Source organism: Pseudoalteromonas sp. ASV78 (assembly GCF_047806705.1).
GTDB lineage: Bacteria > Pseudomonadota > Gammaproteobacteria > Enterobacterales > Alteromonadaceae > Pseudoalteromonas > Pseudoalteromonas prydzensis_A.
In genome coordinates this window covers 57,672-288,357 of record NZ_JBLOPA010000001.1, presented here as the reverse complement: position 1 = coordinate 288,357, position 230,686 = coordinate 57,672, and the positions used below count along the sequence as shown (strand labels likewise).

At 41.8% G+C, this 230,686-nt stretch carries 208 protein-coding genes, 2 tRNA genes and 1 pseudogene (2 of these 211 only partly in view); 59 read left to right on the top strand and 152 right to left on the bottom strand.

The features are described from left to right. Window positions 1-1,334: the 5' portion of an ATP-binding SpoIIE family protein phosphatase gene (locus ACMVDV_RS01290; RefSeq protein WP_416156920.1), read on the bottom strand. It extends 325 nt beyond the left edge of the window; 1,334 of the gene's 1,659 nt are visible here — the first part of the coding sequence; the start codon lies at window positions 1,332-1,334; its stop codon lies beyond the left edge, outside the window. Next, on the bottom strand, window positions 1,334-1,639 hold the full coding sequence (locus ACMVDV_RS01285; protein ID WP_304185304.1) for an STAS domain-containing protein: 306 nt from the start codon (window positions 1,637-1,639) through the stop codon (window positions 1,334-1,336). The genes ACMVDV_RS01290 and ACMVDV_RS01285 overlap by 1 nt, the downstream gene beginning before the upstream one ends. A 156-nt stretch (window positions 1,640-1,795) precedes the next feature. On the opposite strand from ACMVDV_RS01285, the gene ACMVDV_RS01280 reads away from it, so the two are divergent. After that, complete coding sequence (locus tag ACMVDV_RS01280) at window positions 1,796-2,125, top strand: translation initiation factor SUI1 (protein ID WP_064667673.1); 330 nt, start codon at window positions 1,796-1,798, stop codon at window positions 2,123-2,125. A gap of 212 nt (window positions 2,126-2,337) precedes the next feature. On the opposite strand, the gene ACMVDV_RS01275 is transcribed toward ACMVDV_RS01280, so the two are convergent. Next, window positions 2,338-3,282 (bottom strand): AraC family transcriptional regulator N-terminal domain-containing protein, encoded by a 945-nt coding sequence (locus ACMVDV_RS01275; protein WP_416156919.1) that lies wholly within the window; start codon window positions 3,280-3,282, stop codon window positions 2,338-2,340. Window positions 3,283-3,575: 293 nt separating this feature from the next. On the opposite strand from ACMVDV_RS01275, the gene ACMVDV_RS01270 reads away from it, so the two are divergent. From ACMVDV_RS01270 to ACMVDV_RS01220, 11 genes are all read left to right on the top strand, one after another. Then, window positions 3,576-4,682, top strand: coding sequence for an alpha/beta hydrolase (locus tag ACMVDV_RS01270; RefSeq protein WP_416156918.1), 1,107 nt, complete (start codon window positions 3,576-3,578; stop codon window positions 4,680-4,682). A gap of 157 nt (window positions 4,683-4,839) precedes the next feature. After that, window positions 4,840-6,039: an MFS transporter gene (locus ACMVDV_RS01265; protein WP_416156917.1), complete on the top strand. Its 1,200-nt coding sequence runs from the start codon at window positions 4,840-4,842 to the stop codon at window positions 6,037-6,039. Between the two features lie 45 nt (window positions 6,040-6,084). After that, entirely contained in the window at window positions 6,085-6,621 is a 537-nt protein-coding gene (locus tag ACMVDV_RS01260; protein WP_416156916.1) for a cyclophilin-like fold protein, read from the top strand. Window positions 6,622-6,872: 251 nt separating this feature from the next. Next, window positions 6,873-7,526, top strand: coding sequence for a BON domain-containing protein (locus tag ACMVDV_RS01255; RefSeq protein ID WP_416156915.1), 654 nt, complete (start codon window positions 6,873-6,875; stop codon window positions 7,524-7,526). 112 nt (window positions 7,527-7,638) lie between these two features. After that, complete coding sequence (locus tag ACMVDV_RS01250) at window positions 7,639-7,899, top strand: DnaJ domain-containing protein (protein WP_416156914.1); 261 nt, start codon at window positions 7,639-7,641, stop codon at window positions 7,897-7,899. A 426-nt stretch (window positions 7,900-8,325) separates the two neighbouring features. Further along, entirely contained in the window at window positions 8,326-8,517 is a 192-nt protein-coding gene (locus ACMVDV_RS01245) for a DUF2934 domain-containing protein (protein ID WP_404339507.1), read from the top strand. Between the two features lie 87 nt (window positions 8,518-8,604). Beyond that, the gene (locus ACMVDV_RS01240; protein WP_404339509.1) at window positions 8,605-9,102 is read left to right on the top strand and encodes an Hsp20/alpha crystallin family protein; all 498 of its coding nucleotides are present in this window, start codon (window positions 8,605-8,607) and stop codon (window positions 9,100-9,102) included. Window positions 9,103-9,649: 547 nt separating this feature from the next. Next, on the top strand, window positions 9,650-10,039 hold the full coding sequence (locus ACMVDV_RS01235) for a hypothetical protein (RefSeq protein ID WP_416156913.1): 390 nt from the start codon (window positions 9,650-9,652) through the stop codon (window positions 10,037-10,039). Window positions 10,040-10,851: 812 nt separating this feature from the next. Beyond that, window positions 10,852-11,223: a DUF4440 domain-containing protein gene (locus ACMVDV_RS01230; protein ID WP_416156912.1), complete on the top strand. Its 372-nt coding sequence runs from the start codon at window positions 10,852-10,854 to the stop codon at window positions 11,221-11,223. A 71-nt stretch (window positions 11,224-11,294) separates the two neighbouring features. Beyond that, complete coding sequence (locus ACMVDV_RS01225; RefSeq protein WP_416156911.1) at window positions 11,295-11,759, top strand: nuclear transport factor 2 family protein; 465 nt, start codon at window positions 11,295-11,297, stop codon at window positions 11,757-11,759. A gap of 102 nt (window positions 11,760-11,861) precedes the next feature. Continuing rightward, window positions 11,862-12,230 carry a hypothetical protein gene (locus ACMVDV_RS01220; protein WP_416156910.1) on the top strand — a complete coding sequence of 123 codons (369 nt, stop codon included), beginning with the start codon at window positions 11,862-11,864 and terminating at the stop codon, window positions 12,228-12,230. Window positions 12,231-12,687: 457 nt separating this feature from the next. Here ACMVDV_RS01220 and ggt read toward each other — a convergent pair whose 3' ends face one another. After that, window positions 12,688-14,358, bottom strand: a complete 1,671-nt coding sequence (gene ggt / locus ACMVDV_RS01215; protein ID WP_416156909.1) for a gamma-glutamyltransferase — start codon at window positions 14,356-14,358, stop codon at window positions 12,688-12,690. Between the two features lie 92 nt (window positions 14,359-14,450). Next, entirely contained in the window at window positions 14,451-14,987 is a 537-nt protein-coding gene (locus ACMVDV_RS01210; RefSeq protein ID WP_416156908.1) for a GNAT family N-acetyltransferase, read from the bottom strand. Between the two features lie 95 nt (window positions 14,988-15,082). Here ACMVDV_RS01210 and ACMVDV_RS01205 point away from each other — a divergent pair, with 95 nt between their 5' ends. After that, entirely contained in the window at window positions 15,083-15,451 is a 369-nt protein-coding gene (locus tag ACMVDV_RS01205) for a hypothetical protein (protein ID WP_416156907.1), read from the top strand. An 88-nt stretch (window positions 15,452-15,539) separates the two neighbouring features. Here the strand turns inward: ACMVDV_RS01205 and ACMVDV_RS01200 are convergent, their stop codons facing one another. From ACMVDV_RS01200 to rlmE, 28 genes are all read right to left on the bottom strand, one after another. Next, window positions 15,540-16,457: a F0F1 ATP synthase subunit gamma gene (locus ACMVDV_RS01200; protein WP_416156906.1), complete on the bottom strand. Its 918-nt coding sequence runs from the start codon at window positions 16,455-16,457 to the stop codon at window positions 15,540-15,542. Beyond that, window positions 16,450-18,078, bottom strand: a complete 1,629-nt coding sequence (locus ACMVDV_RS01195; RefSeq protein WP_416156905.1) for an alternate F1F0 ATPase, F1 subunit alpha — start codon at window positions 18,076-18,078, stop codon at window positions 16,450-16,452. Before ACMVDV_RS01195 ends, ACMVDV_RS01200 begins: the two co-directional genes overlap by 8 nt. Continuing rightward, window positions 18,071-18,976: a F0F1 ATP synthase subunit B gene (locus ACMVDV_RS01190; protein WP_416156904.1), complete on the bottom strand. Its 906-nt coding sequence runs from the start codon at window positions 18,974-18,976 to the stop codon at window positions 18,071-18,073. Before ACMVDV_RS01190 ends, ACMVDV_RS01195 begins: the two co-directional genes overlap by 8 nt. Window positions 18,977-18,979: 3 nt before the next feature. After that, a complete protein-coding gene (locus tag ACMVDV_RS01185) occupies window positions 18,980-19,261 on the bottom strand; it encodes a F0F1 ATP synthase subunit C (RefSeq protein ID WP_145242870.1) in 282 nt (93 codons plus the stop codon). Window positions 19,262-19,339: 78 nt separating this feature from the next. Next, a complete protein-coding gene (locus ACMVDV_RS01180) occupies window positions 19,340-20,032 on the bottom strand; it encodes a F0F1 ATP synthase subunit A (protein WP_304178320.1) in 693 nt (230 codons plus the stop codon). Continuing rightward, on the bottom strand, window positions 20,022-20,390 hold the full coding sequence (locus ACMVDV_RS01175; protein WP_416156903.1) for an ATP synthase subunit I: 369 nt from the start codon (window positions 20,388-20,390) through the stop codon (window positions 20,022-20,024). Before ACMVDV_RS01175 ends, ACMVDV_RS01180 begins: the two co-directional genes overlap by 11 nt. Beyond that, window positions 20,380-20,736, bottom strand: a complete 357-nt coding sequence (locus ACMVDV_RS01170; RefSeq protein ID WP_416156902.1) for an AtpZ/AtpI family protein — start codon at window positions 20,734-20,736, stop codon at window positions 20,380-20,382. Before ACMVDV_RS01170 ends, ACMVDV_RS01175 begins: the two co-directional genes overlap by 11 nt. Before the next feature lie 24 nt (window positions 20,737-20,760). Then, entirely contained in the window at window positions 20,761-21,156 is a 396-nt protein-coding gene (locus ACMVDV_RS01165; protein WP_416156901.1) for a F0F1 ATP synthase subunit epsilon, read from the bottom strand. After that, window positions 21,140-22,660, bottom strand: coding sequence for a F0F1 ATP synthase subunit beta (gene atpD / locus ACMVDV_RS01160; protein WP_416156900.1), 1,521 nt, complete (start codon window positions 22,658-22,660; stop codon window positions 21,140-21,142). Before atpD ends, ACMVDV_RS01165 begins: the two co-directional genes overlap by 17 nt. Then, window positions 22,657-25,050, bottom strand: a complete 2,394-nt coding sequence (locus tag ACMVDV_RS01155) for a phosphoketolase (protein WP_416156899.1) — start codon at window positions 25,048-25,050, stop codon at window positions 22,657-22,659. Before ACMVDV_RS01155 ends, atpD begins: the two co-directional genes overlap by 4 nt. Window positions 25,051-25,124: 74 nt before the next feature. Continuing rightward, a complete protein-coding gene (locus ACMVDV_RS01150; protein WP_304178310.1) occupies window positions 25,125-25,361 on the bottom strand; it encodes an SHOCT domain-containing protein in 237 nt (78 codons plus the stop codon). A 289-nt stretch (window positions 25,362-25,650) separates the two neighbouring features. After that, window positions 25,651-26,850 (bottom strand): magnesium/cobalt transporter CorA, encoded by a 1,200-nt coding sequence (gene corA / locus ACMVDV_RS01145; protein WP_416156898.1) that lies wholly within the window; start codon window positions 26,848-26,850, stop codon window positions 25,651-25,653. 2 nt (window positions 26,851-26,852) lie between these two features. Further along, on the bottom strand, window positions 26,853-27,668 hold the full coding sequence (locus ACMVDV_RS01140; protein ID WP_304178304.1) for a PRC-barrel domain-containing protein: 816 nt from the start codon (window positions 27,666-27,668) through the stop codon (window positions 26,853-26,855). 156 nt (window positions 27,669-27,824) lie between these two features. Next, entirely contained in the window at window positions 27,825-29,024 is a 1,200-nt protein-coding gene (locus ACMVDV_RS01135; RefSeq protein ID WP_416156897.1) for an acetate/propionate family kinase, read from the bottom strand. 134 nt (window positions 29,025-29,158) lie between these two features. Next, window positions 29,159-29,281 carry a hypothetical protein gene (locus ACMVDV_RS01130; protein ID WP_304178300.1) on the bottom strand — a complete coding sequence of 41 codons (123 nt, stop codon included), beginning with the start codon at window positions 29,279-29,281 and terminating at the stop codon, window positions 29,159-29,161. Window positions 29,282-29,381: 100 nt separating this feature from the next. Continuing rightward, window positions 29,382-29,555, bottom strand: coding sequence for a hypothetical protein (locus ACMVDV_RS01125; RefSeq protein WP_416156896.1), 174 nt, complete (start codon window positions 29,553-29,555; stop codon window positions 29,382-29,384). A gap of 154 nt (window positions 29,556-29,709) precedes the next feature. Next, window positions 29,710-30,420: a Crp/Fnr family transcriptional regulator gene (locus tag ACMVDV_RS01120; RefSeq protein ID WP_416156895.1), complete on the bottom strand. Its 711-nt coding sequence runs from the start codon at window positions 30,418-30,420 to the stop codon at window positions 29,710-29,712. Between the two features lie 572 nt (window positions 30,421-30,992). Continuing rightward, window positions 30,993-37,733, bottom strand: a complete 6,741-nt coding sequence (locus tag ACMVDV_RS01115; RefSeq protein WP_416156894.1) for a GH36-type glycosyl hydrolase domain-containing protein — start codon at window positions 37,731-37,733, stop codon at window positions 30,993-30,995. Window positions 37,734-37,774: 41 nt separating this feature from the next. Further along, window positions 37,775-39,169: a hypothetical protein gene (locus tag ACMVDV_RS01110; RefSeq protein ID WP_416156893.1), complete on the bottom strand. Its 1,395-nt coding sequence runs from the start codon at window positions 39,167-39,169 to the stop codon at window positions 37,775-37,777. Between the two features lie 165 nt (window positions 39,170-39,334). Next, the gene (locus ACMVDV_RS01105) at window positions 39,335-39,571 is read right to left on the bottom strand and encodes a hypothetical protein (protein WP_416156892.1); all 237 of its coding nucleotides are present in this window, start codon (window positions 39,569-39,571) and stop codon (window positions 39,335-39,337) included. Window positions 39,572-39,774: 203 nt separating this feature from the next. Next, complete coding sequence (locus tag ACMVDV_RS01100; protein WP_416156891.1) at window positions 39,775-40,494, bottom strand: Crp/Fnr family transcriptional regulator; 720 nt, start codon at window positions 40,492-40,494, stop codon at window positions 39,775-39,777. Window positions 40,495-40,710: 216 nt separating this feature from the next. Beyond that, window positions 40,711-40,795: transfer RNA gene (locus tag ACMVDV_RS01095), tRNA-Leu, on the bottom strand. Window positions 40,796-40,878: 83 nt separating this feature from the next. After that, on the bottom strand, window positions 40,879-41,229 hold the full coding sequence (secG, locus tag ACMVDV_RS01090; protein WP_304179223.1) for a preprotein translocase subunit SecG: 351 nt from the start codon (window positions 41,227-41,229) through the stop codon (window positions 40,879-40,881). Between the two features lies 1 nt (window position 41,230). Continuing rightward, on the bottom strand, window positions 41,231-41,980 hold the full coding sequence (tpiA, locus tag ACMVDV_RS01085; RefSeq protein WP_416156890.1) for a triose-phosphate isomerase: 750 nt from the start codon (window positions 41,978-41,980) through the stop codon (window positions 41,231-41,233). A 72-nt stretch (window positions 41,981-42,052) separates the two neighbouring features. Then, window positions 42,053-43,402, bottom strand: coding sequence for a phosphoglucosamine mutase (gene glmM, locus ACMVDV_RS01080; RefSeq protein WP_304179227.1), 1,350 nt, complete (start codon window positions 43,400-43,402; stop codon window positions 42,053-42,055). 3 nt (window positions 43,403-43,405) lie between these two features. Further along, window positions 43,406-44,260, bottom strand: coding sequence for a dihydropteroate synthase (gene folP / locus ACMVDV_RS01075; RefSeq protein WP_416156889.1), 855 nt, complete (start codon window positions 44,258-44,260; stop codon window positions 43,406-43,408). Window positions 44,261-44,361: 101 nt separating this feature from the next. Next, entirely contained in the window at window positions 44,362-46,314 is a 1,953-nt protein-coding gene (gene ftsH, locus ACMVDV_RS01070) for an ATP-dependent zinc metalloprotease FtsH (RefSeq protein ID WP_416156888.1), read from the bottom strand. 57 nt (window positions 46,315-46,371) lie between these two features. Further along, the gene (rlmE, locus tag ACMVDV_RS01065) at window positions 46,372-47,001 is read right to left on the bottom strand and encodes a 23S rRNA (uridine(2552)-2'-O)-methyltransferase RlmE (RefSeq protein WP_145239201.1); all 630 of its coding nucleotides are present in this window, start codon (window positions 46,999-47,001) and stop codon (window positions 46,372-46,374) included. An 88-nt stretch (window positions 47,002-47,089) separates the two neighbouring features. Here rlmE and yhbY point away from each other — a divergent pair, with 88 nt between their 5' ends. Continuing rightward, the gene (gene yhbY, locus ACMVDV_RS01060) at window positions 47,090-47,386 is read left to right on the top strand and encodes a ribosome assembly RNA-binding protein YhbY (protein WP_016707974.1); all 297 of its coding nucleotides are present in this window, start codon (window positions 47,090-47,092) and stop codon (window positions 47,384-47,386) included. Between the two features lie 94 nt (window positions 47,387-47,480). Here the strand turns inward: yhbY and ACMVDV_RS01055 are convergent, their stop codons facing one another. Both ACMVDV_RS01055 and ACMVDV_RS01050 read right to left on the bottom strand, forming a co-directional pair. Next, complete coding sequence (locus ACMVDV_RS01055) at window positions 47,481-47,957, bottom strand: histidine phosphatase family protein (protein WP_416156887.1); 477 nt, start codon at window positions 47,955-47,957, stop codon at window positions 47,481-47,483. Beyond that, the gene (locus ACMVDV_RS01050; RefSeq protein WP_416156886.1) at window positions 47,954-49,132 is read right to left on the bottom strand and encodes a serine hydrolase domain-containing protein; all 1,179 of its coding nucleotides are present in this window, start codon (window positions 49,130-49,132) and stop codon (window positions 47,954-47,956) included. The genes ACMVDV_RS01055 and ACMVDV_RS01050 overlap by 4 nt, the downstream gene beginning before the upstream one ends. Before the next feature lie 117 nt (window positions 49,133-49,249). On the opposite strand from ACMVDV_RS01050, the gene ACMVDV_RS01045 reads away from it, so the two are divergent. The 6 genes from ACMVDV_RS01045 to ACMVDV_RS01020 all read left to right on the top strand — a co-directional run bounded on the left by ACMVDV_RS01045 (window position 49,250) and on the right by ACMVDV_RS01020 (window position 55,005). Beyond that, a complete protein-coding gene (locus ACMVDV_RS01045) occupies window positions 49,250-50,053 on the top strand; it encodes a hypothetical protein (protein ID WP_414704780.1) in 804 nt (267 codons plus the stop codon). A gap of 104 nt (window positions 50,054-50,157) precedes the next feature. Next, window positions 50,158-51,015 carry a MipA/OmpV family protein gene (locus tag ACMVDV_RS01040; RefSeq protein WP_416156885.1) on the top strand — a complete coding sequence of 286 codons (858 nt, stop codon included), beginning with the start codon at window positions 50,158-50,160 and terminating at the stop codon, window positions 51,013-51,015. Then, window positions 51,005-51,397: a DUF3019 domain-containing protein gene (locus ACMVDV_RS01035; RefSeq protein WP_416156884.1), complete on the top strand. Its 393-nt coding sequence runs from the start codon at window positions 51,005-51,007 to the stop codon at window positions 51,395-51,397. Before ACMVDV_RS01040 ends, ACMVDV_RS01035 begins: the two co-directional genes overlap by 11 nt. A gap of 12 nt (window positions 51,398-51,409) precedes the next feature. Beyond that, window positions 51,410-52,114, top strand: coding sequence for a response regulator (locus ACMVDV_RS01030; RefSeq protein ID WP_416156883.1), 705 nt, complete (start codon window positions 51,410-51,412; stop codon window positions 52,112-52,114). A gap of 31 nt (window positions 52,115-52,145) precedes the next feature. Next, entirely contained in the window at window positions 52,146-53,438 is a 1,293-nt protein-coding gene (locus tag ACMVDV_RS01025) for a sensor histidine kinase (protein ID WP_416156882.1), read from the top strand. 214 nt (window positions 53,439-53,652) lie between these two features. After that, complete coding sequence (locus ACMVDV_RS01020; RefSeq protein ID WP_304179250.1) at window positions 53,653-55,005, top strand: sodium-dependent transporter; 1,353 nt, start codon at window positions 53,653-53,655, stop codon at window positions 55,003-55,005. 28 nt (window positions 55,006-55,033) lie between these two features. Here ACMVDV_RS01020 and ACMVDV_RS01015 read toward each other — a convergent pair whose 3' ends face one another. Continuing rightward, complete coding sequence (locus ACMVDV_RS01015) at window positions 55,034-55,486, bottom strand: GNAT family N-acetyltransferase (RefSeq protein ID WP_304179252.1); 453 nt, start codon at window positions 55,484-55,486, stop codon at window positions 55,034-55,036. Between the two features lie 75 nt (window positions 55,487-55,561). Further along, the gene (locus ACMVDV_RS01010; protein ID WP_304179254.1) at window positions 55,562-56,305 is read right to left on the bottom strand and encodes a sporulation protein; all 744 of its coding nucleotides are present in this window, start codon (window positions 56,303-56,305) and stop codon (window positions 55,562-55,564) included. Window positions 56,306-56,568: 263 nt separating this feature from the next. Between ACMVDV_RS01010 and ACMVDV_RS01005 the strand changes: the two genes are divergently transcribed. The 3 genes from ACMVDV_RS01005 to ACMVDV_RS00995 all read left to right on the top strand — a co-directional run bounded on the left by ACMVDV_RS01005 (window position 56,569) and on the right by ACMVDV_RS00995 (window position 59,049). Further along, on the top strand, window positions 56,569-58,140 hold the full coding sequence (locus tag ACMVDV_RS01005) for a cation:proton antiporter family protein (protein ID WP_304179430.1): 1,572 nt from the start codon (window positions 56,569-56,571) through the stop codon (window positions 58,138-58,140). Between the two features lie 286 nt (window positions 58,141-58,426). Then, window positions 58,427-58,708 (top strand): hypothetical protein, encoded by a 282-nt coding sequence (locus ACMVDV_RS01000; protein ID WP_304179256.1) that lies wholly within the window; start codon window positions 58,427-58,429, stop codon window positions 58,706-58,708. 116 nt (window positions 58,709-58,824) lie between these two features. Then, window positions 58,825-59,049, top strand: coding sequence for a DUF3820 family protein (locus tag ACMVDV_RS00995; RefSeq protein ID WP_416156881.1), 225 nt, complete (start codon window positions 58,825-58,827; stop codon window positions 59,047-59,049). 134 nt (window positions 59,050-59,183) lie between these two features. Here the strand turns inward: ACMVDV_RS00995 and ACMVDV_RS00990 are convergent, their stop codons facing one another. The 5 genes from ACMVDV_RS00990 to ilvY all read right to left on the bottom strand — a co-directional run bounded on the left by ACMVDV_RS00990 (window position 59,184) and on the right by ilvY (window position 63,445). Further along, window positions 59,184-60,419, bottom strand: a complete 1,236-nt coding sequence (locus ACMVDV_RS00990) for an ATP-binding protein (RefSeq protein WP_304179259.1) — start codon at window positions 60,417-60,419, stop codon at window positions 59,184-59,186. 6 nt (window positions 60,420-60,425) lie between these two features. Further along, window positions 60,426-61,118 (bottom strand): response regulator, encoded by a 693-nt coding sequence (locus ACMVDV_RS00985; RefSeq protein ID WP_304179261.1) that lies wholly within the window; start codon window positions 61,116-61,118, stop codon window positions 60,426-60,428. A 14-nt stretch (window positions 61,119-61,132) separates the two neighbouring features. After that, window positions 61,133-61,519: a DUF3019 domain-containing protein gene (locus ACMVDV_RS00980; RefSeq protein WP_304179263.1), complete on the bottom strand. Its 387-nt coding sequence runs from the start codon at window positions 61,517-61,519 to the stop codon at window positions 61,133-61,135. Window position 61,520: 1 nt separating this feature from the next. Beyond that, a complete protein-coding gene (locus ACMVDV_RS00975) occupies window positions 61,521-62,378 on the bottom strand; it encodes a MipA/OmpV family protein (RefSeq protein WP_416156880.1) in 858 nt (285 codons plus the stop codon). A gap of 152 nt (window positions 62,379-62,530) precedes the next feature. After that, the gene (gene ilvY, locus ACMVDV_RS00970) at window positions 62,531-63,445 is read right to left on the bottom strand and encodes an HTH-type transcriptional activator IlvY (RefSeq protein ID WP_416156879.1); all 915 of its coding nucleotides are present in this window, start codon (window positions 63,443-63,445) and stop codon (window positions 62,531-62,533) included. Window positions 63,446-63,608: 163 nt separating this feature from the next. Here ilvY and ilvC point away from each other — a divergent pair, with 163 nt between their 5' ends. The 4 genes from ilvC (at window position 63,609) to ACMVDV_RS00950 (ending at window position 69,364) form a co-directional block, all read left to right on the top strand. Beyond that, window positions 63,609-65,081 (top strand): ketol-acid reductoisomerase, encoded by a 1,473-nt coding sequence (ilvC, locus tag ACMVDV_RS00965; protein WP_304179268.1) that lies wholly within the window; start codon window positions 63,609-63,611, stop codon window positions 65,079-65,081. A gap of 194 nt (window positions 65,082-65,275) precedes the next feature. Further along, a complete protein-coding gene (locus ACMVDV_RS00960) occupies window positions 65,276-67,189 on the top strand; it encodes a methyl-accepting chemotaxis protein (protein ID WP_416156878.1) in 1,914 nt (637 codons plus the stop codon). An 80-nt stretch (window positions 67,190-67,269) separates the two neighbouring features. Beyond that, the gene (locus tag ACMVDV_RS00955; RefSeq protein ID WP_416156877.1) at window positions 67,270-68,469 is read left to right on the top strand and encodes a tetratricopeptide repeat protein; all 1,200 of its coding nucleotides are present in this window, start codon (window positions 67,270-67,272) and stop codon (window positions 68,467-68,469) included. Window positions 68,470-68,635: 166 nt separating this feature from the next. Further along, window positions 68,636-69,364, top strand: a complete 729-nt coding sequence (locus ACMVDV_RS00950; RefSeq protein WP_416156876.1) for a M28 family peptidase — start codon at window positions 68,636-68,638, stop codon at window positions 69,362-69,364. On the opposite strand, the gene ACMVDV_RS00945 is transcribed toward ACMVDV_RS00950, so the two are convergent. Further along, window positions 69,333-69,674 (bottom strand): GIY-YIG nuclease family protein, encoded by a 342-nt coding sequence (locus ACMVDV_RS00945; protein WP_304179279.1) that lies wholly within the window; start codon window positions 69,672-69,674, stop codon window positions 69,333-69,335. The genes ACMVDV_RS00950 and ACMVDV_RS00945 overlap by 32 nt on opposite strands. A 119-nt stretch (window positions 69,675-69,793) precedes the next feature. Here ACMVDV_RS00945 and ACMVDV_RS00940 point away from each other — a divergent pair, with 119 nt between their 5' ends. Continuing rightward, window positions 69,794-70,153 (top strand): outer membrane protein assembly factor BamE, encoded by a 360-nt coding sequence (locus ACMVDV_RS00940; protein WP_416156875.1) that lies wholly within the window; start codon window positions 69,794-69,796, stop codon window positions 70,151-70,153. A gap of 65 nt (window positions 70,154-70,218) precedes the next feature. On the opposite strand, the gene ACMVDV_RS00935 is transcribed toward ACMVDV_RS00940, so the two are convergent. Together ACMVDV_RS00935 and ACMVDV_RS00930 are read right to left on the bottom strand one after the other, a co-directional pair. After that, window positions 70,219-70,548: an RnfH family protein gene (locus ACMVDV_RS00935; protein ID WP_304179432.1), complete on the bottom strand. Its 330-nt coding sequence runs from the start codon at window positions 70,546-70,548 to the stop codon at window positions 70,219-70,221. Next, complete coding sequence (locus ACMVDV_RS00930) at window positions 70,548-70,985, bottom strand: type II toxin-antitoxin system RatA family toxin (RefSeq protein ID WP_304179284.1); 438 nt, start codon at window positions 70,983-70,985, stop codon at window positions 70,548-70,550. Before ACMVDV_RS00930 ends, ACMVDV_RS00935 begins: the two co-directional genes overlap by 1 nt. A 146-nt stretch (window positions 70,986-71,131) precedes the next feature. Here ACMVDV_RS00930 and smpB point away from each other — a divergent pair, with 146 nt between their 5' ends. Both smpB and ACMVDV_RS00920 read left to right on the top strand, forming a co-directional pair. Continuing rightward, complete coding sequence (smpB, locus tag ACMVDV_RS00925) at window positions 71,132-71,611, top strand: SsrA-binding protein SmpB (RefSeq protein ID WP_064666579.1); 480 nt, start codon at window positions 71,132-71,134, stop codon at window positions 71,609-71,611. An 81-nt stretch (window positions 71,612-71,692) separates the two neighbouring features. Further along, window positions 71,693-73,200, top strand: a pseudogene (locus tag ACMVDV_RS00920) (TonB-dependent receptor domain-containing protein); the annotation flags it as partial. Window positions 73,201-73,266: 66 nt separating this feature from the next. On the opposite strand, the gene ACMVDV_RS00915 reads toward ACMVDV_RS00920, so the two are convergent. Next, entirely contained in the window at window positions 73,267-73,872 is a 606-nt protein-coding gene (locus ACMVDV_RS00915; protein WP_145239274.1) for a peroxiredoxin C, read from the bottom strand. A gap of 233 nt (window positions 73,873-74,105) precedes the next feature. Continuing rightward, window positions 74,106-74,819, bottom strand: coding sequence for a fatty acid metabolism transcriptional regulator FadR (gene fadR / locus ACMVDV_RS00910; RefSeq protein ID WP_064666576.1), 714 nt, complete (start codon window positions 74,817-74,819; stop codon window positions 74,106-74,108). 424 nt (window positions 74,820-75,243) lie between these two features. Between fadR and dsbB the strand changes: the two genes are divergently transcribed. Both dsbB and ACMVDV_RS00900 read left to right on the top strand, forming a co-directional pair. Next, window positions 75,244-75,756, top strand: coding sequence for a disulfide bond formation protein DsbB (dsbB, locus tag ACMVDV_RS00905; protein WP_416156874.1), 513 nt, complete (start codon window positions 75,244-75,246; stop codon window positions 75,754-75,756). Continuing rightward, complete coding sequence (locus tag ACMVDV_RS00900; RefSeq protein ID WP_416156873.1) at window positions 75,756-76,058, top strand: hypothetical protein; 303 nt, start codon at window positions 75,756-75,758, stop codon at window positions 76,056-76,058. The genes dsbB and ACMVDV_RS00900 overlap by 1 nt, the downstream gene beginning before the upstream one ends. A 76-nt stretch (window positions 76,059-76,134) precedes the next feature. On the opposite strand, the gene ACMVDV_RS00895 is transcribed toward ACMVDV_RS00900, so the two are convergent. Continuing rightward, entirely contained in the window at window positions 76,135-76,431 is a 297-nt protein-coding gene (locus tag ACMVDV_RS00895) for a ComEA family DNA-binding protein (RefSeq protein ID WP_304179300.1), read from the bottom strand. Between the two features lie 261 nt (window positions 76,432-76,692). On the opposite strand from ACMVDV_RS00895, the gene ACMVDV_RS00890 reads away from it, so the two are divergent. After that, the gene (locus ACMVDV_RS00890; protein ID WP_304179303.1) at window positions 76,693-77,016 is read left to right on the top strand and encodes a YebG family protein; all 324 of its coding nucleotides are present in this window, start codon (window positions 76,693-76,695) and stop codon (window positions 77,014-77,016) included. A gap of 65 nt (window positions 77,017-77,081) precedes the next feature. On the opposite strand, the gene putP is transcribed toward ACMVDV_RS00890, so the two are convergent. Then, window positions 77,082-78,596: a sodium/proline symporter PutP gene (putP, locus tag ACMVDV_RS00885; RefSeq protein ID WP_416156872.1), complete on the bottom strand. Its 1,515-nt coding sequence runs from the start codon at window positions 78,594-78,596 to the stop codon at window positions 77,082-77,084. A 389-nt stretch (window positions 78,597-78,985) separates the two neighbouring features. On the opposite strand from putP, the gene ACMVDV_RS00880 reads away from it, so the two are divergent. Beyond that, window positions 78,986-80,209, top strand: a complete 1,224-nt coding sequence (locus ACMVDV_RS00880) for an EAL and HDOD domain-containing protein (protein ID WP_416156871.1) — start codon at window positions 78,986-78,988, stop codon at window positions 80,207-80,209. A 69-nt stretch (window positions 80,210-80,278) separates the two neighbouring features. On the opposite strand, the gene ACMVDV_RS00875 is transcribed toward ACMVDV_RS00880, so the two are convergent. From ACMVDV_RS00875 to ccmA, 10 genes are read right to left on the bottom strand one after another with little or no spacing between them, the layout of a single operon-like run. Continuing rightward, entirely contained in the window at window positions 80,279-81,010 is a 732-nt protein-coding gene (locus ACMVDV_RS00875; protein ID WP_304179309.1) for a VacJ family lipoprotein, read from the bottom strand. A gap of 11 nt (window positions 81,011-81,021) precedes the next feature. Next, on the bottom strand, window positions 81,022-82,302 hold the full coding sequence (gene ccmI, locus ACMVDV_RS00870; protein WP_416156870.1) for a c-type cytochrome biogenesis protein CcmI: 1,281 nt from the start codon (window positions 82,300-82,302) through the stop codon (window positions 81,022-81,024). Further along, on the bottom strand, window positions 82,303-82,764 hold the full coding sequence (locus tag ACMVDV_RS00865; protein WP_304179313.1) for a cytochrome c-type biogenesis protein CcmH: 462 nt from the start codon (window positions 82,762-82,764) through the stop codon (window positions 82,303-82,305). After that, a complete protein-coding gene (locus ACMVDV_RS00860) occupies window positions 82,761-83,333 on the bottom strand; it encodes a DsbE family thiol:disulfide interchange protein (protein ID WP_416156869.1) in 573 nt (190 codons plus the stop codon). Before ACMVDV_RS00860 ends, ACMVDV_RS00865 begins: the two co-directional genes overlap by 4 nt. Then, window positions 83,330-85,297 carry a heme lyase CcmF/NrfE family subunit gene (locus ACMVDV_RS00855; protein WP_416156868.1) on the bottom strand — a complete coding sequence of 656 codons (1,968 nt, stop codon included), beginning with the start codon at window positions 85,295-85,297 and terminating at the stop codon, window positions 83,330-83,332. Before ACMVDV_RS00855 ends, ACMVDV_RS00860 begins: the two co-directional genes overlap by 4 nt. A gap of 1 nt (window position 85,298) precedes the next feature. Beyond that, a complete protein-coding gene (gene ccmE, locus ACMVDV_RS00850; protein WP_416156867.1) occupies window positions 85,299-85,778 on the bottom strand; it encodes a cytochrome c maturation protein CcmE in 480 nt (159 codons plus the stop codon). Next, the gene (gene ccmD, locus ACMVDV_RS00845) at window positions 85,775-85,978 is read right to left on the bottom strand and encodes a heme exporter protein CcmD (RefSeq protein ID WP_304179321.1); all 204 of its coding nucleotides are present in this window, start codon (window positions 85,976-85,978) and stop codon (window positions 85,775-85,777) included. The genes ccmE and ccmD overlap by 4 nt, the downstream gene beginning before the upstream one ends. Before the next feature lie 2 nt (window positions 85,979-85,980). Beyond that, a complete protein-coding gene (locus tag ACMVDV_RS00840; protein ID WP_304179323.1) occupies window positions 85,981-86,718 on the bottom strand; it encodes a heme ABC transporter permease in 738 nt (245 codons plus the stop codon). A 1-nt stretch (window position 86,719) separates the two neighbouring features. Beyond that, complete coding sequence (gene ccmB / locus ACMVDV_RS00835) at window positions 86,720-87,406, bottom strand: heme exporter protein CcmB (protein WP_304179325.1); 687 nt, start codon at window positions 87,404-87,406, stop codon at window positions 86,720-86,722. Further along, window positions 87,406-88,026, bottom strand: a complete 621-nt coding sequence (ccmA, locus tag ACMVDV_RS00830; protein ID WP_416156866.1) for a cytochrome c biogenesis heme-transporting ATPase CcmA — start codon at window positions 88,024-88,026, stop codon at window positions 87,406-87,408. The genes ccmB and ccmA overlap by 1 nt, the downstream gene beginning before the upstream one ends. Before the next feature lie 102 nt (window positions 88,027-88,128). Here ccmA and ACMVDV_RS00825 point away from each other — a divergent pair, with 102 nt between their 5' ends. Next, window positions 88,129-90,741, top strand: a complete 2,613-nt coding sequence (locus ACMVDV_RS00825; RefSeq protein ID WP_416156865.1) for a flagellar hook-length control protein FliK — start codon at window positions 88,129-88,131, stop codon at window positions 90,739-90,741. Window positions 90,742-90,744: 3 nt separating this feature from the next. Beyond that, complete coding sequence (locus ACMVDV_RS00820; RefSeq protein WP_416156864.1) at window positions 90,745-91,053, top strand: EscU/YscU/HrcU family type III secretion system export apparatus switch protein; 309 nt, start codon at window positions 90,745-90,747, stop codon at window positions 91,051-91,053. A gap of 14 nt (window positions 91,054-91,067) precedes the next feature. Here the strand turns inward: ACMVDV_RS00820 and ACMVDV_RS00815 are convergent, their stop codons facing one another. The 31 genes from ACMVDV_RS00815 to ACMVDV_RS00665 all read right to left on the bottom strand — a co-directional run bounded on the left by ACMVDV_RS00815 (window position 91,068) and on the right by ACMVDV_RS00665 (window position 121,547). Next, the gene (locus ACMVDV_RS00815) at window positions 91,068-91,472 is read right to left on the bottom strand and encodes a DUF2802 domain-containing protein (RefSeq protein ID WP_416156863.1); all 405 of its coding nucleotides are present in this window, start codon (window positions 91,470-91,472) and stop codon (window positions 91,068-91,070) included. A 16-nt stretch (window positions 91,473-91,488) separates the two neighbouring features. Then, on the bottom strand, window positions 91,489-91,986 hold the full coding sequence (locus tag ACMVDV_RS00810) for a chemotaxis protein CheW (protein WP_064666556.1): 498 nt from the start codon (window positions 91,984-91,986) through the stop codon (window positions 91,489-91,491). A 19-nt stretch (window positions 91,987-92,005) separates the two neighbouring features. Next, entirely contained in the window at window positions 92,006-92,803 is a 798-nt protein-coding gene (locus tag ACMVDV_RS00805) for a chemotaxis protein CheW (RefSeq protein WP_304179334.1), read from the bottom strand. A gap of 3 nt (window positions 92,804-92,806) precedes the next feature. After that, window positions 92,807-93,577, bottom strand: a complete 771-nt coding sequence (locus ACMVDV_RS00800; protein WP_416156862.1) for a ParA family protein — start codon at window positions 93,575-93,577, stop codon at window positions 92,807-92,809. Between the two features lie 8 nt (window positions 93,578-93,585). Then, on the bottom strand, window positions 93,586-94,548 hold the full coding sequence (locus ACMVDV_RS00795) for a flagellar motor protein MotB (protein WP_416156861.1): 963 nt from the start codon (window positions 94,546-94,548) through the stop codon (window positions 93,586-93,588). Beyond that, entirely contained in the window at window positions 94,548-95,312 is a 765-nt protein-coding gene (locus tag ACMVDV_RS00790) for a flagellar motor protein (RefSeq protein WP_304179341.1), read from the bottom strand. The genes ACMVDV_RS00795 and ACMVDV_RS00790 overlap by 1 nt, the downstream gene beginning before the upstream one ends. Next, a complete protein-coding gene (locus ACMVDV_RS00785; protein WP_416156860.1) occupies window positions 95,305-96,432 on the bottom strand; it encodes a protein-glutamate methylesterase/protein-glutamine glutaminase in 1,128 nt (375 codons plus the stop codon). Before ACMVDV_RS00785 ends, ACMVDV_RS00790 begins: the two co-directional genes overlap by 8 nt. A gap of 68 nt (window positions 96,433-96,500) precedes the next feature. After that, a complete protein-coding gene (locus ACMVDV_RS00780; RefSeq protein ID WP_416156859.1) occupies window positions 96,501-98,693 on the bottom strand; it encodes a chemotaxis protein CheA in 2,193 nt (730 codons plus the stop codon). Window positions 98,694-98,707: 14 nt separating this feature from the next. Further along, on the bottom strand, window positions 98,708-99,472 hold the full coding sequence (locus tag ACMVDV_RS00775; protein ID WP_304179347.1) for a protein phosphatase CheZ: 765 nt from the start codon (window positions 99,470-99,472) through the stop codon (window positions 98,708-98,710). A 17-nt stretch (window positions 99,473-99,489) separates the two neighbouring features. Continuing rightward, a complete protein-coding gene (gene cheY / locus ACMVDV_RS00770; RefSeq protein ID WP_304179349.1) occupies window positions 99,490-99,873 on the bottom strand; it encodes a chemotaxis response regulator CheY in 384 nt (127 codons plus the stop codon). 40 nt (window positions 99,874-99,913) lie between these two features. Then, a complete protein-coding gene (locus ACMVDV_RS00765; protein WP_304179434.1) occupies window positions 99,914-100,624 on the bottom strand; it encodes an RNA polymerase sigma factor FliA in 711 nt (236 codons plus the stop codon). A 26-nt stretch (window positions 100,625-100,650) separates the two neighbouring features. Further along, the gene (locus tag ACMVDV_RS00760; RefSeq protein ID WP_304179351.1) at window positions 100,651-101,511 is read right to left on the bottom strand and encodes a MinD/ParA family ATP-binding protein; all 861 of its coding nucleotides are present in this window, start codon (window positions 101,509-101,511) and stop codon (window positions 100,651-100,653) included. Next, complete coding sequence (gene flhF, locus ACMVDV_RS00755) at window positions 101,504-102,985, bottom strand: flagellar biosynthesis protein FlhF (RefSeq protein ID WP_304179352.1); 1,482 nt, start codon at window positions 102,983-102,985, stop codon at window positions 101,504-101,506. The genes ACMVDV_RS00760 and flhF overlap by 8 nt, the downstream gene beginning before the upstream one ends. Before the next feature lie 23 nt (window positions 102,986-103,008). Further along, window positions 103,009-105,117, bottom strand: a complete 2,109-nt coding sequence (gene flhA, locus ACMVDV_RS00750; RefSeq protein WP_304179353.1) for a flagellar biosynthesis protein FlhA — start codon at window positions 105,115-105,117, stop codon at window positions 103,009-103,011. Window positions 105,118-105,211: 94 nt separating this feature from the next. Beyond that, a complete protein-coding gene (flhB, locus tag ACMVDV_RS00745; protein ID WP_304179355.1) occupies window positions 105,212-106,342 on the bottom strand; it encodes a flagellar biosynthesis protein FlhB in 1,131 nt (376 codons plus the stop codon). 9 nt (window positions 106,343-106,351) lie between these two features. Further along, window positions 106,352-107,131 carry a flagellar biosynthetic protein FliR gene (fliR, locus tag ACMVDV_RS00740; protein WP_416156858.1) on the bottom strand — a complete coding sequence of 260 codons (780 nt, stop codon included), beginning with the start codon at window positions 107,129-107,131 and terminating at the stop codon, window positions 106,352-106,354. Window position 107,132: 1 nt separating this feature from the next. Then, complete coding sequence (gene fliQ, locus ACMVDV_RS00735) at window positions 107,133-107,402, bottom strand: flagellar biosynthesis protein FliQ (protein WP_304179359.1); 270 nt, start codon at window positions 107,400-107,402, stop codon at window positions 107,133-107,135. 43 nt (window positions 107,403-107,445) lie between these two features. Continuing rightward, on the bottom strand, window positions 107,446-108,186 hold the full coding sequence (fliP, locus tag ACMVDV_RS00730; protein ID WP_416156857.1) for a flagellar type III secretion system pore protein FliP: 741 nt from the start codon (window positions 108,184-108,186) through the stop codon (window positions 107,446-107,448). A gap of 4 nt (window positions 108,187-108,190) precedes the next feature. Then, complete coding sequence (fliO, locus tag ACMVDV_RS00725; RefSeq protein WP_416156856.1) at window positions 108,191-108,574, bottom strand: flagellar biosynthetic protein FliO; 384 nt, start codon at window positions 108,572-108,574, stop codon at window positions 108,191-108,193. Then, the gene (gene fliN, locus ACMVDV_RS00720) at window positions 108,571-108,969 is read right to left on the bottom strand and encodes a flagellar motor switch protein FliN (RefSeq protein WP_192540946.1); all 399 of its coding nucleotides are present in this window, start codon (window positions 108,967-108,969) and stop codon (window positions 108,571-108,573) included. The genes fliO and fliN overlap by 4 nt, the downstream gene beginning before the upstream one ends. A 22-nt stretch (window positions 108,970-108,991) precedes the next feature. Further along, window positions 108,992-110,080: a flagellar motor switch protein FliM gene (gene fliM / locus ACMVDV_RS00715; RefSeq protein ID WP_064666539.1), complete on the bottom strand. Its 1,089-nt coding sequence runs from the start codon at window positions 110,078-110,080 to the stop codon at window positions 108,992-108,994. A 9-nt stretch (window positions 110,081-110,089) separates the two neighbouring features. Beyond that, complete coding sequence (gene fliL, locus ACMVDV_RS00710; RefSeq protein ID WP_416156855.1) at window positions 110,090-110,617, bottom strand: flagellar basal body-associated protein FliL; 528 nt, start codon at window positions 110,615-110,617, stop codon at window positions 110,090-110,092. A gap of 93 nt (window positions 110,618-110,710) precedes the next feature. Further along, on the bottom strand, window positions 110,711-112,951 hold the full coding sequence (locus ACMVDV_RS00705) for a flagellar hook-length control protein FliK (RefSeq protein ID WP_416156854.1): 2,241 nt from the start codon (window positions 112,949-112,951) through the stop codon (window positions 110,711-110,713). 129 nt (window positions 112,952-113,080) lie between these two features. Further along, the gene (fliJ, locus tag ACMVDV_RS00700) at window positions 113,081-113,527 is read right to left on the bottom strand and encodes a flagellar export protein FliJ (protein WP_416156853.1); all 447 of its coding nucleotides are present in this window, start codon (window positions 113,525-113,527) and stop codon (window positions 113,081-113,083) included. Continuing rightward, entirely contained in the window at window positions 113,527-114,861 is a 1,335-nt protein-coding gene (fliI, locus tag ACMVDV_RS00695; protein ID WP_304179373.1) for a flagellar protein export ATPase FliI, read from the bottom strand. The genes fliJ and fliI overlap by 1 nt, the downstream gene beginning before the upstream one ends. An 18-nt stretch (window positions 114,862-114,879) precedes the next feature. Then, window positions 114,880-115,698, bottom strand: coding sequence for a flagellar assembly protein FliH (gene fliH, locus ACMVDV_RS00690; protein WP_416156852.1), 819 nt, complete (start codon window positions 115,696-115,698; stop codon window positions 114,880-114,882). Between the two features lie 3 nt (window positions 115,699-115,701). Beyond that, complete coding sequence (gene fliG, locus ACMVDV_RS00685) at window positions 115,702-116,742, bottom strand: flagellar motor switch protein FliG (protein ID WP_301562422.1); 1,041 nt, start codon at window positions 116,740-116,742, stop codon at window positions 115,702-115,704. Beyond that, entirely contained in the window at window positions 116,735-118,450 is a 1,716-nt protein-coding gene (gene fliF / locus ACMVDV_RS00680; RefSeq protein ID WP_416156851.1) for a flagellar basal-body MS-ring/collar protein FliF, read from the bottom strand. Before fliF ends, fliG begins: the two co-directional genes overlap by 8 nt. Window positions 118,451-118,470: 20 nt before the next feature. Beyond that, entirely contained in the window at window positions 118,471-118,803 is a 333-nt protein-coding gene (fliE, locus tag ACMVDV_RS00675) for a flagellar hook-basal body complex protein FliE (protein WP_416156850.1), read from the bottom strand. Window positions 118,804-118,980: 177 nt separating this feature from the next. After that, window positions 118,981-120,438 carry a sigma-54-dependent transcriptional regulator gene (locus tag ACMVDV_RS00670; protein WP_304179381.1) on the bottom strand — a complete coding sequence of 486 codons (1,458 nt, stop codon included), beginning with the start codon at window positions 120,436-120,438 and terminating at the stop codon, window positions 118,981-118,983. Beyond that, window positions 120,435-121,547, bottom strand: a complete 1,113-nt coding sequence (locus tag ACMVDV_RS00665) for a sensor histidine kinase (RefSeq protein WP_416156849.1) — start codon at window positions 121,545-121,547, stop codon at window positions 120,435-120,437. The genes ACMVDV_RS00670 and ACMVDV_RS00665 overlap by 4 nt, the downstream gene beginning before the upstream one ends. A 140-nt stretch (window positions 121,548-121,687) precedes the next feature. On the opposite strand from ACMVDV_RS00665, the gene ACMVDV_RS00660 reads away from it, so the two are divergent. Continuing rightward, window positions 121,688-122,275 carry a DNA-3-methyladenine glycosylase I gene (locus ACMVDV_RS00660; protein ID WP_416156848.1) on the top strand — a complete coding sequence of 196 codons (588 nt, stop codon included), beginning with the start codon at window positions 121,688-121,690 and terminating at the stop codon, window positions 122,273-122,275. 367 nt (window positions 122,276-122,642) lie between these two features. On the opposite strand, the gene ACMVDV_RS00655 is transcribed toward ACMVDV_RS00660, so the two are convergent. Both ACMVDV_RS00655 and ACMVDV_RS00650 read right to left on the bottom strand, forming a co-directional pair. Then, the gene (locus ACMVDV_RS00655) at window positions 122,643-124,079 is read right to left on the bottom strand and encodes a sigma-54 dependent transcriptional regulator (RefSeq protein ID WP_416156847.1); all 1,437 of its coding nucleotides are present in this window, start codon (window positions 124,077-124,079) and stop codon (window positions 122,643-122,645) included. Window positions 124,080-124,242: 163 nt separating this feature from the next. Further along, entirely contained in the window at window positions 124,243-125,028 is a 786-nt protein-coding gene (locus ACMVDV_RS00650; protein ID WP_416156846.1) for a flagellin, read from the bottom strand. 194 nt (window positions 125,029-125,222) lie between these two features. On the opposite strand from ACMVDV_RS00650, the gene pseB reads away from it, so the two are divergent. The 5 genes from pseB to ACMVDV_RS00625 all read left to right on the top strand — a co-directional run bounded on the left by pseB (window position 125,223) and on the right by ACMVDV_RS00625 (window position 130,565). Further along, window positions 125,223-126,224 carry a UDP-N-acetylglucosamine 4,6-dehydratase (inverting) gene (pseB, locus tag ACMVDV_RS00645; protein WP_416156845.1) on the top strand — a complete coding sequence of 334 codons (1,002 nt, stop codon included), beginning with the start codon at window positions 125,223-125,225 and terminating at the stop codon, window positions 126,222-126,224. Then, complete coding sequence (gene pseC / locus ACMVDV_RS00640; protein WP_416156844.1) at window positions 126,221-127,384, top strand: UDP-4-amino-4,6-dideoxy-N-acetyl-beta-L-altrosamine transaminase; 1,164 nt, start codon at window positions 126,221-126,223, stop codon at window positions 127,382-127,384. Before pseB ends, pseC begins: the two co-directional genes overlap by 4 nt. Next, window positions 127,381-128,265 (top strand): aldo/keto reductase, encoded by an 885-nt coding sequence (locus ACMVDV_RS00635; protein ID WP_416156843.1) that lies wholly within the window; start codon window positions 127,381-127,383, stop codon window positions 128,263-128,265. The genes pseC and ACMVDV_RS00635 overlap by 4 nt, the downstream gene beginning before the upstream one ends. Before the next feature lie 61 nt (window positions 128,266-128,326). After that, window positions 128,327-129,472: a Gfo/Idh/MocA family protein gene (locus ACMVDV_RS00630; protein ID WP_416156842.1), complete on the top strand. Its 1,146-nt coding sequence runs from the start codon at window positions 128,327-128,329 to the stop codon at window positions 129,470-129,472. A gap of 7 nt (window positions 129,473-129,479) precedes the next feature. Continuing rightward, entirely contained in the window at window positions 129,480-130,565 is a 1,086-nt protein-coding gene (locus tag ACMVDV_RS00625) for an FkbM family methyltransferase (protein WP_416156841.1), read from the top strand. A 4-nt stretch (window positions 130,566-130,569) separates the two neighbouring features. Here the strand turns inward: ACMVDV_RS00625 and ACMVDV_RS00620 are convergent, their stop codons facing one another. The 29 genes from ACMVDV_RS00620 to ACMVDV_RS00480 all read right to left on the bottom strand — a co-directional run bounded on the left by ACMVDV_RS00620 (window position 130,570) and on the right by ACMVDV_RS00480 (window position 160,654). Then, entirely contained in the window at window positions 130,570-131,634 is a 1,065-nt protein-coding gene (locus ACMVDV_RS00620; protein WP_416156840.1) for an FkbM family methyltransferase, read from the bottom strand. 75 nt (window positions 131,635-131,709) lie between these two features. Further along, window positions 131,710-133,215 carry a class I adenylate-forming enzyme family protein gene (locus tag ACMVDV_RS00615; protein WP_416156839.1) on the bottom strand — a complete coding sequence of 502 codons (1,506 nt, stop codon included), beginning with the start codon at window positions 133,213-133,215 and terminating at the stop codon, window positions 131,710-131,712. After that, window positions 133,216-134,781, bottom strand: a complete 1,566-nt coding sequence (gene pseG, locus ACMVDV_RS00610; RefSeq protein WP_416156838.1) for a UDP-2,4-diacetamido-2,4,6-trideoxy-beta-L-altropyranose hydrolase — start codon at window positions 134,779-134,781, stop codon at window positions 133,216-133,218. Further along, window positions 134,768-135,028, bottom strand: coding sequence for an acyl carrier protein (locus ACMVDV_RS00605; protein ID WP_416156837.1), 261 nt, complete (start codon window positions 135,026-135,028; stop codon window positions 134,768-134,770). The genes pseG and ACMVDV_RS00605 overlap by 14 nt, the downstream gene beginning before the upstream one ends. Next, entirely contained in the window at window positions 135,025-136,062 is a 1,038-nt protein-coding gene (pseI, locus tag ACMVDV_RS00600; RefSeq protein ID WP_416156836.1) for a pseudaminic acid synthase, read from the bottom strand. The genes ACMVDV_RS00605 and pseI overlap by 4 nt, the downstream gene beginning before the upstream one ends. Before the next feature lies 1 nt (window position 136,063). Continuing rightward, complete coding sequence (locus tag ACMVDV_RS00595) at window positions 136,064-136,834, bottom strand: cytidylyltransferase domain-containing protein (RefSeq protein WP_416156835.1); 771 nt, start codon at window positions 136,832-136,834, stop codon at window positions 136,064-136,066. 2 nt (window positions 136,835-136,836) lie between these two features. Continuing rightward, on the bottom strand, window positions 136,837-137,325 hold the full coding sequence (locus ACMVDV_RS00590) for a GNAT family N-acetyltransferase (RefSeq protein WP_416156834.1): 489 nt from the start codon (window positions 137,323-137,325) through the stop codon (window positions 136,837-136,839). Window position 137,326: 1 nt separating this feature from the next. Next, window positions 137,327-138,550 (bottom strand): aminotransferase class III-fold pyridoxal phosphate-dependent enzyme, encoded by a 1,224-nt coding sequence (locus tag ACMVDV_RS00585; RefSeq protein WP_416156833.1) that lies wholly within the window; start codon window positions 138,548-138,550, stop codon window positions 137,327-137,329. Window positions 138,551-138,787: 237 nt separating this feature from the next. Then, a complete protein-coding gene (locus ACMVDV_RS00580; protein ID WP_416156832.1) occupies window positions 138,788-140,866 on the bottom strand; it encodes a 6-hydroxymethylpterin diphosphokinase MptE-like protein in 2,079 nt (692 codons plus the stop codon). A gap of 11 nt (window positions 140,867-140,877) precedes the next feature. After that, entirely contained in the window at window positions 140,878-141,177 is a 300-nt protein-coding gene (locus tag ACMVDV_RS00575; RefSeq protein ID WP_416156831.1) for a hypothetical protein, read from the bottom strand. Then, window positions 141,167-141,595: a flagellar export chaperone FliS gene (fliS, locus tag ACMVDV_RS00570; protein WP_149981556.1), complete on the bottom strand. Its 429-nt coding sequence runs from the start codon at window positions 141,593-141,595 to the stop codon at window positions 141,167-141,169. Before fliS ends, ACMVDV_RS00575 begins: the two co-directional genes overlap by 11 nt. A gap of 28 nt (window positions 141,596-141,623) precedes the next feature. Next, on the bottom strand, window positions 141,624-143,042 hold the full coding sequence (fliD, locus tag ACMVDV_RS00565; protein WP_416156830.1) for a flagellar filament capping protein FliD: 1,419 nt from the start codon (window positions 143,040-143,042) through the stop codon (window positions 141,624-141,626). A gap of 31 nt (window positions 143,043-143,073) precedes the next feature. After that, on the bottom strand, window positions 143,074-143,508 hold the full coding sequence (locus ACMVDV_RS00560; protein WP_416156829.1) for a flagellar protein FlaG: 435 nt from the start codon (window positions 143,506-143,508) through the stop codon (window positions 143,074-143,076). 76 nt (window positions 143,509-143,584) lie between these two features. Further along, complete coding sequence (locus ACMVDV_RS00555; RefSeq protein WP_416156828.1) at window positions 143,585-144,556, bottom strand: flagellin; 972 nt, start codon at window positions 144,554-144,556, stop codon at window positions 143,585-143,587. A gap of 162 nt (window positions 144,557-144,718) precedes the next feature. Then, window positions 144,719-145,693, bottom strand: coding sequence for a flagellin (locus tag ACMVDV_RS00550; RefSeq protein WP_064666507.1), 975 nt, complete (start codon window positions 145,691-145,693; stop codon window positions 144,719-144,721). 414 nt (window positions 145,694-146,107) lie between these two features. After that, on the bottom strand, window positions 146,108-147,079 hold the full coding sequence (locus tag ACMVDV_RS00545) for a flagellin (protein ID WP_416156827.1): 972 nt from the start codon (window positions 147,077-147,079) through the stop codon (window positions 146,108-146,110). 348 nt (window positions 147,080-147,427) lie between these two features. Beyond that, window positions 147,428-148,660 (bottom strand): flagellar hook-associated protein FlgL, encoded by a 1,233-nt coding sequence (gene flgL / locus ACMVDV_RS00540; RefSeq protein WP_416156826.1) that lies wholly within the window; start codon window positions 148,658-148,660, stop codon window positions 147,428-147,430. A gap of 2 nt (window positions 148,661-148,662) precedes the next feature. After that, entirely contained in the window at window positions 148,663-150,669 is a 2,007-nt protein-coding gene (gene flgK / locus ACMVDV_RS00535; RefSeq protein ID WP_304182272.1) for a flagellar hook-associated protein FlgK, read from the bottom strand. A gap of 1 nt (window position 150,670) precedes the next feature. After that, the gene (gene flgJ / locus ACMVDV_RS00530) at window positions 150,671-151,639 is read right to left on the bottom strand and encodes a flagellar assembly peptidoglycan hydrolase FlgJ (RefSeq protein WP_304182273.1); all 969 of its coding nucleotides are present in this window, start codon (window positions 151,637-151,639) and stop codon (window positions 150,671-150,673) included. Window positions 151,640-151,846: 207 nt separating this feature from the next. Next, window positions 151,847-152,941 (bottom strand): flagellar basal body P-ring protein FlgI, encoded by a 1,095-nt coding sequence (locus ACMVDV_RS00525; RefSeq protein WP_416156825.1) that lies wholly within the window; start codon window positions 152,939-152,941, stop codon window positions 151,847-151,849. Window positions 152,942-152,952: 11 nt separating this feature from the next. Further along, window positions 152,953-153,636 (bottom strand): flagellar basal body L-ring protein FlgH, encoded by a 684-nt coding sequence (flgH, locus tag ACMVDV_RS00520; protein ID WP_192540968.1) that lies wholly within the window; start codon window positions 153,634-153,636, stop codon window positions 152,953-152,955. A gap of 18 nt (window positions 153,637-153,654) precedes the next feature. Then, window positions 153,655-154,443: a flagellar basal-body rod protein FlgG gene (gene flgG, locus ACMVDV_RS00515; RefSeq protein WP_145239534.1), complete on the bottom strand. Its 789-nt coding sequence runs from the start codon at window positions 154,441-154,443 to the stop codon at window positions 153,655-153,657. Between the two features lie 21 nt (window positions 154,444-154,464). Next, entirely contained in the window at window positions 154,465-155,229 is a 765-nt protein-coding gene (locus ACMVDV_RS00510; RefSeq protein ID WP_304182275.1) for a flagellar basal body rod protein FlgF, read from the bottom strand. Between the two features lie 153 nt (window positions 155,230-155,382). Then, complete coding sequence (gene flgE, locus ACMVDV_RS00505; protein WP_416156824.1) at window positions 155,383-156,738, bottom strand: flagellar hook protein FlgE; 1,356 nt, start codon at window positions 156,736-156,738, stop codon at window positions 155,383-155,385. 56 nt (window positions 156,739-156,794) lie between these two features. Continuing rightward, window positions 156,795-157,475, bottom strand: a complete 681-nt coding sequence (locus tag ACMVDV_RS00500; protein ID WP_304182277.1) for a flagellar hook assembly protein FlgD — start codon at window positions 157,473-157,475, stop codon at window positions 156,795-156,797. 14 nt (window positions 157,476-157,489) lie between these two features. After that, window positions 157,490-157,921, bottom strand: coding sequence for a flagellar basal body rod protein FlgC (gene flgC, locus ACMVDV_RS00495; RefSeq protein WP_304182278.1), 432 nt, complete (start codon window positions 157,919-157,921; stop codon window positions 157,490-157,492). Window positions 157,922-157,923: 2 nt separating this feature from the next. After that, entirely contained in the window at window positions 157,924-158,334 is a 411-nt protein-coding gene (gene flgB / locus ACMVDV_RS00490; protein ID WP_304182279.1) for a flagellar basal body rod protein FlgB, read from the bottom strand. Between the two features lie 536 nt (window positions 158,335-158,870). After that, entirely contained in the window at window positions 158,871-159,701 is an 831-nt protein-coding gene (locus ACMVDV_RS00485; RefSeq protein WP_416156823.1) for a CheR family methyltransferase, read from the bottom strand. 20 nt (window positions 159,702-159,721) lie between these two features. Beyond that, the gene (locus ACMVDV_RS00480) at window positions 159,722-160,654 is read right to left on the bottom strand and encodes a chemotaxis protein (RefSeq protein WP_304182280.1); all 933 of its coding nucleotides are present in this window, start codon (window positions 160,652-160,654) and stop codon (window positions 159,722-159,724) included. Window positions 160,655-160,795: 141 nt separating this feature from the next. On the opposite strand from ACMVDV_RS00480, the gene flgA reads away from it, so the two are divergent. The 3 genes from flgA to flgN all read left to right on the top strand — a co-directional run bounded on the left by flgA (window position 160,796) and on the right by flgN (window position 162,320). Further along, window positions 160,796-161,503, top strand: a complete 708-nt coding sequence (flgA, locus tag ACMVDV_RS00475; RefSeq protein WP_416156822.1) for a flagellar basal body P-ring formation chaperone FlgA — start codon at window positions 160,796-160,798, stop codon at window positions 161,501-161,503. 78 nt (window positions 161,504-161,581) lie between these two features. After that, window positions 161,582-161,896, top strand: a complete 315-nt coding sequence (flgM, locus tag ACMVDV_RS00470; RefSeq protein WP_016710622.1) for a flagellar biosynthesis anti-sigma factor FlgM — start codon at window positions 161,582-161,584, stop codon at window positions 161,894-161,896. Beyond that, window positions 161,889-162,320 carry a flagellar export chaperone FlgN gene (gene flgN / locus ACMVDV_RS00465; RefSeq protein ID WP_192540974.1) on the top strand — a complete coding sequence of 144 codons (432 nt, stop codon included), beginning with the start codon at window positions 161,889-161,891 and terminating at the stop codon, window positions 162,318-162,320. The genes flgM and flgN overlap by 8 nt, the downstream gene beginning before the upstream one ends. 163 nt (window positions 162,321-162,483) lie before the next feature. Here the strand turns inward: flgN and ACMVDV_RS00460 are convergent, their stop codons facing one another. Next, window positions 162,484-179,574, bottom strand: coding sequence for an Ig-like domain-containing protein (locus ACMVDV_RS00460; RefSeq protein ID WP_416156821.1), 17,091 nt, complete (start codon window positions 179,572-179,574; stop codon window positions 162,484-162,486). A 231-nt stretch (window positions 179,575-179,805) separates the two neighbouring features. Between ACMVDV_RS00460 and ACMVDV_RS00455 the strand changes: the two genes are divergently transcribed. Genes ACMVDV_RS00455 through ACMVDV_RS00440 form a run of 4 tightly spaced genes read left to right on the top strand, consistent with a single transcriptional unit; the run spans window position 179,806 to window position 186,021 of the window. Beyond that, window positions 179,806-181,800: a TolC family outer membrane protein gene (locus ACMVDV_RS00455; RefSeq protein WP_416156820.1), complete on the top strand. Its 1,995-nt coding sequence runs from the start codon at window positions 179,806-179,808 to the stop codon at window positions 181,798-181,800. A 40-nt stretch (window positions 181,801-181,840) separates the two neighbouring features. Continuing rightward, window positions 181,841-183,982: a type I secretion system permease/ATPase gene (locus ACMVDV_RS00450; RefSeq protein ID WP_304182127.1), complete on the top strand. Its 2,142-nt coding sequence runs from the start codon at window positions 181,841-181,843 to the stop codon at window positions 183,980-183,982. Then, window positions 183,979-185,400, top strand: coding sequence for an HlyD family type I secretion periplasmic adaptor subunit (locus ACMVDV_RS00445; RefSeq protein ID WP_416156819.1), 1,422 nt, complete (start codon window positions 183,979-183,981; stop codon window positions 185,398-185,400). Before ACMVDV_RS00450 ends, ACMVDV_RS00445 begins: the two co-directional genes overlap by 4 nt. 33 nt (window positions 185,401-185,433) lie before the next feature. Continuing rightward, entirely contained in the window at window positions 185,434-186,021 is a 588-nt protein-coding gene (locus ACMVDV_RS00440) for a LuxR C-terminal-related transcriptional regulator (protein WP_416156818.1), read from the top strand. Window positions 186,022-186,108: 87 nt separating this feature from the next. Here ACMVDV_RS00440 and ACMVDV_RS00435 read toward each other — a convergent pair whose 3' ends face one another. The 4 genes from ACMVDV_RS00435 to ACMVDV_RS00420 form a co-directional block, all read right to left on the bottom strand. Then, entirely contained in the window at window positions 186,109-186,873 is a 765-nt protein-coding gene (locus ACMVDV_RS00435; protein ID WP_416156817.1) for an IS110 family transposase, read from the bottom strand. A gap of 164 nt (window positions 186,874-187,037) precedes the next feature. Further along, entirely contained in the window at window positions 187,038-189,023 is a 1,986-nt protein-coding gene (locus ACMVDV_RS00430; RefSeq protein ID WP_416159036.1) for a LapD/MoxY N-terminal periplasmic domain-containing protein, read from the bottom strand. After that, entirely contained in the window at window positions 189,023-189,736 is a 714-nt protein-coding gene (locus ACMVDV_RS00425; RefSeq protein WP_416156816.1) for a transglutaminase-like cysteine peptidase, read from the bottom strand. The genes ACMVDV_RS00430 and ACMVDV_RS00425 overlap by 1 nt, the downstream gene beginning before the upstream one ends. A 177-nt stretch (window positions 189,737-189,913) precedes the next feature. Then, a complete protein-coding gene (locus tag ACMVDV_RS00420) occupies window positions 189,914-190,372 on the bottom strand; it encodes an LPP20 family lipoprotein (protein WP_304182132.1) in 459 nt (152 codons plus the stop codon). A gap of 161 nt (window positions 190,373-190,533) precedes the next feature. On the opposite strand from ACMVDV_RS00420, the gene ACMVDV_RS00415 reads away from it, so the two are divergent. Then, window positions 190,534-191,727 carry a flagellar assembly protein FlgT gene (locus ACMVDV_RS00415; RefSeq protein WP_416156815.1) on the top strand — a complete coding sequence of 398 codons (1,194 nt, stop codon included), beginning with the start codon at window positions 190,534-190,536 and terminating at the stop codon, window positions 191,725-191,727. Here the strand turns inward: ACMVDV_RS00415 and ACMVDV_RS00410 are convergent. Further along, a complete protein-coding gene (locus tag ACMVDV_RS00410) occupies window positions 191,711-192,613 on the bottom strand; it encodes a LysR substrate-binding domain-containing protein (RefSeq protein WP_416156814.1) in 903 nt (300 codons plus the stop codon). The genes ACMVDV_RS00415 and ACMVDV_RS00410 overlap by 17 nt on opposite strands. Before the next feature lie 114 nt (window positions 192,614-192,727). Here ACMVDV_RS00410 and ACMVDV_RS00405 point away from each other — a divergent pair, with 114 nt between their 5' ends. Together ACMVDV_RS00405 and ACMVDV_RS00400 are read left to right on the top strand one after the other, a co-directional pair. Beyond that, window positions 192,728-193,456, top strand: a complete 729-nt coding sequence (locus tag ACMVDV_RS00405) for a glutathione peroxidase (RefSeq protein WP_304182135.1) — start codon at window positions 192,728-192,730, stop codon at window positions 193,454-193,456. Window positions 193,457-193,824: 368 nt separating this feature from the next. Continuing rightward, on the top strand, window positions 193,825-195,273 hold the full coding sequence (locus tag ACMVDV_RS00400) for a dihydrolipoyl dehydrogenase (protein WP_416156813.1): 1,449 nt from the start codon (window positions 193,825-193,827) through the stop codon (window positions 195,271-195,273). Window positions 195,274-195,421: 148 nt separating this feature from the next. Here the strand turns inward: ACMVDV_RS00400 and ACMVDV_RS00395 are convergent, their stop codons facing one another. From ACMVDV_RS00395 to ACMVDV_RS00385, 3 genes are all read right to left on the bottom strand, one after another. Continuing rightward, a complete protein-coding gene (locus ACMVDV_RS00395) occupies window positions 195,422-195,703 on the bottom strand; it encodes a hypothetical protein (protein WP_416156812.1) in 282 nt (93 codons plus the stop codon). 275 nt (window positions 195,704-195,978) lie between these two features. Next, window positions 195,979-196,902: a nucleotidyl transferase AbiEii/AbiGii toxin family protein gene (locus ACMVDV_RS00390; protein ID WP_416156811.1), complete on the bottom strand. Its 924-nt coding sequence runs from the start codon at window positions 196,900-196,902 to the stop codon at window positions 195,979-195,981. Beyond that, window positions 196,895-197,686, bottom strand: a complete 792-nt coding sequence (locus tag ACMVDV_RS00385; protein ID WP_416156810.1) for a type IV toxin-antitoxin system AbiEi family antitoxin — start codon at window positions 197,684-197,686, stop codon at window positions 196,895-196,897. The genes ACMVDV_RS00390 and ACMVDV_RS00385 overlap by 8 nt, the downstream gene beginning before the upstream one ends. A 516-nt stretch (window positions 197,687-198,202) precedes the next feature. On the opposite strand from ACMVDV_RS00385, the gene ACMVDV_RS00380 reads away from it, so the two are divergent. The 5 genes from ACMVDV_RS00380 (at window position 198,203) to ACMVDV_RS00360 (ending at window position 203,134) form a co-directional block, all read left to right on the top strand. Then, the gene (locus tag ACMVDV_RS00380) at window positions 198,203-199,354 is read left to right on the top strand and encodes an ATP-dependent nuclease (protein WP_416156809.1); all 1,152 of its coding nucleotides are present in this window, start codon (window positions 198,203-198,205) and stop codon (window positions 199,352-199,354) included. Window positions 199,355-199,387: 33 nt separating this feature from the next. Continuing rightward, window positions 199,388-200,502 (top strand): IS3 family transposase gene (locus tag ACMVDV_RS00375; protein ID WP_416156808.1). Its coding sequence is split into 2 segments (ribosomal slippage): window positions 199,388-199,640 and window positions 199,640-200,502, totalling 1,116 coding nucleotides; the frame shifts between segments, so codons are not numbered across the junction. Window positions 200,503-200,508: 6 nt separating this feature from the next. Continuing rightward, on the top strand, window positions 200,509-201,234 hold the full coding sequence (locus ACMVDV_RS00370; protein ID WP_416156807.1) for a TOPRIM nucleotidyl transferase/hydrolase domain-containing protein: 726 nt from the start codon (window positions 200,509-200,511) through the stop codon (window positions 201,232-201,234). Window positions 201,235-201,236: 2 nt separating this feature from the next. Beyond that, window positions 201,237-202,592 (top strand): ATP-dependent helicase, encoded by a 1,356-nt coding sequence (locus ACMVDV_RS00365; RefSeq protein ID WP_416156806.1) that lies wholly within the window; start codon window positions 201,237-201,239, stop codon window positions 202,590-202,592. Between the two features lie 65 nt (window positions 202,593-202,657). Continuing rightward, window positions 202,658-203,134, top strand: a complete 477-nt coding sequence (locus tag ACMVDV_RS00360) for a 3'-5' exonuclease (protein WP_416156805.1) — start codon at window positions 202,658-202,660, stop codon at window positions 203,132-203,134. Window positions 203,135-203,318: 184 nt separating this feature from the next. On the opposite strand, the gene ACMVDV_RS00355 is transcribed toward ACMVDV_RS00360, so the two are convergent. From ACMVDV_RS00355 to rppH, 16 genes are all read right to left on the bottom strand, one after another. Further along, a tRNA-Arg gene (locus tag ACMVDV_RS00355) sits at window positions 203,319-203,393 on the bottom strand. A gap of 133 nt (window positions 203,394-203,526) precedes the next feature. Then, a complete protein-coding gene (locus ACMVDV_RS00350; protein ID WP_416156804.1) occupies window positions 203,527-204,189 on the bottom strand; it encodes a FlgO family outer membrane protein in 663 nt (220 codons plus the stop codon). Window positions 204,190-204,194: 5 nt separating this feature from the next. Further along, complete coding sequence (locus ACMVDV_RS00345; protein WP_304182195.1) at window positions 204,195-204,878, bottom strand: FlgO family outer membrane protein; 684 nt, start codon at window positions 204,876-204,878, stop codon at window positions 204,195-204,197. A 12-nt stretch (window positions 204,879-204,890) separates the two neighbouring features. Then, window positions 204,891-205,484, bottom strand: a complete 594-nt coding sequence (locus ACMVDV_RS00340) for a FlgO family outer membrane protein (protein ID WP_304182194.1) — start codon at window positions 205,482-205,484, stop codon at window positions 204,891-204,893. A 51-nt stretch (window positions 205,485-205,535) separates the two neighbouring features. Beyond that, window positions 205,536-206,180: an SPOR domain-containing protein gene (locus tag ACMVDV_RS00335; protein WP_416156803.1), complete on the bottom strand. Its 645-nt coding sequence runs from the start codon at window positions 206,178-206,180 to the stop codon at window positions 205,536-205,538. A gap of 10 nt (window positions 206,181-206,190) precedes the next feature. After that, the gene (locus ACMVDV_RS00330; RefSeq protein ID WP_416156802.1) at window positions 206,191-209,148 is read right to left on the bottom strand and encodes a hypothetical protein; all 2,958 of its coding nucleotides are present in this window, start codon (window positions 209,146-209,148) and stop codon (window positions 206,191-206,193) included. Between the two features lie 19 nt (window positions 209,149-209,167). After that, entirely contained in the window at window positions 209,168-209,962 is a 795-nt protein-coding gene (locus ACMVDV_RS00325; RefSeq protein WP_416156801.1) for a molecular chaperone, read from the bottom strand. 8 nt (window positions 209,963-209,970) lie between these two features. Continuing rightward, a complete protein-coding gene (locus ACMVDV_RS00320) occupies window positions 209,971-210,441 on the bottom strand; it encodes a DUF4402 domain-containing protein (RefSeq protein ID WP_416156800.1) in 471 nt (156 codons plus the stop codon). 10 nt (window positions 210,442-210,451) lie between these two features. Beyond that, window positions 210,452-211,045, bottom strand: coding sequence for a DUF4402 domain-containing protein (locus ACMVDV_RS00315; RefSeq protein ID WP_416156799.1), 594 nt, complete (start codon window positions 211,043-211,045; stop codon window positions 210,452-210,454). A gap of 119 nt (window positions 211,046-211,164) precedes the next feature. After that, window positions 211,165-211,800, bottom strand: coding sequence for an SPOR domain-containing protein (locus tag ACMVDV_RS00310; protein ID WP_416156798.1), 636 nt, complete (start codon window positions 211,798-211,800; stop codon window positions 211,165-211,167). A gap of 177 nt (window positions 211,801-211,977) precedes the next feature. Continuing rightward, window positions 211,978-212,856, bottom strand: coding sequence for a UTP--glucose-1-phosphate uridylyltransferase GalU (gene galU, locus ACMVDV_RS00305; RefSeq protein ID WP_304182187.1), 879 nt, complete (start codon window positions 212,854-212,856; stop codon window positions 211,978-211,980). Window positions 212,857-212,891: 35 nt separating this feature from the next. Then, window positions 212,892-213,743, bottom strand: a complete 852-nt coding sequence (locus ACMVDV_RS00300; RefSeq protein ID WP_416156797.1) for a thymidylate synthase — start codon at window positions 213,741-213,743, stop codon at window positions 212,892-212,894. Window positions 213,744-213,757: 14 nt separating this feature from the next. Beyond that, window positions 213,758-214,561, bottom strand: a complete 804-nt coding sequence (gene lgt / locus ACMVDV_RS00295; RefSeq protein ID WP_304182185.1) for a prolipoprotein diacylglyceryl transferase — start codon at window positions 214,559-214,561, stop codon at window positions 213,758-213,760. A gap of 12 nt (window positions 214,562-214,573) precedes the next feature. Continuing rightward, on the bottom strand, window positions 214,574-215,383 hold the full coding sequence (locus tag ACMVDV_RS00290) for a sulfite exporter TauE/SafE family protein (RefSeq protein WP_416156796.1): 810 nt from the start codon (window positions 215,381-215,383) through the stop codon (window positions 214,574-214,576). A gap of 68 nt (window positions 215,384-215,451) precedes the next feature. Further along, window positions 215,452-217,725, bottom strand: coding sequence for a phosphoenolpyruvate--protein phosphotransferase (gene ptsP, locus ACMVDV_RS00285; RefSeq protein WP_304182183.1), 2,274 nt, complete (start codon window positions 217,723-217,725; stop codon window positions 215,452-215,454). A 17-nt stretch (window positions 217,726-217,742) separates the two neighbouring features. Continuing rightward, window positions 217,743-218,264, bottom strand: coding sequence for an RNA pyrophosphohydrolase (rppH, locus tag ACMVDV_RS00280; RefSeq protein WP_016709776.1), 522 nt, complete (start codon window positions 218,262-218,264; stop codon window positions 217,743-217,745). Between the two features lie 427 nt (window positions 218,265-218,691). On the opposite strand from rppH, the gene mutH reads away from it, so the two are divergent. Next, window positions 218,692-219,363, top strand: a complete 672-nt coding sequence (gene mutH / locus ACMVDV_RS00275; protein ID WP_416156795.1) for a DNA mismatch repair endonuclease MutH — start codon at window positions 218,692-218,694, stop codon at window positions 219,361-219,363. 288 nt (window positions 219,364-219,651) lie between these two features. Here mutH and eno read toward each other — a convergent pair whose 3' ends face one another. From eno to rlmD, 5 genes are all read right to left on the bottom strand, one after another. Continuing rightward, the gene (eno, locus tag ACMVDV_RS00270; protein WP_335677272.1) at window positions 219,652-220,950 is read right to left on the bottom strand and encodes a phosphopyruvate hydratase; all 1,299 of its coding nucleotides are present in this window, start codon (window positions 220,948-220,950) and stop codon (window positions 219,652-219,654) included. Window positions 220,951-221,061: 111 nt separating this feature from the next. After that, a complete protein-coding gene (locus ACMVDV_RS00265) occupies window positions 221,062-222,696 on the bottom strand; it encodes a CTP synthase (RefSeq protein ID WP_304182790.1) in 1,635 nt (544 codons plus the stop codon). A 138-nt stretch (window positions 222,697-222,834) separates the two neighbouring features. After that, window positions 222,835-223,632, bottom strand: coding sequence for a nucleoside triphosphate pyrophosphohydrolase (gene mazG / locus ACMVDV_RS00260; RefSeq protein WP_416156794.1), 798 nt, complete (start codon window positions 223,630-223,632; stop codon window positions 222,835-222,837). An 8-nt stretch (window positions 223,633-223,640) separates the two neighbouring features. Further along, window positions 223,641-225,797, bottom strand: a complete 2,157-nt coding sequence (relA, locus tag ACMVDV_RS00255) for a GTP diphosphokinase (protein WP_304182793.1) — start codon at window positions 225,795-225,797, stop codon at window positions 223,641-223,643. An 8-nt stretch (window positions 225,798-225,805) separates the two neighbouring features. Next, complete coding sequence (rlmD, locus tag ACMVDV_RS00250; RefSeq protein ID WP_416156793.1) at window positions 225,806-227,131, bottom strand: 23S rRNA (uracil(1939)-C(5))-methyltransferase RlmD; 1,326 nt, start codon at window positions 227,129-227,131, stop codon at window positions 225,806-225,808. A gap of 98 nt (window positions 227,132-227,229) precedes the next feature. Between rlmD and barA the strand changes: the two genes are divergently transcribed. Next, entirely contained in the window at window positions 227,230-230,001 is a 2,772-nt protein-coding gene (barA, locus tag ACMVDV_RS00245; protein ID WP_416156792.1) for a two-component sensor histidine kinase BarA, read from the top strand. Here barA and ACMVDV_RS00240 read toward each other — a convergent pair. Then, a protein-coding gene (locus ACMVDV_RS00240; RefSeq protein ID WP_416156791.1) for a hypothetical protein crosses the window boundary here: on the bottom strand, window positions 229,998-230,686 show its 3' portion. Its footprint extends 241 nt past the window's final position; only the last 689 of its 930 coding nucleotides appear in the window; the start codon falls outside the window, past its right edge — the gene reads right to left on this strand; the stop codon is at window positions 229,998-230,000. The genes barA and ACMVDV_RS00240 overlap by 4 nt on opposite strands.

The window sequence follows — 230,686 nt, the reverse complement described above, 5'->3', positions numbered from 1 at the left end:
TGATCGAGTGCATTATTATAGGCCTCAGAAAGTAGTAGGAAAATATCCGAGCGATGAGCTTTTAAGCCACCGACTTGAGTGAGCACTTCGACGATTTCAAGCACTGGATCGGTTTGTTTTATTTGCCGTGAATTAAGCGTTAAAGAAAAATTAAAGGGTAACCGAGAATAAGCGGTTTGCTCTTCAGCCGCGGGAGGAACCGCCACACAATTAAACAGCACTAGACTAAGATCATCTTGTTGTTTGCTACCATGAGCAAACTGAGTCACTTGAGTGATTATATCTTGGCTAGTCACTTTAGGCTTGCTTGCAAGTGCCTTTATAAAGCGTTGCTCTGCAAAAAATTCACCATCCGCATTAGTCGTTTCTATAATACCATCGGTAGCCAGTGCCAAACGCATACTAGTATCTACTTCAAAATGAACTAATTCACGTTCAAATTCATCACCTTCTAAAATCCCTAAAGCCATATGCTGTGACTCTAAGGTCTTTAATACTTTGCCTTGTTGATCGATTAAATAAGCATCTGGTAGACCGCCAAGCCAAACAGAGACACTCTTCCCTGAACTGCTCAACTCGATAATTGTCGCGGCACAAAACATATGCCCAGGCAGTAATTGCACCAATACAGCATTAACTTCAGCAGCAATATCACTCACCGCCATACCTTTGTTAACCATAGTATAAAAAACTTTAGATGCCGGCAGTGCCCCCACAGCAGCCGCTAGCCCATGGCCGGTAAAATCCCCAAGCATACAATACAGGCTACCAATCGGACTTTGTCCAACTAAGCACATATCACCATTGAACATAGACGCGGGTGATAGGTGAAAATCAATGTTGTCAGTAAACTTATATTGGTTCTCTAACGCATTGTTAAAGATATGCTCAACTATTTCGTGTTCACGTTCGGTTTGATTGTAATGATATTCTAATAACTTATTTTGCTCATGAGTTTTTAGGCTAAGTTTGCGGGTACGACTGTGGGCTTTTATTTTTGCGGTTAAAATTACTTTATCAAACGGTTTATGAATAAAATCATCGCCGCCAACTTCTAGGCAGCGCTCAAAGCTGCTTTGGTCTTCTAATGACGTTATAAAAATAATCGGTAGGTGAACATCGTTGTATAACTGCTTAATTTTTTTCGCTGTTTCATAGCCATCCATAATTGGCATGATCACATCCAGTAGCACAATATCAATGCTTTGCTGTGCTAATATCGCTAATGCCTCAACGCCATTGGCAGCAGTCGATACCTCGTAATTTTGTTGCTCCAACATCACCTTTAACAGCGTTAAATTTAGTAGTTGATCATCAACAACGAGAATATGCATCAATCAATATCAAACTTTTTATCAAAACGAGAGATTTGCAGAATTTTCTTCAGTTGCGGCTGACAATTACTGATTTGAATTGCATCGACCGAACTGCCTAAGGTTTTTTTCATATTCAATAACATCCCAAGGGCGGAGCTGTCCATATAATCGGTTTCACGTAAGTCAATGACGACCTTAGCGGTTTTTTCACTGATATCGGAATACGCCTGTCGAAATGACTGCACTAAATTAAAGTCAAACTTCCCTTTAATTTGAATAGTCAGCGTCGCACCATCAGCTGATGCACTCGTACTTAGACTCATTTACTTCACTCCTGCTCAGATTATCCATTCTTATTGCTTTAAATATAACTGCTTAAAATTAATTAGCCAAAAATAAAAACACCTAAGCGCAAATTTGTGCTTAGATTTGATATTATAGCTGCCATTGTTATTTAACTTTTTCAATGCAGGTTAAGCATGAGTGATAGTAATCTCGTTTATTCAACCGAAACAGGCCGTATCAGCCAACCAAAGCCCAGCAAAGAAGTGGCAGGTAAGGTATTTAAAGACGGCGCCCTGCGCATCGAACGCCAAACCAAAGGCCGTAAAGGCAAAGGCGTTATGTTGGTAACTGGTATCGACAGCGAACAACACGATTTAAAAAAACTCGCCAAAACCATTAAAAGTAAAATGGGCCAAGGCGGCGCGGTAAAAGACGGCATCATCGAAGTACAAGGCGACGACCGCGAAAAACTCAAAGCCATCCTAGAAGCACTTAAATTCAAAGTAAAAATTGCCGGAGGGTGAGCTCCGGTTTTATGGTGTTTAGTGGTATTAAATGAGTTGTTGTGACAATCTGAACGGCGAATTTGAGTAAATACCGGACGGACAATCTAACACTCTTTTGGACAATTTCGTGTTAAGCACAAAACCAACTAAGGCCCTATTCAGATCAGAAAATATATTGAGAAAATGTACTTTTCAAATAAATTAGATTGAATAATGACATGATGGCCAAATTATTGATTTGTTCCTTTTCGTAATATCTCAATATGTCGCTTAGGCGATATTCCAAAAAGCCGAGTATATTCACGACTAAAATGTGAAGGACTTTCATAGCCTACTTGAAATGCTGCACTTGATGCACCGGAATTATCGTTAAGCATCAGACGTTGGGCTTCGTTTAATCGTAACCATTTTTGATACTGCAAAGGACTCATCGATGTATGTTTACGAAAATGGTGATACAAGGTCGTCGTACTCATTTGTAAATGTGACGACAACTCTTCAATATTTAATGGTTCGGAATAATGCATTCGAAGCCAACCTATGGCTTTAGATATTCGATTAGCTTGATTTCCCGATGATGCAATCTGCCAAATCCGACCAGCAAGATCGCTAGTCAAAAGGCGGTAATGAATTTCTCTCACAATGAGTGGCGAAAGTGTTGTAATAGCTTCAGGCTCATCTAGTAGATCTAATAACCGAATAAACGGTGCCAATAAATCAGACGTAACGGTTCCTATGGCAGAGCTTCCATTGATAGAACTATCATGAGAAGGATTCATACCATTTTGAGCAATAATATCGGCCATGAGCTGCATATCAATTTTTAACATCAACCCTAAACAAGGATTATCCAAACTGGCTTCGATTACTTGCGAGCTAGCAGGCATATCCAATGAATTGAGTAAAAAATGTTGTGTATCATAGGTGAAGTTTTGCTCTCCAACTAACAACTGCTTAGTTCCTTGCACGACAAAAAGAACACTTGGTTCAATTGTACAAGCGCAAGGTTTCGCGACCACTTCCCGACGAAACAGAGACAAGTTTTCAATTAACGTAGAACTATCTTCATTGCCTACCGTTTTTTGCTCGATAATCCTAGCTAACTTAGCCTGCATATCACTGATATTTATATCTAACTGTTTATTTTCAGCTCTCGATTCGTGTTGAGCAATCATTCGATATTCCTCAAATTTGATTTACTTAATAATAGGTCGTTCCATACCTAGAGTCACCTGAAATTCTATCCATTCAGTGTATTAGGCAAGCATTGAGTAGGATCTTGCTAACATAAATCGGACAAAACTGTAAAACTAAATACTAGTAAAACAAACCATCGTCTTTATTTCATTATTTATGGCAAATATGAATGCCTATCACACGGGTAGTAAAGACTCATGGCGTTCAAATATTTGAACGTTTTATGCAAAGTGCGCTCAGCAATACTCGCTCAATTTATCAGGAGAAAACCATGGATAAATCCATTAAAAATACCAGCATTACTTCTAAAAAAAATGAAGCCAATGAAGGACGTAGAAATATGATGAAAATGACTGGAGCAAGCGTTATTGCTTTAGGTCTGAGCACGATAGTATCAACTCAAGCTTTTGCTCAATCATCATTAAAGTTAAGCGATGAATGGGACAAAAAATTTGCCAAAAGTAACAAGGTCGATCATAAAAAAGTCACATTCAAAAATCGCTATGGTATTACTCTCGTTGCCGACCTTTACCAACCCAAGGATGCCCCAGGTCAATTACCAGCGATAGTTGTTGGTGGACCTTTTGGTGCAGTGAAAGAACAATCGTCAGGTATTTACGCTCAAACAATGGCTGAGCGTGGTTTTGTTACGCTTGCTTTTGATCCGTCTTACACAGGTGAAAGTGGTGGTGAGCCGCGTAACATTGCATCACCTGATATCAATACGGAAGACTTTAGCGCTGCGGTAGATTGTATTGGTATACAAGCAAATGTGGATCGTGAGCGTATCGGGATGATAGGTGTATGTGGTTGGGGTGGTATGGCACTAAATGCGGTCGCCGTCGATAAACGTGTCAAAGCCGTTGTCACCAGCACTATGTATGATATGACCCGCGTTATATCTAAGGGTTATAACGACAGTGTCACTCTAGAGCAACGCACACAAACACTCGAACAGCTAAGCCAACAACGCTGGCAAGATGCAAACAATAGCACGCCAGCCTATCAAGCACCTTACAACGTATTGAAAGGTGGCGAACCGCAATTTATGGTTGATTACCATGAGTACTACATGACACCACGCGGCTATCACCCACGTGCCGTTAACTCGGGTAACGCTTGGTCGCAAACTACACCACTATCCTTTATGAACATGCCGATATTAACTTACATTAAAGAAATTTCACCACGTCCTATTCTGTTCATTCATGGTGAAAAAGCACATTCACGTTATTTTAGTGAAACGGCCTATGAGAATGCTGCTGAGCCAAAAGAGTTAATGATTATTCCCGGTGCTAGCCATATTGATTTATATGATCAAATGGATGTCATTCCGTTTGACAAGCTCACCAGCTTCTTCAAACAACATCTCGCTTAATCGATATAGTTAGCTATTTGTCGTTACATGGTTGGTATGGGCATAAGAGCGATTTTTTGCCCTATTAACTAATTAATTGAATCCGGCTTTTGAAACCACGTGTGTTGTTTAATCACATGAGGCACTTCTATAAAATAAAGGCAAAATAAACGAACTTATGAAATCAACGACGACCTATGATGGCTCATCTTCTGAGCTGACTGAGAGTACAGCTCATTGGAGTGGCGTATTTGCCATGTCTTTATGTGTGTTCACACTTATCGCGTCCGAATTTATGCCTGTTAGTTTACTAACACTAATTGCAAACGACTTACAGATAACGGAAGGAATGGCAGGCCAAGGCATTGCAATCTCTGGCATCTTTGCTGTACTGACCAGCCTATTACTGCCTGCTTTTATCGGCACCATTGACCGTAAGAAATTACTATTAACACTCACTTTCTTGATGGGAATCTCTGGGGCCATGGTAGCTTTAGCACCAAATTACATAGCTTATATGTTGGGACGTGGGCTCATCGGCGTGGTCATTGGTGGATTCTGGTCAATGTCTGCGGCAATGGCCATTCGATTAGTGCCACCTGAAAAAGTACCTAAAGCTCTCGCCATTTTTAATGGTGGTAATGCGATGGCAACAGTCATTGCTGCACCATTAGGCAGTTATTTAGGGTCTATTATTGGGTGGCGTGGTGCTTTTCTAGCGATAATTCCTATTGCGCTAATCACCTTAATATGGCAATGGTTGACCTTACCTACTATGGAAACGGAGACAAACACATCGAGTTCTCGAAATATTCTCAAGATACTAAAAAACCGTACCGTAGCCCTTGGTATGGCAGGCTGTGGCGCTTTTTTTATGGGACAGTTTGCTCTATTTACTTACTTGAGACCTTTTCTTGAAACAGTGACACATACCAGCGTCTCTACATTGTCTCTGCTATTACTTGCTATTGGGTTTTCAGGGCTTATTGGCACATTCATCATCAGCTCATTTCTCAAAAAAACGTTATACGGTTTGCTGATCGGTATTCCCATTCTTATGGCTATGATTGCCATCGCCTTAATCCCATTAGGAAGTAATGTGTTCATCGTAGCAATACTACTTTCTTTATGGGGATTGTTCGCCACTGCCGCCCCCGTAGCATGGTGGACTTGGGTCGCAAAAGCGATACCAGATAATGCTGAAGCCGGAGGTGGCCTGATGGTTGCAGTTGTCCAAATGTCCATCGCGTTAGGCTCTACCGTTGGAGGGCTACTATTTGATGCTGATGGCTACCAAAGCACTTTTATTGCCAGCGCGACTGTATTGTTAATTGGTGCTTTTCTCGCATTGCAAGCATCACGCCTACAAGCACAATAAAATCTACTCGTTTATCGAAATAATAAAATTAATGGGGCCACTATTATGAATAATTTTGCTGTTAGCACCGACAAAGTAAGTACCTTAGGCATAATAGATCCTCGGCTGCGCTTAACGTTGATCAAACTGGCTAGCCTATTATTGCTGTTATGCTTAGCACTAAGTAGCAGCTATGCTGCCCAGCTAGTAACAGATCCAATCGCAGCTAAACACACCGTAACTCAATCGGAGCGTTCGTATATGTGGATTACCATTGGAAATCATCGTTTCAAAGCCAACTTAATCAACACACCGGCAGCGCGTGAATTTTCAGCCATGTTACCATTTACTCTCAACATGGATGACCTTAATAATAATGAAAAGCACGCCCGACTGCCGAAATCAATATCAACTGATGAACATCGCCCAAAACGTATTCATAATGGCGATATCATGTTGTGGGGTAATCGAACTATAGTTGTCTTCTATAAGGATTTTGATACCTCATATTCATACACTCGTATTGGCCATATCGAGGATCCCAACCAGTTACAACAGATACTTGGACAAAATAATGTAAGCGTAATGTTTTCTAAAAACTAAAGAGCGTATGGCGAATTAAGCCATGAATAAGCCCATTCAATGCGACGACTCCAAATCGAATATCAATTAAATCAGCTTTTTTTACTTAAAGTAGATTGGAAGTGTGTTGGCGCACAGTTCTCTAACTTACATTAGTTCAATCTTACTATTATTAAATTATCGAATATAAATAACTCACCACTTTTCATAATTTAGCAGTAGGCATCTGGTGAAATGTTATTTTCTACTCAATCCAATGTATGGAGAAATACATGAAAACTGATTCACAACTAAGAGATGATGTATTAAGTGAACTTCGCTGGCGTCCCAATATCGACGCTGCACATATTGGCGTAACTGCAAAGGATGGTGTCATAACCCTTACAGGTCAGGTGGCACACTTTACACAACGTTCGGCAGCGGTCAGTGCAGCTGAAAGTGTTTTGGGTGTATCGGCTATCGCCAATGAAATAGAAGTAGAAATACTTGGTCTTCACAAGCGCAACGATAGTGATATTGCTGCGGCAGCAGCAAATGCCTTGTTGTGGAGCTTTGAAGTGCCCCATGACAAAATAACGGTAATCGTAAAACAAGGTAAGGTCACGCTTGATGGCTCAGTAGATTGGCAATACCAAAAAAATGCCGCTGAACGTAGTGTGGAAAATTTGATGGGTGTCACTGGAGTAACTAATGCTATTACAATCAAACCGTCTGTTAAGTGGGTTGATGTTAAGTCTAAAATTGAAGATGCATTTAAACGTAATGCTGACATAGAACCACGTCGAATTACTGTTCGCACCAATCACGACGCCGTTACACTCTCTGGCAGTGTTGCGTCCGTAGGTGAACGTACTCAAGCCCTAAGAGCTACATGGGCAGCCCCTGGAGTGCGCAGTGTTATTAACAATCTTACTATTGTTCCCTAACAAGCCCTACATTGCTGTAGTAAAGCAACTCGTTTGATTTAACATCAGGCGAATTATTAGGAATGAGTGTCAACTGACTTATACCATTAATTAATTTTAATGAGGGGCTAGTATGCAACTTTATGATTATTATCAAACACTGGGCGTTAAATTAAGCACATCGGCAAATGAAATCAAACGTTCATATCGCAGATTGGCACGTATGTATCACCCTGATATATCTAAGTTGGCAAATTGTGAAAACGTGTATAAAGAAATTACAGAAGCCTATGCTGGTTTGAAAAATAATTACAGAAACTCAACTTTTAGGCATTGGCAAGTATCTGCTAAGCGCCTTAAGTATGAGCAACAAAACACCTTTCAAAAGCAATAATTGATTTATAAGTTCATATTCACATCATTTGAATATGAACTGTCTAAACGAAGTAACCCCCACAAAAATGCCGTTTGACCACAAGAAAGTTAAGTCACCATAAAAATTCAATCGCGCATTAGAAGCTGTGCAAAAAGTTATTTCAAGCAACAAATTGTTTAAATTGTGTGCGCTGGCGAACGGTACTTAAGCCTTATAATGATTATTCTTAATATGTCATACATTGACGCTATTAATGGATAGTGAAGGAGCGTTTTTTGATATGGCAATACGAGCCAAAATGACTCTTTTAATAGCTAAAAATTAGCATTAAAAGTTTATATAGCTCATCAATTTAATTGAAAGAAGGTCTGATTTTTCTTACGGCAATGATTTATTCGTTGTTGGGTTCTAAGTTTCATCAGGTCGATATTTAGGAGCATTAAAATGAGTGATACAAATTCAAAAAACGCAACATCAACGACTAAATCCAATAAACCAAATGTTGATTCTCATCGTCACAGTAAGATTAAAGCAGAGGCATATGAACTTGCTAGCGCACGAGGTTTTAAAAATGGTAACCAAATGGAAGATTGGTTAGAAGCAGAAAAAACCGTCGATATACAATTATCAAGATAGTTAATGTTCGCAAAACACATTGAGTCAGTTCTGTCATCAAATCGGGACTGATACTTAACTCACATACTAAACTTTTTTGAGAAAAAAATGACAAATATTTCTATAACAAAACAACCACATAATGGGCAAAACAAAAGTATTGGCTCTTTAAGTACACACTTTCCGAGCATAGATGACTTCTTTGATAAATTTAGTGGTAACTGGCCTTTTTTGCATCCAGCCTTTAGCAATTCTGGCTCAACCAGCATGAGTCTCAACCCTAAAGTTGATATTGTCGAAGATGACAAGTCGTATAGTCTTTCTGCTGAACTTCCTGGACTAGTGTTGGATAACATTAATCTAGAAATATCAGATGGTATTTTGACTTTAAGTGGTGAGAAGAAAACGGAAAAAGAAGAAGGCAAAGATAGTAACTACCACATGATGGAGCGCAGTTATGGCTTTTTTAAAAGAAGTTTTTCACTTCCACCCAGTGTTGAAGAAGATAAAATTAAAGCTGATTTCAAGAAAGGTGTATTGCATGTGAGTATGCCTAAATCAGCTAAGGCACAACAGCAGCAGCGAAAAATTACAATAAAAGAATGAGTGCAGTCTTCTGTAGCTCTCAAGATAAAAACTAATTAAACAGTGCATTCTGAGAACGATTTTCGAAAGAATGTACTGAATTTAAACCGTGGTTAAATTTATATAATATTATCCCTTAGACAAATTTCACTTCGAAAAAACTGCAAAATTTCAATGTCTGCTATAGAGAAAATATATAATTAATAGGCTTACCCCTCGCGGCCTGCTTCCTGCTATTTGGGATCGTTCACTGAACAGCTCGGCTATGACTGCTTTTGGCACATTTGCGAAGTTCGGCTGTGAGCGAAGCGGTCATTGAGATTGGCAAAATATCATAGTTAATTGATTGCTAAACTGTGTCGTTCGCGCATATATTCAAGCAAACGAGTGGCGCGCGTATATTGTTCCATTTAACTTTACTCAAAAGTTCAAGAAAACTTAAAGATAGTAATACCTTAGGTTATTTGTTAAAACTATATAAAGTAGATAAATGAGCGTTAAGTTGGTAAAAATATGCGCGATGAGCGGACTATAAAATGTTAGGGTTCTTTATAGGTACAGTGTAATTATGACTGATTATGGTACAAGAAATGAATCGACAGTTGATGATCGTGACGCCGCTGAATCTGTGAAACAAAGAGTCTTCTTAGCCGTTCAAGAACTATGTATTGGAAAGGGTGATGTCAGATCCAGATTAATAGTAGCAATCGATACTCTTAGTGCACTAAATTCTAATGATTTTCCTAAAGCTTTAGTTAAAGACTTTGAATGGGTGATAAAAGAATCAAAAAAATATGAATCTGATAATCCTGGGCACAAAAGCGACTTAGAGTTCACCATGGGGAAAATTTACAATTCAACAGGTAAAAAAATAGCTGAGAAAATTTTCAAAATGTATTCGGACATTCAAAACATTCGAGGCTTCCCATTACTAGGTGGTAGAAAGTCTTCCGAATAAAAGCCTAATCGGGTAGCCGGAGGTCTCCTCCAGCCCCCACACCACCCATCATGCGCTTTTTATTAACAAGAAGTGAAATGGGCGGTTCATCTCCCGTAATGAATATTGATCCAAATATCTCTCAATGACGCTAAACCTTGTGAAGTTAAATAGTCATTGCTCAGCGCAATATTAGTTCCTTTTGTTTTTAAGCTTCGACAAGGGCCTTCGCTTCCAAGCGCCTACTTTTGGTACTGGTGATACCACATGCTATGGCGAGTCGTTCGCTGACCCCCAATTTCATTAAACTGCGTACTTTAGTGCGGGCTATACCTTTATAAAGAGCGCCATTGCCGCCAGTAGCACATCTTATCCTACGGCGGATCCAGTGAGCTAAATCCACCGTTAGCTGATAAGCGTTGGCTATTAGGTAGTAGTGCCCCCAGCTGCGTAAATACTTTTGGGTCTAGAATCTGTATTACTCTAGAGCGCAGCGTCTCTGAACCTCTTTGTGAATAATTCAATTAAAGATCTTTTGCATAAAAAGCAGAGAAAGAGAAGTAAATGAGGATTAGCTTAAAGGTTAATATTAGCATGCGTAAACACGTTGCATTAATAAGGGCAAACCCTTATCACCTTAAATAAGCCAATCAAGTACCTGTAATACCTTGCAAAACGCCAATTAAGGCAACAGCAAATCCTCTTTTTATATTTTACGTGAAAGTCAGTTGTGGATTGAATCAAAATAGGAACTCGGCTATGGTTAATGCATCAATAAAAATATATTAAAAACGAGTTATTCTACAGCCTCGTTAGGGTTACTTGGAGATTTGGTGGAAAAGTTAAAGGCGAAGCTCATCGAATTAGAAGAGCATTTATTTAAGGCTGAGACCAGAGCTTCATACGGCGAATTGGATGAATTAATTGCGGATGAGTTCACTGAAATTGGTGGTTCTGGAGTTCGATTTGGAAAAAAAGAAGCTCTGGAGCGTCTGCCATCAGAATTGCCACCTAAGATCAGTGCATCTGAATATGAATTGAGACATTTAGCGCCAAATTGTGTCCAGTTACTTTATAAAGCTGTAATGGTAAAAGGTGGTGAGTCAACCGCTATTTACTCATTACGATGTTCAATATGGTCTCTGATAAATGGGAGGTGGCAAATGATCTTCCATCAGGGCAGCTTATGCAAAGCATTTGAGTAGTAACCCTAAAAATTAATATACGGTTCTTTGGGTTCGCATCATCTAACTGTTAAGCAAACAAGGATAGTCCAATGAAATTTTTAATATCGTTAATTACCTTAATTATTTTCTCACTATCTGCTCTTGCAGATGAGACACTGCCTGAAAGTGTATTAAAACAAAAGGCTGAAGCATTCATACAAGCAAAAAATGCGAGGCAACAGCCAAACACTACCGTCGAAGACATAGATCATTTCATTTCATTTTTGGCTGATGAATTCATTGATGAACATCTGAAATTTAATGTCACTATGACAAGTAAGGAAGAGCTTCGACAAGGGGTGATTGCGAAGATGAAAGACAAAGTAATATTCAGTGAAATTAAAATTGACCAGATGATGATTGGAAGTAATGTGGTATTCGTCAAATATACGGAACACGCTAAAGTCAAACCAAGCCACATGGATAAGGTCATTGAGTATACAAGTACTAATATAATGTCTTTAGAGTTTGATGATAATGGTCTTATCAAACATATTCGTAGACATCATGCGTAAGTGTTTGCCTAATAAGTTAAATCATCGGAAAACCACTCGATGGCTGCGCCAAAACGCTCGCGTTTTCCGCTGTTTAAAGCGTTAGCTGTACAAGGAGTTACATTGAGCATTTTTAAACAATCAAGCCTATTTACATCGTTTCTAATAGTTTTCGGTTTTGCCTTTCGTTACTACGCGGTCTATAAATCGGATGTTGATATTAATATTTTAGGTGTAGCATTAAGCGTAATAGTTGCTGGTTTAATTGGCGGTGTAGGCTTTTATTTTGGTCAGCTTAAAATACAAGAAACATTACCTGTAAAATACTTAGCATTTTCTGCGTTATTTGTTTTCTTTATGTCACATAATTTAAGTAATTTACTCGGTTTATACCAATTATCATGGTTTGCATATTTAGCAGTTGTTTGTTCTTTAGCTTTTGTAACGGCACTACGTGTACCTAAAATAATTAACAAAGAAAAGCACTGCTAATCGGGTAGCCGGAGGTCTCTAACCTCCAGCCCCCACACTACCCATCATGCGCTTTTCATTAACAGGAAGTGCAATGGGCGGTTCATCTCCCGTAATGAATATTAATCCAAAAATCTCTCAATGACGCTAAACCTTGTGACGCTAGATAGTCATTGCCTAGCGCAATGTTAATTCCTTTTGTTTTTGAGCTTCGACAAGGGCCTTCGCTGCCAAGCGGCTACTTTTTTGGTACTGGTGATACCACATGCTATGGCGAGTCGTTCGCTAACACCCAATTTCATTAAACTGCGTACTGCGCTAGGTAAACTCGCGCCTACGAGTCACTCCCCTAACACCTAGTTAACCTAGCTCCTAAAACCTTTTTGTAATTGGGCTTCGTTACCCTCAACCCAACTACAATCGCTTAATTTAACACCGTGCAAACTTACGGCTTACGCCTAACCACTTACAGCTGCAATCAAAACACCATCGCTTTACCGCGTCCTGACGCTTCTGAGCCGGCATCTAGTTTGCCATCACGTTCGATGATCACATGCATATCACCAAAACGGCGCTCGTCGAGTGTATAACCCATTTTCTCTAGTGCTTTAACAACGTCGGCATCTAAACCTGCATGATGACGGATCACATTTTTAGGCCAAAGTTGATGATGAAAACGCGGGCTATTTACCACTTCATCGGCGCTCATGTTAAATTCAACCGCGTTTAAAATAGATTCATACACCGAGCTTATTATAGTGGTGCCGCCTGGTGAGCCGGTGACCATTTTCACTTTATTGCCTTTGAGTAAGATAGTTGGCGTCATTGAGCTGAGCATACGTTTATGCGGCTGAATTTCATTGGCTTTGCCGCCGAGCGCGCCAAATACATTCATCACCCCTGGTTTGGCACTAAAGTCATCCATTTCATCGTTGAGCAAAAAGCCTGCGCCTGCGACCACTACACCGCTGCCATAACCTAAATTAATGGTGGTGGTATTCGATACTGCATTGCCCCATTTATCAACTATAGAAAAATGCGTGGTTTGTTCGCTTTCATGTAACCCAGGTTTGATGTTTTCAGTCGTCGATATTTTATCGAGTGTGATGCTGCTACTGCGCTGTTTAAGATAATCCATGGCGATTAGTTCGCTCTTTGGCACATCATAAAAGTCTGGATCGCCTAAGTACTCTGCTCTATCAGCAAATACGCGTTTGCCAATTTCTGCTAATAAATGAATATATGCTGTGGAGTTATGCTCAAGCCCTGCTTTGGGTTTTGTCAGCTCGTACATTTTTAACCATTGAATTATTGCAATACCGCCGGAGCTTGGTGGTGGTGATGTAAGTACTTGGTAACCGTTCCAAGCCGCTTTCATGGGAGTACGTGATTTTGCTTGATAGGCTTTTAAATCCGCTTGCGTGATGATGCCGCCATGTTCAGCCATAAAGTCGGCAATGATCTTGGCAGTTTCGCCTTCATAAAAGCCCGCCTTACCTTGCTCGCGAATTCGTTTTAACGTGGCTGCAAGCTCAGGTTGCTTAAAGTTTTGCTTCGCTTTAGCGCTGGCAAAATAATCAGCAAAGTTAATTGTTACGTCTTTTTTAGCCATGCGGGTAATATAACGTTCAATACTGCTGGCTAATTTAGGATGAACAATAAAACCCTGCTCGGCTAACTTTACTGCAGGTTCAACAAGGGTTTTCCAATCAAGTGTGCCGTGTTTTTGATGAGCAAGCCACATGCCAGCCACACTACCGGGTACACCACTGGCGTGAATGCCGTATACCGATTTATTGGCAACCACATTGCCTTTGTCATCCAAGTACATATCGCGATGCGCGGCAGCTGGGGCTGTTTCGCGGTAATCAATAAAATCACCTTGCCCGTCTTTTTGGATCAGCATAAAGCCACCACCGCCAATGTTCCCCGCTTCAGGCAAGGTAACTGCTAATACAAATTGTGCCGCAATGGCTGCATCAACCGCGTTACCACCCTGCTCCAAAATGGCTCTTGCTACGTCACTACTGTAACTATCGGGCATAGCCACAGCGGCTTGGGCTGTTTTGCCACTGGCTGCCAGTACCGGTATGTGTAATTGCATAACAATGACACTAAAAATCAGTAAATGTTTAACACCTGCAAACATATTTAATTCCTTGTTTATTTTATTTCTTAATTATTTTATTACACTCATTAATACACGCTCTGTGAACATGGGTCAAACGACTCTGCGCTTGTTTAGACAAATTTACGATATAACACAGCTGGTAACTCGCCAAACTCGTCGCTATGGGTATAGTGTTCAACAAATTGCATACCCAGCCTTTTCATCACTTTAATCGAACCGTTATTGTCTTTTAGTGCAGTGGCGCTCAGCGCCTTGATATCAGCATTAGCAGTGATCACATCGGCTACGGCTTGCGCGGCTTCACTGGCGTAACCTTTACCCCAACTTGTGCGTTTAAAGCGCCAGCCTATTTCGATATCGCTATAATCAGCGTGCTCTGTAAAAAAGCCCATAGGTCGAATGAGGATCCAGCCGATAAAAGTATCGCTTTCGTTAAGGTTAACTTGCCAAAGCCCCCAGCCCTGTTGTGGATTGCGGTAAGCTTGCATGCGTGGAATAAATACATCTTTAATGGTGTTCATGGTTGTCGTCTTGCCACGAGTAAGGTGCTCCATCACCTGTGGATCGCTATCGAGTTCAAACAGTAGCGCACTGTCATTTTCATCCATTAATTTAAAATTAAGTCGTGCTGTTCGAGTTATATTCATTTTCCAGCCTGTATATTGCTTGTTTTGAGATTGTCATCAATACTGTACCAGAGGAAATATTCCTTGGGGCATAATTATTATACAAGGGAACAAATATGAACAAATTAGCAAGTTTAGTTTTATTAGGCTGTGTAGCGCTAACAGGTTGTGAAGATGCCAAAGAAGTAAAAGAAGATGCAGCAGAAGCCAAAGCTGAAGCTCAACAAGCATTAGGTGATGCATGGGATGAAGTGAAAGAAACCACCAATGAGTTTAAAGGTGAGTCACTTGATGAACTGCTGCAAGAAAGTAAAAAATTGGGTCTTGATATGTACGACGATGGCAAAGAAGTTGCCCTTGATGCCTGGATTGAAAGTAAAGAAGCCGCTGGTGAATTAACAGAGAAAACCAAGCAAAAAGCGCAACAGCTCGTTGACGAATTACAAGCTGCACGTGAAGAGCGTGAAAAAGAAAGTAATAACTAAGCCCTGCACTTCAAACAGCAATTTTATCTAATTAGGCTGCCCTTAAGGCAGCCTACATTCGCAGTATAATTAAAGCAGTTCGACTGATTTAATCAGCATTCAAGTTAAGTAATTCATAACCTGCCAATACATCGCTTAACTCTGCATCAATAGCGCTTTGTCTTAGCTCATGAAATTCTTTGCCAAGGTTGTCTAATAGCTCTGCTATGTTTTTTTCTGCACGCTGCATCGCCGCAAGCCGGCTGGCATTTTCACTGGCCAACGACTCGGCACAGGCGCGATAAAGCGAAATAAATATATATTCGCGGATCAATGCCCGTAATGTCATATCATTACAGCCTAAAATTTCGGGTAATCGTTTTGTCGGCCAAGGGATTTGCGCTAGCTCTCGTTGCCATTTTTGATCAAGTGGCAATAATCGTTGTGATATTGGCTGATACTGGCCGCCCGATTGCATCTGATTATAAAATACATAAACACGGGCAGCGCTTGCATTAGCAAGGTGTGTTTCACTATCAATTTGAATTTGCCCAACCAAGGCGGTGATCTCATTTATGCTAGTGGGCACCGTAAAACTTTTTAGCATAGATAAACCGGCATCAGCGAGTCGTGAGTAGACTCGCTCACCCACCGCCCACACTTGCAGTTGTGTGCTCTGAGATTGCGCGCCTAAATCGGTCAGTGTTTTAATTGCAAAGTCAGCAATATCCTCATTAAACTGCCCAACTAAACCTTGATCGGAGCCAAATACAATAACACTGACTATATTATCGCCCTGTTTATCTGTATTCGATATTGCACCCACGGCAGCTAAATTAAGCTCAACAGCCTGTATCGTAGCGCTTAATCCTAATTCTACCGTTCGATAGTAATCACTTAATGAGCTGACCGATTTTTCGTATTGACTAATACTCGATGCGGCAAGCGCCTTCATCGTCCCCACCACGCCTTTTAAATCGCTGGCACTGTCGATTTTATGACGCAAATTAGCAGCGGTATTACTCATGGTTGTTCAGAGCCTGCAGTGGCGAGTTACTATCATCAATACTCGCCAGCGCTTGTTTTGATAGGGCAATGATATGTTTGTGATCCTCGTCATTTAATGATCCTGAGGTTGCTAATCGCGTTGATAATTCAGCAGGCAAACGATTGATAATACCTAGTAACGCATTTTTTGCTGCGGTCATTTTTGCTAATGCAATGGTATCAAATAGGCCCGAAGTCAAAGCAAGTAATAATATGATTTGTTCAGCAACTGCAAGCGGAGATGATTCTGGCTGGCGTAAACTGGCGCGAATACGGCGACCATGCTCAATTGATTTTGCGGTATCTTGATCTAAACGCGCACCAAAGCGAGCAAATGTTTCTAGCTCTTCAAATTGTGCATAAGTCAATTTTAGGTCGCCCGCTACAGCGCGAAACGCTGCCAGTTGAGCTTTGCCGCCAACACGTGAAACAGATTTACCAACATCAACAGCAGGTAAAACGCCCAATTCAAATAACGATGGGGATAAATATATTTGCCCATCGGTGATCGAAATTAAGTTGGTGGGTATGTAAGCTGAGATATTTTGTGCTTCTGTTTCAATGATAGGCAGTGCAGTAAGTGAGCCACCGCCAAGTGCTTTATTTAATTGGGTGGCGCGCTCAAGTAAACGTGAGTGAATATAAAAAATGTCGCCAGGAAATGCTTCACGCCCAGGTGGACGACGAAGCAGCAACGACAGTTCACGGTATGCGCGCGCATGTTTGGTTAAATCATCAAAAACAATCAGTACATCTTGACCCTGTTGCATATAATATTCCGCGATACTCATCGCTGCATACGGGGCAATGTACTGTAAGCCCGCTGGTTCATTGCCTTCGGTAACCACCACCACAGTATAAGCCATTGCGCCTTGTTCACGTAATGTCGCCACGGCCTTTGCCACACTCGAAGCCCGCTGCCCTATTGCGCAATAAACACAGAGCACATTTTTATCGTGTTGATTGAGAATAGTGTCGATGGCAATCGCGGTTTTTCCGGTCTGTCGATCACCCAGAATAAGCTCCCGTTGCCCTCGTCCTATTGGGATCAAGGCATCAATAACAATCAATCCCGTTTGTAACGGCACAGTTACCGCAGCGCGATCCATTATCGCCGTTGCCGTGCGTTCGATTGGTAAATGCTGCGTGGCTTGTATCGGCAATCCATCATCTAACACCTGGCCAAGAGGATTAATAACGCGCCCCAATAACTCATTACCCACAGCGATATCCATAACGTGACCGCTGCGTCGAACCTCATCACCAGCTTGTAAATGTGCGTAATCGCCCAGTAATACCACGCCTAACTCATCGATATCGACATTGAACACGATACCGCGCACATTACCAGCAAAGATCAGCATCTCTTCAAAACCGGCACTGGGTAGTCCTGATACTTTGGCGATACCGGTTGCAATATTGGTGATTATACCCACCTCATACGATTTCATTTCGGGCGAAAATGCCTTACGAGCTTTTGCTATTAGGGCGAATGAATTGTCGAAAATAGTATCGAGTGCTTCGCTATGAGAGGCTGTTGTTGCTTGACGAATTAAAGCCGAAGATTGGCTGCTATTAGTTGTATTAGTTGCATCACTCATGGTGGTTTTCAATGTTAGTGATGGGTTGGCTCGTACGTACTTTGCCTTTATCTTGCCCTTGGTCAGGCAGCTCATCGTTTGGTTTATTATCACTACTGTGCTTAGTTTTGTTATCGGCTGAACCCTGAACCACCGCTTTGCCATTTTGTTTTAGCAGCACCACAACGTCTTGTTCAAGCGACTGTAGATAGTCAGCAATATTCCAGCCCAATTTTTGGCCATTGGTACTCAATTCGATACCACTGATAAGCTCTGCTGAGGTGGCAAACTCTAAATCAATGTCGGCGCCAAATGTTGCTTTAATCGCTTTATCAATAGCAGCGCGCTCGGTATCTGGCAACTCAAATGCACTCGTTAATAATGGCGGTTTTTTGCTGGTTTTGAGTGCGTTTACTAGCATCGTTTTTGCCGCTGGCTGCAGCTCACTTAATTGCGCTATAAATACCTGAGTGACTTGCTGCTCTAAACTTGCGCTTGCAAGGTCATGTAAAGTTTTGCGGGTGATAGCAAATACTTCATCGCTGGTTTTGCGCCTCAGTATATTGGTCAGATTTTCCGCCTCCGCGGCCATTATTTGTTGATGTTTATCATGTAATGCAGCAACGTCTTGTTGTGCCTGAGCCAGTAACTGCTGTCGTGTTGCATCCGCAGCAGCTTTTGCTTGCTGTAATAACGTGTCACGCTGTTGAGCAAATTGGTTATTTTTATCTTCAAATATAGTTCGCTCAACGCTGGCCTGTTGCTGTTTAGCCGCAGCAGCATCGAGCTCATCGGCAATGCGTTGCTCACGGGCGTCAATAGCATGCAAAATAGGTTGATAAAGATAACGTTTTAACAACCATACCAAGATCAAAAAGTTAACAGCCTGTGCTGCTACAGTGAACCAGTCAATTAACATGGCTTACAACCCTGTGGCTTGCGCGATGGCATAATTCCAAAACGGGTTTGCAAAAAGTAAGATCATCGATACCACAAAACAATAAATCGCTGTGGATTCAACCATCGCCAAACCAACAAATAAGGTGCGCGTGATGGTCGTTGAAGCATCAGGCTGTTGAGCCAAGGCACTCAGTGCAGCAGCAACTGCACGTCCTTCGCCAAGAGCCGGACCGATACACCCAATACTGGTAGTGATGCCCGAAATAATTATTGAGGCGATTGCAATCATTGTCATACTGTCCATGGGTTCTCCAAACTCTTTCATTGTTAAAGTAAGCAAAAATGTAATGTTAAGATTAATTGATGTTCATTATTGTCGCATTCACTTGCTGTCTGATCTGTTATCCGGTTGGCGAGTTTGTGTTGCGGCCGCAATATAGACAGCTGCAAGAATAGTAAAAATATAGGCTTGCACTATGCCAGTTAGTAGCCCTAGTGCCGTCATCACGATAGGGAAAATAAACGGGGTGATGGTCAACAAAATAGCAATAATCATCGCACCACTCATCATGTTGCCAAACAAGCGCACAGCCAATGCCAATGTGCGTGACAATTCACTAATGATATTAAATGGCAACATAATCATGGTCGGCGCCATATAAGATTTGAGATAGTTAACAACGCCCTGCTGTGCAATGCCAAACATTGGCACCGCGATAAATACACTAAGTGCCAGTGCCGCTGTCGTTGATAGTGACGCTGTGGGTGGCTGATAGCCCGGAACAATAGTGAAGATACTGGCACTCACCAAAAATAAAAATAAGCTACCAAGAAAATAGAGGTATTTTTTCGCCTGTTGCAAACCAACTTCTTCTATTTGCGTTGCAATCCCGGTGACTATAATTTCTAAAAAATTTTGCCAGCGCGAACGTTGCAAGTTAGTTGATATATTGCGAGTGATCAGCATAGCGCCAAGGGTCAACAGCAGCATCAGTGCCCATGTAAAAGCAATGGTTGCATTAATTTTCACAAAGCCAAGCTGCCAATAAATCACTACATCGGGACTAAGGTGCATGTTGCGATCCTTCATGTGGATTAAGCTGCTCAATAGCGGCTACTTGCTGTACGGGTGTATCCAATTTAGCTGTCATTTTCGCAACCACGCGGGCTGTGATAAATCGTGCGCAAATAAATCCAAACAAACAGATCAGTAAACGTAGCAATGATGTATTCGCCATTTCATGGCTTATAACTAAGTAAAAGCCTGCGATAGTGACTGTCATACGCACCAGCAAACTGCTTAATAACCACCACGCCGGATGCGCCGAACGGATACTTTTTTGTACCGTCCACCAAAGACCGACGAAAAAAAACCCACCCAGTGCTAAACCTAAGCACCAGATCAGCATTAAGCTCACTGTATCACTCATCATTATGCTCCTTCTCTGCGGTGACTTTGTGCTCTTCACCTATCGCCAGATCTTCTTTTTCTATCCAATGCCATGCATTAAAACAACCAAGTGCCAAACCTGCGACTAACAAGGCGAGTGTCCAAGATCTTTCACTCGGATAATGACCATCAACATAGACTCCGATACTTGCTCCCACTAAGGTAGGTATCGCGACTGACCAGCCAATTAACCCCATCATTCCTAAGCCAAACCACACTCTTTGCTGCGAATGACTGCGCGCTTTTAACTTGCGCATGGCTTTAATGCCGACTTTTGTCGCTAATGTCGGTTTTGCCTTAGTAGCTGTTTTCAACTTACGCTCATTCATATTATTTGCCTTGCTGAGGGCGCTTTACTGTTGTTTAAAACTAACAAACTTATGCAGAAAACCGCTTTCTAACTTTGCCATTACCGCACGCACTTGCAGGGCTTGCTCATTGATAGCGAGAAAGTCTTGCTCTACAGCGGCGCGTAACTTAGTTAAATCGCTATCAACTAGGGCATTACGCACAGACACCAAAACATCGAGTCCTGTTTTCACCAACACACCTTCATCTACGGCCACGAAGATTTCGCCGTCGGCGATAGTTGAGAAAGTCAGAATGCCCGGCGTAAGCACCGCTACACAGTCAAGCCGATGCGGTAATAAGCCGTAGGATCCTTTGCTCGTTTCGACAATAATGTTGCTGATATCGGTTTTATCAATAAAAACCTGCGAGGGTAAAAGCAGTTTAAGATGCATGTTCATTGTCTGCTCCACCCGCTTCGGCGGTATTTTTCACTGTCCTTGCGGTGTCAGTGGTAGTTGATGCCTGTTTATTTGCTGTGCTCTTTCGTTTTGCTTCATCGATATTGCCTATCATATAAAGCGCGCTTTCAGGATAATCTTTAAACTCATCGTTAAGAATACGCTCGCAGCCATCTAACGACTCATCAAGACTAACAAGTTTGCCTTTATGATTGGTAAACTGTTCGGTGGTAAAAAATGGCTGAGTAAGAAAACGCTCCAGCCGACGCGCGCGCCCAACGACGGAACGATCTTCCGGCGACAGTTGCTCTAAGCCAAGCATCGCAATAATATCTTTAAGCTCAGCATACTGAGCCAAAGTACTGCGCACTTTTTGCGCCAGTTGATAATGGCGTTCACCAACAATACCTGGACTGGCCATTTTGGAGTTTGACTGTAAGGGATCAATAGCGGGAAATAGTCCTTCACTGGCACGTTGTCGCGACAATACAATGGACGCAGATAAGTGCGAAAACGTATGTACCGCAGCCGGATCGGTAAAATCATCAGCAGGCACATACACAGCTTGAATAGAGGTAATAGCCCCATTCTTGGTATTCGCAATACGCTCTTCTAGACTGGCCAACTCGGTGCCCATAGTCGGTTGATAACCGAGTCGTGACGGCATTTGTGCCATCAAACCAGAGACTTCAGAGCCCGCCTGAATAAACCGAAAAATATTATCAATTAATAGCAATACATCACGGTGTTCATCATCGCGAAAATACTCAGCCATGGTTAATGCCGCTTGACCAACCCGAAACCGGCTCCCTGGTGGTTCATTCATTTGACCAAACACCATCACCATATTCGGCAGTACACCTGCCGCTTTCATTTCCCGATAAAGCTCTTCACCTTCTCGACAACGCTCACCTATACCGCAAAAAATGCTCACCCCTTTATGCTTGCCTACCATGTTATGGATCATTTCAGTGAGCAGAACGGTTTTACCGACCCCAGCACCGCCAAACAGCCCTGCTTTGCCGCCTTTTTCGAGCGGCACGAGTACATCGATTACTTTAATACCGGTTGTGAAAATTTGCGACTGTGTAGAGCGCTCGCTAAGTGTTGGTGGTGCCCGATGTACCGAGCGCCATTTAATATCTGTTAAACTGCCTTGACGGTCTATCGGTTTACCAAACACATCAAACATCCGCGATAAAATACCGCTGCCAACCGGTGCTAACAACGGGTTACCACTGTCTTTAACTGGCATTCCGCGGGCAAGCCCTTGCGTTGGTGTTAAAGCAATACACCGTACCTGCTTGGCATTGCGTTGCTCTAACACTTCAATAACGACTTGCTCTGTATCACCTAACGCGATATCACTCAGATCTACGGTCAGTATTGAGTGAATACGCGGCAACTTTGTCGCAAAACAGACGTCAATTACACTGCCACGTATTGCTATTATGCTGCCAATATTTAACTTATTATCAGCTGGTTGCAGGACAGATGTGGTCATACTGATGAAGTCCAGCGCCAATCACGAATTTCTGGCATATCGAGGCCATTTTTGTTGATATATTTTTTATGCGCAATTAACTTTTCATGTAATAACTGCTTAAGCTCGATGCCTTTAGCGCCGCTTTGCGGTAATCGTTCGAGTGCATCAATAACTAAGTGAAAACGGTCAATTTCATTTAATACCGTCATATCAAAGGCGGTGGTAATTGTGCCTTCTTCCTTATAGCCGCGAACATGGATATTGTGATGATTAGTGCGACGATAAGTAAGTTGATGGATAAGTGATGGGTAAGCATGAAAAGCAAATATTACTGGCTTGTCGGTGGTAAACAACGCATCAAAATCTTGGCAATTTAATCCATGCGGATGTTCGGTTTCTGGCTGTAAACGCATTAAATCAACCACATTAACCACCCTCACTTTAAGCGTTGGCAAATATTCACGCAAAATTGATACTGCCGCCAATGTTTCGAGTGTAGGCACGTCACCACAACAAGCCATAACCACATCAGGCGTTTGCTCAATGGCATCGTCACTAAGATTGCCAGCCCAATGCCAAATACCAATTCCTTGTGCGCAATGTTTTTCAGCTTCTTCCATTGTTAACCATTGCGGAGCTGGGTGTTTGCCGGCAATCACTACATTGACGTAATGACGGCTGCGTAAACAATGATCCATCACCGACAATAAACAATTCGCATCGGGGGGTAAGTAAACGCGAACAATCTCCGCTTTTTTATTGACGACAACATCGATAAAACCCGGATCTTGATGGGTAAAACCATTATGATCCTGACGCCAAACATGAGATGCCAATAAATAATTAAGCGAGGCAATTTTAGGCCGCCACGACAATGCCGATGATACTTTTAACCATTTTGCATGTTGGTTAAACATAGAATCAATAATATGAATAAACGCTTCGTAACAGTTAAACAAGCCGTGACGGCCAGTCAGCAAGTAACCCTCAAGCCAGCCTTCACATTGGTGTTCACTGAGCATTTCGACCACTCGGCCGCTCGCTGCTAAATATTCATCATTCGCATACGTGGTCACATCCCATTGTCGACGGGTGGTTTCAAACAAGGCAGCCAAACCGTTGGAAATAGTTTCATCGGGACCAAACACCCGAAAGTTTTGCTCTTTATCATTTAACTTAGTGACGTCACGCAGAAATGGCGCAAGCACTCGGGTATCACCCACACCGCGTACACCAGGCGTTGTCACCTCGCAGGCGTAATCTCGGTAATCGGGCATTTTTAAATCTTGTAGTAATAAACCGCCATTAGCATGAGGATTTGCCCCCATACGGCGTTCACCTGTTGGCGCCAACGCGGCTATCTCTGGTAACAAACAACCACATTCATCAAATAGTTCTTGGGGTCGGTAACTACTTAACCAGTCACTTAATAACGCCAAGTGTCCGGGATGATTCACCGGTGCTGAAATTGGCACTTGATGGGCGCGGAAGGTTCCTTCAATTTTATATCCATCGACTTCTTTAGGGCCGGTCCAGCCCTTTGGCGAATTAAGTATGATCATCGGCCACGCCGGACGATTTAAGTCACCCTTTTCACGCGCATTTTGTTGGAATTTTTTAATAAGCTGCACGGCTTCATCAAGGGCTGCTGCCATCGCTTGGTGCATCAGAGTTGGCTCATCACCCTCCACAAAAATAGGTGTCCAACCATAACCACGCATTAACTGCGTTAATTCGTCTTTGGGAATACGGGCAAGGATCGTTGGATTAGCAATTTTATAACCATTGAGATGCAGTATTGGTAATACAGCGCCGTCAGTGGCTGGGCTGAGAAACTTATTACTATGCCAAGCAGTTGCAAGCGGCCCCGTTTCAGCTTCACCATCACCAACCACACAAGCAACAATTAAATCGGGGTTATCAAACGCAGCCCCAAAAGCATGACTTAGAGAATAACCCAACTCGCCACCTTCGTGGATCGAGCCTGGGCATTCTGGTGACGCATGACTAGGGATCCCCCCTGGAAAAGAGAACTGTAAAAACAGCTTTTGTAATCCTGCTTCATCTTGACTGATGTCTGGGTAGATTTCACTGTAGCTTCCTTCAAGGTAGGTATTCGCCAGCACCGCAGGTCCGCCGTGACCAGGACCTGAAACATAAATCATATTTAAATCGTGTTGTTTGATCACCCGATTCAAATGCACATAAATAAAGTTCTGACCTGGCGTTGTTCCCCAATGTCCAAGTAACATAACTTTTATATCACTGAGTTCTAAAGGACGTTTTAACAAAGGGTTGTTGGACAAATAAATTTGACCAACCGACAAATAATTAGTCGCTCGCCAATAAGCATCAATCAGATATAATTGTTCAGATGTCAGTGTTCTACTCTTATCCTTGGCTTGCATCTTTGCTGCTCCAAAGAGCGTTTGTGCGACGCTCATAAAGACATAAGGAGTCTTAAAATTATGCAATTAAAAGACTAACTTTTATTGATTTCTTCCTTCATTTTGACAAATTCTTGTTGCTCTATATCACCACGCGCATACCGTTCATTAAGAATGTCGATCGCCGTTTTATCAGTGTTCGCAACATAACGACGATGTGTGCGATAACTGTAACCCCAATGACTAAAACTCGAAATTAACAAAAACCATATACCGATCCATAAGAACCAACCCCAACCAATATACCAATCGTTCCAATAGCCATGATCCATTTGTATTCTCCTGTTGAATAATCACAATAAGACAACAGTTGCTGCCGCCTTCAATACCATTGTAAAACGAGATAACTTCAAGCTCTGTGCGATAGCGTACTCATCACCATTAATCTTTGCTGCAATAATTTAAGGCTTAAAAGCGTTCCAAGAATAGACCAGATTTTTTGCTCTCTTCGTAGCCTTAGCACTTTCCCTAAATAGATGTATTTAAACTGCATTTACAACAATTTAAAGATAACTAATAGGCATTTAGACTCTATTAAAACAAGCTTGAATACGGCTAAGATTAGCTATTGCCGAGCCAGCCTTTGCGCCTAAAAAATATGAGTAATCCGATAGTGATCATAATAAAAACAGCCCAAATAAGCGGGTAACCCCAACGCCACGTCAACTCCGGCATAAATTGAAAATTCATACCGTAAACTCCGGAAATAAATGTTAATGGGATAAATACCGACGCCATAATAGTCAACATTTTCATGATTTCATTCATCCGATTAGAGATAGCTGACATATACAGATCGGTTAAACCACTTGCGATCTCTCGATACGATTCAACAATTTCAACAATTTGAATGGTGTGTTCATAAACATCGCGTAAATATGGCCGTGTGGTCTCATCAATTCTGCCGCCCTCTTCACGGTATAAGTGGTCAACAACTTCCCGCAGTGGCCAAATAATACGCCGCAGCAATATCAGCTCTCGTTTGATGCAATAAATACGATGCAGCACCGGTGGCGATGGACTTTCTAAGGTCAAAAGCTCAAGATCTTCGAGGATATCGCCGTACTTTTCTAGTACGGGAAAACAATAATCAACGACAGCATCGAGCAAGGTATAGAGCAAATATCCGCTACCATTTTTTCGAATGCGACGATTTTCGTTCTGCAGGTGAGCACGGATCGGTTGCCAAACATCGTCTGGGGCTTCCTGAAAAGAAATGAGTACTTTGTCATACACAAATATACTTACTTGCTCGATATCTGGCACCGAGTTTATTAACGTATCGTCAGAGTTATGTTTGGAAGGCTTGAGCATGCGCAAAACCACAAATAAATGATCATCAAAAAACTCTATGCGGGGCCGTTGCGGAATGTGCAAAACATCTTCTGCAATCAATGTATGAAAGGCAAAATGTTGTTGAAACAAACTAATAATATACGGATGGATTGTGCTGACATTAAACCACCTAACTTTAACCCACTTGGGCATCGGCTTTTTCAGAAACTCATCAAGGTTAGTAATTTCATTGGTTTCGATCCGCGTTGGCGAGTAATCCGTACAAGTAATTGGTACAGCACCGGGGATGGGCGGCTCCAGCGCATCGGCAATATGCTCAATGCCGGGTAATTCTCCTGGCTCAATTTGATGGTTCTGTTTATTGACTGAATTAGTTCGCGATAAATCAAATGTAGAATCAAGTAATGAAGCGACTAGCTGCTCTTTTGCAGCTTGCCCTTTGATGGTTTTTTTAATCCGCTTCATGGTTATGGTGAGCTTGTGCTTTGTTTTACTGCTAAGTCGGATCCCTTGCTCCAATAGCCTTCCCTTGCATAATGCGCGTGCATAGCAATTTCCCAATCACGATCCATTTCAACCAATGGATCATAAGCGGGAGCGCCTTGAATTTCTGCACGAGTGTGATTCACTTTGACGGATGACTCAGCCCATTTCAGATCATTAAACCAATGCGGAGCCACTAAAATATCATGACCTATCCACCAATCGTTGGCTCGCACAATGACATAACGTATGGCAAAGGTGTGCTCATCAATTAATAAACCTCGTATATGCCCTATTTCACCGTCAGAGCCATTAACGACGGATCCTTTGACCTTCTGCCAACTGCGTAAATGCGGATCATTGTGTTGAGAGTTTGTATCTTGTGTGGCTTCAATGGTATTGGGTTGTTGATTAGTCGTGTCGTTTTCTAGCATCCCCGCGACAGGATAAAGACCATTGCCCCATATACCGGTGCCGCCCCAATAAACAGGGTAACTGTAGTAGCTAAAATATTTTATTTCTTGTTGTCTTGAAACCGGCTTATGGGCGCTAATGTCAGGACTATGATCGAGTTGTTTTTGGCTCAAATTCACCGGCATCTTTTTATTGAGCCAATCAGGCGTATTTACCGCGATGGGCGAAACTAGCACTTCGCGTTTGAAAAACCAATTATGGGTGGTAACCACAAGATAACGAATCGCCCAATCTTCATCATCAAAATATAAATCATTGATTTTGCCTAAATCGCCATCGCTTGATTGGATCTTACATGCTTTCAAATCATCTGCACTGTGCAACATAAATTTATTCCTAATAGCATAAAGTTCGACATTCTTTAGGTGATTTTACGGTAAATAATCAGATGTTCTGTTCGATAGCAAACTTAGCGAAAAGTTAGCTTTACTTGAGGTTATAGATACTTGAGCTTACAGCGCGGTAAAATTTGCAGCTCACAATTACTGAGCTTCATCCAGCATAAGTAACTCACACACCATCTTGGCAATCATTTGTTCTTCATCGGTATGAATAACATGGACAGTTACCGCCCCACCAGCAATGGAAATTATATCTTCGTGGTTATTATTACGGGTTTGCTCGAGTTCAATACCAAGGTACTGCATGCCAGCACAAATTTTTGCTCGTACACTTGCCGCATTTTCACCAATCCCCCCACTAAATACCAAGGTATCTAGTCCATGCAAAGAGGCGCTATAAGCCCCGAGCCATTTTTTAGCCTGATAACAAAATAGTTCGATTGCCTGTGCGGCACGTTGATCGGTATTTTCAAGTGGTAATAAATCTCGCATATCTGCACTAATTTCAGATACCCCTAACAGACCTGATTGATGATTAAGGAGATGATTGCATTGTTGACTATTGATATTTTCATGCTGCTTAATGTAGTGAATAACCCCAGGATCTAAATCGCCACAACGTGATCCCATGACTAACCCACCACAAGGTGTAAATCCCATACTGGTGTCAATGCAACGACCATCAAGTACTGCTGCCATACTCGCACCATTGCCTAAATGGGCGAGAATAATTCGCTGCGGCAATGGGGTGTTTTGGTAGCGATCAGCCAATGCGGTCATTAAATATGTATAGGAGATACCATGAAAGCCATAACGCTGAATACCTAATGCATCAAACCGACGCGGAATTGGCAGCAACTTTGCTACTCGTGGTAATGAATGGTGAAAGGCGGTATCAAAGCAAGCGACCTGCGGTAGTTTAGGAAATTGTTGCTGCAGAGTGTCAATCAGCAAGATTTCGTTCGGTAAATGCTCTGGTGCATAAGGAATAATATGCCGAAGATCAGCCAACAGTGCAGGCGTGATAAGCTCCGGCTTTGTATGTTGCCAGCCATGAACCAATCGATGGCCAACGGCCGTTATTTTTTCAAAACCAATGTGTTGTTGCAACCAATTGATTAAAAACTCGGCGGCACCTTGATGATCACCACAATCAGGTTGAAAGCGGCCATCCAGATTATGCTGCTTATCAACAAAGGTTAATAAAGTCCCTGCCATACCAATGCGCTCAATTTTGCCACTTAACAATGGCGTTGCTAAACCCGCGGGAGTAAATACAGCAAATTTGATACTCGATGAACCCGCATTAATAGTAAGGATCTGCATATTCGCAGCTAGCATTGTGACTCCTTGAACATAACGGTAGTAAAGTGAACGTCATGCTCGCTTTATTACCGCGTAAATTAGTGGTTGGCGAATATGGTTAAAAATGGCAGCTAGAATTCAAACCGTCGCTATTTATTAAGCGATGGTTTTTAGCTTTTTAGTATTTGCTGACCTAGGTAAATGATATCTGGTAAATTTTTTTTAGCGGCTCTAGCTTTAGCTTTAGCTGACTTTTTATCACTCGGCTTGAGAGTATGCGCTAATTTTTTCATAGTTACCTCTGCATTATAGTTGTCTTAATCTCTTAATAACTCGGTGTAAAAACGTAAGCGTTAGAGTCGACGGTTAGTGTACTTGCTGCGGTAATGCCGTTTATAGATCGCTGGCGTCTGGGTGTTTACGGTGCTCTGCTAATGTCTTTTTGGGCTGATTAGCGGATTGTTGAAATTGTGGTTTTTGCCCGCTGTAAATGGTCTCTACAGCAGCGGCTTTTTGTTCACTTGGCATTTGTGTTACAGACTGTTTCTGAGTATTTGCAATTTTCATAATGACCTCTACCATCTGGCCTATTACGTGATTGTAAAAGGCTAACAAGATGAGTTTAAGGTGAGCTCACTTAACTATCTGTACGCTAGAGCACTTTACATACTGAAATTTGTATCAAGTGCGGTTAATAGGTACTAAACATGTATATTAAAAATTATACCATGCTTGGAATTCCTCCTAATCGGTCCGTTTCCTTTTTAACCACTGCGTAACATTCACAACACAGCGTCTCAAGTTTGCGCCTATCTGTCACCGTTATATGACCACGTTTATAAGTGATCACGCCTAACTTTTGTAGTTTACCCGCAGCTTCAGTGACGCCTTCTCTTCTCACGCCTAACATATTTGCAATCAACTCTTGAGTCATCGTTAAGTTATTGGTTCTCAGCCGATCGAGAGAGAGTAATAACCACCGGCACAGTTGTTGATCAATAGAGTGGTGGCGATTGCAAACCGCAGTTTGTGCCATTTGCGCAATTAATGCTTGGATGTACCGTAATAGCAACATGCGAATTGTGACATCATTATTAAACTCGCTACGTAATATGGGCGCAGATAAGCAATACGCGTACCCTGCACTTTGCACAACCGCCCTTTTAGGCGTACTTTCCCCGCCCATAAAAACAGCAATTCCCACTAACCCTTCATTTCCGACAACCGATATTTCAGCTGATGAGCCATTTTCAGTGACATAAAGCAGTGAAACAATACAGTCTATCGGAAAATACACGCAAGTAAGATTTTGTCCAGACTCATATATCACCTTCCCCAAAGGCAACATGACGAGTTTAAGTTGAGGAAATATTTTATTTTTAGCTGCTAAAGGGAAGAAGTTTAATAACTTGTTAGCGTTTGGACTATTCATATTATTCCTTGAGCACTTTATTATAGACGCTCTTTAAGCAGTAAACACTCAATGCAGTAGGCATTGCATGATTGCTACCACGTTATTATGTTCTATCATCTCTTTATCTTTATTGATCTAGATTAACGATTATAATTTGCGGGTAATTTTATGTGTCGTGAACTCGCCCGAAAGCCTGATTAATATAGATTATAAAGTATATTAATTAGTCTATCGGCCATTATGTTAACGGCTTAGTTGCCTACATAACTGATATGTGTGGAAAATGATTTGCACGTCATTTTTAGCGCCTAACTTCAATAAATATAACGAAATCGTTATGCCGTTATGTTAGCGAAAAGTGAATATACATCTTGCGCGCTATTCAGTGCTTTGCCAAGACAAATTATTGAATTTTGCTCATTGTCTGGTTATTTATGGTTTTCTAATTTTTACATTAGAGTTTGTACTATTATTTCAATGGATTAAGCTTGTTTAAAAATTTGGTAGCCATCATGCCCTCGTGATTTTTTCTGATGCATTACTTTATTATTTACGCTGCGCAGCAACATAATATCAATAAAAATGTTTTTTTACTTGACGCTCGCCGATATCGTCAAACGATGATAGCCGTCTTTGAGCTCCACACTCACCAATGAGCCTTGGTTAGCTAATAAAGTGCCATTAAGCTCTGCATGCAATAGATTATTCGCAAGCGGTACTTGATTATTTACTGTTATATCAAAGTGGCTATTCGCGATTTTTATTGCAACGTTAAATTCAGGCCAATGCTCAGGTATACAGGGTTGAATAATTAAATTTTTACCCTCACGACGAATACCTAAAATACCTTCTAACCCCGCCTGATACATCCAACCAGCAGCACCGGTATACCAAGTCCAGCCACCTCTGCCAACATAAGGTGAAATTGAATAGATATCAGCGGCTACGGCATAAGGTTCAACTTTATAGCGTTGTACTTTTTCACCATCACTGGCGTGATTAATCGGATTGACCATGGCAAATAAATCCACGGCTTTTTTACCTTCGCCCTGTTTAGCTAATGCTAAAATAAACCACATAGCAGCATGACTGTATTGACCACCATTCTCTCTTAAACCGGGCGGGTAACCTTTAATATATCCAGGATTATGAGTGGTTTGATCAAAAGGCGGGGTAAATAACAAGGCCAACCGTTCTTGCTGCTTGATAAGATGAGTTTCAACGGCAGACATGGCTGTAATGACTTTGTGTTGATCTGTCCCCTTTGCTAATACCGCCCAAGATTGAGCAATAGAGTCGATTTGACATTCATCATTACTTTTTGAACCAAGCCAAGTACCATCATCAAATGTTGCTCGACGATACCATTGTCCATCCCATGCTTGTTCATCAATACAAATACGCACTTTTTCAGCATGTTCTTGCCAATGCTTGCCTCGTAGTCGATCCGCTTCAGTTTCTTGTTCGAGCGCATAAACGGCAAATAAGTCTATAGCACGGATCAACAGCCAGCCAAGCCATACACTCTCGCCCTTGCCAGCCGCTCCGACTAAGTTCATGCCATCGTTCCAGTCGCCAGTTCCCATCAATGGCAGGCCATGCTCACCCGTTAACTGAATACTTTGATCCAGTGCGCGAGCACAATGTTCAAATAGACTGGCAGACTCTTCGCTAACGTTCGGTTTAAAGTAGGCATCATGCTGCTCTTTGCCAAGCGGCTTGCCCTCTAAAAATGGGATAGGTTGCGTTAATATCGCTTTATCACCCGTTACTTTTATATAGTTTGCGGTTGCCAGTGCTAACCAAACACGATCATCTGAGATATGAGTTCGTACCCCTTGTCCGGAATGCGGCAACCACCAATGTTGTACATCACCTTCAACAAACTGCCTACCCGCGGCACGTAAAATATGCGCTCTGGTTATTGCAGGCTGGCTTAAGGTGATGGCCATACCATCTTGCAGTTGGTCACGAAATCCATAAGCGCCACTGGCTTGATAAAAAGAAGATCTCGCCCATATTCGACACGCTATAGTTTGATACATCAGCCAGCCGTTGAGCATAATATCCATAGCGCGATCCGGGGTTTTTACCTGCACCTTATTTAATAGGGTGTGCCAATGGTTTTGTACACCGGCAAACACCTCATCCAGATCTCTTTGTCGGTAATTGCTAACCAATTCTAAGGCATGTTGCTCACAGTCGCCTTGGCCAATAAACATGATAACTTCACGGCTTTCACCATCAGCAAGCTCAATATCAGTTTGTAAAGCGCTGCAATGATCATAACCTCCCCCAACAGTGCCAGATAAAGATACCTGCTGACTTAAAGCCCTTGGCGCAGCCTTGCTGCCATTGCGACCAAGAAATTCGCTTCTATCGGTTGTCCACGCAGTTTGTGCACCTGCCATATCAACAAAAGCAACTCGTTCTGGAAATGCCATTCCCCACCGATTATGCAATAAAATTGTATTGCTGTTTGTATCCAACGAGCTGGTAATAAAACAGTCAGCGGTACTTCGCGATGTGCCAAGGACCCATTCCACATAAGCTGTTACTGACAGCCGACGTTTTCGACCTGACTCATTGTGTATGGTTAATCGAGAGATTTTAATTGCATCGTCCAGTGGCACATAATGCAATAAATCTAATGATAGTCCGCTAACCTGATGCTTAAACCGGCTGAAGCCAAAACCGTGATGTATTATATAACTGCCCTTGTCCTGTAAGGGCTGAGCCGTTGCAGTATAAATTTCGCCGCTGTCTTTATCGCATACATAAGCAATCTCACCAATGGGATCTGACACGGCATCATTTGACCAGGTGGTCAGTTGGTTTTCTCGGCTGTTTTCTGACCACGTATAGCCACTGCCTTCAGCCGAAACATGAAAACCAAAACGCGGGTTAGCAATAACATTGAGCCAAGGTGCCGGGGTACATTCACCATTGTGCAAACGAATGACATATTCACGCCCATTATCAGCAAAGCCGCCTAAACCGTTAAAAAATTCCAGCTCTGGTAAGTGCGCTTTTGGCAATGGTGTATTCGCGTTTAACGTCCGTGGTTGCTGATTTAGCATGCTAGTTAACGCATGCTTGCGCGTTTTTGCCGTACGCAAAAAAAACTGCTTATTAATAAAGCCATGGCGGGCGACTAAAACCACTCGGGCAATAGCATGCAGCATATCGCGAGTCCCGCTGTTTATCATGTCAGCACGAAATACATGCACGGCTCCAATGCTCTGCTCTGCCAAATAATCATGATTAAAAGATGGCCGAGATTGGCTACTTCGCACAGCCGTCTCAATTGCATTATGTAAGTCTTGCATGTAACCCGATGGGTGTTCATTAATGATCACCAGATCGACCGCTAAGCACTTCATTCGCCAGTATTCATGGGCCCGTAAAAGCTGCTTAACCTTTGCGATATCTTCAATATCATCAATTAATAACAACACGATGGGGAGATCACCAGAAATTGACTGTGCCCACAGTTCAGACTGACACTTAATGCCTTTGATGATATCCGCTGATGACGCTTTAAAGCGCGGATCTGCATATAAAATTGGCGCGGCTAAACGTTGAAAATCTGCCACCTCGGTATATTCGCTACCTAAGTGACGAAGCTGTACTTGCGCTTGAGTCCAGGCCAGCGTTTTTGCTCTATCATAAGCATTCGCATCGTGGTGCCTGTCTATCATCGCTATTAGTTTTTCTTTGGACGGTGCCACCACGGTCCAAAATGCGATGTTCACGGCTCCTTGCGCAGGCACTTTAATACGATATCGTAAGGACAATATGGGATCCAGTACACACCCCACCGTATTTGATAGCTTCTTACTCGAGGAGCATGAGGTTAGAGTCATGGCTTGTGCATTGACTAAGTTATTACCCCGCCCGATAAATTCAGCACGGCTGGTTTCATATTGTGGCTCTGCCGTTATCTCCCCCTCTATAATTGCAAAATGGCCAAGCCAAATATCAGCGTCATCGGCAGAGCGTTTGCGCCGCGTCGCGATAATCGCTTTATATTCTTGATTAAACTCGGTCTGCACAAACATCTTCGCAAAGGCGGGATGGGCATTATCATTCGCTGCTGTTGCAAGTACTAATTCTGCAAATGAGGTGAGCTCTATTTCATGACTGAAATGACCTTGATTGCTTATTGCTATTTTTCTCACTTCACCATCATCTTCCCCCGACACTAACACATCCATTGTGGTGGTTAAGTTTCCGTCTATTTTCATAAACCTTGCGTGATCTTCGCTAAAAACACATGGCGTAAACTCACCACCAGAGCTCGTAAAGGGTTGCGCAGTACTTGACCAAGACTTAGCGGTTTCAACATCACGCAGCAGAATAAATGAACCACTGTTGTCACAGCTCGGATCGCTATGCCATCGCGTAATCGCAAAATTCCCCCAGCGGCTATAACCTGTGCCAGTTGCCGTTAACATGACGGTATAGCGTCCGTTTGATAATAGATGCGTGGTCGGCTCAACATCCATTGCAACCTTTATGTGCCTAACTGTATTCGCTTCACTGGCATTCACACTGGCAGATTCCCTGACTTCTTCAGCGCGAGGATGCCCTATTGCAACATCTCTGGGCATTCTTTCTTGCAATAGTAACTCACAGGCTTGGATACATGGCTCTCGATGAAAACGCGAACGCATTAAACCATCGCGTAAACAATTTAAAATAGCGACAATGGTCATGCCCTGATGATGCGCCATAAAACTGCGAACAATGGCAACGTTGCTGCCCGACTGCACACGTGAAGGAGTAAAATCTAACGCTTCAAAGAAACCATAACGCCCGCATGCTCCAATACTACGTAACCGTTGATAGTTTTCTACAGCAGCAGCGGGATCAATCATACTTGCCAGGCCTGTCGCATAGGGGGCAATTACCCGGTTTTCTGACAGCCCTCGCTTTAAGCCCAAACCTGGCACGCCAAAGTTAGAATATTGATAGGTAAATTCAATGTCTCGGGCATTAAAACCTGACTCAGAGATCCCCCAAGGGATCCCCAGTTGCTTAGCGTAACTTTGTTGGCGTGCAACCACTAAACGGTTGGTTTGTTCAAGTAAACTCCCTACTGGCGCGCGCATGATCAAAGACGGCATGAGGTATTCAAACATCGAGCCTGACCAAGAGATCAGTGCTGAACCTTTACCTAACGGCGTTGCGGTGCGCCCTAAATGAAACCAATGTTTAGTCGCCACATCGCCTTTGGCAATAGCAAACAAGCTGGCCAACCTCGCTTCGGATGCCAGTAAATCATAACAGTTAGCATCAAGACTATTGTCAGACTGCGAATAACCAATCGATAGCAACTTTCTTTCTTGATTAATTAAAAAAGCAAAGTTCATCCCGTTAGCCATCTCTCGCGCTGTTTTTGCTAACTTTTTCAATTGGTGTATTAAGTTAACATCTGCTTGAGGCGAATAAATGTTCAATTGATGATCTTGTAATTGCTCGCCAGCCAAGGTCGCTATAGCTTTAAGCCAAAACCTAATTTCATCACAGGTCGCATCCGTAGTTAACCCAAATACTGGTAGCTCCATGGCGCGGTTAACTAATTTAATTATGCTAGGGGTGATATGCTCTATCGTAGCCGCAGTATCAATCAGCATGGTTATTTCAGCCACAGTAGCATTCAGTAGTTGGGTATCTTGTGAGTCAATTAAAGTATTCGTTGTAATGGCCTCACTCAGCAAACTGAGGTTATCTTGCATCCCCGTGTTGCAATGATGATCAGTGGGCATCTGTTGCCATTCATCTAAAGCGTTCGCCAAAGTGATCAAGTGGCCGGCAAAGTTACCACTGTCTACTGAGGAAACGTACGCTGGATTTAACGTTGCTAAGTTTTGGGTGGCGTACCAATTATAAAAATGCCCTTTGCACTTAGCTAACTTATCAAGGGTGGCAAAGGTTGCTTCTAAACGATTAACAACAGCGTACAACCCTATCCAACCAAAATCTCGCGCAGCAACGGCTGACAATAAATACAGTCCAATATTAGTGGGTGAGGTACGATGCGCGATCACTGGTTCTGGCTGTTGTTGAAAATTGTCTGGCGGCAACATATTGTCTTCATCAGTCACAAAGGTTTCAAAATAACGCCATGTTCGACGAGCGGTCAATCGAAGCACATCAGCATATGGTGCTACGTTGTCAAGGTTGCCTGTCGTGATAGGACGACTACTGTAATAAGCTAATAGAGGAGCTGTTAGCCACAGCAATAAAAATGGCAACACGAGCGGCCAAGTCGCTGGCATATTGATCAATATCGCAAAGCATACTAGCTGGCTAACGAGTGTGCCTTGGTACATTGTTTTATAAAAGCCGAGGATATTCAGCCGCGGATCACCATTGGATTGTGCCGAGCTGGTCCATTCTAAGAGATGACTACGAGTGACAAATAAGCGAATCAATGTTCGCCCGATGGCATCCATGGCTCGCCAACTTTGATCAGGTAAAAATACCACTTTAAAAAACACTTGCGCCGATGCCAGACGCAAATCCCCAAACCACATGCGAATATGATGACGAAATTCGACACTAGGCCTTGGTGGAATAAGTGAAAATAAACAGGGAGTAAATACTGGAATGGCGATGGTCGCTAATAATAAAACCGTACTTATTGCTGCTAATGGTAATGGCAATAGCCAACATAACAGCAATGCCAAAAAGGTGATGGGTGCAATTAAAGAGCGTCTTAGGTTGTCCAATAATTTCCATCGACCAACCCAGGACACGGCATCTGCGCCAGAAAATTTACCGAATATCCAAGGTAATAGCTGCCAGTCTCCTCGAGTCCAGCGGTGTTGCCGTTTTTCTAATACATCGTAACGAGCTGGAAACTCTTCAACAACCTCAACATCCGACACCAGCGCCGCACGCGCAAATATACCTTCAAATAAATCATGGCTTAGCATGACATTTTCTGTTACTCGCCCTGCAAGGGCTGCTTCAAATGCATCAATGTCGTAAATGCCTTTTCCGGTATAAGAGCCTTCGCCAAACAAGTCTTGATAAACATCTGAATTTGCCGCAGCGTAAGGATCCATCCCGCCCGGACTGGAAATAACGCGCTGATAAAAAGACCCCTCTGCACCAATAGGCAATGAAGGCGTGACACGAGGTTGAATAATGCCATAACCGGCTTCAATCCGCTGTGTCTTAACATTAAAGCGAGGACGGTTAAGTGGGTGCCCCATCCGGCTAATAAGCCGTAAGGTAGTATCACGCGGTAACCGCGTATCTGCATCAAGGGTGATCACATAGCGAACATTCTCTGGGACCTCTAATGTTCTGCCAGTCAAGGGGATAAAACTAGTATCAGTGGCTCCTCGCAGCAAACGGTTCAATTCATGTAATTTGCCACGTTACGCTCCCACCCCATCCATTTATTTTCACTGGGGTTAAATTGCCTCCCCCGATACAATAGTAAAAACCGCTTACCCGCAGGACCAGATGGGTAAAGATGATTTAGATGGTCTATTTGTGCTGCCACTATTGTCAGCATTTGATTATCACTTGCTAGCACTTGTTGATCGGCATCTAAACCATCAACTAATAATGCAAATATTAAATCGCCATCGACCCCACCTAAATAGTGCACTTGTAAACGCTCTACTTGTTGACAAAGATCGCTTGAATTAGTCAATAATGTTGGCACCGCGACCAAAGTACGTAATGACGTTGGCACACCGGTTTTAAATTCAAGCCCAGGTAACGTGCCGTTTCTCAGCCGCCAAGTGACCGAACGATTAATAATAGCGGTTGAAATTTCGGTGGCGGGTAAAAACCCGATAATTATTAATACTAAAAATAAATCGAGCGGCAATTGGCGAAAACCAAATAAAGAAATAGACCCAATCACTAACCCAAGTGCCAAGAGTACAATTGATGCGGCATAACCTACTAAGCCGATTTTGATATGCAATCGGCTCAGCCAAAGCCTTAAATTAGGCCGAAATTTTAGTGATTGTTCAAACTGTGCTCTGCCTTTGTCTATTAAGTAATAACCAGGATCGCCAAGGCGCTCGGCTTCTTGCTGGTTGTCGGTATTTTTCTTTGCATCTCTGCCCGCCTGCAGTGCCAGCTTAGCCACCTTAACTTCAGAAAGTTTTGAGCCTCGCGCTAGTTGTTCAATGGCATTGCGATATAGATTACGAGTAACCGCATCCATGTCACCAAACGCACTTGCACAACGCAATTTTTCATCAACGAGACTGACCTTTTCAAAAAGATCAGTCCAGTCCATATCGGTGATCAACCGCATACTGGTTATGATATTACGAACAGTCACATTGGACGCACCTTCGCGTTGCTGCGAATGTTGAACTACATCATCAACGCAAAGACCTTGTTCATTTAGTTTTTGTTCTAACCATTTCAGCGCAGGAGTGATATGTGGATCTTGATCCCGTAATCGTTTCGCAAGTTGTGCTGCAAACACTTCCGATAAAGGGGCTGATGAACGCGCTTGCATCTCAGCTAATAAAACGGTATCAGCGCTGCCTGACATCATCAGACGGTCAGTGAGCTGATCCGCATCATCACGGTCGCTGCGACCAACAGAAATTTGGTCAACAAGTCGGCGTAAATTTTCAATTAACACTATGCGTAAGGTAATCGCGACGGCCCATAGTTCGCCGATAGTGAGAATATTGATGGTTTGATAGGCTTTAATAAACTTACAAAGGCTCTGCTCGTCAAAATGACTATCCGTGTGAGCAACGTACGCCCACGCCAAACCAAAAACTCGTGGATATCCCGCAAAAGGGCCACTGGCTAACTTTGGTAATTGGCGATAAAAGCCATCCGGCAGATCATCTCTGACTTCACGAATTTGTTGCTCAATTAAATGATAATTATCCAGTAGCCATTCAGCCGCCGGTACAACACTATGCCCTGCAGCCTATGCTTTGGCGTTAGCATGATAGGCTGCCAACAATACTGATGCATTTTGTTTGAGACGAACCTGTAATGACACAACTCTGGCAGTTGATTTTGACACTGCTTGTGCTTTAGCCAAACTGATTGCATGCTGCACTAATCGCTCAACTCCAAACAGTTCTTCGCGAACAGGCTGAACACTATTCCACGGTGGTTTTGCAAATTGAGAGCAAAAAAATGCAGAAATGATATTTGACATAGTTGTCCCTAATTCTCTGCTGATTGGCGATCGCTAATTGAGAGTACTATTTTTAAAATGAGCTCATGCTTGTGAACAGCTTAATTTCCAGAGCCATACTTTTTGCGTTTGATTCAGGATAATGTAACTGGAAAGTTTTTATGATTCGGTACGACAGCGCACATAGTCACTATCTGTTGCGATATAGCGCAGAGCATTGTCTGCTATTTATAAATGGCTAATGTTTGTTGGTAACTATTCACCGCTGCAAAATAGCATTGACAGGATGATTGCTCGAGGCCAGCTCTGGACAAGATCTTAATCTGTCCGCGGTTATAACTTATAATTCCCTGCTGTTGTAAATAACCTGCCGCAATCGTTACTGCGCTGCGCCGCACACCCAGCATGTTCGCTAACAACTGATGTGTTAACTGCAGATGCTCTGAATGAGTACGATCTTGTGTCATTAATAGCCATCGAGCGAGGCGTTGCTTCACTTCATGAGCGTTATTGCATGCGCCCGCTTGCGCGAGTTGTTGCATCACCACGTAGAGATAATTGAGTATTAATTTTCTAACCAGCGGATTGCTTTCTAACCGGTGATTAAATATTGCGGCGTCCATGCGCAGCGCACGCCCTGAACTTTGGACAATCGACTTCATAGCAGCGTTTGAGTTTTCAAGCGCAAGCGTGGCACCTAGCATGCCCTCATTACCAATTAACCCCATCGCAACAGGCTGTTTTTCGACAACCTCGATAAGTAATGAAATAAAGCCCGTTACTGGAAAATAAACATATTTTATCGTTTCGTCAGCAATATTCAGTGTTTCGCCGAACAACAGTGCGACTGGCGTGCAATGTTCAACAAACCATTGGTATTCGAGTCTAGGTAAATAGTTTAATAAATGGTTGCTTACAACCGGTGAGGTGCACGTTGCAGTCACTCAGACCTCCAATGGATAAATCCATATATCAAAGAACGTAATAGTTATTGATAACTTGGACTAACCCTAGTTTTTCGTCTGTGCGCTACAGCGCTATACTTGAAGAGATACTAATTTTAATAAACAGGAGGAGCTAACCGAGGTGAAAATCTCTGCTCACGACATACAACAAAAAGCAAAAAGCCAGTAACAGTGATGTTACTGGCTTTTCTAAGATGGTGCGGTTGGGGGGACTTGAACCCCCACGCCCGAAAGCACTACCCCCTCAAGGTAGCGTGTCTACCAATTCCACCACAACCGCATTGTTAAAGCTTTCGCTTTAGCTGTTAAACATAGTGATTTATTTGAGGAGAATAAATCGTTTAACGATACTTGTTACAAGTATTAATTTGGTACGTCAGATTTCTCTTTCGTTGATGTTACTGGAACATCGTCAGCTGCAGGAGCCGTTGTTTCAACTGCTGGTGCTGCTTCTAGGTTTTCCCACTCGTCAGTCTTTTTGATCTGACCTGCGGTTAAGTTACCTAGTACAATACTTAGCACAAAGAAAACACTGGCTAAGATTGTGGTTGTTTTAGTCATAAAGTTACCTGCGCCTGATGAACCAAAAACAGTTCCAGAAGCGCCAGCACCAAATGATGAACCCATATCTGCGCCTTTGCCTTGTTGAATTAAAACCATACCAACAAGCGCTAAAGCGACAACTAAATAAACTACTAATAAAATTTCGTACATCTTATACGGTCCCTTTTGCACTTTCACAGATTGCAGTAAATAAATCTGCTTTTAGACTAGCGCCACCAATCAGGCCGCCGTCTATATCTGGTTGTGCAAATAATAATTCGCTATTTTTTTCATTTACGCTGCCACCATACAGAATGGTCAGCCCTTGTGCTAAATCACTACTAATAGCAGCAATTTTATCACGGATAAATTTGTGCACATGTTGTGCTTGTTCAGGCGATGCAGTCTTACCTGTGCCAATGGCCCAAACGGGCTCGTATGCTATCACAGAATCTTTCAGTGCTGCTAGACCTAATTTATCAATTACTGCATCAATTTGTGCAGCAACCACTAATTCAGTTTGACCTTGTTCGCGTTGTTGTTCGCTTTCACCAACACATAAGATAGGTGTTAAACCCACTTGTTGGGCACGAGCAAACTTAGCTGCAACGGTGTCATTGCTTTCGCCATAAATACTACGGCGTTCAGAATGGCCAACTAAGGTATATTCGCCACCTAAATCTTTAATTAATTGCGCATCAACTTCACCAGTAAATGCACCAGCTTCGTGTTCAGAAACCGTTTGTGCCCCGGTTGTTACACCGGTTGCACTTAGCATAGATAACAATGGGTAAGGTGGAAACACCACAACGTCTATCTCTGCTGATTTTACGTTGTTGATTGCGTCAGATAATTGCTGAACTAACTGTTTTGAGCCGTTCATTTTCCAATTGCCTGCGACCATTGGCTTGCGTATTACCATTTTTCCACTCCACATTAGAAAGCGGGCGAGATAGTAACTCGACTCGCCCAAAGTTACAAGAGGTTATTGTTCTTAATCAGTTTGTTTGCTCATAGATTCAACAACTGCGGCAATTTTTTGCGCACTATCAAGCACCACTTTCTCTTCTTCGGCTTCGACCATGACACGCACAACCGGTTCAGTACCCGATTTACGTAATAACACACGGCCTTTTCCTGCTAGTTGTTTTTCAACATCAGCAACTGCAGCAATAACTTCTGGCGCTTGCGTTGGATCAGTGCCCGCTTTGTAGCGCACATTAATCATCTTCATTGGGTATTTAACAAAGCCTGCACCTAAATCTTTAAGCGTACGATTTTGCGCCACCATAGCAGCCAGTACTTGCAGACTTGAAATGATGCCATCACCGGTGCTGATCAAATCCAGATTCAAGACATGGCCTGAACTTTCGCCGCCGATTTTCCAGCCTTTTTCTTGTAGTAATTCCATCACATAACGATCGCCCACTTTACTGCGAGCAAACTCGATACCTTTGGCTTTAAGCGCGTTTTCAAGACCCATATTAGACATCACAGTGCCCACAACCCCACCACCTAACATATCATCATTGGCAGCTTGGCAGGCAATAATGTAAACAATATCATCACCATCAAATACACGGCCATTGTGATCAACCATCATCACCCGGTCGCCATCGCCATCATAGGCAATGCCGACATCAGCATTATGTTCTAATACTTTGCGTTTTAATGCATCAACATGGGTAGCACCACATTCTAGGTTGATATTTACACCATTTGGCTCGCAAGCATGGCAAATTATCTCAGCGCCAAGCTCACGCATTACTGATGGCGCAATATGATAGGTTGCGCCGTTGGCACAATCTAAAACAATTTTTAAGCCTTCTAACGACAAACCTTGTGGGAATTGGCTTTTACAAAACTCGATATAACGACCATCCGCGCTTTCTAAACGACGGGCTTTACCTAGCTTATCAGATGCTACACAGGTCATTGGTTCATCAAGCATCGCTTCAATTTGTAGCTCTACTTCATCAGCTAACTTTAAACCTCGGCCACAAAAAAACTTAATGCCATTGTCGTGATATGGGTTATGAGATGCACTGATCACAATCCCAGCTTCGGCACGAAACGTCTGCGTTAAATACGCAACGGCTGGTGTTGGCATCGGGCCAAGTAATACCACATCAATACCTGCGGCAATCAAACCCGCTTCAAGGGATGTTTCTAACATATAACCAGAAATGCGAGTATCTTTACCAATAATGACTTTCTTAGTGCCATTTTTTGATAGTACCTTGCCTGCAGCCCAACCTAATTTAAGTGCAAATTCAGGGGTAATTGGGTATTCACCCACCATGCCACGTACACCATCGGTGCCAAAATACTTTCTTTCTTTCATTTTTTAAATTCCTTGTTCGCAAGCTTGCCATACGCCAAGCACATCTGCGGTTTCTTTTACATCATGTACACGAATAATTTTTGCGCCATTTTGCGCTGCAATTAATGCCCCTGCTAAACTGCCAGCAAGGCGCTCGTTTGTTTGTCTGTTTAATAAGGTGCCAAGCATTGACTTGCGCGAGAGTCCTGCTAAAACAGGTAAACCAAAGTGGTTAAATTCATTAAACCGCGCCAGTAATTGGTAGTTGTGACTGAGTGTTTTACCAAAGCCAAATCCGGGGTCTAGAATAAGTCGCTGACGCTGAATCCCCGCTGTTTCACAGGCATTGATCCGCTGTGCAAAAAAATCATTTATATCACTGAATAAATCATCATAATGAGGTGAGGTTTGCATACTACGGGGCTGACCCTGCATGTGCATTAAGCACACTGCAACGTCTGGATACTGTGCGACCGTGGCCAATGCGTTAGGCTCCTGTAAAGCTCGCACATCATTAACAATATCGACACCAGCTAAAATAGCTTGGCGCATCACTTCACTTTTACTGGTATCAATCGAAATGATGCAATCATTTACGGCACTATCGCTGTGGGCACGAATTGCCTCGATGGCGGGGATTACTCTGGCTAATTCATCTTCAAGGCTAACATCAGGTGCGCCTGGACGTGTCGATTCACCACCAATATCGAGTATGGTAGCGCCGTCTGCTAATAAGGCTTGGGCTTTTATGACAGCGTTGTCTGTTTGATAATAACGCCCACCATCTGAGAAAGAATCAGGCGTGACATTCAGGATCCCCATTATCACTGGGGTGTTGAGGTGTAAAATGCGACCTCTAGGTAAATCAACTGTGGCCATCTATCACCTTCAATACATCCGTTGCATTGATATTAATAGTTTAATTCAAAACTACAAAAAAGCCCCGACAATCGGGGCTTTTAGTATTGCTATTTTAACTGTTATTCAGCTTTGTCATCAAGATTTGTTTCATCTTTTTCAGCTGATTTGTCGTCTTTTTCAACCATTGGCTCTGCTTTTGTCTCAGCAGCTGCTGGTTTTTTGTCTGTTTTATCATGACGGTCATGTGCATCACGCGGTTCACGTACTGGCTGACGCGCCATTAAGTCATCAATTTGCTTTGCATCAATCGTTTCATATTTCATTAATGCATCTTTCATTGAATGCAAAATATCAATATGATCTTTTAAGATTTGCTCAGCACGTTGGTAGTTACGATCTGATAACAAACGAACTTCCGCATCAATTACTTTAGCCGTTTCATCTGACATGCTCATAGCACGGCCACCGCCGCCACCCATGTACATCTCATTTTGGTCTTCAGTGTACATTAACGGCCCTAGTTTCTCACTTAGACCCCACTGAGTTACCATTTTACGGGCAATATCTGTTGCTCGCTCGATATCGTTACTGGCACCTGTAGTGACTTTATCTTCACCGTAAATAAGTGCTTCCGCGATACGACCACCGTATAAACTTGAAATCATTGATTCCAGTAGCTCTTTAGAGTGGCTAACACGGTCTTGTTCAGGTAAGTACATAGTTACACCAAGGGCACGACCGCGTGGAATAATTGATACTTTATAAACAGGATCATGCTCAGGTACGATGCGACCAACAATCGCGTGACCGGCTTCGTGATAAGCCGTCATCTCTTTTTCTTTCTCGCTCATCACCATGGTCTTGCGCTCTGCGCCCATCATGATTTTATCTTTAGCGGCATCAAATTCAGCCATGCTCACAACACGTTTATTACCACGAGCTGCGTATAAAGCGGCTTCATTTACTAAGTTCGCTAAATCAGCTCCAGAGAAACCAGGTGTACCACGCGCAATAACTGATGCTTCAACGTTGTCACCTAATGGTACTTTACGCATGTGCACTTTAAGGATTTGCTCACGACCACGAATATCGGGTAAACCAACCACAACTTGACGGTCAAAACGACCCGGACGAAGTAGCGCAGGGTCAAGTACGTCTGGACGGTTAGTCGCGGCAATAACGATAATCCCTTCGTTACCTTCAAAGCCATCCATCTCTACTAGCATTTGGTTAAGTGTTTGCTCACGCTCATCGTGACCACCCCCCATGCCTGCGCCACGTTTACGACCTACGGCATCAATTTCATCGATAAAGATAATACACGGCGCTGCTTTTTTCGCTTGTTCGAACATATCCCGAACACGCGATGCACCTACACCGACAAACATCTCAACAAAGTCTGAACCTGAAATCGTAAAGAACGGTACTTTCGCTTCACCTGCAACAGCTTTAGCCAGCAAAGTTTTACCAGTACCTGGAGGACCTACCATCAGTACGCCCTTAGGAATACTACCACCGAGTTTTTGGAACTTAGATGGGTCACGTAAGAAATCCACCAACTCTGTAACATCTTCTTTGGCTTCATCACAACCGGCAACATCGGCAAACGTGGTTTTAATCTGATCTTCACCCATTAAGCGTGCTTTACTTTTACCAAACGACATAGCACCTTTGCCACCGCCGCCTTGCATTTGACGCATGAAGAAAATCCATACCCCAATCAGTAATAACATTGGGAACCATGATATTAAGATGCTTGCTAAGAACGATTGCTCTTCAGGCTTCACACCTTTGACATTCACATCACTTTTTAATAAGTCATTAAGAATGTCTTTATCATAAATAGGCATGATCGTTTGAAAACGTTCGCCATTGGTTTTAGTACCAGTAATTGTGCCACTGGTGCTTTCTATTGCCACTTCTTGTAAAGCGCCACTGCGGGCATCTTTTACAAATTGACTGTAACTTGTTTGACGGTCTGTTTGATCGCCACCATTAAAGCTCTGAAATACTGACATTAGCACAACTGCAATGACCAGCCAGAGTATTAGATTTTTCGCCATATCGCTCAAGGGGTTAACCTCTTGTATCCAATTAATTTAAATTCAACTAAACGCCTGACAACTGTACTACAGTTTGTAGCCTGTCGCTACTATATATACTTCACGTGATCGTGCACGCGAGGCGTCGGGTTTACGGATTTTTACAGTTTTAAAGCTATCACGCACTGTTTTTAAGAATTCATCAAAGCCTTCACCTTGGAATACTTTAACCACAAATGCACCATTTTTCTTTAAAACCTGGCTACACATATCTAATGCTAATTCCACTAAATACATACTGCCAGCTTGATCAACTGAGCTATTACCGCTCATATTGGGTGCCATATCTGAGAGCACCACATCAACATTTTTACCATTAATGCGATTTAATAACGCATCTAAAACAGCTTCTTCTCGGAAATCTCCTTGTAAAAAATCAACGCCGGCCAGTGAATCCATCGGTAATATATCACAAGCAATAACTTGTCCTTTATCGCCGACTTTTTCTGCTAAATACTGTGACCAGCTTCCCGGTGCAGCTCCCAAATCAACCACAGTCATGGCTGGGCGTAGTAATTTATCTTTATTTTGGATCTCGTCGAGTTTAAAAATCGCACGAGAACGCCAACCTTTCTTTTGTGCCTCGTGAACATAAGGATCATCAAAATGTTCCTTCAACCATCGCTGTGAACTGGCCGAAAGTTTTTTATTCGTCATAAATTAACACGCAACTAATTAGTAATATTCTCTAGATGGCGTTAGAATACCCTTAATTCAAGCCATATTCAGCAAAATTTGTAACAACATGAAATTATCGAACAAACAAAAGCAGTTTTTAAAAGGTCAAGCACACTCTCTAAAGCCAGTAGTACTACTAGGTTCTAACGGTTTAACGGAAGGTGTATTAGTTGAAATTCAAAGCGCTTTAGAAATTCACGAACTTATCAAAGTAAAGGTACCTACTGATGATCGTGAAACTAAAGCTCTAATTTTTGAAGCGATTATTCGTGAAACCGGTGCTGAGAAATTACAGTCAATCGGCCACACGCTGGTGCTTTATCGTCAAAGTGAAGAAAAGAAAATTCAATTACCACGTAATTAATTATTTCTACTGTTTGCAAAAAAACCAGCTGTTGCTGGTTTTTTTATGCCTACTACTGGACGCCAATAAATTGTAAAGAAATATATCGTGGTGCTCAAAAATTCATCTTTAAACGACTCAATTGATAGCCTTGCCCTACTTTTTGTAAGATAAAATAACGGTCAAACTCAGTTTCTGGCATTTTTTCAACGGTCACTTGCGCTATTAATTCAGCTAATTTTGCTGTGGTATTACTGTGACCCACGACAACAACGACGCCACTTTGTGCGAGCACTGTTTGTTTCAACTTGGCTAAATCACCTGGTTCATAAGTTTCAATGGGCATGGCAAAATACTCAGCCAAAGGCGTTGCAGTCTCGATAGTGCGATTATAGTCAGTACTAAAGATTGCATTTGGCCGGACTTTACTAAGCAAGCTCACTAACTGCTGCGCCCGTTGCTTACCAGCATCAGAAAGGTGGGGATCTTTCCCAGTTAGCTTTTCACTATGACGAAATAAAAAAACAGTGTCTGGTGCCGCGCTCAAATTAACAGCAAATAGCAATATTAAACTCGCTAAAACATATTTCATTTGTTTTCCTCGCTATGCGCTGCGACTTGCTGTGTACGTTTATACGCCAATGCACGGTCAATAAACTCTGTGGTTAATTCATTGATAAGACCCGTTTCGGCATTAAGGATCAGGCTAAAACCAATATTTAAATGCGGTATTACCACAAGATCGCTACGGTAACCCTGCACCCAACCGCTGTGATAATAGAGCGTTTCATTGTCATAATCATAGACCCGCCAACCTAAACCATAATAGGCTTCTGTTAGGTGTTTTTTCCATACTCTACGACGTAGCTCTTTTTTAGTATCTGTATAAGGCCTGGTTTGGCTGGCTAACTGATCGCTTGATAAGACGGTTGGGTAATAACCTAACTGTGCTTTTAACCAAATAGCCATATCACTGGCACTGGCATTAACGCCAGCGGCAGGCAGGACCTTATAATAATTTTTTTTCAATCTTGCCGTATGCCAACGTTTTCGTCCTCGTACATGGGGATAGGCATAATTATCATCAATTACCATGGCTGCATAGCCAAGACTGGCATCATTCATACCCAGAGGTGAGAATATAAATTCATTAAGCCACCGCGCGTAATCCATTTGTGTACTGGCTTTTATCACTTCATCAATCAAGCTAAACATCACATTTTGATAACCATAACATTGCCCAGGTTGACAGATAGGCTTAACACTGAGCAACTTTTCGACTATATCTGGGTAACTCATTCTTGATTCAACCAAGTTGTCATACGCATTAGGGACTAAACCACTGGAATGACTTAGTAAGTGGAAAACTTTTAAATGATTTTTATATCCAGTCTGTGCAAAAGCAGGTATAAATTTACTTACAGGGTCATCTAAAGAAAACTTACCTTCAACAGCTAATTTTGCACTAAGAGAACCTGCAAACGTTTTTGATACTGATGCTAAGCGAAATCGAGTATGGGCATTGACTGGTAACCCTTTATGCATTTTTGTGACCCCAAAGCCTTGTACATAGCTATCATCTGGGCCATTCACTATCGACAATGCAGCCCCTGGAATACCTTTGCTTTTTAATTTATGTTCAAGGTGTTGGTTATAATCACTGATAAGTTCTTGCCATTGCTGGTCACGAGCATAAACGTGCGTTTGAAATAACACTAAAGAGGTGAGTAAAAAAAAAGCATATATAAACGGTACTAGGGTCTTCATTATTTTATTATTTTAATCTAAATTAAGACGTTTGTGGCTTCATAATACCATGAAGTTTTACTAAGACTAACGTACAATATCGTGATTATTGAGTTTTTAAAGGATTTTACAGTGTTTATTCGTTATTTATCAGTTGTGCTTTTCAGTTTTATTACAACAGCCTGTGTCACTGCACCGCCACCTGCTGCACCTTTAGAAATGCCACTTAAGCCACAATTAAGAAGTCAAAGCTATCAAGTTTCCTATGAAACTGAGCACGCCTCGCCTAAAGTAAAATCAGTGCAGTTACCAGCGCATAAAATTACTCGAAACCAAACGGTGCAAGTTGTTGCAGACAAAGCAAGTGTCACTGACACCTTGTTTAAACAAATTACCGATGCATTAACAACCATGAATTTACGTGTAATTGAGCAAGGCGACAGTGATTACACACTTGCTATTCATCAACTAGAACTTAACTTTATTGAAGATACTAAATATCAAATTCAGCCGCCGGTTAAACCGTATGCCTTATTTGATGATATTGCCCAGCTATATCCAATTCAACAGTGCGCGACAATTAATGCCCAAGTGAGCATGCGGCTGATCCATCGTGCATCAGGTGATGTGGTATGGTTTGGTAAATCATCAATTGATAGCGCAAGTTTCCATCGTGAGCCACTTACCTATAGCTTTAGTGAAGAACAAGTTATTAGTAATGAGTTAGAGGTAGCTACCTTTATCCATCAACAAAATACCGACCAAGCACGTCTTGCTAGGGCGACTCAAGAGGTCAGCATTCCTAGCTATAAAACCATTTCAAAAATGACCAGCTTAACAAAACTGCAAGGTCCCTGTAATCGTACTGAAGTAAGCGCCCTAACGCCGATGATGCACTATTATTTAAGCAGTATTTTGATCGATAAAATTAAAGTACATTGAGCCAATGTTCAGATAATGAAGACTGGCTACAATTTTTTACAGTTCAAGGGCACTCTTTGACAATATAATACATTTAATAACGGCTTAATTTATTTGGATCATGGATGCAACGTAACCAACACACCCTACAGAAACTACTGTTATTATTGATCTGTGTCGGTTTATGGAGCAACCCTAGCAATGCCAGTAATCGCTATTATGCCGATAATACCTTAGAGCCGACCGCTGGCTTTGCATGGGATTGGAGTGCTGGTGCGGGTTATTATATAGAAGATTCTTATTTAGTTGGCATGGACTCTTACAGTGACGGTCTAGAGCTTGATATTAACCTTGCTGTTTCGTACCAACGTTTTTATTTAGATATTGACCACAGCCAGCTTAGTGGTGGGGTTATTATCGGTTATAGCATCATCAATAAGTATGATTGGGATCTGGATATTCTTGGTACTAATATCCAAGCTGGATTTGATGAAACCGGACTCGACTTTTATAACAGTGGTACTGTTGCTGAACTCGAAGGAATACGTAGTCGCAAGTATGACTTTGATACCGGGCTGCGACTTACCCGCCGTTTTGAAAACTCACAAATTTCTTTCGAATATTTACATGATATTTCCAGTGCCCACAACGGTTGGGTCATCAATAGCTTTTTTAGTCATATCTTACCTTGGCAAAACTGGGAGTTTCGTACCGGTGTTGGCATAAGTGCGTACTCTGCTGACTTTACCAACTATTATTTTGGCATTAGCGCAGATGAAGCAACCGCAACTCGGCCAGTTTACCAAGCAGATAGCGCAGTCAGTGTTATTTTTGAATTCCATGCCGAGTACCCATTAAATCAACATTGGGTCTTTCTTGGTGGCTTGCTATCAACTTGGTTTTCAGATGAAATCACTAACAGCCCTATCGTATCACAAGGCTATCAGCACAAAGCCATGATAGGCGTGCGCTATGTATTTTAAAGCTTCAGCCATCGTCTGTTTGCTATTAAGCGCTAAGCCCTTATTAGCCAGTGACGAACGATCCCAAGATTCTGCTTTAATTGCTTTGCCCGACACCTGTGTGGCACTGCGTGAAGGGCGTAACTGCTATGCTGATATAGAACTAAACTGGCAACAAAACAGCATAGGGAATTACTGCCTACGCGACGCCACCTCTAAACATATAATGCAATGTTGGCTCAGACAAAAAAGTGGCCAGCTCAATTATGCTTTCGATTCTGTTGAAAGTATTTCATTTGAATTGATTAACAGCGACACCGGTAAAACCATTGCTGCAACACAAGTACAGTTGCAATGGGTTTATCAAAATCGCCAAAAGAAACGCCGCTGGCGCCTTTTTTAAAACGAGAATAGTATGAATAATTACGGCACAATATTACTTGTTGAAGATGACGGCTCATTAGCCCAATGGGTGGCAGAGTATTTGACCGATCAAGGCTACACTACGCATATTTGTGAACGTGGTGATCAGGTCGTAAGTCATGTTAAAGAGCTTAAGCCGGATTTAATTTTACTCGATATTATGTTACCCGGCCAAGACGGTATTAGTGTTTGCCGTGAACTGCGCCAGTTTTACCAAAACCCTATTATTATGCTGACCGCCAGAGACGAAGAAATGGATGAAGTCATAGGCCTTGAGGTCGGTGCCAGTGACTACATCATGAAACCCGTACGACCGCGTGCCTTGCTAGCTCGCATAAAAGCAGCGCTGCGCGCAACAAGCGACAACGCTGAGCCAAAAGCGGATGAGACGATTGTGCAAGTTGGCTGTTTAAAAATCGACACCCAATCTCGCAATGTCTTTATTAATGACATTGAGCAAGGTGTTTCTAGCGCCGAATATTTATTACTGCATTACTTGGCCTGTAATGCAGGTCAAGTGGTCTCCCGTGATGCCGTATTTAAAGCCACCAAAGGCCGAGAATACGATGGACTTGATCGTAGTGTTGATGTGCTTATTTCTGCACTGCGCAAAAAATTTAATGATGATCCGCAACACCCTGAAAAAATTAAAACAATTTGGGGACGAGGCTACTTACTGGTCGCAAGCGCATGGTAACAACCATTAACAAAGCTTGGTTCATCATGCTATGAAAAAGTTTTATTTATCTTTATTAACCAGCGCCCTACTGTCGATCGTGGTTTTAGGCTGGTTAATTGATGCATTCAGCCAACAAACCCATACCAGCCAAGATGAATTTGCATTGCAAAGCAAGTTGTTAATGGGCTTTAGTCAACAAATTGCTGCGCAAGCCGTACAACAAAGAGCAGACTACACGGCCTTGCTGGCAGAGCAATTTTCATTAGGACTTAGTTATCGCGCCACACAGTCGTTAGCACTACCGCCTTCGTTGCTGGAGCAGATCAACGCCAAAGGCGGGTTGATTTTAGAAGATCAACAAGGGTTTTATCTCCTATACAGTAATGATGCACTCGCCCCTTTTCATCTGAAACTGCGCTTAGAGAAACCCCATGAGCAAGACCAACAAAATGATATGCTGCTTACCTTATTATTTTATGCAGGCTTATGTGTGTTTATGGGGTTTATTATCGCGCCATTAGCGAAACGATTAGGTGTAGTCAACGAAGCCGCTAAAAAGTTTGCCAACGGCGATCTGCACGCCCGCATTCGGGTATCACATTTCACCTATATAAAAGATGTTGAGCTGACGTTTAACCGCATGGCGAGTCAGATTGAAAAATTACTCGATGAAAATAAGCTCATGGCGACAAGTTTATCCCATGATATACGCACGCCTATTGCCTGCTTGCGGTTTGGCCTTGATGCTGCGCTGGACAGTGCAAACGAAGAAAAGCTAAAACATTACCTTAATCGTATGGAAGCTGACTTAGACCAAATGGAATCAATGCTGAAAAGCTATTTAGCATTCGCCACTTTAGAACAAAAAGCCAACCAGCTGACCTATTCACATACCGAGTCCAATAGTTACTTAAGCACCATAGTACAGCAGCTTGAACCCAAACTGCTGCAGCAACAACTTGATTTGCAGGTTATCTGCGATAACAGCCGGATCCATGCAGATTTACATTGGCTCGCCCGCGCAATTACAAATTTATTGTCCAATGCCTGTGACTTCGCAAAACAAAAAATCATCTTAACTGCATACAGTACCGAGCAAACGCTCATTATAACCGTTGAAGATGATGGCCCTGGTATTGCAGAAAAAAATTGGCACAAGGTGTTTAGCCCGTTCTTTCAAGAGCAAACCCATCGTAATCGGGCTGGTAAAAGTTATGGTTTGGGGCTGGCTATTGTTGCTAAGGTGGTAGATTGGCATCATGGCGAAGTAACGGTGGATCGCAGTAAAAAACTCGCAGGAGCCTGTTTTACGCTGAAAATACATAACGCACAGCAATTGTAACTTTAATGTTACAGTTTACAGTGGCTAATTTTGAATATATAGCTATAAAACAAATGGATAGCATATTTTTATGAATACCACTGAATAGCTACCACTGTTTACATATCGTAATTGCTTGCTTTACCCTGAAAATCTACTCAATAAGAGCTTTTTATTTTTTAACAATTACAGTAGATTGTCAGCGCCGTCACAAAATAGAGAAGAATTAATAATTATGAGCGCAGTCAGAGGGGAGTTTAGCTCCCGTTTTGGATTCATTATGGCCGCAGCAGGTTCTGCTGTAGGACTTGGTAATATTTGGGGCTTCCCAACACAAACCGCTAGTAATGGGGGCGCCGCTTTTTTAATTGCGTACCTTGTTTTAGCATTTTGTTTAGCGTATCCGGCATTGATGGCAGAACTTACAATTGGTCGCCACGGTCAAGCGAATGCGGTTAGTTCATTACGCAAAATTTCGAATACTCCACTTCAAAAGCGCTTTGCATTTGTGGTCGGTTTTGGCGGCATTATTTGTGCGGGTCTTATTCTCAGTTTTTATGCCATAGTGGCCGGTTGGATGATCAGTGCTACCGTTGAGCCTATCGCCACTTTAGCTGGCAGCGATACGGCCTCAACATGGTTAAGTGAACAGTCACTATCAAGAAATATGATATTTACAGCGGGCTTCATTATTCTTACTGTAGCAATTATTAGTCGCGGCGTTGAACACGGCATCGAAAAATGGTCGAAACGTTTAATGCCGGCACTGCTGTCTATTTTATTTGCACTGATTGTCTATGTAATGATGCAAGAAGGTGCGATGACCGGCCTAAAAGCTTACCTAGTACCTGATTTCAAATCGATTTTAGATCCTGAATTACTGGTCAGTGCCCTTGGCCAAGCCTTTTTCTCATTATCGCTAGGCACCAGTGTAATGATTATCTACGGCTCCTATATTAGTAAAAAAGAAAACCTAGTGTCCCTTGGTGCCTATGTCACCCTTATTGATGTGTTTATCGCCTTTGTTGCAGGGTTACTTATTATCCCTGCAATGTATGTTGCGCAGGCGCAAGGGGTGGAAATATTCTCCGCCACGGGAGAATTACTTTCTGAAGACACCTTAGTGTTTCAAGTATTACCGGCGCTTTTTGATGGTATGGGCACCATAGGTTTATTTGTTGGCTTTGCCTTTTTTGCATTGATGAGTATCGCCGCATTGACATCGTCTATTTCAATGCTGGAAGCGCCAGTATCTTATGCGGTAGAGCGTTTTACTATGAGTCGTGTTGCAGCGACTTGGTTGATTGGTGTGGTCATTGCGTTAGTCAGCTTTACTATACTATTGAATTTTGGGAGCTTGTTTGGTTTGGTTATTGCGCTAACCACTAAATTTGGTCAGCCAATTCTGGGCTTAATGTGCTGCTTATTTGTTGGCTGGATCTGGTATCGCAATTCGCTACTTAACGAAATTAAGCAAGGCTGCCCAGAGGTTGCCACCAGCCTATTTTGGAAAATATGGCCATGGTACATTAAGTTTATTTGCCCAATAGCCATTGGTTTAGTGTTTGTAAGCTCGATAGTAGGCTAAGTTAGCTCACCCAATAAAAAACCGCTCTTTATACTGAGCGGTTTTTTAAAATCATATCTTGGTGTGCAATGCCATCCTCTAAATATGGCTCGCCGGTACATTGAAAGCCCAGTGACTGATAAAAGCCGAGTAAATAAGTTTGTGCCCCGATATATATATCCTTGTTCGGCCAGTGCGTAAAGCAACACTGGATCGCCTCTTTCACTAACTGCGCAGCTAACCCCTTACCTCTTTGTGATTGTTCAACCAGCACGCGGCCAATCGCACTGTACTGCTCATTTTTCTCATAACAACGTGCGTATGCAGCTAATTGTTCAGCCTCGAGCCAATAGAGATGCTGAGTTGTTGCACTGCAATCGATATCGTCTAATTCAGGGTATGGGCATTGCTGCTCAACCACAAACACATCTACCCGAGTGCGCATAATAGCAAACAGCTCACGTGTACTAAGCTCTGAAAATACCTTACTTACTAATTGCATAAAGACTCCTAACATAAAAAAGCCCAGTCGATGCTGGGCTATTTCTCACGCTTCGCTAACGAACCTTATTAATCGCTAGGCAAATAAACGTTCTAACTGATCACATAAATGCGATAAGTTTACGTGATCATGTTCAATGGTTAAATCGACATAACCATCGCCACGCAAACCACGGTCAAGCTCAATTAAAACATGGGTTTTATGAGCTTCTGGCACAAATGACAGTTCAATTTCTTGGATGCCAAATAAGCTACGACTAGTTGGCTTATATTCAAGCTCTTGATAACAACCAGAGAGCGAATTAAATGTACTGGCGCGTAAAAAGCCTTTTTCAACATCCGCTTTCACTAAACTAAAACCGAGTCTATCCATTGCTTGCATAAAGGTAGTTACGGCATCATTTGGATAAATATGTAGTTGGTCTTTATCTTTAGGGTCGAGCGCCAAATCGATATCAAGCCCAGTTTCAAGCCAGACATGTGACTGGTTATAACCGGCATTGATTTCGGTGATCGGGGTTTCAGAATGTAAGCGTGCTTCAAATGGAATGTGCTTTTGCTGACCCGGCTCAATAGTGCCTATATCAGTTATGCGCCACTTATCGATAATATGATTAGTAAAATAAGCGCCGTTTTCACCTTCAACTTTCACTCGCGTCATTAATGCTAAATCAAGGCCTACAATTTCTTGGCTTACATCGCCTGCGGTGATCACAATTTGGGCATTAAATAGTTGCCCTGGTTGCAAGTGCTCAGTTTCAAGCACGGTATCCACTGTTGCTGCACCAATACCGACTGATGCAAGTATTTTTTTAAACATCTATTTCTCCTTAAGCCTAACTCACTTAAATCTGAATCACGCTTAAATTCCTTTGTTACTGCATCTTAACCATATTTAAAAGCTGCTGTCAGTGAAAAAATAGCTATTTATTGACTTTTTACAGTAATAACCCGTTAAACGGACGTTTTTCATACATACGCTTCTCTAGATGCACAATTTATAGCTACAATATGTACGAATGATTTTCAAAAATGCTGATATTTCGCTACACTGACTACCCAAATGAAGTGATATTAAGAATTATGGAACTATTATATTTTGCTGTCGCATTTGTGTGTGGCTTTGCCGTTTATCAACTTAAGCTTCCCCCACTTATCGGTTTTTTGATCGCAGGCTTTGTGCTCAATTTAGCTGGCTTTAAAACCACCGAATTACTTAATACGATAGCTAATTTAGGGATCACATTACTGCTCTTTAGTATTGGTTTAAAGCTAAAAGTAAGCCACCTAATTAAGCCACAGGTCTGGGCTCCAGCCTCTTTACATATTATTATCAGTAGCGCTATTTTTTGCAGTTTAATGCTGTTACTCGGTGCACTTGCGTTACCGCTATTTGCTGATCTTAGTTGGCAAAGTGCATTACTTGTTGGTTTTGCTTTTAGCTTTTCCAGTACTGTTTTTGCCGTTAAAGTACTTGAAGAGCGCGGAGAAATGGCCAGCCTTCACGGTAAAATTGCCATTGGTATTTTGGTTATGCAAGATATCTTCGCGGTCATTTTTCTCGCTATCAGCACAGGTAAAGCTCCCAATGGTTGGGCTTTTGCACTCCTCGTTGCCTTACCTTTATTACGACCTTTGATGTTTTGGGTGTTGAACCGCTCTAAACACGGTGAGTTACTGCCGCTGTTTGGCTTTTTCTTTGCGTTGGTAGTTGGTTACCACGCGTTTGAATTTGCAGGCTTAAAAGGCGATTTAGGCGCATTGATCATAGGGATGATTTTTGCACCTCACAAAAAAGCCAGTGAACTTGCCAAATCACTACTAAACCTAAAGGAGATCCTCTTAGTCGGATTTTTCTTAACAATTGGTTTAGGCGCTGAGCTTACTGTTAATTCACTGATGATCGCGACCATTATTGTGTTGGTACTGCCAGTTAAAGTAGCCTTATATTATGTATTAACGAATGCCTTTAAATTACGCGCGCGTACATCTTTATTAGCTTCGTTTACCCTTGCTAATTACAGTGAGTTTGGTCTGATCGTATGTATGGTAGCAGCCAGCAGCGGATTAATTACTGCTGAGTGGCTTGCAGTAATGGCGATTGCGGTTTCTATTACCTTTATTGTCGCTTCCCCACTGAATAAACGTTCAAACGAAATTTATGTAAAGATCGAAGCTTGGTTGCTACGCTTTGAAAGCCCAACCCGTTTAGCAGAAGAACTGCCCGTGAATTTAAATGATACCAAAATAGTTATTTTTGGTATGGGCCGCATTGGCACAGGTGCGTACGAAACAATCAATATTACTCACCCAGGCGTTGTTGCAGGTGTAGACATCAAACCCGAAGTCGTCGAAAAGCATGTTACTCGAGGCCGCAAGGCACTCTTAGCCGATGCTACCGATCCAGACTTTTGGCAACGGGTAAACCATTCTCATGTAGAAATGATCATGCTGGCAATGCCAAAACATATGCAAAACATTTTTGCTTTAGAGCAATTAAGAGCATCGGGTTATCAGGGTCAAGTAACAGCGATTGCGAACTACCCGGATCAGCAAAAAGAATTAGAAGATATGGGCGTAGATTCTACCTATAACTTCTATTTAGAGGCCGGTAGTGGCTTTGCTGAACATGTAAAACAAAAATTATTTCCTTAATATAAATATCGTTCTCAGTACTGTGTAAGGTACTGAGAACTATTTTCATTTAATTTTCATAACCTTACATCTAGACGTCTAAAACACCCCTACAACAGTCCCGAAATAAGAGTCAAGCGCATTTACAAAGCTTTACATCCGAATTGGCATTTAGCCATGAAAAAAGAGTACACTGCGTTTGTTGGTTAATCCGTAAGTATCTCTTTTTAGCACAGAAATAGTTTTTCCTGCTTTTACATACGTATTCATCAGCATTTTACACTTTGCTATTAAATAAGGTTTTTAGATGAAAAATAAGTTTGCTACACAGTTCCAAGCCGTGGCGGATGATTTAACCAACTCAAAACTGGTTGAACTGCAAAATCGCCTTGATGAAATACAAAGAAGTGGAATGACAGCGTTAACAATGCGCGCTGTATTATTTCAAAAAATGCTTGATGTATACCAAGTGCCAGAAGATCATTTTTTGCGTGATAGCGAGATCCCACAGCGTATTGATGATCCGTCAATTATAAACAGACTCGAACAACTCGGGTTTTCTAAAAAACAACAGTATCAGATCCACTAGTAAATAATGAGGGCCTACTCCCTCATTAAATAGGCTGTTTCATGCCCGTCACAGCCTATTTTCTTCCGCTCTTTTGTAATACACTGCTCACCTAATTCAGCGACTAAAGTCCTCTCATGGATCCAGAACTATTAAAAATAGCAATCAATACTAAAATGCCATTCGGGAAATATGCAGGCCGCCCTTTATTGTTACTCCCTGAGCCTTATTTAGTCTGGTTTAAGCAACAAGGCTTTCCACAAGGCAGATTAGGTGCTCAATTAGCGATGATGTATGAAGTAAAACTCAATGGCTTAGAAGAAATGCTGATGCCGTTGTTACAAAAAAATAAAAGAAATTAAAAATTATGGAACTTAGTCACGTTTAGTCGGTCTATTAATTTGCTACTTGTTGATTTTGGTTTTAACCGTGAAAAAGCGCCTATATGGCGCTTTTTTTTTGTAACTTATCGCAGTACAAGCAGAAGTAAAACTCTTTACTTCGGTAAGCTAATCGTAAATTTAGCACCGCCTAGTTGCGAATGCGATAACTCACAACGGCCTTGATGCCAAGACACTATTTTTGCCACAATGGCTAACCCGAGTCCAAACCCGCCGGTTTTTTTATCGCGGCTTTTATCAAGCCGTGCAAAGGGTTTAAATACCGTGTCCCACTGGGCTTGGTCAATGCCTGGTCCATCATCTTCTACACTTATAATCACTTGCTGCGCATTTTCGCTGAGGCTAATCCTTACTTCATGACGGGCATGCTTGAGTGCATTGCCCACTAAGTTTTGCACACTACGGGCAATAAAATGACTATCACAAATGTAAGTGCATTTTAGCGGTAATTGCGTATTCAGCTGGATCTGCGTTGCAAAATCAAGCTTAGTAATAACACTTTCTAACAATTGCACTAAATTACATGTTTGCACTGTAAGATTCGGCTGTTGACTATCAAGGCGTGCGTAATCGAGCATTTCTTTTACCAAAGATTCCAGCTCAACAATATCCAATTGCATATTATCAATGTAATCAAAAGCTTTCTCATCTGTCACTTTATCTTCTAACATGGCTAACGCAAATTTTAGGCGTGCCAATGGGGTTCTAAACTCATGAGAGACCGATGAAGTAAGCTCTTGTTGCGCGGTTAGTAAGTGCTGTATACGTTGCTGCATCGCGCTTAAAGTATCTGTGATTGGTAAGAAAAACGATTTAGAGGTCGCACTCAATTCAAAATCTTGTGAGCCATCGACGGCTTCACACGCCAAGCGTAATTTGGCAAAGTCACGCCATAGTAAAAAGCTCCATAAACCGACCGGAACTCCCACCACACATAACAGTAACAGATAGGGCCAAACCGATGGAAATACTGGTGATAACACAGTAATTGGACCCACTTGCAATAGTTTTTCAGCATCGAGTGAAATATACCAAATAGCACGTTGTTGCTGATCAAAGACATAAATATAGTGATGCTGGGTAAGCTCTTCACGTTGCTCTTTTGGCAGCATCAGATCTTGCTTTTGGATAACCTTACTTTGAAATCGCAAGGCAATATTGGCGATACCTTCTGGGCTTTGCGTTAATAACCAAAGAGATTGGCCAAATTCGTCATCGAGGGAAAGTTGTTGCTGGGTATCTTCGTAAGGCCAAAGTTGTTCAATCACGCCACTGACTAAAAACAGAGAAACTATCATATACAAATATAAACTTGCGAATAGTTTCCCCATTAACAGTTACATACCCCATGCGTCGGAGACAAATAGGTAACCTTGTCCCCAAACAGTTTTAATCCGGTAGGGTTTATCGCTGTTATCACCTAGCTTTTTACGAATGCGTGATACACGCACGTCAACCGTACGGTCTAAGCCATCATACTGGCGACCTATCATGTGTTGGTGTACATGTTCGCGGCTCAGTACTTCTCCAGCGTTTGAAGCTAATAGCCAAAGTAATTCAAATTCATGCGAAGTCAGGGTAATTTCGTTATTTCTTAATCGCACAATACGGCTGGTTTTATCAATCGCTAAATCACCAAATTGTAATTCTTCTGGTACTTTTACTGATGCTTGCCCACGACGTAATAGCGCACTAATACGGGCAAGTAATACTCTTGGCTCTGCAGGTTTTATAACATAATCATCGGCGCCTAACTCTAAACCTATTACTTGGTCAAAGTCTTCACCTTTAGCTGTCAACATTAAAATAGGTAAGCTGAATTTATCGCGCACTTGTCGACAAACGCTAAAGCCATCTTTCCCCGGCAGCATGACGTCAAGGATCATTAAATCAACGGGATTGTTTTCAAGGTAAGTAAATACTTCATCGCCACGGTCTAATACCGCCACTTCAAGGCCATTATTTTCAAGATAGTCACGAGTTAATTGCTGTAACCCTAAATCATCTTCTACAAGTAAGATCTTTGCCATTTGCAGCTCCAAGATTAAAAAAAGCTCCACGGTGAACGTAATCGGCGCCGAGTGGTTTTAGCGCGAGTACTCTGTACTTCAATACGTGTTGTCGCCAGCAGTTCATCCGTGTGCGGATTGACTAAGGAGTATATGGTTTCAACCTGAACACGCGCTTTATGATTGAATCGCTCTGTGGTAACTTGTTGCCAACACTGCAGTTGTTGCTCCTCATGATACAAACATACATCCATTTTATAGGGCATATTTAAAGCAAATTCCAAATCAAGATCACAAAATTCTTGTTGTTCGGAAACCACACAGACTTTTGGGGATACTGTTAATATATCTTTTTTTGCAACTGCCAACTTTGGCCATACCAACAAAAAAACGACGCATACACCAAGTTGTAAATACTTCATATTAAAAAATATGATCGAATCCTATAAAGGCAGTCATTGAATACGTTTGCTCAAACAGCGGACTGTCATCTAAGGCCGAATAATCATAATAAGCCAAATGAAAACGCAAAGAATTGGCGTCATTTAAGGGCCAACGGGCATCTATTTTAGCATAAGGCTGCCAGCTACTACCAACCTCAATTGCACCATTTCGGGACTCTTTTGCCGATACGCCATAAAAATATGTATTCAGCGCTGCCGATTTGTACCAGATGCCTATCGTTGGTTTGATCTGTAACTCACCAATGTTATTGTGCATTTGCCACTGCAATGCACTTCGCCACCCTTTATACACGCCGGATACATCAGCTAATGCCTGCACAGAAAATACATGCTGCTGGTAGCTATAATGGTAACTTAAGCCGGCATCAAGTGCCCATTTACGTTTATCAAGCTCTGTGATATCCAGACTAGGTTGTTGGATTTGTAATTCATTTTCACTGCTCGTAAATGAACTCTCTGATCTTAATGCAAAAATGTTACTAGGATGCCAATCAACAAAAAAACGTGTTTCCGAATTAAACTCAGTGACTAGATTAAAGGTATGTGGGGAGTCTTGTATCAAGCTATAGCCTAACCGACCATTGTCAAAAAAGAACTGTTCACCGTAATAAGCTATATCTGGGATCAACACTAATGGTAAATCACCTCCACCAGCTAATGGATTGGTTATGACCCCTAACCCCGTGTTAAGGCTCAAGTGCCACTGCCCTATTGTTATATCCTGCACAGGCTCAACTTCTGATGGCTGTGCAAAACAAGGTACTGTAAGCCATACAGAGATGCAAAGCGCAGTAAGAATATTAACTATCGACTTCATTGTTGTTATTTATGCCAAAAGAGACAATCCAATATCGTCATCATAGCAAGGTATTAATAACTAATCCCTAGCTGATTACAATCATTCACACTTTTGATACATGTGGAACGATTCAAGGTAAATAAACTTTACATCTACGTATTTAAGCTCGGCTAAGGAGCTAAACTATTAACGTTTTTGAGTGATTGCGCAATTTCCCACAACGCTTTTAGTGCCGCATCAGGCAATGCTTTATGTAACACAACCAAGCCAATTTCAAAGCCTGGCGGTGCTTCTTTTTGATCACTTAACACCTGAACACGATCTTTTAACGGGCTATTGTCTAATACAATCTTTGGCACCATAGCAATGCCAAGCCCTAAGCTAACCATAGAAACCATGGCTTCATGCCCTGCCACTTGCGCGTATATTTTGGCATTAATACCATGCTTTCGCCACCACTGCTCTAACCTCTGGCGGGTAAAACCTTGCTCCGGAACTATAAACTCAAGCTCAGACCAATCAATCTTATCACCATACGTGGCAAGCTTTTGTGTGAGCAATGACGCATTACGTGGCGCAATAAACACCAATGACGAATAGCCAATACTGGCAAATGCAATTTGCGCGGGTAACTTATCGGGTTTTGCTGCAATTGCCATCGCTTCATGGCCATCCAGTACACGGTTAATGGCGACAGCTGGATCGCCCGTATTAAGCTTTATTTCTATATGCTGATGTTGCAGTCGCAGTTGCTCTAACATTTGATGTAAAAAACTATAGGACGCCGTAACCGAGCAATAAATACTGACCTTGCCATAAATCGTCTGCTCAGGATCTTGTACATTTGCCCGAAAACGCTGCCAGTTGGTAAGCGTTGCATTAGCATAATCAATAAAGGATTCCCCTTCGCGGGTTAGTTTTACGCTGCGATTATCACGACTAAATAGTGTTACCCCCACTTCATCTTCTAGCTGTTTGATATTACGACTTAAGGTTGGCGCACTGATGTGGCAAAGCTCACTTGCGCGGGCAAAGTGTAAGGTTTTAGCTAATGCTAAAAAATAATGTAAGCGCTTATGATCCATGCCACCCTCTAGATTATGATTTTAAAATCGCCACATTTCATTTTATGAAATACTTTAATGCAAATATATCATTTTACGCAAGGTTAAATTTTCCTTATGGTAGTTTTAAGCAAGGCAAAATGCTTTGCATCTAACAAACTATGAAATAGATAGGATACTAACAATGGCGAATTATTTTAATACTCTTCCTTTGCGTGAACAGCTAGCACAATTAGCACAATGTGAATTTATGGATCCGGCTGAATTTGCTGATGGTGTTGATGCACTTAAAGGCAAAAAACTTGTTATTGTTGGGTGTGGTGCACAAGGTTTAAACCAAGGCCTTAACTTACGCGATTCAGGCTTAGATGTGTCTTATACATTACGTGATTCAGCAATCAGTGAACGTCGTCAATCATTTTTAAATGCATCAGAAAATGGCTTTACTGTAGGTACTTATGAAGAATTAATTCCAACAGCTGATGTCGTTTTAAACTTAACACCCGATAAGCAACACACCGCCGTGGTTAACGCAATCATGCCAATGATGAAGCAAGGTTCAACGCTTGCTTACTCACATGGTTTCAACATTGTTGAAGAAGGTATGCAAGTACGTGACGATATTACCGTAATCATGGTGGCACCTAAGTGCCCAGGCTCTGAAGTACGTGAAGAATATAAGCGTGGTTTTGGTGTACCAACGCTAATTGCAGTGCACCCTGAAAACGACCCTCAAGGCCATGGTTTAGCGCAAGCAAAAGCCTATGCAGCAGGCACAGGTGGTCACCGTGCCGGTGTGTTGAAGTCATCGTTTATCGCTGAAGTTAAGTCTGACTTAATGGGTGAACAAACCATCCTTTGCGGTATGTTACAAACGGGTTCAATCTTATGTTTTGATAAGATGATCGAAAAAGGCATAGACGCCGGTTACGCATCAAAGCTAATTCAATACGGTTGGGAAGTTGTTACTGAAGCACTTAAGTACGGCGGTGTGACAAACATGCTTGACCGTTTATCAAACCCTGCAAAAGTAAAAGCGTTTGAATTAAGTGAACAATTAAAAGTGATCATGCGCCCGCTTTACAATAAACACCAAGACGACATCATTGATGGTACTTTCTCTCGGGTAATGATGGAAGATTGGGCCAATGATGATGCAAACCTTTTAAAATGGCGTGCAGAAACCGCAGAAACTAATTTTGAAAAAACCCCTGCAGGTGATGTTGAAATCACCGAACAAGAGTTTTTTGATAACGGTATCTTGATGGTTGCAATGGTTAAAGCCGGTGTTGAACTTGCGTTCGAAACCATGACGGCAGCAGGTATTATTGCTGAGTCAGCATATTATGAGTCGCTGCATGAAACACCATTAATTGCCAACACCATTGCACGTAAAAAATTATTCGAAATGAACCGCACCATTTCTGATACAGCCGAGTATGGTTGTTACTTATACAATCACGCATGTTTGCCACTGTTACAAGACTTTATGCAAAACATCGATACTGATGTTATTGGTAGAGGCTTAGGCGAGCGCTGTAATCATGTTGATAACCAAACACTAATTGCAATCAACAAGTCGTTGCGTGAGCACCCTGTTGAAATCATTGGTACCAAATTGCGTGGCTACATGTCAGCAATGAAGAAAATTGTTTAACCCTGGAAAGTAACAATTTCGCTTGTTAGAAACCAAGCCCACCTGCTCAACGCTGTGGGCTTTTTCATTTTATTTACTGTGTCAAAATACGTCTTAGCGTAAATTACAAACTGAGTACTTACTCTATTAGATAATGAACTACATGAAAAAAACATGCTAAAATACCCTCATAATTTGTAAAGTCAGTACCCACAATGTCGTATAAAAGTCTTAGTATCACCCGTAAGATCACTATTTTAGGGATCGCTATTGCCTTGTCAGTCGCCAGCTTAATTGGCATTACGGCGCTGCTATCCGCCAAAACCATTATCGAACAACGGATGATCCAATCTGAGTTGCCCAGTAAACTACACGCCATTAATAACTATATCAGCTTAGAGATCAATGAATTACTCAGTGCGGCAGAGCAAGTATCAAGTAACCATTTTATCCTCGCGTGGGCAAATAGCCGTGATAACAATGATGAAGTTTTAATAAAAGAATTAAATCGTCTGGTAAAACAATACGGCCTAGCAACCGCATCATGGGCAAACCGTGATACCGCGCAGTACTGGAATCAAGACGGCTTTTTAAGAGTATTAGATCAACAACAAGATGGCTGGTTTTTTGATTTTAAAAATGCCAACCAAGCTTACTCGATTAGCTTATATCAAGAGCCTAATGGCGACACAAAAATGTTTGTTAATCATCAACAGCTCAATGGCATCGGCTTAACTGGGCTGGCAAAAAGTATTGATGATATGCAAGCACTATTGAATAAATTTACTATTGAGCAGACCGGTTTTGTATTTATTACTGATGATCAAGGCGTCATTAAACTCCATCAAGACGTCAACAAAGTAGAGAACACAAACCTGGATAGCTTGTATGGTCATCAAGTAAGTGGTCAATTATTAACAAGCAATGAATTTAACTTGCAAGAAGTCGAACTCAATGGCGACACTTTTTTTCTAGCGGCGAGTCCGATTAAAAACACCCAGCTTTATGTGGTTGCACAGGTACCAAAAGCGGAAGTGTTTGCAGGGATCACTACATTACAGTGGCAAATTTTAAGTTTTGCTCTTGTTATTGCACTGCTTGCGTGTGTTATCAGCTTTTTATTAGCTCGTTCATTGTCATCACCGCTATCAAAAATGGCCGAGTTATTTACTCGCTTAGGCTCAGGGGATGCTAATTTGGCATATCGCCTGCCACACAGTGAGCAGCCTGAACTAGCAGCATTGAGTAATGGATTTAATCAATTCATTGATAAAATTGAAACCGCTATTGCACAAGTCTCCCATGAAAGTTTAGAAATTCGTCAAAGCTCAGATCAGGTATTTGCTCAAGCCAAACGCAACTCACAGGCAATGGACAACCAAAAAGAGCAGACTATATCTGTTGCAGCAGCAATCAACGAAATGGGTGCAACAGTGCAAGAAATTGCCCACAGCGCCGCAACTGCCGCAAAACTTACCGAAGACAGTAAAGCCAATACATTACAAAGCCACCAGCAAGTAGTGCAAAGTCAACAAAGTATTACAGCATTAGCCGGTGATATTGACACAATTGCGGGACAAGTGACTGAGCTTGCCAATAAAACCCAAACAATCGCCAGTATTGTTGACTCTATTCGTGGTATTTCAGAGCAAACCAATTTATTAGCACTAAATGCCGCAATTGAGTCTGCACGTGCTGGTGAGCACGGTCGCGGCTTTGCAGTAGTCGCAGATGAAGTAAGGGCACTGGCCAATCGTACATCGCAATCAACAACTGAAATTCAGGCAATGATTGAAGAACTGGCAAAAACAGCGACCAATGTGGTTGAGCAAATTGCGTTATCAAAAAGCAAAGCTCAGCACAGTGTAGCAACCATGCAAAGTTCTGTGCAGTTACTTGATGCTATTACCAATACCGCTAATGAAATAAATGATATGGCGACCTTGATTGCAACCGCTACTGAAGAGCAAAGTAGCGTGGTTGCTGATGTTGGCCGTAATATTGAACAAATTAGTGAGATCAGTGATATGGCGATGCGAGAGCAAATTGATACGGAGCAAGCAATCAAAGGACTTGCCAGCAGTGCACAAACATTAGCACGTTTAGTGGCCACCTTTGAAAAGCACTGACACAGTTTGTAACAGTTAATATCCACTTTAACTAAAAATAGACTAAACTTAACAAGTCAGTATTTAGTTGGAGTGTGATTATGACAACATTAACGTGGCTTGCTAAATTAGTCGTTATTTTGTCGCTGTGCAGTTTATCGGCTTGCACTAATACACATAAAAAATCGACGCTGATTGCGCCAATTGTTACAAATAACCCATCCTTCAGCGTTTATCCTGTGGAGCATAGTGATGAAATATTCGCCTTAAACGATAACATAACACAACAACTCGATGCCGCCTTCCCAAGCAATAAACGCAATTTAAATAACACCAAAAAATTATTAAACTTTTTATTAGAAAATGGCGATGCATCTTTATCATATCAAGCAGGAGCGACCCTCACTGCTAATCAAGCTTACACCGATTTAAATGCCAATTGTTTATCTTTGTCGATTTTAGCTTATAGCATGGCGGAATATTTAGGCCTGCAGGGGCAGTTTCAAACCGTACATATTCCTGAATATTGGGCGGTAAGTAACGGCTATAGTTTATTAACTGGACATATAAATTTAGTCGTTACACAGCAGCGTGATACCGGTGCCAGTAGCAGTGTGACTTACCTTTATAATACCGAAAACTCACTTGTCATTGATTTTGATCCTAATTCGCGTGGTGAAAAATTTAAAACGACGCCGATCAGCAAACAACGAATTACCGCGATGTTTTATAACAACAAAGGTGCAACAGCGATGCTGAATGGGCAGCACGACTTAGCCTACAGCTACTTTTTAGCTGCCACAAAAGCCGATGAAAATTATTCTGGGGCATGGGGTAACTTGGCGGTATTGCTGCGCCTACATTCACAATACGCAAACGCCGAGCTAGCCTATAACTACGCAATAGCACTAAACCCTGACAATAACACCGCACTGGGCAATTTAGCTCTGCTGTACCAACTCACTGAACGGGCTGAGCTAGCAGATGAAATATTAACTAAACTTGACTTAAAACGGCAAAGTAATCCATATTACCATGTTGCTTTAGGTAACGATGCTTACCTTATCAAAAACTATCAAGACGCTATTAAACACTTTAATAAAGCCAAGCTTATTGATAGACATATTCATGATAGCTACTTTGGCTTGGCTCGTACCTATTATCAATTAGGTGATTTTAAACAAGCATATACACAACTACGTTTTGCTAATAAGTACGCTGATTTTGCTCACGACAAACAACGTTATCAAAATAAATTACAGGCTCTTAGTGCGATGACTGCCAAGGTAGATAGCCATTAAGTTAATTATTCTAATCCTGAGTATCTTATTTTCTGGTACCGCTCATGCGCACAATGCAAACCAGCAACTAATTAGCGATTTAAATTACCTCAGCTCAGCGGCCTTAAATGGCCGTAAAACCAATACGGATGACGCCGTTGCAAGCGCTGAGTTTATTAACCAACGCTTGCAGCAGCTTGGCTATCAAAGTCAATTACAAACGTTTAATTATACGGCTGGTTTTTTTACTGAAATGTCAGGGCAAAATGTAGTGGCGACTTTAATGCCTGCACACCCCGTCAAGGCCCATGTGATACTCACAGCCCATTACGATCATTTAGGTAAGCAAGGCCATAACTTGTATGCTGGTGCCAATGACAATGCCAGTGGCGTCAGTGCACTACTATTTATAGCCGCACAATTTGCCGATACAACACTGCCCTTTCAACTGAGTTTTGTTGCGACCGATGCTGAAGAAAATGGCTTACATGGGGCAAAGTTTTTTGTTAGCCAATTACAGCGTGACGACTCCATAACCGTGCTCAATATTAATTTAGATATGTTAGCCGTTAGTCGCCCAAAAAAAACCTTATATGCATTTACATCGCATGCACAACGACAGGCTTTACAGCATCAACTCGCTGGAATATTCAGCGATACTATAAAAGTTAAAGTAACCAGCTCGTCTCATAGGATGAACCGACTAAGCAGAGGAGGAAAGATAGATTGGCGCCGCGCCAGTGACCATTACGCATTTGCTAAAGCGGGGTTTGCGTATATCTATTTTGGCATGGGGTATGATCCACATCACCACAAAAGTTCCGACCAACTGAGTAATATCGATCAACAGTTATATATTGAAGCCGTCAATTATATTGCCCAATTTATTGATCAGCTGGATATGACAAAACTTTAGGCTGCTGTCCTGTAGCAACAAACACGCGCTTTTGCGCTTTACTTAACTGTTTAATTTTTATTTCAAGTTTTGTTGCCTCACTTCGTGAGCCCACTTCACATTGGTAAATAAGTATTAATGGCCCTTTACCTTTTAAATTTTTAGCGCCTTTGCCCGCTTGATGAGCGGCAAAACGCTTCGCCACATCAGGGCTTATCCCTGTATACCAGTGACCTAAGCGTGTTTGAACAATATAAAGCGACCAAATAGCGGGATTGATTAGTGTGCTATTTTCAGGGTTAGTTAAACTTTTAGCAGACTGCGAGGTCAAAATTACGCTCCAAACATCAATAGTTAAAATTAAGTCACAAACAATTACCTAAAAGGGTTTTACCTTAGGTGACTAATCGGTATCATGCAGTTTATAAAAAATAAGGATCCAAACAAACAATGCAGTCGTTAAAAACTTTTTCTCTTTACTTGATCGTTGCTCTCACATTAAGTGCAACCGCAGGTTGTTCTAGTTGGGTTTATCGTATCAATATCCCACAAGGTAACTTTTTAGAACAAAGCGATGTTGATAAACTTCGTGTCAGCATGACCCGAGAGCAAGTGCTTTATGTATTAGGTAAACCGGTAGCCGAAGACGCTTTCGATAAAAATACTTGGCATTACTTATATTCTTTTAATCTTGGCCGTGATAACGAACAACGCAAATCACTCACCATAGTGTTTGAAAATGAAAAACTTCAGTCAATCAGCGGTGACTACGAACAACCCGCCGAGTTCAACACGCCGCTTGAACAGTAATCGCGAAAACAATTAAGATTATGACGAAAAGGTTAGCTACGGCTAACCTTTTTTGTTTAGTTTAATTATTTCGCTTTATCCAATGGTCGCCCACCGGTAACTTTATTTGCACGGCCTTCGTCTTTGGCTTTTTCCGCACGTTTGCGTCTGGCATCTTTAGGGTCGGCAATTAAAGGCCGGTAAATTTCAATTCTATCGCCATCCTCAAGCACTTGTGTCAGCTTACAGGTGCGATTCCAAACACCTAATGTGAGCGCTAAACCATCAATCTCAGGGCATTTTGCAAGAATACCAGATTGGATCACCGCCTCTTCAGCCGTTGTCCCTGTAGGCACCTCAACCAGTAAACAGGTTGCTGTTGTTGGTAACGCATACACTACTTCTACTTTTATCATCATCGCGGTCCGTATACTTGTTTCGCTCGCTGAGTAAATGCATTCACCATGTTTTTTGCAACATCATTAAATACCCTACCAAACGCCAGCTCAATGAGCTTGCTGGCAAATTCAAACTCAAGCTGTAATTGAACTTTACATGCATTGTCATCCAACACTTGAAAATGCCAACGCCCTTGCAACGCTTTAAATGGTCCATCCACTAAACGTAATGTCACAGTATTTCCGTCTGCAAGTGTGTTTTCAGTGGTAAACCATTTTTTTATACCCGCTTTAGAAATTTCTAAACTGGCGGTCATGGTATTATCTTGCTGAGCAATAATTTTCGCATCTGAGCAATGCGGTAAAAATTCAGGATAAGCATCCACATCATTGACTAAATCAAACATTTCTTTGCTGCTATACATTACTAGCGCACTTTTTTCTATTTGTGGCATACTCACTCCCAACTGTGTGGGCGAATTTTAGCAAGCTTTGCGTTTTTCCCCAAACTTTCCTGGCGCTTTATTTACTGACACTTTTTTATTGGCAAAAATAAAAAATCGATGTAAAAAGCAGAGCTTTACGTATAATATGGGCCACTATGGCTAAGAAAAATTCATCTAAATCGACAAGTAATACTATCGCGCTAAATAAAAAGGCGCGTCATGAGTATTTTTTACACGACAAGTTTGAGGCTGGTGTTGAACTACAAGGCTGGGAAGTAAAAAGTATCCGAGCTGGTAAAGTAAACATCTCTGAAACGTACATTCACCTTAAAAATGGCGAAGCGTTTTTGCTTGGCAGTCAAATACAGCCACTCAATAGCGCTTCAACCCATGTTATTTGCGATCCATTACGTTATCGCAAGTTATTATTAAGCAGACGCGAGCTAGACCGTTTAGTTGGTGCAACTGAGCGCGACGGCTATTCATTGATCGCCACTGCCATGTATTGGAAAAAATGCTGGGTGAAACTAGAGTTTCACTTAGGCAAAGGTAAGAAAATGCATGACAAACGTGAAGATGGCAAAAACAAAGACTGGTCTCGCGAAAAAGAACGGTTAATGAAGCATAAAGTTTAATCTATCCAAACAACCTCAAAAGCGCCTAACTCAGTTAGGCGTTTTTATTTTCCTCCCTAAATTCTCGCAGGACATCAATTAAAAAGTAGCACCTTTGTCATCATCGATTGCTTTAAAAATACCTCTTTATCATCTGATGAAATGGGCCGCTTAGGTACTGCTGATGAAACAGCAAATGGTGGCCAAGATTTCCATTCATCACGCGGATTCCCGTGTTATTTCTACGTTGACGGCGTAAAAACTATCGATCCTAATTGTCTAGCTGAAAGCACCACATCTAGCGGCAGCTGTTTATTTGATTGTAGGCCATTTGGTTATATTGCTCCCGCCTCTGAACAAGTTGATGCAATTTCCCAGTTTGAATATACTTTGATAATGGTATTATCGGTGAGGCATTTAGTTTTGGCGACAGTGTCGTGATGATGGCTGCGGGTATTGAGTATCGTGAAGAAGATGTTAGTGACATCCCTGATGATCAATTTCAGCGCGGTCTAATTTTTGGTACTGAGTCTGTTTCTGCTGCCGCTGAGCGCGACCAATATGCAGCATACGTTGAATTCTCGATTCCCCTTGCAGATAGCTTAGAACTACAACTTGCAGGTCGTTATGATGATTACAGTGACTTTGGCACCACAACCAATCCTAAAGTAGCGCTACGCTGGGCACCTACCGATGAAATTACCGTTCGCGGCTCATGGGCACAAGGTTTTAGAGCCCCCTCACTAGCACAAATAGGCCTAGGTCCATCAGAGAAAAGTCAATTCTTTATTGATAATTACCGCTGTAGTGCTACAGGTCTTGATTGCAATGCTCTTGATTACAACATTCAATTTGCTGGTAACCCTGATTTACAAGCTGAAGAATCGGAATCATGGAACGTTGGTTTTATTTGGGCTCCGATGGCCGATCTTGGTTTCAGTATTGATGTATGGAGCATCACTCAAGACAACAAGATTGATGAACAAGCCTTTGGTCCTATCTATGATGCTGAATGTAATAATCAAAATAGCACTGTGTGTGTTCGGCTAGCGCCCCAAGGTGGACAAAGCTTAGGGGTGATCCAAAAAATTCACAGTACTTTTGAAAATGTCTCTTCGCAAGAAGTATCAGGTATTGATTTTTCAGCAAATTATAATCACTCGCTGGATGATTTAGGACTATTAAAATTCAATTTAGAATGGGCCTATCAAGACAAGTTTGAAAAAGATGGCCGCGATTATACCGGTGAATATGGCTACCCTGAGCACCGCTGGATGTTTTCAACCAATTGGGAGCTTGGCGAATTCAACACTAATGTGAATATTAGTTATGTGGGTGAATTTGAAGATACGCCTGATATTGATTTTGACGGTACGCTTGATTTTGATAGCAATACATCAAGAATGGTTGACTCGCAAATCTTAGTCGATTTGCAAACCGCTTATCGTATTACCGAATCGACCAAAATCTCGCTTGGCGTAAATAACTTATTTGATGAAGAGCCACCATTTGCAATTGGTGATGGTGATAGCGACTTGTACGGTTATGCATCCGCGGTTCACAACCCTCGTGGACGTTATATTTATACTAAAGTGTCATTCGCTTTCTAACGATTACCCTAAACAAAAACACCCGCCAATTGGCGGGTGTTTTATATTCTAACGCAAAGGCCTAAATTATAGGTCGCTTTCGTTTTCAGAAAGGAATTTAGCAACGCCTGCTGGGCTTGCGTCCATACCTTTTTTACCTTCAGTCCAACCAGCTGGACACACTTCACCGTGCTCAGTATGGAACGCTAGAGCGTCAACCATACGCAGCATTTCATCGATGTTACGACCCAGTGGTAAATCATTTACTACTTGGTGACGTACATTACCTTCTTCATCAATTAAGAATGAACCACGAAATGCAACGCCCGCTTCTGGATGCTCAACATCGTACGCTTTACAGATTTCGTGTTTAACGTCTGCAACTAGTGCATATTTAACTGCGCCAATACCACCGTCAGCAACAGCAGTGTTACGCCATGCGTTGTGCGAGAATTGTGAATCGATTGAAACGCCAATTACTTCAACGCCACGTTTTTGGAATTCTTCATAACGCTTGTCAAAAGCAATTAGTTCAGAAGGACATACGAAAGTGAAATCTAGTGGGTAAAAGAAGATGACGGCTTTTTTACCTTTGATTGTTTCGTGAAGATTGTAGCTATCTACGATCTCGCCGTTACCTAATACTGCTGCAGCGGTAAAGTCTGGTGCCTGGCGGCCTACTAATACACCCATTTTATTCTCCAAATATTTGAGTTTGCTTTTAATTGCTTACGCAATGCTTGCCTTTAATATGGCATCTAAAAACTAAATACCAAGGGCTGGCATGCATAATTGTCAAAATATTTTAGAGACTAAAGACTTAAAAGAACAATCGTATTTTCCGATGTCCATCATCGGAAATATCGAACGTTGAGTGAAAGGATTAAAAAAGCCTGCAGAAGCAGGCTTTTAAATCGTGGAAATTATTAATCCATAATATTTTCAGGCATATCACCGCGGATTTTTTGCCAAATTTCACCGGTTTGATGACCGTATTTACGCATCATTGAAATAGCGCCGTCATGCTCGCGTTTCTCAGCAAGTATGGTTAAATCTTTATAGAATTGACGCGCTAATTGACGAGTACCCGGATCGGAGAAGTAATGGCAACCAATTTTCGAATAAAAGCCTTTAAAACCATTGAGGATAAGTACATAAATACGGTTATTACCTGCAACGGCTAACTCATGGTGTACTTTGTAATCGTAATCAGCAAAAGCCTGCGCACTATCTTCAAGTTCATCGCTTTGTGAAAGAATTTCTATAACACGATCAGGTGCTAGCTTAATCGCAGCACGGGTGTAGATAGCGCTAATATTAGTACGCGCAGAAAGTAACTGGTCAGTTAACTCGGGCATTTTATCTTCATCAAGACGCGCTAAGGTCTCTAAAATGTTAAGCCCTGAAGTTTCCCAAAAGTTATTAACTCGCGTTGGTTTTCCATGTTGGATGGTTAACCATCCATCACGCGCTAAACGTTGTAATACTTCACGTAATGTTGTGCGTGTAACACCTATTAATTCTGATAACTCGCGCTCAGCAGGAAGTATAGAGCCCGGCGGAAAATCACCATTCCAAATTGATTCAACAATATACTCTTCCGCAAATCCGGCTGGACTTTTTGCTTTAAAAATTCTCATTCAATTCCCACTCGAGTTATCAATATTACTTCACTTAAAAACGATTAACCGACTGATTGTACCAGACGAAGCAAAACTAACAAGTAAAGTCACTTGATTAAATCATTTACAGCGGCTGTCAAATATCTGCCCGTCGGTATTTTCCAATGAATATTACCAGACAAAAATAATCACCGAGTCTAGCTTGAAAAAAACCATACAATGCAACTGAACCTTATATTACATAACCTGAAATTAACTTAACGAATGAATATAATCTACATAGCTTGAACAATCATAGTCTTAATGTACGGAATAACGGCAGCAGCAAACATAAAGTGCGTACTGGGACGACAGCTTTTCTTGCCACAAAGCATATTTACCCTTGCGCCTAGTTTAATGACTAAGTCATAATCTCATTGAGATATTAATATTTGGAAATACTATGAATTGGTTAGCAAATTTAGCACAGCAACGCACTCCTTGGGTTTTATTAGCATTAACTGCATTTACATTTGAAGTGGTTGCTTTATTTTTCCAATACCAAATGGGGTTAGAACCATGCATTATGTGTATCTATCAGCGAACCGCGATGTTAGGGCTACTGATTGCAGGCATTATTGGAGCAATAAATCCAACTAACATGTTAATGCGTGTTAGCGCTTTATCTAGCTGGGCCGTTGCCAGTATTTGGGGCTATCTGCTTGCTCGTCAACATCTCGAGATGCAAACCACGACTGACCCTTTTGCATTTAGCTGCGAGTTTGAGCCGAACTTCCCCGTCCCGTTACATCAGTGGATACCACAATTCTTCGCCGCTACTGGTGACTGTGGCAATATTGATTGGCAGTTTGCTGGATTGAGTATGCCCGCTTGGATGGAAGTTATTTTTGGCGCATTTACTCTGATCCTGATAAGTGTTGTTGCAAGTCGTTTAATAATTAAAAAGTCGCTGTGATGATGACATTTTTTTCAAGCCAAGTAACGCTATTAAAACCATTTAAAATACGCCAACGTCAGCAAATTATTGCCTTAGCTTTAAGTATGTTAACGCCAATGCAAAAAATCGCTTTACGTATTTTAAAATTGCTTTTATTAACTCCTGTATTTTTATCATTAGCGTATATTGAAGGTTGGTTTTTGCTGCCTGTATTACTGATCACCGGTGTGGCTTACCCCTTGCTTACTACTCCAGTGGAGATCAAGTTTGCTAAAGGGCATTTACAACAAGCGATTGCAGAGTTTACACAGGGCGAATAATTCGCCCTGTTATTTATTAAGATTTAATTTATTAAGATTTAATTTATTAAGATTTAATTTATTAATATTTAACTTATTAAAATTTGACTTTCCCTTCTAGTTTAGCGATGAGTTTGTCGCCAATTCCTTTCACCTGAGCCAAATCAGCAATAGACTTAAATTTACCTTGCTTGGTACGATAATCAACGATCGCCTGCGCTTTTGATTTACCAATACCTGGCAGTTGGATAAGTTGTTCGACTGTTGCTTGATTAACATTGACTAACTGGCTTTTTTCCGCACTTTCAGTTGCTTCGGTTTTAGTTACAGCTGCATTACTAGGCAATGAAATAGCGAGGCCAAGCACTACCACTATTAAAGTTAAAAACTTCATGTTTCTTCTCCATGATCCATACGTGGACTCAGTTAATAGTTGATTTTAATGCCCTCACTTTTGGACTACATCCAAATAAAGTCATACTGAAAAAGTGCGACCATTTAAATAAAGTAAAGTTGTACCTCTTTGTCAATATACCGATAGTAAAAAAATAAAAATGTTCACTTGCAAAAAGGCCAACAAACTATTACTGTACATAAAAACAGTAATCAATCAAGGTGAACATGTTATTCACCAAGCAAATTGGCAGGAGAAATCATGGCTGTTGTTGTTAAATATGTTGTAGAAAGAAACGGAGTCGAGCGTATGACGTTTACTACGAAAAAAGAAGCGGACGCGTATGATAAAATGCTTGATATAGCAGAGTCGCTTGAGATGATGTTAGAAAAAGTGGATGTCCCTTTAAGTGAACAACAAATTGAATCGCTTGCACTTGAGATTGCGAAAAGTAAAGACGACTTTATCAATGTACTCAAAGGCGCTAAAGATGTTGCCCCTGCTAAAGCAGCACCGGCTAAAACGAAGAAAACAGCAGAAAACGTGGCAGACTTAAAAGCCAGCACTGACAAAGCCGCGAGCTAATACCAACAAGTTAACAAATAAAAAGGAGCTTATAAAAAGCTCCTTTTTTGTTGGTCTGGTTATTATTAGGCCAGCGAGCCCTCTACTTCATCAAATAACTGCGTGATCTCTTTGCTTGGAGGCGGTGTTGATAAGCTCACCACTACAATCGCAATACTTGATAAAATAAAGCCCGGTATAATTTCATAGATGATACTGCTAAGGCTCTCACCATTAATGGTTATTGGCGCATAGATCCACACCAACACTGTGCCAGCACCGACAACCATGCCACTTATCGCACCTTGTAGGTTCATTCGCTTCCAATATAAGCTTAGCAATACTAATGGGCCGAATGCAGCACCAAAACCAGCCCAAGCATTACTGACTAAATCTAAAATCGAACTATCGCGATCATAAGCCAAGTAAATAGCAAATAATGCCACTAGTAACACACTAATTCGACCCACTAAAACCAATTCAGTTTGTGAAGCACTGCGGTTTAGATAAATCTTATAAAAATCTTCAGTTAGTGAGCTTGAGCATACTAATAGCTGCGACGAAATAGTACTCATGATCGCCGCTAAAATTGCAGCAAGTAAAAAACCAGCAATTAACGGGTGGAATATCAGTTCAGATAACACTAAAAAGATTGTTTCTTTATCGTCAATTAGCATTTGGTTTTCAATCATATAAGCGGCACCAAATAATCCAGTTAACACCGCACCAATTGCCGAAAGCGTCATCCACGACATACCAATACGGCGCATGGTTGGCATATCTTTAACAGATCGAACTGACATAAAACGAACGATAATATGCGGTTGACCGAAATAACCTAAGCCCCATGCCATTGCAGAAATAATCGCGATGGTAGAACCACCAGCAAACCAATCGAGCATATTAAGTGCGTGGATCTCAGTCTCTTTGGGTGAACTCAATAATAAATCATAACGTGCGTTGGCTAATGTATCCATCACCGGCTGATCTAACATCATGTAAGTTGCTACAGGAACCGCTAGCAAGGAAATAAACATAATGCAACCTTGCACAAAGTCAGTCAAACTAACGGCTAAAAAGCCACCAAACAAGGTATAAAGTACCACCACACCCGTGGTAACGTATAACCCTGTTTCATAACTCATTTGAAATGAATTTTCGAATAATTTACCACCGGCAACAACCCCCGATGAGGTATAAAGTGTAAAGAAAACAATAATTACAATTGCCGAGATAACACGTAATATATTTTTATTATCAGCAAAACGGTTAGCAAAGTAATCAGGGATAGTAATCGAATCATTTGCTTTTTCAGTATACACACGCAAGCGTGGTGCGACTAAAAAGTAGTTTGCCCAAGCCCCCAGTACCAAACCAATTGCAATCCATACTTTACTTAAACCAAATAGATACATTGCACCGGGTAAACCCATCAGTAGCCAACCACTCATGTCCGATGCGCCGGCAGATAAAGCCGCTACTGCTGGAGATAAACTTCTTCCACCCAACATATAACCAGATACGTCGGCGGTAGACTGCTTATATGCATATAAGCCAATACCTAGCATTACGATAAAATACGCAGCTAAAGAAATAATCATTCCAGTTTCCAAATTCGCCTCCAACTCTGAAGTTAAAACCTGGCTTTTAATCCTAATAATGACTCACAAATCAGTATTAAATCAATATGATACAAAGTCATTATTGGTGTAAAAACCATCCTAGAAGTTGACTATAGCATGCTAAGGGTGAATAACTCCAATTACTGCGATAACCATGCAACCGTATGAGGTAAAGTTGTTTTTACGAGTTAAATAACAATTTACCAATGGAATATGGTAATTAATGCTTAATTACCCTAGGATTAGATCAATGATTTCTTAAATAATCAATACTTTAGTATTTATATTGTAAATATAATTAATGCTATTTATGCTGTTTTACCTTATATTGCCCAAGTACTCGTTTAACTGATGTGGATCCATTTTTTATGTATTTTTATGCTGCACGCCAACCAATTTTAGATCGAAACAAAGAACTTGTAGGTTATGAGTTACTCTTTCGTGACGGCGTTGATAATGTGTTCCCAGATATTGATGGCGATGAGGCAACAACTCGGTTGATTGAAGGCAGCCAATTTAATTTTGGTTTAGAAGATCTCACCGATAATAAACCAGCGTATATCAACTTTACGCTGGAAACGTTACAAAAAGGCTACCCAACACTACTGGGTAAAGATCAGATTGTTGTAGAAATACTCGAAACCATTCAACCGGGGAAACGCTTACTAGCAATAGTCAAAGAGTTAAAAGAAAAAGGCTACACATTGGCGTTGGATGATTACATCCATCAACCTGTGTGGCGTCATTTTTATCCCTTTATTGATATTATAAAAATAGATTTTCTCAATTGCGAACTGGACACTATTCATACCATAATCGAAGAAGTTAAGCCTTATCCGCATATAAAGTTATTAGCTGAAAAAGTAGAAACCTATGAAAAGTACCAATTAGCATTAGAGCTTGGCTTTGCTTACTTTCAAGGGTTTTTCTTTTCCAAACCAGAAATGGTGCAAAGTAAAACCTTGCCGCCATCGGAAATCGCATTGGCTGAACTGCTTTATGAAACCTCTGCTGTCGAGGTTAATTTAAAGAAAATTACCGACGTATTTGAGCGAGATGTAAATCTTTCCTATAAATTATTACGTTATAGTAATTCAGCGGCATTTAAGCGCAGAGCAGAGATCAGCACCATCAAACAAGCACTCATTGTGTTAGGTGCGCAAGAGATCAAAAAGTTTTTGTCGTTATTGTTTGCAGCTCAAGTAGCTGGTGATAAGCCTGCAGAATTAATACGGCTTTCGTTAACCAGAGCGCGCTTTACTGAGCTACTGGCTATAAACCACAGTAAACTCAAAGATACTGGGATGGCTTTTTTAACCGGTATGATGTCATTAATGGATGCCATATTAGATGAAGATATGGCCAGTGTAATGAAAAAACTGCCATTATCGAATGACATCAAATTAGCTTTATTAAATGATGAGGGCTTGCTGGCACAGTATCTGCGATTGGTAAAACAGTATGAGCAAGCTAACTGGCAAGGCGCGAATGCGATTCAAGGTGAGTTAGGCTTAGCGGCTGAAAAAGTGCCAGATGCCTACCATGACGCTGTACATTGGGCGAATGAGCAAATGAAAGTACTCGGTGGATAATCTCGCTTTGCGTTGAAAATAAAAATGCCAGCTTAGATGCTGGCATTTTTATGTATTTTAAACTGCACACTAAAGGCTTTCTAAAAAGTCTTCATCGAAGTCTTCAGGTTCTTCTTCGATCGGTGGATTACCGTCATGTAGTTCATAGAGTTGACGTTGAAAGTAAATATCTTTCATAAAAATATACGGATCAAGCGATTCATTTAATAAGCTTTCTTGTGGAATTAATGAAGCACGTGCCTCAACGGCTTTCAGCACAAACACCAGCACAGTTTGTGGCGTTGTTAAGGCTATCTCCGGTAGCACAAAATTATCAACCACATCACCGGTTAGATTACGTGCTGTTGAAGGGCCCATGCCGGGTAGCATTAAATAAGCACCATCGCCAATTCCCCACACACCGAGCGTTTGCCCAAAATCTTCATCGACAATATTTAAACCAAGTGATGTAGCCACATCAAACAAGCCAAAAATACCGACCGTTGAATTAACTAAAAACCGCGCAACACTAATTCCTGCATTACCAGCCTTACCTTGTAAGCTGGCATTGATGACATCGGTTGGCGCACTAATGTTATCGGTAAAGTTAACAACACTGCGACGCACCGGAGTTGGCGTGACGGCTACATAACCAACGGCAACAGGACGCAGCACATAAGCATCCAGCACATCCATATTAAAATCGTACATTGGCCGGTTAAATGATTGTAGTGGGTCCCGCTCATCTACTTTTTCATCAGGAACTTGCGCGCATCCTGCAAGTACAAGTAATGCCAATAAAACTAAACTCTGTCTTAACATCTTTGATCCTTTTAAGGTATTAATTCATTGATAAGTAAATCATAAGCCTGAGTTTGGCTGCGCTCTAAGACTTCAGAATGCCCTTCTAACTCACCCGTTGCAGGCATCACCGAGGCATCTTTTGAAATACGCGCGGTTAAAATTATTTGCTCAACACTTGAAAGCGTTAATCCGGCAACCATGGCATTACTATCACTTAACTGCACTTCAATTGGAAAACGATAATCTGTCAACTTAACCACAGCTAATGGCATTGGCGGGCCATTGGCAGCCTTAGCAAATACAAATAAGGTGCCTTGCGTTGGCAGCTTGTCTACAAGCTGTTGCGCAAGATCAACTGTGACTTTAATAGTACTCGTTTGGGCTACGTTATTATCTTCGTCACTGCCCTGCTGAACTTGTTGCTGTGTATTTCCAGCAGTAATATTTTCTTCAATTTCAGTAATCCGCTGAGCAATCATGCTATAACGTGAGTCTTGCTTATCCATACTATTTAACAGTACTTCAAAAGCGGCTTTTGCTTGTAACCAATCATGACGTTCATAAGCAATTAACGCCAACAATGAAATAGCATCAAGGTTAGTTGGATCGTCTTTAAGCACTTTAGAGAGCATACCCGCAGCGCGGGTCATATTAGCATCGCTGCCCTCAAGCAATAACACTTGGCTATAACTGATCAGCACAGGCATATTATCAGGATCCAGACGCAGCACTTTATCAAATGACTGTTGCGCCATATCGTATTCGTTCAGTGACATAGCAACCCGGCCAAGTAACATCCAGGCCACTTGATCATCGCCACTTTGGGCAAGTTTAGTACGTAACCCTAACGCAAATGCCTGCAATTCATTTTGGCTTAGAGGCTCACCTTGTTGCATTACAGCTCGCTCACCGTAGGCAGGTAAATTATCCATCGCACTGTGCCAATTCTGCAATTGTTGCTGAGAGCCCGTCGCAGTATAAAATATAATTGTAAACGCCACCAAAAAGGCACTACCTGTTAATGCAAAGATACGGTTGTTACCTTTACTCATTAGCGACTTTTCAGGTGATAACTCATTAAGTAAACGGCGTTTAAGTTCAACCACTGATTCATCATGGTTTACTTGATCGATACGTTGCTCTGACAAATCGTTCGCCAACTCACCAAGACGCTGATGAAAAATAGCAATAAGCTCTGAGTTAGCATTGTAAGTAAGGCTTTGTACGCGCTCTTTACTCAAAAAAGGCAGAGCAACAAACGCCACAGCTAATAAGGTTAATAATACAAAAGCAACCCACATTAGTATCATTTAAATCTGCTCCTGACGTTCATTTTGCGCAATGAGCTTGGCTAATTGCGCTTCGTCTTGCTCACTCCATGTTTGTTTAACCGCGGCCTTTCGCTGCCGAAAAATAATAAACCCAAAACCAAATACCACAATCAATATCGGTAAGACCCACAACACCAATGTTGCTGGTGTAACAGGAGGGTCGTAATGAACAAAATAACCATAACGGTCAATCATATATGCAATCACATCGTCTTTCGATTTGCCCTCTTTCACTAAAGCTAATACTTTTTCGCGAAGATCTTTAGCAACCACGGCATCTGAATCGGCAATATTTTGATTCTGACATTTAGGACAACGTAATTCTTTGGTCAACTCTGAAAAGCGTTGTGCTTGTTCATTGTTATCAAACTGATAACGGTCTTGCTCAGCCATAGCAATGCCACTGATAAGCATGATCAATACAACTAAAAAATATTTCATGGCTGTAACTCCTGCATTAAGGGCGCAAATTTAGCACGCCAGACTCGCGGGTTTATATCGCCAGTATGATGTAATAAGATAGTGCCTTTACTGTCCACTAAAAAAGTCTCCGGCGCACCCGACACACCTAGATCAAGGGATAAAGTGCGGTGTAAATCAAGAATATTAAACTGATACGGATCACCGGCCCGACTTAGCATTGACTTAACTTCTTCACGCAGCGCTGGCAAATCAAATTCACCATCAAAATCGGCATCATAACTTTGTACATAGTAAAGCCCGATAATTTTAACGCCTTGCTCACGCAGTTGGGTTAAATAATCTAATTCAGCTAAACAAGTAGGACACCAAGTGCCCCACACATTAAGTAAATAGACATCGCCTTTTAATTGGCTATCCTGCCAACGCTTTGAGTCCTGCATTAAATCAGGTAAATCAAAAGCCGGCATTGGCTGACCTAAACGGCCAGTTTGCAGTTCTCGAGGATTAGAAAACAAACCTTGGAATAAAAACACACATACTAAAGCAAATGCTAGCAGCGGTATCAGCGCTAATAATTTGCGATTCATACTAACTGCTCCTCTGATTTATCAGACTTCTTTTTGCTCGTGCGATAGCGTCGAACACCCAAAATCATAAAGCCAGCGAGTGAAATCAACACACCACCAATCCACATCCAACGTACATAGGGTTTATGATAAATTCGCAGTGACCAACCACCGTTACTTAACTGCTCACCCAACGCCAAATATAAATCGCGGCTAAAACCAGCATCAATTGCCGCTTCAGTCATAAATTGCATACCAATATCATAGCGGCGCTTTTCAGCATGCAATACGGTAACTAGCTTATCATTTTTCAGGACACTCACTTCTCCCGCATGGCCACTGTAGTTTGCCCCACGAATAGTATTCACCCCTTCAAAACGATACTGGTATTGATTTAACTCTACGATCTCGCCCGGTTTCATTGAGACATCACGCTCAACAGAATACGCCGAGGTTAACGTAACACCCGCAATAACAAAAGCGATACCAACATGACCTAACACCATTGCCCAATAACTAAGCGCTAGTCTTTTAAGGCCTTGGCTAAAATGAGTTTGTACGGTTGCTTTAACATACAAGTCAACACCGGTAGTCACCACAATCCATACCGCAAGTGTGGTTGCCAATAACGTTAAAGGTGCAACAACGGCATAGCTTGAATACAACCAAGCAGCTGTTATAACAATGCTTATTAGCGCAGCAGTAAGTAATTTATTTTGCAAAAAAGACCACTTATTTTGCTTCCAACGTAGCAAAGGCCCTATGCCCATTAGAATGGCAAACGGTACCAAAAGAATGGCAAACATTTTATTAAAAAACGGTTCGCCAATTGAAATGCTGCCTAAGCCCATTTCTTTATGCACCATAGGTAATAAAGTACCCAGTAACACAATAAAAGTAGCCACCACTAAAAATATATTATTGAGCCATAATGCCACTTCACGTGATACCAGCTTATAACGCCCTTCACTGCGCACTTGCGATACTCTAAAGGCGTATAACGTTAATGCGCCACCGACGACGATCGCTAAAAACGCTAAGATAAATAGCCCGCGATCAGGGTCGGTTGCAAAGGCATGTACAGACACGATAATGCCAGAGCGAACAATAAATGTGCCCAGTAAACTCAATGAAAACGCTGCGATAGCAAGTAGTACTGTCCATGATTTAAACACTCCGCGTTTTTCAGTTACCGACAATGAGTGCAATAATGCCGTTGCCACTAGCCAAGGCATTAACGAGGCGTTTTCAACTGGATCCCAAAACCACCAACCGCCCCAGCCAAGCTCAGAATAAGCCCACCAGCTACCAATTGTAATGCCTAAGGTTAAAAAGCCCCATGCCGTCATGGTCCACGGGCGCGACCATTTAGCCCAGGTATTATCGAGCTTACCGGTTAATAACGCTGCAATAGCAAACGAGAACGACACTGATAGTCCCACATAGCCCATATACAGCAAAGGTGGATGAATGATCATGCCAGGGTCTTGCAATAACGGGTTAAGGTCGCGACCTTCAACAGGAAAATACGGCAACAATAATTCAAACGGGTTCGACATCCACAGGGTATAAAGCATAAAGCCAACCCCTAAAAAGCCTAACACGCCCAGTACACGCGCTCGCAATATCCAAGGTAATGAATTAGAACGCACCGCAACGACTGCAGTCCAACCTGCTTGCATCACTAACCATAACAAAATAGCGCCTTCATGGCCGCCCCAAGTTGAAGTGATTTTATAATACCAAGGCAAGGTACTGCTGGAATGATACGCCACGTATGCGACTGTAAAGTCATCAGTTAAACTTGCGTAAATAAGGGCTGCGAATGCCAACAGCACAAATACAAATTGGCCAACGGCTAATGAAGGCGCTGCACGCATTAGTCGTAAATTACCAGTATATGCGCCCCATAAAGGAAAAATACACAATAAAACACTCAGCACCATGGCCAGTGTTAGGGAAAAATAACCGATTTCTGGGATCATCTTAATTGCCACTTTCTAAGTTATATTTAGGTTTCTCATGTTTGATCCCCTTTACCGCTTCAGCAACTTCAGCTGGCATGTATTCTTCATCATGCTTTGCCAATACTTCAAACGCTTCAATTACATTCGGTTCAACCAACACCCCTTGCGCCACAATCCCTTGTCCCTCACGAAATAAATCCGGCAAAATACCTTGGTATTTAATCGTGACTAAAGGGCCTGTATCAATTAATTTAAAGCTGACTTGTAAGCTGGTTTCATCTCTGATCACAGAGCCTGGAACCACCATGCCACCAATACGTAATTTTTGACCAATATGTGGTTTTTCTTTAGCTGGGCCTTTACCTTCGATTAATTCACTCGGGGTATAAAATAAATTAATGTTCTCTTGCAGCGCATACAGCACTAAACCAATTGCAGCCCCAACACCAAATACAATGGCTGCTACAGCTAACAGACGTTTTTTGCGTCTTGGATTCATAGTTGTTGCTCCTGCTTAGCCTGCTGAATACGCGCTTCTCGTTCAGCTTGTTGCTGCACAGAAGCCATAATGCGCTTGGTATCATTTAAAGAACTAACTAAAATACCTAACAAAATCAATGCACATGTACCAAAAGAGAGCCATACATAAAAACCGTAGCCGCCCATGGCAATAAAATCAGAAAAAGAATCAAACTGCATAACTAGCCCCTATTTAACAACTGACGCACCCAAGGGCGGTGCTTCTCACGTTGTAAAATTTCATTTTTAAGACGCATCAACGTCACCGTGCCAACAAAACCAGCAAAGGCGACTATATTTACCATTAATGGCCAAAACATACTTGAATCAATGGCTTTCGTGTCAAACTTAGTAATAGTGGCACCTTGATGCAGGGTGTTCCACCACTCAACCGAAAAATGGATAATTGGCAGATTAATAACCCCGACAATCGCCAAAATAGCTGCTGCACGACCCGCTGCTTTTTTATCTTCAAAGGCATGGTATAAAGACAACACACCTAAATATAAAAATAATAGAATGAGCTCAGAGGTAAGCCGTGCATCCCACACCCACCATGCCCCCCACATAGGTTTGCCCCATGCAGCGCCGGTAATTAATGCGATGGCTGTCACGCAAGCACCAACAGGTGCAATAGCAATCACTGCCAATTCAGCATTACGAAGTTGCCATACTAAAGCGATCACTGCCGCAATCGCCATCGATGAATAAGCCCCCATCGATAGGATCGCTGAAGGGACATGAATAAAAATGATACGATAACTGTCTTTTTGCTGATAGTCGGCAGGCGCATAGGCTAACCCCCAGACCCAACCAACGAGCATACAGACAACCGTTATCACGGCAAAATAGGGCAGTAACGTATTACATAATTGATATGCACGATCTGCTTTAGCGTAGGGATGTAACCACTTCCACATATTAACTTACACTCACTTTCAATGCTGACGATATGGCGATTGGTGCGCTGATAATAGCAATGACGAGCATCGCACCAAGAATAGCAAGCTGACCACTATAATCCAGCGACATAGTGCTGGTATCAATAGCGGACGTTGCAAAAATTAACACTGGGATATACAGAGGTAATACGAGTAAACTCATCAAAATGCCCCCTTTTTGTAACCCCACGGTAAGCCCAGCGCCAATGGCGCCGATAAAACTAAGTAATGGTGTACCTAACAATAAAGTAAGCACAGTCGCTATTAACGCTTGATTGTCTAGGTTTAGCAACAGTGCAAACAGCGGTGTCATTAACACCAGAGGTAAGCCAGTAATCAACCAATGGGCGACAACTTTGCCAAGTACTGTTAGCGGTAACGGATATGATGAAGCAATTAATTGCTCTAAACTACCATCATTAAAATCATCACGAAATAACTTATCTAACCCTAACATGGTTGATAGTAATGCAGCGACCCAAATAATGCCCGGCGCCATACGTGCAAGAAGACCCGGTTCAGGGCCAATAGCTAGCGGGAATAAAGTAATAACAATCAAAAAGAACAAAATGGGATTAACAATTTCAGCACGCTGGCGAAAGGCCAACTGTAAGTCTTTTTTACAAACGGCACTAAACAGCTGCCAATATGAATGTTGGCGTAACATCAGTGTCGGTACTCCAGCGTCACGGTTTGTAACTGTGCAAAGTGGGTAGTTAAGTCTTGATGGGTGGTTAATAAAATCGCCCCACCTTGCTCAAGGTGAGTTAAAAATCGTTGTTGTAAAAACGCAACACCGGCTTTATCTAGCGCTGTAAAAGGTTCATCAAGTACCCATAACTTCGCATCATTAAGCCACAGTCGAATCAATGCAACACGGCGCTGTTGCCCTGCTGATAAAGTACGCACTGGCACATCTTCAAGGCCGACTAAACCAATTTTAGCCAGTAACGGATACAAGTCTTGAGCGGTGTTATAACCTTGTATTTGCAACCAAAAGCGTAGATTTTCAATCGCACTCAGTTGGTTATTTACGCCGGTTTTATGACCGATAAACAATAACTCACGGGCAAACTCATCATAATTTTTTACAATCGATTCACCATGCCACATCACTTGCCCTTCATCAGGCGCAGAAAAACCCGCAATTATACGCAATAATGATGTTTTACCAGCCCCGTTTGGGCCTGCTAATTGCATGATTTGACCTGATTTCAAGCGGAAATTAAGATCCGCAAACAAACAACGGTCTTGCTTGATGCAGGTGACGGACTTAATGTGTAACAAGATGATGATTCTCTATACCCAAAATTAGGCGTTAGTCTAGCATAATGATAGGGTAATACGAATAATGCTTTACACCGATTAATGAAAACTTGATGTAAAATAATGAATAAACCTACACAGATAACATTAGCCAATTCGCTTTCTGTCAGTCATTCGTCGCACAATGGCGCAGGACAGCAAATACCAGTCCTGAGCGAACAAACGCTCAGTGCCAAAAATATTGTATTTGCTAAAGGCTCAGTGCAGCTGGAAGTGTACGTTGACAAACATTGGCAAACATTACGCTTAGCTACCACTGAGTCGCAAAGTACCCCAGCAAGAATTGCCAGTGCCGATATTCAACTTAGTCATGATGGTAAGCAACTGACTATTTTGCCAACACAAACAGCAATAAGTCTGCATCAAACAAAGCAATTACAAAGCATTTTAAATTTTATCAACAGCGGTGATCAACTCAACAATAAGCCATTGTCATTACAAATTATTTTACAGCCTGCTGCAAAATTACTATTAAACCAATTAGATGCCAGTATTCCTGTTAATAAAGAACTCGCACAACTATTACATAATGAAACAGGGCTGAAAGCCATTATCACCCCAAACAGTCGCAATTTTACCTTGAGTATAGTTAACCGTTTTGCTGATACTTTGCACCAACAACCAATCAGCCAAGCAAAACTTGCGGTTTGGTTAACTAAGCTGGTACCGCAAGGGCAACTTCAGTTAGATAAAAACACGATAACCCTGAGTTTTAATAATTATAACGGTAATCTCAAACTGACTGTGCCGCCCAGCGATAACCAACTTCACAGCCAACACCAAGCCAATACAGTGACGCAAAAAGTACAACTCATCGCTGTTAATGAACAACTTATAATCAAAACACAACAACCTAAAATAGCTTTGTTGCTAAAAAATTCATTAACCCACACTTTTCAGGCACTGGTACAGAAAAGCCAACTATCAACACCGACAAATTTTCCTACAACGCCAGCCAGCCCATCACTAGTCAGTAGCAGTCCGATCAGCTCGTGGCTACAGCACAGTTTTGCCGATTTAAAAACCCGTATCAACGATGCAGTACGCTATTTTGAAAGTAAACCATTTAGTCAGCTTAGCCCAAGCAGCGCTAAACCTAGTATGGCGACCTCAACCCAGCAGCTAACACAGGCGCCACAAACAGAGCAAACCTTGTTGCCAAAATCGTTAACGCGAATAAACCTTGCGGCACTGGCAGTTAACCATCCCCAGCCATTGCAAGCAGATATAAGTCAAGCGACATCATTACCTAAAAACTTTCATCAAGCCCCCCCATTGGTGCAGATATTCCAGCAATTAAAAGCGGGCTTAGCCAGCATTACACAAGCAATACAATTACCCATGGCAGTAGCCGCCCCACTACAGCCAAATAAAACGGCACTGACTGAACCAGTACATAAAAATATACCAGCAACGACTGAGCAAACTAAGGCTACATCGGCAGTTAATTCACAAAATATTGCTGTTACATCACCACAAAAACAGCAACAAGCTGGCCCTTTACTATCCAGCTTAAACCCAAGCAGTGACAGTAAACCTATTGGCACGGCAACTAACCACGGCGAAGCTCTCGCAAAAACAGTAAAAAACGCTGTTGCAGGTCAAAGCATCCAAAAAAATGACGTGCAACCACCACTGCTTGCAACCACAGCTAAAGTGAGTACTAACAAAACAGAGCAACTCGCAACACTTTCACTACCCACGCAGTTAAAAGGGCCGCTTACAACAGGTTTACCAATCAGTCAGTTAAGCTTGCCACTAGAAGCCAAATTGCTGGCGTCGCTATTAAAAACTCCTCTCGAAAAACCATTACCTAATTTTAACACCACCACGGCCCGTGATAGGCAGCAAGTCGCGGCGCAAATCGATAAATTTATCAATACTAAAGTCAGTGATAATGTTGATTTGAATCGATTAGTTAATCATGCTTTTAGCCGGATGATTGATAGTCAATCGCTGCAACCGTTAACCATTCAACGAGAAATACTCAGCGTTTTGCGCCCTGAAAGCTTAACCCCAAGTGCGCTGCAAAATAGTTTTAGCCAATCCCTTGAACACTTAGCGGTGGGTATTTTAGCCACCCCAAGCTTAGCGAATATCAGTGCCTTAAATTTTAACAGTCAAAGTTCACTCGATGCTCTACTGCAAGTATTAGTACCAAACTTTAAAGCGACTAATCCGCAAAAACTCCAAGAGCAATTACTGCAACCACAATCACAAGCATTGGCCGCGGAGCTGAGCCAAATAAAAACGGCAATCAGCCAAGTTAATAGTACCCCTCTCAATCAGCAGTCGGATACAAATCCGTTGGTACAGTTTTTATTACCGATGCGACTGCCACCGGACACTGCACAAACCGAAATATCATTAGGACAATATAAAAAACCCAGTAAAGATCAACTCGAAGGAAAAAATGTTTGGTTTGTCCGGCTTAATTTTGATTATGCCGAGCTGGGTCAGTTGCAGATCACCGCAGAGTTAATGGATAAGGCACTCGATTGCCAATTACTTGCATCAAGCCAAGAGGTTACAGCAATGGCGCATCCTCACCTTGAAAGCCTGCGCCATAAACTCACTGCTCACGGTTTGCAGGTCGGCGAACTGGCACTTAGTCAAGGCGCGCCACAACACCAAGCATTTTACCAATCCCATGCCATTATTAATATAAAGGTTTAGACTATGAGTGAAAGTTCTCAACATAAATCTGCAATTGGCTTACTCTATGCAGCAGGCCGCGCACCAACAGTAGCCAGTAAAGGATTTGGCGAGCTGGCGGAAGAAATTATTAAAGCCGCGGAAGAAAAAGGCATTTTGATCCACAAAGATGAAGCCTTGGCAAAAACATTATCGCATTTAGAACTCGGTGAGGAGATCCCCAAAGAATTGTATTATGTGATTGCCGAGTTGATTGCTTTTTCGTATGTACTACGGGGAAAGTTTCCACCAGGCTGGCAAGACTTTCAAGGTAAGTTAAATATTAAGGCTTAAGCAGCAAAAAGGCGCTAACTAGCGCCCTTTTGCTGATGTAACGACATTAATAATTCAGCTTCGGCGCGAGGCAGCTCGCATTCACGAATGATCTCTTCGAGATCCGCGCCTAACTCAACCATTTTGACTGCACGAGAGTAAATTTTCGCATCAGGATCATCATACTTTTGCGCATCTTGTAATTGCGCTAATTCCTGATTACGCTGCTCCACAGCAACTAACCGCTTGCCAATACTTAGCATACCGGTACGCATTTCAGCCACTTCACTGCGTAAAATACTCAGCTGTTGTTGTGCTTCTTGCAGTTGCAGCGTTCGACTTTTTAACGCTGCAACGTGTTTATTATTATTGATAAAAATTAGCCCCAAACATACTATAACAAGTAACAATGAGACGCCAAGCAACGAGTATACCAACATAGTTCTTCCGTAAGCGTTATAAACCGCTCAGCTCGTCCCACTCTTCATCATTTAGCAATTTGTTTAAATCAACTAAAATCAATAATTCGCCATCGCGATTACTTACACCTTGGATAAACTTAGCACTTTCTTCTGTGCCAATGTTTGGTGCGCTGTCGATTTCTGAGCTGCGTAAATAAACCACTTCAGCGACACTGTCAGCGAGAATACCAATAACTTGCTCTTCTGCTTCGATGATCAAAACCCGTGAATTATCCGTTGCCTCAGCCGACATTAAACCAAATCGTGCGCGGGTATCAATAACGGTTACAACGTTACCACGTAGGTTAATGATCCCTAATACATAGCTTGGCGCGCCAGGTACTGGCGCAATTTCTGTGTAACGCAAAATCTCTTGGACTTGCATTACATTTACGCCATAGGTTTCTGATTCCAGCTTAAAAGTGACCCATTGCAATACTTCATCATTGCCGTCGGTATTTTTACTGGTTGATAATAATCTTTGTTCACTCATGTTAGTACTCCGAATATCGTTACTGCTCGCGGCTATCTAAGCCTTGCTCTAATAATTGATTTAAGCTTTGTACATCAATTAAGGCACACATTTTTTCTTTAATTACACCTGCAAGCCAAGGCCGTTTACCACTTTTAGCTCGCCATTTCACATCCTCACTGCGTAGTGTGATGTTATTTACTAGCTTTTCTGCCAACAATCCCCATTGGCTATCACCTAAGGTGATCAAATATTGGTAGTTTAATTTGTCTTCTAACTCTTGGGTATACTTTTCTGGCATCACCCAACGAGCGGTATCAACCACATTCAGGTTTTCTTCACGATTGAGCATAACCCCTTTAAACCATTTAGGTTTACCAAACAGTTGGTTTACTTCACCTAATTGATGAATGCCCCCAAGCGCCTTGAGGGGTACTGCAAGGGTCAGCCCCGCTACTTCAAAAAATAATGCTTGAAATTCGCCATCAAAGTAATCCTCTTGACGTTGTACTGGCGTTTTCGCTTCAACGACATCAAGTTGTCTATTAACTTTAGCTATATCATTGATATTAGCTTGGATCTGCGGTTTCTCAAGGGATGGTGTAATTTGTGGCGGTATTTCTTCTTCAGCACTTGGTTTTGGCTCATCCAGTGCACCTGGTTGCACAATCGTTTGCTGCGACGCTTTCGCTGGCATTTTATTGCTAGTGTCTGTCGATGAAACTTGTTCGAGTAATTTTGCAACCGGTTCTAAGTCCGTCGACTTTTCTTCTTCGCACAGTAAAGCCCCCAAGTACTGGGTCATTACTTTTTCATTAGCAAATAATTGCTTACTCATTCATTAACCTTGTTCAATTAAATAATCGAGTAATGCACGATAAGCATAAACACCTCTTGAGCGTGGACAATACTGAACCGGTACTTGCTGGGCTAAACTTGCATCACGAAACTTCGTATCTACAGGTATTACCCCTGGCCAAACCTTTTCTTGGTAGCTCTGCTGTAATGTTTTATATGCCTCGAGGGATGCATTGGTGCGCTTATCATACATTGTCGGGATAATGGTATATTGATACTGCTTTGATTGCGAGCTTTGCATTAATTCCATGGTTCGCATCATGCGGTCCAGCCCTTTTAGCGCTAGAAACTCCGTTTGCACCGGCACTAAAATCCGTTCACTGGCAGCCAACGCATTCACCATTAAAACACCCAGCACTGGCGGACAATCTAATATCGCATAATCATAATGTTCACTGATTTTTGTTAGCGCTTTTTTTAAAATCAGCCCCATCCCCGTTTTATTACCCATACTGCGATCAAGGGTGGCTATCGCCATGGTAGCAGGCAAAATGTCTAAATTATCAATATTTGATGGGCAAAGCGCTTGTAAAATCTCTTCACTGGCCATCGCGCTACCACGGGCAAATACATCATATACACTGACTTCTAAATCTTCAGAGTCAATGCCAAAGTAATAGGTTAAAGATGCATGGGGATCAGTATCAATCAGTAATACCCGCTTTCCTTGCAGCGCTAATATGCCAGCTAAACTCACAGCCGTGGTGGTTTTCCCTACTCCGCCTTTTTGATTCGCTACCGTCCAGATTTTCACATCACACCTTATTTTTTTTCATTGCGCGTTGTAATTCGTATGCCACCATGTGGGAGTTGGATCACTTTAATGCTGTTATCATCACTTGGCAACTCAATTGCTTGCGGCTCTGCTGCTAGTTGCTGCGTTTCTTGCTCCTCAGCGACTGCTGGTTTCGCTGGTAAACCATATTTAGATAATGCCACCACTACTTTACGATTTTCTGCACGACCTTGCTCGGTGTCATTCTCGGCAAAGGGCGAATACTGACCATAGCCTTCTATAGCCATTCTCGCAGGATTAATGCCCAGCGTATCTAGTTCGACTAAAATAGAAGTAGCCCGTGCCACAGACAGCTCCCAGTTTGAACGAAACATTTCATTATGAATAGTTTCATTATCGGTATAACCACGAACACGAATGTAATTATCAACGGGCGCAATTATATCTTTTACTAATTTGATCACTTGTTTTGCACGTAAGTGTGCCACGGCACTACCACTTGAAAACAACATCCCAGAGCTTAATTCAATAATCAACCAATCTTGGTGTAGCTCTAAACTAGCTTCGCCGTCGCGTATTTCATCAATTAAAGCTGATTGCAGTTTAGTCAGTAAACTATCCAGAGGTTTACCTAAATGCTTTTGTTTTATATTACTCGTATCACTTTGACCATCAAGCAGTTCAGGGCCAACTTCTTGCTTTTGAATACTTTCACCAAACAGTAGTTCTTTCTCAGGGCTGACTCTATCGGTTAATAAACCAGTGCCGGTTACGCCCTGGCCTGCTTGGGAATGCTGACGGGCTGATTTATCAAAAACTTGCTCCAGCGAATCAGATAAAATTTGAAAGCTTTCTTCTTTATTGATAGCAATCGCATACATCACCACAAAAAAAGCAAACATAATAGTCATGTAATCGGCATACGAAACCAGCCAACGCTCAGTATGTTGATTTTTATTCGACGAATGACGAAGACGGCGGCGTATCATTATTGTTGTAACTGAGTTGGTCGCTCAACGCGATACGCTTCAAGTTTAAGCTCAATATTGACCGGACTATCGCCTTGGCTCATAGCAATAATGCCTTCAGCGAGTAGCTCATGGTAAAGCATTTTTTGTTCAACTTGCTGCTGCAGTTTGTTAGCCATTGGCAAAAACAATAAATTGGCTAAGCCAACACCGTAAATAGTCGCGATAAATGCCGTTGCGACACCGGCTCCTAATTTTTCGGGATCAGTGATAAACGACATCGCCTGAATAAGCCCAAGCACCGCACCTAAAATACCAATGGTAGGGCTGTAACCGCCCAACGCTTCATAGACACGACTGGCCTCAAGTAAACGCTCACGCTCCAGTAATAAATCAATTTCGAGTGTGTCTCTGAGCTTTTGCTCACTATTACCATCAATGAGTAAACTCAACCCTTTGGCAACGTAAGGGTCTGAGTGCGTCAACGCAATCTCTTCTAGTGCCAAATACCCTTCTTGACGCGCTTTCTGTGACCAACTTTTAACTTGCTCAATTGCCCCATCAATATCATGACTCGGCGGAAAAAACACCCAATGACTAATCTTTAATACTTTGCTAAAAGTACTGGCGGGTGTTTGCAGCATCACCGCCCCGAGTGTGCCACCGAGTACAATTATCAATGCTGGGCCATTAAATAATGCGCTAACGACCCCACCTTCCAATGAATAACCAAAGCCAATTGCAAAAAGTGCAACTAACAGGCCTAAAAATGACAGCTTATCCACAACCAATCTCACGAACTAACCGAGTAGCAACGTCGCTAAGCGCAATACTTGCCGATGATAATCCTGCACTTGTAACCGCTTGCGGCATGCCATATACCACACTGGTTTTTTCATCTTGTGCCCAAATAGTGGCGCCAGCTTGTTTCAGCATTCTTGCACCATCGCGTCCATCGGCCCCCATGCCAGTAAGCACAACAGCGAGTACATCCCCCTGAAAGGCTTTCGCAGTACTGGCAAAAGTGACATCGACACTCGGTTTATAAGTGATCCGCACACTATCGTCTTCAAAAACCCGCAGTGTACGATTAGCACCGCGCCCTTCAATCAACATTTGTTGACCACCGGGTGCCAAATAAGCCACGCCAGGCATTAATTTATCCCCCTGTTGAGCTTCTTTTACTTGTATTTTACACAAACCATTTAAGCGGGCAGCAAACGCAGGTGTAAACGCTGCAGGCATATGCTGTATTAACAAAATCGGGTGTGGAAAATTAGCCGGTAACTGAGTCAAAATCGTTTGTAGTGCAACTGGCCCACCCGTAGAGGTACCAATGGCGACAATTTGATATTTTTTTCCTGATGCACGAATATTCGCGGTTGTGCTAGGCGCAGTACTGCGGTTAAAACTTCGATCAGGCTGAGTAATTGCAGGTCGTGTTGTAGTCGCTGTAGAGGTGGGCGTCACTGGCGTTGTTGCTGTAGGCCGACTAAAACGTGATAATCGTCTGCGGCCAATTTCTTTTACTTTATTTTGTAGTAGTTTAATCGCATCTTCATTATTACGGGCAATATCTTCAAATTTTTTCGGTAAAAAATCCAAAGCACCTGCATCAAGCGCATCTAAGGTAGCTGTTGCGCCATCACGAGTCAGTGAAGAAAACATCAGGATTGGCGTTGGGTTGGCTGCCATGATCTCTTTGACAGCACTAATCCCATCAAGCACCGGCATTTCAACATCCATAGTGATTACGTCTGGTCGTAATTGATTTGCTTTGTCTACGGCTTCTCGGCCGTTTACCGCAAAACCAATGACTTCAATATCCTTATCTTGCTCAAGTATTTCGCTCACTCTACGGCGAAAGAAACTTGAATCATCAACAACTAAAACTTTAACTGCCATTGGCATACTCTTGTTAAATTTTATCTGTGAGAGCCATGTTTAGCTCTCACAATAAGATAAGAATTGGACTAACCTGCGTAGTGTTTTAACAGGTTTGGCACATCTAAGATCAGCGCTATTCCGCCGTCAGAGGTGATCGTTGCACCTGCCATACCCGGTGTTCCTTGTAGTAAAGCATCAAGCGGTTTAATAACCACTTCTTCTTGACCAATCAATGAATCCACTACAAAACCAACTTGTTGCGTACCTATTTGTACAATTACAACATGGCCTTGCGCTTTGCGTAATGATCTGTCTGCACCTTTAACTAACCAATGCTCTAAATAAAACAACGGTCGTGCTTTCTTACGCACAATAATGGTTAATTGACCATCAACAACATTCGTTTTAGTTAGATCTAGGTGAAATATTTCATTAACACCAGCCAGTGGTAATGCAAATGTTTGCTCACCGACAACCACCATCAATGTTGGCAAAATAGCCAACGTTAACGGAACTTTAATTTCTAGGATGGTGCCTACACCTAACTCAGATTGAATACTCACAGAGCCATTAAGCTGGGTAATTTTGGTTTTCACCACATCCATACCTACGCCACGGCCTGAAATATCCGAGATCTGCTCTTTGGTTGAAAAGCCAGGTGCAAAAATGAGGTTATACGCTTCCGTATCAGACAAGCGCGCTGCTTGTTCGTGGTCAAGCACCCCTTTACTAATGGCAATTTTTTTCAGCTTTTCAGGATCCATACCCGCCCCATCATCACGAATGGTAAGCAAAATATGGTCACCCTCTTGAGATGCTGACAATGTCACGGTACCTGTGCGCGATTTACCTGCAGCTTCACGCACATCTGGCATTTCAATACCATGGTCAACTGAATTACGTACTAAGTGGACAAGTGGATCAGCCAGTGCTTCAACTAAGTTTTTATCTAGATCGGTTTCTTCACCAACCAATAACAGGTTAATGTCTTTTTTCAAGCTACGCGCTAAATCTCGTACCACACGAGGGAAACGACCAAACACTTTCTTGATTGGTTGCATCCGCGTTTTCATCACCGCACCTTGTAAATCTGCTGTCACTACATCAAGGTTAGAGATGGCTTTACCCATCGCTTCGCTTTCAGTATTGGTGGCAAGGCTCACTAAACGATTACGAACTAATACTAATTCACCGACCATATTCATTATTTGATCGAGGCGCTTAGTATCAACGCGCACTGTGGTATCGGCTTGTGGTGGTGGCGCTTTTTTAGCCGCAGCAGGGGCTGGCGCAGGCGTTGCTGTAGGGGTTGGCTTTTCAACCGCCTTACTTGCTTCACTTGGAGCTGGTTTTTTAATTTCAGGCTTAGCGGCAACAGCAGCGGATGGCGTTGGCGCAGGTGCTGACTCTGTCGCTTGGGGAGCACTTCCTTTACCATGCAGTTCATCAAGTAAAGCTTCAAATTCATCATCACTGATTTCATCTGGGTTGGTGCTTTTCGGCGCTTCAATCGGCGCGGGGTTAGGAGCAGCAGCTTGGCTACTTGCAGTGTTGTTGCTCACCATACCAAAGCTGCCAACACCATGTAATTCATCTAGTAAGTTGTCAAATTCGTCATCAGTAATATCACTGCTCGATGAATCATTATGCACTGAACCGGTTGTGGTTATTGGGCTTTGGCCTTTACCATGCAGCTCATCGAGTAAACTTTCAAATTCATCTTCAGTAATTTCATCAATTTGAGTATCATTTTGGTCACTATCTACCTGACCATCAAATAATAAGTCAAATGCAAATGGATCGTCATCATCTAAAATAGCATCAGCATCTACGACTGGTGTAGGTGTCTCATCCACTGATGCTGCTGCACCACTGATTTCATCAGCAGTTGGCGGCAAACCTAATTTATGTAAAACGGCGAGTAGTTCAGGATTGGCAGGCTCTGGCTTTTCTCTGCTTTGGATAGTCGCGAACATTTCGTTAATTGTGTCAAGCGCTTGTAAGATAACATCCATCAGCTCAGAATTAACTTTTCGCACGCCTTGGCGTAATAAATCAAACACGTTCTCAGCGCCGTGACAAGCATCGACTAACTCAGTCATACTTAAAAAGCCAGCGCCACCTTTGACCGTATGAAAACCACGAAAAATTGCATTGAGTAATTCGGTATCATCTGGGTTATTTTCAAGCTCCACCAGCTGTTCTGACAAAAGCTCAAGAATTTCTCCAGCCTCTACTAGAAAATCTTGTAAAATATCTTCATCGACTTCAAAGCTCATGCAGTTTTCTCCTCTTAGAAGCCCAAGCTTGATAATAAATCATCTACATCATCTTGCCCTGAGACAACATCATCACGAGATTCTTTATCAATAATTGGCCCTTCAGGGCCTGCAAGTGTATTTTCAGCAGGCGGTTTTTCAATGGCTGGTGCTATTGTTTTTGTTTCGCTATCATCTTGGCTGCCAAATGCGGTTAACAAGTGGATCAAGCTGTCTTCTACTTCTCTAACTAATTCGATCACCCGACGGATAACTTGACCAGTCAAATCTTGGAAATCTTGCGCCATTAACACATTGGTCATCAGCCCTTGCAATTCATCCGTTTTAGCTTGTGAGTTATTCATGAAGTTATCTAAGCTATGACAGAGTGTTTTAAACTCTCCCAGCTCAATTTCACGATTCATGAGACGGTCCCACGTAGGTTTGATATGTGAAATTTCATCTGCAAGTTGTTGAGCAATTGGTAAGCTTGCTTCTACCGCATCCATGGTCTTGTTGGCAGCGTTTTCTGTCATTTCCATAACATAATTAAGGCGCTGCTTAGCATCAGGGATAGCTTCAGTCGTCAAGTCAGCTAAACGTGTATCAAGCTCAAAATTTTTCAACGCGTCATGAAGCTGACGCGTCAGTTTGCCTACTTCGGCGAATAATTCTGATTGCTCTTTTGACGCCGCATCAATAATTAATTGATCAGCTTTTTCTTGTTCACCGTTTTCAAGGTAAACCACAAGCTGACGGGCTTGTTCTAAACTGATCTGAGGCGCAGCTGGTGCTGACATAAGCCTCTCCTATTTATTTAACCTAAACGCTCAAACACTTTTTCCAATTTGGTCTTAAGTGTTGCAGCTGTAAATGGTTTAACGATATAGCCGTTAACACCAGCTTGGGCAGCAGCAACTATTTGTTCTTTTTTAGCTTCTGCTGTTACCATCAAAACTGGAAGATGTTTCAGGCTGTCATCGGCCCTAATAGCGCGCAACAAATCAATCCCTTGCATGCCCGGCATGTTCCAATCTGTTACCACAAAATCAAATTCTTGATTCTGTAACATCGGTAAAGCTGTTGAGCCATCATCAGCTTCTTGTACATTTGTAAAACCCAAATCTCTTAACAGATTTTTGATAATACGTCTCATCGTCGAAAAATCATCAACAACAAGAATTTTCATGTTTTTATCCAAAACATCCTCCGGTGAGGTCTGAACCTATATTTACTTACTACTAATTTATCCAGTCATTGATTTTTGCTTTGAGCTTAATCATCGCCTGACCATGTATCTGACTCACACGCGATTCGCTTACATCGAGTATATGTCCAATCTCTTTTAAATTCATTTCATCGTTATAATACAGCGACAATACTAACCCATCTCGTTCAGGTAAAGATTGTATAGCCGTTAACAATGATTGATTAAAACGTTCATTTTTAACGTTATTAAAGGGCTTGTCTAGCGCTAAATCATGTCCCACAGGGGTAATTACATCTTCATCAACCCCTAAGTCCTCTATTCCTAGCACTTTACTTGAATTGACATCATTAAGAATATGATGGTACTCATCCAGTGTAATATCAAGTTTTTCAGCAACTTCAATGTCTTTCGGCGCGCGATTAAGTTCGCTTTCTAGTTCGCTGATAGCCTCTGCTACTTTGCGGCTATTACGATGTACAGAGCGAGGAGCCCAATCGCCACGACGCATTTCATCAAGCATCGCACCGCGAATACGAATACCTGCAAAGGTTTCAAAGCTTGCGCCTTTACTTGCATCAAAGTTTTTTGATGCTTCAATTAACCCTATCATCCCCGATTGAATTAAATCATCGAGTTGCACACTCGCAGGTAAACGAGCGATTAAATGACACGCTACTTTTTTGACTAGAGAAGCATGTCGTTCAACAATCACATTTAAATTTTGTGTAGATTGATATCCCATCGCTTTATTCACCGATGCCGTCATAATTAGCCGTTTACTAGTTTTTCTATGAAAAATTCTAAATGGCCAGAAGGTTGATTAGGTATAGGCCATTTAACTGCTTTTGTCGCTAATGTTTTAAATGCTATTGCCGCAGGAGAACTTGGAAATAAATCAACAATCACTTTTTGCCGGCGCGTTGCTTTACGCATATTTTCATCATAAGGGACGGTTGCCACCAACTCCATCGATACATCCAAAAAGCGATCTGTTACTTTTGAGAGTTTAGCAAATAGTTCATGGCCTTCACGCATACTGCGCACCATATTAGCCACGATTTTAAATTTATATACGCCATGCTCACGGCTTAATACCTTGATTAATGCATAAGCATCGGTGATTGAGGTTGGTTCATCACATACTACCACCATGACATCTTGCGCTGCGCGCGAAAAACTTAATACCATGTCAGAAATACCAGCAGCAGTATCAACGATTAATATATCAAATTCGGTATTTAATTCGCTAAAAGCACGGATCAAACCGGCATGCTCAGAGGGAGAAAGTTCGACCATGCTTTGTGAGCCAGAAGTTGCAGGCACTATTTTTATTCCTGCAGGACCTTCGACTAAAATTTCATCAAGTTCACATTCACCTGATAATACATGAGATAGGTTGCGCTCTACTCGCAGTCCTAACATCACATCACAATTTGCCAAACCTAAATCGGCATCCAGTACTAATACTCGGTTTCCGAGTTGACCTAACGCAATCGCAGTGTTTAGTGAGACGTTAGTTTTACCAACCCCTCCTTTACCACCTGTGACAGCGATAACTTTAACGCCGTTATTATTGTTTTGACTCATTTTACGCAGGCCACTTGCTTGATCTAATACTGTGTTAATCATACATCCCTACTGTGCTTGACGCTACTGCTTGACGTCTTGAATGTTGTGCTTTTGTTCTTTTTAAATACAATTGTTCAGCTTTTTTTACTAATTTCTCTGCATTAGCGACCCGAATGTCCTCAGGAACGCGCTGACCGTTAGTAAGATACCCTATTGGGAGGCGATTTTGAATCGCTATACTGATAATCTCACCTAAACTTAGCGATTCGTCTAATTTAGTGAAAATACAGCCACTTAATTGTACTTTTTTAAAGTGCCTTACGGTTTCTTGTAACACGTTAATTTGTGCTGTGGCGCTAAGTACCAAATAGTTACGAATATCGACACGTTGATTACGCATTAGCGTATTTAATTGCTCGGTTAAGCGTAAATCACGTTGGCTCATGCCAGCGGTATCTATTAATACTAGACGCTTATTGCGTAAATGATATAAAACTTCTGCTAATTCATTGGCATCTTTTACTTGTTTTACACCACAGCCGATAATACGACCATAAGTAGCTAATTGCTCATAAGCACCAATACGGTAAGTATCAGTAGTAATAAGTGCGACTTTATCAGCGCCGTACTTCTGTGCACCGAGGGCGGCAAGTTTAGCCACCGTGGTTGTTTTACCGACCCCCGTTGGGCCAACAAGTGCATAAACTCCGCCTTGGCGTAAAATTTCATTGTTCGTAGTATGCATTTGGTTTTCAACCATTTGCAACAGTGCTTGCCATGCTTGCTGACGTGATACATCATCAGGAATGAAACAGGCCATTTGCTCTGCGACTTCACTGTCGATGCCCATACCCACTAAGCGGTCAATCATGCAAGCACGAGTTGGATCGCGACGAGCCATATCTTGTTGCATTAAACCCGACACTTGATATTCAAGTAATTGACGCATCGCGGCCATTTCATCACGCATTGCGCTGATCTCATCAGTTTTTGCTGCGCTTTTGGTTGCCACTGGCGTATCTAAATCATCAAAACCACTTTCAAGTTCATCATCAAAGCCTAAGCTGTGTGCTTGCGTTTGTGGACGAGGCGCGCTATCGCGACGAGCAAAATCATTATGTGCTTGAGGTTCATGGCGAGTTTGCGGTGCTTGATGTTGTTGCTGTGGCTGATACTGAGTTGCAGTATCAATCCCTGACTGGCTGAACATTGAGGCAAGCTCAGGTGAGCGCGGACGTGGTGATTGACGCTCTAATAATGCTTGTAGGCTGTCAGCTACCGCGGCTTGCGGTTCAGGCTGTGTACGTTGCGGCGCAGGTTTCACAAAGTTAGCATTGGTTTGTGCTTGTGCCATTGTAACTTGTGGCTGTGCTGGTGCTTTAGGGGCAGCTTTTTCATAATCAACGGCGGCGACAATCTCGACTCCATTGGCTAACTTTTTATTTGACATGATAACAGCATCTACACCGAGTTCATCTTTCACTTCTTTCAGTGCGGTACGCATATCTTTAGCAAAAAAACGTTTTATTTTCATGGTTCAACCCCTTTAAAATCCGATTATTGGCCTACTGAGCTGACAATCTTGATCTGTCTTTCGTCTGGTACCTCTTGGTAAGACATCACTCGCAATCCTGGAATGGTGTACTTAACAAAACGAGATAACACAGTGCGTAACATTCCTGACGTTAGCAATATCGAAGGTTCACCGGCCATTTCTTGGTTTTGATGCGCTTCATTTAATGATTGTTGAAGTCGCTCTGCAAGTCCTGGTTCTATTCCGGCGCCTTCGTCGCCTGCATTTTGCAGTGACTGATGCAACATCTGTTCCAACTCAGGCGCCAAGGTTATGACAGGGATTTCTGCTGACATACCAACCGCGTCTTGGACAATTAATCTGCGCAGGGAAATACGCACTGCGGCCGTTAGTACGTCCGGATCTTGGCTACGTGGGCCGTACTCAACTAAGGTTTGCACAATTGAGCGCATATCACGAATAGCAACGCCTTCATTCAATAAATTTTGTAAGACTTTAACAATGACCGTCAGTGGCAAGGTATCTGGTACTAGCCCTTCAACTAACCGAGGGTGGCTCTTGGCAAGCATATCAAGGAGGTTTTGTACTTCTTCATGGCCAAGTAATAGCGCGGCACTGTTAGTCAATAATTGACTTATATGCGTTGCTACCACAGTCGCGGCATCAACCACCGTATAACCAAGCGATTGCGCTTCATCTTTTTGATCAGGTTTGATCCAAATGGCATCTAAACCAAAGGCAGGATCTTTTGTTTCAATCCCTTTGATTGGGCCAAATACTTGCCCAGGGTTTATCGCCAGCTCATCACCATGCTTAAGCTCACCTTCACCCGTTGATACACCCATCATGGTGATTCTGTATGCATTAGGGTCAAGTTCTAAGTTATCGCGAATATGCACCGGTGGTACTAAAAACCCTAATTCTTGAGATAATTTTTTACGTACCCCTTTGATCCGATTTAACAGCTCGCCACCTTGTGATTGATCAACCAATGGAATTAAACGATAGCCAACTTCAAGACCAATTACATCCACTTGCTGAACATCATCCCAACCAAGTTCTTTTTGCTCTTGTTTATTTGCAACACCGGTGCCAGCAGGCCCACCATTTGCAGCTTCAGCTTCTTTCGCTGCCGCTTCTTTAAGTTTATTTTGCTGTACATAATAAGCGAGGTAACCCAGTAACGCCCCTAAGCTTAAAAATGCAAAATGTGGCATACCCGGCACTAAGCCCATCACGATTAAAATACCTGAAGCGATAAATAGTGACTTTTCATTACCGAGTTGTTTCTTGAATTGGTCGCCCATATTGAGCGATTCATTTTGACGGGTTACAACGATTGCAGTGCCAATTGATAATAGTAATGAAGGTAATTGCGCAACTAAGCCATCACCAATGGTAAGCAAGGTATACACTTCCATAGCGTTGCCAAAGCTTAAATCATGCTGGATCATGCCAACAAATAAACCACCGACAATATTGATGATCAAAATGACGATACCGGCAATCGCATCGCCTTTTACAAACTTACTTGCCCCATCCATTGAGCCGTAGAAGTCGGCCTCGCGAGTGACTTCTTCACGACGATCTCGCGCTTGCTCGGCACTGATAAAACCTGCATTTAAATCAGCATCAATGGCCATTTGTTTACCTGGCATCGCATCTAAGGTAAAGCGTGCTGATACTTCAGAGATCCGGCCTGCGCCTTTCGTGATTACCACAAAGTTAATGATGATCAAGATTAAAAATACCACGAGACCAACAGCATAATTGCCTCCGATCACCACCGAGCCGAAAGCTTCAATTACTTTACCGGCGGAATCCCCGCCGTTGTGCCCTTCTAGCAATACTACCCGAGTACTGGCCACGTTAAGTGCTAAACGCATAATGGTGGCAATCAATAGCACGGCGGGGAACATCCCAAAGTCTACCGGTTTCATGGTGTATACGGTTACCAACAAAACCACTAGCGCTAAAGCTATATTAAACGAAAAAAGAATGTCGAGTAAAAATGGCGGTAACGGTAAAATCACCATGCCCAGCGCAGCAAGCACCAGCAAAGGCGTCCCTACACCTTTTAAATACTCTTTTTTATCTTTATTAAGTTGTTGTAATACAGCTTTAAATTCCATAATTCTACAATTTCAAAAAATTGACACTACACGGAATTTGCAATAACTATTCCAAGTTATTAATTAATAGCTTAAAAAATACTGATTATTCAAATCAATACTTGTAGGCATCTGGAATTGGCAGCGTTTTATTTAATTTTGTTGGCCGTTTGCCGCGACCTTTTTGAAAACGTTTTAGCTGAAATACATAAGCTAAAACTTGTGCGACCGCGGTAAATAGTTGGTCAGGAATTTGCTCACCCACTTCGGCGGTATGATACAGTGCCCGTGTCAACATAGGGGATTCCACAATTGCGACCTCGTTACCAATGGCTATTTTTCTAATTTGCATCGCCATTTCATCGACCCCTTTGGCAACCACAATCGGTGCGCCGGCACGCTCAGTATCGTACTTTAATGCCACAGAGTAATGAGTAGGGTTAGTAACAACGACATCGGCATCAGGCACATCCTGCATCATGCGGCGCTGCGACATTTGTCTTTGCGTTTGCCTGATACGGGCTTTTATTTGTGGGTCACCTTCAGAATTTTTATATTCATCTTTAACTTCTTGCAAAGTCATTTTTAATTCTTTGTGATGTTTATGGCTTTGGTATGGCGCATCAATGGCAGCAATAATGGTTAAGGTGCAGGTTAATCCTAAAAACATCCAAGCCAGTATTTCTAAAGCATGAATAATATTACCCGGGGCACTTTCAACACTCAAATGGAGAATTTCATCAAAAAAAGTATTAATCAAAAATATGGCAAAGCCTGCAACTACGACAAATTTTAAAATCGATTTAACCAGCTCAACCCCCGCTTGAGGGCCTAGCATCCGTTTAATGCCTTTGGCTGGCGACATTTTGCTGGCTTTTGGTGCTGCTGCTTGCCAACTAAAGTTAAAGCCGCCGAGCAAAGTGTTGCCAATAAAAGCCGCCAGTACAATAATAAACACAAACATCGCCATCGGAAATAGCAACGCATCGGCAACAGTTCCCCATACCGAAAACATCTTGGTGGTGTCGTACGTTTCATTGCGATTTAAGCTGAGCATGCGGCCCATAATATTATACAAACCCTTGCCAATTTCAGGTCCGTACATCAACAATGAGATAGCAGAAAAAATAAGTACAAACATGGTGCCTAGCTCTTTAGAGCGAGCTATTTGACCTTTCTTTTTCGACTCTTCAATTTTTTTTCCAGTGGGTTCTTCGGTTTTTTCTTGACCTGAATCTTCAGCCATCACTCTCTCCTAAGGGGAACAACCAACTAAAGTACACATTAACTCAACCATTTTTAGCCATTGAAATTCAAATTGAGTCACAAAGTTACCTAAGGTTGCCCATATAATCACCAGCCCTGCCACTAGAGTAAACGGAAAACCAATAGAAAAAATATTTAACTGCGGCGCTGCGCGGGTCATCACGCCAAACGACATATTGATCACTAACATAGCTGTTAAAGGTGCCAGTGATAACACCAGTGCCGTAGTAAACATCCAGCCGCCCCACGTCACTATGTCCCAATAGTGATCCACCGCCCACCAATTACCATCAATCGGCAGTACTGCAAAGCTATGCACCACCATTTGGATCATCATTAAATGGCCATTAAATACAAAGAATAACAGCGTTGCTAAAATCAAATAAAACTGCCCCACAGCAGGTACACTCATACCATTAGAGGGATCAACAATGGAGGCAAAACCTAAACCAGTTTGCATCGCCAAAATTTGTCCAGCCAATACAAAAGTATTTAACATTAACAATGAAGCAAAACCAATAGCGACACCAATAAGCAGTTGTTGAATGACCACTAAAATCATTTCAAAGGAGAATAAGTTATTAAACGTGACAGGTGGTAACACGGGCACCACTAAAAAAGTAGTGACCACGGCAAGCCCCATTTTTATCCGCGTCGGCACAGTTTTAGCACCAATGCCTGCCATTACCATAATCATCGAGCTGATACGCACTAACGGCAGTAAAAAGTCACTCAGCCACTGGATGATGAGCGAAAAAGGGAACTCCATACTAGCCTGCAATCTCTGGGATAAGTATGATCAACCGTGTAAAAAAGTCCATCAACTCTTGGGTTAACCAATGCCCTCCGACAATCAGCGCACTGATGGTAATTAATAAGCGTGGTAAAAAACTGAGGGTTTGTTCATTAATTGAGGTTGCGGCCTGAAACACCGCCACCACTAAACCGACCAACAGGCCTGGTACTACAATCGCGGAGACTAACTTAATAACTAAGAATAAGGCATCGCTGAGTATATCAACAAAAATTTCCGGTTCCATGGTGCGCTCCTAGCCGTGCTTTACACAGTGTTGTATTGCCATATTAGGTACCCAAACCAAAGCTTTTCGCTAAAGTGCCCATCACTAAGCTCCAACCATCAACCAGTACAAACAACATAATTTTAAATGGTAACGACACTATCATCGGCGATAGCATCATCATACCCATTGCCATTAATACCGACGCAACCACTAGATCAACGATCAAAAATGGAATAAAAAACATAAAGCCGATAATAAACGCGGTTTGCAGTTCACTGGTTACAAAAGCAGGAATAAGCACGATTAATGGTGTCGCTTCAGGTGAGTCTAACTGATCATAACCTGCAATTTTAGCGAACGTTTCTAAGTCTTTAATACGCACTTGTGAAAGCATAAATGCCTTCATTGGCTCTTTGGCAAGCTCTAAGGCTTGAATCGATGTGACCTGCTCATTCAAGTACGGTTCAATCGCCTGCTCATTCACTTTTTGGTACACCGGCGCCATAATAAAAATACTTAAAAATAATGACATACCTAATAGTATTTGATTGGAAGGCGTTTGTTGCAAACCAATGGCTTGGCGTAAAATTGCCAACACCACGATGATCCGTGTAAATGAAGTCATCATGATCACCGCTGCGGGAATAAAGCTCATCGCAGTCATAATGGCGAGCACTTGCAGCGTTACCGAGTAATCTTGTGAACCATCTGGATTGGTAGTAATACTCAACGCTTCGATACCTTCGGCGTTAACTGAAGGTATGAAAATCAGTGCAAAAAATAGCAGCAGCCACTTAATCATATTATTAGTTCTTTTTAGTGTGGTTAGTTTGTGGGTTTAAAAGCTTACCAAAGCGCTCTGCAAGAGCCGGCAACTCTTTTTCGCTCAACGGAGTTTCTAATTTATGCAGGTAGTTAATACTGTGTGGTGTAACACCAAGTAAGTGCTGACAATTATCAATTTCGATAACCATCAATCGCTCTCGTGTACTTAACGGTAAACTACGTACCACTTTAAATTCATCTGTATTCGATAAATTAGGATTTAGTTTTTTAACCAAAAATGCCAGTACTACAATCAGTACTAGCACCATGATTAAAGACATCGCCATTGACAGTAAATCGCCCATCGGTGTCGCTGTGGGCAGCGCTGCGCTGGCTGCGGTAGATAAAAATAGCCAACTGTTCATCGCAATTTTTTGATCCGTTCAACTTGGCTGATCACGTCAGTCAGGCGGATACCAAATTTATCATTAACTACGACCACTTCACCGTGCGCTATCAATGTACCATTAACTAATACATCCAATGGTTCTCCTGCTACGCGATCAAGTTCAACCACCGATCCTTGGTTAAGCTGAAGTAAGTTACGAATATTGATTTTTGAACGTCCGACTTCCATGGAAATCGTAACGGGGATATCTAAAATTGTATCGAGTTTGCGTTTTTCTTCGCCACTCATTTCATGTCTAGTGTCACTTAACTCGTCAAGCTCAGTTACTTTGGCACCATCAGCACTATCTGTTCCTTCGGCTTCTGCCAATGCTGCGGCCCATTCGTCCATTGTATCTTGGTCATCACTCATACTATTAAACCTTTTTATTCTCTTACCAGTCTAAATCTACGCCTTCCGAAAGGTGTAGATCATCTTCTAGTTCTGCTAATTCCGCATCTGAATCAAGTTTTTTGCCGCCTTTAGTAAAGACATGCAGTTCCGATTTAACCGATTCAGGACGTTTAATTTTTTCACTAATTTGTAGCGCAACATTATCGCGAGAGCGACCCATTTTGGCTCTAAATGTTGGTAATTCTTCAACGAATACCGTGATATGCTCTGGCATTTCAACAGGGATAATATCCCCTGCTTTTAATTCCATTATTTGCGCTAAGCTTAAATCAACTTCGAGTAGTTGTGTTGATATTTCAACTTCCACATCCATAATTTCATCACGGAGCGCTTTACTCCAACGTAAATCGGTGTCTTCTGTATCCGATTGCACACCCGCATCGAGCAATTCACGAATAGGTTCAAGCATTGAATATGGCAAGGCAATATGAAAATCACCACCGCCGCCGTCAAGTTCAATGTGGAATGAACTGATCACCACCACTTCGGTTGGACTAACAATATTTGCCATCGCTGGGTTTACTTCTGAATCAAGGTATTCAAAAGACACGTCCATAACTGGCGCCCATGCTTCTTTGTAATCTTCAAAGATTATTTTTAGTAGCATTTGCACGATACGTCGTTCGGTAGGCGTAAATTCGCGCCCTTCTATTTTCGCATGATAGCGACCATCACCACCGAAAAAGTTATCAACCAAAATAAACACTAACCGTGCTTCCATGGTGATTAAGCCGGTGCCTTTAAGCGGACGAAAACGCACCATATTAAGGCTGGTAGGAACAAATAAAGTGTGGATATACTCACCAAACTTTATCATTTGTACGCCATTGATAGAGACTTCAGCAGTACGGCGCATCATATTGAACAAGCTGATGCGCATGTGCCTTGCAAAGCGTTCGTTAACAATTTCCAAAGTCGGCATACGGCCACGAACAATACGATCTTGTGAAGAAAAATCGTATTGCAGCGTACTACCGCCATCATCACCGTCTTGTAAATCCTCCTCTTCGACTTCATCAACACCATGTAAGAGGGCATCGATTTCATCTTGGGATAATAAATCGCTCACGCTGACCCCTTATTGCATTACAAAGCCGGTAAACAACACCCGCTCGATTACTTTACTACCTTCTACGTCAGTTAACGCAGCTTGTACTTTATCAAGCGCTGCCACTCGTAGTGTTTCTTTTCCTTCACTGGTGCCGAGTTCATCGGCTGTCGTGGTTGAAAATACGCCAAGTAAGGTGCCTTCAATCAGTGGAATATGCTTTTTGGCAATTTCTTCATTGACATCACCACGTACCAACAATTGCACTTTAATTTGCACGATACGATCACGACTGGCGCCAGGGACATTAAAAATAAATGGTCGCGGCATAGCGACATACAAAGCACTGCCGACTTTTGCACCATCACCACTGGCAGCAGCGGGCTCTGATGCCGTAACTGATTCATCGGCAAGTGTTTCTGGTGCAGTATCAGAGCCTGACATCAAGAAAAACCAGGCTGCACCACCTATTACTAAAACGGCCGCTGCAATAATGATGATCCACTTCTTTTTATTTTTGCTACCGTCTTCAATTTCTAAATTTGTTTCTTCAGCCATGCCGATTTCCTTTATTCCTTGATAATAGTGATATTACGAGTGTCACTACACACCATCAAGTTATTTATTTTTATAGTCTTATAATAGCAGGTGTTAGGCATAGTAATCTATTGATGATGAAGATTGTTGCCCAGTTGCCCCTGATGGTTGCTGAGTTACGCTATCCTGCTGTTCATTTTGTTGCTGATTTGCCGATTGACCTTGGCCATTTTGCTGTCCATCGGCACCGTGTTCTGCTTGGCTATTACCTTGCTGAATACTACTTTCGCCTAATTCAATACCTTGTTGTGCTAGTAATTCACGTAATCGGGGTAATGATTGCTCAAGCGCTTCTTTGGCTTGTTGATTTTGCACAACAAAATTAATGTGTGCTTGCTCGGCATCACTACGAATACGAATTTGCATACTGCCCATTTCTGGTGGGTCTAGACGTATTTCAGCTTCTTTATTGTTGATACTTAATAAAGCGCTCACTCGTTCTTGTAATAACTTAGCCGCGTCACTTTTCACAATATTCAACGCTTGCAATACCGTAGGGTCAAGGTTTACTTGTTTGGTTGCTGATGTAGGACTCGCTTGTTGAGCGTGCATTACTTGCATATCAGCCAGTGCTTGTTGATAACTTTGCTCACTACCTTCAGAAACCGCCGTTGCTGTAAGTGCCGTTGCCAGCCCTGTAATTTGTCCAAACAACTGATTAACACGAGTCAAAGAGTTATCTCGAACTTGGCTTTGCTCTGTTTTAATATTTTCAGCAAATTGATCGCTTTTTAGAACATTATCTTGCACTGCCAGCTTCACTTCTTGCTCTTTGCTCGCGACCTTTATAAATGCATCTTGTGCCACAGATACTTTATTATTTGTATCTGAAGTAGTGTTACGACTCGAGGTAGTCGCGGTGCTTGCTAAATTATCTGTCATTGACTGAACGGTCAATTGAGCTTTTGATTCAATCAGTTTTTCAGTACTCTGTGGCTGGGCTAATGCAGCAATAGCTGTATTGATCTGAGTTAATAAAGCCCCTTTGGGCTGCTCAGTGCTGACAAAATTTTGTAATTGCTGGCTTAATGCCTGTTTTTGCACAGGACTTAACAGCGAAATGTCTTTACTTAGTTGAGTTAGCTCTGCCGTGTTCATAGTCGCAACTGCCGTGCTAGGTTTTGCAACTTCTTTACTATTAAGCTCTACAAATTCAGCCAGTATTTGTTTTAAATCAGTTACGTTAGCCGTTGTGGCACCTTGCTCACGGATAGCATTTACTTGTGTTTGCAACTGTTGCCGTTGCTCTGGTGTTAAGTTAACTAATAATGGATCTGCATTTTTTTGTCCTGCCGATTGTTCACTCAGCAATAACTTGGTGCTCTGATCTAACGCTGCATCATTAGGTTTTGTGGGATTTTCAATGTATTGTGCAGCAGCATGTGCTGATGGCGCAGTATTAACTGGTTTTGTATTGCTTGCCTCACCCGCCATTAAAGCGGTTTTTATAGCCGCAGCAGCCTCTGTTAGCGATGCGCTTGCATCCCCCTTAATCGAACTGCTCTGCTCTGCTGCTTGTGATGCATAAGCACTTGGCTTTATTTTTTCACCACCGCTGTCTGCAACAACCTCTTTAACTAATGCAGAGCCTGATAATACAGGAGATTGCTGAGCCAGTACTTTATTCAGCGGCATATCTTTTGCCAATTGTTCGTCTTTAGCTGGCTGTTTGTCTTTGACTGATTGCACGTCATCGATGATAGGTGTGACAGCGTCTCCACCAGCAGTATTCCCCTTGAGTTGCAACTGTTTATCAATGGCTTCTGCAACAACGGTTTTTTCTGTTAGCAGCGTCGCTTTTAGTTGCTTATCAACAGGCTCATCAGCCTCTAGTGGGGTGTCAATAATAGGGGTTACTTTGTCAATAGGGCGCGGTGTTTTGATCTCAATAAGTGTATCTGGGTCGATTGCTTCTTCTTGATAGCTACCAAATCGTGTTGTGAGTGCAGAATTTGTAGCTGACGTACTATTTACGCTGGTATCCATATTATTAGCTGCGGTGATCTGTGCGAGCATGGCATCACCGGAAATAGTCGCATCGCTTTCAGTGTCGGTTACTGTTTTTTCAGTTTTGCCCGCGACTACAACTACCTCGCTAGATGCGGCTGCAATGCTGCTGTTAGGCTCTTTCACTAGGGATTCAACAGTATTACGCGCAGTTTGTAATTGACTAAAAAAATCAACACCTTGAGTGCTTTCATTATCTGTTGCTGCACTGCCTTTGGCACTGTCTTTTTTGTTTAACTGAACATCCTTATCAGTTGAGATAAACACTGAAAGATCACTAATAGCCATAATTCACCTAGATTAAAAGTGGCAATTTGCCGCCGCAAATTGCCAGAATAAATACTTCATATATTAAATAAGCAAGTAATATGCCTAAGCTGATTAGAATAAATAAATAATCCAACTTAGCGCAATGAATTATAAACTGCGGTGTCTTTGGTAAAATTGATTTGCTGAAAATTCATCTAACATTTTCTGTTCATTCTTTTGTGCGATCACATTCGCTTTAAGCTGTTGTTTCTCTATTAATTTAGCAACCGCTTTGGCTTTTATTTGCTGTTTCAGCCATAAGCTTTGCCGTTGTGAAACAACCTGTTTAGCAGTACTCACGGTATTAGCTTGTTGACGAATGGCTTCTTCTATTTTGGCAATAAAAGCATGGTATTGACTAAACCCAGTACTACTTAAACCAGATTGTCCCTTCAAGTGTAATTGCTGAGTATACTCCAGCCTAAAGTTATTCAATCCCTGCAGCTTTTGTTGATTAACTTGCAAGTTTTGCTGCGCTTGCAAAAAATTCATCCGTAACGACTCTTCTTTATCGTTTTCTATTTTTAGCAATAAATCGAGCTTATTATTCGCCATTATGCTTGCCCTAATAATTGCGCGAGCCCTTGTAGGCCATCATCATAACTGATCACCTCTTTCATACCTTGTTGTAAAAAGGCATTCACTCTTGGCATCATATTGATTGCTTGATCAAGCATTTGGTCGGTGCCTTTTTGATAAGCCCCTAGCGTGATCATATCTTTATTTTGTTGGAACATTGAATACACTTGTTTTAGCACGCGGGCTTGCTGCATATGAGGCTCTGAAACAACTTGTGGCATCACCCGCGAAATCGATTTTTCGATATCAATAGCAGGATAATGACCACTGTCCGCAAGCTCTCGTGATAACACGATATGACCGTCTAAAATGGCCCGCGCCGCATCAGCAATCGGATCTTGCATATCATCCCCTTCGCTAAGAACCGTAAAAAATGCCGTGATAGAGCCTTGCCCTTCGCCGCCATTACCAGCACGCTCTACCAGCGCAGGTAGTTTGGCAAATACTGAAGGCGGGTAGCCTTTGGTTGCTGGCGGCTCACCCACTGCTAGGGCTATTTCACGTTGTGCCATGGCATAACGCGTCACCGAATCAAGCAACAATAGAACATTTAAACCTTGATCGCGAAAATATTCTGCAATAGTCACGGCACTTTCACAGCCCTTTAAACGCATTAGTGGAGAAGCATCGGCAGGTGCAGCAACAACCACTGAACGTTTACGTCCTTCCACCCCTAATATTTCTTCGATAAATTCTTTTACTTCACGCCCACGTTCACCTACAAGGCCAACCACGATAACATCGGCTTCGGAGCCGCGAGTCATCATGCCCAGTAATACTGATTTACCCACACCGGAGCCTGCAAATAAACCCATGCGCTGGCCTTGACCAACAGTGATCACTGAATTAATCGCGCGCACACCAACATCCATTGGTTGAGTGATTGGTCGTCGTGATAACGGGTTAATGGTGTTTTGCGCAAATTTTAAATAATGCTCAGCCTTGATTGCCCCAAGACCATCAAGTGGACGACCTAGCCCATCAACTACGCGGCCAAGTAAACACATGCCTACAGGCAATCCCGTGTCGTTCACTTGTGGGATCACCCGTGCGCCAGGCAGTACACCTGAAATATGATCGTTGGGCATTAAATACAATGTTTGATCGTTAAAGCCAACAATTTCGGCATCAACAAAACCATGCATAGTCTCAATTTTACATTGACTACCCACCGGCGCGCGTAATCCTTTCGCCTCTAAGGTTAACCCCACAACGCGGGTTAAAATTCCTGCCACTGCGGGTGTCGGCCGATGAATATGCTGTTGATACTGTTGTAAGCGTTCACTTAATGGACGAGGTTGAGAGCTCATTGCAAACCAAAAATAGCGTTAGATACCACTACTATGCAAAAAGCTATCCAATGTTTCTTTGACGCGGGTTTTGATGGTCATATCAATGGATGATTGTGGGGTTTTCACTTGGCAGCCACCACGCTCTAACGTAGGCTCTGGTACTAATTGCCAGTGATTATCTGTCAACGCAGCGTCACCATAACTGTTTTTTACCAGCTCAATATCTTCAGGGTGCAAATGAATACGCACACTTTGCTGCTCGCTGGCTAATACATCAATACATTGCTTTAAGCTTTGCAAAACAATCTCTGGTGAGGTTTTGATTTCTTGGTAAACAAGCGCTTCAGTCAGCATAACGGTTAACTGAACTAGCTGCTTTTCGGCGTCATCATCCACTTTTGCAAGCGGTGCTGACAAGCTATCTAACAATGCTTTTAGACTAGTTAGCTGTTCTTCAATCAGTGGTTTTACATCTTCTTGGCCTTGTGTTTTGCCAAGCTCAAGACCTTCTTTATAGCCGGCTTCTTTGCCTTCCCCGACGCCTTTTTCAAAGCCATCAATATAACCTTGTTCGTGGCCTTGTTTTAAGCCTTCTTCATAAGCATCTTGGCGAATGCGTTCCAGCTCTGCCATCGTTAACGAAGGCAGCTCTGGCTCTTCGGGCTCCAAATCTTCTGCGCTTTGTTCAAGCTCTTTACGATATAAATCCGCCAGTGGTGTACCAAACGCCGTTGAGCGACCAGCAAATTTTCGGGTGTCTTGTGTGACATCTGGAATTGGCCAGTTTTCTAATAATTCATCAACCGCTTCACTGGCACGTAAAGGACGGCCTTGATATTTGATAGGTTTGGTCATGGTTTACAAGAACTCCTCACCACCACCACCACCGAGCATAATTTCACCGGAATCAGCGAGACGGCGTGCCGTAGATAAGATTTCTTTTTGCGCCGCTTCTACTTCACTAATACGCACCGGTGCCATCGCTTCAAGATCGTCAGCCAGTAATTCGGCGGCACGTTTTGACATATTGCTGAGAATTTTTTCTTTCAATGCATCATCAGTGCCTTTGATTGCTTTCATCAACACATCTTGCTGGACTTCGCGCAAGATAGCTTGAATACCACGATCGTCTACATCCATTAAGTTTTCAAATACAAACATCAGATCTTGGATCTGTTGCGACATTTCTTCGTCATGCTCACGGATTGAATCCATCAACTGACCTTCAATATTGGTATCGAGGTAATTCATAATATCTGCCGCTGCTTTTAAGCCGCCCATTTTTGCAGCTTGCGCGCCAGCTTGTCCGGCAAATTGTTTTTCCATGATCTCGTTCAACTCTTGCAAGGCTGCTGGTTGCACTTCTTCAAGGTTGGCAATTCGCATGGTTAAATCTAAGCGTACTTTTTCAGGAAATTGCGCCAAAATTTCGGCAGATTGCTCTGGCTCTAGGTACGATAAAACAATGGTTTGAATTTGTGGATGCTCGTTGCGAATAATATTAGCAACTTGTTTTGAATCCATCCATTTTAGTGAATCAAGGCCTTTAGCCCCAGATCCCATCACAATTTGGTCAATTAAGCTTGCCGCTTTGTCTTCACCAAGCGCTGCGGTTAAGGCTTTTTTGATAAAGTCTTCCGATTGGAAACCTATCGTACTAAAGCTTTGTATTTGCTCTATAAACAAGTTATGTACAGCACTTATTTTGGCTTGCGATAGATCATCTATCGCCGCCATTGCCATACCCACTTTTTGCACCTGTTTAGGTTCAAGGTGCTTGAGTATTTGCGCTGCATCTTCTTCTGATAAGCTAAGCAGTAAGATTGCGGCTTTATCTACACCGTCTAATTTATCAACATCAAACGCTGCTGGCAGTTGTTTTTGTTCTTGATCAGTCATCTTCAGTTAACCACGCTTTCACAACTTGTGAGGAGAGTTCCGGTTCATTCGCTACCAAGGCACGAACGGCTTTCAATAAGTCTTCATCGCCATGTAGGTCTGGTAACTGTAGTGTACCATCACTTGAGAAGCCAACCGAAGCAGAATCAAAATCTTTATTTAGCATATCTAGGGTGTTATCACCAATATCAACACCAGAGCTCAGGGCATCATCATCATATTCTTCAAGGGTGTCATCTGGGTAAATTAGGCGTTTCAGCATCGGTTTAACCACCGCCATAATTAGCACTATGATAACCAGCGCACCAAGTACTAAACGCACTACTTTCATAAACCAGTTTTGTTCCCATAACGGCACTTCAATTGCTAAGTCCATGGCTTCACGTACAAACGGCACTGTCACAACTTCTAAGGCATCACCACGTTGTAAGTCAAAGCCCACACCGCCTTGTAGTAAACGCCGAATATTTGACAAGGCTTCCACAGAACGCGGTGCCATGGTGGTTTCACCATTTTCACCTACTGTTGCCAGATAATCTACCGCCACCGACACACTAATACGGCGGATCACACCACTTTGCTGACGCTTATGCGAAATAGTGGTATCAAGTTCATAATTACGCGTTGCTTCTTTGTGGCTTCGACTCGGTGATGACGCTGTGCCAGCACCACCTTGCCCTGCCACTTCAGGTATATCAGAATTAACTGGGGGTTGATTAGTTAACGCACCAGGAATACCGATAGCTAAACCGCCGATATTGTTTTCTTCAAAGGTGGTTTCGCTGCGTACCGCGGGTAAATCAGGGTTGTAGCGTTTTTGGGTTTCTTCAATTGCACTAAAGTCCATACTTAAATCAACTTGTGCCGTGTAATTACCTAAGCCCAGTACAGGAATGAGGATACTGTCTATTTTTTCTAAATATTCTTGTTCACGTTTACGTTCAACTTCGTATTCTTTACGTGAGCGTGAGGCTAATAGACTTTGTGAACCTGAGTTTAGTAGACGGCCGTTTTGATCTGTTACAGTCACTCGTGACGGCTCTAAGCCTTGCACTGCTGAGCCTATGATATCAACAATAGCGTCGACTTCTTCACTGCCGAGCATACGGCCATTTCTTAAGGTTAATACCACGGTGGCTGATGGTTTTTTCTCACGACGAGCAAATACATTTTCTTTTGGAATAGCTAGCAAGACTTTGGCACGCGTGACATTTTGTAATTCTTCGATAGTACGAGCAAGTTGTTGCTCACGACCATGTTTTAGCCGCTCACGCTCTAAGCGTTGGCTAACACCAAAACCCATATCTTGCATAATAATATCAGTGCCAGAGCTGGGTGCTTGCTCAATACCCTCACGGGTCATCAGCAATTTAATATTTTGATATTCGCCCTCAGCAACAGACACCACATTACCATCAAGCTGATATTCTATTTTTTGTGCATCTAAAAAGTCGAGCGTTTGAATAAGCTCTTCCGTTGGCATTTTTCCAAGTGGCCGCATATCAGGCTGACGCGCCCAAATAATCACGAAGATTGCAATCGCTAAACAAATAGCTAACGCAATGACCAAAGTGACTTGACGCAATACATCAACGCCGTTTAATGCACTTAAATAGCCTGACTTTTGTTCTTGTTGATCGTCGTTATCACTTTGGTCGATACCGCCGCCGGCCAAAGCAAGATCGGTTGATTGATTAGATTGCGCCACAATAATTCTCCACTACCCAGTTAAACAGGCATGTTCATGATTTCTTTATAGGCTTCTACAAGTTTGTTACGAACTTGCACAGTTGCTTCAAAGGCCACAGACGATTTTTGTGATGCGATCATCGCATCCGCTAATGACACATTGCGGTCGCCCATTTCTACCGCTGTTACTTTTTGTTTCGCATCAGCTTGAAGGCCATTAACGGTATTGAGTGCATCACTTAACAAATCACCAAATTGGGCGCTTGAAGTTGGCTGCGCCTGCGTTGGTAAATGATTGACTTGATTACTACGACCAGCTTCGAGAGCCATAGATTGCATTTCTTGAAATAATGCGCTGTTTTGAATTTTCATAATTGTCTCTGACGATGCAGTTTACTAATAACTTAATAAAGCACAAACCGTGCCAATTAATAAATCATTAAATATCAATAAGTTGAATTGAATTTTGGTTGTCAGAGTTTTGACAAGTTTACGCCCAGCAAGGCTGAGCGTAAATTAAATAACAAAGGAAAACAGAGTTATTGAGGTTTAAGCAGGTAACGCAATTCCCAAGTCGCGCATTTGTGCCAACTTATAGCGTAAAGTGCGCGGACTAATACCAAGTGTTTCAGCAACATCCTTACGCTTACCTTGGCAGCGGTTAAGGGTTTCTAAAATAATACGGTGCTCTTTGTCTTTGAGCTCATCTTTATAGGTGCCAGAGTCTAAACTTGGCAGTTCACCCAGTAACGGGTTGTGCTCTGTGGTCGCTTTAATCGCTGGCGCTTGCACGTCATAGTAAGCATCGTTAGTCGGCGAACTGCTTGTAGTTGAATTCATCGCGGCTAAATTTTCTGCTAAAGCGGTGGTTAATGGCGCCTGAGTTAAATTTTCAATAAAAATGGCGTGCTCATCAATCACATCACCATGGCGTAATATCAAGGCACGTTGGATCACATTATCAAGTTCACGTACATTTCCAGGCCAAGCATGCGCTAACAGCTTTTGCTCGGCTGCAGTACTCAATTGAGCGATTGGCTCTTTACTTTTATTTAGATGACGTTCAATTAAATGTTTTGCCAGTACAACAATATCACCAGGGCGCTGGCAAAGAGGTCGCCACATCAATGGAAATACATTTAAACGATAGTACAAGTCTTCTCTAAATTGATGATTAGCAACCGCGTCTTTTAAGTCACGGTTACTGGTTGCTAAAATTCGCACATCGAGTTTAATGGTTTTACGCCCGCCTAAGCGCTCAACTTCGCGCTCTTGTAAGACACGCAATAGTTTAGCTTGCAGCCCTAACTCCATCTCAGTGATTTCATCAAGTAAAATTGTGCCACCTTGCGCTTGCTCAAATTTACCCGGGCAAGCTTGAATAGCACCGGTAAACGCGCCTTTTTCGTAGCCAAATAAGGTGGCTTCAAGCATATTTTCAGGAATAGCCGCACAATTAATAGCGACAAATGGCTGCTCAGCGCGCTCCGATTTATCATGAATAAAGCGCGCGAGTACTTCCTTACCAGAACCGCTGGGGCCAAGCACCATCACACTGGCGTCGGATTTAGCAACGCGACTAGCAAGCTCTAATAACTGAATACTGCTTGGATCGGCGACAATCGGGCCATCGGTTTCTTTCTCAGGCTCTGGTAGATAGCGGCTGACCATATTAAGTAACACTTCGGGCGCAAACGGTTTCGCCATATAGTCAATTGCGCCTAACCGCATAGCCTCCACCGCATCATCAATAGTCGCATACGCTGTCATCATTAAAACGGGCAGATCAGGGTAGTTAAGATTAATGCTGCGTAGTAAATCAAGGCCACTCATCGCGCCCATTTGGACATCACTGACGACCAATGAAAACGACTCTTTTTTTAACAGCACCATTGCTTGCTCAGCGCTATCTGCTGCAACACAATCAATACCTGACATTTCTAACGTATCAATAAGGGCTTCACGAAGCCCTGCATCATCTTCGACAACTAAAATCGTGTTGTTCATAGTGCCTCCACTGATTTAGACTCTGCACAAATAGGCAACAATAAACTGAAACTTGCTCCCCCTTGGGCATTGTTCGTTACTTCAACACGTCCTTGATGCGCATTAGCCACAGAGCTGACCACAGCTAACCCCAAACCTGTGCCTTGGCTTCGTGTAGTAAAAAACGGTTCGAATAATTTGTCTGCTTGGCTTAAGTCAACACCAGGGCCATTATCGCTGACAGTAATACAAACTAGATCAGCGTCACTCACATTCCGCTGCGCACTTAATTGCACGAATGCATTACTGCCAATGACTTGAATACTATTATGAATAAGATTTTGAATGGCACTGGCAAGCGCAGTTTTATTGCCCATGATCTCGATGTCTGGTTCCGGTAAACTCACTTCAAGTTCACTATTATTCAGTGCCACCATGGCATCCGCACCAGCTTTCACTTCACTCAACAGCTGCTGCATCGACACGCGTTCAACCACTTGCTGATCGCCACTTTTAGCAAACAACAGCATATCGTTTACTTGAGTTTCGAGATCTCTTAATCGCGACATCAGTTTGGTATGAAAATCGCCTCGCGAACTCTCAGGTAACCGCTTAGATCCCAAATTTGCTGCGTATAGCATAGCGGCAGACAGCGGGGTACGTACTTGATGTGCAAGCGAAGCCACCATTTTCCCAAGCGCGCTTAAACGCTGCATATGCGCGACTCGCGTTTGCAAACGGCGGGTTTCTGTCAAGTCTGTCATTAAGATTAATTGCCCAGGCTCAGGAGTTAATGCATTTATTTCTAACTTAATTAAGCGGCCATCCTTAAGTGATACTTCATGGCCATCATCTTGTTGGGGGCGAAACGAGCGTTGGATCACACTAAACCACTTCTCACCTTCAAGTGGTTCACCCAACATATCAATAGCGATTTGATTAGCTTTTGCGATCATCCCTCGACCATCAAGCACAACAACCCCTGCTGGCATGGTATCCACTAAATGACTTAACCAACTCGCTTGTTGACGCAATTCACTTAATTCACCAATATACTCTTCTTGCAGCAGACATGGGTTATACTGAGGAGCTGTGATAAATTGTGGTTTTAAGACATGTGCTAAGGCCATAATGCATTCTCGTTTACGGGATCTAACTAGCTAAATGCACAAATTGTACCAACAATTATTACCAATAATTTCATTTGCTTAGCGTATAAATAACGCGACAAAAAAATGACAAACTAAAATAAGCAAAGCAAGGAGACACTATGAATTCAACAAATTTATGTCGCTGCCCTTGGCTCGATACCAGCAAAGATGACTACGTTGCCTATCATGACGATGAGTGGGGAATACCGGTTTATGATGATCAAACACTTTTTGAGTTTATTACCCTTGAATCAGCGCAAGCGGGGTTAAGTTGGTATACGATTTTAAAGAAACGTGATGGCTATCGTCGTGCATTTTTGAATTTTGATGTAGTAAAAGTCGCACAAATGAACGAACACGATGTTGAACGCTTAATGCTTGATGAAGGCATCATTCGCAACCGCTTAAAAATAGCTGCCACCATTAATAACGCAAAGCGTTTTATTGAGATCCAACAAGAGTTTGGCAGCTTTAGTAACTATCAATGGCAGTTTGTTGGCAATAAGCCATTAGTGAATAATTTCGAGCAACTCAGCGATTACCCCGCAATTACTGAAGCATCCACAGCTTTTGCCAAAGACTTGAAAAAACGTGGCTTTAAATTTTTAGGCCCAACCACAGTGTACGCCCATATGCAGGCCTGTGGTATGGTCAATGATCACAGCAATGACTGTTTTAGAAAAGCAGAAATTATTGAGAAATACTAGGTGCTAGGTGCTAGAAAATCTTCTCTTTGCGCAATTAATCTTGTAGGCGCGGGTTTATCCCGCGCAATTAAAATGTATTCACAAAGAGGTTAAGAGTGCGCTTATGAGGTAAAAATAAAGGTATTAGATTTTAGGGTATTCGAAGCTCATTGCTCGAAGTCCGTGGCATTTTTTTCTTCTCATTTACCCTCATTGTTTTCTCTTTGTGCAAAAAGTTTTTAGTGATTTATTCACTACAGCACACCCCGAATTAAAGATGGTGAGCGCGTCAGCAAGCTTAACGCCTATGGGTAATGACGAAGCCCATTCTAAAGGTGTAATCACCATCGTGCTTGGTTAATTTTTGCCTAAAACCTGTTCTTAGCTATTAATCTCGTGATAAGTTATATTTTTTCATTTTTTCAACTAAAGTAGTGCGACGTACACCTAAAATTTCCGCGGCACGCGCGACTACGTAATCATAACGCTCAAGCGCTTGGCTGATCAGACTGATCTCAAGTTCAGCCAAATAATCTTTTAGCTCGATACCTTCGTCGGGTAAAAGATCTGCCGATGGCTGAATTGCTTCAACTTCTGGCTCATCGTCATAATCACTAAAGCCGGTACTGAAAATATCGTTAAACGCATCACGTTCCAGCAGCTCTTCTGGGTATTCTGGTTCGTAAGCATCAACTTCAATATAACGGTATTTAGCAGGCAGATCGGGAATATCAACCACTTTATCTGGCAGCATGATCACCATACGCTCAACTAAGTTAGCTAACTCGCGAATATTACCCGGCCACGTATGCTCTTTAAGACTATCAATTGCGCGCTCGGTGAATTTAGCAGTAGTACCACTTTGCTCACTAATACGGCGCATTAACTCTTTTAATAATAGTGGGATATCATCGGCGCGCTCTGCAAGCGATGGGTTTTCAATCGGGAAAACGTTGAGCCGATAATATAAATCTTCGCGGAAACTGCCCTGCTCTATCATCTGTTCAAGATCACGGTGCGTGGCCGCAATTACCCTAACATCAGCTTGAATAGCCTTAGTACCGCCCACTCGCTCATAGCTGCGCTCTTGTAACACGCGTAATAACTTTACTTGCATTTGCAGCGGCATATCGCCAATTTCATCTAAAAACAGCGTGCCCCCTTGGGCAAGTTCAAAGCGGCCTTTGCGCGCTGAAATAGCACCGGTAAACGCGCCTTTTTCATGGCCAAACAACTCACTTTCTAATAGCTCCGCAGGGATTGCCCCACAGTTAACGGGCACAAATGGCCCAGTATTACGTTTTGAAAGTAAATGGACATTACGGGCCACCACCTCCTTACCAGTACCTGATTCGCCTAAAATTAATACATTGGCGTCCGTTTTCGCCACTTGTTCAATTAAAAAACGTACATCTTTAACCGCTTCAGTTTCACCCACTAAGCCATCAAAGGTTTTATGCGGTTTTGCGTGTTTATGCTCGTTAGGCAGCATACGTTGATATTGCTGGCAATCATGCAATAATTGAGTCGTTACATCATGGTTAAAAGGTTCACAGATAAGGCCAACTACATTGGCAATGCTCAACAGTGGTTTAAGGGTTTCACCAATTAATAGAAATGGTATTGTTGGATGGCGCTTGATCACGCTTTCATGATCTAAACTTTGCAATGCACCGAGGATCACCATACATGACTGCTTTTGATATTTTTCACATTCTTGTTCAAGGCTTGCATCATCAAGCAGTTGCGCGGCCTCACCAATAAAGGTAAGCGCAGCATGTAAACCAATCGCACGATTATTATTATTGTCTAAGATCAAGATCATTATTTAGCGAACCACAGTTACTACAAGCTATTAATAATTTAAATTGTAAGCGAGTTTGGGAGGGATGCAAGCACTAAGCGGCAGTTTTTTGACAACCATGCCAAAAAATAGACGCTTAGCTAATTGCAAGTAATACTTAAGAATTACTGCTGTATCATTAATGTTAAAGCAAGCCTAAAATAGATTCAGCAGATTGGTTGGCTTGTCCACGCAGTGCAATTGACGCTTGTGCTAAAATGTCATTTGATACCTGCTGTGAAACCGCCTGCGCATAGTCTGTATCTTGAATACGACTTTGACTCGCTGCGATATTTACTTGCTGAGTCCCCAAGCCTTTAATGGTACTTGCCAAAGTATTTTGAAAAGCTCCTAATTCAGCTCGTTGTGCATTAATTTCCTCGCTAGCCTGGCTACTAATATCAATTGCTGTTTGAGCACCTGCTTGAGTAGAAATATCAATTGTTGATATTACTGATGCAAAACTACCGTCCGAAGGAGTAATCGTTTGATTTGCATTCGCATCAGGGCCAACTTGAAACGACACCGACTGACCATCAAACATAGGCTTACCTGCAAAATTGGCATTTTCGAACGTCTCGGTAATTTGGCCTTGTAACTGCACCACTTCTTCTTGCAAAGCAGCACGGTCAGTATCATTTAATGCCCCATTCCCGGCTTGAATGGACAATTCTCGAATACGCGAAACAGCATCGTTGACACCCGATAAGTTTGATTCGGTCGCTTGCGAGTAAGAAATACCATCATAGGCATTATTCACCGCTTGACTATAACCGTTTTGCTGCGAAGTTAATCTATCGATTATTTGTAATGCTGCGGCATCATCCGCTGCAGAGTTTACTTTTTTACCCGTAGCAAGTTGCTCTGCAAGCTTGTTACTAGTTTGCTGTGTTTGGTTCAAAAAATTAGTTGCTGGTGATTGAATTTTCATAACAGGCTCCGACACGCTGATTGGTTAAATTGTAGCTTAGTTTGCCAAATTTTGCACTTTGTACCATGGTTAAACTAAATTAACTTGGCACCGAGCTTGCTAGTCACCTTGTTAATAGTTAAATTACTGAGAAATGTGTCAAAATTCTCACAATGCGTATTTAAGCGCCAATGATAAACAACTTGGGTAACACTATGTTCGATAACAAAACAATTTTAATTACCGGTGGTACCGGATCATTCGGTAAGAAATACGTAAAAACCTTGCTTGAACGATACAATCCTAAAAAGATTATTATTTTTTCACGTGATGAGCTAAAACAGTTTGAGATGCAGCAAGAGTTTGATCAACCCTGTATGCGTTACTTCATCGGTGATGTACGTGATAAGGACAGATTACGTAGAGCAATGCGTGGAGTAAATTACGTTATTCATGCAGCAGCTCTTAAGCAAGTTCCCGCAGCTGAATATAACCCGATGGAATGCATCAAAACTAATATCAATGGTGCTGAAAATGTTATTGATGCTGCCTTAGATAATAATGTTGAAAAAGTCATTGCGCTTTCTACTGATAAAGCAGCCAACCCAATTAATTTATATGGCGCTACTAAATTAGCATCCGATAAATTGTTCGTTGCCGCTAATAATATTGCCGGTGGTAATCGCACCACTTTCTCAGTTGTACGTTACGGCAATGTAGTTTGCTCGCGCGGTTCAGTAGTACCCATTTTTCAAAGATTCATTGATCAAGGCCGCGACCATATCCCTATCACCCATGAAGAAATGACCCGCTTTTGGATAAGCCTACAACAAGGTGTTGATTTCGTTTTAACTAACTTTGAGAGGATGTTAGGGGGAGAAATTTTTGTTCCCAAAATACCCTCAATTCGTATTACTGATTTAGCAACAGCAATGGCACCAAACCTGCCACAAAAAAATATCGGTATTCGCCCAGGCGAAAAATTACATGAGGTAATGTGCCCTGCAGACTTATGCTTTGAAACTTATGAATATCAAGATCACTTTTTAATCGCCCCTGGAATTAAGTTTAGTAGCCGCAGTAATGATTTCACTGTTAATGCGTTGGGTGAAAAAGGGAAAAAAGTAAAACAAGGTTTTGAATATAACTCTTTAAGCAACCCACACTATATGACTCTTGAAGAAATAAAAGACTTTAATGTGCAAGCACTACTATGACAAATAAAGTAATTCCTTACGGCAAGCAAAGTATTTCACAAGACGATATAGATGCCGTTATTGATGTATTAAAGTCTGACTGGCTTACACAAGGCCCTAAAGTACCCGCTTTTGAGCAAGCGATTGCTGATTACTGTGGTGTAAATTTTGCTTGTGCGACTAATAGCGCCACATCTGCTCTACATATCGCTTGCTTAGCGTTAGGCGTTGGGGAAAGTGATATTGTTTGGACTTCTCCAATCTCTTTTGTAGCCTCGGCAAACTGCGCCTTATATTGTGGTGCCAAAGTCGACTTTGTTGATATAGATCTAGATACAGGGAATATGTCACCTAGCGCATTAGAACAAAAATTAATTAGTGCAAAAAAAATAGACTCCCTCCCCAAGGTAGTTATCCCAGTTCATTTGGCAGGCCAATCATGCGATATGCAAGCCATTTATCAGCTCGCTACTAAGTATGATTTTAAAATTATCGAAGATGCCTCTCACGCCATTGGTGCTAAATATTTAGATAAACCAGTTGGAAATTGTGAATTTTCTGATATTTGCGTATTCAGCTTTCATCCTGTAAAAATCATTACGTCAGCTGAAGGTGGCATGGCTGTTACAAACAGCAAAAAGCTCGATAAAAAAATGAAACGCTTGCGTAGTCATGGCATAACTAATAACCCTAACGAAATGACTGAGTCAAGTCATGGGCCTTGGTATTATCAACAATTAGAGCTTGGTTTTAATTATAGAATGACTGAATTGCAAGCTGCACTGGGGCTGAGTCAGTTAAAGCAATTAGATAGCTTTGTAAGAACACGTAACGACATGGCGAAAAAATATAATCGTGCATTTGCAAACTCGAATATAGTGCACCTAACGCAGTCCAATTATTGCTACTCAAGTTATCATTTATATATTGTGCGTTTAACGCATAGTGGTATAGCAGAGCACAAATCAGTCATTACAAGTATGCGTGAACAGGAAATAATCGCTCACCTGCATTACATACCCATTCACTTACAACCCTACTATCAAGAATTGGGCTTTTCTGAAGGTGATTTTCCGAACGCTGAAACTTACTACAAACAGGCTGTAACAATTCCTCTGCATCCAACTATGACAGCGGACGAACAGCAATTTGTTATAAATACATTGATTGGTTTAGTATGAAGCTTGCTCTAGGTACCGTACAATTTGGATTAAGCTATGGTGTTAGCAACAAGTTAGGCCAGCCGAGTATTGAACACGCACATGCAATTTTAGATATTGCAAAAGACGCTGGCATTACTACCTTGGATACAGCCCTTGGTTACGGTGAGAGTCATCAGGTTTTGGCATCATACAGCTCAATTAATGAGAAGTTTAACTTAGTCACTAAGTTACCCCCTTTACAAAGTGAACAATTCTCTAAACAGGATGTAGAGAATTACATTGCATTGATTGACCAATGTTTTTTAGATTTTAATACCGACAAACTACATTCAATCTTATTTCACCAAGCTAATGATATTGAAAAGCAAGGTGTAATGCCTGTTCTAGAGTATTTACAAGAACTACAATTAGAAAATAAATTAAGTAATAAAGGTGTTTCTTTATATTCAGGAGCAGAGATAGAAAGCTTCACACATTTGAGTGAAATTAACCTTGTGCAAATACCATATAATGCATTTGATACCTACTTTAAAAACACTGGCACTCTTTCATTACTAAGTAAAAAGAAGACACAAGTGCACGCTAGATCTTGTTTTTTACAAGGCTTGTTATTAATGCCCATCAATGAGTTAGCCAGTTACTTTGAACCTTGGAAGCAGCATTTAATTTCGTTTCACCTATTAGCACAGCATCTTGGAGTTTCTGCACTAACACTAAGCCTTGCATATGCTCTAAAAGAAGATGGAATTGATAAAGTTGTTGTCGGTGTGAATACAGAGTCAGAGTTAGAGCAAATTTTAGAGGCCTATCAAAGCAGCATAGAAGTCCCTCACGAAATGCTCAAAGAAATGACAGTAAACGATCCAGGACTCACCAATCCAGCGAATTGGAAACTATAAATTAGTTTAGAAATACGATTGATTGCCGATAAATGGCTATGATCAAAAAAGGCAGATATATATGAATGACAACAATAAACAATTAAAACTTGCCTTTATTGGCGGAGGCAATAACTCAGCTGTAGGCTACGTTCACTTTGCCGCAAGCCAACTCGATAATAAATTTGCAGTCGTTGCAGGCGCTTTTTCTAGGGATCCTCAAGAGAATTCTGCAACAGCGCAAAGATGGGGGATCACCGCAAAGCATTTATACAATAATTGGGAAGAACTTGTCGAACAAGAGAAAGGACATGTTGATGCATTTGTTGTACTGACCCCAACTCCTCATCATATTGAAGTAATTACTAAACTTCTGAAAGAAAATTTACCCATTATTTGCGAAAAAGCGCTTGTTACTGGTCCAACTGAAGTAGCTGAAATAGAAGCCAGCTACGATAAGACAAAGCACTTTCTAGCCGTTACATACAACTATAGTGGCTATGCTATGGTAAGGGAGCTCAAACACCTAATAAAACAAGGAGCTTTAGGCACAATCCAAAAAATTCACCTTGAAATGCCTCAAGAAGGGTTCAGAAGACCACCTGATATTGCAGGCAAACCATCTATGCCACAAGCATGGCGATTAAAGGATTTTGAAGTACCCACTATTTGCTTGGATTTAGGTGTGCATTTACATCACCTTTCAACTTATCTGCTCGAGTTAGAGCCAACAGAAACAATCGCTCAATTCACCAATCATTCTCAATATCCAAATTTAATTGATGATGTAAATATGTTGCTTAATTACCCAAATAATATAAAGGGTAGTATGTGGATGTCAAAAACGGCTATCGGACACAGAAATGGACTGCAAATCCGCATATATGGCGATAAAGGTAGCGCTCGTTGGTTCCAGTTAAACCCTGATGAATTAGAGTTAAATTACAACGACGGTCGCAGAGAAATTCTAGATAGAGCTGGACAGTGTGAATATGCTAATCAGTTTAGATATAACCGCATGAAACCTGGACATCCGACTGGGTTCGTTGAAGCCTTTTCTAATTTATATACAGATATATATGAAGAGCTTTGCTGTTACTTAGCTGATACAGAAAAACAAAATGACTATGTATTTGGTCTAGAGCAAGCAAAAAACGGCTTAAACTTATTTAAAGCAGCGCAAGAGTCTGTCGAGTCAGCGCAATGGATAAAGCTTCAAAAAAGGTAATGAGATTATGAAAAATAACCTCCCTATAGCAATCTATGGTGCTGGCGGTAATGGGCAAAAGATTTACCATGCTCTATCAGAACATGGGATCAAAATTGAATTTTTTGTCGATTTATACACTGAACAAACTGAGTATCAAGGCTGCCCAATATACAAGCCTGACAATATTGCCAATAAAAATGTCATCATGCTTGTATCAGTATCTTGTACTAGTGAAGCTATAAAGCAGAGTTTAATCGAAATAGGTGTTCAAGAATGCCTAAATATGAATGAAATAATTAATAGCTACCCAAATGTACTAGAGCACTTTATTTCCAAAAACTATAGAAAAAAATTAATTGCTAGTACTGAGAATGACAAGGAGCAGCTAGCTTGGTTAAAAGAAAAACTAAGCGATGATGAAAGCAAAAAATGTCTAGATGATATTATTGCTTTTCGAAGCTCACCTTCAAGTGATAGTTATGTTGAAAATGACTGGCAAGTTCAATACTTCCCACCTTGGTTACTAAGCCTCCCGCTTTGGAAAAATGGCATTAATTTTATTGATTGCGGTTCATATATTGGAGATACGCTTGCCTGCGCAGCCCAGGTATTGAAAGATGCAAACATCCAGTTAAACACAATGCAATGCTTTGAACCTGATCCTAAAAACTTTCATTTATTAAACAAAACAGCAAAAGAGTTGGTATCTCAAGGTATTAAAACATACCTTTTCCCTTGCGGAGTATGGGAAGAAAATACCATACTTAGCTTCTCTGCAGACCTTTCGCAAGGCAAGTTTACTGACTTAGGGCAAGTATCAGATAACAATGAACTTTTACCTGTTATAGCATTGGATGATACCAGTATCGCCTCACAGGTGAATTTCATAAAGATGGATATCGAGGGCGCGGAGCCCCAAGCATTAAAAGGCGCAAAAGAGATCATAAAACATCAATCTCCCCTACTTGCGATTTCAGTCTATCATGAGCCCGCACACCTGTGGCAAATAGCTCAGCAAATTGAAAGTTATAACCCTAATTATGAGTATAAACTTCATTGTCATGGAGACTTTGGGTTGGAAATAATTTTATATGCCATTCCAGCAAACTAATCGCTTAAACAGCAAATAAAACTGTTTCACTATAGCCTTGAGTATAATGTCTCAAATAAAATTTATATTCAGGGCATAATTTCTTCAAATATTGCGGCACAGCAATAATATGTTCCGCACGGTGATATACACTTATCGCTAGTTTAGGCCTGCACTTAGCAATTGTTTCCGCCATACCGTGAAGCACATCTAGCTCAACGCCTTCCACATCCATTTTTACATATGTTGGTAAGACATTATTTTCACTGCAAAAAACATCTATGCTAACTTGTTGAACCGAAACAACTTCATCACTAACCTTATCACTAACGACTTTAGAAGATGTCCCTGATAAAGAAAAACACACTAATTTAGAGATCTCCCCAACAGCAACTGGAATTACATTTACTGATTCATTATTTTGATATTTTGCAGTTAGCATATCAGCTTGAGCTGGAATAGGCTCAAATAAATAAGTACTTGCAGTGGGGCAATTTCTTAATAAGCGCTCTGAATCACTACCATCAAATGCACCTAAATCAAAAAATACACTATTCTCCCCTAATGGAAGAATAAAAGGCTCAATATACATATTTGTTATATCAAACTTAAAGCCAGACATGTAGTTAAGATCATAGCTATTTCGAAAGCTTACTATAGCATCAAAAATCTTTATTGATTCGCTATCTTCAAACCAACTCTTGACCTCGATATACTTACCTGTATTGTTTTCCCAATGGCTGAGTGCTCCATCCCAAAAATCTATATTAGGGCACTTAAATCCAGAGTTTCTATAAAAATAAAAATAATCACAATAATTGAAATTATGTTTCTCTAGAAGTTTATTTACATCAATTGGTCTACTGTTAGTTACAGCACTAACAACGAGAGAATCTCGAGGAACATCATCTAGTTTAATGCAAGGTAAACCGGAAAAAAAATCTTCTGAGTAGAAATTATCAATAACAGCAATTAACTTAAGATTGTTCTCATTATGTATTTTAATCAACGCTGCAGCTTCTTCAGTTGCACCGAAAATATATCGAGAAACACCTTCTTTAAAATACACTTCAATGAACTCATCTTTCATTTTCACCACCACTAAATTTCTTTTTGTTAATAGTACTTAACGTGTTTGCTTACAAAGCCTATATCTTACTATTTATTAACTAAATTGTTCTTTGACTGATTGACGTAAAATTTTACCCAAACTACTTCTAGCTAAGATATCTATCCTCTGGAAAACCCTAGGCTGCTGATAATCTGTTAGTTGCTGCAAACAAAGTTTCTTTAATTCTGTTTCATCAAAACTATCTGTGTCTGTGGTATAAACCACTTTTATGATTTCACCAAACTGCTTATCAGGAATTGAAAAAGCGACACAATCTTCGATGTCAGGATGCATTTTTATAACAGCCTCGATATCTTGAGGGTAAACATTAATTCCCCCACTCGAGATAAGCTCTTTTTTACGTCCGACATAATATAAATAGCCTTGCTCATCGAGGTAGCCTAAATCACCCGTTTTGAAAAAGTCACCGAGATAATATGCTTCTCGGGTTTTTTCAGGTAATTTATGATAGCCGCTAAAGCCTGTTGTTGTTTTACAACAGATTTCACCAACTTCCTGAGCCGCTAACTGTTGCCCATGTTCACCTGTAACTTTCACATCCACAAATGGTAAAGATCTACCTACGCTACCGCTTAATCTGGGGTATTTTGATACTGCGAAATCAGTAACGACACCTACCTCAGAAGCGCCGTAGCATTCATGTAAACGGCAACTGAGTAAAGAGAGTAAGCTTTGTTTACTCTCTTTATCCAATACAGCTGAAGAGGATACTAAACAGCGCAATGAGCTCAAGTCATGCCCTTCAATACCATTTTGAATGAGGCTCACTAATTGAGATGAAACTGCAAACAAAAAACTCACTTTATGCTGTTCAATCGCTTGTAACCATAACCTTAGATTAAACTTTGGTAATACAACGGTTGTTGCACCTAGCATTAATGGCATTAATACGCCTCGCTGAGCTAGCGAGTGATACATAGGTGTAGCAACTAAAATAACGTCTTCGGGCGTTAAACCGTAGTAGTTTATTGTGGCATCGAACGCTCTATTTATTTTACAGATTTGACTCAAAACAATTGGCTTTGGTTGGCCTGTAGAGCCTGAAGTCATAGTTAAAATATAAGGTGCTTGCGTATCAATAGAGCCAGTAAAGAAGTATTCTGCCTCAGTTTGTTGAACTGAAAACCAATTTGCTTCACTAGCAACACTTTGGCCTAATGTTATTAAGTTTTCAGGCTCAATTAAATTATCAGTAAGAAGTAATTTACTAATAGTAGGCCAAGCAATGACCTTCGCAACAGGGGTTTTCTTGAGTGCTACCGTAAGGGCCAGACCTTTTAAACTAACAGGCAAAGGTACTGCAGCTAAACCTAATTTTGCTATTGCCAACAAAGACACAATAAACTCAATACCATTAGGCGCAAATAGCGCGATACGCTGGCCTTGAGTGACACCTTGTTTTAAGAAGTGACTAGTAAGTTTAAGAACTTGCTGATTTAAATCATCATAAGTTACTCTTTGCTGTTGATAAATAACAGCCACCTTAGTGGGGTTTTTAGCAACATTCGTAGCAAATAATTCGTAAATTCCTTTATTCACCTACTCACCCTTTCCTACAAAATTAAAAGCATCAATCGTGGCATTTGGAAATAAGTGTTGAGTGACTGCCATCTTTTTTGCATCCCCCTCAATTGATCTAAATCCAGCTCGCTGATTAAGTAAATTTACAAACTTATTATCTTTATTTATCACAGCCACCCAAATTGCATTTGGGTATGTCTGCCCTGTTTCTTTTAGTTGCCAATCTAATACTAGTTGAGCGTGAGCAAAATTGACATCGTCACTTGCTGCAAACCAACCACCTATTAAATAGCTTTGCTGTTCTATTTCATACAATTGATGCCAAACATATAGTAACGATTTCCCCTTTACTTCCATCACAAAAGAATCTCGACGATTAGCAAACCACCAGCAATAATGGTCAAGTTGGTCAATATTCTTTGTAATAGTCATACGCCAAGCATTGTTAGGTAAGTTTCTAGCTGCCAAATAGCGATTTATGTCCTTATCTACAACTCTTCTTAGCGTTATAGTGTCAGTAAAAAACTGACACTCATTATCAACTAAGTTGCTGTTAGGTTTTGTGACTTGGCTTGAATAGCTCTTAGAAGTAATTAATTTGGCTACCCGACTCGCTCCTTCACCATCAATACTTACAGCTACATTCTCACGCATTAGATTTATACGGTTTATATTCTGAAGTAACGTGAAAATTAGCTTTATAATTTGTTCTGGTGAATAGTCTAATAAATTAGCTATGTGGACATAGTGCCCCAAATCATCCAACGCTGCCTGTTGATTCTCTTGATTCTTAGCAATTGAAAAAGTTAATGCGGGGGTTTTAGTCGCTGCGAGCTCGTACAAGGATGTACCTAAAGCTCCAATAAACAAAGTACAGCTTTTATAGTACTTGGCTAAACAACGTGGAGATTCTATTAAACTTATTTGTGTATTAACTGAAGCTAACTGACGAAGTTGAGCAACTGATGATGCATTAGGTCCTATAATCACATTGACTTTAAACTCAGGTGCTGTTTCAAGAGCCAATTGGATGACTTTAGTTAGTTTCTCCCAGTCGCCACCGCCACCAAGTGAAAACATAATCTCTTTGTCTAAACGCGGAGTTTGCTCACAGTTTCGATAAGCCGGTGACAACATTGCAAAATCAGGACCGAGTAAAAATCGTTGTGACTCAGATGCATTACTTTTATACCGTGAGGAAGTCTTTTCACCGCTCCATTTACTGTCGATGACAAGCTCAGCAAAATGATCCCTCTCAAGATCGTCAATAGCAATAATTGATGGCACATGCTTTGCCATCTCTGACTCCCATTCACTATCAAAGCGATAGCTATCAATGAGTAGTTTATTGATCTTTAGTTGTTGAGTATTAAATAACTGAACACAATTATATGCATCTTCTACCTGTGTTTTTGCATCGGGTAATAAATGGATATTTCCAAGCTCTTCGGTTAGCTGTTCAGATAATTTTGTATCTATCAAAAAAACAACTTTTTCACCTAAACGTTGCAGTTCTATGGCGAGCCATTTACAACGCATAAAGTGGCCCAAGCCACATAATGTATCGACTCTAATTGCTATCATTTAATTTCATTAATGCTGTAGCCAAATTCCCTACTTTTGCATTATCACTATCGATCAGTAATTCAGGAGAAACAGATATACCATACTCAGTTTCTAAATTCATAATAAGGCTAAGTATCTCAAATGAATCTAAAGATCCAGCTGCAACGAAGTCATAATCAGCGATGTCTGCATCTTCAACAACCACCCCTCTTTCAAGTAAAAATTGCTGAATAAATTGAATTAAAGCTTGTTTCATATCATTCATTTAAGATCACTCCAAGACAATTGAGAGCCACAGCGTAGCTCTTTATTTACTGTTCTACCAATAAGGTTAGGAAGCTCTTTTGGCATGATTTCTCCACCACCAGGGCGCATTTGCCTTAAGTGTTCCGAAGTAAGTTGTTCTCCATCCTTAATATCTTTAATGATATAAACACAACGGCGAGCCTTTGAAGCAATCGATGGATAATCAACTTTGCCCAATGCTTTTTCAATTTGCCTCACACCATGGACTAGCGCTTGTAACTCGGTTGGAGTCATAGAAAAAAAGCTATCCGCAGTATTATCAGACTTATCTAATACAAAGTGCTTTTCAATCATACATGCCCCCATAGCGACAGAAGCAAGCGGTACATCATTCCCCAAAGTATGATCAGATAAGCCCACAGGGCACTCAAAGGCCTGTTGCATATGAGGTATTGTTCGTAAGTTAATTGTTTCTGCTGGTGCTGGGTAAGTACTTGTACACTTCATTAATGCAAGCTCTGTAACACCAGCATCTTCTGCAACTTTTACCGCTTCAGCGATTTCAACTAAAGTCGCCCCACCCGTCGACATAATGACTGGTTTACCAGTAGCTGCAACATCTCGAATTAATTGGTGATCAATCAATTCAGGTGAAGCAATCTTATAGGCAGGTGCATTTAATTGTTCTAATAAATCAACCGCCGACTTATCAAATGGTGATGAAAAGCAAGTAAGTCCAAGTTTTGCTGATAACTCAAATAATTCCGCATGAAAATCCCAAGGCATGAAAGCCGTCTTGTATAAATCATGTAAGTACTGACCTTGCCAAGGACCCGTGGCTTCAAAGTGTGGCAGTTTACAATCCATAGTTAACGTATCTGCGGTATAAGTTTGTAACTTAATCGCATCCGCTCCAGCCTCATGAGCAGCATGAACTAACTCTTTAGCTTTATTTAAGCATTGACCATGATTAGCTGACATTTCAGCGATGATATAGCATGGATGATCATGACCAACACATGTATCAGCTATTTTAAATTCTTTCTTAAACATATTATCCAACTTGAATTTGTTCTACCTGCTCATTGAGCTTAAGTATATCAGGATGAGCGCTTAGCATTTGTTTTAATTCACAAAACGTGAAGTCTGTACGATAATCAAACAAGCTATAAATGGCGTTAATCAACTCATAATCAGCAGGTTCGTCTAATGTTAAGCGCCAGTGACTTAAGTCATCTGAGTTTTTGTAATCAGCCACTCTCATATTTCTACAAATATATTGTGTCATATGCTCTTTTTCAAAATCTTCCGTAGCTAAACGATAGGCCGTTTCTAGCGCTTCAAAAGTGAACACTTCAGTATCAAAACCATTAGGGAACCCACAGTGAGGTCCAGCCGAGATATAGTCATACTCAGAACGCAAGCTGTAAAAATGGTCAATAACGCGTGCAGATTCAGTTAAATCAATTAATGGACAATCACTGGTACAACGAACGATGACTGTTTCAGGGAGGGCATTTACAGACTTTGCCGCAAGATAATAGCGACTTAAAACATTGTTAGTGTTACCTTCGACAAACTTAACACCAAGCCTTTTACACAATTCAGTGATGGGTCGTTGAGTTCCATCATCAGTTGTGGCAATAATGATTTTCTCTTTTAAGGGAGCTAACCTTTCAATCATTACCTCTAATACAGGCTTTGTTCCAAGTGGCAGCATAACCTTTTTAGGTAGGCGAGATGAAGTCATTCTAGCTTGAATTACAATATAGAAATCTTTGTTTAGAAGCTTCTCAACAAGCTGTTCCGTTAAAGTATTCGACAACTTTAAAACTCCCATAACATTGTAAGGCCACCGTCATCTCGGCCATCATTAACAACTTTAAAACCTATTTTATAATAAGCTGAAACTGCAGCAGTATTGGCAGAATCAACACCAAGCTGCATTTTACTGATACCTAACTGTTGTTTTGCATGACTTGCAAAGCACTCTATCACTTCTTTGGCAACGCCTTTCCCATGCCAAGATTTTTCGCCAATTAAAATACCCATTTCGACACAGTCTCGATTTTCTCCTTTGATAATAAACTTAATATTTCCAATATGTTTATCGTTATCAAGAGTAAATATGCCATAAAAATATACATTAGAATCTGAATGTTGCTCTTCTATGTACTTTTCTAAGCTATTTATCGATTTAGGCTTATTTAAAATGTATTGGCTTACCTCTGAATTTAACCAGTTTATATAATCCGAAGTTGCATCAGCAGCTTCGAGGTATCTTAACTGAAACCTATCTGAAGTCAGAAAGTTCATCTTAATTCAGCCTTTTAAAGCCCGATGTTGAAGGGATAACATGTACCAATAACTCAGGGTTTTCAATCGCATCGGCTATTGCTGAAAACGCATTATCAACAGCTTTTAGGTAAGCATCTACGTGCTGTTCTTTGTGCGCATACATACAGTAAAACATATTTGTCGCTAGCACACCTTGCTCTAACATCTTCTCGATAAAGTAAGACTTGAGAGTCAAAAAGTTTTCGTTTTTTAAACTAAAATGACAAAGAGCATCAATACCAGAGACATGAATTTCGAGACCATGCTTCTGTGCTAAGCTCTGCCAACCTGCCTTAATTTTTGCACCTATTGATGTCAGGTGCTCATGTACTTGATGTTTTTCGTAATAGTTAATAGTTGCTAATGCCGCTGTTGGTCCCACTCGCTCAGTCCACATAGTGCTCGATATAAAACTCGTTTGAGCTGCATCCATCCATTTAGACTTACCGATAACAGCAGCCATAGCATAACCATTAGCCATAGCCTTAGAGAAAACAGCAATGTCAGGGTTAATACCAAGCTTTAAATGCGAACCGCCACAGTTGATCCTAAAGCCCATAGATATTTCATCAATAATTAATGGAATATTTAATCGCGAAGCAATTGCTTCAACTTGTTGCCAGTACTCTTCAGATGGAGCAAAATTTCTCATTGGCTCCATCACGATCGCGGCCAGTTCATTACCATTTTCAGCTACTAACTTTTCTAAGGCTTCTATATCGTTAAAAGGAAATGGTAATGCTGTTCCAGCTAACGCTTTTGGAACACCTTTTGGTGAAAGGCCTGGAATTAAATGATCATTAAGATTACTGTTACTCGTCACATTGGCAGATAAGTACCAATCATGCCATCCATGATAACCACTAAAAGCGATTTTATCTTTACCGGTTGCCGCACGGGCAATACGAACAGCTACCGCCATCGCTTCGCCACCACATCTAGCATACCTTACTTGCTCAGCCCAAGAGTGAAGCTCCAGTAACTTATCAGCAAGCTCAACATCTTCAGGGCAATTTAAGCTAGAACTCACCCCATTACGAATAGATTTAATAACCTCATCATCAACTGCATCAACAGCGTAGCCTAGAATATTTGCCCCTATACCTGAAATAGACATATCAAGATATTCATTTCCGTCTAGGTCCCAGACTTTAGCACCTTTGGCTTTTGAAAAATAACCAGGCCATATGTTGGTACTAAACATGTCTGGCCTTTTAGAAAGCAATTGGGTTAAACCAGGTATAATAGATTTTGCATTTTGCTGTAAAGCCATGCTTTTTATATTCTTGCGTGCAGTCATAGTGGTTATTCTTCTAATGAAATGAGATATACAGTTTAATTAATAATTTTACTGCGTTCAAAGCAGCAATAAACATACCAAGTTAAAAGCTTTGCTCGCCAGTCTGCTCAACTAACGTTCTAATTATGGACTACTTATATATCATTTACATAACCGTACATTTTCTCGGTAATACTCAGGGGCATTTTCAATAAAAGTAATCCAGTGAGTAAGTGCTTTATTGTAATACTCTAAGATCTCATTTTCGTTTCCGTAATTGTATAATAAGGAAACAAGCAATGATGTTGTATAAAGAGTTTCACCTTCAAGCAACAAGAAAACATTTAAGTACTTAACCGAATTTTTGAATGAGTATAAATAACGAATACTTTTAAGTAATCGATCAAGGGCATCTGAACGCGTTGTCGCTTCTTCATTTAAAATTTCCACCATTGTTTCACAAAACTCAGAAAAACCATCAAAATTTAATAACGGTTCAACATCTGCAAACTTACAATTAGCGGAAAAGCGGTTCACTTTTATATAATCAACAACTTGTGACTTCATTAACGAAGTCGGCTCTAAATAGACATAATCGGATTTAAGCGGAGTTGCCCCCTTTATTTTTGCACCGTTGCTGCAATTGTAAAAACTAATGCCTCGATCTTTAAACGAGTTAATTAATTTTTCCATTTGTATATTACCAATACTCATAAATTCATCTGTAAGTATTGTTTGCGTAAAGTTCCCTGGGATAGCGATCTGCTTACCAATTTTCAATGGCTTATGCTCTGTCACTCCAGATTCAGCATAATAAAAACTTGATTTTGAATGGTGGTATTCTTCATCAATATAACCATTATCCACACCAAAGAGATAGATATTTTTAAAGCCCAGATGACAGGTATAACTCAGTGCTGTATTACCCACCAATGGATTACAATAAGAAAGTATTTCAGTTATTGGCTTACCGTCTAAGAATTGTGATAAATGAACCAATTGCGTGGCAGATTCATTTCCTTTTAATCCATAACCTGTCCATGGAAACAAACTAGCAACCTTTGGATGCATAACATTTGTGACCAATAAATTCATTTTTTGACGTGCTTCTTCAGGTAAAAAATCTCTTAAAAAATCATGTGTCATTTCTGTTCTTTCTAAAGCGACATGAAAATCAGGTATGATCCCTTTTTTAACTAAAGCTGTAGATGCTGAGTTACAAGAAAAAATAACAACCTTATCTTGTATATGCTGTAAAAATTCAATTTCTTGATCAAGCGAAGGCCCATTAGCAATGATGACGACTGGGTATGTCGCCATTTCATGTTTCATTGGTTTTTGAACACTCATTAATGGAAGATTATTCTCTAAATTACCTAATGTGTGTGCAATTCCCATAAGTGCATCATCAAAGAAACCGAAGCCAGTAAAGAATTGATGGAAATTCACCTTAAACTCATCTATCCATTTATTCATTTTTTTAGATGGGTAATGTTGATAGAACCAAGTATAACTAACCGAAGCGATACCTACATTACGACTTCGATCATAAATATTTTTGAATACCTCATCTTCGGACTTGCCAATTCCCAAATAAAGGAAGCTTCCATTATTATCTATACTTTCTAAAATATTTTTCCAATCAGCTACAAATAAACTTGCAAAAAAATAATCTTCATTTGGCTCAATAATATTAATAAAACTGATTTCTCGCTTTTCGATTAGCTCTGGTAAATGATAACCTAGACCAATTCCAAACAGCATCAGACTTGGTAGCTTCTCTTCTAAACAATTATTGTCTTGTAAATTTGCCTTAGCTTCGCCAAACACTTGTCCCATTTTATTCATTAAATCAATGTGAATAAAATCTAAGGGATTTTGGATTGAAGAAATTGCAGAGTGATCTGTTTTGCCCAGAATTGGCGTCTTAATATTATTATTAACTTGTTCAATAGCTTGTTTTATAGGGTCTTCAGAGTACATAGGTACCTGAGTTTCATAGTCAATAATATTAGCAGTACCATTATCATTTAAAATAAATTTAAACTGTTCGCTTGGTTGATACTTTTGAAACTTTTCAAAAATATCAGGGAAATATTTTTTAAAAACGAGCAGGTTTTCTTCAAATTTTAAATTTGCTACATTCGCAAACTCTTGTTCTCTTTTTTGCTGCGTCAATGTGTCATCAATTTTATTTGAAAGTAATTCTAACTGTTCTTCTACTGACTGATTATTTACCATCTTTAACTGGCCTATTTGATACTTTTATAAACATTGAGCTTTTTCTTCGTGCTTAAATGATTACCTAATGCCTCTGCGAACTCTCTTTTTTTTACTTCTACCTTTAGTGTTAACAGAGAGAATGTATCATATATTTTTTGATAGGCAGGTAGTTCTGAATTATCTAAAAGATGTGTGTCTTCAAAAAACGTTCGAATGGCGAGCTCTAAATTTGCAGCAGCTTCTTCCAGTGCATCTAAATCACTCGAAGCCAATAACTGTTCAGTAGTTTTAATTTGCATTTCTATGTCTACTAAGCGCTCATCCGACATTAGCATCTATACCATTTTCACTAAGTGTTTTTTCTCGAACGTCGTGAGGAATAGCATCCCAAGCAGACTTTATTTCTTTTAATAAATTAGATACTTCTTCAACAATTGCAGGATCATTTTTTATTGTTGCATCAACTAAGCGATCTATCATATAAGAATAAAGTGCATATAAATTATCAGTCACTTCACCACCAACTTTAAAATCCAAACAGCCCCTTAAGGCTTCAATAATAGCAGTCGCTTTAGATAAATGTTCGGCCTTCGCTTCCATATGTTTTCTTTCAATAGCAACTTTAGACATCACCATTTTTTCAATCGCACCCGCCATTAACATTTGAATTATTTCATAGCGATCAGCACCGGCAACACGGGTCTTGAGTGCTTCTTTCTGATAATTTTTTACTTTGGCGTTATACATATTAAAACCCTTTTAAATCAAAATTCATTTATGATTTGTTTCTTGTAAATCCAGGTAAGCTCGCAAGCTGCGCTCCTAAGTACTGTTGTGTTGACTGCATTTGCGCCAGTAACACATCTAAGCCAGCATATTGCTTTCTAAGCCTACTTTCTAATTCGGTCATTCTAAATTCATGCTTTAGCACATCATCTTCTAAATCAGTGACCTGTGTGTTTAGATTATCTTCTCGTTGTTTCAAGATCCCTTTTGAACTTACGTAATTATCTAAAAAAGATTCAAACTGTTTAGCAACACCATTTTCACCAGCAAAGGCCTTGCCAATATTATCAAAATTCTCATCCATTGCTGTATTTAAACTACGGACTAAAGTTGATTTTTCTAGGTAACCTTTCTTATCAACACCCAAACCAATATCGAAAATACTTGTGAAAGGCCCTGCATCAGTTAAATTTGTAGAAAGCATATTGACCATCTGCGAGCTCAAAGTACGAATAGTTGCATCGCTATTTAAAGGTTTACCGACTCTCGATTGCAGGCCTAACTGTCCTATTGCATTGTTATAATTAGCAATAAATTCATCAATTAATGTTGTAACACTCTCACGGTCATAGCTAACAGCTAACTTTGCCGTTTCTCCATCAACACTTTCACGCTTAGCTGTAATAGTCATATCTTGCACAGCATCTTTAAAGGTATTTGTGTCATTAGTAATCTCAATACCATCAACTTTAATTACTGCGCTTTTTGCTTCATTTCCAGCTGTTATACCAATACCACCACTACCAGGAGCTCCTCCATTAGCATCAGTAGATACATTATCAAGCTCAGCATTATCATTGGTGATTACCAAGTCATTACCAGCACCACTCACACTCGAAGTAAGTACCAACTTTGACTCTGTACCAGTATTTATTATATTTGCTGTTACACCAAAATTATCATCCGAGTCATTAATTGCGTCACGTAAATCAGCTAATGTCGCACCCGCATCGAGAGTTAGATCAAAGCTTTTGTCTCCAGCAGCAAATGATAAGGTGCCTCCAGAAGCAGTAACTACATCGTCAGTAGAAGAAAATAAAGGAGGTACAGCATCGTTTGAGGTTGCACGACTACCCTGAGCCAGTGCTAAAACTTCAATTTTAAAATTACCAGGCGTAATATCTTTTGTTGGAGTAACTGAGACAAGATCACCGTCATCACTTGTTGGTTGAGTGATATTAGCAATGCGTTTATTGAAGTTATCAGGATCTGCTAGCTTTTTTATTGTGTCTTGTAGCTTGGATAACGCAGACTTGATCTCTCCGATTGATGAAATTTCAACCTCTAGTGACTTATCTTTTTTTGCAAAAGCATTCATTTTTGGAACATTTTCGGCATCAACAGTTGCCTGAATGATACTTTCAAGGTCCAACCCAGATCCAATACCTGCGGATGTTATAAGTGGCATACCTCTCTCCTACTATCTGTTCCAAAAAATATTATACTGTTTGATTAAATAACAAACCTTTATTAGTAAGTTTATCGGCAAATTCATCTAAAGCTTTAGCAACTTCTCTAAACTCTTCAGTGGGAATTTCGCGAATAACTTCTTCGCTTGTTTTATCAAACACTTTGATAATTGGCGGATCGCCCTGCTCATCAAATTCAAACTTCAAATTTGTTGAAGTAACGGGAATATACTTATTTAATTTCTCTAAGTTTTCTTTCACTTCATCAATCAGTGCTTTTCTTTCACTTTCAGAATCAAGCTGCTGGCTATCATCAACAAGTGCGGGCTCTCTACCAGCAATTTTTTTACTAGCTTGTTCAACAGTTGCTTTTTTACTTGCTTCGTTTAACTCATTTTTATTTATAAACGTTGAATTAGTGGTGAAATTTTCACTCGATTTAATTAATGCACCTAAGTCAGCCATGATAGCTCTCCTTCAAAATACAAACAAAGTATAAGTCATTATCGAGATAATATCCCAATAATGACCTAATAGCTGCCTACCCTAGTAACGATAATGCTACTTGTGGACGCTGGTTTGCTTGACTGAGAATTGAGCTACTTGCTTGTTGTAGTATCTGCATCTTAGTTAAATTTGCTGTCTCTGATGCAAAGTCAGTATCCTGAATACGCGAGCGAGCAGCGGACAAGTTTTCAGAAATGTTAGATTGATTTCGAATTGTAGATTGGAATCGATTCTGCACCGCACCTAATTCAGCACGTTTTTTGTCAACTACAGCAATCATTGCATCCATACCAGCTAAAACATACTGTGCATTTGTTTGTGATGAAACACTGATACCCGTTTCAGTAAACTTAGTTGCAAAGTCGCTTGTAGCACCAATCGCAGAGCCTGCGATGTCAGATACACCAGCAGCAAGCGTGGTTAAACCTTTACCACCTACAGCACTAGCAACACCGGCAATACCTGATATAGTAAATCCACCATTAGTTGAAATGCTATTTGTAGCTGCAGTACCACCTACGTTTTGCATACTAAAACCTATGGTTTGGACCGCATCAGCACCAACCTGAAATTTAGCATCATATTTGCCATCTAAAAGGTTTTGCCCACCAAAGGTAGTATCTTCTGCAACACGATTAACTTCAGCAGCTAATGATCTTATTTCTTCTTGAATCGCTAAACGATCTTCATCAGTATTTGAACCATTCGTTGCTTGTTGAGCAAGAGTACGAACTCGTTGGAACATTGTTGTTACTTCGTCCAGAGCGCCCTCAGCCGTTTGAGCAAGTGAAATGCCATCATTAGCATTACGATTACCTTGATTCAAACCATTAACTTGACCAGTTAAGCGATTCGAAATCTGCATACCAGCACTGTCATCTTTTGCACTATTAATGCGTAAGCCTGACGATAGACGTTGAAAGGATGTATCAAGCTGATTACCAGATTTCATTAACTGGCGCTGTGCGTTCAGTGAACTCACATTAGTATTTACATAGATAGCCATATTAGCCTCCGCTTTATCATTTTATAACTCAATAACGAGATACCCCTACCCAGTTATTAAGTCGACATAGAGTCCTAGATCTGTAGTTCTCTAAATCAGTTATCGTCTGATAAAGCGAAAGCTTTAGCTTTATTTGTAAAATAATTTAACTTTTATTTAATTTTAACCTTGTAATAAGCTTAAAGCAGCTTGAGGTCTTTGATTTGCTTGACCTAAAATAGTTTGACTAGCTTGTTGTAAAATTTGGTTTTTAGTTAAGTTTGCAGTTTCCATTGCAAAGTCAGCATCTTTGATTCGAGATTTTGCAGAAGCTAAATTTTCAGAAATATTAGCTTGGTTACGAATAGTCGATTGAAATCTGTTTTGTACAGCACCTAATTCAGCACGTTTTTTATCAACAACAGCTATCATTGCATCCATAGCAGCAAAAACTAGTTGCGCATTTCCTTGGCTAGAAACACTAATCCCACCGGCTGTAATACTACTAAAACCAACTGTAGCTTCTGTTAATGAAGAAGAAACATTACTGATACCCGCTGCTAATGTAGACATCCCCTTACCTGCAACGGCTGAAGCAATACTCGCAATACCAGACATAGTGAACCCACCATTAGCCGAAACACTATTCGCCCCTCCGGCAGAAGTGCCCACATCCTGCATACTAAAACCAATAGTCTGTACTGCATCTGCGCCAACTTGAAAACTCGCAGCATAACTACCATCTAGAAGGTTTTGTCCACCAAATGTGGTGTCAGCAGCAATTCGATTTACCTCTGCAGATAATTGACGGATCTCTTCTTGAATTGCCAAACGATCTTCGTCGGTATTTGACCCATTCGCAGATTGTTGTGCCAGTGTTCGAATACGTTGAAAAGTCGACGTAATTTCATCCATTGCACCTTCAGCTGTTTGTGCTAATGAAATTCCATCATTGGCATTTCGGTTACCTTGGTTTAAACCCAGGATTTGCGATTGTAAGCGATCAGAGATTTGCAAACCTGCCGCATCATCTGCAGCACTATTAATACGTAAACCTGAAGATAGACGTTTGAATGAGGTATCAAGGTCACCTCCAGTTCTTTCAAGTTGTCTTTGCGCATTTAATGCACTCACATTTGTATTTACATATAAAGCCATAATAAACTCTCTTCTTATCTGTCAAAGTTAAGCCATCACCTTGAGGTGGTGGTATTTGACAAAGTGACTCATTACAACGGCAAACTTTAATTGCCTGGGGCAAAAAACTGCCACTTTGCAGGTTAGTTAAAACTTAATAAGACTAGAGCAAGCTTTAGGCCAACTTTATAGATAGAGTTGCATTGAATTAGAAAAACGAGAAAAGGGCCTGTAAGGCCCTTTGAAGATAAGTTTGAGAGTGGGTTTTTATTGTTGGCATATTTTATGCTTAACAATATATGTTCTTACAAATATTAGAACAATACAGGATTTTTAAGCGCCTCCGCTTTATCAATCCGTTTCAGCGCCTTTGTTAATACCCCATTAGACAAAGGCGCTACATTCTTAGTCAATTAATTGACTTATCCCAACCAATTATCCTAGAAGACTCAATGCAGCCTGTGGACGTTGATTAGCCTGGCTAAGAATTGTTTGGCTTGCTTGTTGTAAGATCTGCATCTTAGTTAAGTTCGCTGTTTCTTGTGCAAAGTCAGTATCTTTAATACGTGATTTTGCAGCACTTAGATTTTCAGCAATATTTGATTGATTACGAATCGTTGATTGGAAACGGTTTTGCACCGCACCTAATTCAGCACGTTTTTTATCAACAACCGCAATCATTGCGTCCATACCAGCTAAAACATACTGTGCATTTGTTTGTGATGAAACACTGATACCTGTTTCAGTAAACTTAGTAGCAAAATCGCTAGTAGCACCAATCGCAGAGCCTGCAATGTCAGATACACCAGCTGCAAGGGTACTTAAACCTTTACCACCGACAGCACTGGCAACCCCAGCAATACCTGACATAGTAAATCCACCATTTGTAGATATACTGTTAGTTGTAGCTGTGCCACCTACATTTTGCATGCTAAAGCCAATTGTTTGTACCGCATCAGCACCAACTTGGAACTTGGCATCATAAGTTCCATCTAGTAGATTTTGACCACCAAAGGTAGTATCTTCTGCAACTCGGTTTACTTCAGCGGACAAAGATCTAATTTCTTCTTGAATCGCTAAGCGATCCTCATCAGTATTTGAGCCATTAGTTGCTTGCTGTGCAAGAGTACGTACTCGTTGAAACATTGCTGTAACTTCATCAAGTGCACCCTCAGCAGTTTGTGCTAAAGATATACCGTCATTTGCGTTACGGTTACCTTGGTTTAGACCATTAATTTGTGATGTTAAACGGTCAGAAATTTGTAGACCTGCCGCATCATCTTTTGCGCTATTGATACGCAAACCAGATGATAAACGTTGGAATGATGTATCTAGTGCATTACCAGAATTATTTAATTGTCTTTGTGCGTTTAACGCGCTAACATTTGTATTTACGTATAAAGCCATGATATCTCTCCAGAAGTAAACTTATCATTTACTCTCAAACTTACTAGATTAAGCAATGGTTGTTATTTACAACACTTTGCTTGGTTAATTAAGTTATCGGTCTAGCAAAAAAATCCTTTAGCTTTTTTTTTATTTTTTTTATATTATTTTTTAAGCTCATGTAATTTAATAAATTTTATCGTTATTAAATTAATAAAGTTTATTAAACAACTAAAGAGATTATTATGCTGATCTTTTTCTTCAGGAAATTATTAAGCTGTTAAATAGTAAGGAGATGATCTTAAAAGGCTGGGAAAATACTAGAGTAAGGCAATATTTTGCCTTACTCTTGATGTTCTTATAACTTACTTATAAGTAATCGAACAGTGATAATTTAGCTAAGCGGCCAAAAGTTGCCTGCGAAGCTTGCAGTGCAGTTTCTTGTTTAGTGAGCTCTGTAATGGCCTCAGCCATATCGAGTTCAACCAAATCAGCACGCGATGATTTATTATTTACATCCAAATCAGTATTCGATTGGGTGATTTTTTTAGCTGTATTTAAACGCCCACCTAAACCGGCTTCAGTTAAAGAGACCTGATTTTTACTGTTATCAATTTGGATCATCGCCGCAGCCAATACTTGGTCATAATCTTCTTGACTAATTGTTGGGTCAGTTAACCCTGTTATTAAGTCGCTTAGCGTGTTTAAAATATTTTCTTTTTTTGGCGCTTCTAAAGTAAAGTCTACCTGCCCGTTTGCAACTGGGCTAATATCAATTTCCATCCCCGCAAGTTTAATTTTTGCTCCCTCAAAACTACCCGTGCTGACGATATTCCCACCTTGTTCGAGCTGATATGTATTAGGTGTACCGGCGGTCGTTATAATATTAAACGTATTTGCACCGGCCCCAGCTGCAGGATCAGCGTTATAATTCGCTTTATGAAATGCATCAAACGGAGCTTGCTCACGTACATACACTTTTGCACTGGTGATACCACCCGATACAACGCCGTCATTAGAGGCGACATTTAAGCGCGCATTGACCTTTTCAAAGGTATCAACCCCGTTATCGCTGGATTTGATCTCAACCCCTTCTGCAACTTTAATCTTGTGCTGACCTTGGTCACCGCCATACACATATTTACCTGTTGATGAATCTAAGGAATAAGTTTGGGTGTTATCCTGATAGCCTGAAAATATATATTTGCCATCTTCAGTTTTGGCATTCATTAAATCAAGCACACTACTTTGTATCGATTTAAGTTCCTCAGCAATACCTTCACGGTCTATATCTGTATAAACCCCATTACCAGCTTGAATCGCGAGTGTATAAGCTTTCTCAAGTGAGCCTTTGATATTCTCAAGCACACTTTCTTGGGTATTTAACCGGCTCGTCAGCATAGTAATATTTTTACTATACTGTTCATTCGTTTGAATACGGTCGGTATACAGTAAAGCCCGCGCAGTTGCCGATGGATCATCTGCAGCGGTCAGTACGCGTTTTTGGGTATTAACTTGTTCTTGCGCTTTATTAACATTTTGTTGGTTATTCAAAATAGAATTTAAGCTATTTTGATACATTTGGTTATTTGATAAACGCATAATTACCTCGCAGCACTAAGTAAAGTGTCGAAAATTGTACGAGCTGCTGAAAGCACTTGTGCAGAAGCTGCGTAAGACTGCTGAAAACGCAATAAGTTTGCAGCTTCTTCATCTAAATTCACCCCTGACAATGACTCATACCACGCCTCTGACTGTTGGGCTAATGCGTCAAAAGCAGCCCCGTTGGTCATAGCTTGATTGGTTACAACACCAATATCAGTGACTAACCCTGCATAGGCTTGATTGAATGTTTTATGGTTATCAGCTGATGCGGTCGTGGTAACATTTTGCCGCACTAACTCGCCGCTTTGTAGCCCAGCCAACATTAAGCCATTGCGGTTATCATCAAAGCCGCCTTCATTAAATTCTAATGTAAAGCTATCACCTATAGCTGGTGTTCCTTCAATGTTAAAATCAAAACCATAGCTGTCATACGGAGCGCCAGCTTGAGCAAGCATATTCTCAGCAGGAGGAGTTATAGTAAATGTTGTTGTTCCGTTGCCATCTGTAAGTGTGTATTCATTTGCGTTTGCGGTTTTGACAATACTAATATCACCATTCGCTAAAGCTGGTGGACTTGTCGTTGTAAAGCCACCGCTAGTTACACTGCTCACTGTTCCAGCAGATATATTGGCATTACCAGTATTATTTATGTTATCGGCTGTACGGATAGGTGATGCCAATGCGAGCGCTTCAGGCCTATCGGTGGCGAGTGTTAAACTTGATGCGGCTTGTGCATTAAGCTTTACTGAAAATTGATCGCCAACATTACCACTACCCGACACATTTAATTGTAAACCATACGACTCTCCGCCAGTAATCGTTGATGAATCAATTACGCCAGCGACGATATCCGCGGTTGCAGGAGTTCCTAATGGCTGACCTTTATTATCGACAGGTTGTATTTCAACAGTTGTGCCACTGGTATAAGTAACAATAAAGTCACTGGCAGGAATTTCACTGCCTTTGCCGGGCTCTAAAGTCGCCGTTATACTTGAATTGCCAGTATTGGCTTGATAAGCGTGACCGCCAATAGTTGGGATTGTAAAAATATCCCCACCGAGTTCGCCATTACCGTCCATTCCTAAACGGTTTTGTTGATTAAACGCATCTGCAATCGCCAAGCCCATTTGGCCAAGTTGATTTTGCGCGGGTACTAAAATGTCATCACGAAATGCCAGTAGGCCACCTATTTTACCTTTTAATTTACTCGCATCCACTTCAAGCGGCACCGCTTTGCCGCCATCTATATCTAAATGTAATTCTTTAAAATTAGGATCCGGATCGCCAGCCATCGAAAATAAATTAAATGCACCATCTTGCATTACTAATGACTCACCAGTGCCCATAAAAACAAGCTTCTCACCATTGGGGCCATCTAGTGTTTCTACATCGATTAGCTCTGATAATTTACGAATAGCTAAATCTCGTTCGTTATACATAGTGCTTGAGTTTGCTTCGTTGCGTGTACCATTTACGGTCGCAATTTGCTTATTCAAGCTGCTAATATTTTGAATTAATGTATTGGCTTCATCAGAAAAAATTTCTAACTGCTCATTCACGATATTTTTTTGATCAAATACAATGCCTGACAAACGCTCCATTTGATCAAGCAAGTTTTCTGCATCTGTCATCACTAATGAGCGTGCAACAGATGAAGACGGTTGATTTAAACTTTCCTGCACATTATTGAATAACGAATTCATACTGGTCGATAAACTATTGGATTCTTGAGAAAACAAGCTATCAACACGACCCGCTTCAGTGACAAATTGATCAAAAAAGGTTTTATTTGAAGTATCGCGATTGAGCTGTTTTTGAGCAAACTCATTTAATAAGCGATAGGTATCTCCACGACCAACTTGATTGTCGATCATGGTCATATGCTCTGTACGCTCGCGTACATAACCCACTGTGTTCACATTGGCAATGTTCTTACTGGTGGTTTGTAGCAATTCTGAATTAGCGCGAACGCCTGAGCTTGCAATGTCAAATAAGTTAAACGACATTCTAATTTACTCCTTGGCGAACCAATGTTGCCGCCAATGTTTTTAGTTCGGTTCGGTTAAGCACTTGCTTAATTTTGTCAGCGTAATTGGGGTCTGTGGCATAACCTGCTTTTTGTAATGAGTCTAAGAAAGCAGCCGGTTTTGCGGTATTTTGTAACGCTTCTTGGTAACGTGGATTTTCTGTCAAAAACTCAACAAAATCATTCACACTGTCTTTAATAGAATCGTATGCTCGAAAGCTTGCTTGTTTTTTAACTGGCGTGCCTTGTTCAAATTCGAGTGTCATTTTATTGGCTTTCTCACCCTGCCAGCTTTTATCTGATTTGATATTAAATAAGTTAAAGCTACTGTTGCCATCACTTTTATTAATAATATGTTTCCCCCAGCCAGTCTCAAGTGCCGCTTGTGCAACCATCACCGCTGGGTTCAAACCAATTTTTTCAGCCGCTGTTTTCGCATGTTCCCAAACACTGCTAATAAAATCTTCAGCATTTTCAAATTGCGGTTTTTGCGCTGTTGATGAACTGCTATTAACAGCCTTGGTGTCAGTCGTATTATCGGCATTTTTACCGGTTGCACGTTGATCACTAGTAAAATCATCGACAGTGCGCAGCACTGAACTAGGGGTAAAGTTTTTTCCATCAGGAGAGAGTTGTTGCACTATGAGATCGGCTAAACCCAATGAGCCTTTTGAAGATAAATCAACCGATAACTGTTGATCATGCATTTCTTCAAAAAACTTTACACCACTGGAATTAAAAGGACTGTCTTCGTCTTCAAACGCTTCATTTGCTTTGCGCATGCTTTTAAGCAACATTTGCGTAAAAATAGATTCAAATTGTGCCGCTGCTTTTTTTAGCGCTTCTTTTGATGCTTCAGGCGAGGCATCACTTTTTAAGGCATCTTGACGTAAGGTATTAAGATTGCCTAAATCAAAGAAGTTTTGTTTATCGAGATGATTAGTATCCATCAGCAAGTTGACACAGTGATTAATAATGAAATTAATAATGCAATAATTGAGCCAAGGCGAGTTTGCAGATTACTTATAAAGAGTGCGAGTTTGCGAGTTTGCGAGTTTGCGAGTTTGCGAGTTTGCGAAAGTATAAAAGCGTTGATTAATTATGCAAGTCAAGCCCCCCTAAATGCGAGTTAACGCAAACTTAGGGGGTCAATATGGTTAAATAACCACGAGTTGACCGTTGATGGCACCCGCTTCTTTTAATGCTTCAAGGATTGCCATTAAATCCCCCGGTGCAGCACCTACTTCATTAATTGCGCGTACTAAATCGTCAAGGCTCACACCTGGGTTGAATACAAAGGCTCGTGAATCATCTTCGTTAACATCAATAATACTTTGATTAGTAACGGCCGTTTCCCCTTCACTTAATGCGTTAGGCTGAGATACATTTTGCTGTTCTGCAATTGTAACCGTTAGGCCACCATGGGTAATTGCCGCTGCTTGTAACTTTACATTTTTACCTATTACTATAGTGCCTGTGCGTGAATTAACGATAATTTTTGCCGAGGTATCGGCTGGTTTAAACTCTAAATTTTCAAGCGTTGATAAATAAGCAACACGCTGTGATGCATCACGCGGAGCAAGCACACGAATTGAGGCTGCATCAAGTGCGTGTGCGCTATCAGGGCCAACCAACTCATTAATCGTTTGCTCTAAACGTTTTGCCGTCGTAAAGTCAGGACGATTTAAGTTAAAAGTAATATAATCGCCTTGCATAAATGGGCTTTTAATTGCACGTTCAACCGTTGCGCCATTGGGAATACGCCCTACTGTTGGGGTATTCATAACAACCCTACTACCATCGGCGCCTTCAAGGCCTAAACCACCGACAATTAAACTACCTTGCGCTACTGCATAGGTATTACCATCAACCCCTTTTAAGAAAGTTTGCAATAATGTGCCACCGCGTAAACTACCGGCACTGCCGATTGACGATACAGTAATATCAATAGTTTGACCGGGTTTTCTAAATGCAGGTAACTCGGCATGAACAGCAACCGCAGCCACATTTTTAATCTTAGGCTTTAAATTCGATGCCATGGTAATACCAAAGCTATTGAGCATGGCTTTAAAGCTTTGTTCAGTAAAACGACTTTGCTCACCGGTGCCAGGTAAACCGACTACCAGGCCATAACCAACTAACTGGTTTGAGCGAACACCTTCAACCATTGAGACATCTTTGATACGTTCAGCGCTGGCACTACAGTGCCAAACTAATAAACATATACACAGCAACGCTTTCAAGCTATTCATATCAACATCCTTTAAAAAGGGAACAGAGAACTACTGAAGAATCGTGTTAACCACCCTCCCGTTTGAGTCTCTTGCATTTGCCCTTTCCCAGAATACTGAATGCGCGCATTCGCGATTCTGTTAGAGGTCACAGTATTATCTGCGGTAACATCTTGCGGACGAACAAGCCCTTCAAGACGAATAAATTCTTCACCGGTGTTTAAGGTTAACCACTTTTCACCACGGATCACTAAATTACCATTCGGTAATACCCGCATCACATTCACCGAAATATCACCAAATAAACTATTAGATTGATTTGACTTAGTATCCCCTTTAAATTTTGCACCACTGCCAACACCAAATTGAATACTATCGCCGCCAATATTAACGGGTAGTCCGCCTAAACCAATGACAGGGTCGAGGCTAGCATCACTTTGTTTATCCGTTTCAGTTTTAGCTGCTTTTGATGATTGCGTTGATTCTTGCAGTTTAACTGTAATTATATCCCCGGTGCGTAAGGCTTTTTTGTCTGAATATAAATCGTTTGATAAGTAACTATCAAACAATGAGCCTGTTGGTACGACTTGCTCTGCGGCAGGCTCTGGGTACATAGGAGCATAGTATGGATCATCTTGAACCACGCTGTGGTTTTGAGTCGTCATACAGCCACTCAAGATAAATGCACCAGTTAAGACTATAGATAAATTACGCATAACTTTGCTCCGAATTAGTTAAAGTTGCTGACTGATGTAACTCATCATTTCATCAACCGCTGAAATCACTTTTGAATTCATCTCATAAATACGTTGAGTTTCAATCAGGTTAACTAATTCTTCGGTTACATTTACGTTAGACGTTTCAAGTGCCCCTTGTACAACCGTGCCTAATCCTTCAAGCCCTGGGTTACCTTGTACGGGTGCACCACTGACTGCCGTTTCGGTATATAAGTTTTGCCCTACAGGCTCAAGGCCCGATGGATTAATAAAGTCACTGATCGTTAACTGACCAATCACCACATTTTCAGGCTGCCCTGATATACGCACCGATACCTCGCCATCTTGCGATACGGTAATTGACTGCGCATCATCAGGTACATTCATTTCCGGTTGCACAGGAAAACCAGCACCTGCTGTTACAATGCGACCATCTTCATCGGTAGTAAATTGACCATTTCGCGAATAAGCAATATTGCCATCAGGCTGCAACACTTCAAAAAAACCAGGGCCAGAGATCATCCAATCCAATGAATTTTCAGTGGTTAACATATTACCTTGGGAAAAGTTTTTCTGATTGGCAACAACTTTAGTACCCGCCCCCAACATTAAACCAGAAGGCATTTCGGTATCTTGTGATGAACGTCCCCCCGGCTGATTAATATTTTGGTACAGTAAATCTTCAAACACAGCACGGCTTTTTTTATAACCAACGGTACTGGCATTGGCTAAATTATTTGAGATCACCGAAATATCGGTTTGTTGAGCATCAAGCCCCGTTTTACTTATCCACAATGCAGGATTCATACTAATGTCCTCTCAATAAAGTTAAACAATACGCAGTAATTGAGTATGTCGTTCGTCAATTTCTTCTGCCGTTTTCATTAACTTAACTTGTAATTCAAATTGACGTTGATGGCTTATCATATCCACCATTTCATGTACCGGATTCACATTTGACATCTCTAAGGTGCCACTTAGCACCTTCACATCATTAGAGATGTCGCAAAATCCACAGATATCATTTTCCAGTAATTCGGGTTTTGGCCGAAATAGACCATCATTGCCTTTTTCAAGCTCAGAGTTATTTGCCTTTATCACCTTTAAGCGGTCGACAACTTCTAAAAAGTTAGCGGGTGCACCTTGCGGACGTACTTGAATCGAACCATCTTCACTAAATTCAATCTTTTCGATTGGTAGCGGTAAGATGATAGGCCCACCTTCGCCAATAACTTGACGGCCATGACTGGTCATTAAAGCGCCATCAGGGGTGATATTCAGTGTACCGACTTTAGTATATGCCTCATTACCGGAAGCATCTTGTACCGTTAGCCAGCCTTTATCGCTCATCGCAATGTCAAGATCACGGCCAGTTTCAACTATACCGCCAGAGGTCATATTCGAGCCTGGGCGCTCTTGCATAGTAAAAACACGTGTTGGTAAACCTTCCCCAAACGCTTGCATCGAACGTGCTTGTGCGAAGTCAGACTTGAAACCTGTGGTATTCGCGTTTGCTAAATTATTTGCTTTAAGCTCTAGGCCCCGCAAACTTTGCTTAGCACCAGAGGCTGCAATGTAGACCATCTTGTCCATAACATCGACTCACGTTAAAAATCTATAACGTGATAAATGCAAGATAAGTGCCACAATAAATTGACGTGACAAATGTAAGCAAGATAGTGCAAATAAAAAAGGCCGCTAAAAAATAGCGGCCTCGGTGTCGGATTATAAAAAGTAGAACCGAAATTATCGGATCTGCAAGATATTTTGTTGTAGTGTTGAGTTCACTTCTAGTGCACGCGAGTTGGCTTGGAAGTTACGTTGTGCGCTGATCAAATCAACTAACTCATTGGTTAAGTTTACATTCGATTGCTCTAACGCCGATGAGCTAATTTTACCAAATGCGCCCGAATTAGCTTCTCCAGCTATCGGCTCACCAGAGGTTAAACTTTTCTTCCACGAAGTGTTGCCGACTTGTTGTAAGCCCTGAGAGTTTGAAAAGCGGGTTAACGCAACTTGTCCTAAATAATTAGAATCTCCGTTACTATAAGAAGCAACAATTTTTCCATCAACACCAATATCAATATTTGCCAACCGCCCCACAGCTGCACCATCTTGGTCTAGTACTTTATTTTCAAAAGATCCCGCATGTTGTGTCGGTATTTTTGAAGAAGTGCCCGCTTCATCACGCCAATTGACAGTTACATTGTTAGGAAAGCTAGCGCCATTGCTTAAAATACCTGTCAGGTTAGCGCCATCGAAGACCACTGAATCAAATGTATTTGTCGTATTTGCGGTACCGTTGGTATTGAGTGGTAACCCGTTAGCGTCAAACTGAAATGTTGAAATTGGAGTATATGGTCCAGTAGCGCCTTGCGGGCTTCCATCTGGGTTTACTACTTGACCGTCTAAGGTCGAATAGACTTCCCATTCGTTAGCATTTCCTGTAACCGCTGCATCTGTTTTCACAAAGTACAATTGCATGGTATGCGATTCACCTAACGAATCATAAATATTGGTTGAGGTAGAGTGAGTAATTGAGCCAGATTGGGTTGGATCAAATGGTGTAACAGATGGCGCTGCTTTGGTCGAATCCAACCGAAAAGACGAATATATATTTGTCGTAGCACGCGGCGAACCAGATGAATCAGGAATTTGAATCGCGGTAGATGTGCTCAAACTCACTGATGTCGCATCCCCGCTTGATGGATCCACAGGGAAACCTTGTAAAAAGCTACCTCTTGAGTCAACGATAAAATTATCTTTGTTTAATTTAAACGCCCCTGCACGAGTAAAGGTATGATCTTGTGAACCCAGCTCAGAACTAAGAGCAAAATACCCTTCTCCGCCGATTGCAAGATCCAGTGAGTTTTGCGTACCTAATGTTGAACCTTGGTGAAACTGTTGAGATACGGATGTTGTTTGCACACCATCACCATTTTTAGTTTTACCCGAGGTAAAAACTGATGATGCATAAACATCAGCAAATTCAGCTCTCGACTCTTTAAAACCCGTGGTATTTACATTGGCGATGTTATTAGCAGTAACATCTAAATCTTTTTGTGCGGCAGCGATGCCTGTTAACGCAATATTGAAGCTCATAAGTGACCTCTAAACTGTTAATATTAGCCTTCGGCTAGAAATATACTTTAAATGTTTTATGCAATTTCTGCGACATCAGTCAGCTTAATCGCACCAGCTTTAGTGTTGATAATAATGCCATTAGCACCATTAATGCTTACACTTTCAATGTTTTTATATGTGGCCATAGGTAAGCTAGTAAACTCCTCTCCCATGCTGCCCTCAGCTTTTATACTGTATTCTCCTTCAGGAAGGCTCTCACCTGCTTCATTTTTGCCATCCCAGCTAAAGCGTAAACCGCCTGCTGGTTGAGTATCTAAATTAATAGTTCTCACAAGTTGTCCAGAGGCATCCGTAATACTGAGCTTTAAATCTTTAACAGGACTTTCGATTGCGATTATGCCCGAGGCTTCACCGCTGCTGTTAAGATCTAATGTATCTGCTTCTACTAAAGCCTTCTTACCAACCAGAGTTGATGCCTGCAACGCAGAATTGGAGGTCATTGAAGCCGCCAAAGACTCAAATTTTGAATTTAAATTTGCGATACCTTCCGCCATAGTGAAATTGGTCATTTGCGCAATCATTTGATCGTTGTCTGCAGGTTTGCTGGGATCTTGAAACGACAGCTGCTGCGTTAACAACGAGAAAAAATCCTCTTGCGTTAGTGCATCACTTTTCTTTTCGTCAGTAACTTGGTTATTCTGCCCGCGAAGTGAATCAATATAACTTGACGATACAGTACTGATATCGTTACTCATAATCTAACCCTCAATTACCGCTGCCCAAGCAACAGTGTTTTACTTAACATTTGCTTCGCTGCATCTGCAACTTGCACATTGGTTTGATAAGAGCGTGAGGCGGAAATCATATTAGCCATTTCTTCAACGACATTAACGTTAGGTTTGTAGATATAACCGTTTTCATCCGCACTTGGATGGTTTGGGTTATATTCAATTTGCAAAGGTTTATCACTCTCGACAATTCCTAGCACTTTAACGCCAACAGACGAGCCCTGATTATTACCCGTTGATTCTGATGCTTTCATCAGCTCAGCGGCAAAAACAGGGTGACGCGCTCGATACGTTTGGTCTTGGCTTGAGCTGATGGTATTCGCATTCGAAATATTACTCGCGGTTGTATTCAAGCGCACATTTTGTGCACTCATGCCACTACCTGAAATATCAAAAACGTTATATAAACTCATGCTTATGCTCCTTGACCACCGAGGGCTTTTTTAAGGCCTGAAATTTTACCACTCATAAACTGCAGGCTTGCCTGATACTCTAATGAGTTCTTTGTATACAAGTTTCGTTCCACTTGTATATCAACCGAGTTACCATCACCTGTATCTGCTTGATTTGGCGAGCGAAACATTTCACTGTTGCCGACATAACGACTACCACCGGCAATGTGATTTGGGTTAGTTGTTACCATGTTATTGCCGCCTTGCTGGTGGCTTTTTGCCGCTTTCAATGCCGTGGCAAAGTCGATGTCTTTCGCTTTATAGCCCGGCGTATCAGCATTAGCGATATTGGTTGCTAATAACTCAGCACGTTGCGAACGGATCAACATTGCATGAGGATGAACCCCAAATGCTTTATCAAAACTGATAGCCATAACCATCTCCAAAAAATTGACTTAGGATGACTAATGCAAAAGATGAGCCAGTTTAACTAGCTACTAGGGAGATAAAGGTCTAGGGAAGTGACTCGGTGTTTACATTACTTGTAGGGAGTGGTTTGCCACCGCGTTTACGTTAAATATAGGAACTAGGTTCTAGGGAAGTGACTGGCCGTTAGGCTCCTAAAACCGAGCACTTGGAAATGCATGGCTAAAGCCATTTCCTACGGTGTGTCGGCTCATTTACCCACATGCACTTCTCTTTGTGCAAAATATATCTTTAAGTGATTGATTCACCATAGAACAGCGAGTTAAGAAGTTAAGAGCTCGCTACGCTTATGCGCAATGATTGTAAGAATAGGCACTAGGTTTTAGGGAAGTGACTGGCCGTTAGGATCCTAAAACCGAGCGCTTGGGAATTCATGGCTAAAGCCATTTCCTACGGGTGTATCCTGTGCAAAAGAGCTTTATTTGCACAGGATAAACGCGAGCCTACTAATTATAAGGGGCCGTCAGGTCTTAATTTTAAAATACTATTTCTTTTGGTAAATAATGCCTGGATTACAACGCACCATATCAAATTCGTCACTTAATCCCGACATAGATTCAGAGGCACCTAAGAACAAATACCCTTTAGGGTTAAGTGCTTGCGCAAATTGCGCAATAATTTTCGCTTTAACTTCTGGGGCAAAATAAATGAGTACATTACGGCAAAAAATAATATCGAATTTACCCATTAACGCGTATGAATCCAATAAGTTGAGGTGCCGAAAACTGACCAATTTCTTGATTGACTCGTTCACTTGCGCCATGCCATTGCCGCTATCTTTGAAGAACTTCTTTCTACGCTCTATCGACAGCCCTCGGGCTAAAGCAAGCGAGTCGTACTCTGCATGCTTGCACATATCCAACATGGTATTAGAAATATCGGTGCCGATGATCTGTGCCCCCATTTTTAACACGCCCGGTTGTTTTGCCTGAAACTCAGCAACAGACATAGCAATAGAGTACGGCTCTTGGCCTGACGAACTTGCTGCAGACCAAATTTTTAGCGGTCGACGTAACTCTTTATGCTCTGGAAATAATTTACTTTGTAATAGTTCAAACGGGTATTGGTCCCGAAACCATAACGTTTCATTGGTGGTCATAGCATCTACCACTGCGGCACGTAACTGCCGCTCATGCGGACTCAGCGTTTTACTAACCAATTGCGACAATGATGCGACATTAAAACGCACCATTAGCGGAGCAAGTCTGCTTTTAACTAAATAAAGCTTATTATCACCTAGCACAATGCCACATTGTTGCTCTAAAAAAGAACGAAACTGATCGTACTCGCGTTGCTCTAAATGCTTATTTTCCAAAGTTACACCGCCTTTTCAAATTAGTCACAATGAACCCATTTTTTCACTGCTGTAGCTAATTCATCCGGATTGAACTTAGCAATAAAGTCATCAGCGCCAACTTTTTCAATCATCGCCTGATTAAACACCCCACTGAGCGATGTATGTAAAATAACATGCAATGGAGCTAATTTTGGATCTGCTTTAATTTCTGCTGTTAAGGTATAGCCGTCCATTTCTGGCATTTCAACATCAGAGATCAATAGCCCTACTCGCTCGGTAATATCGTTGATACAATCTAGCTCGGCAATCTCTCGTAATCTTATTAGCGCTTCTTTACCATTTTTGGCAAGTTCTGTTTGTACGCCTAATGGTTCAAGGGCACGTTTAACTTGATTACGAGCAACCGCAGAATCATCGGCAATAAACACAATGCGCTCACCTAAGTCTTTTTGAATTTCACCGTCATTCGCTATTGCAGCACTGACTTCGGTATTCACCGGACAAATTTCATTTAATATTTTTTCAACATCGAGAATTTCAACCAATTCGTTTTCAATTTCTGTCACTGCAGTTAAATATGAATATCGACCCGCTCCTGATGGTGGCGGCATTATTTTTTCCCAATTCATATTAACTATTCGCTCAACACCGCCAACTAAAAAGCCTTGCACAGAGCGGTTATATTCAGCAATGATGATGAAGCTATCTTTAATATTCTCGATCGCAGGGCCACCTACGGCCATCGATAAATCGATAACAGAAATAGTTTGGCCACGAATATGCGCGACGCCTCTTATATACGGGTTTGATTTTGGCATGTTTGTTAAAGGAGGGCATTGCAGTACTTCTCTCACTTTAAACACATTAATACCAAAGCGCTGCCGCCCTCTAAGCTTGAATAATAATAATTCAAGGCGGTTTTGCCCAACCAACTGAGTACGTTGATTAACTGAGTCTAAAATGCCTGCCATTTCAATCTCCTAAAGAAAGCGAATAATAACGGAACAATAATTGCTTTCTTTCTGTAAAGCTACATAACTACACGGGAGCGTCTGTTTATTGACGCTAAATATTTATACCCTGTTTTCAACCATAAGCATAGTCGAAACATTATGAGTTTGTTAAAAAAAAGCCGAAGATACAGTGTTTTTTATTTTCTTGCTAGCCTATGCCTAGTTGCGCCACTGGCTGCGCAAACTTACAGTAAAGAGCAACTACAAGAACTCGCTGTATCTTATGTATACGATCAGCTCGATCCCGCTACCGCAGATGACAAACAACTTAATGCCTTAAGTTTAGACAGTCGCATTCCTGATCGCAGTTGCGAAAGCGAACCTTCGTATACTATTCCTACTGAGCCGCCTTTTAATCGGCAGATCACCGTACAAATTAAATGTGATGATTTAAATGGCTGGAGTCAATACGTGCACGTGCGTATGATTGAGCTCTCCCCTGTGATCGTCGCGAGCGAAAATATAAGTCGTGGTGAAGTCATTGAAACTCACCACTTGAGCTTGATTATGAAGCCAAAACATTTTGTTCGCGCGCAATACTTGCAAGACGAACAGCTGTTAATTGGCAGTCGCAGTAAACGTAATATCCGCAGCGGTTATCCCGTCGCTTTAAATCAAATTTGTATGGTCTGTAAAGGAGATAATGTTACTATCTTTGCAACCATTCGCGGGTTAAAAATAAAAACTTCCGGTTTAGCACTAGAAGATGGTACTTTAGGTGAGCAAGTTAAAGTAAAAAATGCGAAATCAGGAAAAGTTTTAAATGCCCGTGTTGACGGTGTTGAGTCTGTGCAGGTAATTATCTAAATTTTCGCATTTATGCTAAAGTTTCTAATGTGTATGCCGATAACTAGGCATAAGTTGGGTAACGTATAGGTTAAAATCATGGTAAGCCAAGTAAATAAAGGTCAGCAACAGGCTAATGTGTTGACCAATGCTAAACAGCAAAAGGTTGATTTGCAAAACAATAATGCAAATACTGCGCAAGCAAATGCCCCTAAAGCAGCTGCTGATTCAGTGAGTTTGACACCTCAAGCTCAGCAATTAAAATCATTACAAGATAAGGCTCAACAGTCTTCTGGTTTTGATAGTAATAAAGTTGCTGAACTTAAAAAGGCCATTAGTGAAGGTAAATATCAAATTGATGCTGAAAAATTAGCCAAAAATATCGCTGCATTTGAGTTTGACGTGTATGGCTGATCACAACAGTTTGATCTGCTCTAAACTTGTTATGCAGCTCAATAGTTTAACATCGCTGGCTGATATCTTAGATGATGAATTAACAGCTATCGCCTCCCGTCGTGGTGAGGGCTTAAAAGACATCGCGAAACAAAAGCTTGGTTTTTTGAGCCAAATACAAACCTTAGATAAAGAACTTAAAACTTTACTCGCAAGTAATGAACTCGAATCTACCGAAGTCACAGACTTGATTGCTGACGTACGTAAATTATTAGAGTCATGTAAAAAGAAAAATGATGTTAATGCTCATGCAGCCCATCATGCCCAATTAACTGTAAAACAGTTAAAAGACATTTTAATTGGCGTGCCAACCTCTACAACCTATGACCAAGGTGGTAGTGTTGTCCACGGTAACAGTAAAATCGTTCATAATTTAAAAGCGTAGTGCTCGCTCGTAGAAAATATCCTTTGTAATTTCCTTTCCTGTTTTTAGCAATACTTTTATTAAGCTAGCAACTTATTTATTAGACTGCCCCCAACTCCTAGCTAAGATTCAAAATAATAAAGCGCGAGAACAACCCGCGCTTTACATTGATACTATGAATTCATTAGCTATCGATTTGATTATTGCCACTTTCGATTAATTTCTTAATCATTTCCTCCGACTGGTTTTGTACATCAATAGCAGGCTCAGCGGAGGTCGATGTATCACCATTGAAAGCGATACTACTTTCTTCGCTCCCAGAGTCTAAGGCTAGCAGATCGGTTTGACCAACATCGCTCAACACATCATTGATTGTTAAATCCAGTGGCTCTGACTCACGACTAACGGTATTGTCAGCAACTAGGATGCGACTTAAATCAATACTTTCATCTTGTGATAGTTCATTGCTAAAGGTAACACTTGATTCTGATACCTCTACCTGCGCTATGCTCTGCTCTGCCTCCACACTGGCTGGTGCTGGATCATCATTAATATTGCCAGAAGCAACGTCCTGATTGTCTGTATCCTTAGCAAGGTAATTTCCTGCTTGATCAAGTGTTAAGAAATAATAATCTTCACCACTTAACAGGTCCAAATCTAATAAAGATAACGTATAACTCCAATCACCGTTGGCGTTAGTTGTGGTACTTGGGTAACCTTCTAATACATCAAGATCAATACCCAATAAGCCTACGCCAATTAAGCTTGCGCCGATAATATAAATTTCAGTTCCCGGTGGTGCATCGCCTTCTGCTGAAGGAAGTATCAGACCCAATATGCCAGGATTATAATCCGTCACATTAAACTCAATAGGAGTGGTATCAACGATTAAGCCATTGCCTGATGCAGTACCCATGTTACCCGCAGCATCTTCGATACTAACACTTACCGTATACGTGCCATCCAATAACCCTGCAGGAAAATCACTGATATCATCTCCTAATGAAGCTGACCAGTTACCATCATTATCGGTTGTAACTGTTTGCTGATAGCCGCTGCCAAAGCTTATTACCACCTCTGAATTCGCTTCACTTGACGTTCCTGTGATCAGTGGGCTCGTATCATAAGTTAAAACTAAGCCACTGGTAATTGCGACTTCTGGCGCTACCGTATCTATGATGCCTGTACTTTGCGCTGATGATTCATTTCCTAACTCATCGGCAGCACTGACATTAACAGTGTAAGTGCCATCTGCTAAGCCATTAATTACTTCAACCCCCCAGCTACCATCGGCATTAGATGTTGTGCTCAGCGTTTGTGCATTGCCAGCACTATCAGTGACCAACACTGTCACTAAAGTGCCTGTCGGTGCACCACTGATAGAACCATTTATGGCCGGTGTCCAATCATTCGTAATTGCAGGCGCGGTCACTAAAATACTAGGTCCCGTATAGTCCATATTTATGGTAATAGTTTCACTAGTGCTGTTACCGGCAAGATCTGTTACCACGGCACTGATCTGAGCATCTCCTTCAGTCAGCGCATCTGTTGCTGCAACGCTCCAAGTTCCGTTTGCAAGTACCTGAGTTGATAGGTTCTGTATTGCACCGTTACTCGCTACTATGGTTACCTCAACAGTTGAACCTTGTTGTGCATTACTGGTACCAGCAATCAGTGGTGTTGTATCTGCAGAACTCAGTGTAGAGGTAATCGCAAGCGTTGGTGGTGTGAGATCAATCACTAATTGTGCAGAACTTGAAGAGCTTAACCCTGCTTGCGTAACACTAGCGGTTACGGTGTAACTTCCCTCCAGTAGGGCATCAGGCACATCCACACTCCACACTCCACCGTTTAAGGTGGCAGTAAAGCTTTGTAGGTCACCACCTGCATTGCTAATAACAACATTAATGGTACTGGCATCTGGTGCATCACTAGTACCGCTTATTTGTGGCGTTGTATCATTGGTAGTCATTAATGCGTTAATACCGATACTTGGCGCACTGGTATTAAGCACCCCTGTTACCTCATTAGACATGCTAGTATTACCAGCTGAATCGCTGACTGATGCGACCACGCTAATATTACCATCCACTAAACTATCCGTTACCGCAACTGACCAACTTCCATCAGCAAGCACCTGAGTTGTATAACTGTATGGTTGCGCACTATCGGTTACCGTTACGCTAATTGTCGTTCCAGCAGGTTCATCACTGCTACCAGTGATTGTTGGTGTTGCAAGGTTAATCGTACCAATCGCATCCACAGTGATTACTGGCGCAAGCGTGTCTATTTCGCCAGTCGTCGTTGTGCTTGTTGTTAATCCTGCGGCATCAGTAATTGTCGCGGTTACGCTGTATTCCCCCTCAGGAAGTGGATCACTTTGTACTTGCCAATTGCCGCTGCTATCAACCTCAGCTGTTAGGTTGTGGGTATTATCATTGCCATCGACTATCACCACAGATACAGTGCTTCCCTCTGGTTCATCACTGGTTCCTGAGATAGTCGGTGTAGCGTCATTTCCTAAACCAAGGCCTACAACATTAATACTTGGTGCCACAGTATCTATCGTTATACTGCCGGTGCGTGAGGTACTATTACCGGCTTCATCGGTAATGCTTGCCGTTACTGTGTATGTGCCATCTGCTAATGCCTCAGTAGAGACTTGCCAAGTACCGTTTTCTGCTACTGTGGCCGTTAAGGTTTGCCCATCGACCGTGACCGTAACTTCGCCCCCTGTTAGGTTGCTATTACCACTAATTTGTGGCGTCTCGTCGCTGCTGATAGGGGTTGAGTTAAGTACTAAGCTTGGTGCTGTGGTATCAATAACACCTGAAGCGGTTTGCTCGGTTAAATTACCTACGCCATCACGTACACTGGCTGTCACTGAATATTGCCCATCGGCTAAACTTTGTGGCACATCCGCAGACCAACTACCATTGGCTTGTACTGTTGCCGTGAAGGTTTGCTCAGCAACGCCTTGGCCAGTAACCACGAGTGTGACTTGTGCACCTTCACCTAAGTCAGTGGTACCACTGATGGTTGGTGTGCTATCCATAGTCAGCGCTGGAGCGTCTAAGGTAAGCTCAGGTGCTGTGTTATCAAAGTCTAAGGTGCTGATGGTGGTGGTATTGCCCGCCGCATCGGTTGCAGAGGCTTCAACGTAAGCCAGTGTTAGCAATGATACCGATAAATTCAATACGCTCCAGTCACCGTTTGCATCAACAGTGGCAGTGTAAGGTAAACCTACCGCGCCTCCCACCAAGTGATTTGTAATAGTGACTACGCTACCCTCAGGCAAATCAGATGTTCCCGATAAAGAAATTAAACTTCCCAATAAGAATGACGGGACGATTGTCAATTCTGGTGGCGTTATATCAACTTCACCACCGGTTTTACTGTCTTCACCTTGATTGCCTGCCACATCGGTGATCGTTGCTTTAACAGAGTAAACACCTTCTGCTAATGCGATGTTTGCCGCTGCTTGCCAATCACCTTGAGCATTCGTAGTGACGATTACAACCTGCTCAGTACCACTGGCATCCGTAAAGGTAACCTCAACAGTAGCATTCGCTTCATCAGATGTACCACTAATAAGTGGTGTTGTATCTTGTGTTAATACCAAGCTGCTTTGGTCAATGGTAATTTCAGGGTTAATACTATCAATAACAGCATTGGCAGTTTGTTGCCCAGCATTACCTGCAGTATCAGTGACTACAGCAGTGACGGTGTAAGCGCCTTCAGCAAGTGTTTGAGATGCTTCGACTTGCCATGTCAAGTCCGCTGCAAGTGTCGTATTAACGGTATGACTAGCACCTTGTGCATCTGTAAAGGTAACCGCAACGGTGTTCCCAGCAACAGCATCTAACGCTGCTCCTGAAACAACCGGTGTTTTATCTGCTGTGCTGCTTAATAAATCAATCAACACTGTAGGTGGAGTTAGATCTATGTCACCTGTTGTTTGAGCCGAATTGCTATTTCCGGCAATGTCCGCAATGGTTGCAGCAACGCTATAATTTCCTTCTGCAAGCTCACTTGCAAGCGCAACAGACCATGTACCATTTGCTTTGACCGTTGCCTGCGCCGATTGCTCGGTGCCAGCACTATCGGTGACCAACAATGTAACGATAGTGCCTTGTGCAGCATCTGATGTGCCACTAATTAATGGTGTTGTATCATTTGTAATACTCGGTGTATTAACAGCCAATGTTGGTGCGGTTAAGTCTATTGCAAGGCTAGTGCTGGATGAACCAGTTAAACCGTCCTCGCTAACAACTGCATTCACAGTATAACTGCCCTCAACAAGTGCATCACTGACATCAATAGTCCATTGCCCAGCCAAAGCTTGAGTGGTCAATGTTTGTACCACAATGCCCGAGGCAATAATTTCAATCGTTACATCAGTACCATCTCTGGCATCTGTGGTACCAGAAATGGTTGGTGTGGTATCCATCGTGGGTTGTAAACTCGCAATCGAGATAGTCGGCGCATTGGTATCCAATGTTGCGTTACTTGAAACCGATGCTTGATTGCCAGCAGCATCACTCACATTAGCCGTAATAGTAACTGCGCCATCGTTCAATGCATCAATAACTTGCACTGACCAACTTCCATCGGCTTGTACAACAGCAGTTAGTTGATAACTGTTTAAATTATCACTGACATTCACCGTCACCGTTGCACCAATTTCATCACTACTGCCTGAAATAACCGGTGTAGCGTCGTTAAATGTGCCTAATCCGTCTAAAGTTAAAGTTGGATCTAATGTATCAACGGTACCAGTGCCCTGCGCTGTGCCAATATTATTAGCAGCATCTGTAATTGTGGCCGTGACAGTGTAAGCACCATCGGCAATCTCTACGCTTGGACTTGCCGAGTAACTTCCATCGGCTTGCACTTGGGCTGTAAATTGCTGACTGTCACCATTAGCATCAACCAAAACAATAACCACTTCAGTACCTTGCGGCTCAGTTGAAGTTCCTGAAATAGTCGGCGTTGGATCATTCGTTACACCTGGATCCGCCATCGTCAATACAGGCGTAATGCTATCAATTGACAGCGTGGCAGATGCAGTTTGTAGATTCCCGGCGTCATCAGTGATACTCACTTCAACAGGGTAACTGCCATCATTCAATGCCGTTGGGATTGTTACCTGCCAAGTACCATCATTTGCAACCGTCGCTTGCAGAGTTTGTCCGTCAACCACAACCGAGACTTCAGCACCAATCTCATTACTACTGCCTGTAATCGTTGGTGTTGCATTAGCCGTTGGTTGTAGATTGTCTATCACTAAACTTGGCGCAACACTATCAACCACGCCAGTGGTTTGCTCCGTGGTTAAATTACCAACGCCATCACGCACAGATGCGGTGACTGTATAGGTTCCCTCTGCGAGTGCTTGTGGTACAGACACGGACCAAGTTTGATCCGCTTGAACAACCGCGGTAAATGTTTGGCTGACATTATCGCTATCAACCACAGTCAAGTTAATCACAGTGCCTTGACCCATATCCGTATCACCTGAAATGACCGGTGTTGTGTCATTGCTCAATGCGTTAACACTGACCGTTAACTCAGGTGCAATGTTATCAAAGTCGAGTGTACTGACCGTACTTGTATTCCCTGCAGCATCAGTTGCGCTGGCAGTAACATAGGCTAGGTTAAGTAATGGCACCGTTAAGTTTAGTAATTGCCAATTACCATTAGCATCTGTGGTTGCCGTATACGTTGCACCAATCAAACCTCCGACTAAATTCTCGGTAATAGTGATGGTACTTCCGGCAGGTAAATCTGAATCACCTGACAGTGATACCAAATTACCTAACAAGAAAGAAGGTATAATTCTCAGCTCTGGCGGAATTGTATCCACCACGCCATTATCACTGGCGCTGCCGGTATTGCCTGCGGCATCGGTGAGACTGGCGGTAACCGTGTACGCACCATCAATAAGCGGCTGCGTGGCTTCTGCACTCCAATTACCACTGGCATCTGTTTGTACTGTAACGGTATGACTACCATTAGTATCGGTAAAGGTGACAGCTATATCACTATTGGCTAGATCCGATGTCCCTGTCACCACCGGCGTACTGTCGTTGGTCAATGCCGGTGCATCGATAGTGACGCTTGGCGCTGTTGTGTCTATCACCCCGGTTTCGCTATCGGTGCCGGTATTGCCTGCGGAGTCTGTCACACTGACATTCACTGTGTACTCGCCTTCGACGAGCGCGTTACTGGCCTCCACCGACCAATTTCCTGTGCCATCGGTTGTCGCAGTGACACTTTGTACTGCGCCATTTGCAGCGATGATTTCAATCGTTACTTGTGTGCCTGCTGGCACACCACTGCTTTGGCCACTGATGAGCGGTGTCACATCACTGCTGTCTGCCAGTGCATCCACACTGATCATTGGAGCCGTTACATCAATCACCCCGGTGACACTGGCGCTGGCTGGATTGCCCGCTTGATCTGAGACACTCGCGGTGACTGTGTATTCGCCTTCAGCCAATACCTCCAGCGCAGGCACTGACCAGGTGCCTGATGGTGTCATTTGCGTGGTGACTGTGTGTGAGTTGCCTGCCGCATCATTAAATACTAAGGTGACAATGCTGCCTTGTGGCGCACTGGCCGTGCCACTGATAGTAGGCGTGGTGTCATTCGTGTCGGCTGGCGGATTAATGCTGATATCCGGCATGGTGGTGTCGATAATCCCAGTAACTGTGGCCGTGCCTTGATTACCCACGGCATCTTCAACGGTGGCGGTCACCGTAAAGTCACCTTCGGCTAAATCACTACTGGCCGTGACACTCCACGTGCCGCCGGTTACGGTGGTTTGGATAGTCTCTGCGGGATTAATTCCATCATTTATCACCACAGTGACAACACTGCCATCCGCGGCATCACTGCTGCCGTTAATGGTCGGGGTGGTGTCGTTGGTTTCACCAATCGCATTGATGGTAATACTTGGCGCTAAGGTATTGAGTGTGAAAGTATCGGTGACACTGTTGCTATTGCCTGCGGCATCACTGACGCTCGCAACCACCGTATAATCATCATCGGCTAAAACTGGGGCAGTAACGGCCCACTCACCATTGACATCAACCGTGGCACTGAGTGTGGTAACCGTACCACCGCTGTCGGTGACAGTGAGGTTTATCACCGTTCCTTGTGGCTCTGATGAGGTACCACTGAGCGTCGGCGTGTCATCATTAATTGCACCGAGGCTGTTGATACTGATCAGCGGATCTAAGGTATCCACACTGCCGGTGCCGGTGTTACTGCCGGTGTTGCCTGCAGCATCGGTAATGCTGGCAGTCATTGTATAACTGCCATCTGGCAAGCTCGGTGCAGTTACTTGCCATGAGCCATCTGCTTGCACTTGCGCACTTAACCCATAGCTATCGCCATTGACATCCACAATACTGATGCTGACAACCGTGCCTGCAGGCTCGGTAGATGAACCACTGATTGTTGGTGTCGCGTCATTGCCTAGGCCATTATCGTTCACCAGAACAACAGGCACTGAGGTATCAATATTGCCTGTTAAGGCTAATTGGGTGTCATTCCCCGCCGCATCAAGGATGGTCGCATCAACACTGTAATCGCCCTCACTCAGGCCGTTAGGTACTTCCACAGACCATTGACCATTACTTTGTACTGTTGCGCTCAGTGTTTGTGTAACCCCGTTAGCATCGGTAACAATTAAGGTTACTGTGCCACCGATTTCATTACTGGTGCCACTAAATACTGGGGTAACATCATTACCATCGCCCACCCCTTGCACGGTAAGCGTCGGCGCGGTGGTGTCTATCACGCCGCTAATTGATTCTGTGGTTTCATTGCCCACACTGTCACTGACACTGACATCGACACTAAATGCGCCATCAGGTAATGGGGTTGTCGGGCTAATTGCCCAGTCACCATTGGCATCCACAATGGCAGTGAGTGTTTCGGTGTTGCCATCTTTGTCTGTGACGACGACACTCGCATTCGCCCCTTGGCCTAAGTCTGTAGTGCCACTAATTTCGGGGGTATTGTCATTGCTCAGCGTATCGACACTGACTGTTAAGGTCGGTGGTGTACCATCAAAATCAAGTGAGTTAATCGTACGTGTATTCCCCGCTTCATCACTGGCACTGGCAGTCACTGAGGCCACACTTAATAGTGGAATGGTTAAACCGATTAAACTCCAGTCGCCATTGGCGTCAGTGGTTGTGGTATACGTTGCACCAATACCGCCGCCCAGTAAATTTTCCGTGACGGTAATCGTGCTGCCCGCCGGTAAATCTGAGGTACCACTAAGCGATACTAACTGCCCTAATAGGAAGATTGGTACAAACGCAAGCTCTGGTGGGATTGTATCCACCACGCCATTATCACTGGCGTTGCCGGTATTACCTGCGGCATCAGTGAGACTGGCAGTCACTGTGTATGCACCATCGATAAGCGGCTGCGTGGCCTCTGCACTCCAATTACCGCTAGCATTGGTTTGTACTGTCACCGTATGGCTGCCATTGGCATCCGTAAAGGTAATCGCAATGTCACTATTGGCTAGATCCGATGTCCCTGTGACCAGCGGCGTATTGTCGTTGGTCAATGCCGGTGCATCGATAGTGACGCTTGGCGCTGTTGTGTCTATCACCCCAGTTTCGCTATCGGTGCCGGTATTGCCTGCGGAGTCGGTCACACTGACATTCACTGTGTACTCGCCTTCGACGAGCGCGTTACTGGCCTCCACGGACCAATTTCCTGCGGCATCGGTTAGGGCTGTCGCGCTTTGTACTGCGCCATTTGCAGCGATGATTTCAATCGTTACTTGTGTGCCTGCTGGCACACCACTGCTTTGGCCACTAATAAGCGGTGTCACATCACTGCTGTCTGCCAGTGCATCCACACTGATCATTGGAGCCGTTACATCAATCACCCCGGTGACACTGGCGCTGGCTGGATTGCCCGCTTGATCAGAAACACTCGCAGTGACTGTGTATTCGCCTTCGGCCAATACCTCCAGCGCGGGCACTGACCAGGTACCACTGGGCGACATTTGCGTGGTGACTGTGTGTGAGTTGCCTGCCGCATCATTAAATACTAAGGTGACAATGCTGCCTTGTGGCGCACTGGCCGTGCCACTGATAGTAGGCGTGGTGTCATTCGTGTCGGCTGGCGGATTAATGCTGATATCCGGCATGGTGGTGTCGATAATCCCAGTAACTGTGGCCGTGCCTTGATTACCCACGGCATCTTCAACGGTGGCGGTCACCGTAAAGTCACCTTCGGCTAAATCACTACTGGCCGTGACACTCCACGTGCCGCCGGTTACGGTGGTTTGAATAGTCTCTGCGGGGTTAATTCCATCATTTATCACTACAGTGACAACACTGCCATCCGCGGCATCACTGCTGCCGTTAATGGTCGGGGTGGTGTCATTGGTTTCACCAATCGCATTGATGGTAATACTTGGCGCTAAGGTATTGAGTGTGAAGGTATCGGTGGCACTGTTGCTATTGCCTGCGGCATCACTGACGCTCGCAACCACCGTATAATCATCATCGGCTAAAACTGGGGCGGTGACTGCCCAGTCACCATTGACATCAACCGTGGCACTGAGTGTGGTAACCGTACCACCGCTGTCGGTGACAGTGAGGTTTATCACCGTTCCTTGTGGCTCTGATGAGGTGCCGCTGAGCGTTGGCGTGTCATCATTAATTGCACCGAGGCTGTTGATACTGATCAGCGGATCTAAGGTATCCACACTGCCGGTGCCGGTGTTACTGCCGGTGTTGCCTGCAGCATCGGTAATGCTGGCAGTCATTGTATAACTGCCATCTGGCAAGCTCGGTGCAGTTACTTGCCATGAGCCATCTGCTTGCACTTGCGCACTTAACCCATAGCTATCGCCATTGACATCCACAATACTGATGCTGACAACCGTGCCTGCAGGCTCGGTAGATGAACCACTGATTGTTGGTGTCGCGTCATTGCCTAGGCCATTATCGTTCACCAGAACAACAGGCACTGAGGTATCAATATTGCCTGTTAAAGCTAATTGGGTGTCATTCCCCGCCGCATCAGTGATGGTCGCATCAACACTGTAATCGCCCTCACTCAGGCCGTTTGGTACTTCGACTGACCATTGACCATTACTTTGTACTGTTGCGCTCAGTGTTTGTGTAACCCCGTTAGCATCGATAACAATTAAGGTCACTGTGCCACCGATTTCATTACTGGTGCCACTAAATACTGGGGTAACATCATTACCATCGCCCACCCCTTGCACGGTAAGCGTCGGCGCGATGGTATCAATCACGCCGCTAATTGATTCTGTGGTTTCATTACCCACACTGTCGCGAACACTGACATCAACACTAAATGCGCCATCAGGTAACGGGGTTGTCGGGCTAATTGCCCAATTGCCTGCAGCATCCACAATGGCAGTAAGCGTTTCGGTGTTGCCGTCTTTATCGGTAACAACAACCGTCACCGCAGCCCCTTGCCCCGCATCGGAGGTACCACTAATTTCGGGGGTATTATCATTACTCAGCGTATCGACGCTCACAGTGAGTGCCGGTGGCGTGCTATCAAAGTCGGTCGAGTTGATAGTGCGTATATTGCCTGCTTCATCGCTGGCACTGGCGGTGATTGAACTAAGTGTTAATAGTGGGATACTCAATCCAAGTAATGACCAATTACCTGCAGCATCTGTGGTCGCTGTGTAGTTTATCACCCCACCACCGAGTAGATTTTGAGTAACAGTAACAGTACTTCCTGCTGGTAAATCTGAGGTACCACTAAGCGATACTAACTGCCCTAATAGGAAGGTGGGCGTAAATGCAAGCTCTGGTGGGATTGTATCCACCACGCCATTATCACTGGCGTTGCCGGTATTGCCTGCGGCATCGGTGAGACTGGCAGTCACTGTGTACGCACCATCAATAAGCGGCTGCGTGGCTTCTGCACTCCAATTACCGCTAGCATTGGTTTGTACTGTCACCGTATGGCTGCCATTGGCATCCGTAAAGGTAATCGCAATGTCACTATTGGCTAGATCCGATGTCCCTGTGACCAGCGGCGTATTGTCGTTGGTCAATGCCGGTGCATCGATAGTGACAATCGGCGCAAGAGTATCGATCACCCCACCATTTTCTGTGTCACTAGCGGTATTGCCGGCGGCATCGGTGACACTAGCATCAACAACAAAAGCGCCTTCTGCAAGCGGGGTCGGTACATCAACCGACCAAGTACCATCAGCCAGCACGGTGGCGGTTAAGGTTTGTATATCGCCATTGGCATCGGTTACCGTAATGCTCACCAGCCCGCCAATTTCATCACTGCTACCCGTAATAGTTGGCGTTGTGTCGCTCGTTGCAGCCAACGGATCAATATCAAACATTGGCGCTTGGGTGTCAATCACTCCGCCGTTTTCTGTATCAGACGCGGTATTACCGGCGGCATCGGTGACACTAGCATCAACAACAAAAGCACCTTCTGCAAGCGGGGTCGGTACATCAACCGACCAAGTACCATCAGCCAGCACAGTGGAGGTTAAGGTTTGTATATCGCCATTGGCATCGGTTACCGTAATGCTCACCAGCCCGCCAATTTCATCACTGCTACCGGTGATGGTTGGCGTGCTGTCGTTCGTCGCAGCCAACGGATCAATATCAAAGGTTGGTGCAAGAGTATCGATCACTCCGCCGTTTTCTGTATCAGACGCAGTATTACCGGCGGCATCGGTGACACTAGCATCAACAACAAAAGCGCCTTCTGCAAGCGAGGTCGGTACATCCACCGACCAACTGCCATCTGCAAGTACTGTCGCTGTTAAACTTTGTACATCGCCATTGGCATCAGTGACTGTAATGCTCACCAACCCACCAATTTCATCACTGCTACCGGTGATGGTAGGCGTGCTGTCGTTGCTATCAGCCAACGGGTTGATATCAACTGTCGGAGCAAGGGTGTCGATCACTCCGCCGTTTTCTGTATCAGACGCAGTATTGCCGGCGGCATCGGTGACACTAGCATCAACAACAAAAGCGCCTTCTGCAAGCGGGGTCGATACATCCACCGACCAACTGCCATCTGCAAGTACTGTCGCCGTTAAACTTTGTACATCGCCATTGGCATCGGTGACTGTAATGCTCACCAACCCACCAATTTCATCACTGCTACCGGTGATAGTTGGTGTGCTGTCGTTGCTATCTGCTAACGGATCAATATCAAAGATTGGGGCAAGAGTATCGATCACCCCGCCATTTTCTGTGTCGCTAGCGGTATTACCGGCGGCATCGGTGACGCTGGCATCAACAACAAAAGCGCCTTCTGCAAGCGAGGTAGGTACATCAACCGACCAAGTACCATCAGCCAACACAGTGGCGGTTAAAGTTTGTACATCGCCATTGGCATCGGTGACTGTAATACTCACCAGCCCGCCAATTTCATCACTGCTACCGGTAATAGTTGGCGTTGTGTCGTTGCTATCAGCCAACGGATCAATATCAACCGTTGGTGCTTGGGTGTCAATCACCCCGCCATTTTCTGTATCAGACGCAGTATTGCCGGCGGCATCGGTGACGCTAGCATCCACTTGGAATGCACCTTCTGCAAGTGGGGTCGGTACATCCACCGACCAGCTGCCATCTGCAAGCACGGTGGCGGTTAAGGTTTGTACATCGCCATTGGCATCGGTGACCGTAATGCTCACCAGTCCGCCAATTTCATCACTGCTACCGGTAATAGTTGGCGTTATGTCGTTGCTATCAGCCAACGGGTTGATATCAACCATTGGGGCAAGGGTGTCGATCACACCGCCATTTTCTGTATCAGACGCAGTATTGCCTGCAGCATCGGTGACGCTGGCATCAACAACAAAAGCGCCTTCTGCAAGCGGAGTCGGTACATCAACTAACCAAGTACCATCAGCCAGCACAGTGGCGGTTAAGGTTTGTACATCGCCATTGGCATCGGTGACCGTAATACTCACCAACCCGCCAATTTCATCACTGCTACCGGCGATGGTAGGCGTGCTGTCGTTCGTCGCAGCTAACGGATCAATATCAAACATTGGGGCAAGGGTGTCGATCACTCCACCGTTTTCTGTGTCAGACGCAGTATTGCCGGCGGCATCGGTGACGCTGGCAGCAACAACAAAAGCACCTTCTGCAAGCGGGGTCGGTACATCCACCGACCAAGTGCCATCTGCAAGTACTGTCGCCGTTAAACTTTGTATATCGCCATTGGCATCGGTGACTGTAATACTCACCAGCCCGCCAATTTCATCACTGCTGCCGCTGATGGTAGGCGTGCTGTCGTTGCTATCTGCTAACGGATCAATATCAAACATTGGGGCAAGGGTGTCGATCACCCCGCCATTTTCTGTATCAGACGCAGTATTGCCGGCGGCATCGGTGACACTGGCATCAACAACAAAAGCACCTTCTGCAAGTGGGGTCGGTACATCCACTGACCAACTGCCATCTGCAAGTACTGTCGCCGTTAAACTTTGTATATCACCATTGGCATCGGTGACTGTAATACTCACCAGCCCGCCAATTTCATCACTGCTACCGGTGATGGTTGGGGTGGTGTCGTTCGTCGCAGCTAACGGATCAATATCAACCGTCGGTACAAGAGTGTCGATCACCCCGCCGTTTTCGGTGTCGCTAGCGGTATTGCCTGCAGCATCAGTGACGCTGGCATCCACTTGGAATGCGCCTTCTGCAAGCGGTGTGGGTACATCAACCGACCAACTGCCATCTGCAAGTACTGTCGCCGTTAAACTTTGTATATCACCATTGGCATCGGTGACTGTAATACTCACAATACCACCAATTTCATCACTGCTACCGGTGATAGTTGGGGTGGTGTCGTTGCTATCTGCTAATGGGTTAATATCAACCGTCGGCGCTTGAGTATCAATGATGCCTGTTGCTTGTGCCTCACTTGTTAGACCATCCACTGTGACGCTTGCATCAACAGTATATTCACCTTCGGCAACTGTATTTTGCGCTTCAACACTCCATATGCCTGCGGTGACAGTTGTAGTAAGCGTTTGGCTATTATTATTGCTATCGGTAATTATAACGGTAATGATTGCGCCGTCGGGAGCATCGGATGTGCCACTGATCATAGGTGTAACATCGTTGCTATCATCAATCGTATCAATACTAATACTGGGCGCATTATCATTTAGAATAAAGCTACTAGAAGCAGTTGCTTGATTGCCGGCAGCATCAGTGATGTTCGCAACAACATCAATAGTGCCGTTTTGCAATGCATTAGGCACTTCGACTGACCAACTGCCATCCCCATTTACTATCGCGGTCAAGTTTTGTGCAGTGACACCATCATTAACAACTAAGTTCACTACGCTGCCCGCAGGCTCATTTGTTTGGCCGCTGATGATCGGTGTAGTGTCATTCACCGTGCCTAAGTTATCGATAGTTAAAATCGGTGCTGTTACGTCAATAACACCGCTATCTGACACTGTACTTTGATTGCCAAACGTATCAGTAACGCTGGCTGTAACGGTAAAATCACCTTCCGATAATGCGTTATCTGGACTGATAGACCAACTACCATCAGCGCCTACAACGGCTAATAAGGTTTGCGTATTTCCGCTACTATCAGTTACTAAAACAGTAACTACACTGCCTGCATCGGTGTCACTGGTACCACTAATTAATGGTGTGTTATCACTGGTTAATTGATCAAAATCTAGGGTTAAGACAGGGCTTGTATTATTAAAAGTACCTATCTCAGTATCTGTTCCTGTGTTACCTGCTGCATCAGTTACTGATGCTGTAACAGTAAACTCACCTGCCGCAACGGGAGTAGTCACATCAAAGGACCAATTGCCATTGGCATCAGTTGAAGCTGTGTAAGTTTGACTATTGTTTTGCGAATCTGTGACAACAATTGAAACAATACTGCCTAACGACGCACCTTGAGTGCTCCCAGCAATAACTGGTGTACTGTCATTAATATCACCCACAGTATCTATTATTATTGTCGGTGCAGTAATATCAACAATACCTGTAATAGCTGCATTTGCTGTATTACCAAAACTATCCGTAACCACCGCCGTAACACTAAATTCGCCTTCGGCTAAATCCTGTGATGGCGTAACAGTCCAATTACCATTTGCATCGACCGTTGTTACTAATGTTTCGGTTTGCCCATTGATATCCGTAATAACAACTTGTACTTGATCGCCAGCAGCTGCATTTAACGTACTCCCTGTAAGCTCTGGAGTCGTGTCATTTGTTTCACCAACAATATTAATAGTTATTGATAATAAACTAAGATCAATCAACCCTGTTGTGCTGTCTGATGCTTGATTACCAGCCGTATCAACAACCGTTGCAACAACTGAATATTGGCCTTGGGCTAAACTGCTTGGCACTTCAACCGCAAAACTGCCATCAATCAAAGTTTGTGTTGTGAATATTTGTTGCGCACCATTGGCATCAACCACAACAATAGACACCAAGGTGCCACTGGCAACACCTTGAACCTGACCTGAAATAGTTGGCGTATCATCAGCCGAATTCGCTAATGTATCTAAACTGATCAGCGGAGCGGTTACATCAATTAAGCCAACGCTTGTATCGCTCGCCTGATTACCTGCCTCATCGCTAACACTTGCCGTAACAGTGTAATCGCCTTCTGCTAACGCAATACTAGGGTCAACTTGCCAATTACCAGCCGCGTCAGTGACAGCTATTATTGTTTGCTGATCGCCATTACTATCGGTGATCACTAAGGTCACTGTCGTGCCCGCATTCACACCCAGCGTAGTTCCACTAATGGTCGGTGTTGTATCGTTGCTTTCGCCAAGTGTATTAATAGTAATTGTCGGCGCTGTTATATCTACTACACCAACTTCACTATCACTGGCAGTATTACCAGCACTATCAGCCACGGTTGCGGTTACTGTAAACTCGCCTTCTACAAGCGGCTCTGTAACCTCTGCAGACCAACTACCATCAGCCGTCACTGTCGCTGTTAATGTTTGTGTTGCACCATTACTTGCTACAACGGTTATTGATACGAGTGTGCCCGTCGCCACACCATTGACCGTTCCGGTCAATGTCGGAGTCGTATCATTGGTATCAGCAATTGCATCAATCGCAATTACAGGGGCTGTTAAATCTATAACCGCCGTCGCTTCTGCATTGCCTTCATTACCAGCAGCATCAACAGCGTTGGCTTGTACATTATATGGGCCCTCGGCTAATGCTGCCGTTGTAATACTCCAATTACCTTGTTGATCAACCTGCGTTACAAATGTTTGCACTTGACCGGCGCTATCAGTCACAGTAAGCGTCACATCATCACCTGCATCTAAACCGACAACAGAGCCGGTGATTGTGACCACTGGCGAAGCTGAATCAGTTAACGTAGCAATACTTATAACAGGCGCAGTGGTATCTATATCTGCTGTAATAGTATCTGAAACTGGCTCACCATCTGGACCAATTACTGTTACATCAACAACGATTGGGCCATCCGGTAATGGCTCAATTGCTGGCGAGGTAAACGTGCCATCGGGTTGCACAATCACAGCTATGGTTTGTACATTATCCAATGCATCAGTGATGGTAATTAATACTGTTTCTCCGACTAAGTTAGTCGATGTGCCGGAAATAACTGGTTGTGGATTATTAATTAGGCCAATGTCATTTAACGTTAAAGTACCAATTAACGCGGTTTCGGGCACCACCCCATCGGTCGTATCACGAAGAGAAAAAATGTCATCATTGTTAGCTGTAAAGCTATCATCAAAAGATAAACTACTTGGATCAATACCCTCAGCGATACGTGCAAGTTCCACAAAAGAAGTACCGCCACCGGAACCGGTTGCAGCATTACCACCAGCGGCAGTGGCTTCTAATGTATCCAATAAATCACCGCCACTTTCAAGGGCACTCAAAAAATCACTGACATCTTCATTTAAAGGAGAAGATGATGCCTCATCTGCACTATTGGGTTGATTTAAACTGGCAATGGCATCATCGATACTATCATCAAAAATTGTGGTTTCAGAACTATCCCGTGTAGTCTCGGCAACAAGATCGGGGGTAATTTGCACTCGCTGATTAGCAGGAATAGCAAGTGATATACCTTTAACATCAATTAATAATGACGAATTAGCAGCGGTGATTACAATATCGCCAACGGTAATTGTATCTCCCAATGACAATGCCTTAATTGAACCATCTTCTAAAACGATCCCAGCTGAGCCTTGAATGTCTATGATCAGTAATTGATTTGCGTCCATTTTGCTACCTTTAATCAAGAGTTATACCTTTGTATTACTCAAATTTAGGACACCACAGCCAAAAGGATACTGGACTAAAGTACAGGTAGTAAAACCACAGATTAATACTAAAAACTTAGAAGACTGGTGAAAATTAATTTTTATACTAGGAGTAACTTATATTTGCACTAATCAATTTCCTTGTCTAAAACTAAATTTAATTACCCATAAATTTGGATCTAAGAGGACGAAATGGCTAAGAAAACTAACTTTACCGGTACTAGATTAACAACTCTAATTGGTTTGGTTTTAGCTGCAAATGGATTTACCCCCAATCTTTATGCAGAACAAACTTCGATCATGCCTTTAACTTATGTAGCCGACAAAGCAATTGCTAGCAACCCTGAAGTTCAGCAAGCTTGGCATGCTTTTAAAGCATCTGTTTATGGCATTGACGCAGCACAATCTGGGTATTTACCGACCCTCGATGCATCGATCAGTGCAGGCTATGAAAAACGCAACTATGGTATAGAAGATGAATATAACCGCAATACCGCAGAGTTAACATTACGACAAATGCTCTATGACGGTTTCCAAACATCTAATGCTGTTAAACGCTTTGAGCGAATTCAACTTATTCGTTATTTTGAAATGCTCTCCCAAGCAGAGCAAATAGCCTTGCAAGCAAGCGTTGCCTACCTTGATGTACAAAAGTTCACCACCTTAGTTGAACTGGCACAAAAAAACCTTCAAGAGCATGAATCGGTTTATCAACAAATTGAACAAAGCGTGGGTGCTGGAGTTGCTAGAGCTGCCGACCTTGAACAGATCAGCGGCCGTCTATCACTTGCACAATCAAATGTAATGACTGAATACGCAAACCTCCATGATGTCAGCGCCCGCTACTTACGCATAGTCGGCGAACTTCCTCAGCAAGGTAGCGTGGCAGCAAAATTAAATGAAGACAGTATTCCGATTTCAATTAACCAAGCGCTTGATATTGCATATAAAAACAGTCCTAATTTTTATGCCTCTTTATATAACATTGAAGCGCAGCAAGCTAATGCGCAATCACAGAAATCCGCCTTTCATCCAAAGGTTGATTTATCGGCTCGATATGGCTCCCAAGATCGCGATGAACTTGGCTTTAATGAAACCAGAACTGAAGCCAGAGTTGGCATTGATGTACGATACAACTTATACAATGGTGGTTTAGATAGTGCCAATCTTGATCAAGCATACCAAGAAGTTAATATTGCAAAATTCCAACGCGATCAATCTTGTATTGAAATCCGCCAGAACCTGCAAGTTGCTTATAACAATGTAAAAGTACTTGAAAGTAAACTACCTTCGTTAGATCAACACCGCCGTTCATCTGACAAAGTGAAAATAGCCTACAAAGATCAATTTGATATTGGCCAACGTACGTTATTAGACGTACTCGATGCCGAAAACGAATCGTTTCAATCTAACCGCTCATACACTGCAGCACTTTACGATCGTCAAGGTGCAATACTCACTATGCTAGCGGAAATGGGCAAACTACTGCCGACCTTAAATGTTAGCTCTGACAAATTTCCGGAAATTACAGAACTAACTGATGATCCAATCGCCCACAATGCCGAGTTTATTTGTCCTAAATACGACGTGGCAGCCACGATCAATCGCCAGGAGTTCTTGCAAAAAAAGGCCCAACGAGATAGCGCCTACATGACAGTCACAGCAATGCCAAGCTATCTCAATGCACCCGCGCTCAGTACATTTAGCGATGATGATAATGACGGTGTTGCTAACGAACAGGATGACTGCCCATCAACGCCTACTTTCACCGAAGTAGATGATAAAGGCTGTACAAAATACAACAGCAATACCAGTAACGTAGAAATCGGTATTCCGTTTGCGGCTGACTCCAGTGTAGTGCGCCCTGAGTATTTGCAAGAAATCGCTCGTCTTGCTGACTTTTTGCAATCTCACCCATCTAAAAATGTGGAAATACAGGGGCATGCGTCACTAGAAGGACCCGCTCTTTACAATAAAAAACTCTCTGAAAAACGCGCATTTTCAGTCGCCGAAATTTTAATTCAACAATACGGTGTGTTACCTAAACGGGTTAAATCGCTTGGCTACGGAGTTGATAAGCCAAGGATCAATGAAATATCTGTGCGCGCGAATGCCGCCAATAGACGTATTGAGGCTGTAATAACAGACACAAATACGGGCAATAGTATTGTTGCATCAGGTTACTAACGTTTAGCAGTAAAACTTAATATGTAACATTGGAAGTTATATGGAAATAGATGATGTAATCAGTCATGGTGGAGTATTAGTAGATTGCCTAGCAATATTATGCCACTACCATGACCGAGAATTTTCCCGTGAAACCTTGCTTAACGGGCTGCCCCTTGAGCAAGGTAACCTTACCCCTTCTGGTTTTTCAAGGGCAGCAAAGCGTATTGGCTTTAAAACTAAAGTTGTCAATAAGCAATTATTGAAAATCAATACCGCCTTATTACCCGCAATTTTATTGCTTGAGAATAATCAAGCCTGTGTAATAACTGCACTGGACCCACTCACGCAAACAGTTGAGGTTATTTACCCTGAACTTAGTGACTCGGCAGTGACCTTGAATGTTGTAGATCTAAGTCAAAACCCGACTGACATTATTATTTATACACGCCCAGAGTTCACCTTTGATGCACGCTCGCCAGTACTGCAAAAGTTATCTAAAGATGGTTGGTTTTGGGGAGTTATTAAAGAGTGTCGCCCATTATATAAAGACGTAATAATTTCAGCCATTGCACTGGGTGTACTGTCAATTGCGATGCCCTTGTTTGTAATGAACGTGTATGACCGAGTAGTTCCAAATCAAGCCGTAGAAACCTTATGGGTATTAGCCATTGGCGTATTAATAGCGCTGACTGCTGACTTTGCTCTGAGGTTAGTGCGCAGCTATTTTGTCGAGCTGGCTGCCAGTCGCATCGATGTAAAAGTTTCTGCGGTGATAATGGAGCGAGTACTCGGTATGCAATTAAAAAACCGCCCAGCAGCAGCAGGATCATTCGCCAGTAATATTCAATCATTTGAAGCGGTACGCAGTTTTTTCAGCTCTATAACGCTTATCGCCTTGGTCGATTTACCTTTTGTACTTTTATACCTCACAGTGATTGCAATCATAGGTGTACAGCTTACTATCCCTATTATTGTCGGAGCACTGCTGCTGCTCTGCTATGCCTTAGCCGCCCACCGTAAATTAGAAGCACTATCAGAACAAACAATGAAAGCCAGCTCGATGCGCAATGCCATTTTGGTCGAAAGCCTGACCAATATCGAAGATGTAAAAAGCTTTCACAGTGAATGTAAAACTCAAGCAACATGGGAAAAATCAACAATTTATATTGCCCGCGTTAATGCACAAAGCCGGCTCATTTCTGGCTCCATTGCCAATTCAGCGACGTGGCTGCAGCAGTGTGTTGGCGTGATTATAATGATGATTGGCGTACACTTAGTGATCGCTGGTGATTTAACCCAAGGTGGCTTGATCGCCGCCTATTTATTGTCTTCACGTACCATGGGGCCAATCGGCCAATCCGCTGCGGTACTGGCACAATTTCACCATGCCGCCATTGCAATGCACTCGCTTAATGAAATCATGGCAAAAGAAGTTGAGCGTCCAGCTGGTAAACATTGGTTAAGTCACCCCGTATTACGTGGCGATATAGAATTTCATAACGTGCATTTTAAATACTCCGACGAAAGTAACGAAGCATTATCTGGGGTCTCTTTCAAAATTCAAGCCGGTGAAAAAGTCGCTATTTTAGGGCGTAATGGCTCAGGAAAAAGTACCTTAGAGAAACTAATTTTAGGATTACATGAGCCAAGTTCAGGATCAATTTTAATTGATAACACAGATATTCATCAAATAGACCCAGCAGAATTACGCCATAATATTGGTTATGTCCCGCAAACTATCTCGCTCTTTTTTGGCACCCTTAAAGACAACATCACCTTAAGTGCATGGCACGCCAAAGATGAGCAAATTATTAGTGCTTGTGAACGCAGCCAATTATTCGAGCTTATAAATTCTCACCCCGATGGCTTTGATCTGCAAGTTGGCGAGCAAGGCCGATTACTCTCTGGTGGCCAACGTCAAGCGGTTGGCATAGCGCGCGCCTTGATCAATGACCCGCCGATACTGGTTCTTGATGAACCAACCTCGGCACTGGATCATAATAGCGAAGCTAAAATTATCGCCAATTTAAAACAACACAGCCAAGATAAAACCTTACTTGTTATAACTCACCGAACATCCTTGCTGGAGTTAGTTGACCGCATTATTGTGCTTGATAATGGTAAAATCATTGCCGATGGCCCAAAAGCGCGCGTCATCGCATCTTTGCATAACCAAACGGTGGCGGAGCGTGCCTCATGAGTAAAAATAAACTCACTTTAGAGCAACGCTCATTTGAATCAGTAGGTCGCGCCATAGAGGTGAGCAAAGAGCAACAACCATCACTGTTTAATAACTTATTTAAAGGCTGGCTCAGCCCACCTAATAGCCAAGATTGGGTGGTCGATGCACAATGGGAAAAAATGCAACAGCAGCCAGCCAGTGCACGGTTCCTACTGTATTTAATTTGTTTAAGTATGGGTTTGCTGTTCGTTTGGTCTGCGTTTGCCAACTTGGATGAAGTCGCTCGTGGTGAAGGACGCGTGATCCCGTCAAATAAACTGCAGCTTATTCAATCTTACGACGGCGGCATGGTCGAACAAATTAATGTTCGTGAAGGACAAGTGGTTAACACGGGTGATGTACTGATAAAAATTGATCCTACTCGGTATATTTCTAGCTTTCGAGAAAACCAATCGAAAGTGCTGTCACTCAGTGCCAAAGTAGCGCGTCTTGAAGCGCTAACTAAAAAACAACCACTAATTTTTGAAACTAAACTCACCACTGATGCGCCGGGAGTCGTCATGCACGAACAAGCGCTTTACAGCAGTAATAACCAAGAGCTTGAGCAACAAGTTGCCATTCATAAGCGCCAATTAGAGCAGCGCCGCCAAGATCATATTGAAGCACAAGCTGCCCTACAACAACATACCGATGCATTACGGCTAATAAATCGCGAGCTACACGTTACTCGCCCGCTACTGCGCTCTGGCGCGGTATCTGATATCGACATCATTCGTTTAGAGCGCCAAGCTGTTGACTTAAATGGTGAAATAAACCGTTCTAGGGCTGTGATTAACCGTAGTCTCGCTGCCATCAATGAAGCAAAAAACAAAGTGACCGAAGTTGAATTATCGATGATCAATCGCTGGAATAATGAGCTATCAGAAGCACGACTGCGCTTAGATGCTATCAAAGAAACCGAATCCGGTTTAGCCGATAAAGTCACCCAAACTGAGATCCGTTCTCCTGTTAATGGCACAGTACAACGCCTTATGGTCAATACTGTGGGGGGAATTTTACAGCCAGGTAGTGATGTATTAGAGATTATACCGCTGGATGACCAACTAATAGTCGAGGCCAAAATACCACCCAAAGATATTGCCTTTTTACGGCCAGGGCAAGCCGCGATGATCAAATTTAGTGCCTACGATTTTGCTATTTACGGCGGTTTAAGCGCTGAGGTTATCCAAATTAGCGCCGATACCATTACAGATGAGCGCGATAACACTTTTTATTTAGTGCAGCTTAAAACCAACAAAAATCAATTTGCCGATAACCTGACAATTATTCCAGGTATGACTACCCAAGTTGATATTATCACCGGCAAAAAAACCGTGTTGGAGTACTTACTTAAACCTGTATTACGAGCAACATCATTAGCAATGACAGAGCGTTAATTAACATTATTCGCACGTTTATATGGAACAATCATGCGCCAAAGTGTATTTATCACCGAAGCTGAACTTATTTCACCGCATTGGCAAGCAGCCTACCCTGAATGTGAAATTAGTAATAAACAGCCTAACAACATTACCGCCGACACCATTTTATGGATCTTAGCGGGCAGTCCTGATTGGCTGAATATAGTGCAAAAACACAGTAAAAGCCGCATTCCAGTGATTGTTATGACCAAAGAGCTGAATATGGCCGAGCTTTGCGCTGCACTGCAAATGGGTGCTCGCGGTTATGTGGAAGCATTTGCAAGTCAGGTGATTATAGAGCAAGTTGCAGAAACAGTAATACGTGGCGGCATCTGGCTGCCGGGTCAGTTATTATCGAACTTAGTGGGTGTATTATCAAAACAACCTATTACCTACCAACACCCTTGTGATCTAACGCTATTAACCAAGCGCGAGCGCCAAGTGGTTGATATTGTGGTCACCGGTGCTAGTAATAAGGTTGTGGCAAAACAATTAAGTATTACCGAACGCACAGTTAAAGAACATATGAGCTCAATATTTAATAAGCTCAAGGTCCGTGATCGCATGCAGCTCATGCTCGCGGTCAAAGGCCGTTAAACATTAAGTCACCTGACGCGATGTAAAATCGCTACCAGATAAATTATAGCTCCACGCCCGTAGGCTCGGGTTTACCCCGCGCAAAAATTATAAACCCCTGTCGCGGTGTAAAATCGCCGCAGCACTTCTTCCATCGTTAAACTGTGTCGTGTTACCTAAAAAAGACAGGAGCTCGATAGCCGTGATTGGGCCGACTCCTTCGAGAGCCATTAAGCGTTGACAGCCGTCATTTTGTTTTGCAATACGCTCTATTTGTTTTTGCAGCCCTACCTTATTGTCACACTGCTGTTTATAAAGTGAATAGCTGAGCGCGAGAGCATGCTTTAGTTCTAGCGGCAGAGTGTTTTCTGCATCTTCTAATATATCGGGTATGGCTGCTTTAAATGCGGCTTCACTTTGGTTAATCACAATACCAAACTCAAGAAGCAAACCACGTATTTGGTTTGATAATTGAATTTTTTGTTTATCTGCTAGCGCCCGAACCTTACTAAGGGACTGCAATGCTTGCTCTTCAATAGAGAGAATTTTACAGGTACTAACATTAGGAACTTTGCTAGCAATGGCTATCGCAATAGCATCGTTTGCATCTGTTTTTTGGCCTTGTCTAAATGCTTTAACAAATAAAGGGTCAAGCAACATGACTTCATGACCAAAGGATTGCGCAGTACGTGCAAAATATTGAGCGCTTGCGCATGCTTCCATAGCAACAACAGACGGTTTTGCTTTAACTAATAACTCAAGCAATGCTTTGCGGTTAACTTGCTTATTAAATTTCAGTTTACTGCCTTGAAACTGCGCTACTTGGAAAGTATTTTTTGCTAAATCAATAGCAATTAAATTAGACTGTGCCATGTATGGACTCCTTAATTGGTAAAAGATTTTCTGCAATTTCTTTATACCGTACTCTCACTTTAATGGGGAGGAGTCCATACATCTGCTACAAAAATTGCTCCATGCCTGTAGCCTCGGGTTTATCCCACACAGTTTCCCCCCCGTAAAAAACACCATACTGTATGTTATTCAATTACTTGTTCCTGTTTTTCGTCATCAACTGGTTGCGATACAAAACCATCAAACCCTAACGCTTGTAGAGTAGTCTGATCTTCAGGGTTTTTTACTCCCTCGGCAATCACTGTGATCCCTATTGAATGAGCAAGCGAGCAGATCCCCCTTAAAAATGTCTGATTGTCTTGGCTATAACTAATATTGTGCCCATAGACGCTATCTACTTTAATCATTTCAAGGCCTAGCTCATGAATTTTATCTATTTTGGTAAAAGCAGGGCCAACCCTTTTCAACGCTACTTTCGCGCCCATACTCTTTACTTGAATACAAAAACCTTTAAATAGCGCAAACTCTGATACCGCGATACTTTCACGCACATCAAAACAAATATGCTTAGCTAATTTTGGAAAGGCCAATAAATAGGTAAGGATCGCAGCCACGGCGCTATCATCAAGTAATGTTTCCCGTGATAACTCTACCGAGATAAGATTTAAATCGTCACGCTGCTCAAACACTTGGACTAAATACTTGATCAGCCCCCAATCTAAGCGAGCAAGTAATTTCAGCCGCTGCGCCCATTGATAATAGTAGCCACTGCGATATAGCTCTCCATTGAGTAATAAGCTTAAACTAAGTTGATTTTGCAACAGCTTACCGGAAAAGGAGGTAACAGGATAAAGCAGAACATCAAGCGCATTGGTATCTAAAGCATGCTCTATTGCTTCGCGCCAACTTTCAGCATCGCTAAATAACTCGTTGCGCTGTTTATTGTTGTTCACTTGAGCTTGCATTTGCGGTTGTGCGAGCGCCACTTTTAATAAGTTATCAACCCGCTTTAATAGTGTAAAGCGACTATCTTCACGCTCTATATAACTACAGGCATGCGGAATAGCTAAGTTAATTTGACTATAATCAGCTAATAACGTTTGATGTAGCTTGAATACTTGCGCACTTAAACTTTCAAGGTCATCAGTGTCGCTCACTAACACAGCAAAATCGGCATGTGATAAACGAGCAATATGATCCTCTGAGAAACGGTCTTCGTTAGTTTCTAAAAAAGCCACTAACGTTTGCGTAAATCGGCGTAAAAAATCCACCATCTCAACGCGGTTAACTTGTTCACTTATTTGATCAAGATTGACAATTCGAAATAAAAACAATCCGCCGTGTGCTTGCTCTCGTGATTGCTGTAAATGAGATTCTAAGGTGGCGATAAAGTATTCTCGATTCGCCAATCCAGTCAACGCATCATGCTGACTTTTAAAACGAAACTCCTCTAAGCGCCGTTTATCTTCTTTAATTATGCGACTAAAGCGCGTTGATAATAAATTCATCGACGTTACTAAACGGGCAAACTCGTAAGTCTTGGGCACGTTAGATTTAATAAAACGTTTATCGCCAAGCGCATTAGCTTGCTGTACAACATCATCGAGAGGACGCAATATTTTTCTTAAAATATAAGCGCTTGCGATACATGCAAATATAGCTACCACAAAGAAACTAAAAAACAAGCGAACGGTGCTTGCCCATAATGCTTGCTCTGTATATTGAGTGTGACTTTCTACATATAAAGTACCAAATTGTTGCCAACCATCGCTCACTTGCGCAACCCCAGGCATCACTTGCAACTGATAAAAATGCTGAAACCACACTGGTGCCGTGGTATCAAATTCGCCACTAAAAACTCTTTTTATGATCGCCTCACCCTGCGGATTTTGTAATTCAATACGTTGATAATGGCCTGTATCAAAAGTAGCTGAAATCAGTATTTCGAGTTCAACAGGATCTTTATGTAGCTGACTAAGCATTAAAGCTAAGCCATTGGCATTGTCGATATTTTTTAAATACAACTGAGAATTAAAATAGTGTTTGGCTGAATACGTACTAATAAGCACACTACTGACAAAACCAATAATGATCACCGCTAAAATTGCCAACCATAGCTCTTGCCGCAAAGTGATACTTTTGTTACGTTTAAACAAGGAAATAAAGCTCATCACCACATAACTCCTTCTAACTTCGTCTGCTCAATGATATTACGCCAGCGAGATAACCGTGCTGTAGGGTTTGCCACACTCTGCGTTGAATTATTCGCCCAAATACCTTGGCTATTAAAACTGAAAACAGGACTGAGATCAGTGCGCTTAGCTGCGGGCAGTACTTTGGTAATTAAACTATCTAAAATTAGCGGCTGTGCATTGGGGGTAACAAAATACCCCAATACCATATGCGCTTGTGTTTGTGTTGAATTTGGACCGCCAATTTGCGCTTTAACATAGATCAGTCGTAATTTACTGTCAGCTATCCCTAATGCGCGCAAGCTAATATATTTAGCAATGGCGTAATCTTCGCAGTCACCTAAGCCTTTACCTAAGGTTTCGAGAGGCGTTGCCCAGTAGTCATTTTGTTGCCAAAGTTGTATATCAGTGCGATAGCGTAGATTGCGAGCAAAAAAGTCGTTTACGATTAAAATTTTTTGTTGTTCGGTTTTATTTTGTGACTGGACTAACATTGTTTGCCAATTGCGAGCAACCACCACACGTGTAGGCCCAAACTGTTGGTTCATTTTTTCTAAAAAGGTATTAAATTGGATGGGTAAGCGATCAGCGCACACGAGCGTGGTAGCGAATATTAGAAACAGCAAAAAATGCAGTAACGGGCGATTACGCCATTTACTCAAAGATACACAACCAGAGCGAAAAGCGCTCACAGAGGCAGCCTTGAGTAGATCACTAAAAAACGCGTTAAACTTTTTCTTGTCACAAGCTTTATTCAATAAAAAACAGTAAATAAAGCATAGCACTGAAGCGTTAACAGTGAGATATTTTAGTCATTATTTTGTTACTGATTGGAGCTCAATAACAACCAATGTATTCGTTACTAGGCTCTAATAATAGGTCACTTTTTTAACTTCGCGTGGTTTTATTTCGCCTATGTATAAATCATGCACACGTTTCATATCAAGCTGTAACTCTGTGGCGTAGGTATCACCTACCGCGTAGCTTTTAATCACTTGCGCGCCTTTGATAATCCCTTGTACTTGGCTTTGTAATCGATCGTTTTGCGCAATACTGCCTTGCACTGTAGTTCCTGCGGTAATCTTTTGCCCATAGACTTGCTCTGCAAGTTCTCGGTACGCTTCAAGTTTTGATGCTTTTATTGCCATTAACGAGCGTTGTGATTGATTATCACCCGGCTGTGCGCTAATTGGCGCATAACCTACGGCTTTTAAAATTGGGTAGTTATCCGGCTCTATATACTTATATTCAACATGTTTATCAAAAATACTGCTACAGCCAGCTAAACCTAAACTTACTAGTATACAAATTGAAATCACAATACGCATGGCTTCTCTCACGCTTTAAACGGGTCATTAATTTTTAAGTTAATGCACAATCAATGCCATAATTAACTCGTTTGCTAGTTTTAAACGCCGCACTAAAACAATTGGTACAGTCCTTGCTCTATCACTGCTAATAGCAAATGTATGGCCATGGGGTTTGGGTAATGAAGCACACTTTATCAACAGTAGTAATCGCCACTAGTTGGCTGGGCATGAGTCTTTTTTCTCCCAATACAATTGCGCAATGGTATGAATCGACTGGCCACGCCAGTATTAAAAATGATGACATTAGTGGCGCTAAATCTGCGGCCATCAAAGATGCCATCACCCAAGCGTTAGTGTTTTCGGGCGCACGGGTAAGCTCCATGCAAACCTTAGTCGATGGGGTGTTAACCCAAGATCAATTAAAAATAAACAGCCATGGTGAAATTCAAAAAATAGAGATGATCAGTGAAGATCGAACAGCCAACCAATTTGCTATCACTTTACGCTTAGATATCTTCCCACAACAAGAGCACTGCCCTGCAAATCAATTTACTAAATTTGTTGCAATCACCCAAACACAATTAAAGAATCGCGAGCAAGCTCGCATGGGTCAAATTTTTGACATTGATAAAGCCACTAGCGAAGCGCTGTATAAAACATTAAGTCAATCGGCGATGAACGCTAAACCAACCGCCTATTTTAATTTTCCGATCCGGGTGAGCGAATTTTTTAATCAGCAGTACGACTATAGCAATGCCCTATTGGAAGAGATATCGAATCGTAGTAATTCTCAATATGTGCTACTAAGCCAAATTGTTGATATTTCTAACAGTGATAAACTCAATAACAGCTATGCATTTTGGCAAGACGAAACCTATCAACGTTCGTACAAGGTCGATTTCGCTTTATTTGATGGCACCACGTATGAACGACTATGGCAAAAAAGTTATCGCAGCCAAGCGATTTGGCCATTTGAAAAAACAGCCATTATCGATGTATACAGTGAAAAATTTTGGAGTTCAGATTACGGCCAAAATATAGCCGACATCAACCAAACCGTTAGTTACGACTTACAAGCCGCAATGGCTTGCCTTGAAAGCCAAGGGAAAATTTTACATATTGAAAACAATAAGCTAATTATTAATTTAGGCAAAGCGCATGGTATAGAAAAAGGCCAACGTTTAAATATTGCACATCATAACTATTTAACGGATGCGGCGGGAAATAAACTGCCACACCTGATCACCACGCTCAACCAAATACAAGTCGAGCAGGTATATCAACAAAGTGCGGTTGCCGTCAGTATTGACCAACAACCTCTGCCTAATATTCAAATCAATGATGTAGTAGAGCTGACTAATTTAGAGCCTTAGTTAATTGCTGGCGTAAACTTGGATGCTCAGCAAGCCAATGAGCTAGCACCTCAATACCCGCTAAATGCGGGTAATGTTTACGACACGCAAGCACCACATTGCGCTGCTGAGTAGGAAAAATTGGTAAATAGCTAATTCCTGCTCGTGCAATACAGGCAAGCTTAGGCACAAAGGTTACTCCATCGTCCATCGCCACCAATGCTAATAAGGTTTCGAGGCTGTTACCTTGATACTGATTTGATACATCCACCCCTGCGGCAAAACAAAATTGCTGGGCTTGGTCTTTAAAACAATGACCATCGCTGAGCATCAACAGATTACAGGCTTGCAACTCATCCAAGGCAATTTTGCTGCGTTTTGCAAGGTTGTTTTGGGTTGACATCGCCACCAAAAAGTCTTCTTTGTATAAATTAACTGTATGATAAAGCTTAAGTTCAGGCACATCTGCTAAGATAGCAACATCTAACTCACCATTATCCAACGCAGTTAATATGGTGGCAGTTTGCAGCTCAACAAAAGCAAATTGACTCTCTGCAAACGCTTCTTTCATAGAGGTCAGCAAGGTTGGTAATAAATAAGGGGCAATTGTTGGAATAATGCCTATTGTTACTTTACCTTGAAGTGGCGCACTCGATGTGGCCGCTAGCTCTTTTAATATTTGGGTTTGCTCTAAGATCACTTTTATTTGTGTCAACAAACGTTCACCCTGCACCGTTAAAGTAACTTGCTTAGTGGAACGGTCAAATAAAGTTACCCCTAACTCCTGCTCTAATTTTTTTACTTGGCCACTGAGCGTCGGTTGGCTTACATAGCACGCATCGGCAGCTTTACGAAAATGCTTAAAGTGCGCAATCGCTTTTACGTATTCAAGATCTTTTAAATTCATTGCAAACTCACAGTTAATCGGTAATACCTATCATACTAATATAAACAAACGATTGGAGCTATTGTAACTTTCACGACATAATGGCTATTAACAAATCAAGAGGAACTAAAAAACATGTTAAACAATATTGAAGGTCAAACAATTCCACAGGTTACATTTGCAACGCGTCAAAACGACGAATGGAAATCAATCACTACCGATGACATTTTTAAAGGTAAAACTGTGGTGGTGTTTTCACTACCTGGTGCATTTACACCAACCTGTTCATCAACACACTTACCACGCTACAACGAGTTAGCGGGCGTACTGAAACAAAATGGCGTTGATGACATTGTTTGTGTATCAGTAAACGATACCTTTGTTATGAATGCGTGGGCTGAACATCAAGAAGCACAAAACATTACCTTGTTACCAGATGGTAACGGCGAATTCACTGACGGCATGGGCATGTTAGTGGATAAAAACGATTTAGGTTTTGGTAAACGCAGCTGGAGATACTCTATGCTGGTTAAAGATGGTGTAGTAGAAAAAATGTTCATCGAACCGGATTTACCAGGCGACCCGTTTGAAGTATCAGATGCAGACACTATGCTTGATTACATCAACCCTAAACAAGTTAAACCAGAAGCGGTCAGCTTATTTACCAAACCAGGCTGCCCTTTCTGTAAAAAAGCCAAAGCGTTATTAGAAGAAAAAGGCCTAGTGTACGAAGAGATCACTATGGGTGCTGGCGCATCACTGACTAGCCTAAAAGCAATTTCGGGCCGTGAGACCGTACCACAAGTATTTATTGGCGGTAAGCACATTGGTGGCTCTGACGATTTAGAAAAATACTTTGCTTAATTAAGTAAATACCTTAAGCAAATAATAAGGGGCAGCAATGCCCCTATTCATACCCAAACTATTTCAAGATGCGAACATCAGGTGGAATTAAAAGCGATTTAGGCAAGGCATTGATTACAAGTAATAGTGGTTCTATTGTTAAAATCAATAACGCAGTATAAATCGCTTTTAAACCAACCCAACGGGCGTGTCACAGGAACTTACTCTCATAGTTGTTACTTACTCATTTTTGCAAATTAACGCTTTAATACAAGCCCCTGTGACACGCTGAATTCTGTATCTTGAGGTAGTTTGGGTATGCATATACCCATTTTATTAACTAATTTAAAAACCAGTTTTTAATAAAATTGGTATTATGGAGCAACACTATGAAAGAACTGCAAACAGACGTTGTTGTAATAGGTGCTGGCACCGCAGGTTTAAGCGCTTATCGCAATGCAAAACAACACACTAGTAATGTACTAATGATTGAAGCAGGCCCATATGGTACAACCTGTGCGCGTGTCGGTTGTATGCCAAGTAAATTACTCATAGCCGCCGCAGAAGCCGCCCATGCAATTGCAGCCGCCCCAGCATTTGGTGTGCACAGCTCCAAACCACGCATTGATGGTAAACAAGTGATGGCACGCGTGCGCAGCGAGCGCGACCGCTTTACAGGTTTTGTAGTAGAGGCCATAGATGAATTACCCGCTGATGATAAAATCAATGGTTACGCAAAATTTCTAGATGCCAACCGCATACAAATTGACGACCATACCATTATTACCGCTAAGCGATTTGTAATCGCAACCGGCTCTCGCCCTGCCTACCCTGGCGTATTTAATAACTTTGGCGACAGACTGATCATTAACGATGACGTTTTCAATTGGCAAGACTTGCCTGAGTCAGTCGCTGTATTCGGCTCTGGTGTAATTGGCTTGGAAATTGGCCAAGCACTGCATCGCTTAGGCGTTAAGGTAAAATTATTTGGTGTAGGTGGCGCCATTGGCCCTATTACCGACCCTGTGATCAAAGACTACGCAAACACCGTATTTGCTGAAGAATTTTATGTCGATACCGATGCAAACGTCTCTGATATGCAACAAGTAGGCGATAAAGCCCAGCTTAGCTATGTAGACAAAAACGGCAACAAACAAACCGAACAATTTGATTACGTACTTGCCGCCACCGGACGGGTGCCAAACACCGACAAGCTCGGCCTTGAAAACACTGGCATTGAGCTTGATGAACGCGGCGTGCCAATCGCTGATAAACACACTATGCAATGTGGCGATTCAAACATATTCATAGCAGGTGATGCCAGTAATATGATGCCACTGCTGCATGAAGCGAGCGACCAAGGCACCATCGCAGGGCAAAACGCAGGGCGTTTTCCGGATGTGCGTAATGGCCTGCGCCGCGCTGCGATTGCAGCGGTGTTTAGCGATCCGCAAATTGCCATGGTGGGTGAAACATACAAGCAAATAACCGCCCGCTTTGGTGAGTGTGGTTGTTTTGAAATTGGTGAAGTCAGCTTTGAAAACCAAGGCCGCAGCCGCGTCATGTTGAAAAACAAAGGTCATATGCGTTTATACGCAGAGCAAGGCACAGGGTTATTTTTAGGTGCCGAGTTTATTGGCCCACAAGCGGAGCATATAGCTCACTTACTGGCATGGGCTGTACAAAACAAAATGACCGTACCACAAATGCTCGACATGCCATTTTATCATCCAGTGATTGAAGAAGGCCTACGCACCGCACTGCGCGATTTAAACGCCAAGCTTAAATTTGGCCCAGATATTATTAACCAATGTATGGAATGTGGCCCGGGAAATTAAGTTACTAGATTACTAGGTTGCTAGGTTGCTAGGTTGCTAGGTTGCTAGGATTAAAATATAACCAAGAATCAAGGAGGCCTAGGTCTCCTTGATTATTATTGGTTAACCCTATCACCATGACTTGGCGGCGTTGAGATAGCAATCGTCCTCAGCATAGTTGCATAACTGATGCACTAACCCCGCTGGCACATGAAGGCCCTGCTGCGGATTTAAAATATGGCTTATTGAATCCACAATCAATGTAGCCTGCCCACTTAAGCACAAAGAAGAACTGCTCCGCAAACTCATGTTTATGCGCTTGCTCACAACAACCCGGCGGCACTCGTTCTTGGATCACACTCAATGCCGCACTTTTTACCAAGTGCCAACCATCGCAGTCATCACTCCAGTTATAATGCTCAGCGTTTTCTATTGAAATAGGCCTTGCCATATCTTCGTTATCCCTTAAAAACGACTGCACAACAAGGTAAAACATCACAGTTTAAAATGGTAGTAAATTTAATTCATACAACACAACCACACTTATTCGCGCATAAAAGTGTGAAAACCCGCATTTATTCGCGCGTAAAAGTGTCAACCAGCGTCTTAACAGCTAAAGCTAAGTCTAAAATACAATCAGTTAGATTGATATCAGGTCAATCTAAAGTTCTGATGTCTGAAGCCAAGATTTAACTCCTTTTCTCTTGACCCCTTTACTTCATTGTCTTATTTAAGCCACTCATCAAGCACAGCCTCTAATTTAGCTAGTTGCTCTGTATGTTTTTCTTGATTCTTAACTAACTTAGCTATGTTTTGTAGCTTCCAGCGTATAGCTGGCAGTTCTGCTGCATCAGGATAGTCAAACAGTGTCCAATCAGGATCCCCTTGTTTGAATGACAACAAAAATGAGCGATCTCTTTCTGTGAAATGAGCTTGTAATGCGGCTACCATTGCAGGCCTTATAGAAGTTAAGTCTTTTAGCTCAACGGGTTCAAAGGTCATGCCATCAAACTCAGCTTGAAACTTCACATCAAGAGGTTGCCAGTTAGGAGCCATAACCTCATTGATAGGTCTTGGGTGGCTTAGTACGTAAGTAATGAATCCAACAAATATATCTCGAGAAATACCTTTCTCTGCAAGCAGCATACGAACATCAAACAGGTCGCGAGGGTGCTGGCGATCCATGGCTGCACATAATTTCCCCCCATAGAGATCGGGCAGACTAACTACAGGAACCTCTGCATAACCAAACTCTTCTTCGACTGATTCTTGCACAGCTAAGCTATCCGGTTTATGTAACGTACCTCTTGCTACCGGAGAGACTTCGATTTTAATTGTTGCGTTAGGACTAGTAACAACTATACGCAGCTCATCTACTTTTTGATCCTGTAACACAGCACCCGTATCTGGTTGAGCATTAATTAAATCGGTAATGCGTTGCAGCGCAGCTTTTACATTTGCTAGCGCTTCATCTCTAGGCTCAAGAGGAAGATAGGCAAGGTCAATGTCCACGGACAGCCGTGGAAAGTCTCTCACAAATAAATTGATGGCCGTACCGCCTTTGAGTGCAAATGAAGGCTCTGTTGCAACTACTGGTAACATTCTAACCAGCAGTGAAACCTGCTTGTAGTAGGGGCTCTCTCTATCCATTGTTTGGTTCTTCTTGTTTTACACTTAATATTTCTGGCACAGTGATTTGGTAACGCTCATCAAATCGCCCTTGCTCTACCACCTGACGCTTTCCTGAACCTAATGCGATCTTTGTTTCATCAATACGCTGAGTCCATTGATGGCCATGATAATGACTCAAAAACAAAAACACTCTATTGGTTTGAACCGAGCTACTACGTTCAAGAAGAGATTGCACCTTTCTAGGACTCAGGTTTACAAGCCCTTGAAAAAGCTCTGCTGCATGCTCAAACGAAATGTGCTTCCCGATTGCATCAACCACTTCGTAAGCTGCAAGCTCAGGACAACTAGCTTTTAACTCTTTTCCTTTAACCGTAATCATTTTTAGGTCTTTTTCAGAGACGACTTCAAGCTTATGGTTACCACAATAAAACCAATTTTGATTGGGAAATTCACGAAACCACTTAGGCAATGATTGTTTGTTCTTCACCCCAATCCAAACTTGTTCTTTACTTAGCTGTAAATAGTGGCTCAGCCCTTGGTGAGTCAAGCTGCTTAACCCTGCCAGATGAACAGGGTGGTCTAACTGCATGTCCATTGCTTGTAGAGCTCCCCCCCAATCAGGCTTAACATCATCACTGGCGCTTGGGCGAAAATAAACACCTGAAGATAACTTCCTCAGCCAACCACTCTGCGCATATTTTTGAGCCAAGGAGTAACTAATTCCGTTCTCAGTCAACCATTGCTGTAGGACAAGGGCTCCAGGATACGTATGGGTAACCAACCAGTTTATCTTAGATGACATTTTGATACCTAAAGTATGAACATTACGAATTTAGCAAACTCGAGGTTTACACTGGTTAGGATTGTAACACTTTTAGTATTAAAAAAAACAATTTAGTAAACCTGGATAAGGAAGGACGTTACTCTTCTTAAGGCAGGACTGAATGTTCACAAAGTTACTACGATGGTGAGCTAATCCAAAAAGCAAAAGGTCAATGATTCGCGGTTAAAGCCGTTCATATAAGGTATTCGCACAAGGCACTATTCATGGAAGGTAAAAAGGCATAGCCTAAAGCTATCACTTTGAAATAAAACTGCTGTTAAATATAACATTTCAAATAGTTAAAGCTCTTAACTAAGGTTTAGCTCATATCAAATACCAGCACAAAGCCAAAAATAACCTTTAGTTCGCTATTTGCCAGAATGGTAAAAAAGGTCTTACTTGGAGTTCTGTAAATAACTGTACTGATTAATAAAATGACTTACTCTTTTATGTATGATTTAATTTAAAAATTAAGTCTAATTATAAAGGAATGTTATGACTATTTTAGTGGATAAAATCAGAATTTCAGGTTTTAGAGGTATTCGAAATATTGAAATAGACTTACCAAGGATTGCTGTTTTAATCGGCCTTAACAATGCAGGTAAAACTTCTGTAGTTAAGGCATTTCAACTTGCATTGGGGGATTACTCAAGATACCTATCTGAAGAAGACTTTTATCTAGATGAGAATGATAAACCATTTAGCGAAATTACAGTAGATATAAGAATAGTCCCTGTTAATAAAGGGGATGAAAGAGTTCCTTTATTTGAAGAAGAGTGGATAGATTTTTTAGGAGATAAAGTTCAAGCAGATAACAATGAAAAACAGTTTTCTGTTATTAGAACGGTCTGCTCTCATGATTTAATTAGAGGTGGTTTCTCTGTTTTAAGATATTCCTTGGATACGTGGCCTCCCTTTACAAACTGGAATAACGCAAAGGTCAATCAAAAGAAAAAAATTCGAACTAATTTACAATCATTACCCTACTTTTCAATAGATGCCCAAAGAGACCTTCATTCGGAACTAAAAGAGAAAAACTCATTCGTAGGAAAGATACTCTCAAATATCAAATATAATGATGAAGATAAAAGTGCATTAGAAGAAATAATATCTGATCTAAATAATGAAGCACTTAAAAAAAGCCAACCACTAGCCAAATTAAAGACACATTTAGAGAAATTAAATCAATCATTTGTAAATTCTGGCAAAGCAGAGATAACCCCTTTCCCAAAGAAAATTAGAGACTTATCAAAACAGTTTACTGTTCACTTTGGAGAGAATGATAATAATTTATTTTCAATGGAATATCATGGTATGGGAACTAGAAGCTGGGCTTCTCTCCTCACTGTTAAAGCTTTTACTGAACTTACGTCAGAAAAATTTGCTGAGGAAGAGGAAGCATATTACCCAATTGTGGCAGCTGAAGAACCCGAAGCACACTTGCACCCAAATGCACAACGCACGCTATATAAACAACTGGTCGAATCTCAGGGACAAGTAATCATAACAACTCACTCGCCTTATATTGTAGCTCTTGCAGATCAGAGTGAACTTAGACTTCTAACCAGCAATGACTCTGATATAGAAGTTAGACAACTGAGTAATAATATGGTAATCCCCCCGAAAAATAATGGGTGTCAAACGTAGAATTTTCTCTTATTGTAAACACAGGAGAAAATTATGAAAAAAGCACATTTTACAGACAGTCAGATCCTCGCTATTTTGAAGCAAGCCGAAAGTGGTGTCCCGATCCCTGAGCTATGCCGTGAACATGGTATGGGTAACTCAACCTTTTATAAATGGCGCGCAAAATACGGCGGTATGGATGCCTCTTTAATGACGAGAATGAAAGAACTTGAAGATGAAAACCGTCGTTTGAAGAAAATGTATGCTGAAGAGCGACTTAAATCCGAGGTCATTCAAGAGGCTATGGCAAAAAAGTGGTGAAGGCTTCTGAGCGCAAGATATTGGCACATGAAGTCGTTAGTACAAATAAAATGAGTATTGCCTTAGCCTGTCGCACTTTCATGATCAGTGAAACGTGTTATCGCTATACGTCGACATTAAAAAATGAAAACTTAAAAATAGCAGAGCTGTTACTCGATTTGACTGAATCAAAGCGCAATTGGGGCTTTGGGCTATGCTTTTTATATTTTCGCAATGTAAAACGATATAAATGGAATCACAAACGAGTTTACCGCATTTACCGTGAGCTTGAGTTAAACTTGCGAATAAAGCCTAGGAAACGCTTAAAGAGAGACAAACCTGAGCCATTGGCTGTACCAGAAACCATTAATGAATGCTGGTCAATGGATTTTATGCATGACCAACTAGCGGATGGCAGAGCGTGTCGTTTATTTAATGTAATAGATGACTTTAATCGCGAAGGACTGACTATTGATGCTGATTTATCACTGCCTGCTGAGCGTGTGCTCCGCTCGTTAAATCAAATTATAGAGTGGCGCGGTAAACCTAAAGCCATCAGGTGTGATAATGGCCCAGAATATATTAGCCATAAACTCGCTCAATGGGCATTGAATAATGAGATCGAATTACGATTTATTCAACCTGGTAATCCACAGCAAAATGCGTATATAGAGCGCTTTAATCGAACAGTTCGTTATGACTGGCTAAGTCATTATATTTACAGTGACATTAGTGAGTTACAAGACAGAGCTACCGATTGGTTATGGACTTACAATAATGAACGCCCTAACATGGGCATAGGTGGCATAACACCAATACAAAAACTGGAAAAGTTAAACAACGAAAATTCTACAGCTAGCCTCCATTAAAAATGGGTGGATTACCATATTAGTGCTGAAGATAAACGGAAATTACAACGAGAGGTAATACATTCTAGAGGAGAACTATTATTCTCTAGAGCCATCGTTCTCTCAGAAGGCGAGACTGAAGAACAAGTTCTACCAATGTTATTTCAAAAGTATTTTGGTGAAGAGCCTTTTTCATTAGGTATAAACTTTATTGGTGTTGGAGGTTCTGGAGCTAAATACAAACCTTTTTTAAGGTTAGCAAGAGACTTTAATATTCCAGTATTTATTTTCAGCGATGGTGAACCGAATATTGTACAAAAATTAAAATATGCATATGAAGAGTTTTTCGGTGAAACTGATTTGCATAATAGCCCTAACATTACCATTTTAGATGGTACAAACTTTGAGGGATATTTGCTTAATAACGGGTTTGAAAAATTAATTAAAGACGCCATATCGAAAACAGAAGGTGATGAAAAAATTAAAACTTGGATCTCTGAGAAACAAGGAACTCCAACTAGAGCAGTACGAAAAAACGTACCAAATTGTGTTACATGCAATCAAGCTATTCTTGAATCCCCTACAAGAGACTACAATACAGCTGATGGTGAAAAAAGAGCTATATTAGAAATCTTAAGCTCTAAAAAGCCAACTTATGCAAAAGCAGTAGCTGAAGAGCTATGTATGTTAACAATAGAAGACTTACCTCCAAAAATTATCAAAATTTTCGAACAAATTAAGACGGAAATCTAAATATGATACCTTTATCAGCTAATCAAACAGCTATTGTAGAAACTTCTCTAGAAAGTAATATTCAAGTGTTAGCTTCTGCTGGCTCAGGAAAGACAAGAGTTTTAACTGAAAGGGTTCGTTTTATATTAGCTCACACCAAAAAAGATAGAGTAATTTCTCTGACTTTTACAAATAAAGCTGCTGAGGAAATGGCTGAACGTCTTTCTGACTCCGAAGAAGCAGAAAAGCGTACATGGATTACCACTATTCATTCATTATCCCAGAATATCATAGAGCAATATGGACATACTATTGGATTACCTGAAGAATTAAATATATATGATCGAGATAAAGATAGAATGGAAATATTTTTACAATCTCTTCGTGAAGATGGTGTAAATATCGATGAATACTTGGACGTATCAGATTTTAAAGAAAATAGAAATAGACAAGCTGTGATGCAAAGGTATATGGATGCATTTTCAAGCATTAAAAGAGAGTTCCTAACTGAAGATGAAGCTATTTCAAAGTTCCCTAGTCAGGCAAGGATTTGGAAAATATACCAAGATTACCAATCAGCTCTCCTAAATAGCGGCGGTATAGATTACGACGATATTTTATATTATGGGCATCAATTACTTCTAAACTTTGATTGGATTGCAAATATATACAGAACTAAATATAAGTTTGTTTGTGTAGATGAAGCCCAAGATTTAAACAAAGCTCAATATGAATTTATTAAGGTGTTTTGCGGGAACTCTGTAAAAAGCTTATTGATGGTTGGAGATCCCCATCAAATGATTTACGGATTTAATAGTTCATCTTCTGACTATCTCTGTTCTAGCTTTGTGTCAGATTTTGCCCCAGTAAAATTTGAATTAAAAGAAAACTATAGAAGTACAAAAGCTATAATTAGTGTTGCTAACAAATTAAAGCCAAATTCACAAGAAGTGCATAATGCAGCACTTGAAGGAGGCGTCAATTTTAATAGCTTTGAGGATGAATATACTGAGGCTCTTTGGATAATTAACCAAATTAAATATTTAATAGAAATGAAGAAACATGATGAAATAGAAGGAGACATTTCTTTAGAGCATATGGTTGTCATAGCTCGGAATCGCTTTGTGTTTTCAGCATTAGAAGAAATTTTATCTCGTGAAAATATAGAATATTCTTTAAAAAAAGGAGAGAGGTTAGCTGAGCCTAACTCCATGTTTGGAAAAGTATTAGACTATGCTTTAAGAGTAAAGTTAACCCCTAAAGACTGGGTAGACGGAAAAAAGCTATGCAAACTCCTTAATATAGCTCCTCCCAAAGTTTGGGGAAGTGAAAATCAGTTGCTAGAGTGGTCGAGTTTATTGACAAAAGCCTTGATATAAAATTCCCTGATGTTCAATCTCTCCTATTGAAAGAGCTAAACGAGCTGTCTTTAGAAGAGCCCAATATGATGAAGTTCATTTCGAAATTCGATAAAGCCCTCAAAGAAATTGCATCTAAAGCTACAGATGATAATGATAAATCAGAACTAGAAATGAGCATTTCAGAATTAAACGATTTTAAATATTTGTGGTTAAAATTTAAAACGAAGGGAATTGGCGATTCATTGAAAGCATTTAGGAATGCCCTCGCTCTCGGTCAAATAAATAATAAAATTGACAACAAAGGACTAACTTTAAGCACCGTGCACACTATGAAAGGTTTAGAAAAAGATATCGTCTTTTTGATGGGAATGTGTGAAGGGGTGTTCCCCGATTATAGAGCTCGCTCAGAAAGCGATATATCTGAGGAAAGAAATAATGCATTCGTTGCTGTCACAAGAGCAAAACGATGGTTATATGTTTCTTATCCAAACAAAAGAACTATGCCTTGGGGTGATATAAAAGCTCAATCCGCTTCTAGGTTCGTTAAAGAAATGCAATAGATATAATAGAACCTCTAGCATTCTTACAGTAAGTACAAAAAGACAACTCAAGATCTATTTAATAATTGTATATTGATTGCAGAAATTGAGCATAACTTAATAATAATTAAAGATTACAGTGCTACACATGTGCTACACAGAAAATAAAAAGAATGGAAATAAAACCGTAACTTATTGATTTTATTGGTAGCCCCTACAGGAATCGAACCTGTAACTGCCCCTTAGGAGGGGGCCGTTATATCCATTTAACTAAGAGGCCACATTCGAGCTTCGAGCTTCGAGCTGCTGATAGCTGATAGCTGATAGCTGATAGCTGATAGCTGATAGCTGATAAGAAATTATAACGGTTTATCCTATTTACAATCAAGCAGTTAAATGGACTTAATACGGCCTTAGTTAATACTTGCGCTCTGTAGGTGGATATCGGCGTTGTTGAGCACGTAATATGGCAGGGTTTTATTGCTGCTGGCGATAACGCGTTTGCTGGTGATGTCGATAATACGGGCGTTTACTTCAACACCGTTGCTGCGATAAATCAAGGTGCCTGATAACACATGGCTGGCGATGCGTTGATTTGCGAGTTGCTCTATATCACGAGAAAACACAAAGTCACCACGGGCATTCATGGCGATGTGGTCGGTGGTTTTAAAGTCAACAATGCCATAACCAAATTTTTGTAGTTGATGAATAAAACTCTCTGATAACTGGTTGCCTAATTGGTTGCTGTTATTAAGGGTGGCATCTAAATCTACAAATGAAGTAACGGCAATCGAGGTATCAAGCTCTGTTTGCATTGTGTCGACTAAGTCTAACGCCATTTGCTCTACATAATTAACCAGTGTTTTATGATGCTTGTTAGGACTAAATTGCGCTGAGTTCTCAAGCGGCTCGGCGCTGTTCATTTGTACTTGTTTTAGCATTTGAGTAAGGTCATATCGGCTAGTCGTGCTTTGAACTGGCTCAGTCGTATCATTGGTCATACTGCATGCACTGAGGATGCTGATCACCCCCCCTACGGTTAGTAACTTAGCGCTATGGGTTAACTTACTCATCATCGGCCTCACTTACTCGCTTGTTTTAGCATTACGCCATCAGTGCGATAGCTGCTGTCGAGTGCATCAATCACTGATTGCGGAATAAACCCTTGTGCAGAGCCAACCACAGCTTTGCTTGCTAAGCCAATAATACGGGCATTAACGAGTACACCACCTTGGTGATTTACCATAGTACCGGCAAGCACGTAGTTAAAATTTTGGTCTTGGTTAAGCTCTAAATAATCGCGGCTAAATACAAAGTCACCGGTTGGCGTGACTCGCATAAAGTCGGTGGTTTTAAAATCAATCACCGGCACACCAAAATTGTGCAGCTCGTGCATAAAGCTTTCGGCAATTTGATTACCAAGTAAAGTACCATCGTTGTAGTTGTCGTCCAAAAAGATAAAGCTCGATACGGCAAGTGGCGTTTTACTGTTCACGTACTGTAGGTTTTCTGCCATATCTTGCATTATGCCACGTACGTAATGATTAATATTTTTACGCGTTGGTACACTGACCTGACTACTATCATTGATCACCGCGGTATTACTTTGATACAACGAATTCGTTTGCCCAGGGGCTGCAACCATTCTTTGATCATCAACCAATTGCGGAGAATTATCTGTTCGTTGTGTTGTTTTTCCTGGTTCCATCATTTGTGCGCAACCAAAACCCAGTGGCAAACATAAAGTTAATATTAAGCGTTTCATGAGAGCTCCTAATTAGTATTCGCTGCGGTAAATATAACCGTCGCGCTGCTGTATTTTTTCATCGCCCCACATCACATTGATAGGGATTTCTGTACTGGCGGCAGATACAACGCGGCTATCTTGCGTATTTACCATGCGGGCATTCACTATATAGGCATGTTGTTGCCGTGTTAGCGTACCCGTGATGACAAAGTCAATATTCTGACGTTGACGTAATTTACTAATATCACGACTTAACATGCCGTCGGCATTGCTGGCAAGATTAAGATGATTTTCAAGTCGGTATTCGATAATGTGATAACCAAGCTGAGTAAACTGGGTCAGTAAGCTTTCTTGAATTTGCTGACTAAGCCCGGCGCCTTGCCCTTGTGCTAGTTCGCTGTCTAGCGCGTTGGCTAAGTAAAAGCTAGTAACGGCAATCCGTGCAGAGCTTTTAAATGGCCCTTGTACATGGCTCAATTGACTACTCAAATCACCCACATATTGCTGCACAGTATAAGGTGCCATTGTCGCTTTTGGCGCGTTGGTACTTGGTGCTGGCGGTTTTTCTTGCGTTAAACTACACGCAGTTAGACTCAGCAATAATAAACATAACAAAAGGCGCATAATTGCCATCCTCACTAAACATGGCAATAACAAAGCAAGTATTATGCCTATTTATAATTTTACTGGGTGATCTGTGTAGTGAGTCACCATGCAGTTGAGCTGTTGTAGCTTTAATTTATCACAATCAGCTTGGGCGTTTTTTTGATATTGATAAGCCCCGATTTTTAAGCGGTAGTAAGTCATGCCTTTTACCTGAGCAGTTTCGACATTAGTGATAAATTTATCTGACAATAAACTCGGTGCTTTTTGTTGAATTGCTTGCCAGCTTGGGGCTAATTGCGATTGTTGCGTGACCGCAATGATTTGCAGAGCAAACAACGCATTCTTAGTATCGCTAGGCAGCACTGAAGTAGTATCCGCGGGTTTTGCTGATGATACTTGTTGTGGCTGTGGGCTGCTTTGGCTTGCTTCTTCATTTGCTATTGCGGTTAACTGTGTGATCAATAGCTTCAAATCACTTTCTATCAGTAATAACCGCTCAAGATCCGGTTTAATCGCTTGCCACTGTGCAGAGCTGGTTTGCAGTTGCTGCAACTCTTGTTGCGTGATCTGCACATAGGGTTGATGATTAGTTTCAGCCGTGTTGCGGGTACTTTTTTGCGCGCTATTCATCGTGCTGCTACAGCCAGATAGTATACTTAAACTCACTATTAATACGGCTGATTGAATTACACTAAACGATTGTTTGATATTCATTACTATTCCTTTAATGAAGTATGGTTCGTTGTTCGATATCACACTGCAACCCCTGTTGTATTAATGACTGACAAAGATCCGCAAACTCAGGCTGAGCCTGCTCAGCGTATCCTAAGGCGAGTATGTACTTACTTTGCTGTTGATCATGAATATAAAACACGTCTTGCTGTTGTAATTTTAAGCGTGGGCTGATCAAACGTAAGTATGCTTTTAACATCATTAACGATGAAAAATTTCCCGCATTAACAATAGTCCCCGATACCTCTTCGAGTGATTTTAAAGTAAAATCAACCCCAACCAACACATCCCCTGTTGCTGATAAATCAACAGTTACTTGCTGGGTGTTTTTTAATGCTTTACGTTTTTTGAAGCTATCGTCAACCACAGCACGGTACTGCCCTGGCCGTAAATCGGTAAACAAATAGTAGCCATCATAAGCCGCTTGGGTGTTGGCAACTTCTTTATCGTTTTGATCTAATAAGGTTATTTTTGCATAAGGCTGAATTTGTGTATGTTCACCTTGTTGTTTATATACCACGCCTTCAATTTCACTGGCATTATTGAGCGGATAATCCATGTATTCAATAAACCCTGCTCTTGGCGTGATTGAAAAACCATCGTGGGCAGGCACGAAAAAAGGATCGGGGAAGCTGTCTCTATCGAGCACAATATCTGTGGTGCGATTAGCTGGCATTGAGGTTAACAATGCAATGCCATTTTCATCGGTTATTGCTTGGCGATAATTTTGCAGCCCTTTTACTTTTATTCCTGCGACGCCTTGTTCGTCAGGATCCATAATGCCGTTGTTATTTTGATCTAAAAATACTTTAACCAGTAAACTACCGGTACTCGTTAAGCTACGATTTGACATAAAAGTACGGTTATTTTCAGCGTCATAACCAAAACTAAAGCGGCTATATAAACTAACAAGCCAATTATCATTACTGTCGTAGTTAATGGTGCTGCTTAAATTAAAATCATCATTTTGCCAATTAAGGCCCAAGTCCGCTGATTGGATATTCTCATTAAGGGTATTTTTAAGTGTGAGCTCGGCTTGTAACTTTGCAGTAATACTGCGATTAAATTCAGCTTGGTAACTTAAAATATCACTGTCTGGCGAGAGTAAATAATCAAAACCAAAACGACTATATAAACGCCCTATTCGTCCTTGCACACGGGTTGCGCCATATACTTTACTTTGCTCATTTACATTTTGCCATTGCAATAAATTGTTCACAGAGAAGCCTGAATAACTATAATTAAAACGATTATAGGCTTGTTTTAGGTCGCGGCCTGAGCTTGAATGCTGTAATAAAAAGTTGTTTTGATAATTAAGCCGACCATAACGATTTTGCATCAGCTCACCCGACATATCGAATTGATAACTTTGCAAGTCTTGTTGTTGATCCGAGCGATCAGTGACGCTAAAAAGCAGTGATTGCTCCGCTAATTGGGTTCTTGCTGTAAGCTCTAATTCATTTTGTTGCTGGTTATTTTGCTCGTAGTCTAAATTAACCAACAGTCTTTCAAACAGGTTAATATTGCTACCAAACGCAAATTGATAAAACTCATCGTCTTCGCGTTTTTGCGCCATAGCACCAGTGTAAATGGCAATATTATCGGTCAGGCCACGTTCGTATCGCCCTGCCGCTAACCAGCCACTTTGTTGTGTATTACTTTCACTTCCTAGTAATTGTTTACCTTGCTCTGATACCGATATTTCGTATGCAGCTTCTCCTTGCGCCAATTGATTACCGTCAATAAAGTAATATTCTGTTTTGCGTTCAACTTGCCCTTGCGGACCATAAAAGATCAACTCAAAGTTATTTTCACCATACAGTAAATCAATACTATCAAATATATAACGACCATCCGCGAGGCTTAACTGTTGTTCAATTAAAATGCCATTACGATAAAGCTCAACGTCCCAGCCGGGCTGAATGGCCCCGGTGAGGTTAATCCGATTGTTATCTATTTTTCGATCTAACTGATAATTTGAAAACTTAAAACCCCGACCATACTGACCGTTATAACGACTACCTATTTGCGTTGCAGTGATATCACCAAATTCCAGTTCGCTGGCTGCAAAAGCACCGAGTAAGTTGTTATTCACATCTTGTTTAGAGAATGTCAGCCGTGAGTCGCTCAATAAATCTTGTTCACGTCCTGCTAAAAAGTATTCAGCAGAAAGATACGCAAAATCTTGTGCGCCTAGTAATGAATAACTTGTCCGACTGCTGTCATTATCTCGACGATAGTTTAGCTGTAAATCGGCCACTGGCATTGAAACCGCCTGATAAGGGCTGGCCTTCCAAGGTTGTGTAGGTTGATTATCCCCTTTGCGCTGGTTGTTAAACAATCGCTTTTGCCTTTGTTGTTGCGCAGCAACAGGAAATAATTGTTCCGTTGTAAGCTCTAGCGTTAAATTCGCATAATCAGGGGTAATAGAGACAGAGAAGGCGCGCTGTAAAATAGCCGCATCAATATAAATATCATCATCAATGAGCAGTTGCTGCGCAGAGAGTGTAACCATTTGATTATTAGCAATTAAGTTTGCAGGTTCAGTGGCACTCAGTGCAAATAAGTTTGCTTCATTGATAAACCAACCTGCAGCAGTGCCATTTGCAACATCAACATTAATAGCCAGTTGTAATATTTCGACTAACCCCGATAAACCCAATAACACGCCTTGTTCGCTTTTTATCGCAAACGCTTCACCAAGATATTCATCATTAAGGTGCAGCGAAAAGAGTAAAAACTCACCGGTGGCGATACGTTGTACTATGCTCTGACCGAACTCATTTTGCACGGTAGGCTGTTGCTGCGCATCTGTTTGTGAGGGAGCTTGATTTAATTTAGCTTGAATAGCTTTAATAGTGCGCAGAACGTCATTCGTCTGCACACTACTGGCAAGGCTCATTGGGCTGAAAAGTAGCACCCCAATGGCAAGCATACGGATCATTTTCATGACTTAATAGCGCTTAACGTTATTCCCCGATAGCTAGCGTATAAGAAGCGAAATCAATCGCTTTATATTCCGCAGTACCTTGATAATCAAGTAGCAACTCCGCGTTTTTAGGAAGCTGCTTGTCTTTAAATAAGCTAAGCGTTGCTGTGACTGTATCGACTTCAGGGTAAACACTTAAATTGCTAATTTCAGCTATCTTTTCTTGTTCACCGGACGCAGTTTTTATATAAGCGCTGAGTTTTCCATAACTACTAAAGTTGTTATGTCGTTGCAGTTGCACTTGAATTTGTGGTTTGGTCTGATTGGCATTTTTTATAATATTTGCCTGAGTGATCGTAACCTTAGGTTGTTCTGGCTGTTCACGATAAATAACTGGAATACTAAAGCTCATAATCATATTGATCTGTATTCCTGATTTTTGCTCTTTATTCTCATTAGGTAAAGCTTGAAATAATAAGTGCGAACGATATTCGCCAGGCTGTAAACCTTTTGGCTTTCGAATCGCAATTTTAACGGTTTGTTTTTCACCAGGTGCTAAGGTCACTTGCTTAGGAGATAAACGCGTCATTGGCGATAAACTGTTTGCTGTTACTTGCGCTAAGTTATTATAACCTCCACCCGATAAAGCTTGCTTTTCACTCCATATAACACGATAAGTACGCTGTTCATCAGAGTTGTTGATCACTGTTACTTTGGCACTGCGCTGACGTTCATCAAAGGTAACACGGGTCGGTGAAATCAATAAGTTTGCCAAGGCCATTTGGCTAAAAAATGCTGTTAGCAGCACACACATCACTGTTAATTTATTGAACATGACAGTCCTTAGTAGTCAATCGAAATTTCTAGGTTAGTAGTGGAGGAGTAGTCGCCATCTGAATAGCTTTTACTGCTAGGTTTTGTTATCAATGTGCCGCCAATAAATACTTTCGCTTCACCTAAATCATCAGTTATGGTGGATTTTGGAAAGCCATTAAGACGTACTTCAAAATCGGCGCTGCTGCTACCCTGTGCGTTGTGCTGCACTGTTACAGAGTTAACTAATTGCATGGTTAGCTGTGTATGCACAGGAAAATCAGTCAGCAATAGCTCAGCCGGTTGGCCTTTTTCTAGCACATAAATACGACCTATTGTATTTATCTCAGCGTCAGCCTTAATAATCACAGAGCTGATGTTACTATTGCTAGGGATCACCAAAGTGCCAAAATCAAGATGTTGCTGGACAATCGAATTGGCAAAATTATACGGGCTATAAATTAAAGCACTTACAGCCACTGCATAAGGTAAAAGTCGCACTAGAAACGATTTAATAAGCTACTTCGATTTGGAAAGTACCTGTATATTCAACATCTTTGTAAGGTACAGTTGTTGCTAAGTTATCTGTAGACAATGTGGCACCAATAGCAAATTCAACTTCACCGTCTTCACTGGCAATTAATTTTGCTGTTAAATCGTCATAAGGCGTGTTTATATTTGGTCCACTAGTGATAAAGAAGGTCCAATCATCAATCGAGAATTGCGGCTCACCCGCTCCTTTTGATGCAGATTCAAGCCTTCCTGCCCCAGGTTTAGTAATAGTAAGTATCGCATTAGGTACTACATCTGACACAGTAAAAGTAGCAGGAGAACCTTCTTCAATGACTGAAATTAAAGCATCACCAGCATCAGTTTTAGTAGTTTTAATTGCTGCATTAGGGTTGGGGTTAATTGTCAGGGTTGCAACTTGAGCGCCATCATCCTGTGCTACAGCACGTATAGTACCAAAACTAAGATCTTCTCCCTTACTTAAAACAACAGTGTTTTGTACTTTAACTGTTGCAGAAAAGTCAGCGCTTGTCGCTAATGTAGGAAAAGAGTGAATTAAAGAAAAAGCGCTAATAATAGCAAGAGATCGTTTCATATTAAATCCTTATAAGAATTGGGGTATTACCGTATTTGGCCCCATCATAATTATTATCGACACTTAGAACAATTACTTTAAGCTTAATGACTGAAAAATCAGATAAATAACTTACTTCATTACAAAGGCTGGCCAACAAATGGCGCACTCAGGCATTTTTGGCCTAAATTTTGTGCTAATGAACAAAAAACATTGGCTTCGGTATAGTTTTGAAACGGTCCAACACGGAGTCCATACAAGGTAACGCCTTTATTTTGACGCTCTGTCATTACAAAATTTAATTGGCTAAATGCCTGCGGATATTGTTGCTGTAACCTTACTATTTGCGTCCTCACTCTCTGCGGTTTTAAATACAGGCCAAGTTGTGCCCCAGGTAAGGGATCAGTTAAATGTGGCTGATAATTGTTTGCGGGTGCTTGAGTTTGTTGATTTGCTGCGTTATTGAGTTGAGATAGTTGCGGATCATCGCTGCTATGTACAACTGCAACATCATTTTGACGCAACGCTGCTGGGTTTTCAGCTATTTCTGTATCTGATGAAAGCGCCATAATTAACAATTGCAGATCTTCCTCCATCGCAGCTAGACGAGTAATGCTCTCTTGTTGCGAGTGCCATTGCTGTACATACTCTTTGACTTGTTGATCTGATATTAATGCGGGTTGTTTTGCAGCGGAGCTGCTACTACACCCGTTAAGGCTGATAGTTGCAACTAACACTGCCAGTGGCAACCAAGTTTGTTTTTTAAAACACATCATCTGTTAGCATCACGAAATAAACAATGCGGTATTGTAAGCAAAGTAAGTGCCAGTTACAGCTGTTTTGCTAAAAGGAAACGAAATATCGACAAATAAATATTCGGTAAGTCATATTCTTACTAAAATTCAGGCAATAAAAAAGTGCCTCTTAGACACTTTTTATAATGAACTTAAACCTTAAACTAAGGTTTTAATAAAATCACTAAGCTCATCTTTAAATTCATCACGGCGCAGTGCAAATTCAATGGTCGCTTTTAAGTAGCCCAACTTGCTGCCACAGTCGTGACTACGTCCTTTGATGGCGTATGCATCAACAGCTTCTTTTTCCATCAACATGGCAATAGCGTCGGTAAGTTGAATTTCATCACCTGCACCTGCAGGGGTTTTCGCAAGTAATGGCCAAATATTTTTACTTAAAACGTAACGCCCTACTACCGCTAAATTTGATGGTGCAGTAGCAATGGGTGGCTTTTCGACCATATTCTTAATTGGCGCACTCTGCCCTTGCTCAAGTGTAGCGTCACCTAAATCAACCACACCAAACTTATCAACATCTTGCATTGGTACTGGCTCAACCATAATTTGGCTGTGTGCGGTTGTGTTAAAACGCGCGATCATTTCTGCAAGGTTATCTTTGCTTAGGTCGCTTTCAACGTCATCAATAATCACATCAGGTAAAATTACCACAAACGGTTCATTGCCGATAATAGGTGCAGCGCAGTTAATCGCATGGCCTAACCCCTTTGCTTCACCTTGGCGAACATGGATGATAGTGACGTCTTTTGGACATATCGCTTGTACTTCAGCAAGTAATTGACGCTTTACCCGTTTCTCTAGCGTTGCTTCTAGCTCAAAACTGGTATCAAAATGGTTTTCGATTGAATTTTTACTCGAGTGAGTTACTAATACAATTTCTTTAATACCCGCAGCAACCGCTTCATTAACTACATATTGAATCAAGGGTTTATCTACAACAGGTAACATCTCTTTTGGAATAGCTTTAGTAGCTGGCAACATACGGGTGCCAAGCCCTGCGACTGGGATCACTGCTTTCATTATTCTCTCCTTAAAACTATGATGCTTATTAATTATTACACTGAAAACGGATATTTAATTGCATCGTGACATTGATAGCCATGCACCTCAAAGTCATCGCGGGTGACCCAAGTTTCAATGTCTTCGAGTGATTTAATTTTTGGATTAATCGTAAGCGTTGGTGATGCAAATGGCTCACGTTGTAACTGCACATCGCGCATTAATTCCAGTTGGTTCTCATAAATATGTGCATTAACAATTTTATGGTAAGCCTTGCCCGCTTTGTGTCCGGTGATCTGCGCAACTAACGCGAGTAATACAAAACACTGAATTTGATTGAAATTCAGGCCAAGCGGTACATCACAACTACGCTGATAAGAAGTTAGATAAAGTGTATCGCCAAGTAATGAAAATGTATGTGTATGCATGCATGGGCGCAAGCAGCCTAAATCAAATTCACCTGGATTGTAAAAAGTGATGATCTCACCTCGGTCATCCACACCATTTTTTAGGTTTTCAATCACCTTTTTTAACTGATCTAAAGGCGTGCCATCTGGGCGTTGCCAATCTCGCGCTTGTACACCATAGACACGACCCATATCATCCTCACCTTTACGGTTTGGATTATTTAGCCATGCTTGATTTTCATTGGCATTAGCATCCCATGTCATACAACCTATTTCGCGAAATTGTGCTGCGCTATTATAACCACGTAAGTAACCTAACAGCTCAGCGATGGCCGCTTTGTAATAACTTTTTCGGGTGGTGATCATTGGGAACTTATTATTCGCAACGTCGTACTCAAGTTCAGCATTAATTACCGTTAAACAACGCGTTGCTGTGCGTTTATTCTCAACCCATACACCTTCATCAACAATGCGCTGACATAACTCTAAATATTGTTTCATTTTTAGCTTCTTTTTTATGCTTTACTTGCAACAGCAGACTGTGGCTTTTTGTACGCCCATATTATCAAACCTAGGCCTGCGATGACCATTGGCAATGACAATATTTGCCCCATCGAAATAAAACCGCCAAATAAGCCTAAATGAGCATCAGGCTCACGTACATATTCAACGCAGAATCTAAATACGCCATAACCGAGTAAAAATAATCCACCAACACTGCCAGCAGGGCGTGGCTTTTTAGTAAATACATATAAAATAATAAACAGTACTAGGCCTTCTAAAAACGCTTCATATAATTGTGATGGGTGACGTGCAAGCGGTCCGCCGGTAGGAAACACGATGCCCCAAGGCACATCGGTAGTTCGCCCCCATAATTCGCCGTTAATAAAGTTGCCTATACGCCCCGCCAATAATCCAACGGGTACTAGTGGTGCAACAAAATCGCCTACTGCCAATAATTGCTTTTTACGGGTCCAAGCAAAAATACAAATGGCGCTGATCACACCCAATGTGCCACCATGGAATGACATGCCACCTTGGTCGATTCTAAATAAATACAATGGATTTTCTAAAAAATAACTGAATTGATAAAACAGTACATAACCAATACGCCCACCAAGGATCACTCCTAGCATGCCGTAAAAAAGTAAATCACTGACTTGTTCTTTTGTCCAACCAGAGTTTGGTTTAGCTGCTTGTCTATTTGCCCACCACATTGCAAAAGCAAAACCAATTAAATACATTAAACCGTACCAACGTACGCTGAGAGGACCGACTGTAAATATGATCGGATCGATCTCTGGAAATTCAAGAGCCATATAAATTAAACCTTAACTAAAAACCATTTGAAGCGCGATAATAACCAGTAACACCGCGAACACTTTTTTTATCGTTGAAACGGGTAAATAATGCGTTGCTTTAGCCCCAACTGGCGCCATAAACCACGAAGTTATTACTATACCTAATAATGCCGGTAAATACACAAAACCTGCAAAGCCGTGTTGTAAATCGGTAACTTGCCACCCCGCACTGATGTATCCAACAGAGCCAAATAGCGCAATCACAATGCCACATGCGGCCGCGCAGCCTATCGCTTTTCTAATATCCACCGAAAAATAATGCAGTAATGGCACAATCAGCGCCCCTCCACCAATACCAATCAAGCCTGATAATCCGCCCATCACGGCACTAATAGCGCCAATTATCGGACCGCTTGGCATGGGTTTAGTTACTGCTGGTTTATTACGCGCAGACAACACCATACGGGCAGCAATAAACACCACACTGACAGCAAATACAATGCGTAATAATTGCTCAGGAATTAAACTGGCCGCAAAGCCACTGATCAAAGCGCCGAGCCCAACGCCAGACATAACCCAAGGCGCAATTTCCCATGATACATTGTTGTTTTTATGATGAGCTAATACAGATGACGTGGAGGTGAATAAAATAGAGGCAAGCGAGGTGGCTATAGCAATAACCAGTACATGATCAACCGCCACAACATCAAAATTCACTAATAACGCACTGAGCACGGGCACAATAATCAAGCCACCACCTATGCCTAATAACCCTGCTAAAAATCCAACCACACAACCTAATAACGCGCAGCTGAGGATCAGTATGACTAAATCATGCATAGCAAACTCTTATATCTTAAATGTTATATGCATATATTAATCGATTATATCGGATCTTTACAGCACTATTAAGAAGCCTGATTTGGGGTATAAAATAATTCCCCCAATTGATGTTCAATCATAAAGTTACGGGTGAGCCTAAGCACTTGTTTTGCAGTAGATTGTGCTAAACACTCAGCCAACAATGCTTCCATATCGCTGGCTTTTAACCGCCTTAACACCCACTTAACTTTACTTAATGATGAGTAGTTCATACTCAAACGTCGATAACCCATCGCAATTAGCAGTATTGCACCTTCTGGATCGCCACCTAACTCACCACACAAACTAAATGACATTTCATGTTGCTGGCACTCTTTTGCAACTTTTTGCAGTACCCGTAATACCGCTGGGTGATAGGGATTAAATAAATCAGCAACACGGGCATTTGAGCGATCAACTGCGAGTAAATATTGCGTTAAATCGTTACTCCCGACAGAGCAAAAATCTACTTTTTTAGCCCATTCTGGCAGCATAAAAACACTTGATGGTACTTCTAACATAACGCCAATCTCTGGGCGTTCAATCGCTTGCTCTGGGTATTGCTCTGCAAGTTCAAAATAAGCTTGTTCTAACAATGCTAACGATTCGTCAACTTCTTCGGTACCGCTTATCATTGGCAGCATAATTTTTAAATTACCTAAGCCAATATTTGCTTTAACCATGGCTTTGAGCTGATCTAAAAATATCTCGGGGTGATCCAATGTGACACGAATACCCCGCCAGCCTAAAAATGGGTTTTCTTCTGTAATATCAAAGTAATCCAATGCTTTATCACCACCTATATCGAGTGTGCGCATTACTACTGGTTCAGGGTGGTAACTGGCTAATACTTCGCGGTACCAATTTTCTTGCTCTATCTGTGATGGAAACTGGCCTTTTTGCATAAACCAAGCTTCAGTTCGGTATAGCCCAACACCATCACAAACTTTTGTATTAGCTTTTTCGGTATTGAGATCCAAACCCGCATTGAGCAACAAACTAATATGTTCGCCATCTAATGTCACCGCATCGCACTCTTGCTCAGCCATAAACTTATCATTCAGTAGGCTTTCTTGATGCTGTAGTTGTAAGTATTCAGCTTGTAGCATTTGCGAAGGCGAAATATACAATCGCCCTGCATAGGCATCCAAAATCATTTCTTTACCATCAAACTGCAACAGCGGTAAATCTTCAATGCCCCAAATTGCCGGGATCCCCATGGCGCGAGTTAAAATTGACGCATGACTATTAGCTGCACCGTTAACACTCACCACCCCGACCAAGTGCCCTTTGGGTACTTCTGCAAGCATTGCTGGGGTTAAGGTATTAGCGATAAGTACGGTATCTTTGGGGTAACTTTTTACTGCGTGCTCAGTATTAACCAGATGATGCAACACGCGCAAGCCAATGTCTTTCACATCAACCGCACGCTCTTTGATATAAGGGTCTTGCATAGCATTGAATTGCGAAATTAAGCGCTCAATGACAATTTTCAAGGCACTTTTTGCACACCAGCCTTCTTGCAGCTGTGCTTCAACATTTTGCCCTAAACTTTTCGCGTCGAGTAATTGCTGATACACATCAAACACTGCCAACGCTTCTTTAGGGATAGAATCGCTAAGCGTCATCGACAAAGTATTAAATTCTTTGCGTGTAGCAGCTACCGCTTGAGTAAATAAGCGGCGCTGCTCAGTGCCGTTTTCGTCTTTTTTTAATTCGATAGACTTAAAATCAAGTTTCGGCAGAATAACAAAAGCCTGCCCTATCGCAATCCCTGGCGCACTTGAAACCCCTTTTAGCACCGAGGTTTGATGGGAGAATTCATCTTGGCGTAGTATTTCTTTAATTTCAGCATGCGCTAATTGTGACGCAAGTTGCGCAGATAATGTAATTAAGAAAGACTCTTCATCTTGACTAAATACCCGGGCAATTTTTTGTTGCACAACAATAACGCCCAGCACTTTTTTTTGATGAACTACAGGTACAGACAAAAATGCGTTGAAGCCTTCTTCGTTAACTTCAGGTGAGAGTTTAAAACGCGGGTGAGATTTGGCAAAGGCGATATTTATAGGCTCTTCTCGTTGCGCAACTAAGCCAACAAGGCCTTCGGTAAAACCGATTCTAAATTTACCAACCGCAGCAGGGTTTAGCCCTCTGGTGGCCATTAATACGAAATTATCTTGACTGTAATCAGCAAAATAAATGGAGCAGCACTCAGTTTTCATGGCATCTTTCACCATTTCAACAAAACATGCTAGCGCACTATCCAAACTCGCTTGTTGCGAAACGGACTCGGCAATAGCTCTGAGTGTAGCCAGCATAATACTGCTCCTTTATATTATTTACCTTTGTGGCGCCAAGTATCTTTAGGCTGTTCACGTTTATTAAAAGGCATCGCAAAAGGTGCAAATTCTTTCATAACACGACGATAAACATCGCGCTTAAACGATACAACTTGCCTCACCGGATACCAATAACTTACCCAGCGCCAATCATCAAACTCAGGATGATGTGTTTTCAGTAAGTTTACATCTTCGTCTTTACAACGCAGTTTCAGTAAAAACCATTTTTGCTTTTGCCCAATACACACCGGACTAGAGTCTCGGCGGATCAAACGCTTGGGCAATTTATAACGTAACCAATGTTTTGAACTTGCGACAATTTCTACATCTTCAGGGCGCAAGCCGACTTCTTCGTGTAATTCACGGAACATGGTCTGCTCTGCTGTTTCGCCACTATCAACACCACCTTGAGGAAATTGCCAAGAATGCTGACCATAACGTCTGGCCCAAAAGACCTGTCCCTGATTATTGCAAATTACAATTCCGACATTGGCACGAAAACCTTCGGCATCAATCACCTTAGTGCCTCATTTGTAAGTCGATTTTTAATGATTGTTCCACATTACCTGCAATACGGCAAACAATATTCAGAGTTTTACGCATCTTACTCACAGCTTGTGCATAACTTTAGTTTATACAGCTCATTTTGCAAACAAATCCACAATAGCAGATCTAATAACTTGCCTTTTCCACAGTTTCTGTGGATAACATTGTTCATAGTTCTGTATTTATCCCAACAAGTTTTCAACATAGCTTAAAGGCTTTGCAAATTTAATAGTTAAAAATCATTAAATTCAATACATTAAGCCTAAAGTCAGCAAACTTCACCGTGTCTAAAAACACAGCAAACTATCACTGAACAAAAAACACCCAAACGCAAAGATATCCACGGTTAAACTCTTTTGCTATCATGAGTAGTGAATTTATACAACTAAATAACCCCCTATGAAACCGATAAAACCACATTCAATCAATGAATTAATGCAACGTGTTAGCAACATTGCAGGACTGACATTAGGCCAATTAGCAAGTCATTATCAGTTTAAAACACCGGAGCATTTATTAAAGGAAAAGGGCTGGACCGGGCAATTGATTGAATATGCATTAGGGGCAACAGCAGGCTCGAAACCCACGCCCGATTTTGAAGAACTTGGCATAGAGTTAAAAACCTTACCAATTTCATATAAAGGTAAACCGCTAGAGACTACTTTTGTGTCGGTTACACCGCTTTTAAATGTTACCGGTATGACATGGCAGCAAAGTAATGTGCGCAAAAAGCTCAATCATGTCTTGTGGCTGCCCATATTAGGCGAGCGCGACATTGTGCCATTTGATCGAACCATTGGCAGTGGCTTTTTATGGCAACCCTCAGCAGAGCAAGATGCGCAGTTACAACGGGACTGGGAAGAGCAAATGGAGCTGATTGCACTGGGTCGTGTTGATGAGATCTCAGGGCATTTAGGGGATGCGATGCAAATTCGCCCAAAAGCCGCTAACAGCCGTATCGTCACCGACGCCATTGGCCCTAATGGGCAAATTATTAAAACCCTACCCCGTGGTTTTTATTTAAAAACCAGCTTTACCGCAGAGATTTTAAAACAGCAGTTTCAACTGTAATTTTCTCAAGCGTCAGAAAAACGCGCAAGCAAACCACCGTGTTCTTAAAACAAAAATCCCCGCATTTGCGAGGATTTTTAAAAAGCTTAAATCATATTCTTAGCAAAGAATTACTGACCTTTTACTTCTTTAAGACTGAAGTAATGGCGGTGCTTTTGCGCCTAATTGTTCTTCGCTTCATAGTAGTAATTGGTTTCTATACGTCGCTTGCTATTCTTTTTCAAAAACAAAAAATCCCCGCAGTTGCGAGGATTTTTTTAAAGTTTAAATCATATTCTTAGCAAAGAATTACTGACCTTTTACTTCTTTTAAGCCGTTGTACGGTGCTTTAGCGCCTAATTGCTCTTCGATACGAAGCAATTGGTTATACTTAGCTACACGATCAGAGCGGCTCAATGAACCTGTTTTAATTTGACCTGCCGCAGTACCTACTGCTAAATCGGCAATTGTTGAATCTTCAGTTTCGCCTGAGCGATGAGAGATAACAACCGTAAAACCAGCGTCTTTAGCCATTTTGATTGCAGCTAACGTTTCAGTTAGTGAACCAATTTGGTTAAATTTAATTAAGATTGAGTTAGCAATACCGTTGTCGATACCACGCTTTAAGATCTTAGTATTGGTTACGAATAAATCGTCACCCACTAATTGGATCTTGTCGCCAAGTAATTTTGTTTGGTGTGCAAAACCATCCCAATCTGACTCATCAAGACCATCTTCAATCGATACGATTGGGTATTGCTCAGTCAAATCTTTAAGGAAATAGTTAAACTCTTCAGAAGTGAACTTTTTACCTTCGCCTTTAAGGTCGTAGATATTTGCTTCTTTGTCATAAAACTCAGAGGCAGCACAGTCCATAGCAAGTGTAATGTCTTTACCAAGCTCGTAGCCTGCATTAGCAACAGCAACTTTAATTGCTGCAAGTGCCGCTTCGTTTGAAGCAAGGTTTGGTGCAAAGCCACCTTCATCACCAACGGCTGTTGAATGACCGTCTGCTTTAAGTACTTTGGCAAGGCTATGAAATACTTCAGCGCCCATACGTAGGCCTTCACGGAAGTTAGCTGCGCCAACTGGCTGGATCATAAACTCTTGAATATCTACAGAGTTATCAGCATGCTCACCACCATTGATGATATTCATCATTGGTAACGGCATAGAATAAACACCTGGCGTACCGTTTAGGTCAGCAATGTGCTCATAAAGTTCTACTTTTTTAGATTGTGCAGCGGCTTTAGCTGTTGCAAGTGATACAGCTAAGATTGCATTGGCACCTAGTTTTTCTTTGTTTTCAGTACCATCTAAATCAAGCATAATTTGGTCAACCGTGCTTTGCGCAAGCGCACTTTGACCTTCTAATGCACTGTTAATTTCATTATTAATAAAACCAACAGCCTTTAATACACCTTTACCTAAATAACGTGCTTTATCACCATCACGTAATTCTAGTGCTTCGCGAGTACCTGTTGATGCACCCGATGGTGCAGCAGCGCGACCCCAAGAACCGTCAGCTAAATGTACATCAGCTTCGACAGTTGGGTTACCACGCGAGTCCATAATTTCGCGACCGATCACTTTTACGATATTTGACATCTTGATTCCTCTTTTCCCAAAATGGTGAGTCTACTCCGACTTTATTAATTATCCTTAATGCCGTCGGCTTTAAAAACAAATAAGCCGTGCATAGAGCACGGCTTATTCACATTACGATGACGCTTTTTGATGAGTATGCGCAGCGGCAACAAACCCTTCAAACAACGGATGACCATCGCGTGGTGTTGAGGTGAATTCCGGATGGAATTGAGCCGCAATAAACCACGGGTGATCTTTATTCTCGATGATCTCAACTAGTTTCTTATCTTCCGATAGACCAGTGAAACTCAAGCCAGCTTTTTCAAGCTGCTCAACAAAATTATTGTTTACTTCGTAACGATGACGATGACGTTCAACAATTTCATCACTACCATATACTTCACGTACTTTTGAGCCTGGTGTTAAATGACATTTTTGTGCGCCTAAACGCATAGTGCCACCTAAATCAGATTTTTCGCTACGTGTTTCAATGTTACCTTCCGCATCTAGCCATTCAGTGATCAAACCAACCACAGGGCTTGACGAATTAGCATTAAATTCGGTTGAATTTGCATCAGTTAAGCCGGCAACATTACGTGCATACTCAATTAGCGCAACTTGCATACCTAAACAGATACCAAGGTAAGGTACTTTGTTTTCGCGAGCATATTGAGCGGCTAAAATTTTACCTTCAACACCACGACCACCAAAACCGCCTGGTACTAAAATAGCATCAAGATTAGCAAGTAGCTCAGTGCCTTTACTTTCTAAATCTTGCGAATCAACATATTGAATATTAACTGTTAAACGGTTTTTAAGGCCGGCATGTTTCAATGCTTCGTTTACAGATTTATAAGCATCTGGTAACTCAATGTATTTACCAACCATACCGATAGTCACTTCACCCGTTGGGTTTGACTCTTGGTATAACACTTGTTCCCATTCAACTAAATCTGCTTCTGGGCAATCAAGGTGGAAGCGACGACATACAAAATTATCAAGCTCTTGCGATTTTAACAGCGCAGGAATTTTGTAAATGCTGTCTACATCTGGTAATGAAATAACTGCTTTTTCTTCAACGTTAGTGAAAAGAGCAATCTTCGCACGTTCGTTGTTTGGTAATTTACGATCTGAACGACAGATAAGAATGTCTGGCTGAATACCAATTGAGCGTAATTCTTTTACAGAATGCTGAGTTGGTTTAGTTTTCACTTCACCCGCAGGGCCTAAGAATGGCACTAACGTTAAGTGAATAAACAATGCGCGCTCACGGCCAATCTCTGTGCCAAGCTGACGAATTGCTTCTAAGAATGGTTGTGACTCAATATCACCAACCGTGCCACCAATTTCAACGATTGCCACATCATGGCCTTCTGCACCGTCATAAACACGTTGCTTAATATCGTTGGTAATATGTGGAATTACCTGAATTGTTGCACCAAGGTACTCACCACGACGCTCACGACGCAGCACATCTTCATATACACGACCTTGTGTGAAGTTGTTACGGCTTGTCATTTTAGTACGGATGAAACGTTCATAGTGACCTAAATCAAGGTCGGTTTCAGCACCGTCTTCGGTGACAAATACTTCACCATGTTGAATTGGGCTCATTGTGCCTGGGTCAACGTTGATGTAAGGATCCAGCTTTAAAATGGTAACATTTAAACCGCGGGCCTCTAATATAGCTGCCAACGATGCTGCTGCAATACCTTTACCCAACGAGGAAACAACCCCGCCGGTAACGAAGATAAATTTTGTACTCATGCGAACCCTAGAATATCAGGAATTAAAAGGAAAAATATAGAATCAAGACGGGGCGAAATTATAGCAAAGGCACTGCCATCAATCCAGTGAAAGTTAGCAATTCTCTGCACAAAAAATGCACTCAGAGTCTATCCTTATTTACACTGGCTTTTTTATCGCTTCCCACGCGGCGTCCATTTGTTCGAGCGTTGCAGTATCCAGTGACTGCCCTCGCTCGGCTAAATATGCTTGAACTTTTTCAAAACGTACTGAAAATTTATCATTTGCGGCACGTAATAGCTGCTCTGGATCACGTTTAATATGCCGCGCCACATTAACCGTCGCAAATAATAGATCGCCCACTTCTTCGGCGCTGTGCGCTGAATGCGGATCAACCGCGAGTGCTTCTTTTACTTCATCAACTTCTTCGGCCACTTTATCTAATGCACCATGATAACTTGGCCAATCAAAGCCGAGCCCTGCAACTCGTTGCTGAATTTTTTTAGCTTTGCTCAAGCTAGGTAAATTCGCGGGTATATCCTGCCACAATGAGCTGGTATGTGGCACAACCTTAGCTGCCCGCTCTTGCGCTTTTATCGCTTGGTATTGCTCACTGAGTTGTTGATCTGTTAAGGCTTGTTGCTCACTAAATACATGCGGGTGACGGCGCACTAACTTACTATTAAGGCCTGCCACTACATCATTAAAATCAAATAACCCTTGCTCGTTAGCCAATTGCGCATAAAAAATCACTTGAAAGAGCAAATCTCCTAGCTCGTTCTGCAGCTCACTAAAATCACCTTTTTCTATGCAGTCTGCAACTTCGTATGCTTCTTCTAAAGTATGCGGCACGATTGATTTAAAATCTTGTTTTATATCCCACGGACAGCCGGTATCGGGATCACGTAACTTAACCATAATCGCCAATAACTCAGCTAATGTATTTTGATGTTTCATACTACTCTCTAGTGGCTGCGCTTGGCTTCATGTACACCTTCAATTTGATGCAACTTGGATAATAGCCGATTGGTGCTTGATAAATCATGCACTTCAACTTGCATAGTAAATAGCGCTAATTGACGGTCGTCCACGGTTTCCATATTCAGATTCAGCACATTGACCTTTTCATTTGCCAGTACTGAGCTGATGTCGCGAATAAGCCCTGCTCTATCGCTGGCTTCAATTTTAATTGCCAACGCGTAAGAGCCGTTAATTTCGTCTGACCAGCTAACCGCGACGACCCGTTCAGGGTGCTGCGACTTTAGATTGGTAAATGAATCACAATCCTCACGGTGCACAGCAATACCACGTCCTTGGGTGATATAGCCGATGATCTGCTCGCCTGGTACTGGGCGGCAACACTTAGCCACGTGACTCATTAAACTGCCTACCCCATCAACCACGATGCCGTTTTTATCACCACTGCTTTTAGTGGGGTTTTTAAAGCGGATCACCGGCTCGTCATCAGAGCGGTCCGTTATAAAGTTTAGCAGCTGATTTAAACGCACATCGCCTGCGCCAATTGCGACCATTAAGTCATCTAGCTCTTTAAAGTTATAACGCGAAATCGCCGGTTCTAGATGCTTATAGGTAAGATCGAGTTTTTGTAATTCATTATCAAGAATTTCTTTGCCAGCACTGAGGTTTTTATCACGGTCGAGTTGTTTAAACCAATGGTGTATTTTCGCTCGAGCCCGAGATGATTTAATATAACCCAGTGATGGATTTAACCAGTCGCGACTCGGGTTAGGTTGTTTTTGGGTTAAAATTTCAACCTGATCACCGGTATGCAATTGATGGGTAAATGGCACTATTTTGCCAAATACTTTGGCGCCAATACAACGATGCCCCACATTCGAGTGAATATAATAAGCAAAATCCAGTGGCGTTGCGCCCAGCGGCAAATCAAAAATATCGCCTCGCGGGGTAAAAATATAAACGCGATCTTCAACCACTTGATTTTTTAGCTCTTCGGCTAAATCGCTGCCATCAACTACTTCTTCTTGCCATTGCAATAATTTACGCAACCAGCTAATTTTTTGCTCGTAACCAGAACCACGTCCTGGCAACGCGCCTTCTTTATACATCCAGTGCGCAGCAACACCAAGTTCGGCGTCTTGGTGCATGGCATGAGTGCGAATTTGAATTTCAACGGTTTTGCCTTCTGGGCCAAACACTACGGTGTGAATTGATTGGTAGCCATTTTGTTTAGGGGTGGCAATATAATCATCAAATTCTTTATTCAGGTGACGCCAGTTAGTGTGCACAATGCCCAGCGCACCGTAACAATCTTGCAGTTCATCAACGACAATACGCATGGCGCGAATATCAAACAGCTGATCAAACTCGTAATTTTTTTGCGCCATTTTTTTATAAATGCTGTAAATATGTTTTGGCCGACCATAGACCTCACCTTTGATACCTGCTTGAGCAAGTTTGTTTTTAACTTGTTCAACCATATCGACCATATAGGCTTCACGACCGAGTCGTTTGTCATCTAATTGCTTGGCAATATTCTTATAAACATCTGGGTGTAGGTAACGAAACGCTAAATCTTCCAGCTCCCACTTTAATTGACCAATCCCTAAACGATTAGCAAGTGGCGCAAAAATATCTGCGGTTTCTTTTGCCGCAATAACGCGCTCTTCTTCACTGGCGTTTTTAACATCACGTAAATGACATACTTGCTCTGCTAGTTTGATTACAACAGCACGTACATCCTCAACCATAGCTAATAACATACGCCGTATGTTATCAACTTGAACGGTGCCGGTGCCTTGATGAGCCAAAGTGCTAATAGTCGCCATTTGCGCAACACCTGTTAATAGCGTTGCCACATGATTACCCATCACATCAGTGACTTTTTCAATATCAATCAGATCAGCTAAAAAGCATGGCGTAATATACGCTGTCGCTAAGGTATCTGCGTCGAGGTTCATTTCCACCAAAATTTCGACCATTTCCATGGCAATATTTTGTTGCTGATGATTGTGCAGCTCAGCGCAAAGGGTGTTCGCTTTAGTTAATAACTCGCATTTTTCTTGCGTTAAGTTCAGTAAACCAAGTCGTGTGCTGAAATCACCCGGTTTGTCGTGCTGGTGTGATTGCCGAGTAGCTACCATAATGCGCTCTACCTCCTTTGAAATAACGCCATTGTTTCAATATGCCCGGTGTGCGGGAACATATTCATTAGCCCAATTTTTTCAAGTGAAAATGCAGCTTGCGTAATAATTGCGCTGTCACGGGCTAAAGTCACAGGATCGCAAGAAACATATAAAATCGTTTTAAATTGCTCAAGAGGCAGTTGCTCTAAAATAGCTATGGCACCAGTACGTGAAGGATCGAGTACTAATATATCCAATTCTTTATTAAACCACGGTGCATGCTGCATGTTTTGTGTTAAATCAAAACAATGAAAATGAGCATTGGCTATATGGTTAGTTTGCGCATTTTGTGTCGCCATTGCAACCGCAGAAGCGACTCCTTCGACACCAACCACCGTTTTTGCGTTGTTTGCCAGCGCTAACGAGAAGTTACCAATCCCGCAAAATAGGTCGAGCACTTGCTCATTCCCATTTAAGTTAAGCCAATCAACCGCTTGAGATAACATAGCCTGATTAACCTGCGCATTCACTTGAATAAAGTTCTCCAAGCCAAAAGCAAATTTTAAACCAAGTTCAGGTAACTGATAAAATGGCATCGCTAAGTGGTCATGGTTAATTTGTTGGGTTTCACCCTGCCAAATGATTTGCCACTGATGGGTTAATCCCAGTTCTACAATGGTGCTTTTTAATTTATCACTAATGGTTTTAGTATGGCGGATCACCACAAAATTTTGCTCATCCGCCTGACATAATTGTATATGGCTGACACTGCGAAGTTCATTGTATTGATTTAACAGTTCATCAAATACAGTGAAAATATCTGCAAACGCTTCACTTAATACCGCGCAGTGTTGCACGCTTACTATTTGTTTAGAGCCTTGCGCGCGATAGCCTACACGCATTTTTTTTGCGGTTTTATCAAACATCACCGCTAACCGCGCACTGCGACGGTAATGTGTTGATTCGCTCAATAACGGGGCTTGCCAGTTCATTGCATCAAGCTTGGCGAACTTGGCAAACAACTGGCTCACCGCTAATTGCTTTTCAACTAATTGCTGATCAAGACGCAAGTGTTGCAGTTGGCAACCCCCACATTGTTGATAGTACTCGCAAAATGGTTTTACTCTGGCATCACTCGGGTGTTCAACTTTTAATGTTTTAGCAGCACTATAGCGGGCTTTATCTTCGGTTAATTTGGCTTTAACCGTTTCGCCTGTCAATGCCCCGCTGACAAAGCACACTTTATTATTGTGTTTGGCAATGCCCCGACCTTGATGATCCATGCCGGTAATGGCTAACGTTAACGACTGCCCAGAAAGGGTTTTCTTTTTTGCTTGGAAAAACTGCGCCATCGGGCAACACCTTAAATATTGATTCTACGAGGGTGATTGATTACTAGCTTATAAGTATATACTCTTTAACTAACTAATAATGATAACAACGTTCACTTATGACTAAACTTGGTTTGCGCGACTCAGTTTTAACGCTAACACTCATTCCCACAGTGATTATCGGATTACTCCTTGGCGGCTATTTTACAATAAATCGTTACATTGAGCTTGATGAAATTTTATATCAGCAAGGCACCACTATTTCTGAGCCACTTTCAATCGCCATTGAACAACCATTACTAGCAAAAAATAAGCAGTTGCTTAACCGTTTGATCAGCCACGCGCATAATAAACATTCTCCAGCAATTAAAACCATCGCCATTTTTGACGAGCATAATGAACTGGTATTAACCAGTAATTACCACCGTGACTTTGATGATTTAATGCATACTGAACACTTACAAGTAGGTAAAAATACGCAAGTAGTCACCAGCAATCAGCTTATTACTTTTTTCACGCCAATCATCAATCACTCTACTCCAGATGCACAGTGGAACAACGCCGCCTTTCAAACATCCCTTGGCACTGTGGTTATCCAGCTCAATAAAGATCAAGCCATTATTGGTCAACAACAAGCATTATTAGTCAGCGGCATTGTGATCATTTTGGCCTTAGTACTGGCCGCTATTCTAGCCATCAGGCTGAGTCACATGTTTATGAACCCGTTAAATAAGTTAGTACTCGCTACCGATAGGTTAATTGAAGGAAAAAGGGAAACTGGCCTAACCGCGCCAATGATGGGCGAGTTTGAGTTATTACGCCAAGGTCTTAACACCATTTCAGATACTATGGTGATGCAAAAAGATGAAATGCAAAAGCACATTGATCAAGCAACCAGTGATTTACGCGAATCATTAGAACTATACGAAACACAAAATATTCAGCTTAGTATTGCTAAAACCGATGCCCAAGATGCCAACCGCGTAAAGTCTGACTTTTTGGCAAAAATGAGTCACGAACTGCGCACGCCGCTTAATGGGGTGATCGGCTTTACCCGACAATTACATAAAACACCGCTGAATAAACATCAAAAAGATTACCTCGATACCATTGAGCTCTCAGCAAATAGCTTAATGACTATCATCAGTGATATTTTAGATTTCTCTAAGCTTGAAGCTGGCGCCATGGAACTTGAGTCTATCCAGTTTCAACTGCGCGATACCATCAATGAAGTGCTAACCTTACTTGCCCCAAGCGCACATGAGAAACAGCTTGAGCTATCAATTTATATCAATGCGCAGGTGCCAGATAACATTACTGGCGATCCAACTCGCTTTAAACAAGTGCTGATCAACCTGATCAGCAATGCCATTAAATTCACCGAAAAAGGGGCAATCAAAATCGATGTTGGCCATCGTTTACTTGATGAAGAACGTACCTCTATTTTGGTGTCAGTGACGGACACAGGTGTCGGTATCCCGATGGATAAACAAGATGCTCTGTTCACTCCATTCGGCCAAGCTGATTCCAGTATTACCCGTAAATTTGGTGGCACAGGGTTAGGCCTTATCATCACCAAACACATTGTTGAAAATATGGGTGGCCGGATCACCTTAAACTCAGCACCGGGTAGTGGGACCTGTTTTACCTTTAATAGTGTGTTTAGATTGCCAAGTCATAGCTATACCAGCGACCTGCCAAGTAAATCCCTCGTTAATAAGCGTATTTTATACCTAGAACCGCACGAGCATACCCATCATGCCGTACTCTCGTTGCTGACCGAATGGCAAACTCAAGTTACTGCATGCTTTGATCAAGAAAGCTTTTTACAAGAGCTCAATAAAGAGTTTAATTACGATATTTGCATTATTGGTCACGTGGCCGCTGTTGACGAAATGCAACGATTAAAAAGCTATATCAAAGCAGTCCGAGAATCGACCGACTACCTGTACTTAATGCTTAATTCGGTATCGCATAATATGCGCGAAGCGTATATTGGCTGTGGTGCAGATGCCTGTTTGAGTAAACCACTTAATCACCGTAAACTCTGTGAAGTGCTTGCCGCGCCGTATCGACTCGATCATCCCGTGCATAATATTGAAGAAAATGACGAAAAATTATTACCGCTAAAAGTATTAGTGGTTGATGATAACGACGCCAATTTAAAGTTAATTTGTACTTTACTAGAAGAACAGATTGAAACTATTGATACCGCTCATAATGGCTCACAAGCCTATAGCTTGAGCAAAAGCCATAAGTACGACATTATCTTTATGGATATTCAAATGCCTATTATGGACGGTATTACCGCCTGTAAACTGATCCTCGAATCATCCTTAAACGAAGATACGCCTATTATTGCAGTCACAGCACATGCCTTAGCGGGTGAAAAAGAGCAACTGATCACCGATGGCTTTAAAGGTTATTTAACTAAGCCTATTGATGAAGATATGCTGAAGCAAATTATTAGTGATCACAGCCACAGCCCACAATCACCGCTGCGACGTGATAAAAGTCGTAATGATTTAGTGACTCTTGAGCCACCATTTATCAGCACCTCATTAGATTGGCCTTTAGCCTTACAACGTGCCGGCGGCAAAAACGAGTTAGCGCTTGAAATGCTCAATATGTTGTTACTGAGTGTGCCTGAAACCTTACGTCTGCTTGAAGAAGCAACCAATAACCAAGATTGTGAGCATGTGCTAAGTATTATTCATAAATTTCACGGTGCCTGTTGCTACACGGGTGTTCCGAAGTTAAAAGCGCTTGCAGAGGCACTGGAAACCGCATTAAAAGGTGATTGTGATTTAAGTTATATTGAGCCTGAACTATTTGAGTTGCAAGACGAACTTAACAACCTAATAAGCGATGCTGGCTTGGTCGAACATTAACGGCACTGTTGCTCAAGCGGTTTACCACTTTTTAAGCTACTGATCTGCCATGTTACAGTGGCATTTTGTTGTGCCAGCGCGACTTTAGCAATATCACTGACCATGTAATCACCTGGCACATTAAGCCTTGTTAAGTTGTTTGCTAAAGGCTGCTGACAATACGGGCCAGTATCGCCGTGGATCACTAAAACGGGCTTTTTCACCGTGCTCGCAAACTCGCGTATGGCATCTCGGTAAACTTTAAAACCATCACATGCTTGCTGTAGCGCTGCGCTGCATGCTGGCTGATCAGTTTGATGTGTGTAAATATCAGCTTGAAAAGCAATAACATACCCTTTAGCGGTTGGGTTTGCTTGTGCCAACCACTGCAGGTTATTTGCATCTCTTGCATCGGCTTGTTGATAAGCAAGCTGTTTATCACTGTTCAGTATCTGCCTGCGACCATTATGCGTGCCGGCAATATGCAGCGTGATAAATTCCACACCTGCGAACTGCCAACGGGCATTTTCTGCCATGCTTGCTTGGCGCTTAAATTGTTCCAGTTGTTTGGCTTTTTCTAGGTATGCGCGGTCGTACATTAAGCTTTTTAAAAATACTAAGCGCTCTAATTCATCATAGCGAGGCGTTAAATTCGCTCTATCACAATCAGTCCATTCATTATCACCTGGGGTATAAATAAATGGTT

Coding starts and splice junctions, on each gene's coding strand:
- ACMVDV_RS01285 (WP_304185304.1), bottom strand. CDS start 1,639: ATGAGTCTAAGTACGAGTGCATCAGCTGATGGTGCGACGCTGACTATT.
- ACMVDV_RS01280 (WP_064667673.1), top strand. CDS start 1,796: ATGAGTGATAGTAATCTCGTTTATTCAACCGAAACAGGCCGTATCAGC.
- ACMVDV_RS01275 (WP_416156919.1), bottom strand. CDS start 3,282: ATGATTGCTCAACACGAATCGAGAGCTGAAAATAAACAGTTAGATATA.
- ACMVDV_RS01270 (WP_416156918.1), top strand. CDS start 3,576: ATGGATAAATCCATTAAAAATACCAGCATTACTTCTAAAAAAAATGAA.
- ACMVDV_RS01265 (WP_416156917.1), top strand. CDS start 4,840: ATGAAATCAACGACGACCTATGATGGCTCATCTTCTGAGCTGACTGAG.
- ACMVDV_RS01260 (WP_416156916.1), top strand. CDS start 6,085: ATGAATAATTTTGCTGTTAGCACCGACAAAGTAAGTACCTTAGGCATA.
- ACMVDV_RS01255 (WP_416156915.1), top strand. CDS start 6,873: ATGAAAACTGATTCACAACTAAGAGATGATGTATTAAGTGAACTTCGC.
- ACMVDV_RS01250 (WP_416156914.1), top strand. CDS start 7,639: ATGCAACTTTATGATTATTATCAAACACTGGGCGTTAAATTAAGCACA.
- ACMVDV_RS01245 (WP_404339507.1), top strand. CDS start 8,326: ATGAGTGATACAAATTCAAAAAACGCAACATCAACGACTAAATCCAAT.
- ACMVDV_RS01240 (WP_404339509.1), top strand. CDS start 8,605: ATGACAAATATTTCTATAACAAAACAACCACATAATGGGCAAAACAAA.
- ACMVDV_RS01235 (WP_416156913.1), top strand. CDS start 9,650: ATGACTGATTATGGTACAAGAAATGAATCGACAGTTGATGATCGTGAC.
- ACMVDV_RS01225 (WP_416156911.1), top strand. CDS start 11,295: ATGAAATTTTTAATATCGTTAATTACCTTAATTATTTTCTCACTATCT.
- ggt (WP_416156909.1), bottom strand. CDS start 14,358: ATGTTTGCAGGTGTTAAACATTTACTGATTTTTAGTGTCATTGTTATG.
- ACMVDV_RS01210 (WP_416156908.1), bottom strand. CDS start 14,987: ATGAATATAACTCGAACAGCACGACTTAATTTTAAATTAATGGATGAA.
- ACMVDV_RS01205 (WP_416156907.1), top strand. CDS start 15,083: ATGAACAAATTAGCAAGTTTAGTTTTATTAGGCTGTGTAGCGCTAACA.
- ACMVDV_RS01200 (WP_416156906.1), bottom strand. CDS start 16,457: ATGAGTAATACCGCTGCTAATTTGCGTCATAAAATCGACAGTGCCAGC.
- ACMVDV_RS01195 (WP_416156905.1), bottom strand. CDS start 18,078: ATGAGTGATGCAACTAATACAACTAATAGCAGCCAATCTTCGGCTTTA.
- ACMVDV_RS01190 (WP_416156904.1), bottom strand. CDS start 18,976: ATGTTAATTGACTGGTTCACTGTAGCAGCACAGGCTGTTAACTTTTTG.
- ACMVDV_RS01185 (WP_145242870.1), bottom strand. CDS start 19,261: ATGGACAGTATGACAATGATTGCAATCGCCTCAATAATTATTTCGGGC.
- ACMVDV_RS01180 (WP_304178320.1), bottom strand. CDS start 20,032: ATGCACCTTAGTCCCGATGTAGTGATTTATTGGCAGCTTGGCTTTGTG.
- ACMVDV_RS01175 (WP_416156903.1), bottom strand. CDS start 20,390: ATGATGAGTGATACAGTGAGCTTAATGCTGATCTGGTGCTTAGGTTTA.
- ACMVDV_RS01170 (WP_416156902.1), bottom strand. CDS start 20,736: ATGAATGAGCGTAAGTTGAAAACAGCTACTAAGGCAAAACCGACATTA.
- ACMVDV_RS01165 (WP_416156901.1), bottom strand. CDS start 21,156: ATGAACATGCATCTTAAACTGCTTTTACCCTCGCAGGTTTTTATTGAT.
- atpD (WP_416156900.1), bottom strand. CDS start 22,660: ATGACCACATCTGTCCTGCAACCAGCTGATAATAAGTTAAATATTGGC.
- ACMVDV_RS01155 (WP_416156899.1), bottom strand. CDS start 25,050: ATGCAAGCCAAGGATAAGAGTAGAACACTGACATCTGAACAATTATAT.
- ACMVDV_RS01150 (WP_304178310.1), bottom strand. CDS start 25,361: ATGGATCATGGCTATTGGAACGATTGGTATATTGGTTGGGGTTGGTTC.
- corA (WP_416156898.1), bottom strand. CDS start 26,850: ATGAAGCGGATTAAAAAAACCATCAAAGGGCAAGCTGCAAAAGAGCAG.
- ACMVDV_RS01140 (WP_304178304.1), bottom strand. CDS start 27,668: ATGTTGCACAGTGCAGATGATTTGAAAGCATGTAAGATCCAATCAAGC.
- ACMVDV_RS01135 (WP_416156897.1), bottom strand. CDS start 29,024: ATGCTAGCTGCGAATATGCAGATCCTTACTATTAATGCGGGTTCATCG.
- ACMVDV_RS01130 (WP_304178300.1), bottom strand. CDS start 29,281: ATGAAAAAATTAGCGCATACTCTCAAGCCGAGTGATAAAAAGTCAGCT.
- ACMVDV_RS01125 (WP_416156896.1), bottom strand. CDS start 29,555: ATGAAAATTGCAAATACTCAGAAACAGTCTGTAACACAAATGCCAAGT.
- ACMVDV_RS01120 (WP_416156895.1), bottom strand. CDS start 30,420: ATGAATAGTCCAAACGCTAACAAGTTATTAAACTTCTTCCCTTTAGCA.
- ACMVDV_RS01105 (WP_416156892.1), bottom strand. CDS start 39,571: ATGTCAAATATCATTTCTGCATTTTTTTGCTCTCAATTTGCAAAACCA.
- secG (WP_304179223.1), bottom strand. CDS start 41,229: ATGTACGAAATTTTATTAGTAGTTTATTTAGTTGTCGCTTTAGCGCTT.
- tpiA (WP_416156890.1), bottom strand. CDS start 41,980: ATGGTAATACGCAAGCCAATGGTCGCAGGCAATTGGAAAATGAACGGC.
- glmM (WP_304179227.1), bottom strand. CDS start 43,402: ATGAAAGAAAGAAAGTATTTTGGCACCGATGGTGTACGTGGCATGGTG.
- folP (WP_416156889.1), bottom strand. CDS start 44,260: ATGGCCACAGTTGATTTACCTAGAGGTCGCATTTTACACCTCAACACC.
- rlmE (WP_145239201.1), bottom strand. CDS start 47,001: ATGACGAATAAAAAACTTTCGGCCAGTTCACAGCGATGGTTGAAGGAA.
- yhbY (WP_016707974.1), top strand. CDS start 47,090: ATGAAATTATCGAACAAACAAAAGCAGTTTTTAAAAGGTCAAGCACAC.
- ACMVDV_RS01055 (WP_416156887.1), bottom strand. CDS start 47,957: ATGAAATATGTTTTAGCGAGTTTAATATTGCTATTTGCTGTTAATTTG.
- ACMVDV_RS01050 (WP_416156886.1), bottom strand. CDS start 49,132: ATGAAGACCCTAGTACCGTTTATATATGCTTTTTTTTTACTCACCTCT.
- ACMVDV_RS01040 (WP_416156885.1), top strand. CDS start 50,158: ATGCAACGTAACCAACACACCCTACAGAAACTACTGTTATTATTGATC.
- ACMVDV_RS01035 (WP_416156884.1), top strand. CDS start 51,005: ATGTATTTTAAAGCTTCAGCCATCGTCTGTTTGCTATTAAGCGCTAAG.
- ACMVDV_RS01030 (WP_416156883.1), top strand. CDS start 51,410: ATGAATAATTACGGCACAATATTACTTGTTGAAGATGACGGCTCATTA.
- ACMVDV_RS01025 (WP_416156882.1), top strand. CDS start 52,146: ATGAAAAAGTTTTATTTATCTTTATTAACCAGCGCCCTACTGTCGATC.
- ACMVDV_RS01020 (WP_304179250.1), top strand. CDS start 53,653: ATGAGCGCAGTCAGAGGGGAGTTTAGCTCCCGTTTTGGATTCATTATG.
- ACMVDV_RS01015 (WP_304179252.1), bottom strand. CDS start 55,486: ATGCAATTAGTAAGTAAGGTATTTTCAGAGCTTAGTACACGTGAGCTG.
- ACMVDV_RS01010 (WP_304179254.1), bottom strand. CDS start 56,305: ATGTTTAAAAAAATACTTGCATCAGTCGGTATTGGTGCAGCAACAGTG.
- ACMVDV_RS01005 (WP_304179430.1), top strand. CDS start 56,569: ATGGAACTATTATATTTTGCTGTCGCATTTGTGTGTGGCTTTGCCGTT.
- ACMVDV_RS01000 (WP_304179256.1), top strand. CDS start 58,427: ATGAAAAATAAGTTTGCTACACAGTTCCAAGCCGTGGCGGATGATTTA.
- ACMVDV_RS00995 (WP_416156881.1), top strand. CDS start 58,825: ATGGATCCAGAACTATTAAAAATAGCAATCAATACTAAAATGCCATTC.
- ACMVDV_RS00990 (WP_304179259.1), bottom strand. CDS start 60,419: ATGGGGAAACTATTCGCAAGTTTATATTTGTATATGATAGTTTCTCTG.
- ACMVDV_RS00985 (WP_304179261.1), bottom strand. CDS start 61,118: ATGGCAAAGATCTTACTTGTAGAAGATGATTTAGGGTTACAGCAATTA.
- ACMVDV_RS00980 (WP_304179263.1), bottom strand. CDS start 61,519: ATGAAGTATTTACAACTTGGTGTATGCGTCGTTTTTTTGTTGGTATGG.
- ACMVDV_RS00975 (WP_416156880.1), bottom strand. CDS start 62,378: ATGAAGTCGATAGTTAATATTCTTACTGCGCTTTGCATCTCTGTATGG.
- ilvY (WP_416156879.1), bottom strand. CDS start 63,445: ATGGATCATAAGCGCTTACATTATTTTTTAGCATTAGCTAAAACCTTA.
- ilvC (WP_304179268.1), top strand. CDS start 63,609: ATGGCGAATTATTTTAATACTCTTCCTTTGCGTGAACAGCTAGCACAA.
- ACMVDV_RS00960 (WP_416156878.1), top strand. CDS start 65,276: ATGTCGTATAAAAGTCTTAGTATCACCCGTAAGATCACTATTTTAGGG.
- ACMVDV_RS00955 (WP_416156877.1), top strand. CDS start 67,270: ATGACAACATTAACGTGGCTTGCTAAATTAGTCGTTATTTTGTCGCTG.
- ACMVDV_RS00940 (WP_416156875.1), top strand. CDS start 69,794: ATGCAGTCGTTAAAAACTTTTTCTCTTTACTTGATCGTTGCTCTCACA.
- ACMVDV_RS00935 (WP_304179432.1), bottom strand. CDS start 70,548: ATGATAAAAGTAGAAGTAGTGTATGCGTTACCAACAACAGCAACCTGT.
- ACMVDV_RS00930 (WP_304179284.1), bottom strand. CDS start 70,985: ATGCCACAAATAGAAAAAAGTGCGCTAGTAATGTATAGCAGCAAAGAA.
- smpB (WP_064666579.1), top strand. CDS start 71,132: ATGGCTAAGAAAAATTCATCTAAATCGACAAGTAATACTATCGCGCTA.
- ACMVDV_RS00915 (WP_145239274.1), bottom strand. CDS start 73,872: ATGGGTGTATTAGTAGGCCGCCAGGCACCAGACTTTACCGCTGCAGCA.
- fadR (WP_064666576.1), bottom strand. CDS start 74,819: ATGAGAATTTTTAAAGCAAAAAGTCCAGCCGGATTTGCGGAAGAGTAT.
- dsbB (WP_416156874.1), top strand. CDS start 75,244: ATGAATTGGTTAGCAAATTTAGCACAGCAACGCACTCCTTGGGTTTTA.
- ACMVDV_RS00900 (WP_416156873.1), top strand. CDS start 75,756: ATGATGACATTTTTTTCAAGCCAAGTAACGCTATTAAAACCATTTAAA.
- ACMVDV_RS00895 (WP_304179300.1), bottom strand. CDS start 76,431: ATGAAGTTTTTAACTTTAATAGTGGTAGTGCTTGGCCTCGCTATTTCA.
- ACMVDV_RS00890 (WP_304179303.1), top strand. CDS start 76,693: ATGGCTGTTGTTGTTAAATATGTTGTAGAAAGAAACGGAGTCGAGCGT.
- putP (WP_416156872.1), bottom strand. CDS start 78,596: ATGATTATTTCTTTAGCTGCGTATTTTATCGTAATGCTAGGTATTGGC.
- ACMVDV_RS00880 (WP_416156871.1), top strand. CDS start 78,986: ATGTATTTTTATGCTGCACGCCAACCAATTTTAGATCGAAACAAAGAA.
- ACMVDV_RS00875 (WP_304179309.1), bottom strand. CDS start 81,010: ATGTTAAGACAGAGTTTAGTTTTATTGGCATTACTTGTACTTGCAGGA.
- ccmI (WP_416156870.1), bottom strand. CDS start 82,302: ATGATACTAATGTGGGTTGCTTTTGTATTATTAACCTTATTAGCTGTG.
- ACMVDV_RS00865 (WP_304179313.1), bottom strand. CDS start 82,764: ATGAAATATTTTTTAGTTGTATTGATCATGCTTATCAGTGGCATTGCT.
- ACMVDV_RS00860 (WP_416156869.1), bottom strand. CDS start 83,333: ATGAATCGCAAATTATTAGCGCTGATACCGCTGCTAGCATTTGCTTTA.
- ACMVDV_RS00855 (WP_416156868.1), bottom strand. CDS start 85,297: ATGATCCCAGAAATCGGTTATTTTTCCCTAACACTGGCCATGGTGCTG.
- ccmE (WP_416156867.1), bottom strand. CDS start 85,778: ATGAATCCAAGACGCAAAAAACGTCTGTTAGCTGTAGCAGCCATTGTA.
- ccmD (WP_304179321.1), bottom strand. CDS start 85,978: ATGCAGTTTGATTCTTTTTCTGATTTTATTGCCATGGGCGGCTACGGT.
- ACMVDV_RS00840 (WP_304179323.1), bottom strand. CDS start 86,718: ATGTGGAAGTGGTTACATCCCTACGCTAAAGCAGATCGTGCATATCAA.
- ccmB (WP_304179325.1), bottom strand. CDS start 87,406: ATGTTACGCCAACATTCATATTGGCAGCTGTTTAGTGCCGTTTGTAAA.
- ACMVDV_RS00825 (WP_416156865.1), top strand. CDS start 88,129: ATGAATAAACCTACACAGATAACATTAGCCAATTCGCTTTCTGTCAGT.
- ACMVDV_RS00820 (WP_416156864.1), top strand. CDS start 90,745: ATGAGTGAAAGTTCTCAACATAAATCTGCAATTGGCTTACTCTATGCA.
- ACMVDV_RS00815 (WP_416156863.1), bottom strand. CDS start 91,472: ATGTTGGTATACTCGTTGCTTGGCGTCTCATTGTTACTTGTTATAGTA.
- ACMVDV_RS00810 (WP_064666556.1), bottom strand. CDS start 91,986: ATGAGTGAACAAAGATTATTATCAACCAGTAAAAATACCGACGGCAAT.
- ACMVDV_RS00805 (WP_304179334.1), bottom strand. CDS start 92,803: ATGAGTAAGCAATTATTTGCTAATGAAAAAGTAATGACCCAGTACTTG.
- ACMVDV_RS00795 (WP_416156861.1), bottom strand. CDS start 94,548: ATGATACGCCGCCGTCTTCGTCATTCGTCGAATAAAAATCAACATACT.
- ACMVDV_RS00785 (WP_416156860.1), bottom strand. CDS start 96,432: ATGGCAGTTAAAGTTTTAGTTGTTGATGATTCAAGTTTCTTTCGCCGT.
- ACMVDV_RS00780 (WP_416156859.1), bottom strand. CDS start 98,693: ATGAGCTTTGAAGTCGATGAAGATATTTTACAAGATTTTCTAGTAGAG.
- ACMVDV_RS00775 (WP_304179347.1), bottom strand. CDS start 99,472: ATGTCAGCACCAGCTGCGCCTCAGATCAGTTTAGAACAAGCCCGTCAG.
- ACMVDV_RS00765 (WP_304179434.1), bottom strand. CDS start 100,624: ATGGGATATCAATCTACACAAAATTTAAATGTGATTGTTGAACGACAT.
- ACMVDV_RS00760 (WP_304179351.1), bottom strand. CDS start 101,511: ATGATTAACACAGTATTAGATCAAGCAAGTGGCCTGCGTAAAATGAGT.
- flhF (WP_304179352.1), bottom strand. CDS start 102,985: ATGAAAATAAAACGTTTTTTTGCTAAAGATATGCGTACCGCACTGAAA.
- flhA (WP_304179353.1), bottom strand. CDS start 105,117: ATGGAATTTAAAGCTGTATTACAACAACTTAATAAAGATAAAAAAGAG.
- flhB (WP_304179355.1), bottom strand. CDS start 106,342: ATGGCTGAAGATTCAGGTCAAGAAAAAACCGAAGAACCCACTGGAAAA.
- fliR (WP_416156858.1), bottom strand. CDS start 107,131: ATGGAGTTCCCTTTTTCGCTCATCATCCAGTGGCTGAGTGACTTTTTA.
- fliQ (WP_304179359.1), bottom strand. CDS start 107,402: ATGGAACCGGAAATTTTTGTTGATATACTCAGCGATGCCTTATTCTTA.
- fliP (WP_416156857.1), bottom strand. CDS start 108,186: ATGATTAAGTGGCTGCTGCTATTTTTTGCACTGATTTTCATACCTTCA.
- fliO (WP_416156856.1), bottom strand. CDS start 108,574: ATGAACAGTTGGCTATTTTTATCTACCGCAGCCAGCGCAGCGCTGCCC.
- fliN (WP_192540946.1), bottom strand. CDS start 108,969: ATGAGTGATGACCAAGATACAATGGACGAATGGGCCGCAGCATTGGCA.
- fliL (WP_416156855.1), bottom strand. CDS start 110,617: ATGGCTGAAGAAACAAATTTAGAAATTGAAGACGGTAGCAAAAATAAA.
- ACMVDV_RS00705 (WP_416156854.1), bottom strand. CDS start 112,951: ATGGCTATTAGTGATCTTTCAGTGTTTATCTCAACTGATAAGGATGTT.
- fliJ (WP_416156853.1), bottom strand. CDS start 113,527: ATGGCGAATAATAAGCTCGATTTATTGCTAAAAATAGAAAACGATAAA.
- fliI (WP_304179373.1), bottom strand. CDS start 114,861: ATGAGCTCTCAACCTCGTCCATTAAGTGAACGCTTACAACAGTATCAA.
- fliH (WP_416156852.1), bottom strand. CDS start 115,698: ATGACCAAACCTATCAAATATCAAGGCCGTCCTTTACGTGCCAGTGAA.
- fliG (WP_301562422.1), bottom strand. CDS start 116,742: ATGACTGATCAAGAACAAAAACAACTGCCAGCAGCGTTTGATGTTGAT.
- fliE (WP_416156850.1), bottom strand. CDS start 118,803: ATGAAAATTCAAAACAGCGCATTATTTCAAGAAATGCAATCTATGGCT.
- ACMVDV_RS00670 (WP_304179381.1), bottom strand. CDS start 120,438: ATGAACAACACGATTTTAGTTGTCGAAGATGATGCAGGGCTTCGTGAA.
- ACMVDV_RS00665 (WP_416156849.1), bottom strand. CDS start 121,547: ATGGCCTTAGCACATGTCTTAAAACCACAATTTATCACAGCTCCTCAG.
- ACMVDV_RS00660 (WP_416156848.1), top strand. CDS start 121,688: ATGAATTCAACAAATTTATGTCGCTGCCCTTGGCTCGATACCAGCAAA.
- ACMVDV_RS00655 (WP_416156847.1), bottom strand. CDS start 124,079: ATGATCTTGATCTTAGACAATAATAATAATCGTGCGATTGGTTTACAT.
- ACMVDV_RS00650 (WP_416156846.1), bottom strand. CDS start 125,028: ATGAAAATTCAATCACCAGCAACTAATTTTTTGAACCAAACACAGCAA.
- pseB (WP_416156845.1), top strand. CDS start 125,223: ATGTTCGATAACAAAACAATTTTAATTACCGGTGGTACCGGATCATTC.
- pseC (WP_416156844.1), top strand. CDS start 126,221: ATGACAAATAAAGTAATTCCTTACGGCAAGCAAAGTATTTCACAAGAC.
- ACMVDV_RS00635 (WP_416156843.1), top strand. CDS start 127,381: ATGAAGCTTGCTCTAGGTACCGTACAATTTGGATTAAGCTATGGTGTT.
- ACMVDV_RS00630 (WP_416156842.1), top strand. CDS start 128,327: ATGAATGACAACAATAAACAATTAAAACTTGCCTTTATTGGCGGAGGC.
- ACMVDV_RS00625 (WP_416156841.1), top strand. CDS start 129,480: ATGAAAAATAACCTCCCTATAGCAATCTATGGTGCTGGCGGTAATGGG.
- ACMVDV_RS00620 (WP_416156840.1), bottom strand. CDS start 131,634: ATGAAAGATGAGTTCATTGAAGTGTATTTTAAAGAAGGTGTTTCTCGA.
- pseG (WP_416156838.1), bottom strand. CDS start 134,781: ATGATAGCAATTAGAGTCGATACATTATGTGGCTTGGGCCACTTTATG.
- ACMVDV_RS00605 (WP_416156837.1), bottom strand. CDS start 135,028: ATGAATGATATGAAACAAGCTTTAATTCAATTTATTCAGCAATTTTTA.
- pseI (WP_416156836.1), bottom strand. CDS start 136,062: ATGTTTAAGAAAGAATTTAAAATAGCTGATACATGTGTTGGTCATGAT.
- ACMVDV_RS00590 (WP_416156834.1), bottom strand. CDS start 137,325: ATGAACTTTCTGACTTCAGATAGGTTTCAGTTAAGATACCTCGAAGCT.
- ACMVDV_RS00585 (WP_416156833.1), bottom strand. CDS start 138,550: ATGTTTAGTACCAACATATGGCCTGGTTATTTTTCAAAAGCCAAAGGT.
- ACMVDV_RS00580 (WP_416156832.1), bottom strand. CDS start 140,866: ATGGTAAATAATCAGTCAGTAGAAGAACAGTTAGAATTACTTTCAAAT.
- ACMVDV_RS00575 (WP_416156831.1), bottom strand. CDS start 141,177: ATGTCGGATGAGCGCTTAGTAGACATAGAAATGCAAATTAAAACTACT.
- fliS (WP_149981556.1), bottom strand. CDS start 141,595: ATGTATAACGCCAAAGTAAAAAATTATCAGAAAGAAGCACTCAAGACC.
- fliD (WP_416156830.1), bottom strand. CDS start 143,042: ATGCCACTTATAACATCCGCAGGTATTGGATCTGGGTTGGACCTTGAA.
- ACMVDV_RS00560 (WP_416156829.1), bottom strand. CDS start 143,508: ATGGCTGACTTAGGTGCATTAATTAAATCGAGTGAAAATTTCACCACT.
- ACMVDV_RS00555 (WP_416156828.1), bottom strand. CDS start 144,556: ATGGCTATCTATGTAAATACTAATGTGAGTTCACTGAACGCACAGCGC.
- ACMVDV_RS00550 (WP_064666507.1), bottom strand. CDS start 145,693: ATGGCTTTATATGTAAATACAAATGTGAGTGCATTAAATGCGCAAAGA.
- ACMVDV_RS00545 (WP_416156827.1), bottom strand. CDS start 147,079: ATGGCTTTATACGTAAATACAAATGTTAGCGCGTTAAACGCACAAAGA.
- flgL (WP_416156826.1), bottom strand. CDS start 148,660: ATGCGTTTATCAAATAACCAAATGTATCAAAATAGCTTAAATTCTATT.
- flgK (WP_304182272.1), bottom strand. CDS start 150,669: ATGTCGTTTAACTTATTTGACATTGCAAGCTCAGGCGTTCGCGCTAAT.
- flgJ (WP_304182273.1), bottom strand. CDS start 151,639: ATGGATACTAATCATCTCGATAAACAAAACTTCTTTGATTTAGGCAAT.
- ACMVDV_RS00525 (WP_416156825.1), bottom strand. CDS start 152,941: ATGAATAGCTTGAAAGCGTTGCTGTGTATATGTTTATTAGTTTGGCAC.
- flgH (WP_192540968.1), bottom strand. CDS start 153,636: ATGCGTAATTTATCTATAGTCTTAACTGGTGCATTTATCTTGAGTGGC.
- flgG (WP_145239534.1), bottom strand. CDS start 154,443: ATGAATCCTGCATTGTGGATAAGTAAAACGGGGCTTGATGCTCAACAA.
- ACMVDV_RS00510 (WP_304182275.1), bottom strand. CDS start 155,229: ATGGACAAGATGGTCTACATTGCAGCCTCTGGTGCTAAGCAAAGTTTG.
- flgE (WP_416156824.1), bottom strand. CDS start 156,738: ATGAGCTTCAATATTGCGTTAACAGGCATCGCTGCCGCACAAAAAGAT.
- ACMVDV_RS00500 (WP_304182277.1), bottom strand. CDS start 157,475: ATGAGTAACGATATCAGTACTGTATCGTCAAGTTATATTGATTCACTT.
- flgC (WP_304182278.1), bottom strand. CDS start 157,921: ATGAGTTTATATAACGTTTTTGATATTTCAGGTAGTGGCATGAGTGCA.
- flgB (WP_304182279.1), bottom strand. CDS start 158,334: ATGGCTATCAGTTTTGATAAAGCATTTGGGGTTCATCCTCATGCAATG.
- ACMVDV_RS00480 (WP_304182280.1), bottom strand. CDS start 160,654: ATGGCAGGCATTTTAGACTCAGTTAATCAACGTACTCAGTTGGTTGGG.
- flgA (WP_416156822.1), top strand. CDS start 160,796: ATGAGTTTGTTAAAAAAAAGCCGAAGATACAGTGTTTTTTATTTTCTT.
- flgM (WP_016710622.1), top strand. CDS start 161,582: ATGGTAAGCCAAGTAAATAAAGGTCAGCAACAGGCTAATGTGTTGACC.
- flgN (WP_192540974.1), top strand. CDS start 161,889: ATGGCTGATCACAACAGTTTGATCTGCTCTAAACTTGTTATGCAGCTC.
- ACMVDV_RS00460 (WP_416156821.1), bottom strand. CDS start 179,574: ATGGACGCAAATCAATTACTGATCATAGACATTCAAGGCTCAGCTGGG.
- ACMVDV_RS00455 (WP_416156820.1), top strand. CDS start 179,806: ATGGCTAAGAAAACTAACTTTACCGGTACTAGATTAACAACTCTAATT.
- ACMVDV_RS00450 (WP_304182127.1), top strand. CDS start 181,841: ATGGAAATAGATGATGTAATCAGTCATGGTGGAGTATTAGTAGATTGC.
- ACMVDV_RS00445 (WP_416156819.1), top strand. CDS start 183,979: ATGAGTAAAAATAAACTCACTTTAGAGCAACGCTCATTTGAATCAGTA.
- ACMVDV_RS00440 (WP_416156818.1), top strand. CDS start 185,434: ATGCGCCAAAGTGTATTTATCACCGAAGCTGAACTTATTTCACCGCAT.
- ACMVDV_RS00435 (WP_416156817.1), bottom strand. CDS start 186,873: ATGGCACAGTCTAATTTAATTGCTATTGATTTAGCAAAAAATACTTTC.
- ACMVDV_RS00430 (WP_416159036.1), bottom strand. CDS start 189,023: ATGAGCTTTATTTCCTTGTTTAAACGTAACAAAAGTATCACTTTGCGG.
- ACMVDV_RS00420 (WP_304182132.1), bottom strand. CDS start 190,372: ATGCGTATTGTGATTTCAATTTGTATACTAGTAAGTTTAGGTTTAGCT.
- ACMVDV_RS00415 (WP_416156815.1), top strand. CDS start 190,534: ATGAAGCACACTTTATCAACAGTAGTAATCGCCACTAGTTGGCTGGGC.
- ACMVDV_RS00410 (WP_416156814.1), bottom strand. CDS start 192,613: ATGAATTTAAAAGATCTTGAATACGTAAAAGCGATTGCGCACTTTAAG.
- ACMVDV_RS00405 (WP_304182135.1), top strand. CDS start 192,728: ATGTTAAACAATATTGAAGGTCAAACAATTCCACAGGTTACATTTGCA.
- ACMVDV_RS00400 (WP_416156813.1), top strand. CDS start 193,825: ATGAAAGAACTGCAAACAGACGTTGTTGTAATAGGTGCTGGCACCGCA.
- ACMVDV_RS00395 (WP_416156812.1), bottom strand. CDS start 195,703: ATGGCAAGGCCTATTTCAATAGAAAACGCTGAGCATTATAACTGGAGT.
- ACMVDV_RS00390 (WP_416156811.1), bottom strand. CDS start 196,902: ATGGATAGAGAGAGCCCCTACTACAAGCAGGTTTCACTGCTGGTTAGA.
- ACMVDV_RS00385 (WP_416156810.1), bottom strand. CDS start 197,686: ATGTCATCTAAGATAAACTGGTTGGTTACCCATACGTATCCTGGAGCC.
- ACMVDV_RS00380 (WP_416156809.1), top strand. CDS start 198,203: ATGACTATTTTAGTGGATAAAATCAGAATTTCAGGTTTTAGAGGTATT.
- ACMVDV_RS00365 (WP_416156806.1), top strand. CDS start 201,237: ATGATACCTTTATCAGCTAATCAAACAGCTATTGTAGAAACTTCTCTA.
- ACMVDV_RS00360 (WP_416156805.1), top strand. CDS start 202,658: ATGATGAAGTTCATTTCGAAATTCGATAAAGCCCTCAAAGAAATTGCA.
- ACMVDV_RS00350 (WP_416156804.1), bottom strand. CDS start 204,189: ATGATGAGTAAGTTAACCCATAGCGCTAAGTTACTAACCGTAGGGGGG.
- ACMVDV_RS00345 (WP_304182195.1), bottom strand. CDS start 204,878: ATGAAACGCTTAATATTAACTTTATGTTTGCCACTGGGTTTTGGTTGC.
- ACMVDV_RS00340 (WP_304182194.1), bottom strand. CDS start 205,484: ATGCGCCTTTTGTTATGTTTATTATTGCTGAGTCTAACTGCGTGTAGT.
- ACMVDV_RS00335 (WP_416156803.1), bottom strand. CDS start 206,180: ATGAATATCAAACAATCGTTTAGTGTAATTCAATCAGCCGTATTAATA.
- ACMVDV_RS00330 (WP_416156802.1), bottom strand. CDS start 209,148: ATGAAAATGATCCGTATGCTTGCCATTGGGGTGCTACTTTTCAGCCCA.
- ACMVDV_RS00325 (WP_416156801.1), bottom strand. CDS start 209,962: ATGTTCAATAAATTAACAGTGATGTGTGTGCTGCTAACAGCATTTTTT.
- ACMVDV_RS00315 (WP_416156799.1), bottom strand. CDS start 211,045: ATGAAACGATCTCTTGCTATTATTAGCGCTTTTTCTTTAATTCACTCT.
- ACMVDV_RS00310 (WP_416156798.1), bottom strand. CDS start 211,800: ATGATGTGTTTTAAAAAACAAACTTGGTTGCCACTGGCAGTGTTAGTT.
- galU (WP_304182187.1), bottom strand. CDS start 212,856: ATGAAAGCAGTGATCCCAGTCGCAGGGCTTGGCACCCGTATGTTGCCA.
- ACMVDV_RS00300 (WP_416156797.1), bottom strand. CDS start 213,743: ATGAAACAATATTTAGAGTTATGTCAGCGCATTGTTGATGAAGGTGTA.
- lgt (WP_304182185.1), bottom strand. CDS start 214,561: ATGGCTCTTGAATTTCCAGAGATCGATCCGATCATATTTACAGTCGGT.
- ACMVDV_RS00290 (WP_416156796.1), bottom strand. CDS start 215,383: ATGCATGATTTAGTCATACTGATCCTCAGCTGCGCGTTATTAGGTTGT.
- ptsP (WP_304182183.1), bottom strand. CDS start 217,725: ATGCTGGCTACACTCAGAGCTATTGCCGAGTCCGTTTCGCAACAAGCG.
- mutH (WP_416156795.1), top strand. CDS start 218,692: ATGAAACCGATAAAACCACATTCAATCAATGAATTAATGCAACGTGTT.
- eno (WP_335677272.1), bottom strand. CDS start 220,950: ATGTCAAATATCGTAAAAGTGATCGGTCGCGAAATTATGGACTCGCGT.
- ACMVDV_RS00265 (WP_304182790.1), bottom strand. CDS start 222,696: ATGAGTACAAAATTTATCTTCGTTACCGGCGGGGTTGTTTCCTCGTTG.
- mazG (WP_416156794.1), bottom strand. CDS start 223,632: ATGAAACATCAAAATACATTAGCTGAGTTATTGGCGATTATGGTTAAG.
- relA (WP_304182793.1), bottom strand. CDS start 225,797: ATGGTAGCTACTCGGCAATCACACCAGCACGACAAACCGGGTGATTTC.
- rlmD (WP_416156793.1), bottom strand. CDS start 227,131: ATGGCGCAGTTTTTCCAAGCAAAAAAGAAAACCCTTTCTGGGCAGTCG.
- barA (WP_416156792.1), top strand. CDS start 227,230: ATGACTAAACTTGGTTTGCGCGACTCAGTTTTAACGCTAACACTCATT.